Below are 228,109 nucleotides of genomic sequence, written 5' to 3'. Positions count from 1 at the left end.
GGCACGAGATCGACAAGCCGGGCGGGACGCACGGCGGTGACGAGGGCAAGTCCCTCTAGCAGCACCGATGGACGCTCAGCGGGCACGGGCGCGGGCCCGTGCCCGCGTCGAGCCTCCGGGCCGGCGGCAGGCGACGCCCGTGCCTGCGGGACGCTCGGTCCTCAAGTAGCCCGCCGTCAGTCCTGATTGGTCGTGCGACTGGTCCGCCGGAGATCGAGCATGCAGAAGACCTTGTCGTAGCGGAGTTCGCCCACGGCGACGAATCCGGGCAGGCGGCCGTACTCGGTGAAGCCCAGCGACCGGTAGAGGCCCAGGGCACCGGCGTTGTCCCCGCGTGCGTCCAGGGTGAGGACCTCGATCCCCGCCTGACTCGCGTCGGCGATCAGGGCGGCGGTCAGCGCCCTGCCGACGCCACGGCCGTGGGCAGCGGCGTCCACCGCGAGCTTCTCCAGGTCCGCGTGTGGACGATGGGTCGGCCGCGAGTAGCGCAGCCAGTACCCCAACCCGGCCAGCCGGCCGTCGAGAAAGGCGGCGCGCAGAGCGGCGTCCCCGTCTCGTACCGCGGAGACGACATGGGCGAGGAGCTCCGCCACATCGTCCCGCGAGGGCGGCTCCACCCAGCCCAGGGCGGCACCGCCGCCGACGAGATCGGCCAGGATCCGGTGGGCGGACTCCACGAACCGGGGCTCCGGTTCCGCGCCGGACGTCAGCTCGCCGGCGTCGAGGACAGTGAGCCCGGTGGTCACACGGCTGGTCATGGCCGCAGCCTAGGTGTGCAGCTGATGGAGGCCGCCGCGGCTGCCTGGTTCCCTCTCAGCCGCCGGCCTCAGGCGTCGGCCGGGTCGTCGGTCTCAGCCGCCGGTGTGGGCCCTCGGCCGCGACGTCCGTGCGGCCGCACCCGTCCGGCCGCTCGTACGCCCGGCCTCCCGTACCGTCCGGAGGCGGGTCACCACCAGGCGACGGGGTCGGCGCCGAGTGCCCCCGGCGGGCGGGACCAGTCGGACGGACCGCCGTCGTACGCGAGAGGCGGAAGGGCGTACCGCAGCCGTCCCAGCGGACTGCGTGTCTGGTTCAGCCAGGGCGACGGATCGTACGGCGCGGTGCCAGGGGAGCCGTCAGCCGGCGGGACCGGCTCCGGGGCGGGCGTCCGCGAGCCGCCCGGCTGTGCACTCAGCCCGCCGAGCAGCCACTCCGCGGTCTGCGTCAGCGCCGCCCGTACGAGCACCGAACCGCCGCGGCCGAGACGCTGCTCCGTCAGGGACCGCAGCACCGCCGCGGCCAGCAGGTAGCCGGTGCCGTGGTCGAGCGCCTGGGCGGGCAGCGCGCCGGGGGCGTCCTCGCCGCCGGGACCGGGCCTCCGCTCCTCGAACGCGATGCCGCTCGCCGTCTGCACCAGGCTGTCGAAGCCGCGCCGCCTGCGCCACGGCCCGTGAGTGCCCCAGGCGCTCAACTGCCCGACGACGATGCCGGGCCGCCTGTCCGCGAGCGACTCGGGGGCGAGCCCGAACCGGTCGAGTGCGCCCGGGCGGTACCCGGTGATCACCACATGCGCCTTCTGCAGCAGCTCCTCGAAGGCGGCCTGCCCCGCGCGGGACGAGAGGTCCAGCAGCGCCGAGCGCTTGCCCATGCCGGTGTCCGCGTGGGCTTCGGGCTGCTCGGGCAGCTGCGGCGCGTCGACGCGGAGCACGTCCGCGCCGAGCAGGGCCAGCGTGCGGGTGGCGACGGGCCCGGCGATGACGCGCGTGAGGTCGAGCACCCGGACCGAGTGCAGGGGCCTGTGCCCGAAGGCCCCCGGCAGGGGGAGCGGCGGCGCCTGGTCCATCCGGGCCGTGTTCAGCAGCGGACGCCGTGCGGCCTCCGCACCCTGCGGATGCTCCGCCCATTCCGCTGCCGAACGGACCGCGACAGCCAGGCCCCCCGCGGCGTGGACGCGCTCCTCCACCTCCGTGGCGGCGCGCTGCGCCAGTTCGGTGGCGACCGCTTCCGCGAGTGCGTCCTCCTCCCGGCCACCCTCGCCGACGCCGAGGGCGGAGAGCAGGCGGGCACGGTGGTGCGGATAGTTGGCGTGGGTGCGCAGCCATCCGTCAGCCGTGTGCCAGAAACGGGACAGGGGCGCGAAGCCGGCGGGGGAGCGGCCGTCCGTGCGCAGGTGGCGCTCGCTCGTGAAGGCCGTCGCCACAGCACCGTCGTCCACCTGCACGGACGGGACGCGGGAGGGGGCCGCGGCTCCGGACGAGGAGTTCCCCGCGCGCAGGGCCGAGAGCTCCGCGGCGGCGAGGGAGCACGCCGCGACCGTCGCACGGGCGAGCCCGAGTACGGGCAGCCGGGCGGGCAGCAGCCCGGGACGCACACGGCAGGAGACCCGTTCGAGAAGGGCGGCGTCACCGCCGAGCGCGGTCCACGCATGCTCCACGCCCGGCAGTTCGGACGCGGAACGTACCGCCCGGACGGCCTCGGGACCGGGCCCGCCGGCCGTCGCGGTACGGCTGTCCGCGCCGTCCGGGTCCGCCGGACATGCCGCGCCGCCGTCCGTCGCTGCTGGTGAAGATCGCTCCATGACGCGCATTCTGGCACTACGGGTGTCAAGTAGGGCGTTAGCGGAAGGCGGAGATCCGCTCGTTGCGCCGCCGGCGCGACGGCGGTGGAGACGGAGCACGGCAGGCAGCCGCCGGACGCCGCTGCTGTAGCGTGACGCCCCCATGGAGATCCCTTCGCCTCCCGGGGACTGGCCGCGAACCGAGGCCGAGGCCCTCGCCGTACAGGACGAGTTGCGCCGGCGTGTGGACGAGACGGACCACAGTCCGGCACCCGGCGCGTCCGGCACCGTCGTCGCGGGACTCGACGTCGCCTACGACGACGCACGTGACGTCGTCGCCGCTGCGGCCGTCGCTCTCGACGCGGAATCCCTGGACGTCATCGCCGGCGCGACCGCGTTCGGCCGGGTCGCCTTCCCTTACGTGCCCGGGCTGCTGGCCTTCCGCGAAGTGCCGGCCCTGCTGGAGGCGCTCGTCAGGCTGCGCGAGCAGTCGGGGCGCGAGCCGGACCTGCTGGTCTGCGACGGGTACGGGCGGGCGCATCCGCGCCGGTTCGGACTCGCCAGCCATCTGGGCGTGCTCACCGGCGTGCCGACGATGGGCGTCGCCAAGAACCCGTTCGTCTTCACCAGCGAGGAACCCCGTCCGGGCCGCGGTGATTCGGCCCCCCTCATGGACGGCACGGAAGAGGTCGGCAGCGCCCTGCGCACGCGGGACGGGGTGAAGCCCGTCTACGTCTCGGCAGGGCACCGCGTGAGCCTCCGGGCCGCGGAGGCCCACACGTTGAGCCTCGCCCGGCGCTACCGGCTGCCGGAGACGACCCGGCGAGCGGACGCGCTGTGCAGGGCGGCACTGCTCGAGGTGACGACGCGGGATGCGTAGCGGAGGTGCCGCTGCCGGCCTTGCGGGAGGAGCCGTCAGGGCGATCCCCGCACGGCGGAACGCGGCCTTGAGCGGGACGGTGCCGCCCGGGGGACTCGCCCGTGCGCCGCGGAATCCGGCGGCGCACGGGCTCTGCCCGCCCTGGGGCCTTCCTGCCGCGCCCCGTTCCCGGTGTGGCTCGCTGGTTTCCCCGTGTACCCGGCTGCCCCGCTGGGGTGCTGCCGGGGAAGTCGTGCGGATCGGCTCAAGGCCGCGGTACGGCCTGCCAGTTGGCCGGTTCGGGCGCGGCAGCACCTATGACTGAGCCCTCCTATCTGGCCGCCGTCCGCGAGTCGTACGACACGGTGGCCGCCGCTTACGTCGAACGCGTCCCGCCTCCCGACGCGTTGGACCCGCTGTCGCGCGCGATGCTGGCGGGATTCGCCGAACTCGTGCGGACGGCCGGTACCGGACCGGTCGCGGACGTCGGATGCGGCCCCGGCCGCGTGACGGCACATCTGGACGGGCTGGGGGTCTCCGCCTTCGGCGTCGACCTGTCACCGAAGATGACCGGGCTGGCCCGGCAGGCCTATCCGCACCTGCGGTTCACCACGGGTTCGATGACCGCGCTGGAGACGAGGGACGGCGAACTCGGCGGCATCCTGGCCTGGTACTCCACCCATCACACGCCCCCGCAGTGGCTGCCGGCGGTGTTCGCCGAGTTCCATCGCACGCTCGCGCCCGGCGGTTACCTGCTCTGGGGAGACTACGTCGGCGACGAACGGCTGCAGCCGACCCGGGGGTACGGACGTCCGGTGACCTACGATTCGTATCTCCTTCCCCTGGGCCGCATGGCCTATCTGCTGGATGAGGCCGGACTCGCCGTCACCGCGAGGCTGGAGCAGGAGCCCGGCGGGCGGGTGAGCAGACCGCACGCATGCCTGCTGGCCCGGAAGCCCGAACAGTCCTGACGGGGCTCAGGTGTTCGGCCGCCGCCGGTGTCAGACAGCCGAGGGCGGGCCCACGGCGGGGCGGCCAGGGCGTCGAGGTGGCGGCACTGCGGTTGCGCGCGGGGCACCGGCCGACCTGCAACGGACGGGTGGCAGAGGCGACTTGGCGACTTGGGGCGTCGCGTGGCGGCGAGGGCGGGGCCGGGCGGCGGAGGTGCTCGTCGCGCGTCAGCCGTCGTCGGACGGGGGAGCCGTCTGCACCTTCCAGCCGCCTCCCGTGAAGTCCTCCCGCGCGCTTTCGTCCATCCCGTCGTCGGTGATCAGCATGCCGAAGACGTCCGGACCGCCGACGTGCGCGAAGCAGCGTCTGCCCACCTTCGAGGAGTCGGTGACCGCGACGGCTTCCGCCGAACGCTGCGCCATCAGCCGGTTCGTCGTCGCCTCCGCCTCGTCGTGGACGGTGGCCCCCCACTGCGGGTCGATGCCGTTGACTCCGATGAAGGCGACGTCCAGCGTCAGCTGCTTCAGAACGAGTTCGCCGAGCGTCCCGGACAGCTCGAAGGACCGGGAATGTGCGACCCCGCCCGTGACCACGATCTTGATCTGCGGGCGGACGGCCAACTCGTAGGCGATGTTGAGGGAGTTGGTGACGATCGTCAGGTGGGGGTGGGGACCCGGGTCCGCGAACTCCGGGCGGGTCGCCAGCACTCGGGCGATCTCCGTGGTCGTCGTGCCGCCGCTGAGGCCCACGACGTCCCCGCTCGACACCTTGCCGGCCGCGGCCTCCGCCACCGCCCGCTTCTGCGCCGCGTGGTGACCGCCCTTGTAGCGGATCGGAAGGTCGTACGTCACCGAGCTGAGGACCGCTCCGCCGCGGGTGCGCTTGAGCAACTGCTGTTCCGCGAGAGCGTCCATGTCGCGACGCATCGTCGCGGCAGACACCTCAAGGGCAGTCGCCGCCTCGTCGACGTCGAGCCGGCCGCGCTCGCCCAGCAGCTCCAGCAGGGCGTTCATCCGCTCGGGACGCTTCACCGGGCGCCCGCCCCGAGGACGCCCAGCAGCCGCTCCGCCTCCCTCGCGACGGCCTCCCGCGCGGGGGCCGCGTACTTCCGGGAGTCGACCAGCTCCGGCTGCTCCCCGAGCACGCGGCGCACCTCCCCGGTGAAGACGGACACGAGATGCGTCGAGATGTTGATCTTCGTCATGCCCGCGGCGACCGCCGCGCGGAGCTCCTCGTCGGGCACCCCCGAGGAGCCGTGCAGCACGAGGGGGACGTGCAGCCGCCCCCGCAGCGCGCGGATCAGCTCCTTGTCCAGCACGGCCGTCCGCTCGCGCATCGCGTGCGAGGAGCCGACCGCGACGGCGAGCGCGTCGACCTCCGTCGCACCGACGAAGGCGAGCGCCTCCTCCGGGTCCGTACGGGCCCCGGGCGCGTGCACTCCGTCCTTGCCGCCCACCTCGCCCAGCTCCGCCTCCACGTAGACCTGCCGGTCGTGGCACCAGGCGGTGAGTTCGGCGGTGGCCGCGACGTTCTCCTCGTACGGCAGCGCCGAGGCGTCGACCATCACGGAGCGCACGCCCGCCTCCACCCCCTCCCGCACCAGAGCGGCGTCGGTGACGTGGTCCAGATGGACGGAGATGCCGGTCCGGGACTGCTCGGCGAGCGCCTGCGTGGCACGCAGCACCGGCAGCAGGCTGCCGTGGTACCGCACGCAGTTCTCGCTGATCTGGAGGATGAGCGGCACGCCGGCGCGCTCGGACGCCGCGACGAGGGCCTCCGCGGTCTCCAGGTGGAGGACGTTGAAGGCAGGCGCGCCGGCTCCCGACGCGCGGGCCGCGTCGACGATCGACGCCGTGCTGACGAGGGGCATGTTCCGGCTTCCTTGGACGGGGGACTGGGACAAGGACAGGGACGGGGGCTGCGGACTAGTGCTGCGGACGGGCTGTCGGGATCGGTGAAGGCAGGCCGGGCGACTCGGAGGGCGTCTCCAGGCGCGTGCTCAGGAAGCGTCGTCGAGCATCACCGAACGGGTAAGGCTGCGCGGGGCGTCCGGGTCGAGCCCGCGGGCTCGGGCACGTTCCAGCGCCACCCGCTGCACCAGCACCAGCTCGGCCAGCGGATCGCGCTGCCCGTGGTGCACGAACTGGGCGCCGGTACGCGACACTTCAGCCTCCAGCCCGTCCGGCAAGGCACCGAGAACCCACGTCACACGGCCCGGGGCGGCGACGGCTATGGGCCCGTGCCGGTACTCCATCGCCGGATAGGACTCCGTCCAGGACTGCGACGCCTCGCGCATCTTCAACGCGGCTTCATGGGCCAGCCCGACCGTCCAGCCCGTGCCCAGGAAGGTGAACTGCTCGGCGTCCACCCATTCCTGACGCATCGGGACCGTCAGCGCCTCTTCCACGTCCCGGAAGGCAGCCGACAGATCCTCACCGAGGTGCGCGCGCAGCAGCGCGAGGGCGCTCGTGGCGAACCGGGTCTGCACCACGGAGGATTCGTCGGCGAAGGGCAGCCGCACCGTCTCGTCCGAGACCTCCTCGGCCGGGGTGCCGGGGGCGCCGAGCACCGTGACCGTGGGGATGCGGCCTCTGACGGCCCGGAGCAGCCGCAGCACCTCGCTGGTGGTGCCGGAGCGGGTGACGGCCACCACCGCGTCGTACTCCCGGCCGGCTCCCAGCAGCGCCTCCGACGCCGCGAAGGCGTCCGTCAGGCCGAGCCCCGCCTTCTCGCGCAGAGCGGCGTACGACTGGGCCATGAACCACGAGGTGCCGCACCCCACGACGGCGACCCGCCGGCCCGCTGCGGGCAGCGGGACTCCGGACGCCGCCAGCTCCGCGGCTCTGCGCCAGGTCTCCGGCTGGCTCGTCAACTCCCGCTCCATGTGCGTGGATCCGCTCATGGCCCCACCCCTTTCCCGTACGTCTTCAGCGCAGGCCCGCACCGCCCGCGGCGGCGCCTCTCCACGCTCCCCGGCGGCCCGGGGCGCAAGGGAGAGTCCTGCGTGAAACTGCGTTTTCCATGCCTGTTCCGCTCAGTATCGCGCAGCACTTCCATCCGTGTCATCCCTCGGGAGGGTGAACCGGCGAGGGGGCGGGGTGGCTGCTTACCTCGGCACTGTGGTGTGTGGCGCATGCCACTGCCCCGGTGCCCCGCTGCCTCACTTCCGGGGTTGTGGAAAGGGGGGCGCCTTCTTAGCATCGTTGGTGTTACATCAGTTGTGTCACATAGGAGCTTCGATGACGGCAGCGGCGGGGAGCGGGGGCGGCCCGCTCCGCGGTGTGCGCGTCGTCGAACTGGCCGGAATCGGCCCCGGCCCCTTCGCCGCGATGGTGCTCGGTGACCTCGGTGCCGACGTCGTACGCGTGGAGAGGCCCGGCGGAGCGGCGCTGGGCATCGACCCCCGGAGCGATGTCACCAACCGCAACAAGCGCAGCGTCACCCTCGACCTGAAGACCGAGGAGGGCGTCGCCGCGACGCTCGGCCTCGTCGCGCGCGCCGACGTCCTCATCGAGGGCAACCGCCCGGGCGTCGCCGAACGTCTCGGCGTCGGCCCCGAGGAGTGCCTCGCCCGCAACCCCCGGCTCGTCTACGGGCGGATGACCGGCTGGGGGCAGGACGGACCGCTGGCCCAGCGCGCCGGGCACGACATCGGCTACATCGCCCTCACCGGCGTCCTCGGCCTGACCGGGGCGGCCGCGGGACCGCCTTACCCGGCTGCGAACCTGCTCGGCGACTACGCCGGGGGCTCGCTCTATCTCGTCATCGGCGTGCTAGCCGCGCTCCAGCACGCACGCGCGGAGGGTGGCGAGGGCCAGGTCGTGGACGCCGCGATCGTGGACGGCACGAGCCATCTGTCCGCCATGATCCACGGCATGATGGCTGCCGGCGCCTGGCAGGACCGCCGCGGGGCGAACCTGCTGGACGGCGGGGCCCCGTTCTACGGCACGTACGAGACCTCCGACGGGGGGTTCATGGCCGTCGGTGCTCTGGAACCGCAGTTCTACAGCGAGTTCGTGCGGCTGCTCGGTGCCGGGGAGGACCTGCCGGACCGTGCGGACCCCGGCGCCTGGGAGGAGCTGCGCACCGCCGTGGCGGCCCGCTTCCGGGAGCGTACGAGGGATGAGTGGGCCGCCGTCTTCGAGGACTCCGACGCGTGCGTCGCGCCCGTGCTCTCTCTCCGCGAGGCTCCCGGCCATCCGCACCTCGCCGCCCGCGGCACCTTCGTGGAGCACGGCGGGATCACCCAGCCCGCTCCGGCGCCCCGCTTCTCGGCGACGCCCACGGCCGTCGGCCGCCCGCCCGCCGTGCCCGGCGCCGACACCGCCGACGTGGCGCGCGACTGGGGCGTGCCCGGTCTCGTTCCGGAAGACTCACGACCGGAGGGCTCCCGGTCCGCGGCCTCCACACCGCAGTCCGCGCCCTCCCCGTACGCAGACGACCGCGGCGCTGCCGACCGCGGCGCCACCGACCGCACAGGCACCGCCGACCGCACCCCTGACGACACCGACCCCGCCGAGGACGCCGACGCATGAAGATCGCCACTCCGCTCCAGTACGCCGAGAACCCCCGCACAGCCGCCGAGGAGATCGTGAAGCTGGAGGCCGCGGGTCTCGACGCGGTCTGGGTCGCGGAGGCTTACGGGTTCGACTCGCCCACCGTCATGGGGTATCTGGCGGCCCGCACCGAACGTATGCAGATCGGCGCGGGCATCATCAACGTCTACTCCCGTACCCCGGCGCTGATCGCCCAGACCGGCGCGGGGCTCGACGTCCTGTCCGAGGGGCGCGCCATCCTGGGCCTCGGCGCGTCCGGTCCGCAGGTCGTCGAGGGCTGGCACGGCAAGCGGTACGACAAGCCCCTGGGCCGCACCCGCGAGACGGTCGAGCTGTGCCGGCGCATCTGGCGGCGCGAGATCATCGACCACCACGGCATCACCGACATGCCGCTGCCCGCCGAGAAGGGCGGGAAGCTCGGGAAGCCGCTGAAGTTCCTCAACCGTCCCGAGCGGGCGGAGATCCCTCTCTACGTGGCGGCTCTGGGGCCGGCGAACGTCAAGATGACCGCTGAGATCGCGGACGGCTGGCTGCCGCACCTGTTCGTGCCGGAGAAGGCCGAGCAGGTGTGGGGCACGGCGCTCGCGGAAGGCGCCGCGCTCCGCGACCCGGAGCGCGGACCCCTGGAGATCTCGGCCGGGACGCTGCTGGCGGTGGGCGAGGACGCCGCGAAGGTACGCGAGTCCGTGCGTCCCCTGATCGCTCTCTACATCGGCGGGATGGGGGCCAAGGGCCGCAACTTCTACAACGACGTCGCGCGGGCGTACGGTTACGAGGAGGCCGCCGAGAAGGTCCAGGACCTTTACCTCGCGGGGAAGAAGAAGGAAGCGGAAGCGGCTGTTCCGGCCGAGTTCTGCGAACTGGTCTCCCTCTGCGGCCCCGAGGGCTACGTCCGCGAGCGCATCGAGGCGTTCCGCGAGGCCGGGGTCACGATGCTCAACGTCGTCCCCGTCGGTCCCGACCCGGCCGGGCTGATCGAGAAGGTCAAGAACTGGCTGTGAGCCGCGGGCCGCAGACCACGGCCGCGAAGCGCACACGCGAAGCAGGCGAGACGCCCAGGCCCGAAGGGGAGCACCGATGAAGCGCCAGATCTTCGACGAGGACCACGAAGCCTTCCGGGAGACCGTGCGGACCTTCCTGACGAAGGAGGTCGAGCCGTACTACGAGCAGTGGGAGAAGGACGGGATCGTCTCCCGCGAGGCGTGGCTCGCGGCAGGCCGGCAGGGTCTGCTGGGGCTCGCCGTCCCCGAGGAGTACGGCGGGGGAGGCGCGGAGGACTTCCGCTACTCGGCGGTGCTCGCGGAGGAGTTCACCCGCAAAGGGGTGGCCGGCCTCGCCGTGGGGCTGCACAACGACATCATCGGGCCCTACCTGACCTCCCTCGCCACCGACGAGCAGAAGCGGCGCTGGCTCCCCGGCTTCTGCTCGGGCGAGATCGTCACGGCCATCGCGATGACCGAACCGGGCGCCGGCTCCGACCTTCAGGGCATCGCGACCACGGCGGCCGACAAGGGCGACCACTGGCTGCTGAACGGCTCCAAGACGTTCATCTCCAACGGCATCCTCGCCGACCTGGTCATCGTGGTGGCCCGGACGCAGCCCGAAGGCGGCGCGAAGGGCCTGAGCCTGCTCGTCGTCGAGAGGGGCATGGAGGGCTTCGAACGCGGCCGCAACCTGGACAAGATCGGCCAGAAGTCCCAGGACACCGCCGAGCTGTTCTTCAACGACGTCCGGGTGCCGAAGGAGAACCTGCTCGGCCGGCTCGACGGCGCGTTCATCCATCTGATGGAGAACCTCGCCCAGGAACGGCTGACGATCGCCGTGGGCGCCATCGCCGGCGCGGAGGAGGTCCTGGCGCAGACCACCGCGTACGTGAAGGAACGCAAGGCGTTCAACAGGCCGCTCGCGAAGCTGCAGCACATCCGCTTCGAGATCGCCGAGATGGCCACGGAGTGCGCGGTGACGCGCGCCTTCCTCGACCGCTGCATCGAGGACCACGGAAAGGGCGAACTGGACGCCGCGCACGCCTCGATGGCCAAGTGGTGGGCGACGGAGCTCCAGAAGCGCGTCACCGACCGCTGCCTCCAACTGCACGGCGGCTACGGCTACATGAACGAGTTCCCCGTCGCCCGGGCCTTCACCGACGGGCGCATTCAGACCATCTACGGCGGTACGACCGAGATCATGAAAGAGATCGTCGGCCGTTCCCTGCTCGACTGACCGACCCGCCCCGAAAGGCTGCTGATCTTGAGCACCGAAGCGTACATCTACGACGCCATCCGCACCCCGCGCGGCCGCGGGAAGGCCAACGGCGCGCTGCACGGCACCAAGCCGATCGACCTGGTCGTCGGGCTCATCCACGAGCTGCGCCGCCGCCACCCCGACCTCGACCCCAACGCCATCGACGACGTCGTGCTCGGCGTCGTCAGCCCCCTGGGAGACCAGGGCTCCGACATCGCCAAGACGGCGGCGATCGCCGCCGGACTGCCCGACACGGTCGCCGGCGTGCAGGAGAACCGCTTCTGTGCCTCGGGCCTGGAGGCGGTCAACCTCGCTGCGGCGAAGGTCCGTTCGGGCTGGGAGGACCTCGTCCTGGCGGGCGGCGTCGAGTCGATGTCCCGCGTGCCGATGGGCTCCGACGGCGGCGCCTGGGCCATGGACCCCATGACCAGCTTCGAGACGGGCTTCGTACCGCAGGGCATCGGCGCCGACCTCATCGCGACCATCGAGGGCTACTCCCGGCGCGACGTCGACGAGTACGCGGCACGTTCGCAGGAGCTGGCCGCCCAGGCATGGAAGGACGGCCGCTTCGACAACTCCGTCGTCCCGGTCACCGACCGCAACGGCATGACCGTCCTCGACCGCGACGAGCACATGCGGCCGGGCACCACCGCCGACTCCCTCGCGGGGCTGAAGCCCTCTTTCGCCGACATCGGCGAGCTGGGCGGCTTCGACGCGGTGGCGCTGCAGAAGTACCACTGGGTCGAGGAGATCGACCACGTTCACCACGCGGGCAACTCCTCGGGCATCGTCGACGGCAGCGCCCTGACCGTCATCGGCAGCGCCGAGGTGGGCGAGCGCTACGGCCTGCGGCCCCGCGCCCGCATCCTCTCCGCCGCCGTCTCCGGGGCCGACCCGACGATCATGCTCACGGGACCGGCGCCGGCTTCCCGCAAGGCGCTCGCGAAGGCGGGCCTCACGGCCGCCGACATGGACCTGGTGGAGATGAACGAGGCGTTCGCCGCCGTCGTGCTGCGCTTCGCCAAGGACATGGAACTGCCGCTGGAGAAGGTCAACGTCAACGGCGGGGCGATCGCCATGGGCCACCCGCTGGGCGCCACCGGCGCGATGCTGCTGGGGACCCTCCTCGACGAACTGGAGCGCCGCGACCAGCGCTACGGCCTGGCGACGCTGTGCGTCGGCGGGGGCATGGGCAGCGCCACCGTCATCGAACGGATCTGAACCGCAGCCCGCCACCGTCCCGACACGGCCCGCCCTCACGTACGGAGAAGCACTCACCATGTCTGAGCCCACGACGTCCACGACCATCCGCTGGCAGCAGGACGAGACCGGCGTCGTCACCCTGGTACTGGACGATCCCGACCAGTCCGCCAACACCATGAACGCGGCGTTCACGGCGTCGCTGACCGCCGTCGCCGACCGTCTGGAGAGCGAGAACGCCGCGGGCAACGTCCGCGGTGTCGTCTTCACCTCCGCCAAGAAGACCTTCTTCGCCGGCGGCGACCTCAACGACCTCATCCAGGCCCGCCCCGAGGACGCCGAGCGGGTCTTCGAGGCGGGCATGCAGATCAAGCGGGACCTGCGCCGCATCGAGACCCTGGGCAAGCCCGTCGTCGCGGCGATCAACGGAGCGGCGCTCGGCGGGGGCTTCGAGATCGCCCTGGCCTGCCACCACCGTGTCGCCCTCGACGCCAAGGGATCCAAGATCGGCTGCCCCGAGTCCACGCTCGGGCTGCTGCCGGCCGGTGGCGGTGTGACCCGCACGGTCCGGCTGCTGGGCGTCACCGACGCCCTGCTGAACGTACTGCTCCAGGGGCAGCAGTACTTCCCGGCCAAGGCCAAGGAGAAGGGCCTGGTCCACGAGGTCGTGGACAGCGAGGAGGCCATGCTGGCCGCCGCGCGCGCCTTCATCGACGCGAACCCGGAGTCGCACCAGCCGTGGGACGTGCCGGGTTACAGGATCCCCGGCGGCACCCCGTCCCACCCGAAGTTCGCCGCCAACCTGCCCGCCTTCCCGGCGAACCTGAAGAAGCAGACCAGCGGCGCCCCCTACCCCGCGCAGCGCAACATCCTGGCCGCGGCGGTCGAGGGCTCGCAGGTCGGCTTCGAGGAGGCGCAGGTCATCGAGGCCCGGTACTTCGTCGAACTGGTCACCGGCCAGATCTCGAAGAACATGATCCAGGCCTTCTTCTTCGACATGCAGGCCGTGAACGCCGGCCGCAGCCGTCCCAAGGGCGTGGAGCAGCGCAAGGTGCGCAAGGTGGCCGTGCTCGGCGCCGGCATGATGGGTGCGGGCATCGCCTACTCCTGCGCGAAGGCCGGCATCGAGGTCGTCCTGAAGGACGTGTCCCTGGAGGCGGCGGAGAAGGGCAAGTCCTACTCCGCGGGCCTGCTGGAGAAGGCGCTCAAGCGCGGTCGTACGACGGAGGCCAAGCGCGACGAGCTGCTGGCCCGCATCACCCCGGCCGCGGACCCGCAGGACGTGGCGGGCTGCGACGCCGTCATCGAGGCGGTCTTCGAGGACCCGGCGCTCAAGCACAAGGTCTTCCAGGAGATCCAGGACGTCGTCGAGCCGGACGCCCTGCTGTGCTCCAACACCTCGACGCTGCCGATCACGACCCTGGCGGAAGGCGTCGAGCGACAGGCCGACTTCATCGGCCTGCACTTCTTCTCACCCGTGGACAAGATGCCGCTGGTGGAGATCATCAAGGGCCGGAGGACGGGGGAGGAGGCGCTGGCACGCGCCTTCGACCTGGTGCAGCAGATCAAGAAGACCCCGATCGTCGTCAACGACTCCCGCGGCTTCTTCACCTCCCGCGTCATCGGGCACTTCATCAACGAGGGCGTCGCCCTCGTCGGCGAGGGCGTGGAGCCCGCCACCGTCGAGCAGGCCGCCGCCCAGGCGGGCTACCCGGCGAAGGTACTCTCGCTCATGGACGAGCTGACACTCACCCTGCCGCGCAAGATCCGCGAGGAGACCAGGCGCGGGCTGGAGGCGGAGGGCGTGGAGTGGCAGCCCCACCCCGCGGACGAGGTCATCGACAGGATGGTCGACGAGTTCGGGCGCACCGGCCGCAGCGGCGGAGCGGGCTTCTACGACTACGACGAGAACGGGAAGCGCGGCAAGCTCTGGCCCGGGCTGCGTGAGCACTTCGGCAAGGACGCCGACCCCGGCATCCCGATGGAGGACATGCAGGAGCGGATGCTCTTCGCCGAAGCCCTGGACACCGTCCGGCTGTTCGAGGAGGGCGTGCTCACCTCGGTCGCGGACGCCAACATCGGCTCCATCATGGGCATCGGGTTCCCGCCGTGGACGGGCGGCGTGATCCAGTACATCAACGGCTACGAGGGCGGCCCGGCCGGTTTCGTCGCGCGCGCCCGCGAGCTGCGGGAGCGCTACGGCGACCGCTTCGCCGTGCCGGCGCTGCTGGCGGAGAAGGCCGAGAAGGGCGAGGTCTTCAAGGACTGACGCCGTCGCCGCCGGACTGCGGGGGGCCTCCCTTCGGGAAGGCTCCCCGCAGTTCCTCTTTCAGCGACCGCTGGAACGCCGTCATCAGCGCCTGCACCACCATCGGCTGCATGTGCGCCGACAGCGACTTCATCCTCTCCACCCGCTCCGGGTCGGTCTCCCGGTCCCGGTAGGGCTCCCACACCTCGTCCTTGAAGAGGCGGCTCAACTCCCGCGCCGCCGCCCGGGCGTGCTCCAGCATCGCCTCCCTGGCCGCGACGATCGTGCTCTGCGAGAGCGGCATGTCCAGCAGCCGCACCCCAAGGTGGAGAAGCGCCGGGTCGACGCGGAAGACGGCGGCGTCGTCCGTGCTCTCCAGGACGCTCATCGCCTCGAGCCGCTCCAGGTCGTCGTCCGTCAGTTCGCGCCCGACCCGCTGCTCCAGGTCGCCGCGGGTGGCCTCGTCGACGGTGTCGGGCATCCAGGAGGCCACCATGGCGCGGTGGATGGCCAGGTCGTGCGGGTCCATGTCGTCGGGCAGCCGCTGCAGGTAACGCTCGATCGCCGACAGGGTCATGCCCTGGTTCTGCAGCTCCTCGATCAGCGCGAGCCGCGAGAGGTGGTCCGGTCCGTAGCGGCCGACGCGGCGCGGTCCGATCGCGGGCGGCGGCAGCAGCCCGCGGGTGCTGTAGAAGCGGATGGTGCGGACGGTGACTCCGGCCCGTGCCGCGAGCTGGTCGACGGTCAGGCTGTCCGCGTCGCCCTGGCCGGCTCGCTGCTGCTGCTCCATCCGCCGCTCTCCCTGCCGCCGTGCACTGCAACTGTCTTGAACAGTATTGCTGTCGCACTGGTTGTGTACCGCATCGGCCCCTGCCGGACCCGTCCCGCACGGCCGGGTCCGGGGGAGGCGGGCCGGGTCAGGCGGTGGGCCCCATGTGCTCCCGCGCCCACGCCTCGAAACCGGTCAGAGGGATGCCCCGGTCCCTCGCGTACTCCGGCCGGGCCGGCTGCTCCGCCACGTTCATCCACTCGTGCGAGGCGCCCATCCCCGGCATCCCGGCGGCGAGGGCCTCCGCCTCGGTCATGTCCGGAGCGGGCAGGTGCCTGCCGAGGGCGCGGGAGAGGACTTCGGCGATCTCCGTCATCGTCAGAAGGTCGCTCGCCAGCTCCAGCTCGACTCCGTGGAACCGTTCTGGGGCGGCGACGGCCGCGGCGGCCGCGGCGCCGATGTCCCGCACGGCGACCAGGGGCAGCCGGGTCCCGGGGCGGATGACGCTCACCAGGCCGCCCTCGACGCCGCGGGGGAACAGGAAGGCCTTGGACGGCAGGAAGTTCTCCATGAAGAAGCCCGGCTTGAGCAGCGTCCAGTGCCGGAAGCCGGCCTCGCGGACCCGGTCCTGCACGGCGCTCTTGGCGCCCATGGTGGGCTCCATCGACGCCCAGCGGCCTTCGGCCCAGCCGGGAGCCCCGGTGTGCCGGCCGGCTCCGGTGACCGACGTGTGCACGAACTGCGGCACCCCGGCGGCCTTGGCGCCCTCGACGAGGTTGGCGCCCTGGGCCACCTCCCCGTCGTAGTCGAATCCGTCCGCGGTCATGGCGGGCATCTGCACGGAGAAGACGGCGCGGGTCCCTTCGGCGGCCCGGGCCACCGACGAGCGGTCGTTGAGGTCGCCGGCGACCAGCCGGGCGCCGAACGCCTCGACGGCCCGGGCGCGTGCGCTGTCCGGGTCGCGCACCAGGGCGCGGACGGGAACGCCCGCCGCGAGGAGGGCGCGGGCGGTGGCGCCGCCCTGGTTGCCGGTGGCGCCTGTGACCAGTACGGGTGCGGAGTCTGCGGACATGTCTCTCCCTCGAGGTGCTCCCGAAAGCGAAACGGCGGGGCCCGCCGTTTCTGTTCGGATACGATACGGCGGGCCCCGCCGTTTAGTGAATCGGGAGGTGACGTCCATGCCGGACCACCGTCGCGCGGACGCCCGGCGCAACTACGCGCGCATCCTGGCCGTGGCCGAGGAGGAGGTCGCCGCGCACGGCGCCGCCGCGTCCCTGGAGCAGATCGCCCGTGTCGCCGGAGTCGGCTCCGCGACCGTGCGCAGACACCTGCCGACCCGCCGGGCGCTGCTCGAAGCCGTCTCCCAGAAGCGGGTCGAGGCCCTGTGCGTCCGCGCCGCCGAACTGGAGAGCGGGAGCGACAGCCGGCGGGCACTGCTCGACTGGCTGAGCGACGTCGTCTCCTACGCCGCCTCCGCCCGGGGGCTGGCCGCCGCGCTCGCCTACGACGGCGACGGAGCCGGATCGGCGCACGAGAACGCCTGTTCCACGGCGTTGGAGGAGGCGGCGGAGCCGCTGCTGCGACGGGCGGCGCGGGACGGCGCGGTGGCGGCGGACGTCACCGCCACCGACCTGATCACGCTGATCGTGGGCATCGTCCTGGCCACGGAGCACTGCCCGGACCCCGCCGTCCGGGCGGCCAGGCTGTTCGGGCTGGCCGCCTCCGGGCTGAGCCCTCAGCGCTGAACTGGGCCCGCGGCGCTGAACGGACGCGGCCAGGGGCCGGCTCTCGGGCAGCGAGCCCGGTTCAGGCGTGCGGGCCCAGCCGCACCGGCAGTTCGTACAGCTCGTTCTGCGTGACAGCGGGCTTGTTGCGCAATTCGTGCGCGGGCACGGCGAGGGACATCTCCGGGAAACGCTCGAAGAGAGCGGGCAGCGCGATCCCGGCCTCAAGCCGGGACAGCGGCGCGCCGGGGCAGACGTGCGGCCCGTGGCCGAAGGAGAGATGGCGGTTGGGGGAGCGCGTCACGTCGAACTCGTCCGCCGCCGGGCCGTGCTGGACGGTGTCGCGGCCGATGGCACCGTAGGCGACGACGAGCGCCTCACCCTCGCCGATGACGCGGTCGCCCACCGGGACGTCCTCGGTCGCGAAGCGGATGAGGACGTGCGTGGTCGGCGCGTTCCACCGCAGCGTCTCCTCGATCGCGGATTCCCAACTCGCCTCACCGGCCCGGACCTTCGCGAACTGCCCGGGGTGGGTGAGCAGGGCGACGACGGCGTTGACGATAAGGCTGATGGTCGTCTCGTGGCCTGCCGCGATCATCAGCTGGAGCGTGGCGTTGACCTCCTCGTCGCTGAGGCGGTCGCCGCCGTCGCCGGCCTGCAGGAGCGCGCTGGTGAGGTCGTCGCCGGGGGAGCGCTTCTTCTCCTCGACGACACCGGCGAAGAGCTCGTTGAGTTCACCGATGATGGCGAGCACCTTCTCCGGCGGCGTCACGCTGGAGAAGAAGCCGTCGTAGAGGTCGCGCAGCCGCGGATGCCGCGCCGGATCGATGCCCATCAGCTCGCTGACGACGTTCATGGGCAGCCGGTACGCGAAGTGGGCCTTGAGGTCCACCTCCCCGCTGGAGTCCGCCGCCCCTTCCAGCTCGTCCAGCAGCTCCGCCGTGATGGCCTCGATGCGCGGACGCATCGCCTCCACACGCCGCGGGGTGAGGGCCTGCGCGGCGAGGGTGCGCAGCCTGCGGTGCTCGGCGCCGTCGAAGGTGAGCATGCTGGGGCCGGGATCGGCGAGTCCGATCATCGACCAGCTGTCCGGGATCTCCCCGCGCTGCCGGGCGCCCCAGCGGGAGATGTCCTTGACCAGACGCGAGTCGGTGAGGAGCTTCCGCGCCTCGGCGTGGTGGGTCACCGCCCACACCCGGACACCGCCGGGCAACTCCACCTCCGCGAGCGGGCCGGCGGCGCGCAGCCGCGCGCCCTCTCCGAACAGGTCTCGCACCAGCGGGTCGAGCACGATCGGCTCGTCCGCGCTCTCCGGCGCCGCTCCGCCGGCCGTACCGCCGGCGCCCGTCACGGGGCACGACGTCATCGGCCGCCTCCCAGTGCCGAGGTGGGTGTGAACGTGACCGGCAGGGACTCCAGTCCTCGCAGGAACGGCGACGGCCGCCACCGCAGCTCCTCCGGCGGCACGGCGAGGTCGACGTCGGGGAGTCTGTCCAGCAGCACCTCGATGCCCGTGCGCGCGATGCCCTCGGCGATCTCCTGCGCCGGGTAGGGGCACCGGTGCGCGCCGTGGCCGAAGGAGAGGAACGCGCTGTTGCCGCCGGTGAAGGCCGTCCGGTCCGGGCGGATCTGCGGGTCGGCGTTGGCGCCGGCGAAGCTGAGGATGAGCAGGTCGCCGCACCTGATGCGCTTGCCCGCCAGGTGCGTGTCCCGCGTCGTCCACCGGCCGGCGATGTTCTGCGACGGAGTCTCCTCCCACAGCACCTCGTTCATCGCCTCGGCGACGCTGTTGCGTCCCCCGCTCAGCGACGCGGAGAACCGCTCGTCGGTCAGCATCAGCCGCATCGAGTTGCCGATCCAGTCGGCCGAGGGGTCATGGCCCGCGACGATGTTGACCATCATGTCCTCGAGGATCTCCTCGGAGGAGAACTCGCCCGAGTTGAAGTGCGTCTGCATGCGCGTGGAGACGTCGGCCGCGGGCGAGATCGCGCGGGAGCGCAGCAGCGCGCCCATGGAGCTCTGCAGGTGCTGCCGTCCCTGCAGGGCGTCGGCCGACCCGTTCACCACCGCGTTGATGCTGGGGACGAGAGCCGCGCCCTCCTCGTCGGTGAACCCGTAGAGCTTGGCGAGGACGAGGGCGGGGAGCTTCTTGGCGTACTGGGAGATCAGATCCGCCTCGGCCAGCCTGCAGAACGAGTCGATCAGCGCGTCCGCGTTCTGCTCGGCGTAGCCGCGCAGTTCGAACGGGTCGACCTCGCCGAGCGCGTCGCTGACCAACGCCGAGCGGCGGGCGTGCCGTTCGCCGTCCTCGTAGAGGATCGAGGGCTGGCGGCCCACCATCGGCATCAGCGGCCAGTCCGGCGGGATGCGGTCCCACATGTTCCACACCGACGAGTCGCGGGTGAACAGGGCCGGGTTCTCCGTGATGTGGTGCAGCTCCTTGTAGCCCAGGACGAGCCAGGCGGGTACGTCACCCGGCAGCGTGACCGGTGCGATGGCGCCGTGCTGGCGGCGCATGTCGCGGTAGAGCTCGTCGCGGTCGTCGTTGATGAAGCGGGGGCCGAACATGGCGACGGCGCCGTGATCGACCGGGCAGCCGGCGGCGGGGTCCGGGCTTCCGGCGGGGGCGCCGGCGGCGGACTGCGACGGGGGAGTTGTCATGGTGCGTTCTCCCGGGCGGAGGAGGAAAGCCGGTAGAGGTGGTTCACGAGAGTGATCAGCACCTCCTTGCTGGATTCGCGCGAACGGGCGTCACATTCGATGAGCGGCACGTCCTCGGACAGGTCGAGGGCCTCGCGTACCTCCTCGGCCGAGTAGTGCGGTCCGCCGAAGTCGTTGCGGGCCACGATGAAGGGCATGCCGTGCTGTTCGAGACGGTCGATGGCGTACCAGGAGTCGACGAGTCTGCGGGTGTCCACGAGCACGACGGCGCCGAGGGTGCCCGTGAAGAGGCGGTCCCACAGGAACCAGAACCTTTCCTGCCCAGGCGCCCCGAACAGGTAGAGCACCGTGGTGTCGTTGAGGCTGATCCGTCCGAAGTCGAAGGCGATGGTGGTGGTCGTCTTGCTCTCGACGTTTGTGGTGTCGTCGACGCCCTCGCCCGCACGCGTCATCGTCTCCTCGGTGTTGAGGGGGCGGATGTCGCTGACGGAACGCACCATCGTGGTCTTGCCGACACCGAACCCGCCGACGATCACGATCTTCAGCCCGTTGGCCGCTGTGCTGTGCAGCGGCGGGCGGGTTCCGGTGAGATCAGAGGTTGCGGAGTCCAACGAGCACCTGCTTCAGGATTTCGGGATCGGGAAGTCGATCCGCGGCGGTGGCTGTCGTGCGCGGATGTCGTGCGGTGATCCGGCCTGCGGCATGCAGATCGCCCAGCAAAATCCGCACGATGCTCACCGGCAGGTTGAGATCGGAGGCGATCTCCACGACCGCCGTGGGGGAGCTGCAGATCCGCAGGATGGAGGCGTGCTCCGACTGCATCCCGGGGGTGGGCTGACTTTCGCTGACGACGAGCGTCACGAGGTCGAACGCGTCCGAGTTGGACCGGCTGCGCCCACCCGTCACGGTGTACAGCCGGTCCGGGTCCTCGTCCCGGCCCGGCCGTTTCATGCCGGGTCTCTGCTCTCGTCCTGCTGCCGCGGAGGCGTGGTGAGGTACTCGCTGAGCTGTTCCACGAGTTCGTTCATGTTGTGGCCGATGAGGCCCACGTCGGAGTCCTCGGTCGCTACCACGGCGAGATGGGCTCCGGAGCCGGCCTCCACGACGAAGAGGATGCCGCCGTAGAACTCGGCCATCGCCTGGCGTACGCCGCCACTGCCGTTGCCGAACTCCACGGACGCGCCGTGGGAGAGGCTCTGGATGCCTGCGGAGATGGCGGCCAGCTGGTCTGCCTGGTCGGCATCGAGGTCGGAGGAACTGCACAGCTTGAGTCCGTCGCGGGACAGGACGAGGGCGTGCCGCGTGCCCGGCGTCCGTCGCAGCAGACTCTCCAGCAGCCAGTCGAGCTTGCCGTCGGTGATCATTCGGTGTGGTCCTCCGGGCGGGACGAGGAGGGTGAGGGTGAGGGGGAGGCCGCGTCGTCCGGTTTGGTTTCGGGGGACGACGAACCGCCCTGTACGGCACGGCGGAAGGCGCCGAACCGGGAGCCGGACTGCTCTGCCGATCTCGCGGGCTCCGCCGCGCGGTCGGCGTCGGATGAAGAGGTGCGCTGCTGAGCGGCGGCCAGGGTCTGCCCGCGGCGCCGCTTCGGCAGTCCGCCACCGGTCTCCTCCACGGGAGCGTGCTCCGCGGGAGTCTCACCGGCGGACGCGTGCTCGGGGGAGGGCTCCGGCTCGCGGGCCGGGCGCGAGGCCGCGGCGGAGACCGCCGGCTCACCGGCGGGCCGGTGCCTTCTCGGCAGCCCGCTCAGCGGCCCCTCCCTCCCGGTGCGCGGCGTCGGGATGTCGGCGCCGCGTTCGGCGGCGGGAGAGCGCGCCGGCTCGGCACGCGGCGGTGCCGTACGCGAGGGGAGTTCCGTGCGCTCCGGACGGCGACTCTGGACGCCAGGCTGGGTGCCGGACTCTCGCGTCATGGCCTGGCTTTCTCTCTTCGGCTGTGTGATCAGCGTCTGCGGGACCATCAGCAGCACCCCGGTGCCGCCGTGCGCCGAGGGCCGGAAGGAAACGGACAGGTTGTGCTTGTGGGCCAGCCGTCCGACGACGGCGAGACCGAGCCTGGTCCCGGAGAGGTTGGTGAGGTCCAGGGACTCCGCCGAGACGGCCTGCTGCGCGCGCTGCAGGGCGACGTCGCCCATGACGAGGCCGCCGTCCTCGACGGTGATGATGACTCCGGCCGACGCCTCCTCCACGTAGACGTGGACCTCGGAGGTGGGCGGGGAGAAGTTGGCGGCGTTGTCCATGAGTTCGGCGAGCGCGTGCATCACGCCCTCCGCCGCGTGCCCGGCGACGGCGAGCTCGCACGACGAGTGCAGCCGCACGCGCTGGTAACCGCTGATACGGCCCATCGCGCCGCGCAGGATGCTCTCCATGACGATGGGCTTGGCCCAGCGACGGCCGGTACGGGCACCGGTGAGCACCGCGATCGAGTCGGCGAGGCGGCCGGTCTGCGCGGTGCGGTGGTCCAGGTGGAGCAGGTCGCCGAGGACCTCCTCGTCCGAGTACTTGTGCTCCAGCTCCCGGAGGTCGGCGGCCATGCTCGTCGCGAGGGCCTGGACGCGGCCGGCGGCGTTGGCGCACGCGGCCATCGCCGCGGCCCGCATGCCCTCGCCCCGGTGCACCTCGTTCGCCAGGAGGTGCAGCACGCGCTGGAAGGCGTTGTTGGCGACGGTCGGGACCGTCGCGAGCGCGGTCTGTGCGGAGGCCCCCGAACGCAGCCGCTCGACCAGGATCGGCACGACGACGTCGGCGAAGTGCGCGGCCACGGCCCGCTCGGCGTCGGCCTCGTCGTCCTTCTTCTTGACGACCGCCCGCAGGTGGCGGGTGAGGAGGATGCCGCGCGTGGCCAGGGCGACGGAGATGCTGAGGAGTACGGCGGCGGCTCCGCCGGCCCAGGCGACGGCCGGGCGTATGGAGAGCGGTGACGCGTAGACGGCGTACAGGCACGCGGGACCCGTGACGAGCACGGCTATCAGAAAGGCGAGAGCTGTACCCGTCCCCGTTTTCGGCGAACGCCCGGCGCCGCGGTCCGTGGCACCGGGGCGGGACTGTTTTGACGGTGGGGAGGTCTCGGGGGTCATCAATCAGGGTCCTTGTGGACAGGTCCGGGCAGGGAGGGGGGTGAGCCGCACAGGCCGGTCAGCGCCGCACCAATATAGGGGAGCGAGCGATCATTTAAAGCCGCAGGCCGAAAACAATTGATCAATCGATCACCTGCATCCACCTGTTGGGACCGGCTGCGTTCCCCGTGACGGCGCCGGAGGTGAAACTCCCGCCGATGATGTCCCGTTGGATCGCACTCGTACGCGGTGAACCGCGCGAACCACCGCCGTACGCAAATGCCGTTCCATGTCCTGTTCGGTCGTCGCATGGCCGTATCCGCCCATCGTGCGGCTGCCTTGCCGCGGGCGTGCCCGGCCAGTTCGTTCGAAACTCAGTCTGGCCATGGAAGCGCCACTAGGGAAGAGCTAGAGAGGGTTCCGTATGGCCGCTGTGCAGTGCCGTATGCCAGAAGCCGGGCATCCCGCGCGTACCGCCGCGGCCCCGGAACGCGGCGTTCGGCGGCCGGGAGGCACCGGCCCGGGGCCCGGCCGCCGCCCCGCCGGCCGCGCGTCCGAAAGAGGCCGGAGGCATCATGAAGAGAGTGAGCAGCGACAGCAGCAGCCGGGCCGACAGCGACAGCGTCCGGGGGCGGGACGGGCCCGTCCCGCCCCCGCCGGGCGGCATGCTGTGGGACCTCGCGGGAGAGGTCAGGATGCTGCTGACCCTGCCCGCCGCGCTCGCGATGCAGGTCGCGCACCCGGCCGTGAGCGCGGGCGTCGACGAGTACTCGGTCTTCCGGACCGACCCGTGGGGACGCGGCGAGCGCTCCCTGAGAAGCGTTCAACTCTGGGTGTACGGCGGGGAGAAGGCCGAGGAAGAGGGGCGCCGGCTGCGCAGGCTGCACCAGGGGATCAAGGGGGTCGACGCCCACGGCCGCGAGTACCACGCCCTCACCCCGGCCTACTACTCGTGGGTGCACGCCACGGGTTTCCCCGTCTACCGGCACACCCGGCCCTATCTCGGCGGCCGCCCGTACACCCCGGACGAGGAGCGGCGGCTGTACGCGGAGTGGCTCCAGGTCGGACGCGTCCTCGGCATCCAGGACCGCGACATGCCGCAGACGGTCGAGGAGTTCTGGCCGTACTACAGACGGGTCCTGTCCGAGGAGCTGGAGAGGACGGCCGTCGTCGAGGAACTCATCGCCGTCGACGTGCCCCTGCCCGCGCCCGACCGGGGACCCCGCGCCGTCCGCACGGCGCTGCGCCTGGCCTGGCCGGTCCTGGGGCCGTGGTTCGCCCGCTTCCGCCGCTTCCTCACCATCGGCATGATGCCGCCGGACGCCCGCGCCGCCATCGGCCTGCCCTGGACGGAGCGGCAGGAGCGGCGGCTGCGGGGGCTGGGGCGCGCGGTGCGTGTCGTGATGCCGCTGCTGCCGGAGCGCCTGCGGTACCTGCCTCTGGCCTACGCGGCGCGGAAGGAGTACCGCCGCCAGTCGGGCCGCCCGGGGCCGGAGCCGGGCGGATGACTCACGGCCGGGGCGCGGCTGCCGGTCGTCCGGGGTGCGGCCGCCGGCCGGTGGGCGGACCGGGCCGGGAGGGCGGGCAGGGCGTGGAACGGGCCGCGCGCGGCGCCCCGGAGGGAGGCGGGTGAATTCGCCCGCGGCGCCGTCGCGGGGCGGCGTGGCGGGGGAGGCGGCGGACACCGCGCTCGGCACAGTGACCGGGAACCGCTGCCCATAAGGAGCTGCCATGCCCGAGGTAACTGCCCGTTACGAGCCCGGTGTCCCTTGCTGGGTCGACCTGATGGTCCCCGACCAGCAGGCGGCCCTCGACTTCTACCGCGACCTCTTCGGCTGGCAGGGCGAGATCGGCCCCGCGGAGAACGGCGGCTACTCGGTCTGCACCCTGCACGGCAGGCCCGTCGCGGGGATCATGGCCGCGATGTCCCCGGACGGCGGGCCCACGCCCCCGCCCGCGTGGACCACGTACCTGGCCTCCGACGACGTGGAGTCCGGTGTGCAGGCCGTCATGGACAACGGCGGCACCGTCATGGTCCCCGGCATGGACGTGATGGACCTGGGGCGGATGGCGGTCGTCGCCGACCCGGCCGGCGCGGTCTTCGGGCTGTGGCAGGCCAGGGAGTTCATCGGCTCGCAGATCGTCAACGAGCACGGCGCGGTCATCTGGAGCGAGCTCAACACCTCCGACATCGAAGGCGCCGGCTCCTTCTACCGGCACCTGGGCATCCACACCTCGACGATGGAGGGGGCGCCGGGCTACTACGCGCTCAACGCCGCCGGCCGCGCTGTCGGCGGCATGCAGGGGCTGGAGAACTCGCCGTCCGGCACGCCGCCGCACTGGATCCCGTACTTCGCGATCGACGACACAGACAGCACGGTCGACGCCCTCATCCGGGCGGACGGCTCCGTGCTCGTGCCCCCGTTCGACATGATGGCGGGCCGCATGGCGGTGGTGCAGGACCCGCAGGGCGGAACGTTCGCCCTCATCAAGCCCGTCCCGCCGGGCACCGCCTGACACACCGCCCGACCCGTCGTCCGGCTCACCGTCACGCGCCGGCCCCCGGAGCCCGAGAAGGCTCCGGGGGCCGGCGTCCCGTCAGTGGCGGTGCGATCCGTTGACGGCCTGGATCTCCTCCCACGAATCGGGCCGTACGGGCTCGCCACGCTCGCTCTTCACGCCCCCCAGCGCTGGCTTCGACGGCCTCGACGCCGTGTGCAGCCAGGCGTCGAAGAGCTTGCCGAGGGATTCACCGGAGACCTTCTCCGCGTACTTCTCGAAGTCCGCCAGGCGTGCGTTGCCGTACGAGCGCTCCGACGGCCAGCCCTTGAGGATCGCGAAGAAGTCCTTGTCGCCGATCTTGTTGCGCAGCGCCTGGAGAGCCATCGCGCCGCGGTCGTAGACCGCTCCGTGGAACTGGTTCTCGGGGCCCGGGTCGCCCGGCTTCACCTTCCAGAACTCGTCGCCGGCGGGGTAGGAGTCGTAGGCGTACTCGGCCAGTTCCTGCGCGGTGCCCTCGCCCTGCTCCTCCGACCACAGCCAGGAGGCGTAGCTCGCGAAGCCCTCGTTCAGCCAGATGTCCTTCCAGTTCCGCACGGACACGCTGTCGCCGTACCACTGGTGCGCCACCTCGTGGACGACGACCGAGACGTCGGTGCCGCTCTTGAAGCGCTTGTTGCCGTAGAAGGCCATCGTCTGGGTCTCGAGGGCGAAGCTCTTGCCCGTGTCGGGTACGTAGCCGCCGACGGACTCGAAGGGGTACTTGCCGAACACGCCCTCCAGCCAGTCGGTGATCTCGGCGGTGCGCTCGACGCTCGCGCGGGCGGAGCCGTCCTCGTCGCCGAGGCCCTTGCTGTAGGCGTTGAGGACCGGAATGCCGCTCTCGGTGGTGCTCTTCGTCAGGTCGAACTTGCCGACGGCGAGCGTCGCCAGGTATGTGGCCTGCGGCTTGCTGGAACGCCAGGACGTGCGCACCCAGCCGGCGGACTCCCGCTCGGACACCAGCCTGCCGTTGCTGAGGCTCTGGTAGCCCTCGGGGACGGCGATGCTCACGTCGAAGGTGGCCTTGTCGCTGGGGTGGTCGTTGCTCGGGTACCACCACCAGGCCGACTCGGGCTCGTTGGCGGCCACCGCTCCGTCAGGCGTGCGGTGCCAGGAGGTGAGCCCGTTGACCTCGACCTCCGAGGGGACGCCCGAGTAGCGCACGACGACGGTGAAGTCCTCGCCCTTCGCGATCGGCTGGGCCGGGGTCACCTCCAGCTCGTGGTCGCCGGAGGTCTCGAAGGACGCCTTGCGGCCGTTGACGTGCACCGTGCTCACATCGAGGGCGAAGTCCAGGTTGAAACGGCTCAGTTCCTGGGTGGTCTCCGCCAGCAGCGTTGCGGTGCCCGAGAGTTCGTCGCTCTTCGGCTGGTACTTCAGCCGCAGGTCGTAGTGCGAGACGTCGTAGCCGCCGTTGCCGTACGCGGGGTAGTACGCGTCTCCCGCTCCGGGCGCACCCGGCGATGGTTCGGCCGCCGAGGCCGGAACCGCCGTCAGGAGTGCGGCGAGCACCGCACCCGGAACCATGAGTCTGTGACGCACGAGTCCTCCAACTCCCTTGCCGCAGCGAACCGCCACGCTGATCCGGCTGCCAGGCCGGCAGCCGGGCCGATGCCCGTCGCACCTGACCGAGTCCGTCTTGGCCGGACTGGGCCGGGATGAAGGGTATGTACTCCGCCCGGGCCCGGCAGCCCTTTCCCGCCGACTGCCACAGGAACGTCATGCGGCGGACATCAGCCATCCCGAGGGCGCGGAAGGCGGCGCGTGTGCCGCCCCGCGCCCGGCGCGCCCCGGCCCCGTCCGCAGCGTTCCGGCGCCGCCCCGCCGGGCCTTCCGGGTCTCAGGCGCCGTCGAGAAGCCGGAGCACGTCGAGGGCGCACCCCCAGGAGACCGTCACCCCGGCGCCGCCGTGCCCGTAGTTGTGGACGCACGTGGCCCCGCCGGGCAGCTCCTGCCTCTCCAGCCGCACTCGGGGCCGGTACGGGCGCAGCCCCACCCGCTCCTCGATGATCCGTGCGTCCGCCACCTCCGGACGGAACCGTGAGCAGCGGCGCACGATGGCTTCGGTGACGGCCGGGTCGGGCGTCAGGTCCTCGGCGTCCTCGTCGGCGGTGCCTCCCAGCAGCAGGCCGTACGGCTGGGGGAGCAGGTAAGTGGTCTGCGGATCCCCGGAGTCGGTGCGCGAGGCGAGGAACCACTCGTCGATGCCGGGGTTCTCCACGACGACGATCTGCCCCCGCACGGGCTGCATCCCCGTGTCTCCGGCCAGCTCGCGGGCGCCGAGGCCGGTGCAGTTGACCACGACGGGCGCTTCGGCGGCGGCTTCGTCCAGCGACGTGATCCCGCGCTGCTCGACGCGGCCTCCGGCTGCCGCCAGCCTGCCCCGCAGATACCGGAGATAGGTCTGCATGTCGACAAGGGGAGTCCGGGGCGGATTCCCGATCAGGGAGTGCCATGCGTCCGGTACGGAGTCGCCGGCGTCGTCCTCCAGGGTGCCCCGCACGAGCCGTACCCCGGTGCGGGCCGGCTGTTCGGCGAGCCAGGCGAAGTTGCGGAACGAGCGCTCCGCCCACTCGACCGCCCGCTCCTGCGGCTCGATGCGGTACGGCCAGCACAGGCCGCCGGAGACCTCCGACGCCGTCGGCGCGGCCTCTTCCCGGCTCCAGACCCGTACGTCCGCGTCCCGCTCGGCCAGCATCACCGCGGTCGTCAGTCCGATGACGCCTGCCCCCACCACGATCACGTCGTCCATGCCGCGACGCTAGGGAACCGGCGGCGGATCGATCAATAGCGCGATCGGGTCCCGAGGGGGACGCGGCGGGAGCGGACGGGCGCTCCGGGCCGTGAGCGACGCGGGCCGTGGCCCGGGTGCCCGGTGCGCGCGGACCGGACCGCGCACCCTCCCGCACGCGGACCCAACTCCCCGCGGGCAGCGTCCAGTAGCGCCGGCCGCCGGCACGCGTGGCCGTGCCGGACCGCGCCGTGGCCATCCGTCCCCCGCCTCGATCCGGGGGAGAGATCGCCGGGCGGCCGAAAATACGCGCACGTACTGCTAAGCCCTGGGGAGAACCCTCCCGCGCGGGGCTGCCGGCAGGCAGAATCCCCGCCATGTCCCGTGCCGCCGCCACCGAACTCCTCGACGCTCTCGAGCCGCTCGCTCACCGGGAGCGCATACGCCTGCTCTGCGCCCGAGCCCGCGAAGCCGCCGGAGACGACGGACTCGCCGGGCTGCTGGACGGGTTGGAGCAGCACGGGCTGTACGGCAGGCGGCTGGCGGTCATCGCCGCGAGCGCGGGCCGGGACCACGCCCACCTGTCGGCCCGGCTGGCCCACCCCGACGCGTTCGTCCGCGGCCACGCTCAGCGAGCGGCCGCCGCGCCGTCCGGAGGGATCACCGACGACGCCCTCCTGCAGGCGCTGCACGCTGCTCCCGCCGCCATCCGCGCGGAGCTGCTGCGCACCATCGTCGCCGGCGGGCGCAGCGAACTCGCCGACGGCCTCATCGACGTGCTCCGCACCCGCTGGGGCGACGCGGAGGCCGCCAGGCTCCTGCCCGGCTGCGGCGCTGCGACGGTCGCACGGCTGCTGCCGGAGCTGTTCCACACGGTCGCCTGCTGGGGGGCGCTCGCCGGACGCCACCCCGGCGAGGTGCTCGCCGAATCCGCCCGGCAGCTCGACGAACTGCCGCCGGTGCTCCGAGAGTTGTGGTGGGACCGGTACGCCGCGGGAGTGGCGCGTACGGCCGCCGCCCGTCCCGAAGAGGTTCTCGGACTGCTGGAGCGCTACCGGGAGCGGCTGCCGCTGCCCCTGCCGTTCTGGCCGCAACTGCCGCGCCTCGTCGCCGCGGACCCCGGCCGTACGGTCCGCCTGCTCCTCGCGGACGAGCACTCCGGCCGCCTGCTGGACAAGGGCCTGCCCCCGTCGGTGCTGCGCCGCCTGGTCAAGGCCGACGCCCCGGAGCTGTACGAGCTGGGACGTGCCTGGAACCGCAGCCCGAAGCGCTTCGCGGAGCTGCTGCGGGCGCTTCCGCCCGGCCGCCGCGCCGCCTTCTACGACGCCGTGACCGAGGACGAGGACCGCTCCCACGAGCGCCTCGACGAGGAGGTCCTCGACGCGCTGCCGCACGAGCGCCGCGAGGCGGAGGCGCAGCGGATGGCCCAGCAGGCCCGGGACAGGGAGGCCCACTGGGCGACCGTCCTCGCGGCCGTCGCCCACCTGCCCGGCCAGGAGGCCCGCGAAGAGCTGGAGGAGGCGACCCGGCGTCCCGCGGCGGAGGACCGCGCCCGGGCGTGGCCGCTCCTCGTACGCCAGACCGTGCGCGCCGCCCGCCGCGACGGCGGCGACCACGCCCGCGTCAACAAGCTGCTCGGCGCCATGGCACGGCTGCGGAACGAGCAGGACGCCGTCAGGTGGTCCGCCCTGAACGCGCTGACGGCGCTTCCTCCGCGGCTGCTCACGGACGAGGCCGCGGACCACCTCGACCGCCTCACCGGCGACGCCGTCCAGGCCCCCGACTCCTCGCACGAGACCCGGGAGGTTCTGGGGCGCCTCGCAGGGGCGGTCCTGCGGGAACACGTCGCCAGCGGCCGCCGCGCCCTCGTCGGGTGGGCGCTGCGCACCATCGTGCGGCTCACCGGCGACACCGGCGGGGCCGATCTGGGCAGGCTCGACCGCACGCTGCCCCGCGGCCAGGAGCACACCGTCCACGAGTCGCTGCGGTACTGGCTGGAGGCCGGCGCGGAGAAGGACGACCACGGGCTGACGTTCGCGCTCGCCCGCGCGGTCGGCGCGCGCGCCGACGACATGCCGGAACTGCAGGAACTCCTGTGGCAGGCGGTGCAGTTCGGCAGCGAGGCCAACGCGCGGGCGGCGGTCGGGCTGTGGCTGCGCGATCCGCGTGCGCGGGACGCCAGGGCCGCGGACGTGCTGTCCCTGGACGCGTCGGCCGCGGTGCTGCCCGCCGTCTCCCGCACGATCTGCAGGCGCCGCACCGACCTGCTCGACACCGTGCTGGGCGAGGCCCCGCCCTACGGACGGTTCCTCACCAAGGACGACACGCCCCCCATGCCGCCCGTCGACCGGTGGACGGACCGCTGGCTCCCCCGCCAGCAGCGGGCCGCCGCGCAGCTCCTCGCGCACGAGGCGGACGACGACACCAACGGCATGGCCCGGCGGAAGGCCGCGCTCTCGAAGCTCGCGCACGTCCCCGGAGAGGGCGCGCGGGAGTTGCGCCTCTGGGTGAACGACTGGGTCGAGGACGAGGAGGAACTCGCCGAGTCGGCGATGGGGGCCCTCGTACGCACCGACCGCCCCGAGGAGGCGCTGCCCGCCCTGCTGGCCCACACCGCCGAGGGCCGGGCCCGCAACGCCGTCCGCGCGCTGGCGCGCGCCTGCCGCTACCTCGCTCCGTCACAGCTGACCGACGTGGTGCGCGGACTGCTGCTTCCCCCGGGGGAGAGCGGCGGCGGCCACGACGCCGCCCCGGGGACCGAGCCCTCCGGGGCCACCGGGGAGGCTCGTGGCGAACCGTCCGCCGGGAGTCCCCGCGAGGAGCCGGGCGTGACGGTCACCGCGCGGCGGCAGGCCGTACGCCTCGCCGCGTCCCTGCTGCCGGTGTCGGAGGCCGCGGAGGTGCTGCTCGCGGCGTACGAACTCCCGGGCCAGCACGTGGACGTGCGGGCGGCCTGCGTCACCTCGGCGGCGCAGCTCCTGGATGACCGCCGCGCCTGGCAGGTGATCGCGTCCGCCGCCGAGGGCGAACCCGTCCTGTGCCAGGCCGTGCTGCGCACCCGCCCCCTCCACCTCCCCGAACGCCACCGGGAGCGCTACGCCCGCATCGTCACCGGGCTCGGCGGGGCGGAGGACCCCCAGGTCGCCGAGACGGTCCACTCCTCGCTCGCGCACTGGGCGCCGTGGGCCCCGGAGGCCGCGGACGTCCTCGCGGACGCGGTCACCGACCTCGCCAACCGCGGCACCTGGCAGTACGCCGCGGACGGCCTGGTGGAGCTGGCCGCCGCACTCCCCGAGAGCGCCACCACGTTCACCGACGCGGTCTCCCGGCTCATCGCCTCCGACGCCGACCCGCACACCCCCGACGCCGACCCGGACCGCGACCGCCCCGCGCGGCGCCGCGTCGAGCACATCGTGCTCACCCTGGGCCGGCGGGCGGGCAGTCACCGCAACGCCCGCCAGGCCGCCGGGCAGACGGGCGTACTGCTCGCCGGGCACGAGGAGTTCGTGCCGCTGGCCGCCCGCCTGCTCTGCTCGGCCGTCGACCTCGGCGCAGACGAGGAGACACTGGCCAGGCAGCTGCGCGGCATCGCCGGCCTGCACGCCCAGCTGCCCGGGCAGGCGTGGCGCACCGCCGACGAACTGCGCCGCACCCTGCAGTCCGGCCACCGGCCTTCCGGCAGCAGCGAGCGCCTTCTGCGGGTCGCGCGCGGTCTCGTGGCGGACGGAGGCCACGCCTCGGGTCTGCTGGCCGTGGCGCTCGCCGCGGCTGTGAACCCCCGCAGCGGCTGGAGCGAACCGTGGCGGGCCTTCCTGCGGGACGTCCGCAGGCACGACGTGCCGGACGTGCGGGTGGCCGCCCTGGAGGTGGCGACCGCCACGGGGGAGTGACCGCCGGGTCCCCGTGCGGGGCCGTCCTGGTACGGCGGACGGCCCCGGGGGCCGCCGGTCACAGGTCCGCCGGATCGCACTCCTGCAGTTCGCCGTCCAGCCGCAGCCAGCGGGTGACGCCGATGTCCCGCAGGAACGGCATGTCGTGGCACGCCACGATCAGCGCACCCGCGTACGACTCCAGCGCCGATCGCAGCTGCCGCACGCTCGCCATGTCGAGGTTGTTGGTCGGCTCGTCCAGCATCAGCAGCTGCGGTGCGGGCTCGGCCAGCATCAGCGCCGCGAGCGTCGCCCGGAACCGCTCGCCTCCCGAGAGCGTGCCGACGGTCTGGTCGGCGCGCGCACCGCGGAAGAGGAACCGCGCGAGCTGTGCCCGCACCTGGTTCACGCTCGCCGACGGCGCGAGCGCGCACACGTTCTCCACCAGCGTGAGCGAGTCGTCCAGCAGATCCAGCCGCTGCGGCAGGTACCGCAGCGGCACGTGCGCCTCCGCCTCGCCCGAGACGGGCGCGAGCCGGCCGGCGATCGTGCGCAGCAGCGTCGTCTTCCCGGTGCCGTTGTCCCCGGTGAGGGCGATCCTCTCGGCTCCGTGCACGCGCAGCTCGGCCCGCGCGCCGTAGCGCACCTCCAGCTCCCGCAGGGTGAGCACCTGACGTCCCGACGGGACCGCGGTGAACGGGAGATCCACGCGGATCTCGTCGTCGTCGCGCACCTTCCCGGCGGCCTCGTCGAGACGCCCGCGGGCGTCGTCCAGGCGCTGCTCGTGCAGGATGCGGTGCTTTCCGGCCGAGACCTGGGCCTCGCGCTTCCGCTCGTTCATGACGATCTTCGGCTGGCTCTTGTTGGCCCGCATCTTGTTGCCGTAGCGCACGCGCTTCGCCAACTTCACCCGCGCCTCGATCAGTTCACGCCGCTGGCGCTTCACATCGGCTTCGGCGACGCGCAACTTCCGCTCCGCGGCGTCCTGTTCCGTGGCGATCGCCTCCTCGTACGCGGACAGCGTGCCGCCGAAGGTGCGGATGCCGCCCGCGCGCAACTCCGCGACGCGGTCGACCAGTTCCAGCAGTTCGCGGTCGTGGCTGACCACCACGAGGACGCCGTGCCACGCGGAGACCGTCTCGTAGAGGCGGCGCCGGGCCCGGCGGTCGAGGTTGTTGGTCGGCTCGTCCAGCAGCAGCACGTCCGGCCGGCGCAGCAGCAGCGCCGCCAGCCGCAGCATCACCGACTCCCCGCCGGACAGCTCGCCGATGGTGCGGTCCAGGCCGATGCGCTCCAGCCCCAGCTGGTCCAGCATCGCGCGGGCGCGCTCCTCGACGTCCCAGCCGTCGCCGACGGCGGTGAAGTTCTCCTCCCGCACGTCGCCCGCCTCGATGGCGTGGAGCGCGGCACGCGCCTCGGCGATGCCCAGCGCGTCATCGACCCGCCGGCCGGTCTCCAGCGTCAGCCCCTGCGGCAGGTAGCCGATCTCGCCCGAGACCTGCACGCTGCCGCCGGCGGGGGCGAGTTCGCCGGAGAGCAGGCGCAGCAGGGTCGACTTGCCCGAGCCGTTCGAGCCGATCAGACCGGTGCGCCCGGGGCCTGCCTGCCAGTCGAAGCCCGAGAAGACCTCGGTGCCGTCAGGCCAGTTGAACGAGAGACGGACGCAGGTGAGAGAGGGGGAAGAGTGGGTGGTGGACATGAGGGCTCCTCGGCCGGACACGGGGCGGGCGGTGGACGACGTGGAACACCGCAGCCCGCGACCGGGCGGAACGAGGAGCGAAGGGGGAGGAGCAGCGCGGGAGAAGCCGTTCCGGAGAACGAAAGCCGCCGACGGCAGGCTCGCAGCTCGCTTCCGAGGTCGCACTCGTGGCACGCACAGAGGGGGTGCACGGTGTTCTTCGACCTCAGACGAGCAAGGGCATCTCCTGTCAGCGGCAATGGGGCAGTACAGAAAGTACGCCGGTGCCCGGAGAGCGGCAACCGGATTTCCCGGAGGCGCGGCTGCACGGGTGACGCGCGCGGGCGACGGGACGGCCGAGGCGGCCGCGACCCCTCAGAGGGTCCCGGCCGCCTCGCAGGTCACCGCTTCTTGCCGTCGCCCAGCAGCCCGGCCCGGCGCAAAGCCTCCGCCATCTCGTTGTTCGCCGGCGCGGCGTCCCGCCGCTGCCCCCTGCCGCCGCCGTTGCCGCCCTGGCGGCCCGCGTTCTGCCGGCCGGAGTTCTGCCTGCCGCCGCCCTGGCGCTGGCGAGGCGCGCGGTCCCCACCGCCCTGCCTGCGGCGGCCCTCACCGCCGGAGGCGCCGTCACCGCCCGCACCGTTCGCCGTGACGTCGTCGTCGAGCCGCAGCGTCAGCGAGATCCGCTTCCGCGCGACGTCGACGTCCCGGACCTTGACCTTCACGATGTCGCCCGGCTTCACCACGTCCCGCGGGTCCTTCACGAACGTCTTCGACATCGCCGAGACGTGGACCAGTCCGTCCTGGTGCACACCGACGTCGACGAAGGCACCGAAGGCCGCGACGTTCGTCACGACGCCCTCCAGGAGCATGCCCGGCTCTAGATCGCCGAGCTTCTCCACGCCCTCCTTGAAGGTCGCCGTCCTGAACGCGGGCCGGGGGTCGCGTCCGGGCTTCTCCAGCTCCCGGATGATGTCGGTGACCGTCGGGAGGCCGAAGGTGTCGTCGACGAAGTTCTCCGGGCTCAGGGAGCGCAGCAGCGCGGTGTTGCCCACGAGGGTCGGCACGTCCGTGCCAGCGGCCTTCACCATCGTGCGCACGACGGGGTACGCCTCCGGGTGCACGCTGGAGGCGTCCAGCGGGTCCTCGCCGTCCCGGATGCGCAGGAACCCGGCGCACTGCTCGAACGCCTTCGGGCCGAGCCGCGCCACGTCCTTGAGTTCGCGGCGGCTCTTGAACGGGCCGTGCCCGTCGCGGTGCGACACGATGTTCTCGGCGAGTACCGACCCGATGCCCGACACCCGGGAGAGCAGGGGCGCCGACGCCGTGTTGACGTCGACCCCGACGCCGTTCACGCAGTCCTCCACGACGGCGTCGAGGGAGCGGGAGAGCTTCACCTCCGACAGGTCGTGCTGGTACTGGCCGACGCCGATCGACTTGGGGTCGATCTTGACCAGCTCCGCGAGCGGGTCCTGGAGCCGCCGGGCGATGGACACCGCGCCCCTCAACGACACGTCCAGCTCGGGGAGTTCCTGCGAGGCGAACGCGGACGCCGAGTACACGGAGGCGCCAGCCTCGGAGACCATCACCTTCGTCAGCTTCAACTCCGGGTGCTTGGCGATCAGTTCCCCCGCCAGTTTGTCCGTCTCGCGCGACGCGGTGCCGTTGCCGATCGCGACGAGTTCGACGGAGTGCCGCTGCGCCAGGACCGCCAGCTTCGCCAGCGACTCGTCCCAGCGCTTCTGCGGGGCGTGCGGGTAGACCGTGTCCGTCGCGGCGACCTTGCCCGTCGCATCGACGACGGCCACCTTCACACCCGTACGCAGCCCCGGGTCGAGACCCAGCGTGGCGCGGGTGCCGGCGGGCGCGGCGAGCAGCAGGTCGCGCAGGTTCGCGGCGAAGACACCCACCGCCTCGTCCTCGGCCGCAGTGCGCAGCCGCTGCCGCAGGTCGAGCCCGAGGCGCACCAGGATGCGCGTACGCCACGCCCAGCGCACCGTCTCGGCGAGCCAGGCGTCCGCGGGGCGGCCCTCGTCGCGCACGCCGAACCGGTGGGCGATGGCGCGCTCGTACGGACCGGGGGCGCGGTCCTTCGCCGGCGCCTCGTCCTCGGAGGGCTCCTCGGGCAGCAGCGCCAGTTCGAGGACCTCCTCCTTCTCCCCGCGCAGCATCGCCAGCACCCGGTGCGAGGGCAGCTCGGCGAAACCCTCCGAGTAGTCGAAGTAGTCCGCGTACTTGGCGCCCTGCTCCTCCTTGCCCTCCCGCACCTTCGCGGCGAGCCGCCCGCGCGTCCACATCTGCTCGCGCAGCTCGCCGATCAGGTCCGCGTCCTCGCTGAAGCGCTCCGCGAGGATTGCGCGCGCCCCCTCCAGGGCGGCCGCGGCGTCGGCGACTCCCTTCTCGGCGTCGACGAACGCGGCGGCAGCGGCCTGCGGTTCGGTGCCGGGATCGCCCAGAAGGCCGTCGGCGAGCGGTTCGAGGCCCGCCTCGCGGGCGATCTGGGCCTTGGTGCGGCGCTTCGGCTTGAAGGGCAGGTAGATGTCCTCCAGGCGCGCCTTGGAGTCCGCGGCCCGGATCTGCTGCTCAAGCTTCTCGTCGAGCTTGCCCTGCGACCGGACGGACTCGAGGACGGCCTCGCGCCGCTCCTCCAACTCCCGCAGATAGCGCAGCCGCTCCTCCAGGGAGCGCAGCTGCGCGTCGTCGAGCATCTCTGTCGCTTCTTTGCGGTAGCGCGCGATGAACGGCACGGTCGAACCGCCGTCGAGCAGCTCGACCGCGGCCTTGACCTGCCGCTCCCGTACGCCGAGTTCCTCGGCGATCCTGCCTTCGATGGTCGTCGTCACGTTGCTTGGTCCGCCTTCTCGGTGCTGGGTGTCCCCGGTGAGCCTGCATTGTGGCAGGTGGCACCCTCAGGCGGACGTGCAGACAGGGCCCGCGTCGGAAACAGCCCCGACGCGGGCCCGGTTCGCCGCCGGGTTCTCGGCGTTCCACGTGCGCTCGACGCGCCCCTCACCGCGTCGCCGCGGGGGAGAGGGCGTCACCCGGATCGGGGTCAGACCCTGCGTCCTGTGCGCGAGGCTCCGCCGAAGAGCTTGGCGAGGAGTCGGAACGGAAGGGTCACTACTGTGGCGATGGCGCCCCCGACCATGCGGAGGGCGTCTGCGATTGCTCGGAACATGCCGTCCGGGTAACCGGACTCGGCGTCCGCAAACAACCGGTCCGCGGGACGTCCGTGCGACCCGTCTCTCCCGGCGGCGCCCCAACTCCCTTGCGGCAGACGCCGTTCGGCCCGCGGCCCGCTCTCCCCGGCTCCCCTCGCTCCGGCCCTCCCGGACCGCCGCCGCGCGCTTTCCGGAACGCCGCGTGCTCTCCGGGCGGCACGCTGCCTCGCTCACCGCTTGCAGGCGCCCCCACCGTTCAGTCGCGTCCGAAGAGGTCGTCGGGGAACGCGCCGGCGGTGGCGGCCGCGGCGGAGAACTCCGACGCCAGCTCCGTCAGCCGGGCCACACCCTCGGCACCGAGGTGCTCGTAGGGAGCGCTGTCCATCAGGTCCGTCCTGTACTCCAGTTCCTTGCGCAGAGCCGTGCCCTCCTCGGTGAGGTCGCCCCCCGCGTCCATCAACCCCCGCTCGCGGAGCCGGTCCTGGGCCGACGCCCAGTCCTTCGCGTTGTAGCCGCGCGTCGCGAGCACCCACTTGGGCGCCATGCCCCGGCCGCTCGCGGTGTGGCTGGCGAGCGCCTCCAGGGGGTCGAGGCCCGCCTGGAGCAGCGCGGCGATGTGGGCGTCCCCGCGGTGCTCGCGCAGCATGGTGGCGGCGTGCCAGAAGGCGAGGTGCGGGGCGGAGGGTACGGGCAGGTCCGCGTTGGCGGCGTACAGCGGCCGTCCGGAGCGCGTGCAGCCCTCGGCGGCCCTGAGCGCGAGCCCCGCGGCTTCCTCCATCTGCGGCGACGAGACGGCCTCCGCGCCCAGCAGGTCACGCAGCATCGTGTCGACGGCGCGCAGCCGGGCGGCCAGCACCGTCGCGGGGGAGGCGGACTCCCAGACGGACGGGACGTGGCGGGCCACGAGCTCGTGCCGGAAGTTGTAGAAGGTCGCCGTCACGGCGCCGGGGCCCACCGCACCGAGCGGTGCGGCACGTCCGGCCAGGTAGACGGCGCTGGGGTCCTCGATGCCGTACGGGGCGAGCTCCCTGGCCAGCTCTGGGGAGAAGTACAGAGCGGAGTGGAGCGGGTTGACCATGTGATGGCAGCGCCGGGCGGCGCGCTCGGGGAGAGACGTCATGACAACAGGTTACCGAGAAGTAATACCGGATCGGGGGTCGCTTCCGGCGGGTTTCACGCCCCCCTCACACCGTCCCGGCGAACCCGCCACCGCGCGCCGGAGTCCACGTGAAGCGCGGCTCGCGGCGCTCCAGGAACGCCGCGACGCCTTCCGCCGCCTCCTCCCTCGCTCCCGCGACGCCCTGCCAGTGGTCGACACGGGCGGCATCGCACCGTCCGTCGGCGAACTCCTTGGCGGACGCCTGGGTCAGCTGCGAACGCGCGGCGAGGGTGCGCGCGAAGCCGGCGACCCTCTCGTCCAGGGCCTCCTCCGGGTGCACCTCGTCGACCAAACCCGTGCGCAGGGCCCGTTCGGCGTCGATCAACTCCCCGGAGAAGAGCAGGAACTTGGCCGTGGCGGGACCCGTGAGCCGCGCCAGCCGCCTGGTCGAGGACTCCGGGTAGACGATGCCGAGCTTCGCGGGCGTGACGCCGAACAGGGCGCCGGCTGAAGCGAAGCGGAGATCGCACGCGGCCGCCAGCTGCGCTCCGCCGCCCACGCAGTGGCCGCGCACGGCCGCGACCGTCGGCTTGGGAAACGCGGCGAGCGCCTCCTCGGCGGCGACGGCCAGCCCCTGCGACGTCCCGGGCGACTCACGCAGCGTGGAGATGTCGGCGCCAGCGCAGAACGTCCCGCGCGCCCCGGTGAGGACGAGCGTCCGTACGGCCGGGTCGTCGGCGAAGCCCGCGAGCAGCGGCGGCAGCTCGCGCCACATCGCCGGTGTCATGGCGTTCCGCTTGGCGGGGTTGTGGATGGTGACGGTCGCGACGCCGTCGGAGGACTCGGCGAGCAGCGCGGGCTGCGCGGGCGGTTCCGGGAGGGGCGGCTCGGCTTGCTCCATGCACGGATCGTAACCGGGCCATGGCCTCGGACCTCCGGTGAGGAGAGCCAAGGTCAGTCAGAGAACCGATCGGTGCGTAAGTCTTCTGTCAATTGCCATCGATAAGTGCCGACTTGCGGTCAGTGCATGGGATCAGGCCTCTGGCATACCAACACTCGATGCACGCGCCGAATGCACGTACATCTGCAAGAACACTTCGGGAGAGAGCGGGTGCGGGAGATGGATAGCCCTGGGAGTCATCCGCCTAGAACGGGCGGACAGTCCCCGGTCGCGCTGCCTGTACGGGAAACGAGCGAGAGCTCCTCCCCCGAGGGGACCTGGCGTTTCACGGCCCCCGCGCAGGACTCGGCGGTGCCCCAACTGCGGCACGCCGTCCGGGATCTCGTACGGCGCCGGGGAGTGGTGCCCGAGGACACGCTGGGGAACCTGCTGCTGATCCTCTCCGAGCTGGCAACGAACGCCGTGCAGCACGCCGCCCTGCTCTCACCCGAGATCGGCGTCGAGGTGAGCCTGCAGCGGGGGTGGCTCCGCGTGGCCGTGGAGGACGGCCATCCCTACAGGCCCAAGGCCCTGGACGCCGAACCCGAGCACGAACTCCTGCACGGCAGGGGGCTGCTGCTGGTGAAGACGGTCACGCAGGAGGCCGGGGGGCTCTGCGACGTCGAACAGACGGGGACGGGCGGGAAGATCATCTGGGCCGCGCTTCCGCTGCCGCGTCTTCCCGCCGCCGGGCTCACCAGCCCGCTGAACCGCCTGTGAGCTCGTTGATCGCGGGGCGCGCCGCGTCGAGCACCGTCATGAACCAGGTGGAGAAAGGATCTTCGCCGTGCCGGCGCTTGAGCTCCTGCGCCGTCACGAACGCCGTCTCGGCGACCTCCTCCGGGTCGGGCTCAGGCACCTCGCGCACGAGCCCGACGAACAGGTGGTTGTACTCCTGCTCCACCAGGCCCGACGCCGGGTCCGGATGGTTGTACCGGACGGTCCCCGCCTCGCTCATCAGCTGCGGCGCCACGCCCAGCTCCTCGCTCACCCGCCGCGCCGACGCCACGAAGGGCTTCTCGTCCGGGTACGGGTGACCGCAGCACGTGTTGGACCACACACCCGGGGAGTGGTACTTGCCCAGGGCGCGGCGCTGCAGCAGCAGCCGCCCCGAGTCGTCGAAGAGGAAGACGGAGAACGCGCGATGCAGCCGCCCCGGCGGGACGTGGGCGGAGAGCTTTTCCGCGGTTCCGATCGTCTTACCGTCCTCGTCGACCAGTTCGAGCATGATCGGGGCCGCGGTGCTGTTCGCCATGTCCATCCTTCAATAGGAACTCTCCGGCAATGCGCCCAGTTTGCCGTACGTCAGTGGCACAACTTCGCTTCGTGGACCGCATGTCCGCGCGGCTCCAGCTGGAACGTGCAGTGCTCCACGTCGAAGTGGTCGCCGAGGCAGCACTGGAGGTCGTGCAGCACGCGTTCCTGGCCGACGGAGTCCAGCATCTCCTGCGCGACGACGACGTGCGCGGAGAGCACCGGCATGCCGGAGGTGATCGTCCACACGTGCAGGTCGTGCAGGTCGGTCACGCCGTCCACGGAGAGGATGTGCTCGCGTACCTCGGCGAGGTCCACGTCCCGCGGGGCCGACTCCAGCAGCACGTCCAGCGCCTCGCGCGCGAGTCTGAGCGTGCGCGGGACGATCATCGCGCCGATGACCAGGGAGGCGATCGGGTCGGCGGGCAGCCAGCCCGTCCACAGCACGACCGCCGCCGAGACCAGCACGGCCAGCGAGCCCAGTGCGTCCGCCAGCACCTCCAGGAACGCGCCCCGCACGTTGATGCTCTCCCGCTGGCCGCGGAGCAGCAACCCCAGCGAGACGCTGTTCGCCGCGAGGCCTATGGCGCCGAAGACGAGGGTGAGGCCGCCGTCGGTGGGCGCGGGGTCGATGAAGCGTTCTACGGACTCGTAGAGGATGAACCCGCCGACGCCCAGCAGCAGCACGCAGTTGGCCAGCGCGGCGAGGATCTCCGCCCGGGCGAAGCCGAAGGTGCGGCGCTCGGTCGCGGGCCGGTTGGCGAAGTGGATGGCCAGCAGCGCCATGCCGAGGCCGAGCGCGTCGGTCGCCATGTGCCCCGCGTCGGCCAGCAGGGCCAGCGAGTCGGCGAGCAGACCGCCCACGATCTGTGTGAGCAGCACACCGAGGGTGATGCCGAGCGCGATACGCAGCCGCGAGCGGTACGCGGCGGCAGCGGTGCCGCCCGGTTCCGGGGGCCGCCCTCCGTGATCGTGCCCAGCGCCCATCGCAGCAAGCCTCCTGCGTCCCTCGGTCCCGCGCACAGCGCCTGACGGTGGCAAGTCAACTACGCCGGACGGGTCGGTGCAACGCGACGCTGAACACCGTTGTCATCTGCTGTGACCTGCGCTTTTGCGTCAGGGGAGGGTTCGGGTGGGCCCACGCAGGTCAGAGCGGGGGCCGCGGCCCGGCCGGCGCGGCGGGACCGGCGGGGCCGCGCCGGCTCAGCGGGCCTCGGGGTGGTGCAGGCACCAGCCTTCCCACGCCGAGGTGAGCATGTCGCGCATGGAGTGCCGAGCCGTCCAGCCGAGCTCCTTCGCCGCCAGTTCCGCGGAGGCCACGACGCGCGCCGGGTCCCCGGCGCGGCGGGGCGCGACCCGGGCGGCGGGCTCGCGTTTCCCGGTGATGTCGGCGACGAGGTCGGCCATCTCACGAACGGACACGCCCTTGCCGGTGCCGATGTTCACCGTGAGATCGCGCCCCGGCGCCTCCCCCGCCGGCTCCGTCGCGCGGGTCCCGCCGGCGTCCGTCTCCAGGCGTCGAGCCGCCGCGAGATGGGCCTCGGCCAGGTCCTGGACGTGGATGTAGTCCCGCACGCAGGTGCCGTCCGGGGTCGGATAGTCGTCCCCGAAGATCAGCGGGGCCTCGCCGCGCGTGAGGGCGTCGAAGAACATCGGGACGATGTTGAACACGCCTGTGTCCGCCAGCTCGGGCCGGGCCGCGCCCGCCACGTTGAAGTAGCGCAGGCACGCCGTCGCCATGCCGGCCGCCCGGCCGGTGGCACGCACCAGCCATTCGCCGGTGAGCTTCGTCTCCCCGTAGGGGTTCATCGGCAGGCACGGCGTCTCCTCGGTGACGAGATCGACGTCCGGCGTGCCGTAGACGGCGGCCGACGAGGAGAAGACGAACCTCCGCACCCCGGCTTCGACCACCGCTTCGAGGAGCACGGTCAGCCCGTGCACGTTCTCCCTGTAGTAGTGGAGCGGGCGCTCCACGGACTCGCCCACCTGCTTGCGCGCGGCGAGGTGGAGGACCCCCGTGACCTGGTGTTCCTCCAGCACCCGGTCCAGCAGCCGCCGGTCCGAGACCGTGCCCTGCACGAGCGCCGGCTGCGGTTGCGACCCCTTCAGCCGCGCCGGAACCCCCGCCGTGAGGTCGTCCAGCACGACCACGCGCTCACCGGCCTCCAGCATCGTCCGCACCACGTGCGCCCCGATGTATCCCGCCCCGCCTGTGATCAACCACGTCATATCGGCAGCCTATCCGCAGCCGTGCCGGGCCCGTCCGCGGCTGCGGCGCCCCGGCGGAGCCCGCAGGCCGGGCCCCCGCAAGGCCCGGCGCGGGGCTGGAGCAGCGGTCGTGCGCTGCGGAAAGAAGGGGGAAGTCACCCTTACGAAGACGACGATCGAGCACTGCGGGAGCGGGCCGGAGCCCGCGCCGGCATCTCACCGGTGAGCCGGCTGAGGGCCCGCCTGCCGCCGCCCGCCGCCCCGCGACCGCATTTGTCGGGCCGCTCATGATCGACCATGCTGTGCCCCCGGCAGGGCAACAGCCGCACGGTGAACGCGCGATGAAAGCTCGCTCACTGGATCGGATAGCCTCTGCCGGACGTGCCGCCCGCCCCTCGAAGAGGGCGATGGCGCACCTGACCGCTGCCCGGCCGCGCCCAAGGCCGGAAGCCGCGCTGCGCCAGCTTCCAAGGAGTGAGTTCGACTGTCGACCGCCATCCTCACCGGTACGCCGGTCGCCGGTTCGCCGCTCGAGGACGACCTGCGATCGCTGGGCTTCGACGTGCGCGTCGCCTCGGGCGAGGACGACGTGTCCGCACAGGTGGCGGCCGTGCCCGCCGGGGAGCGCGTCGCCCTCGTCGACCCCCGCTTCGTGGGGCACCGGCACAGCCTGCGTCTCGCCCTCACCGACCCGCGCTTCCCGGCGGGCGCCGTACCCGGTGTGCTCGCCGTGGCGCCGCAGTCCCGCGGGGCGCTGACCCGCGTGCTCAGCGGCTCCGCCGCCGGACCCGGGCCGTCCGGCACGGCGTCGGCCGCGGGGGAAGCGGCCGCCGGGCGAGCCGGCACGGCCTCCGGCGGGATCGCGGCGGTCTCCGGTGAGACGACCGTGACGGAACCCTCCCACGTCCTGCGCACCGTCCCCGACGAGATCGCCGACGCCCTCGACGCCCAGGGCGTGCCGGTGCACCGCCCCGACCTCGGTGCCCTCGTCGCGACGGTCCCCGCAGGCGAGGACGCCGGCGCCGCCGCCCGCGGCGACGTGGACAGTGTCGACGACGAGGCCGTACGGCTGCGCAGCGCGGTCAAGTCCCGCGACGGCTTCTTCACCACCTTCTGCGTCAGCCCCTACTCCCGCTACATCGCGCGCTGGTGCGCACGCCGCGGCCTCACCCCCAACCAGGTCACGACCGCCTCGCTGGTCACCGCCCTCATCGCGGCGGCGTGCGCGGCGACGGGGGAGCGGGCCGGCTTCGTCGCGGCCGGCGTGCTGCTGATCGCCTCGTTCGTCCTGGACGCGACCGACGGGCAGCTCGCCCGGTACGACCTGCAGTACTCCACCCTCGGCGCCTGGCTCGACGCCACGTTCGACCGCGCCAAGGAGTACGCGTACTACGCCGGTCTCGCGCTCGGCGCCGCACGCGGCGGTGAGGACGTGTGGGGGCTCGCGCTGGGCGCGATGGTCCTGCAGACGGCGAGGCACGTCGTCGACTTCAGCTTCAACGAGGCCAACCACGACGCCCAGGCCAACACCAGCCCCACTGCCGCGCTCTCCAGCAAGCTCGACAAGGTCGGCTGGACGGTGTGGCTGCGGCGGATGATCATCCTGCCGATCGGTGAGCGCTGGGCCCTGATCGCTGTGCTGACAGCGTGCACGACGCCCCGCATCACCTTCGTGGTGCTCCTCGCCGGCTGTGCCCTCGCCGCCTGCTACACCACGGCCGGCCGGGTGCTGCGCTCCCTGACACGCAAGGCGCACCGCACCGACCGGGCCGCCCGCGCGCTGGCGGACCTCGCGGACAGCGGGCCGCTCGCGGAGGGCTGCGCCGCGCTCGCGGAACGCGCCCGTCTGCGGCTGCCCGGCCTCGCCCGCCCCGCCGTCGCGCTGCTCGGCGTGCTCGTGCTGCTCGCCACGGCGCTGTGGACACCCGCGGGCAGCGTCTGGACGGCCGCGGCCGCGCTGTTCTACGTGCTGACCTCGGGGCTCGCCGTCGCCGGCCCGATGCGGGGGTCCCTGGACTGGCTCGTGCCGCCCCTCTTCCGTACAGCCGAATACGTGCTCGTCCTCATCCTGGCCGTCCTCGCCGCCCGGGACGGGGCGAGCGGCGCGCTCCCCGCCGCGTTCGGGCTGGTCGCGGCGGTCGCCTACCATCACTACGACACGGTGTACCGCATCCGCGGCGGCACCGGCGCGCCTCCGAACTGGCTTGTGCGTGCGACCGGAGGCCACGAAGGAAGGTCCCTGGCCGTCACCCTCGCCGCAGTCCTCTGGCTGGGCGGCGACAGCCGTGGCCATGCCCCGTCACAAGGTTTCACCATCGCGCTGACCGTGCTCGCCGCGGTCATCGCGGCAGTGGTGCTCGCCGAGAGCATCCGATTCTGGGTGTCCTCCAAAGCACCCGCCGTACACGACGAAACAGGAGAACCCGCATGATCGGCCTCGTGCTGGCCGCCGGCGCCGGACGGCGTCTGCGCCCCTACACCGACACCCTCCCCAAGGCGCTCGTCCCCGTGGGCCCCGAGGGCGACGAGGAGTCGCAGACCGTCCTCGACATCGCCCTCGCCAACTTCGCCGCCGTCGGCCTGACCGACGTCGCCGTCGTCGTCGGCTACCGCAAGGAGGCCGTGTACGAGCGCAAGGAGGAGCTGGAGCAGAAGCACGGCGTCAAGCTCACCCTCGTCGACAACGACAAGGCCGAGGAGTGGAACAACGCCTACTCCCTGTGGTGCGCCCGCGACGTCATCAAGCAGGGCGCCCTGCTCGCCAACGGCGACACCGTCCACCCCGTCTCCGTGGAGAAGACCCTCCTGGACGCGCGCGGCAACGGCCAGAAGATCATCCTCGCCCTCGACACGGTCAAGAACCTGGACGAGGAGGAGATGAAGGTCGTCACCGACCCCGAGAAGGGCGTGCAGCAGATCACCAAGCTGATGGACCCCTCCACCGCGTCGGGCGAGTACATCGGCCTGACCCTCATCGAGCCCGAGGCCGCCGAAGAGCTCGCCGACGCGCTGAAGACGACCTTCGAGCGCGACCCGCAGCTCTACTACGAGGACGGCTACCAGGAGCTCGTCAACCGCGGCTTCAAGATCGACGTCGCGCCGATCGGCGACGTCCAGTGGGTCGAGATCGACAACCACGAGGACCTCGCCAAGGGCAGGGAGATCGCATGCCGGTACTGACCCGCCTCATTCCGTCCCCCGTCGTCGTCGACATCAGCCGCGGCGCTCTGGACGACCTGGCGGGCCTGCTGGCCGACCAGCGGATCTCCTCGAACGGCAGGCTCGCCTTCGCCATCAGCGGCGGTTCGGGCGCGGCCCTGCGTGAGCGCTTCGCCCCCGCCCTCCCCAGCGCCGACTGGTACGAGGTCGGCGGCGGCACCATCGACGACGCCATCAAGCTCGCGGACGCCATGAAGTCCGGGCGCTACGACGCCGTCGTCGGCCTCGGCGGCGGCAAGATCATCGACTGTGCGAAGTTCGCCGCCGCGCGCATCGGGCTGCCGCTGGTCGCGGTGGCGACGAACCTCTCGCACGACGGCCTGTGCTCGCCGGTCGCCACCCTCGACAACGACGCGGGCCGCGGCTCGTACGGCGTGCCGAACCCCATCGCGGTCGTCATCGACCTCGACGTCATCCGTGAGGCTCCGGCCCGCTTCGTGCGCTCCGGGATCGGCGACGCCATCTCCAACATCTCGGCAGTCCGGGACTGGGAGCTGGGGCACACGGTGCGCGGCGAGGACATCGACGGCCTGGCGGCCGCGATGGCGCGCCAGGCCGGCGAGGCCGTCCTGCGCCACCCGGGCGGCGTCGGCGACGACGCCTTCCTCCAAGTCCTCGCCGAGGGGCTGGTGATGACGGGCATCTCGATGTCGGTCGCCGGTGACAGCCGGCCGGCCTCGGGCGCCTGCCACGAGATCAACCACGCCTTCGACCTGCTCTTCCCGAAGCGGGCCGCGAGCCACGGCGAGCAGTGCGGCCTCGGTGCGGCGTTCGCCACGTTCCTGCGCGGCGACAGGGAGATGTCGGCGCTGATGGTCCAGGTGCTCCGGCGCCACGGCCTGCCCGTCCTGCCCGGCGAAATCGGCTTCGACGAGGACGAGTTCGTCAAGGTGGTCGAGTACGCCCCGGAGACCCGGCCCGGCCGGTACACCATTCTTGAGCACCTCGACCTGTCCGCCGACCAGATCAGGGACGCATACCGCGACTATGCACAAACCATCGGTAGCTGAACTCCGCCCGGTCGTTCACCCCGAGGGGGTGAAGGACCGGCGGAGCGGTGAGCACTGGGCCGGGCGGCTCTACATGCGCGAGATCTCGCTGCGTGTGGACCGCCACCTGGTGAACACGCGGGTCACGCCCAACCAGCTGACCTATCTGATGACCGTCGCGGGAGTCCTCGCCGCCCCGGCCCTGCTGGTGCCGGGGATCGGCGGGGCGGTGCTCGGCGTCGTCGCGGTCCAGCTGTACCTGCTGCTCGACTGCGTGGACGGTGAGCTGGCCCGCTGGAAGAAGCAGTACTCGCTGGGCGGCGTCTACCTGGACCGGGTCGGCGCCTACCTGTGCGACGCCGCCGTACTCGTCGGCTTCGGCCTGCGCGCCGCGGACCTGTGGGGCGGCGGCCGTGTGGACTGGCTCTGGGCGTTCCTGGGCACCCTCGCCGCGCTCGGCGCCGTACTGATCAAGGCCGAGACGGACCTGGTCGGTGTGGCCCGCCACCAGAGCGGGATGGCGCCCGTGAAGGAGGCCGCGAGCGAACCGCGTTCGTCCGGCATGGCGCTGGCACGCAAGGCGGCCGCGGCGCTCAAGTTCCACCGGCTGATACTCGGGATCGAGGCGTCGCTGCTCATCCTGGTCCTGGCGGTGCTGGACCAGGTCAGAGGGGACCTCTTCTTCAGCAGGCTCGGCGTCGCCGTGCTCGCCGGCATCGCCCTCGTGCAGACGCTGCTGCATCTGGTGTCCATCCTCGCCTCCAGCAGGCTCAAGTGACGGAGAGGTCTCCCATGACGCAGCAGACGCCGGAGCGTTCCGCGAGGACGCCCAGGCTGGGCGCCGTCATCCTCACCATGGGCAACCGGCCCGAGGAGCTGAGGGCGCTGCTGGAGTCGGTGGCCAAGCAGGACGGCGACACCATCGAAATCGTGGTGGTGGGCAACGGCGCGCCGCTGCCGGAACTGCCGGCAGGCGTACGGACGGTCGAGCTTCCGGAGAACCTCGGCATCCCGGGAGGCCGCAACGTCGGCATCGAGGCGTTCGGCCCCTCGGGGTCCGAGGTCGACGCCCTGCTCTTCCTCGACGACGACGGCCTCCTGCCCGGCACGGACACCGCGGAGCTGGTACGCGAGGCCTTCGCCTCGGACCCGAAGCTCGGCATCATCAGCTTCCGCATCGCCGACCCGGACACGGGGGAGACGCAGCGCCGCCACGTTCCCAGGCTGCGCGCCGCCGATCCGATGCGCTCTTCGCGTGTCACCACGTTCCTGGGCGGCGCGAACGCGGTACGCACCAAGGTCATCGCGGAAGTCGGCGGTCTGCCGGACGAGTTCTTCTACGCCCACGAGGAGACCGACCTCGCCTGGCGTGCCCTCGACGCGGGCTGGGCCATCGACTACCGCGCCGACATGGTGCTCCACCACCCCACCACCGCCCCCAGCAGGCACGCGGTCTACCACCGTATGGTTGCCCGTAACCGGGTCTGGCTGGCCCGGCGGAACCTGCCCGCTCCCCTCGTCCCCGTCTACCTGGGCGTCTGGCTGCTGCTGACGCTGGCCCGCCGGCCTTCGGGGCCGGCGCTGCGCGCCTGGCTCGGCGGTTTCAAGGAGGGCTGGACGACGCCGTGCGGGACTCGCAGGCCCATGCGGTGGCGTACGGTATGGCGGCTGACCCGACTAGGTCGCCCGCCCGTGATCTGACAAGCTCGTCTCCAGCATCATCTTCTTCCAGTTCACCCGCACGTGTGAGGACGAAAGTTTCCAACGTGACCGAGACAACGCAGGGCGGCGCGGTGGGCGTGAAGCCCCCGCCCTCACCGGACGACAGTCTGTCCCCGGCCGACCTCGCGGCCAAGTACGGCCTGACGGTGAGCGGGGCCCGTCCCTCACTGCCGCAGTACGTGAAGCAGCTGTGGGGCAGACGGCACTTCATCCTCGCCTTCTCACGGGCGAAACTCACCGCGCAGTACAGCCAGGCGAAGCTGGGTCAGCTGTGGCAGGTCGTGACCCCGCTGCTGAACGCCGCCGTCTACTACTTCATCTTCGGCGTCATCATGGAGGGCCGCAAAGGCATCCCCGGGGGGCAGGGGAACTACATCCCGTTCCTGGTGACCGGCGTCTTCGTCTTCACCTTCACCCAGACCTCGGTGCTGAACGGCGTCCGGGCGATCTCCGGCAACCTGGGCCTGGTCCGCGCACTGCACTTCCCGCGCGCCTCACTGCCGATCTCGATCTCGCTGCAGCAGCTCCAGCAGCTGCTGTTCTCGATGATCGTGCTCGTGGCCATCCTCATCGGGTTCGGGAACTACCCGTCCCTTTCGTGGCTGCTGATCCTGCCGGCGCTCGCCTGCCAGTTCCTCTTCAACACCGGACTGGCCCTGATCATGGCGAGGCTGGGCAGCAAGACCCCTGACCTGGCGCAGCTCATGCCGTTCATCACACGGACCTGGCTGTACGCGTCCGGCGTGATGTTCTTCCTGCCGTACCAGCTGTCGAAGATCCGCGCGGAGCCGTGGCTCGGCGACCTCCTGCAGGCGAACCCGGCTGCCGTGTACATGGACCTGATCCGGTTCGCGGTCATCGACAGCTACCCGGCCTCGTCCCTTCCGCCGCACGTGTGGGCGCTCGCGCTGGGCTGGGGACTCCTGATGGGCATCGGAGGATTTGTTTTCTTCTGGAAGTCGGAGGAGCGTTATGGCCGTGGCTGAGGAAACCCAGGAGAAGGCAGAGATCGTCCAGCAGGCAGACGGCCCTCCGGCGCAGAAGCCGTGGATCCCGACTGTCATCGCGCAGGACCTGCACATCGTCTACCGCGTGTACGGCGGCGCCAAGGGCAAGGGCAGCGCCACGGCGGCCCTCAACCGCATCGTGCGCCGCAAGCCGGGCGGCGGCGTACGCGAGGTGCACGCGGTCAAGGGCGTCAGCTTCACCGCCTACCGCGGCCAGGCCATAGGGCTGATCGGTTCCAACGGCTCGGGCAAGTCGACGCTGCTGCGCGCCATCGCCGGGCTGCTGCCGGCGGAGAGCGGGCACGTCTACACCAACGGCCAGCCGTCGCTGCTCGGCGTGAACGCCGCGATGATGAACGACCTGACCGGTGAACGCAACGTCGTGCTGGGCGGGTTGGCGATGGGCCTGTCGCGTGAGGAGGTCGCCGAGCGCTATCAGAGCATCGTCGACTTCTCCGGCATCAACGAGAAGGGCGACTTCATCACGCTGCCGATGCGCACCTACTCCTCGGGCATGGCGGCACGGCTGCGTTTCTCCATCGCGGCGGCCAAGAACCACGACGTGCTGATGATCGACGAAGCGCTGGCGACGGGCGACAAGAAGTTCCAGCGGCGTTCCGAGAAGCGCGTACGGCAGCTCCGTGAGGAGGCGGGCACCGTCTTCCTCGTCAGCCACAACAACAAGTCGATCCGCGACACCTGCGAGCGGACGCTGTGGCTGGAGAAGGGCGAGCTCGTCCACGACGGCCCCACCGAGGAAGTCCTCAAGGAGTACGAGAAGTTCACGGGCAAGTAGCCCCGCAGCCCGGCACGAAGTTCAGGAGCGGCTGACCCGGAAGGTTCCGGATCAGCCGCTCCTCTGTGTGCCCCCCCCGGGGCGTGACGTGGCCGTCAGACGCCTGCGTGCGTGCGCTCGGCCGCGGCCTGCTCCGGCTCCCGCTCCGGCTTCGCCGCTGGCGCCGACTCCTCCAGCCCGACCTTGGCGTGCAGCCGCCGCAGCAGCCGCGGCGCGTACCAGGCTCCCCGCCCCAGCAGCCGCATCGCGGCGGGCACCAGCACGCCCCGTACGGCGACCGCGTCGATGAGGATCGCCAGGCCGCTTCCCAGGCCGAACATCTGGAGGAAGCTGATCTCGCTCGTGCCGAAGGCGAAGAAGCTGACGGCGAGCAGCCCCGCGGCCATCGTGACGATGCGGCCGGTGCGGGAGAGCCCGCGGGTGACGGCGTCGGTGTTGCCGGCCCCCGCGTCGTGCAGCTCCTTGATCCGGCTGGTGACGAAGACCTCGTAGTCCATGGAGAGGCCGAAGACGATGCAGAACATCAGCACCGTCATGGAGGTGTCCATCGGCATCTCGGTGAAGCCGAGGAACGAGGAGAGATGGCCGTCCTGGAAGATCCAGACCATCGCCCCGATCGAGGCGGTCAGGCTCACGGTGTTCAGCAGGAGCGCGCGCAGCGGCTGCACGACGCTCCCGGTGAAGAGGAACAGCAGCACGAAGGTGGTGCCGACGACCATGCCGACGGCCGCGGGCAGCCGGTCGCCGATCGACGCCTTGGTGTCGACGAGCTGGGCGTCCTGGCCGCCCACCAGCGCCTCGCCGCTGCCGGGCGCCGGGATCTCCCTGATGTCGCGCACCACGTCCTGAGCGCCGTCCGAACCGGCCTTCCCGTCGGGTGTGACGGTGAGCAGCTGCGCGTCCGGACGTCCCAGGGCCGCCTCGGACCGGCCGGGCGGTGAGGACTGCCCCTGCGCGTAGATGCCGGTGCTGGCCTGCACGCGCTCGACTCCGTCGAGCCGCGAGACGCGGGCGGCGTAGCCGTCGAGCTCGTCCTCGGCCACCGCCGAGGTGGTGACGATCTGGAGGGCGTCCGCGGAGCTGCCGGGGAAGTCCTTCGCGAGCGCCGAACTGACCTGCCGGCTCTGGGCGTCCTCGGGCAGGACACGCTCGTCCGGCATTCCGAACCGTGCGCCCAGCAGCGGGCTCGCGGCCAGCAGCAGCACCGCGAGAACGGGAAGCGCGGTCAGGAGGGGCCTGCGCATGACGGTGCGGGCGAGGTTGCCCCACACCGGTGCGTCAGGCCGGCGCACGGCGTCCGCCCAGGGCAGGCGCCCCTTGTTGACGCGGTGGCCGAGCACGGCCAGCAGCGCCGGCACGACGACCAGCGCGGCCAGCGCCGCGATGGCGACGACGCCGATCCCGGCGTAGGCGAACGAGCGCAGGAAGAACGGCGGGAACAGCAGCAGCGCGGCGAGCGCGGCCACGACCGTCGCGGCGGAGAAGGCGATGGTGCGTCCGGCCGTGGTGACGGTGGTCCGCAGGGCGTCGGCCACGGTGTCGCCGTCGGCGAGGCGCTCGCGGAACCGGCTGACGATCAGCAGCCCGTAGTCGATGCCGAGCCCGAGCCCCAGCGCGGTGGTGAGGTTGACGGAGAAGACCGAGACGTCGGTCATGCTGCCGAGCACGTACAGCTCGGCGAAGGTGCCCAGCACCGCTATCAGCCCGATGGCCAGCGGCAGCAGCGCAGCGACGAAGCTGCCGAAGGCGATGACGAGAAGAATCAGGGTCAGCGGGACGGCGATGGCCTCGGCGACGGCCAGGTCGGCCGAGACCTGGCTGGAGATGTCGTTGTTGAGGGCGGCGGCACCGCCGGCCCGTACCTCCAGCGGGCCCCTGTCACCGCTCCACTCGTCGGTGATCTCCTTGGCGCTGTCGGCGACCTCGGTGCTGTCCCCCTTCACGTGGGCCAGTACGAGTGCCCGCGTGCCGTCCTCCGAGGTGAGAGCGGCGCCGCCGCGCCCCCAGTAGGAGGAGACGTGGGAGATCCCCGGCTCCTTCTCGAGGCCCTCGGTCAGTTCGCGGCCCGCTTCCCGCACCGCTGCGGATTCCAGGCTGCCGCTGTCGGGCCTCACGAGCAGTACGAGGTTGTCCTCGCCGCCGAACTTCTCCTCGATCACGCTCTGCGCACGGCTCGACGGCGCGTCCGGATCCTCGAAGCCGCCGGCCTGCAGCTTGCCGAAAGCGCCGAATCCGACGGCCCCCATGGCCAGCACCGCTATGAGGCTGAGCGCGAGCAGCGCCCGGGGTCGGCGCAGCGTCAGCTCCGCGATTCTTCGTAGCACGGTTGCCCCCATGAAGAGTGGTCTGCGCACCGATGTTTACGGTGTCAACTTAGACTCTTCCAGTTGATGTTAATGCTGTCAACATTGGGCAGGATGGAAGTATGGCGGACATGGGAGCGAAGACCGGTGCGGGGACGGGTGCGGCCGCGGAAGGACCCGGCGGGGGCAGGCGTGCCCGCGGTCCGAAGACCGCCTACCACCACGGCGACCTGCGCAACGCGCTCATCGACGCCGCGACCGGGCTCGCCCGCGACGGCGGCCCGGAGGCGATCGTGCTGCGCGCCGCCGCCCGCCGCGTCGGCGTCTCCCCGACGGCCGCATACCGGCACTTCGCCGGCCAGGGGGACCTGCTGCACGCGGTCAAGGAGCTGGGGCAGCGGCGCCTGACGGAGTCGATGGAGGCGGCCGCCGCGCTCGCGCCCCCGGACTCCGGCCCCCGCGCCGCCGAGGAGCGCGTCCGCGCCATCGGGCGCGGCTACCTCGCCTTCGCCCGCAAGGAGCCCGGCCTCTACCGGGTCGCCTTCTGCCGCGACCCCCTCACGGTCAACTCGCTCGACGGCGCGATCGAGCCCGGCGACGAGGACACCTGGGGCTTCCGCTCCTTCGGCATCCTCGTCCAGGCCCTCGACTCCCTCGTCGAGAGCGGCGGCATGGCTCCGTACCGCCGCACCGGCGCGGAGCTCACCGCCTGGGCCACCGTCCACGGGCTGGCCATGCTCTTCCTCGACGGGCCGCTCTCGCAGCTGACGGAGGATGAGACCGACGCAGTCGCCGAGCGCGCCTTCGACCTCCTGATTGCCGGATTCACCGCGCCCTGAGTGCCATTCATTCCGCTGCCGAAATGCGCCCGCGCACGGGTTGAGTGACGGCCGCACAGGCCCCTCCGCGCAGCGGTAAATGCGCTTTGCGCTGCCGTTTTACGGGGCGCCCTGCTGCTTCATTACGGGCCGCCGTCCCGGCCGTCCGCCCTCGCCATGCCCATGCGGCGTGTCCGAAATAGGATGTTTTTCTCCAGCGGTGTAGAAACGGAGATGTGACGGCAATGGCTTCTGGCAGCACGTGGTGAGCGCGGAGGCGGACGCGCATGCGCGTGCCGTTCTCGCCAAGGCCACTCGGGAGAACTTCCCCGTGGCTCCCAGATTTCTGCCGCGGCAATGGCGCGAGGACCTGATGTCCGTCTACGGCTACGCCCGGCTTGTCGACGACATCGGCGACGGGGACCTCGCTCCGGGCGGACGCGACGCGCACTACCTGGGACTCGACCCCGACTGGGGGAGCGACAAGCCCGCCGGCCGGCTCGCCATGCTCGACGCGTTCGAAGCCGATCTGCGCCGCCTCTTCGACTCGGGCACCGACGGCCCCCGCCACCCGCTGCTGCGTGCGCTCGCGCCCACCGTGCGGCGCCGCGACCTCACCCCCGAGCCCTTCCTGGCGCTCATCGAGGCCAACCGCCAGGACCAGAAGGTCCGCCGCTACGCGGACCACGCCGAACTGCTCGCCTACTGCGAACTGTCGGCCAACCCCGTGGGCCACCTCGTGCTGGCCATCACCGGCACCGCCACTCCGGAGCGCATCCGCTACTCCGACGACGTCTGCTCCGGCCTGCAGATCGTCGAGCACCTCCAGGACGTCGCCGAGGACTTCCGCCGCGACCGCATCTACCTCCCCGCCGAGGACATGGCCCGCTTCCAGGTCACGGAGGAGGACCTCGGGGCGCCGACGGCCGGCGCGTCCGTGCGCGCGCTGGTCGCCGTCGAGGCCGAACGCGCCCGTGCTCTGCTCTCGTCGGGCGACGCTCTCGTGGCCAGCGTCCACGGGCGGCTGAAGCTGCTGCTGGCCGGGTTCACCGGCGGCGGGCGTGCCGCGCTGCGGGCCATCGGCCGCGCCGGTTACGACGTACTACCAGGACCTCCCCGAGCCACCACGCGCGGTCTGCTGCGCGAGGTGGCCGCAACCTTGCGAAGAGAGGGGTGAGCGGACCGTGGAGAGAGTCCGGCCCGTGCTGCACGTACCGCCGGCGGTGGCCGCCGCGTACAGCTACTGCGAGTCCGTGACGGGCCAGCAGGCCCGCAACTTCGCCTACGGCATCCGGCTGCTGCCGACCGGGAAGCGGCGGGCGATGTCCGCGCTCTACGCGTTCTCGCGACGCGTCGACGACATCGGCGACGGCTCCCTCGAACGCTCCGTCAAGGAGTCCCGGCTGGAGGCGACCCGGGAGCTGCTGGAACGTATCCGGTCGGACGCGATCGGGGAGGACGACACGGACCCCGTCGCCGTGGCCCTCAGTGACGCGGCACGCCGCTACCCGCTGCCGCTCGGCGGCCTCGACGAACTCATCGACGGCGTGCTGCTGGACGTCCGCGGTTCCACCTACGGCACCTGGGAGGAGCTGGAGGTCTACTGCCGCTGCGTGGCGGGGGCGATCGGACGCCTCTCACTGGGCGTCTTCGGCACCCTCCCGGGGGCGCGGGAGGGATCCCGGGCGCCGGAGTACGCGGACACGCTCGGCCTCGCACTCCAACTCACCAACATCCTCCGGGATCTGCGGGAGGACGCCGACAACGGGCGCACCTACCTGCCCGCGGAGGACCTGGAGAAGTTCGGCTGCTCTCCCGATTTCCCCAGCAGGGACGTTCCTTCTGAAGGTGACTTCCGCGGACTGATGCAGCATGAGGTGCAGCGCGCCCGCGCCCTCTTCCGGCACGGCTACCGGCTGCTTCCCCTGCTCGACCGCAGGTCGGGCGCGTGCGTGGCAGCCATGGCCGGGATCTACCAGCGGCTTCTGGAGCGCATCGCGGCCGATCCGTACGCGGTCCTCCGCCGTCGCGTCTCGCTTCCGAGCAGGCAGAAGGCGTACGTGGCCGTGCGCGGCCTCTCCGGCGTCGACGCGCGGCAGGCCGCCCGGCGGAGCACGCGCACATGAGGGGAGTGGACATGGGGACGGCACCCGGGCACGGCGGCGGGCGGGAGCCCCGCCGCGCCGTCGTGATCGGCGGAGGCCTCGCGGGCGCCACCGCGGCGCTGCGGCTCGCCGGTGCCGGTGTGGCGACCACGCTGTTCGAAGCCCGGCCGCGCCTGGGCGGGCTCGCGTTCTCCTTCCGGCGGGACTCCTCCGACGGCGTGCTGAGCGTCGACAACGGCCAGCACGTGCATCTGCGCTGCTGCACCGCGTACAACTGGTTCCTGGAGCGGATCGGCGCTCGTGACCTCGCGCCGCTGCAGCGGCGGCTGGACGTGCCCGTGCTGGACGCCGCCCGCCACCGTCCCCGGCTGGGGCGGCTGAGCCGCGCCGCCCTGCCCGTGCCCCTGCACCTGGCCGGGAGCCTCGCCGCCTACCGCCACCTCTCCCCGGCGGAGCGGCTCGCGGCCTGCCGCGCCGCGCTGGCGCTGGGGAAGCTGGACCCGGCCGATCCCGCCCTGGACGGCGTCGACTTCGCGACCTGGCTGCACCGCCAGGGGCAGAGCGACCGCGCGATCCGGGCGCTGTGGGACCTCGTCGGGACCGCGACCCTCAACGCCCGCGCAAGCGACGCCTCCATGGGACTGGCCGCCATGGTCTTCAAGACCGGCCTGCTCTCCGCGCCCGGCGCCGCCGACATCGGCCTGGCCCGCGTCCCGCTCGGCCACCTGCACGACACCCTGACCCGCGCCGCCCTGGTCGCGGCGGGCGTCCGCACGGTCACCCAGTCCAGGGCGCGCTCCGTCACCGCGGCCGAGAAGGGCGGCTGGCGTGTGAGCGTCGTGCACGGGCAGGCGCCGCCGCTGGACCACGAAGCCGACGCCGTCGTCCTGGCCGTGCCGCAGCGCGAAGCCCACGACCTGCTTCCCGACGGGGCGCTGGCCGACCGCAGGCGCCTTCTCGACATCGGTACCGCGCCCATCGTCAACCTGCACGTGATCTACGATCGCCGGGTGCTGCGCCGCCCGTTCTTCGCGGCGCTCGGTTCACCGCTCCAGTGGGTCTTCGACCGCACGGGCCCGTCCGGTATCAGCAGCGGCCAGTACCTCGCCGTCTCACAGTCGGCGGCGCACGAGGAGATCGACCTGCCGGTGGGCGTGCTGCGCGAGCGCTGCCTCCCCGAACTCGCGCGGCTGCTGCCCGCCGCACGGGACGCGCGCGTGCGGGACTTCTTCGTGACGCGGGAGCGTACGGCCACGTTCGATCCCCGCCCCGGGGTGGGACGGCTGCGCCCGGGAGCCCGTACAAGGGCTCCCGGTGTCTGCCTCGCCGGAGCTTGGACCGATACTGGCTGGCCAGCGACCATGGAGGGCGCAGTACGGAGCGGCATGACAGCCGCCCGGGAAGCCCTCGCCGCCATGGGCCGTCCGTACGACAGCGAAACGGTGCCCGGCACCGAAGGAAGGGCGGTGGCATGACCAGCCTCGATGCCGCAGGCACCAGGACGAACGGCGAAGACCCCGGAGGAAAGCCCGTGACCACGGCGAATCAGAAGACCGTCGTCGACGACACGAGCGTCAGCGCTCTGCTGGAGCGGGGGCGCAGGCTCGCGACCCCGGTGCTGCGCTCGGCCGTGGCCCGGCTGGCCCCGCCGATGGACACCGTCGCGGCGTACCACTTCGGGTGGATCGACGCGCAGGGCCGGCCGTCCGACGCTGACGGCGGCAAGGCCGTACGCCCCGCACTGGCCCTTCTCTCTGCCGAGGTTGCGGGCGCCACGCCGGAGACGGGGCTGCCCGGCGCGGTCGCCGTCGAGCTGGTGCACAACTTCTCGCTGCTGCACGACGACTTGATGGACGGCGACGAGCAGCGCCGCCACCGCGACACGGTGTGGAAGGTGCACGGCCCGGCGCAGGCCGTACTCGTCGGCGACGCCCTCTTCGCCCTCGCCAACGAGATCCTCCTGGAGGCCGGCACCGCCGAGGCGGGCCGCGCGACGCGGCGCCTCACGCGGGCGAGCCGCCACCTCATCGACGGGCAGGCGCAGGACATCTCGTACGAGCAGCGCGAGCGCGTCACCGTCGAGGAGTGCCTGGAGATGGAGGGCAACAAGACGGGTGCCCTGCTCGCCTGCGCCGTCTCCATCGGGGCCGTGCTGGGCGGTGCGGACGACCGCACCGCCGACGCGCTGGAGTCCTACGGCTACCACCTCGGGCTGGCCTTCCAGGCGGTCGACGACCTGCTGGGCATCTGGGGCGACCCGGAGGCCACCGGCAAGCAGACGTGGAGCGACCTGCGCCAGCGCAAGAAGTCCCTGCCCGTGGTGGCGGCTCTCGCCTCCGACGAACCCGCGTCGGAGAAGCTGGCGCAGCTGATGGCGGCGGACGCCAAGAAGAGCCAGGCCGAGTTCGAGGACTTCGACGAGGCGGAGTTCGCCGCGCGCGCCGCCCTCATCGAGGAGGCCGGGGCCCGCGAGTGGACCTCGCAGGAAGCCAAGCGTCAGCACGCCACGGCTCTCGCCGCACTCGAACCCGTCGACATGCCGGCGCATGTGCGCGAGCAACTGACGGCGCTGGCGGACTTCGTCGTCGTACGCCGGCGGTGACCGTGCGGCCGTGGTCCTCGCGGGCCGCGGCCGCACGCGGCAGGAACAACAACATTCTCCCCGGACGGACCCTTCGGAAGGGAAAGAGATGACAGCGACAACCGACGGCAGCACAGGGGCCGCGGCGGCCCGCCCACTCTCCCCTCCGAAACGGCTCCAGGGACACGGCGGCACCGGTGCGGCCCTGCTCCCAGCGGAGCCCGCGCCGGGACCGGGACAGCAGGGCGACGGGCTCGCTGCGCAGGCGGAGCGTGCGGCCCGGCTCGCTGCCGACAACCTCCTCGCGAGGCAGGACCCCCGGGGCTGGTGGAAGGGGGATCTGGAGACCAACGTCACCATGGACGCCGAGGATCTGCTGCTGCGCGAGTTCCTCGGCATCCGCGACGCGCGGACCACCGAGGAGGCGGCGCGGTTCGTCCGGTCCCAGCAGCGCGCCGACGGCACCTGGGCGACGTTCCACGGAGGGCCCGGCGAGCTTTCCACCACGGTCGAGGCGTACGTCGCGCTGCGGCTGGCGGGGGACGCGCCCGGCGAGCAGCACATGGCCCGGGCGTCCGCCTGGATCCGGGACCACGGCGGCGTCGCCTCGACCCGGATCTTCACGCGGATCTGGCTGGCGCTCTTCGGATGGTGGCGCTGGGAAGACCTCCCCGAACTGCCCCCGGAGATCATCTACTTCCCGAAGTGGTTCCCCCTCAACATCTACGACTTCGCCTGCTGGGCGCGGCAGACGATCGTGCCGCTCACGGTCGTGTCCGCGAAGCGGCCCGTACGTCCGCAGCCCTTCCCGCTGGACGAGCTGCACCGCGACCCCTCGCTGCCCAACCCGCCGCAGCGGATGGCCGGTTGGGCGAGCTGGGACGGCCTCTTCCAGCGCCTCGACCGGGTCATGCACGCCTACCGCAGAGTCGCGTCCGTGCCGCTGCGCAGGGCGGCTCTGCGCAGCGCGGCGCGGTGGATCGTCGAGCGTCAGGAGAACGACGGCTGCTGGGGCGGCATCCAGCCCCCGGCCGTCTACTCGCTGATCGCGCTCCACCTGCTCGGATACGACCTGGACCACCCCGTCATGCGAGCGGGACTGGAGTCCCTGGACCGCTTCACCGTCCGCTACGACGACGCACCGTCGGGCGGGGACGGTGTGGACGGCAGCGGCGGCACGCGCCGCATGGTGGAGGCCTGCCAGTCGCCCGTGTGGGACACGTGCCTCGCCACCGTCGCGCTCGCCGACGCCGGACTCCCCGCGGACCACCCGGCGTTGGTCAAAGCCGCCGACTGGATGCTCGGGGAGCAGGTGGTGCGCCCGGGGGACTGGTCCGTACGCAGGCCCCGACTGCGGCCCGGCGGCTGGGCGTTCGAGTTCCACAACGACAACTACCCGGACACCGACGACACGGCTGAGGTCGTCCTCGCGCTCCGCCGCGTCCGCCACCGCGATCAGGCCCGCGTGGACACCGCCGTGCGGCGCGCCGTGGACTGGACGCTGGGCATGCAGTCCCGCAACGGCGCCTGGGGAGCGTTCGACGCCGACAACGACAGCCCCTTCCCCGACCGGCTGCCCTTCTGCGACTTCGGCAAGGTCATCGACCCTCCGTCCGCGGACGTCACCGCCCACGTGGTGGAGATGCTCGCCGACGAGGGCCACCGCGACGACCCCCGCGTGCGGAGGGGAGTCGAGTGGCTGCTCGCCGAACAGGAGGCGGACGGCTCCTGGTTCGGGCGCTGGGGCGTCAACTATGTGTACGGCACGGGGGCGGTGGTGCCGGCCCTCGTCGCGGCGGGGCTGCCCGTCTCGCATCCGGCGGTCCGCCGTGCCGTGGGCTGGCTGGAGAGCGTCCAGAACGAGGATGGCGGCTGGGGCGAGGACCTGCGCTCCTACCTGCCCGAAGGCGGATGGGCGGGCCGCGGCACCACGACGGCGTCGCAGACCGGGTGGGCGCTGATGGCGCTGCTCGCGGCGGGCGAGCGGGAGTCACTGGCCGTCGAGCGGGGGATCAGCTGGCTCGCCCACAACCAGCGGGAGGACGGCTCCTGGGACGAGCCGCACTTCACCGGCACCGGCTTCCCCTGGGACTTCTCGATCAACTACCACCTGTACCGCATGGTCTTCCCGCTCACCGCACTCGGACGTTATCTGCACAGTCCCGGCGGCGCGGGCGTCGGGCGCCAGGACGCCGGATGACGCTCCCGGGCGACCAGCTCCCGCTGCTGATCGCGTGCGCGCTGGGCATCGAGCGGTTCGCCCTGCGACACCCCGCTGCGGCCGCGGACGCCGCGGCGGGACCGGTCACGGTGCTGCGTACGGGAATGGGGCCGGAGGCGGCCGGACGGGCCGTCGCCTCCGCCCTGCGCGGTGAGGCCGAGGAGGGCGGCACCGCGGTGGTCGCGACGGGCTTCTGCGCGGGCCTCGTCCCCGGCATGCATCCGGGCGACCTCGTCGTGGCCGAGGAGACGAGAGACGCGTCGGGGCGCACGGAGTGCACCGGGACGAGCCGGCTGGCCCAGGCCCTGAGCGCCTACGGGACCGTCCACACGGGGCCCGTGGCGGGGTCGGCGCACGTGGTGCGGGGCCCCGCCCGTGCGGCGCTGCACTCGGAGAGCGGGGCGGTGGCCGTCGACATGGAGTCGGCGGCCACGCTGCGCTCGGCGACGCTCACGGCCGGGCCTCTGACCACGCCCGTCACGGGAGCGGTGGCGGCAGCGAGTGCGGGGGAGGAGAACCGTCCGTCCGTGGCGGCGCTGCGGCGTCCCGTTGCGGCCGTACGGGTGGTGGTCGACGCGCCCGGACATGAACTGATCCGTCTCGGGACACTGCGAGGTGGAATATCTGCATTCCGCGTACTCCGCAGCATTCTGCCCGCATTCCTCGAATGGCACCGATCCTTGCTGCTCCCCTGGAGGTGAGCGAGTCATGGCCATGCCTCTGCGTCAGACCGTCCGAATCGGCAGCTATCTCTTCCAGCAGAAGCTGCGCGGCCGAGAGAAGTTCCCGTTGATCGTGGAGCTGGAGCCGCTGTACGCCTGCAATCTCGCATGCGAGGGCTGCGGGAAGATCCAGCACCCGGCCGGAGTGCTCAAGCAGCGGATGCCCGTGGCGCAGGCGGTGGGGGCGGTGATGGAATCCGGTGCCCCGATGGTCTCCATCGCCGGCGGAGAGCCGCTCATGCATCCTCAGATCGGCGAGATCGTCCGGCAATTGGTCGCGAAGAAGAAATACGTCTTCCTGTGCACCAACGCCATGCTCATGCGCAAGAAGATGGACGAGTTCACGCCCTCACGCTATTTCGCCTTCGCCGTGCACATCGACGGGCTGAAGGAGCGGCACGACGAATCCGTCGCCAAGGAAGGCGTGTTCGACGAGGCCGTCGAGGCGATGAAGGAGGCGAAGCGGCGCGGATTCCGGGTCACTACGAACTCCACGTTCTTCAACACGGACACCCCGCAGACCGTTATCGAGGTGCTCGACTACCTCAACGACGACCTGAAGGTCGACGAGATGATGATCTCGCCCGCCTACGCCTACGAGAAGGCCCCGGACCAGGAGCACTTCCTCGGCGTCGAGCAGACCCGGGAGCTGTTCCGCAAGGCGTTCTCCGACGGCAACCGTCGGCGCTGGCGGCTCAATCACAGCCCTCTCTTCCTCGACTTCCTCGAGGGCAAGGCCGACTTCCCCTGCACCGCGTGGGCGATCCCGAACTACTCGCTCTTCGGCTGGCAGCGTCCCTGCTACCTGATGAGCGACGGCTACGTGCCGACGTACAAGGAGCTCATCGAGGAGACGGACTGGGAGGCCTACGGCCGGGGCCGCGACGCCCGCTGCGCCAACTGCATGGCGCACTGCGGCTACGAGCCCACGGCCGTGCTGGCGACGATGGGTTCGCTGAAGGAGTCGCTGCGTGCCGCGCGGGAGACCGCACGGGCATGACCCGGTCGGCCCGTGCGCCACGGGCAGGGACGTGAACACTCGCTGACGGACACGAGAAGAGAGCCGGGCCATGAGCGACTTCGACCTCACCGCGCTTCTTCAGGAGCGCGGAGCCGAACGCTACGAACTGCACGCACGACACCTGAACCACCAACTGCCGCGCATGCTGCGGACGATCGGCTTCGACAAGGTCTACGAACGAGCCGAGGGGCCCTTCCTCTACGACAGGGAGGGCAACGAGTACCTCGACATGCTCGCGGGGTTCGGCGTGATGGGGCTGGGACGGAACCACCCCGTCGTGCGGCGCGCGCTCCACGAGGTGCTGGACGCCCAGCTCGCCGACCTCACCCGGTTCGACTGCCCGCCGCTTCCCGGGCTGCTCGCCGAGAAGCTGCTCAGCCTGGCGCCCGGCATGGAGAGGGTCTTCTTCGGCAACAGCGGAACCGAATCCGTCGAGACGGCGCTGAAGTTCGCCCGCTACGCCACGGGCCGGACGCGGATCCTCTACTGCGACCACGCGTTCCACGGGCTGACGACCGGCTCGCTCTCCGTCAACGGTGAGACGTCCTTCCGCCGCGGCTTCGACCCGCTGCTGCCCGACACCCCTGTGCCGCTCGGCGATCTCGACGCTCTGGAGAGGGAGTTGAGGCGCGGAGACGTGGCGGCGCTCATCGTGGAGCCCATCCAGGGCAAGGGCGTGCAGGCGGTACCGCCCGGATTCCTGTCGTCGGCCGGTGAACTGCTGCGCCGCCACGGCGCGTTGCTGATCGCGGACGAGGTGCAGACGGGACTCGGACGCACGGGCGACATGTTCGCCTACCAGCACGAGGCCGGCGCCGAACCGGACCTGGTGTGCGTGGCGAAGGCGCTCTCCGGCGGCTACGTCCCCGTCGGGGCGACGCTCGGCAAGGAGTGGATCTTCAATAAGGTCTACTCGTCGATGGACCGCGTCCAGGTGCACTCGGCCAGCTTCGGCTCCAACGCGCAGGCCATGGCCGCCGGGCTCGCCACCCTCCATGTGCTGGAGAGCGACAACCTCATCGCGAGGTCACGGCGTACGGGAGACCTGCTGCGCAGCAGGCTCTCCGCGATGGTCGGCGACTACGAGATGCTGCACGAGGTGCGGGGCCGCGGACTGATGACCGGCATCGAGTTCGGCAGGCCCAAGTCCCTTTCCCTGCGCGGGCGATGGTCGATGCTCCAGGCGGCGCGCAAGGGGCTGTTCGCGCAGATGGTGGTGGTGCCGCTGATGCAGCGGCACCACATCCTGACCCAGGTCTCCGGCGACGAACTGGAGGTCATCAAGCTGACTCCGCCGCTGGTGATCGGGGAGCCGGAGGTCGAGCGCTTCGTGACCGCCTTCAGGGAGATCATGGACGAGGCGCACAACGGCGGGGGGCTGCTGTGGGACTTCGGGCGGAACCTCGTCAAGCAGGCCGTCGCGAACCGCTGAGCCCCGGCCCCTGTCCCAGCCGACCGGGTCTCATCGTCCGTGACCCGGCCGCCCCTCGTCTCAGCCGCCTCGCTCAGCCGTCCTCCAGCAGCCTGTCCCGCAGGCGTTCGTGGGTCGCCGCCTCGAGTCCGAGCCCCTCGGAGAGGTACCGCTCGACTCCGCCCCAGGTGTCGTCGATGGTCGTGAGGGCAGCGGCGAGGTACGTGGGGTGGGCGTCGAAGAGCGGCGAGAGAAGCTCCTGCACCTCGGGCGACATGCCGGCCCGCGACTTCTCGCTCCGGTACATCTTGTAGCGGCGGTGCCGGGCGTTGGACTCCAGGTAGTCGGCCTCGATGTCCGTCTTGTCCACGCCCAGCGCCAGCAGCGTCACGGCGACCGACAGCCCGGCGCGGTCCTTCCCGGCGGCGCAGTGCATGAGCGCGGGGACGCTGCCGTCGGCGAGTTCGTGGAGGATCCGGCTGTGCTCCCTCGTGCGCCCCGTGATGATGGAGCGGTACGAGTCGATCATCCGGGCCGCTCCCTTGCCGTCGGAGAGGACCATGCGCAACTGGTCGAGCTCGCCGTCCCGCACCATCTTCCAGAACTCCGCGCCGTCCGCGGGGTCGCTGAGAGGGAGATTCACGTAGCGCACGCCCGGCAGCTCGACGTCAGGTCCTTCGAGCGCCTGGTCGGCGGAGTTGCGGAAGTCGTAGACCGTGTGGAGACCGAGGCCCTTGAGGAAATCGGCGTCGTCCTCCGTCGCATGAGCGAGGTGGCCGCTGCGGAAGAGGACGCCGTGGCGGAGGCGCCGTCCGTCGGCCGTCGGCACTCCGCCGAGGTCGCGGAAGTTGCGCACTCCGGTCAGCGCCGGTTCGGCGGACTGCTGGCTCACGGATGCTCCTTCGGTAAGCGGGTGCTCGCTGACGCGCGGACGCGGCCGACGATACGACATGCGCTCGTTGCGGGAGAGTGCGCGACGCCCCACTGCCACGGAGGGAATCCGTGTCTGTGCGGAGGGTGAGTGCGGGACATTCGGCGGGGGTTGGATGTGAGACAAAACGGGGGCGAATTCCGGACGCGTTCGAGGGCGACTCGGGGGAGGCGCCCCCGGCGCACAAGGGGGCGCATATGCCTGTGTCAGCCCGGCGGTGAGAGCCGGTCATGTCGTCCTTGCCCCGTAGGCCGGTATTGGCGTGCCGGGCGCCGTGGCGGATGAGCGTCACCGTCCGTGAAGGGCTTTCCCGCGTGCGTCGCACGGGTTCCGGGTGGTGCGCCGGGGGTCGGCCGGTACGAGGCGGGGGAGGAGAACCGCAGGCGGGGCAGAGGGTGGAGGGGGAGCGGCCGCCGCGTCCGGCCGGCCCGACGGGCGGCGGCGTTCCGGCGTGCTCGGCCGCGGGCGGCCCCGAAGGGTAACTGCCGGGCTCCGTACGGCAGTTAAGATCTTGGACCGTGTCCCGACGAGTGGTGCCGATCTTCACTCGTTCGGAGGTGGCGAGGGGTGGCGAATATGTCAAGCGCACCCGCACCACGTTGCCGAGAGGACTAGCGTGACCGTAGCGCTGTGAGAGCGAACTGACGCGCGCTGTGATCGTGCTTCGAGGAAGCCCACCCGCAGACCTCAACTCAACCGAGGAATTCGATGCCTGAACCCCCGAGCCATGCGGTCCAGACAGGAAGGGGTATGTCCGCTCCCGCACCTTCCCAGGGGCCTCACCCCGGCAAGGCGCCGCTCCCGGTCGCCTCGCCGGAATCGCGGGGCACGGCAGTCCACGGCTCGTACGGAACGCCGGCGCCGGGCGTCAACGGCTCGCGGCGCCGGCACGGACGCGCCCCGGCACCCCGCACTCCCAGCGACGCCGCGTTCCGCCGGCACCTGGTGCGGCTGGCCGTGCTGCCCGCGGGGATCGTCGCGGTCGCAGGCGCCGCCGTCGTCGCGTACGTGATGAGCGTCGAGGGCGGTCCCGGAGCCTCCGCCGCTCCCGCTCCGGGCGACGACGGCGCCGTCGTCTGGAGCGTGCTGGCCGGCGCGCTCTTACTCGTCTGCGGCGCCGTCGCCGGCGCCGCCTACGCGGCGACCTCCCAGGCCCGCCGCGTACTCGAACGCCACACCGCGCTGCGCCGCTCCGTCGCGCGGGGCCGCTCCGAGATCCAGGCCCTGCTGCAGTGCCTGGAGCAGGGCGACCGCCCGCACCTGCGCCCGCACCCCGCGCTCCCCGAGCCCGGCGAGCGCGCGGACGCCGTCGAGCTGCTCGCCCACGAACTCGAACTCGCCCAGCACTCGGCCGAGTCGGCCGTCACCCGGGCCGCCGCCCTCGTACGCAGCAACTCCAGCAGCAACGAGGAGAAGGTCGAGGTCTTCGTCAACCTCGCCCGGCGCCTGCAGTCCCTGGTCCACCGCGAGATCGAGCTGCTGGACGACCTGGAGAACCAGGTCGAGGACCCCGACCTCCTCAAGGGCCTCTTCCACGTCGACCACCTGGCCACCCGGATCCGCCGCCACGCTGAGAACCTCGCGGTCCTCGGCGGCGCGGTCTCCCGCCGGCAGTGGAGCCGCCCGGTCACTATGACCGAGGTGCTGCGCTCCGCCATCGCCGAGGTCGAGCACTACCCCCGCGTGAAGCTGGTGCCCCCGATCGAGGGGACCCTCCGCGGTCATGCCGTGGCCGACGTCATCCACCTCCTGGCCGAACTCGTCGAGAACGCGACGGTGTTCTCCGCCCCGCACACCCAGGTCCTGCTGCGCGCACAGCATGTGACGGCAGGGCTGGCCATCGAGGTCGAGGACCGCGGGCTGGGCATGACGCCCGCCGAGCAGAGCCGCATGAACGCCGTGCTCTCCGACCCCGAACGCATCGACGTGGGCGAGCTGTTGCAGGACGGGCGCATCGGGCTGTTCGTGGTCTCGGCGCTCGCGCAGCGGCACGGCATCGTCGTCCAGCTGCAGAGCAACATCTACGGCGGTATTCAGGCCGTGCTCGTACTGCCGCGCGAGGTGCTCGGCGAGGAGCCGGGCAACGGGGCGCAGCAGAAGGGCAACGTCGCGGGGTCCGCGGTGCGGACCGCCAACGCGGCTGCCTCCGGCGGCGGTTCGGCCGGTATCGCTGTCGCGGCGTCCGCCACCCGGCACGGTGCGGCCGAGGCGAGAACCGGCGACACGACGGAACTCCCGCGGGTGCGGACCGGCAGCCCCGAGCACGCGCGCACGCCCGCCCCCGAACGGAGCCGGCCGGTCCCCGCCCAGTCCGCGGCCCGTTCGCAGCCCCTGCCCCAGCCGTCGGGCACGCAGTACGCGCCCGCCGCCCACTCCGGTCCGGCCCCCTCCGCGCGTCCCGGTCCGCAGCCTCCCCTGCAGGTCCACACGCCGGGCCCGTCCAGAGCGGCGGGGAACGGGGAGCGCCCCGAACTCCCCAAACGCCGCCGCCAGGAGCACCTGGTCCCCGAACTCCGGGACACTCCGCCGGCAAGGCAGGAAGGCGCCACCGCCGACTGGGACGAGACGGCGCAGGGCCACGACCCCGGTCTGATGGCCGCGTTCCAGCGCGGCACGAGCCTCGCCGAGGACACCGGCGGCGAAGCACCCCGTCCCGCCGATTAGGCGGCTGTAGTTCGGGCCCCGCCGCCGTTGCGCGGGGCTGTCGCGCCCGCGGGAGCGGGCCCCCGAAGAGGTCAACGCGCCCGCGCCCCAACGTACTCGGGGCGCCGGGCCGCCCTCCACACGAATGCCCGCGGACATGGCCCCGCTCGGCCCCGTTCCGCCCGCTCTGCGGTACAGCTCTGAAGGAGAAGAACGCGATCATGGTGAGCGAAGCCCCCATCGGACACACGACAGACCTCTCCTGGCTCCTGACCGGACTCGTGGAGCGCGTCCCCCACACGCGCAGCGCGCTGCTGCTGTCCTCCGACGGTCTCGTGAAGGCCGCTCACGGTCTGGACACGGACACCGCCGACCACATGGCGGCGCTCTCCTCCGGGCTGTACTCGCTGGCGCGCAGCGCCGGCGTGCGTTTCGGGGACGGTGGAGAGGTGCGCCAAGTGGTGGTGGAGCTGGACACTTCGCTGCTGTTCGTCTCGACCGCCGGGCAGGGAGCCTGCCTCGCCGTGCTCGCGGGGCGTGACGCCGACGCCGCGGTCCTCGGATACGAGATGGCGATGCTCGTCAAGAGCGTCCGGCCGTATCTGGGGACACCCGCGCGGCAGCCGGCCGGTCACTGAGGCGGCCGGATGAGACAGGAACCGTTAGAGGGGCCGTGGCTCGACGACGACGCCGGGCGGCTGGTCCGCCCGTACACCGTGAGCAACGGTCGTACGAAGCCGACGGCCCAATTCGACCTGCTCACAATGGTGATGGCGACCGGAGAGCGTCCCCGGAGCTACCTCGGCCCCGACCACACCCACGTGCTCCAACTCTGCGGCGGGCCCGTCTCCGTCGCAGAGATCGCCGCCCAGATCGCCCAGCCCGCAGTGGTCGCCAAAGTGCTCCTCTCCGACCTGGTCGACTGCGGTGCGATCACCTCGCGCGCGCCGGTGCGCGCGCCCCTCTCTTCCGACCCTACTGATCGAGAACTGCTGGAGGCGGTGCTGGATGGGCTCCGTAGACGACTCTGAAACGAGCCGTGCCGATCCGTTCCCTACCGCGCTGAAAATCCTCATCGCCGGGGGCTTCGGTGTCGGCAAGACCACTTTCGTCGGCGCCGTGAGCGAGATCGAACCGCTGAGCACGGAGGAGTTGCTCACGCAGGTGAGCGCCGCCACCGACAGCCTCGACGGGATCGAGAACAAGTCCACCACGACCGTGGCGATGGACTTCGGACGCATCACGCTCAGCGCCTCCCACATGCTCTACCTCTTCGGCACGCCCGGCCAGGAGCGGTTCTGGTTCATGTGGAACGAGCTGTCCGAGGGCGCTCTGGGCGCGGTGGTGCTCGCGGACACCCGCCGCCTCGAACACTGCTTCGCCGCCGTGGACTTCTTCGAGCGGCGCGGCATCACTTTCATCGTCGCGGTGAACGAGTTCGACAACTCCTACCGCTACGAGCCCGACGAGGTGCGCGCCGCGATCGACCTCAAGCCCGACGTGCCGGTGGTGCTCTGCGACGCCCGGCAGGCCAGCTCCGGCACGCAGGTCCTCGTCTCACTCGTCCAGCATCTTCTCGACACAGGGAGCTCCCATGGCACCGACGCCGTATGACCCGACCAGCCACCTCCTGCTCACGCCCGAGGACGCCGAGGCCCCCAAGAGGTCCGTGCGGCTGCGGGAGCTGGGCCTGGGAGACGCTCCCGTGCCGGAGTTCGACGACTTCGCGCGCCATCTCGCGCGGGTGACCGGCGCTCCCTTCGCGATGGTCAACTTCATCGAGGAGGACCACCAGTACTTCGCCGGTCTCTACGCCCCCGGCGCCGACCAGGCCGTGGAGCTGGATCCCTCGGGGAGCGCGGGCACGCCGGTCGGCCGTGTCATGGCGCGGGACCACGGCTACTGCCCGCACGTCATCGTGCGGCGCAAGGCGCTGGTCCTGGAGGACGTCTGCGACTATCCGCGCTTCGCCGGGAACCCGGTGGTGGACGAGATAGGCATCCGTTCCTATCTCGGCGCGCCGCTGATCGACCGTACGGGCATGGCGCTGGGCACCGTGTGCGTGGTCGACCAGGAGCCGCGTCCCTGGGGACGTCAGGGGCTGGAGACGATCAAGTCGATGGCCGCCGACCTCGTGGAGCAGATCCACCGGCGGGAGCGCGGCGGGTCCTGAACGGCCCTCTCACGCGCCGGGTTCCATCGCCGGGCCCCGCGCCGGTCTCGCGCCGGGCCCGACGGCCCCCGTCAGCAGATGGGTTCGACCTCGCACCGCACGAGTTCGCTGAGCTTCTGCGACCAGGAGCCCTTCGCCGTCCCGAGCGCGACCTCGCCGAGGCGCAGCCGCTGGATGTCGGAGGTGCCCGCGGGGGCGAAGATGTGGTGCGCGTCCCGCAGGTAGCGCTCCACGGGCCGGTCGGTGAACAGCCCCGCCGCGGCGTGGATCTCCATCGCGTCGCGGGCCGAGTCCAGGGCGTACTCGACGTTGACGAGCTTGGCGTTCATCAGCTCGGCGTCGCACTGCTCACCCCTGTCGAGCAGGTGGACGGCGTGGTAGGCGGCGAGCCGCGCGGTCATCAGCCGCGACTGCATCTGGCCGAGCTTGAGCTTGATGGAGCCGAGGTCGGCCAACGGGGCGTCGTAGCGCCTGCGTTCGGAGCAGAAGGCCGTGGTCTCGTCGAGGATCGCCTGGTGTATGCCGAGGGAGACGGCGGTGAGGTTGGCGCGGCCGTACAGCACGCTGGAGGAGTAGGCGACCGCGAGGCCGTCGCCCTCTTCTCCGAGGCGGTTGGCAACTGGGACGCGGCAGTCCTCGAAGACGAGTTCGCCGAAGCTGAAGCCGTGCAGGCCCATGGCGGGACGCTGCCGGCCGAGGGAGAAGCCCGGCGTGTCGGCCTCCACGAGGAAGGCGGTGAGCCCCTTCGATCCGGGGCCGGTGCGTACGACGACGCCGTGCAGGTCTCCGACGTGGCTGTTGCCGACGTAGACCTTGCGGCCGTTGAGGACGTAGTCGTCCCCGTCGCGTACGGCGGACGACGTCATGCCCAGGACGTGACCCCCGGACTCGTGCTCCGTGACGGCGATGGTGGGGAGGCAATCGCCGGAGGCAATTGCGGGCAGCCACGTCTTCTTTTGCTCCTCGTTGCCGAAGTGAATGATCTTCGCGACGCCGAGCTGAGAGGCCTGCACCATGGCGCCCATCGCGCCGCTCACCCTGGAGAGTTCCTCGATCACCACCGTCTTGCCGAGGTGGCCCACCCCCATGCCGCCGTAGCCCTGGGGGACCGTGGCGCCGATCCAGCCCTGGCGTGCGATCAGGCGGGAGAGGCCGACGGAGGCCGTCTTCGTGGCCTCCATCTCCTCTATCCGGGGTTTGACCTCGCTATTCGCGAACTCCCGGACCGCCGTGCGTAACCGTTCATGGTGTTGGTCCGTGAAGTAGCGTTCCATGACGAGCCCTTCTAGGCGGTTGGCTCCGCGTCCGGTTGGGCGGAGGACGTACACAGGTCGGCATCCCGCCTCTGGCATAGGCCGACTGCAATGTCGTCTATTGTCGAGCAGCCCGTTCAAGATCAACTCGAAGTTTGGCTGAAAGCCCCCTCTTGCAATCGCTACGGCTCTCCGGGGCGTTCCGGGCGGCGCCTTCGTCCCGCGGTGATGCGGGCAGATGCCCCTGCAGCCTTACCACTGGCATAGCACTGCCACAGCCCGGAGTCAGCAGTTCCTGACGATTGGCGACAAGTTGACAGGCGGCGCACCAAAAGGCGGTTGTGGGGGTGAGTCGGCGAAGGTTGAACTCCGTACCGGTTTGAGCTGGGCTCATGCCGTTCCGCCCCACTCGTCGCCCGGTGCGGGACCGTCCGGCGGCGGCGCAAAAAGGAAGGACGGCGACAACTGCCCCGCGCGCGCTCCGTCCGCCCGCGCGCGGGGAGCGAACCCCCGCGCGCGCCTTCCGTGGACGGAAAAGACGCGGCTGACTTCGGGCTTCGGCCGCGCGGCAGTACAGAAGTCGGCTTGAACTGACCGGCGTATCCGGAGCAGGGCAAGGAGAAGCGGGCGGACGCGGCCGCTCCGTGTGTGCCGCCTCCCGCCCGGCGGCCTCCTTCACGGTGTCAGCGCAGCCCAGTACGGTTGCCGTCTGCGGGCGAGGAACGAGCCGAGGAGGCGGACACCGTGGGCGGCGTACGGCAGGATCACACGACGGCGGCGGACGGCACGCGGATCGCCACCTACACCTGGCTCCCGGACGACGCGGAGGGCGCGGGAGCCGTGCCCCGGGCCCTCGTCCAGATCGCGCACGGCGCGGCCGAACACGCCCAGCGCTACGACCGGTTCGCCCGGTTCCTGTGCCGTTACGGGTACACCGTCGTCGCCAGCGACCACCGCGGGCACGGCGCGACGGCCGACCACACCGGCGGTTACGGCGTCGTCGGGGAGAGCGGCTGGCGTGCGACCGTCGAGGACCTCAAGACCGTCGGGGACCGGGTGCGGGCCGAACTCCCCGCCGGTACGCCGTTCGTGCTCCTGGGCCACAGCATGGGCTCGCAGCTCGCCCGGGACTACGCGCAGGAGTACGGGCGGGAGCTGACCGGGCTGATGCTCTCGGGCACGTTCCGCTCGCTGCCGGGATGCGAGACCGAGACCGCCGTCCGCCGGCTGGAGAAGGAGATCGAGAAGGGCGGCCGGAGCGCCCAGTCCGGCTTCGTGCCCGACCTGTTCGGGTCCTTCAACGGCCCCTACCCGCACCGCACCGGCTTCGAGTGGCTCTCCCGCGACGAGGACGAGGTCGACCTGTACGTGGCGGACGAGCGCTGCGGCTTCCCCTTCAGCGCCGGGATGTCACTGGACTGGGTGCTCGGCAGCCGGAAGATCAACGATCCGGAGCAACTGGGGCGCATCCCGCGCGACTTGCCGGTACACGTCGCCGTCGGGGACAAGGATCCCTGCAACCAGGGCATGACGCTCGTCTACGAACTCCTGGAGGACTTCCGCTACGCGGGCCTGCGCCACGTGACCTGGAACGGCTACGCGGACGCCCGGCACGAGATCCTCAACGAGACCAACAGGACCGAGGTGCAGACCGACCTGCTCCAGTGGCTCGACGCGCACGTGTGAGCCGCCGGGCCGCCCGGCCCGCTCCTCGCGGACGGACGGTGCGCACCCGGAGCAAGGGCCCGCTCTCCGCGCCTGACCATGGGGGCGGCCTCGCACCCTTACTCGTTTCAGCCGGTCGGAGGGGTCGTCGTGCCGGTGAAGCCGAGGTCCGGCGCCGGCTGAGCTCCTCGGCCCCCGCGTGCTTCCCTGTCCCGAAGACCACGCGCTGCCCCCAGCAGCGAGAAGCGGCGGCGCGTTGTCCCAGGAGAGCCATCCCGCATCGAGGTGCTCGTCCCACTCGTCGAGGTGGCCGTCGCCGACAGCGACGATCACGACCTTCGGCTCGCTGTCGGTGTAGCAGCCCGGGTAGTACCTCGCGACGGCGGTCACGGTGTTCCGGTAGGTGCTGAGGTCCACCGTGCATTCGCGGTCTCCCGCTTCGGAGCAGAGCACCCTCGGCTTGGAGCAGGGCCCGCCCTCGGCACTCTGGTGCCGTTCGACCAGCCCAACCCGACCCACGCCGCCGCCGCGAGAGCCAGTACCCCGGACATCAGAGCACGCACCATGCGCGCGGCGAAGCCCGGCCTCCTCGATGATCACCATTAGGGACGACGCACGTCCACGACTGTCCGGTTCCGGTTCCGGTTCCGGGGGCAGTTCCGGCGCCGGAAATGACACCCGTCCCGGCCCGTACGACACCGGCGAGGGGCTCAGGTGACCGCGAACCCCTGTACGAACGTGGAGGCCGGGCCCGGACGTGCGTAGTACCAGCCCTGGGCGGTGTCGCAGCCCATGTCCCGCAGCTGTGCCGCCTGGTGCTCCGTCTCCACGCCCTCGACGGTGACGGCCAGCCCCAGCGCGTGGGCGAGCGTCACGATGCCCTCGACGAACGTCACGTCGACCGGGTCCGCGGGGTGCTGCTGGAGCCCCTGCGTGAAGGAGCGGTCCAGCTTGAGCGTCGTGGCGGGCAGCCGCCGGAGGTTGGCGAGGTTGGAGTACCCGGTGCCGAAGTCGTCCAGGGCGATCTCCACGCCCAGCTCGGCCAGTTGACGCAGCGGCTTCAGCTCGTCCTCGTCGGCGCCGATCAGCGCGCTCTCCGTGACCTCCAGGCACAGGGACGACGGAGGCATCCCGGCCGCCTCCAGCACGGCGATCGTGTCCGGGACCAGATCCGGGTGGTGCAGCTGGCGGGGCGAGAGGTTGACGTTGACGCGCAGCGGACGTTCCGCGAGAGCGTCGCCGTTCTTGCCGTTCTTCTTCTTGCCGTTGCCGCCGCCCTTGCCGCGCTCCTCGTGCCACGCGCAGGCCTGCCGGACGGCCTGCTCCATCACCCACCGGCCCAACGGAACGATGAGACCGGTGTGTTCGGCGAGCGGGATGAACCGGTCCGGCCCCAGACGGCCGTGCACCGGGTGCTTCCAGCGCACCAGCGCCTCCGCTCCCTCGACGTGCCCGTCGCTCATCCGGATCAGCGGCTGGTACTCGAGGAAGAACTCGTCCCACTCCAGAGCCGCCGGGAGCCGGGTGGTGAGGCTGTGGCGGTCTATGGCCCGCGCGTCGGAGTCGGGGTCGGCGAGTTCGTAGCGGCTGCCGCCGGCGTCCTTGGCCCGGTACATGGTGATGTCAGCGCTGCGCATGACCTCCTCGGGCCGCAGCTCGCCGCTCGGCCCCTCGACGATGCCGATGCTGGCCCGTACGGACAGCTCGCGGCCGTCTATGCGGATGGGCGTCGCCAGCGCGGCCAGCACCTGCCGGGCGAGTTCGGTGACGTCCTCCGGACCTGACGGGTCGGTGCACAGGGCCGCGAACTCGTCCCCGCCGATACGGGCCACGAGGTGGCCGGAGCCGGCGGTGCACGACTGCAGCCGCTCGGCCACAGCGATCAGCAGCTGGTCCCCGACGGCGTGGCCGAGGCTGTCGTTGACCGCCTTGAAGCCGTCGATGTCCAGGTAGCACAGCCCGAAGCGCTTCACGTCGCTGCTCGCCGAGAGCAGCCGGTCCAGGCGTTCCGCGAAGAGAGTGCGGTTGGGCAGGCCGGTCAGCTCGTCGTGCGTGGCCTCGTAGCGCAACCGCAGGTGCAGGAGCCTGCGTTCGGTGATGTCCTCCAGCAGGGCGAGCTGGTAGCGGGGCTCGCCGTCGGCGTCACGCAGCAGGGAGACCGTCAGGTTGGTCCACAGCACCGTGCCGTCGGGCCGGTGGAAGGGCTTCTCGACCCGGAAGTGGTCCCGTTCGCCGCGGACAAGCTGACGGTGCATCCGCCACACGTCCGGGGCGTCGTCGGGGTGCACCCACTCGTTGACGTTCCGCCTGCGCATCTCCTCTTCGGAGCGTTTGAACATCTTGGCGATGGCGCCGTTGGCGTCGCGGATGCGGCCGTCCATGTCGGCGATGCTGATGCCGATGGTGGCGTCCTTGAAGACCGCGCGGAACCGGGTCTCGCTCGCGTGCAGCGCCTCCTCGACGGCGCTCTGCGCGGCCAGCGCCGCCCGGGAGAGGGCCTCCTGCTCGGCGAGCGTGCGGTCGCGCAGGGCCTCGGTGAAGCCGGCGGCGATGGCGTGCTGCAGCCGGGAGCAGCGGGCGCGTGCCTCGTCGACGGGGAGTTCGCTCGTCTCCGGGTCGCGGCCGTACAGGACGAGGTAGGAGTCCACGACGCCGAGGATGTGGGGCAGCGCGTCGGGGCTCGTGCAGTGCCCGGCGACGAGGGCGGCGCCCACCTCGCGCCCCGGCGCGGCGGAGAAGGGGTACGCGTGCAGCGCGTCGCACAGCTTCACGGCCAACGGGTGGAGATAATCCCCGAGTTCGGCCCGCGTCATAGAGGTCTGCGTGGCGGGGTAGACCGCGCGGCTCCAGATCGTCGCGAAGCGCCGTAGTCCGTCGTTCTCGAGCCCTTCGGACTCGTGGGGGTCGGCAGTCACCCGGCGCTTCCCGCCTTGCGGCCCACCCCGGCGTAACCGCTCAGGAGCACCGGATCGGAAGCCGGCTCGGTGTCCGGGTCGGGACGCCAGCGGGGGAGGGTGACGAGCCCCGGCTCGACGAGCTCGAAGCCGTCGAAGAACTGCCTGATCTCCTCTTTGGGCCGCATGATCAGCGGTGAGCTCGTCCGTCTGTACACGTCGCGTACTCCCGCGCCTCCGTCGGTCTTCGGGCCCTCGTCGGCCGAACTGTGGCTCACCACGAGGAGGCTGCCCGGTGCGAGCGAGTCGGCGATCTCGGCGATGGCCTTGCCGGGTTCGTCCTTGTCCTCGATGAAGTGCAGCAGCGCGACGAGCATGAGGGCCACCGGCTTGCCGAAGTCCAGCAGCCGTTCCGTCTCCGCGCTGTAGAGGATGTCCTGGGGGGAGCGGAAGTCCGCGGAGACGATGGCCGCTTGGTCGTTGCCCTCCAGGACGGCCCGGCTGTGGGCCACCGCCACCGGGTCGTTGTCGACGTAGACGACGTGTGAGCCGGAGTGGGCCTTCTGCGCGACCTCATGGGTGTTGCCGAACGTGGGTATGCCGGAGCCGATGTCGAGGAACTGCGTGACGCCCTCACCGACCGCGAAGTCGATGGCACGCCGCGTGAAGGCACGATTCGCCTGCATGATCTTCGGCAGGCCCGGCCAGGCCTGGATCGCCCGGCGCGCCGCTTCCCGGTCGACCTCGAAGTTGTGCGAGCCACCCAGGTAGTAGTCGTACATGCGCGACACGCTCGGCACCGTCAGGTCTATGCCCTGCGGGGCCCAGGCAGGACGTTCCATCTGGGTCTCCAGCTCGTTCAGCTCCACGGCGTTCGCCGTCGGGTCATGAGGCTACTGACAGGGGCCGGGCCGTTGGAAGGAATCGGTAACTCTGCGACCGGATCTTGTCCGACTGCGCGGTAGTTTCCGGGGCATAGCACCCCGGCAAATCCGCCGTGCCTCCACTGGACCGGTAGGCAGTGGGCGAACTGGGGCACTGCGACCGCACGTTGGGCTCCGCTTACTCCGCGGCGGCCGCCCCGCACCCCAACTGGTGTGCCGGCTCCTCCCGTTGACCCAGCGCGGCTGCCGGAGCACCACGCGAAGGACGGGTGCCTGGCACCGTAACCCCTCCGGGGGCCCGCCGCTGCGGATTCCGCAGCACGCGTGCGTACGGCCCCGTACGTCCGCTGCCTGCGGATGCCGTTACACGGGGCGCCGGGGTGGCACCCGGGCTCCGTGGAGGCCGCCGTCCGGCTGCGGAAAGCGAACCGGCGTGTCCTCTGAGTGAGGGCGCGGGACGAGCGGCGGCCGGGAGGCGACCATGAACTGCTACGACTGCCTGAGCCGGCAGCGGACCACCGTCGCGGTGGCCGTGTGCACGCGGTGCGGTGCGGGGCTGTGCCTCGACCACGCGCACGTGGCGCCGGAGATCGTGCACGAGTCCGCGGGGACGGGCGTCACCGCCCACTCCAGGAACGCCCGCCGGTTCACCTGCGGTATCTGCCACGAGGCCGAGATCTGAGTCCGGAGTCCGGGAGCCTCGGTCCGGGGTCGTTCTGAGCCGGATTCCGGGAGCCGGGCCATGTCCGAAACGGCAGGACGCCGGGTCCGCGCGGCGCGGGAGGACACTGGAGAGGGGAGCCCAGCAGGGACCGGGCGCGAGAGCGAGAAGAGGCGACGCCATGACACTTCGCCGACCCGGACAGCGGCCGGAAGCACCGCACGGCGCGGATGAGCGCGGCACGCCGCGCACCGGCGCACCGCGCTCCGGCGGGCACCCCGCGGCATCGCGCGCCGGCGCGCACCGTCCACCCGGAGGGCACGCCCCGGAGGCGCGCGGAGCGCGACGGGCCGCCGCGGGGGGACGTCTGCCGCGTACGGGCACCGAGCCCGTCACCGCGCGCAGCGCGCTGCGCGCCCGTCTCGTCCTCGCGAGCATCTTCACGCCCGTGTTCATCGCCGCCACAGCCCTGTTCGCGTACTGGACGGCGGAGACCGGCACCGGCGAGGCGCCCAGCACGGGCTCCCTGCTGGTACTGACCGTCGCGAGCGGGCTCCTCGCCCTGTTCTCCGTCGTGGACCTGCTGGTGGTGCTGCGGCGCAGACGTGAGGAGAGGGAGGCTCCGCCGGGCCGGAACGGCCCCGGCGCCGGTGTCCCCGGCCGGGGGACCGGGCCGCGCAGTACGTGAGGAGGTGCGGCGGTGCCGTGGGGCCGAGCCGACGTTTTCGCGGGTCCCACGCGGGTACCGCCGGGTGGCATGACTGAGGATGAAGGCCACGATCCGGGGGCGCAACCGGAAGACGAGGGGATCCCCGACCTCGCCGACGGGTCCCCCGAGGCGGAGCTGGCGAACGATCCGCAGCGCGAGCCGGTGCCGGGGGACGAGCCCGTGGCGGTGGAGAGCTACGGCACGACGTTCTCCGAGCAGGTCGCCGGCGAGCCGCTCGAGGACCGTCTCGCCGAGGAGGAGCCCGACATCGGCGACGAGGCGGCCGAGGGCCCCGGGGAGGAGCCGGCGGGGCAGCTGAGCGACGACCCACTGTCGTGGCGGCCGGCCAACCAGGACAGCTTCTCCACCGAATCGCCCGCGCAGGGACTCTCCGGCGAGGAGACGGCCATGCACATAGCGGAGGACGACGAGCCGGAGCTCGGCTTGGACGTGGAGGGCGTCGAGGAGGCGGCGGAGGGCCCCGACCCGAGGGCTCCCCGCCCTTCCGCCCCCGAACAGGTCGACCTGGACACCGAAGAGGACCGCTGAGGCTGGGCGGCCTCGGAGACGGACCGCCTGCTCGGACGGAGGGTGCTGAAACGGAGCGCCTGCTGAACCGGTCGGCCGCGGCCCCGCCGGCGTACCGGCCGGGGCCGCGGCCGACGGGCGGGCGGTCAGTGCCCCGGCGGAGCCGGCGGCGGCTTCACAGCCGGACGCCGCGCCCGCGGAGATAGCCGAGGGGGTCTATGTCGGTGCCGTAGCCGGGGCCGGTGCGGATCTCGAAGTGCAGGTGCGGGCCGGTCGCGTTGCCCGTGGAACCCGAACGGCCCAGCCGCTGACCGGGGTTGACCGTCTGGCCCGCTCGTACGGAGATCGCCGAGAGGTGCCCGTACTGGCTGTACTTGCCGTCGCTGTGGCGCAGCACGACCTCGTAGCCGTAGGCGTCCGCCCACCCCGCCGAGACGACCTTGGCGTTGGCGACGGCCTTGACGGTGGTGCCCGTGGGCACGGCGAAGTCCACTCCCGTGTGGTGCCCGGACGACCAGCTGCTGCCCGACGCGCGATAAGCGGTGCTGGGGCGCGCCCCGCTGACCGGGGCCGATGCCGCGGGGGAGGACTTCTTCGCCGCGGGGGCCTGCGCCTTCCGCTGGGCTGCCTTCTCCCGGGCGGCCTTCTCCGCTCTCTCCGCCTTGGCCTGTGCTGCCTTCCGGGCGGACTCCTGCGCGGCCTTCTCCGCCTTCTGACGGGCTTCCCCGTCCGCCTTCTGCCCGGCCGTCTCCGACGCCTTCTCCTCCGGTCCGGGCTTCGGCTTCGCGCCCTTCCCCTCGGCCTCCGCACGCCCCGGACCGTCGAGGCGGAGCCGCTGGCCGGGGAGGATCAGGTCGGGATCGCCGCCGACGGTGGCGCGGTTGTGTTCGTAGAGACCGGGCCAGCCGCCCTTCACGTCGTGGTCCTCGGCGATGGAGGAGAGGCTGTCCCCGCCGACGACCTCGTACGTCGTGGCCTTCTTCGAGCGGTCCGCCCGGGCCCGCTCGGCCCGTTCGGCACGCTCCCTGGCCTCGGACTCCGCCTTCTCGTCCGCCGCGTGCTCCTTCCCCGCCGCGCCGGACTTCCCGTCCGCCTCGGTCGCCGGCTTCACCGCCGGCTTCGCGGCGGAGGCGGGGCGCGGCTGTGCACCGTCCCGGGTGAGCCCCGCGCCCGGTCCGCAGTTCGGCCAGGCGCGGGGCCCCTGCCCGGCTAAGACCTTCTCGGCCACGGCCAGCTGCTGGTCCTTCGTCGCCAGGTCGGCGCGCGGTGCGTACGCCGTGCCGCCGTACGCCTGCCATGTGCTCTGCGAGAACTGCAGGCCGCCGAAGTAGCCGTTGCCGGTGTTGATGTCCCACTTGCCGCCGCTCTCGCAGGCGGCGACCTTCTGCCACGTGTCGGCCGGCGCCGCCTGCACCAGTTGCGCCCCGATCAGGGGGATCACCACTCCGGCGCCGCCCGCGGTGACCCGCAGCGAGGTGCGGGCGAGCGTGCTGGGCCGGTTCCTGCGGTGACGTCCGCGAGCGGTCATGGCGGATCCTCCGGTCAAGTGGGCACCCCGTGAAGGAAGTTACGGAGCGTCAGAGCGGTTACGGAGCGCGCCCACGATACGTAAGGCGCCCGTAAGGTCACAAGGGGTCACGGCAGGGGCACAGGTGCACCGGCCGCGGGCGGTTCGTGGCTCCGCGGGCGAGGGGCCGGCTTCAGCTCTCGCCCCGCGTGAGGCGGAGGGCGGCCTCGCCGGCGAAGCTCTCCTCGAGGTAGACCTCGCAGACGAGCCCGCCGTCCTCGGTGCGGTCGTGCTCCAGCTCGTACAGGCTGAACTCGGTGCCGTCCGCCAGCAGGAACGCGTGCTCGTAGAGGGAGCACCACAGCTCCCACTCCTGGGCGAGCTCCTGCGGCCTGGGCACGGGCAGGATCTGGTGCCCGCAGGCGGTGGAGAGCAGCCGGCGGACGTCCTCGCCGGGGCTGTCGGCGTTCGCGGCGCGTCGCAGCAGGCGGCGGGCGTGGTCCGGGGAGTCGTTCCCGGTGTACGTGCGGCGGCCGAACCGGAACTCCGCGGGCAGGTCGAAGTCGAGCGGCCGTGTGAGGCCTTCCCCGTCCGGCGGGCCTGAGTACGCGCCGGACGCGTCGTCGCCCTCGCCGGTCTCGAACCCGCCGGGACCGCGCGCCTGCCGTCCTCCCGCCGGCGTCTCACGGGACGCCCCGTGTACGCGGCGCTCGGAGCGGGCCAGGGACGCGGGGTCCTCGTACACCTCGTACAGGACGCCGCCGTCCTCGCTGTCGTAGCGGAGCTCCCACAGCGGGAGCAGGGTGCCGTCGCGGAGCAGGAAGACGTGGCGGTAGCTGCTGCAGTGCAGGCTCGGGGCGGGTGATTTCCGCTGCCGCCAGCCGTGCAGCGCGACGTGGCAGGCCACGGCCTCCTCGAGGCGGCCGAGTACCGCGTCCGATATGTCGAAGGGGTTCAGGGCGCGCGCCATGATCTCCTGTACGACGCCTTGCACGTGCACAGCAGGCGTCGGCCCTTCCATGCCCATCGCGGAGCCCCTCCCGGCATGTAACCCCTATGACGATCCCCGCAGCCACACACCGTAGTGGTGAGGGCACGCCTTCGGGAGCGGATTCGGGGGAATTCCCGTGGCGGAAGCGGAACTTCCGGTCCAGGGCCGCTGTGTAAGCGCGCGGCTGCCGGGTACCGCGGAGCGGAGACCCCCGGCCGTGGCCGGCCCGCGCCGGTCATGGCGGGCCGCTCTCGACAAGCCGCCCGCTGTGCGCCGCTCACGGGGCGCCGACCGCGGCACGAGGCGGCCGTCAGCGCAGAGGAGGGCGCAGCCATGCAGTTCCCCGACCGCCGGGAGGCCGGAAGGGCGCTCGCCGGCAAGCTGACAGATCTACAGGAGCGAGGGCTGCTGGACGACCCCGTGGTGCTGGCCCTGCCGCGCGGCGGCGTGCCCGTCGCGGACGAGGTCGCCCGGGTCCTCAACGCCCCGCTGGACGTCGTCGTGGCGCGCAAGATCGGCGCCCCTTTCCAGCCGGAGCTTGGGGTGGGAGCCGTCGCGGGCGACGCGCCGCCGCTCTACGACCCGGTGCTGCTCGGCCAGTTGGGGCTGACCGAGGACGAGCTCCGGCCGATCGCCGAGCGGGAGCAGACCGAGCTGAGGCGCCGGGAGAACGTCTACCGGCACGGCAGGCCGCCGCTGGAGCTGGAGGGCCGCTCGGCGGTGCTCGTCGACGACGGGGTCGCCACGGGCTCCACCGCGCGTGCCGCCCTGCGGGCCGTGCGCCGCGCGCATCCCGCCCGTACGTACCTCGCCGCCCCCGTGTGCTCCCCGCAGGCGGTGGAGCTGCTGTCGGACGCCGCCGACCAGGTCGTGTGCGTGGAGGTGCCGCCGGCCTTCGGCTCGGTCGGCTTCTGGTACGAGCGGTTCCCGCAGCTGACCGACGGGGAAGTGCTGGACATCCTGCACGTCAAGGGGTGACGCGGGCCGGTCGCGGAGGCGGTACCCGGAGCGGGGCCCGCCGGCCTGCCCGTCCGGCAGCGGACCCGGCCCACGCCCGGCCCGCACGCCCCTGGAATTCTGGAGGCGTCCGGCCTGCCCGGTCCGGACAATGACGCGCATGGTCGTCTTCCGCTGCCGCCGCTGCCACACCGAACTCACCGCGCCCGTACGGGAGGTGCCGCTGCCCGACGCGGACGACGCCCCGGCGCCGTACGAGCTGCACGGCGACGAGTGCCCGCCGCGGATGCTTCCCGGCACCTTCGCCTTCGATCCGGCGGACGCCGACGAGCAGGCCGTCCGGCGGCGTACTCCGGGAGAGGCGCTGGGCCTGCGGAAGGCGGGGCTGAGCGGCGTCGTCCTGGCCCGCGCCGACGTGCGGGGCACCCGGCTCTCCCCGCTGCGCGGGCGGCGGAACGGCTGCTGCGGCCTGGACGGCTGCGACGGCCCGAACCTCGTGTGCCGCCGGTGCGGGGCCGAAGTCGCCACCGAGCGTTCGGACTGCTGGACCCGGCAGGAAGTCGTGCTCGTGCCCGCAGCCGTGGAGGTTCTCGACGCGAACGCGGAGACGCCGTCCGGCGCTTCCGCTCCGGACGCGGCGCCGAACTGTCAACTCTGAGGCATGCGGCGGTAGTCGACGCCACCTCTCACGTCCGGCGAAACGAGCTCCCTCTCCCCCCGTCCCGGCGGACGGGGGAGGGGGAACGGGCCGGAGCCCGGTCCCCCTCCTCGCCGCCTTCGGCGGGCCCGGCTGTGTCGCGCGGCTGCGCCGTCCGCGGCACGGGTTACGGCCGGAAGACCACCTTCACGGCGCCGTCCGCCTTCTTCTGGAACATCTCGTACGCCTCGGGGGCCTGCGACAGCGGCAGGTGGTGCGTCGCGAACTCGTCGACGCCCAGCACGTCCTCGTCCGTCAGCAGCGGAAGGATCTCCGGAACCCAGCGCTTGACGTTGGCCTGGCCCATCCGGAGCTGCACCTGCTTGTCGAACATGGTCAGCATCGGAAGCGGGTCCGCGGCGCCGCCGTACACGCCGGAGAGCGAGATTGTCCCGCCGCGCCGCACGATGTCGATGCAGTGCTGGAAGGCGGAGAGCCGGTCGACGCCCGCCTTGGCGATCGCCTTCTCGGCCAGCTTTCCCGGCAGCATGCCGCCGACGGTCTGCGCCACCTTCCCGGCGACGTTGCCGTGCGCCTCCATGCCCACGGCGTCGATGACGGCGTCGGTGCCCCGTCCGGAGGTCAGCTCCCGTACGGCCTCGCCGATGTCGTCGTGCTCGGTCACGTCGAGTACCTGCGCGCCGCGCGCCCTGACGCGGGCCAGCCGCTCGGGCACGAGATCGATGCCGATCACCTGGCGGGCGCCCTTCTCCAGCGCGATGCGGCACGCCATGTCGCCGATGGGCCCGAGCCCGACCACCGCCAGCGTGCCGTCCTTCGGGACGTCCGCGTACTCCACGGCCTGCCAGGCGGTGGGCAGGACGTCGGACAGGAACAGGAAGCGGTCGTCGGCGGGCCCCTCGGGCACCTTGACCGGCCCGTACTGCGCCTGCGGCACCCGCAGGTACTCGGCCTGGGCTCCCGGTACGGCGCCGTAGAGCTTGGTGTAGCCGAAGAGCGGGGCGCCCATGTTCTGGTCGCGGACCTGCGTCGTCTCGCACTGGGTCTGCAGGCCCAGTCCGCACATGAAGCAGGAGCCGCAGGCGATCTGGAAGGGCACCACGACCCTGTCGCCGGGCTTGAGGTTCGTGACCTCGCTGCCGACCTCCTCCACGATGCCCATCGGCTCGTGCCCCACGATGTCGCCGGGCGTCATCAGCGGCGTCAGGACCTCGTAGAGGTGCAGGTCCGAGCCGCAGAGGCCACTCGACGTGATCCGCAGGACCGCGTCGGTCGGTTCTTTGAGGGTGGGGTCGGGCACCTCCATGACCTGCACGTCCCGCTTCCCCTGCCAGACGACTGCCTTCATTCTCAGCACCTCCGTGGATGCGCGGTCGGAGGCGTTGGCGGGTACCCCCGCCCTCTTCCCGGACACGTGTGCACGCGCGGAAACCCACGGTGATCGGGAGTGAGCGCGGCGACGCTGGGAATCACAGCAAGGTCGAACTGTTCGACGGACCTTCGGGGGACGGCCTGCGCGCGCTCGCAGGCCGGTACGAGGCTGCCCGGCCGCGCGCCGGATGACCACATGAGGAGCAGCGGTGACCACACTGCCCGTCGGTTACGAGTCCTACTGGATGCTGTCCGCCGGGGCGGCTCCCTATGCGCCCCTCCCGGCCGACAGTGAGATCGAGGTGGACGTCGCCGTCGTCGGCGGGGGGGTCGCCGGGCTCTCGGCGGCCTGGGAGCTGGCGCGCAGCGGCCGCAGCGTCGCCGTGCTGGAGTCGGACCGTATCGCCGCGGGCGTCACCGGCCACACGACGGGCAAGGTCTCGTCCCTGCACGGCCTCCTCTACGCGTACCTGCGCGACACCCGCGGCGCCGAGGGCGCCCGGCTCTACGCCGAGTCCCAGCAGCAGGCCATCGAGCATCTCAGCGCGGTCGCCGAGGAGTTGGGCATCGACTGCGAGCTGGAGCGCGGTCCAGCGCACACCTTCGTGGAGTCCGAGCACCACGCGGACGAGGTGCGGGCCGAGGCGGAGGCGGCGCGCGAGGCCGGCCTTCCCGCCACCTTCGTCACGCGGACGGGACTGCCGTTCCCGGTGTGCGCGGCCGTACGCGTGGAGGACCAGGCGCAGTTCCATCCGCGCAAGTACCTCCTCGCCCTGGCCGCGGACCTGCAGCGGCACGGCGGACGCGTCTACGAGCGCACCCGCGTCATGGGCCTGGACGAGGGCGAGCCGTGCCGGCTGTTCACCGAGAACGGCGCGGAGGTGCGCGCCCGGGACGTCGTCGTGGCCACCCATTACCCCGTCTTCGACAGGGCGCTGATGTTCTCCCGGCTGGAGCCGCGCCGCGAGCTGGTCGTCTCGGCCATGCTCCCCGCCGGGCAGGACCCCGGCGGCAGCTACCTCACCCCGGAGCGCGGCACCCGCTCCGTGCGCACCGCCCCCTACCCCTTCGGCAGCGGGAAGCGCCTGCTGATCGTCACGGGCGAGAAGTTCACGCCGGGCACCAGCGGCCAGGGCTCGGTGGGCGCGGGGTACGAGCGTCTCGCCGCGTGGACGTACGAGCGCTTCCCGGACGCGCGGCTCGTGCACCGCTGGGCGACGCAGGACAACGACACCACCGACCGGGTGCCGTACATCGGGCCGTTCCACCCAGCCGCCCAGCACACGTGGGTGGCGACCGGGTTCGGCGGCTGGGGCATGTCCGGCGGCGTCCTGTCGGGGCAGTTGCTCGCCGCGTACATCAACGGGGAACCGCTGCCGCCCTGGGCGAAGCTCTACGATCCGCGCAGGCTCAGCCCCCGCGAGGCGCCGGCGATGCTGCGCTTCCAGTCGACGGTCGCGGGCCGTTTCGTCGGCGACCGGCTGCGCTCCTCCTACGTCGACTCCGTCGACGAGATCGCCCCCGGCGCGGGGGCCATCGTGCGGATCCGCGGGCGGCGCTGCGCGGTGCACCGCACGCCGGAGGGTGAGATCCGGGCCCTCTCGCCGCGCTGCACCCATCTGGGATGCCTGGTGCGCTTCAACGACGCCGAGGGCGCCTGGGAGTGCCCGTGCCACGGGTCGCGATTCGACACCGAGGGCCGCGTCATCCAGGGCCCGGCGACCCGGCCGCTGGAGCCGCGCGACGACGTGGAGTGACGCTGCTCCCGTGCGCTCAGGCGGTGGCCGGCCGGGCGGGCCGACCGGGCCGGACGATGCGGGCGGCACGTACGGCTTGGGGTGGCGGGACCGTGGTGGGGGACCGCGGCGTTCATCTGACTGAGTGAGCCGGGCGTCCGGCGGGACGGATTGGCCGGGCAGTCGCGAGCCCCGTGCCTAGCATGCGGAATCCCTCGTTCCGCCGGAGGTGTACAGCTTCGATGTCTTCCCTTCCCCGCAACCCGCGTCACCGCCCGTTCCGCCCGTACCGAAGGGCTCGTGAGGAGTCCGGCGCCCGCCCGGCACATGCCGGTGCCGGGCGCCTTCCGGCGCACTCGCGCCGCGCCGTCGCCCTCGCCGGGGTCCTCTGCGCCGCCCTCACCTGCGGCGCGGCCCTGGCCCCGGACCCGTCCGGCGGCCGCGGCGGCGCGGACGGCGGCGAGGAGAAGGTGCGCGACGCCGTCTCCGGCCTGCCGAAGGCGGGGCGGCCCAAGGACCGGCCCGGGACCAACATCCTGCTCGTCGGCCTCGACCGGCGGGACGGCATCGACAAGGCGACCCGGGACCGCCTGCACGTCAACGGCCAGCAGTGCGACTGCACCGACACGATGATGCTGGTGCACATCTCCGCGGACAGGGAGCGCGTCAGCGTGGTGAGCATCCCCCGCGACTCCTACGTGCGCTTCGCCCCGCACCGCGACACCGGCAAGGGCTTCGGCAAGGTCAAGGGAGGCACGACCCGCCACCTCGGCAAGATCAACAGCGCCTTCGCGCACGGCGGACCGGGCCTGGCCGTCCGCACGGTCGAGGCGGCGACGGGAGTCCGCGTCGACCACTACGCGGAGACCGACTTCGTGGGCTTCGAGAAGGCGGTCGACCGGCTCGGCGGTGCGAAGGTCTGCACGGACAAGCCGCTGCAGGACAAGAACGCCGGCCTGAAGCTCGCCAAGGGCACGCACGTCCTGGACGGCAACCGGACGCTGCGGTACGTGCGGGCCCGCCACCTCGACCCGCCCGGCGACGTGGCCCGCGTGCGCCGCCAGCAGCACGTGCTGGGCGAGCTGCTGCGTACGCTCGCCGGCGAGCGCTTCGCCGGCAACCCCGTGGAGCTGGCCCGTGCCGCCCACTCGCTGCGGAAGGCGGTCCGTACCGACAGCACCCTCACCATGCGCCGGATCGTCGGCATCGCCCGTAGTATCCGCGGACTGGAGGCCGATCAGACGGAGTTCGCGACCGTCCCCATCGGCGACTTCGACCACAGGTCGCCCGTCTGGGGTTCCACGCTCCGCTGGGACGGCCCGCGTGCGCGGGCCCTCTTCGCCGACCTGGCCGCGGACCGGCCGATCACGGGGAACCCGGCGACCGGCCCGAAACCGGGCAGCACACCCGTCCCGTACGCGCCGGAGACGGTGAAGGTACGGGTCGAGGGGAGCGGTAAGGCCGCCGAGCGCATGGCGCAGGACCTGCGGGACAACGGCTTCGCCGTGCAGGTGGCCGACGGCGCGAAGGGCGGCCCCCGCAAGGGCCGCACCGAGATCACCTACGACCCGTACTGGCAGCGCAAGGCGAGCACGATCGCGGCAGCCCTGCCCGGGGCCGAGCTGCGGCCGGTACCGGTGCGCGGGGACAAGCACGACGAGGTCTTCACCGTGCGTCCGGGAACCGAGGGCGCGGCCGTCGCCGACGTCGACTTCGACCGCAGCCACGTCGAGGGCGGGCCGGTGAACGGCGAGGAGCTGGACTGCGACGAGGACGACTGAACCGCGTCCGCGAAGATCCGCCGGCACCGTCCGCAAGAGAACGGCGGCCCCGGCACCCCCGAAGCGGGGGTGCCGGGGCCGCCGTTGCGTGCGATGGGGCCGGGAAAGCCGCAGCCGTGCAGGGCAGCGGTCAGAACCAGTCCGGGTCGGTCTCCAGCGTGGTGGTGTCGAGCGCTTCGAGCAGGTCGAACTGGGGCCCGGTGCGCGGCAGTTCGTGCCGGAAGAAGAAGCGGGCCGCCTGGCGCTTGCCCTGCCGGAACGCGTCGTCGCCACCCTGGGCGGCGAGGTACTGCCCGAGCCATATCCACGCGACGACGGTGTGGCCGACGGCCTCCAGGTAGACGGTGGCGTTGGCCAGGGCGACGGACGGGTCGCCCGTGCCCCACAGCCGTGCCGTCACCTTCTCCGCCCGCTCCCACGACTCCCGCAGCGCGGTGGCGAGTTCGGCCGCCTCGCCGCCTGCGGCCAGCGCGCGCTCGACGGTGGCGCCGATGGTCTCACCGAGCGCGACGAGCCCCGCCCCGCCGTCCATGACGGCCTTCCGGCCCAGCAGGTCGAGCGCCTGGATGCCGTGCGTGCCCTCGTGGATCGGGTTGAGGCGGTTGTCGCGGTAGTGCTGCTCGACGTCGTACTCGCGGGTGTACCCGTAGCCGCCGTGCACCTGGATGGCGAGGTTGTTGGCCTCCAGACACCACTGCGAGGGCCAGCTCTTGGCGACGGGGGTCAGGACGTCCAGCAGCAGCCGTGCGTGCGCCCGCTCCTCCTCCCGCTCCGCCGTCTGCTGCTCGTCGACGAGCCGCGAGCAGTACAGCAGCAGGCCGAGCGCCCCTTCGACGTACGACTTCTGCGCGAGCAACATCCGCCGCACGTCGGCGTGTTCGATGATGGGGACCTGCGGCGCGCCGGCGTCCTTGGCCGCGACGGGGCGTCCCTGGGGCCTCTCGCGCGCGTACTGCAGGGACTTGAGGTACCCGGTGTAGCCGAGGGCCATGGCTCCCGCGCCGACGCCGATGCGCGCCCCGTTCATCATGTGGAACATGTACGCCAGGCCGCGGTGCGGTTCGCCCACGAGGTGACCCACCGCGCCCGCGCTCCCGCCCGGACTGTGCGCCCCCTCTCCGAAGTTGAGCAGGGCGTTGGTCGTACCGCGGTAGCCCATCTTGTGGTTGAGCCCCGCGGTGACGACGTCGTTGCGTTCGCCGGCGGAACCGTCCGCGCCCACCAGGTGCTTGGGCACGATGAACAGCGACAGACCCTTGACGCCGGGCGGGCCGCCGGGGATCCGGGCGAGTACCAAGTGGACGATGTTCTCCGCGAGTTCGTGGTCGCCCGCCGAGATCCACATCTTGCTGCCGAACAGCCGGTAGGTGCCGTCGGGCTGCTCCTCGGCGCGCGTGGCGACGTCCGCGAGGGACGAGCCCGCCTGCGGCTCCGAGAGGCACATGGTGCCGAAGAAGCGTCCCGCGAGCATCGGGCGCACGTAGGTGTCGATCTGCTCCCGCGTGCCGTGCTCGCACAGCAGCCGGGCGTTCCCGAGGGTGAGGAAGACGTAGGCGGACGTGCCGACGTTGGCGGCCTGGAACCAGCTGAAGCACGCGGTGGCGAGCAGCTGCGGCAGCTGCATGCCGCCCAGCGCCTCGTCCATGGGCGCGGCCAGCAGATCGGCCCCGGTGAATGCGTCCAGCGCCTCCTTGACCTCGGGGACGGTGTGGACGCGCTCGCCGTCGAAGCGGGGCTCCTCCTGGTCGTTCTCCTTGTTGTGCGGGGCGAAGTGGCGCGTGGCGATCTGCGCGCTGAGGTCGAGCACGGCGTCGAAGGTCTCGCGGGAGTGCTCGGCGAAGCGCGGCCTGCGGGTCAGCTCCTCCGCGTCGAGCCACTCGTAGAGGAGGAAATCCAGATCGCGGCGGGAGAGGAGGAGCGAGGGTGTGGCCATGGCGAGGTCCGATCCCGGTCGGCGGCGTGACAGCGGTCTATCTAAGCGCTTGCTTATCGTGCGTCCGCGCGTCCGCGCCTGTCAACGGCACACTCGCTCCCGGGCCCACGCACGGGGCTCCTCCGAGAGGGCTGCCGGCGCGGCGCCCGTGTGCTCAGGGCTTCCTGGCGACGCCGACGTAGCCGGGGATCTCCGTGTCGCCGAACCGCGGGGTCTCCGGGCCGGGCCGCCAGCGGTGCGGCACGACGAGGCCGGGCTCCAGCAGCTCCAGGCCCTCGAAGAAGCGGGTCACCTCGCTGCGTGTACGGGGGCGCAGCGGCGTACCGCTGTCCGCGTACGCCTGCAGCGCGTTCGTGGCGCCCTCGACCCGTGCGGCGTCGACGAAGTCCGCGGTCGTGTGGGTGAGGACGAGGTAGCTGCCCGCGGGCAGGGCGCCCAGCAGGGTGCGGACGATCTCGTGCGGACGGTGCTCGTCGCCGATGAAGTGGAAGACGGCGTTGACCGACAGCGCGACGGGCCGGCCCAGATCGATGGTGTCGCTCAGCTCGGGCGCGTCCAGGATGCTCACCGGGTCCGTGACGTCGGCGTGGATGTACGCCGTGCCGCTCTCGGGCGCCCCGCGCAGCAGCTCGCGGCCGTGCCGGAGCACGAGCGGGTCGCTGTCGCTGTAGAGGACCTTCGCGTCGGGCGCCACCGCCTGGGCGACCTGGTGCAGGTTGGGCTCGGTGGGGATGCCGGAGCCGATGTCGAGGAACTGCCGCACGCCGCAGGGGCCCGCCAGCCAGCGCGTGGCGCGCGTCATGAAGTCGCGGTTCGCGCGCGCGGCGGGCCATACGACGGGCATCGCGGCGGCGACCTTCTCGGCGGCCCTGGCGTCGGCCTCCGAGTGGTGGTGGCCGCCCAGGTAGTAGTCGTACATCCGGGCGGGATGCGCTCTGTCGGTCTCGATCTGGGGTGCCTGACCCTGTCCAGCCAACGGTGTCTCCGTTCCGGTTCCCATCGCTTCCCGGCCCTCCCGGGATCACATGAGCAGAAAGTCGGCCTCGCCGCGCTTCGCTCCCCGTATGAACGTGTCGATCTCGTCCGGGGCGTAGATGAGCGCCGGCCCGTCCGGGTCCGTGGACTGCCGCAGGGCGACGCGGCCGTCGGCCAGCTTCATCACCTCCAGGCAGTTGCCCCCGTTCGGGCCGCTCCAGGGCTTGTGCCAGCCCTCGCTGCCGAGCTCGCTGGCGGGCATGCCGTTGTAGATGCGGCTCATCGGTTGCGGCCCATGTGTCAGAACTCCTTGCGGATCTCACCGAGAAGCGTCTCGGTGCGCGTCGCGGGGGCGGCCTGCGCGCCCATACGGTCCAGTGCCTCCAGGTAGGCGGCGGTGTCCGGGCGCTCGTCGTGGTAGACGGCGCCGCTGAGGCTCTCGATGTAGACGATGTCGGGCAGCTCGGGGATGTCGAAGCGGAAGAGCTGGAACGGCCCGAACATGGCCGGGTGCGGCCCGGAGGCGAAGGGGAGGACCTGCACCGTCACGTTCGGCATGGCCGTCGCCTCGATGAGCCGGTCGATCTGGCCGCGCATGACGGCGGGTTCGCCGACGTGGCGGCGCACCACCTGCTCTTCCAGTACGACCCACAGGCGGGGCGCGTCCGGCCGCCGCAGCAGCTCCTGCCGCTGCATGCGCAACGCGACGCGGCGGCTCAGCTCCTCCTCGCTCGCGTTGGGGAAGCCGGTGCTCAGCAGGGCCCGCGCGTACTCCGGCGTCTGGAGCAGCCCGGGCACGCAGTGGGGCTCGTAGGAGCGGATGAGGCTCGCCTCGCCCTCCAGGCTGACGTAGAGGCTGAACCAGGAGGGGAGGACGTCGCGGAAGCTCTGCCACCATCCGGGCCTGTTCGCCTCGTCCACCAGCGAGAGGAACGAGGTGATCTCCGCCTCGGGGACGCCGTAGGTCTTGAGCAGCTTCTCCACGTAGGGCGGCTTGAGGCCGACCTCGGCCTTCTCCATGCGACGGACCGTGGTCGAGTTGACACTCAGGGCGGCGGCTGCTTCCGCGAAGGAGCAGTCGGCTCTCTCCCGGAGGTCCCTCAGGCGCAGGCCGAGAACCATCTGACCCACTGTCGGTGCGGTGCGGCCGTCGGCCACGAAGCCTCCCCTCCACCGGACTTGTCGCGCTAGAAGTGTGCCACGCACTCGGTGTAGCGGCCACACTGCGCGGCCTATTCTGCAATTCGCAGATCGCCCCTTGCCAAGTGTTACTGGCGGGGAGCATAGTGATGACGTGACTCAGCTCATGAAGTCCGGCGTGCTGCCTCTGCGCCCCCCCACCTCCAGAGGCTGACGGAAGGCTCGCACCGTGGCTCTCTCCCGTCCCGCCATACCCCTGCCTCCACACGCACGGGGCGGAGGCGCCGTCAGCGTGCGCAGGGAAGAAGACTTCGAGCTGCCGGCGCATGCGACCGCCGTGGCCGAGGCGCGCGAGAGGGTGTGGGGGCAGCTGTGCAGCTGGGGTGTCCCGGAGGGCCTGGGGCGCACGGCGCAGCTGGTGGTCTCCGAGTTCTTCACCAACGCCGTGGTGCACACCGACAGTTGCCTCATCCGCTGCCGGCTCCGGGTGTGCTCCGAGCTGCTGCGCATAGAGGTCTGCGACGAGGGCGGCGACTGCGCGGAGGTCGTGCCCCGGCAGGCCGCCGCCGATGACGTCAACGGCCGGGGTCTGCAGCTCGTCAGCGCCGTCGCCGAGCGGTGGGGTGTGCGTCCCGGCGTGCACGAGCAAGGGCGCGTGGTCTGGGCGGAGCTGAGCCTCACCGTACGGTGACGCGGCGGTGCCCCGTCGCGGCGCCGTGCGGAGACGCCCCCCTGTGCGGAGACGCCCCCTGTGCGGAGACGCCCCCTGTGCGGAGACGCCCCCTGTGCGGAGGCGGCGCTGTGCAGAGGCGGCGCTGTTCTTGCGAAATTCCTTTCCCTACTGGGAAGTTGGGGCAATCCGCGTGTCGTCACCGTGCGATGCTTCGCCGTAACGAGACGTGCACGCTACGGGACGCGTGCGCAGCGGGAACGGTGAGGCACGCATGCGCGAAGAGGAAGCCGCAGCGGGGCGGGGAGTAGACGTCAACACCCCCAGTGTGGCGCGGATGTACGACTACTACCTCGGCGGCAAGGACAACTACGAGGTGGACCGGCAGGCCGTGGCCCAGCTCGACAAGGTCGTGCCGAGCACGAGGCCGCTGGCCGTCAACAACCGCAGATTCCTGCAGCGGGCCGTCCGCGTGCTGGCCCAGGAGTACGGCGTGCGCCAGTTCCTCGACCACGGCTCAGGCCTGCCCACGCAGGACAACGTCCACCAGGTCGCGCAGCGCGTCGACCCCACTGCCCACGCGGTGTACGTCGACAACGACCCCATCGTGCTCGCCCACGGCCGTGCGCTGCTCCAGGAGGACGAGAGGACCACGGTCATCCAGGCGGACCTGCGGGACACGGACGCCGTCTTCGACAACCCCGACGTGAAACGCCTCATCGACCTCTCGCAGCCGGTGGGGGCCCTCTTCGTCTCGGTCATGCACTGCATCCCCGACTCCTCCGACCCGGCCGGCGTGCTGCGCCGCGTCATCGACAAGTTGCCCTCCGGCAGCTTCCTGGTGATCAACCAGCTCGTGAGCGAGGACAAGGCCACCCGGGACTTCGTCACCGACTTCATGGCGGAGACCACCGGCGACCGGTGGGGCCGGGTGCGTCAGGCGCACGAGGTCGAGCGCTACTTCGACGGGCTGGAGGTGCTGGAGCCGGGCCTGGGCGAGATCAACGACTGGCGGCCGGACTCCGACCTCGGGCCGAAGCAGGCGACCGACGAGTGGTACGAGTTCGGGGGCGTCGCCCGCGTGCCCTGACCGCGGCGCGCATGCCCGGATCCTTCGGGCCCGGGTACGGGCCCGGGCCGCCGGCCGGCTCTCCTCGGGGGCCGGCCGGTGCTCTGCGCCGCGGGTGCCCGGGGCCGCTGTACGCGTGCGGCGGTCCGGGCGGCGGCGCTGCGTCAGCGGCTGTCCCTCTCGTGCCTGCTCAGCAGGCGCTCGAGGAACTCGACCGTCATGGCGGGAGGTTCGGCCGTCGCGCAGAGGCGGTCCATGACCACCATGTAGTTCTCGACCTCTTCGCGCTTCTCCAAGTAAAGGGAAGACGTGAGCTGTTCCAGGTAGACGATGTCGGGCAGATCCGGCTCCTGGAAGCGGAGTATCGTCACCGGTCCGCCGGCGGCGGCGAGACCCCCGATGGCGAACGGCGCGATCTGCAGTGTGATGTTGGGCTGCTCGGCCGCCCAGAGCAGCCGCTTGATCTGCTCCCGCATCACCGCGGGACCACCCAGCGGACGCTGCAGCGCCGCCTCGTCCACGACCGCCCACAATTTGGGGCTGTGCGGCCTGGTGAGGATCGCCTGCCGGGCGGACCGCAGCCGCACGCGGCGTTCGATCTCCTCCGTCGAGGCGCGCGGATGGCCCAGGCGCATCACAGCGCGGGCGTAGTCCTCCGTCTGGAGCAGGCCCGGGATGAACTGCACCTCGTACATGCGGATCACGGACGCCGCTTCCTCCAGGCCGATCAGCCTGTCGAACCACGGCGACATCACGTCGCTGTACTTCTGCCACCAGCCCGGGGTGCCGGCCTGACGCGCCAGCGCCAGGTACTCCTCGCGCTCCTGCTCGCCGGTGACCCCGTACAGCGACAGCAGGTCGGCGACGTCCCGCTCCTTGCATCCGACCCGGCCCAGCTCAAGCCGGCTGATCTTCGCGTGCGAGCCGCGGATGGCGTCGCCGGCGGCCTCACGGGTGATGCCGCGCTGCTCACGGAGCCGGCGGAGCTGCGTTCCGAGCACGATGCGCAGAATCGTCGGTCCACCGCGGGGGTGGTCGAGGATCCGCCTCACTGACGAATCGTCTTCCTGCTGAGCTGGCATCAGGTCTGTCCTTGCTCCCGTGAGTGACGAGTCGGGCGCCCAGTGTCCCACTCCGTGAACTGGCCGTACAGTCATGCTCGTTGCACATACCCCTGCCATGTGCCACAGGCGGGCCGGCCCCCGTACCGGCCCGGTTCCGGTGCCGGGCGCCTTCCGCTGCCGCAGGCCGCGGGTGTTGCGGCTGCCGGCACCCGCGGCGTCGTTACGCCCCGGGCAGCAGGTCGTCGAAGTCGCCGTCCTTGGCTCCCTGTACGAACGCGGCCATCTCGGCCTGTGTGTAGATCAGCGCGGGGCCGGACGGATGCCGCGAGTTGCGTACGGCCACGCCGCCGTCCGGGAGGTTCGCGACCTCGACGCAGTTGCCGTTCGGGTTGCTCCGGCCGCTCTTCCGCCAGGTGACGTCCAGCCGACTGGCCTGGATGCCGTTGTCCGTGTGCATGAGTACCTCTCTGTCGCGCGGCGTCACGCGCCTGTTCCGGGGTGCCGGGCAGCACTGTCTCACAGCAGGGCGTTCTTGCATCTGTAATTGCAGATGTACTTGCAGGGGTAAGTACAGATGGACAAGAATGGCCGTCACAGCGGTCCTGAGCCCCGAACGTGCCGTGGTGACAAGCGAGTTCGGCTCATCTGTCCCTCACCCTGGAGTGCCGGTGACCTCATACGGATGCCAACGACCCGCTACTGCCACGCCGGTTGACGAAGACGCAGCGATCGCCGAACTCGAACAGTGCGACTGGGACGACCCGTTGACGCGTCTGCTGTTGCTGCTGGAGATCGCCGACCGGCCCGCATGGCTGCGGGAGGTCGCGCGCAACTCGCACCGGGGAGCCGCCGCCCAGCGCCGCGCCGGCTGAAACCCCGCCGGGCGCCCGTACCCGTACCCGCGACGGAACGGACCGGCCCGTGAACGGGGCTGTGCCAGCCCGTGAGGGGGGCCGGGGAGCGGATGCCGGCGGATCACGTCGAGCCGTGCGACCGCCCTTGTCAGCGCTGTGTAGAGCTGGTGCGTTCCCCGTGTCTCCGCCTCCACGGTCCGCCGGCTTCCTCGCCGTCCGCGTAGCCGAGTCGGCCGACGAAGAGCGGTCCCTCGGCTTCCTCGCTCAACTCCTTGGCCCGACTGCGTAGTTCGCGGTCCAGCGCCTCGGCGCTCGTGCCGCCCCCGGAGAGCCTCTTCTCGTCCAGCACGCCTGCTCCGTCCCGCACCCGGTCCCGGTCGGTGGCGACCGTGCTTCTCATCGCGGCGCGGCATTCCGCGGCGTAGGCGCGCTCGGCCGCCGACTCCCCGGAGGGGAGGGGGTGATGCCCGCCGTCTTCCGGCGTCCTGTCAGGGGAGCGGCTTGAGCCGCCGGGGTCACGCCCACCGGCGCAGCCCCGTGCTCAGCATGCCGAAGGCGTGCTCCGCCGCCGCCGTCGCGTGCCCGCTCACCTTGTCCGCGGACGCTCCGCCGTCGATGCGCTGCCAGTTGTCCAGGGCGAGGACGCGCTGCACCGTCACGATCTGACCGGCGGCCAGCCGCGCGGAGACGTCGGCCAGTTCGCCGTCCGACGCGCTGTCCGCCGGGTGTGCTTCGAGGAGCGCCCGGGCCAGCGCGTCCTCGGCGCGGCCCGTGTAGGCGTGCATCCGCGCCACGAGGCTCGGAGTCCCGTGCAGCAGACGGAGGAAGGCGAGGACCTGCTCGTGGTCGCAGAGGCCCGTCACGGGGTCACGGGCCTCCAGGCCGCGCAGAAAGTTCCGGCGCAGCGCGCCGAGCGGCGGCTCCCCGGCGCCGCGGGCCCGTACGACACGGGCGGCCTCGTCCTCGTGGTCGCCGATTCGGTGGAGCGCCATGTCCTCCTTGGAGGGGAAGTAGCGGAAGAGCGTGGGCTTGGAGACCTCCGCCCGCTCCGCGATCTCCGAGACGGAGACCTTCTCGAAGCCGCGCTCGAGGAAGAGCGTGACGGCGGTGTCGGAGATCGTCTGGAGCGTGCGCTGCTTCTTGCGGGCGCGCAGACCCTGTGGTTCGGCCATGAGGGGAACATGGCGAGAAAATACAACCGGGTCAAACTATTAACCGGGTTGCGATCGATGGGCGGCCGGGGCGGGGCCGATGCGCGAGCAGCTCGCGTCCGAGCCGGCAGGGTCATCGAGGGGGCGCCCCGGAGTCCCGCGCGGCGGGCGCGAGGAGGGTCGATTTCAACCGCGTTCCCGCGTTTGCCCGTTGAGGACCTGAGTCACCGGCATATCGCGCACACTGGGACGTACGGACGAGCGAGCCGAGGGAGAACCCCCAGATGAGTGACCGCTCCACAGCCCCAGCCGACGAGGCCCGCGTGGTCGTCGGCGTCGACGGATCAGAACCTTCCCTTCGCGCACTCGACATGGCGGCAGAGGAGGCGGACAGGCGCGGCGCCGCCCTGGAGATGCTCTATTCGGCGTCGTGGCCCAGGCGCTCCCGCGTCCCGGTGACGGAGAGCGACCTCGACCGCATCCGCGTGGCCGCCGCCGTCGTGCTGGACGACGCGGGCCAGCGGGCCCAGCAGCGCGTGCCGGGACTGCGCACCATCCCGAGGATCCACACGGAGTCGCTTCCCGCCGACGCCCTGGTGGCGTCGAGCCGCACCGCGGCGCTGACCGTCGTCGGAACCCGCGGGCACGGCGGGTTCTCCGGGCTGCTCGTCGGCTCCGTCAGCCTGCGGGTCGCCGTGCACGCCCAGGGGCCGCTGCTGGTCGTCGGCGACAGCCGCGAGAAGGAGACCGCCGAACGGGGCAGCGTGCTCGTCGGGCTGAATTCGGAGGCGGACGAGCCCGCGGTGCGCTTCGGATTCGAGGAGGCGGCACGCCGCGGGGCGTCGCTGCGCGTCCTGCACGCCTGGAGCCTGCCCCGTATGCCCGGCAGGCTCCAACTGCCTCCGCGGGAGGCCGAGCAGGCGCGCGAGGCCGCCTCGGAGCTGGTGCGGGGAGCGGTGCACCGGCTCAGTGGCGAGCACCCCGGTGTCTCGGTGAGTGCGGACGAGAAGGGCGGGAGCCCGCCGGCCACTCTGATCGAGGCGAGCCGCACGGCGGACGTGATGATCGTCGCGGTGCACCGCAGCACGCGCCGCCGCCTCGGACTGCAGCTCGGGCCGGTCGCCCACGCCGTCCTCCACCACGCGCACTGCCCGGTCGTGACCGTGCCGACTCCGACGGGCTGACGGGCCGGGAGCGGCCCCGTGGCGGGGCCGCTCCCGGACGGCCGCCATCGGTGCCTTCCGCCGTTTACCTCCCTTTCCCCAGCGCACCCGGCACAGCACAGGACCCAGCCAGTGGAGGCCGTCATGAGCCGTTCCGAAGTGCCCTCCGGGGGCCCCGAAGCCGACGAGTACGACGTCATCGTGATCGGGGCGGGACCGGTGGGGGAGAACGTCGCCGACCGTGCGCACGCGAGCGGGCTCAGCGCTCTCGTCGTGGAGAACGAGCTGGTCGGCGGCGAATGCTCGTACTGGGCGTGCATGCCCAGCAAGGCGCTGCTCCGGCCTGTGGCGGCGCTGTCCGACGCCCGCCGGGTCGCGGGCGCCGCCCAGGCGGTCGACGGGGGGCTCGACGCCGTCGCCGTCCTGGAGCGGCGCGACGGTTTCACCAGCAACTGGCAGGACAAGGGACAGGTCGCCTGGCTGGAGTCGACGGGGCTCGAACTGCTCCGCGGACGGGCCCGGCTGGACGGCCCCCGGCGCATCGCCGTCGAGACCCACGACGGCACGGTGCGGACGCTCACCGCGCGGCACGCCGTCGCCGTCTGCACGGGCAGCCGCGCCGCCCTCCCCGGCATCCCGGGCATCGAGGAGGCGAGGCCCTGGACGAGCCGGGAGGCGACCTCCGCCAAGGAGGTGCCGGGGCGGCTGGCCGTCGTCGGCGGGGGAGTGGTCGGCGTGGAGATGGCCACCGCCTGGCAGGCCCTCGGCTCCGAGGTGACGCTGCTGGTGCGGGGGGACCGGCTGCTGCCCAGGATGGAGCCGTTCGCGGGCGAGCTGATCGCCGAGGGGCTCACGGCGGCGGGCGTCACCGTGCGTACGGGCGTCTCGGTGGAGGAGCTGAGCCGGCCGGGCCCCGACGGGCCCGTGACGCTCTCGCTCTCCGGCGGGGGACGGCTGGAGTGCGACGAGGTGCTCTTCGCGACGGGACGGGCGCCCCGCACGGACGACTTCGGCCTGGAGACCGTCGGCTGCGAACCGGGGAGCTGGCTGAGCGTCGACGACACCCTCCGGGTCACCGGCGTGCACGGCGGCTGGCTCTACGCGGTGGGCGACGTCAACGGCCGCGCCCTGCTGACGCACCAGGGCAAGTACCAGGCGCGGGTGGCAGGTGCCGCCATCGTGGCGCGCGCGGCGGGCGTGCCGCTGCTGGAGACGGACCGGTGGGGGGCGCACTCCGCGACGGCGGACCACGACGCGGTTCCGCAGGTCGTCTTCTGCGATCCGGAGGCCACCTCCGTCGGGCTGACGGTGGATGAGGCCGAGCGGCGCGGACTGCGGGTGCGGGCCGTCGACGTGGAGCTGGGAGAGGTCGCCGGGGCGTCGCTCTACGCGGACGGCTACCGGGGGCGGGCCCGGATGGTCGTCGACCTGGACCGGGAGGTCGTCGCCGGCGTCACGTTCGTGGGCCCCGGAGTCGGGGAGCTGCTGCACTCGGCGACGGTCGCCGTGGCGGGCGAGGTGCCGCTGGAGCGGCTGTGGCACGCGGTTCCCTCCTACCCGACCATGAGCGAGGTGTGGCTGCGGCTGCTGGAGGAGTACCGGGGATGAGCCGCGGCTGCGGCCGGCGGGCGTGCGGCCCCCAGCGGGCTACCGGCCCCGCTCGTCCCGCAGTTCGGGGGCCCGGACGGAGAGCCTGCGGTCCGCCGCCCGCACGGACCGGCCGCGTACGGTGCCCTCCGACCACGGATCCTCGCCGCGCAGCCGCTTCTCGAGCGCCTCCATGTCGGCGAGCTTCCACCGGTCCGGCGCGAGGTCCGAATCGTTCAGCTCCGACCAGCTGACGGGCATGGCGACCGGGCCGCCCGGGCGGGCGCGCACCGCGTACGGGGCGACCGCCGTCTGGGCGTAGGCGTTGCGCTGGATGTCGAGGTAGATGCGGTCGCCGCGGGCGGCCTTGCGGGCCTCGTCCGTGAGGCGGTCCGGATGGCGGGCGACGAGGACCCGGGAGACGCGGCGGGCGAAGTCGCGCACCGTGTCGAAGTCCGCGCGGCGGTCGAGAGCCGCGACCACGTGCAGGCCGCGCGAGCCCGTCGTCATCAGCCGCGTGGGCAGGTCGACCTCCTCCAGCAGGCCGCCCACGCAGGACGCGGCCCACCGCACGTCTTCGAAGTCCGCGCCGCCGCTGGGGTCCAGGTCGAAGACGAGCAGGTCCGGATTGCGGGGCCGGTCCGCCTTGGACAGCCAGCGGTGCTGCGTGACGGACGCCTGCCCGGCGAGGTAGACGAGGGTGTCGGCGTTGTCGCAGACGACGTGCCGGACCGTCCCGCCCTCCTTGGACATTTCGGCGGTGTGCACCCAGTCGGGGAAGTAGTCGGGGGCGTTCTTCTGCATGAGCGGCTTGCCGCCGATGCCGTCCGGGTGACGCTCCATCATCAGCGGGCGTCCCCGTAGGCGCGGGACGGCCCGGGTGGCTACGCGGCGGTAGTAGCGCGCCAGGTCGCTCTTGGTGATTCCGTCGTCCGGGAAGAGCACCTTCCCGGGTCTGCTGATCTCGATGTCCCTCACCCCGCGACGAGTTGACCGGTACGGGCGGTGCAAACGGAAACCGGAGGGCATGCCCGGCGGACATACGGGCACAGGAGTGGGCGGGCGGTGCTGGACGCCGCCTCCGGGGCCGGCACGGGCAGCACCTTCACCCTGGCCGACGCCGCCGTCTTGCGGACCGCCGCTGAGGGCAGCAGTCTCGGAATTCTCAGGGCCGGGCGGTCCCGGAGGCCCTCCGGACGTGGACGGGAGGCGGCGCAAGCCATGGATGCCGTGCTGAACGAGGACGAGGCGGCCGCGTACGTGGGCGGCATCTGCTTCAAGACGGGTCCGCCCCGCCGGGTCGGGGTGGAACTGGAATGGCTCGTCCGGGACCGCTCCGCCCCGGGGCGCGGCGTGCCGCCCGAACGGATGGAGGAGGCGCTCGCGCCGCTGTGGACCCGCGGTCTCCCCGGTGGAAGCAGGCTCACCCGGGAGCCCGGCGGACAGCTCGAGATCAGCTCGCCTCCCGGCGAGACCCTCTCCGAATGCATCGCGACCACGGCCGCCGACCTGACCATGCTGCGCAAGCGCGTCGGGGAGACCGGCGCCGTCCTGTACGGCCGCGGCCTCGACCCGTACCTGAGCCCGCCGCGCGTCGTGGAGGACCCCCGCTACCGCGCCATGGAGGCGCACTTCGACCGCACCGGCCCGTGGGGCCGCATGATGATGCGAGCCACCGCCGCCGTGCAGGTCAGCCTCGACGCCGGCGACGACGGCGACGGGCCTACCGGCTACCGCTACCGCTGGCGCCTCGCCCACCGGCTCGGCCCCGTACTGGTCGCCGCCTTCGCCAACTCCCCGCTGTGGCGCTCCCGGCCCACGGGCTGGCTCTCCACGCGCCAGAGCGTCTGGGCGCGGGCCGACCCCGGGCGCACCAGCCCGCCGCAGGCGCACGCCGACCCCCGCGAGGGGTGGGCCCGCTACGCCCTCGACGCCGACCTGCTCTGCCTGCGCAGGGAGCCGCCCGCCGACTGGACGGCGCCGCCCCGGCTCTCCTTCCGCTCCTGGCTGCGCGGCGTACACCGCGAACGGCGCCCCACCCGCGCCGATCTCGACTACCACCTCGGCACCCTCTTCCCGCCCGTACGCCCGCGCGGCTGGCTGGAGCTGCGGATGATCGACGCCCAGTGCGGCGACGGCTGGATCGCGGCCACGGCCGCGGCGGCGACCCTCCTGGACGACCTGCGGGCGGCCGAGGCCGCCTGGGAGGCCACCGAGGCGCTGGAGGGCGACGACGCGGTGTGGGAGCGGGCGGCACGCGACGGGCCCGCGGACCCTCTGCTGGGTCCGGCCGTGCGCGCGTGCATGGCCGCGGCCGAGTCCGCTCTCGCGCGAACCGAGCCCGGCAGCCTCGTGCACCACTCGGTCCTCGAGTTCGCCGAGCGCTACTCCGAGCGCGGCCGCTGCCCGGCGCACGACCAGCTGGAGAAGCTGCGCGGCTGACGGCCTCGCGCGGCGGACCGCTGTCCGTGCCGTCCGACGAAAGGAGAAGGAAGATGTCCGAGCACGCAGCCGCGCCCGCCACCGCGCAGCCGTCCGCCGGCACCGCCCCGGCGGGCTCCGCGGGCACGCCGCGGGGGGACCCGCGGCAACGCGCCGCCGAGGCCCTCGAACGGGCTAGGCGCCGGACCCTGGCGCTCACCGACTGCCTCGACGAGAGCGAACTGACCGCACAGCATTCGAAGTTGATGTCCCCGCTCGCCTGGGACCTGGCCCACGTCGGCAACCAGGAGGACATCTGGCTCGTACGGGCGGCGGGCGGCGGCCAGGGCGTCCGTCCCGACCTGGACTCCGTCTACGACGCCTTCCAGACCCCGCGGGCGGACAGGCCCGGGCTGCCCATGCTCAGCCCCGACGAGGCCCGCGCCTACATCGCGGAGGTGCGCCGCCGCGCCTTCGAGTCCCTGGACGCAGCGCCGTGGGACGCCGGTGTGGACCCCCTCTCCGAGGAGGGCTTCGTCTTCGGCATGGTCGCTCAGCACGAGCAGCAGCACGACGAGACCATGCTCGCCACGCACCAGCTCCGGCGCGGCCCCGCCGTGCTCGACGCCCCCGACCCGCTCGCCCCGATGTCCCGCGCCTGGGACGAGGACCACGGCGAAGTGCACGTGCCGGGCGGACCGTTCACCATGGGCACCAGCACGGAGCCGTGGGCGCTGGACAACGAGCGTCCCGCGCACACCGTGGACGTGCCGCCGTTCGACCTGGACGCCGTGCCCGTCACCAACGGCGCGTACCAGCGCTTCATCGAGGACGGCGGCTACCGCGACGCACGCTGGTGGCACCCGGAGGGATGGGCGTACGTGCGCAAGGCGGACCTCTCCGCGCCGCTGTTCTGGCGCCGGGACGGTGCGATGTGGATGCGCCGCCGCTTCGGCTACACCGAACGGGTGCCGCCCGCCGAGCCCGTGATGCACGTCAGCTGGTACGAGGCCGACGCCTATGCCCGCTGGGCCGGGCGGCGGCTGCCGACGGAGGCCGAGTGGGAGAAGGCCGCCCGCTGGGACCCGGAGACCGGCGTCTCCCGCCGCTACCCCTGGGGCGACGAACCGCCCGGCGAAGGCCACGCCAACCTGGGGCAGCGGCACCTGCGTCCGGCACCCGCGGGCGCCTACCCGGCGGGGGCCGCACCGTGCGGTGCGCGGCAGCTCATCGGGGACGTCTGGGAGTGGACCTCCTCGGACTTCACCGGCTATCCCGGCTTCCGGGCCTTCCCCTACCGTGAGTACTCCGAGGTCTTCTTCGGCAGCGCCCACAAGGTGCTGCGCGGCGGGTCCTTCGGCACCGACGAGGTGGCCTGCCGGGGGACGTTCCGCAACTGGGACCTGCCCGTCCGCCGGCAGATCTTCGCCGGCTTCCGCACGGCGCGGTCCAGCGGAGGCAGTCTCTGATGTGCCGTCATCTCGCTTACCTGGGGCCGCCGTTGGCGCTCGCCGACGTCGTGGTCCGGCCCCCGAAGGGGCTCTACGAGCAGTCGTGGGCACCGCGCCTCCAGCGCTACGGGACGGTCAACGCCGACGGTTTCGGGATCGGCTGGTACCCGCACACGTCCGGTGCGGCCGGCCCGCACCCGGATCCGGGCCCCTGCGAGCCGGCGGCCGCGCCCGACGAGGACGGCGGAATGCCCGCCCGGTACCGCCGCGCCGTCCCCGTCTGGGCCGACACGAACCTGCCGGACCTCACCAGGGCGGTGCGCAGCGGGGCCGTACTCGCCGCCGTGCGGGACGCCACGGAGGGCACGGCGCAGGACGAGACGGCGGCGGCCCCCTACGCGCACGGCCGCTGGCTGTTCAGCCACAACGGCGCGGTGGGGGACTGGGAGGACCTGATCGACGACCTGGGGGAGCAGGTCGCACCGAGCCGGCTGCTCGGGCTGGAGTCGCGCTGCGACTCGGCGCTGCTGTGGACGCTGCTCACCCGGCACCTGGACGCGGGCGAACCCGTCGAGGAGGCCCTCGCCTCGCTGACGGTCCGCGTGGCGCGAATACGCCCGGCCGCGCGGCTCAACTTCCTGCTCACGGACGGCAGCACGGTCCTCGCCACCCGTCGCGGCGACACCCTCTGGTACCGCACGGGGCCGCGCAGCGTGTGGGTCGCCTCCGAACCGGACGCCGGCCAGGGAGCCGGCGACGGCCGGGACAGCGCCGAGGACGCGCGGCAGGGCGGTGCCGAGTCCGCACCGGGCCTCGGCTCCGGACTCGGCCCGGGTCCCGGCTCCGGCTCCCGTACCGGCTCCGGTCCCGGTTCAGGCGCCGGCTCCGAGGCCGGTTGGCAGGAGGTCCCGGAGGAGTCGCTGCTCGTCGCCACGGCCACAACCGTCCGTACCGTCCCGCTGGTTCACGCCTCCGAGAGGATCCCCATCGCATGACGGGCCGCTTCGCACTCACTCGCAGACTCCCCGACGGATACTTCGACGACGCACTCCACACCGACGTCCTCAAGGGCCTCACGGGCCGCCCCAAGACCCTGCCGCCGAAATGGTTCTACGATGCCCGCGGGAGTGAACTCTTCGAGGAGATCACCCGGTTGCCCGAGTACTACCCGACGAGGGCGGAGCACGGCATCCTCCGCGAGCGCGCAGGCGAGATCGCCGCGGCCACCGGCGCGCGCACGCTCGTCGAGCTCGGCTCGGGCTCCTCGCGCAAGACGCGTCTGCTGCTGGACAGCCTGCTGCGGCACGGGACCCTGGAGCACTACGCGGCGCTCGACGTCAGCGCGGACGCCCTCGTCGCGGCGGGGGAGTCCCTCTGCCGGGACTACCCGGACCTGGAGGTCACCGGGTGCGTCACCGACCTGGAGACGGACCTGGGGCTGCCAGCGGACGCACGCGGCCCGCGCCTGGTGGCCTTCCTCGGCGGGACGCTGGGGAACCTCGACGGTGAGGCGCGCCCCGCCTTCTACGCGCGGCTGCGTGCCGAACTCGCCCCGCGGGACCGCCTGTTGATGGGCGTGGATCTGGTGAAGGACCCGGCCGTGCTGGTGCCCGCGTACGACGACGCGCAGGGTGTGACGGCCGAATTCGACAAGAACGTGCTGCGGGTCCTCAACCGTGAACTCGGCGCGGGCTTCGATCTGGACGCCTTCCGGCACCGCGCGCTGTGGAACCCGGAGGAGGAGCGCATCGAGATGAGGCTGGTCTCCCTCCGCGCCCAGACGGTGCCCCTGCCCGTGCTGGAGATGAGCGCGGAGTTCGAGGAGGGGGAGGAGACGCTCACGGAGATCGCGGTCAAGTTCCGGCGGGAATCGCTGGGTGCCGAACTCTCCCGCGCGGGCTTCGGGTTGAGTCACTGGTGGACGGACAGCGAGGGGCGTTTCGCGCTGCTCCTCGCCGAGCCCTCCGGTACCGGCGGGCCGTGAGCCTCTGAGGGGGCGGACGGAACGGGCCGGGCGGACGGGCCGCGACGGCGGGAGGGGCGGCGGGGCCTTCGGTTCAGGCCCGCCGCCCCTGTCCGTCCGCTCGCGTGACGCCGCCCGGTGCCGGGCTCAACCGCCCAGGCTCCAGGAGAAGGACTGGTCGGCCGCTGTCACCGCGGCGAGCACGGCCAGGTCGGCGACGCCCAGGGAGATGCCCAGCAGAGCGCGGCCCCGCCGGGCCGTGCCGCGCAGCAGCGCGAGGGACCCGAGTACGAGGGCGCAGGGGCCCAGCACGACGTTGAAGACGAGCAGCCCGGCCAGGCCCATCACGAAGGAGGCCACGGCCATGCCGTCGGCGTCGCGCAGACGCGCCGCGGCGCGCCCCGTGGCGTCCGCCGGAGGGGTCTCCTCTTCCGAAGTCGCGGCGCCAGCACCCTCGTTGAGGGCTTCCTCGCGGCTGTCGCGGATCCCGTCCCGGACGTCGCGGCCGGGACGGCGGCCGTCCCGGGCCGGACGGTCGTTCTCGAAGTCCGGGGGAGTGGGACGGACCAGCGTGTCGTTGGCGTTCATGTCTCAGTCAGCTCCCTTGCCGGTGGTGCCTGCGCTCGCGGACCGCGAAGACCAGCAGCCAGGCGCCGATGGCCGCGGCTGCGGCGAACGTGGCCGGAAGCGGGATGTGTGCCGCGGTGCCCGCCAGGAATCCCAGCAGGAGGAACGCGGCAACCAGGAAGATCATGCTTGGCCTTTCTCGTGTGGGGCCAATGATCGGAGTCTCAGTGAACACTTGGAATGACAACTGTTCACTGAGTAGAGCGTACCTTGGCACCGCCCCGCGAACACCTGTTTACTGAATGACATGAGCCACACCAGCGCCTCAGCCTCGACGTCACGGGAGACCCAGAAGGCCCGAACGCGCTGCGCCCTCCTGGACGCGGGCCTGCGGCTGCTGGAGGACAAGAGCCTCAGCAGCCTCGGCCTCCGCGAGGTGACGCGGGTCGTGGGCATGGCGCCCGCGGCCTTCTACCGGCACTTCCGCGACATGAGCGACCTGGGCGTGGCCCTCGTCGACGAGTCGCTCGGCAGCCTCCACGCCGTCGTCCGCGAGATCCTCGAAGGCCCGCGGGACGACGTCGAGCGCATCGACCGGACCGTCGGCGCCATCGCCCGCTACGTGCGCGAACACCCCACGCACGTACGGTTCGTGGCCCGCGAGCGACACGGCGGGGTACCGGCCGTTCGGGCCGCGATAGGCCGCGAGCTGGACCGCTTCGCCGACGAGGTGTCCCAGGTACTCGCGACCGACGAGGTGTCGGCCGGCTGGAGCGCGGAGGACGTCCGGATGCTGGGGGAGCTGTACGTGGACCACGTCGTGATGACCGCGTCCGCGTTCCTGGACGCGGCCCTGGGCGAGGGGCCCGACGAGGAGACCGTCGCCCGCACGGCCCGCCGCCAGCTCCTCCTCATCAGCACCGGCCGCCGCCACTGGGCGGACGCCGCATCCGGCGCGGCCGGTACCTAGGGGCGCTTCCGGTACCGCGGGTGCGGGGGGCGACGGCGCTTGACGGCGCACCGTCCTGATGGCGGACCGTGCGGTGCTCGGGCATCCTGACCCGCATGGTCTCGGTACTGCAGAACATCGCGATCGACTGCGCGGACGCCTACGAACTGGCCCTCTTCTGGAGCGCGGTGACCGGCTCCCCGCTCCACCCGTCCGACGAGCGGGGCGACCCGGAGATCGACGTGATGCTTCCGGAGGGGCCGCTGCTGCACTTCAACCAGGTGCCGGAGGCCAAGTCGTCCAAGAACAGGCTCCACTTGTGCCTGCGCCCGACGACGTCACGCGAAGAGGAGGTCGAACGGCTGCTGAGCCTCGGAGCCACACTGGCCGCCGATCTCCGGAAGCCGGACGGGACGGGCTGGGCCGTCCTCGCCGACCCCGAGGGCAACGAATTCTGCGTCCTGCGCGGCGACGCCGACCACGCCGCGGCACCGTCCTGAACCCCTGACGAGCGCGCCGCCCGGCCTCAGTCCGCTCCTCGCGGGCGCGCCCTCACCCGAACACGCCCTGGGCTGCGGGGTGTTGGACGAGCGGCGCGGGCGGTTCAGTCCCGGGCGCGTATGCGGAAGGTCTTGACCGCCATGTCGAAGTACGGTTTGGCCGCGTCCCATTCGGCGTCGGGAGCGGAGAGGTACAGGGCGTAGTGGGCCTGGCCCTCGCTGCCGAAGCCGAGGTCGATCGCACGGTAGGGACGGGCTCTGCCCTGCCACCTGTACTCCCAGATCGCGGCGTCCCGTCCCTGGTAGACGGTGGCGTTCATGCGCAGCCGCTCGTATCCCGGCGACTTCTCCCGTACCTCCGGCTCCAGTTGGCGCCAGTGCCGGATCGGGCTGTCGCCCGCGAAGTCCACGACGCTGAACTTCAGCCCCGTCCTGCCGGAGGGCGAGAGGTAGTCCACCTGCTGCCCGCCGGGCCGGCCGGCGCGCTTCCAGCCCTCGGGTACGTCCACGGAGAACCCCAGCTCGTCCCGCACCCGTTGGTATCCGTCCGCAACGGGCGGCAGCTCGGGCGGCGAGGAGTGGGAAGGGCCGGAGTGCGAAGCGGACGGGCCGGGCGGACCGGGATCCCCGCCGCCGTTCCCCGACTGCCACCAGACGCCGCCCGCGACGGCCGCCGCGGCGAGCGCGGAGCACAGCGCCCAGACCAGAGCGCGGGCACCGCGGCTCCTGCCGCGTGCCGTACGGGCCGGCGGCGGAGCGGAACCGGAAGGCGCCGGTACCGGGGCCGGCGCGGTCGCCTCGCCGGGCTCGTCGTTCCGCTGCTGCCGCGGCGGCTCCGCACGCGTCTCCGGCCCGGCGGCCGGGGGCGGCTCCTCGCGTGGCGCGGGCAGCCGGGCCGTACCGGCCTCGCCCCGCAGCCAGGCCTCCGCCTGCTCGAGGGTGAGCCTCCCGTCGGCGTCCTTGTGCAGCAGCCCCTCGATCAACTCGCCCAGCTCGCCCGCCCGTTCCATCGCGCGCGGCGGTTCGCTGGAGGCCGCGTAGGCCGTCTCCACCCAGCTGCTCCTGCGGAAGGGCGGTACGCCCTCGACCGCCTCGTAGAGGGTCGCGCCCAGGGCCCACGCGTCCGCGGCCGGCCCGGCCTCGCGCCCCAGCATGTGCTCCGGCGCGGCGTAGTCGATGGAGCCGACGAACTCCCCGGTGCGCGTCAGTGTCTCCGTACCGGAAGCGGCGGCGATACCGAAGTCGGTGAGGACGACGCGCTCCGATCCCTCCTGCAGCAGCACGTTGGCCGGTTTCACGTCCCGGTGGAGCACACCCGCGGCATGCGCGGCCTGCAGCGCGGACGCCATCGCGAGTCCGGTGCGCGCGGCCTCCGCAGACGTCAACGGCCCGTCCTCGCGGACGAGTTCACTCAGAGAGCGGGAGGGCACGTACTCCATCACGATGCACGGGAGCCCGTCCTCCTCCACCACGTCGTGCACGACGATCACGCCGGGATGGCTGATGCGCGCCGCGCTTCTGGCCTCGCGGCGTGTCCGCTCGTACATGCGCTCCCGCTCGACGTCCTCCAACTGCGGCGGAACGTGCAGCTTCTTGACGGCGACGCGCCGGTCGAGGAGCGCGTCCTGCGCGAGCCAGACGGTCCCCATGCCGCCGCGGCCGAGCTCCCGGTCCAGCCTGTATCTGCCGGCCAGCAGCCGGTCCTGGTCGGTCACCTCGGTCTCTCCGCTCCCCCTGGTACACCCCGTTCGAAGTCGAACCCTAGTCCCCCTCAGCCCGGTTGTGAGGGGCGCTCCCGTACACCGATATCCACGCGCGCAGGCCGAGACTCGTCCCGCGAACGGTCTTCGAGGTCGTCGCGGGCGGCCACCGTCGTTGATTCGGTGACAGCGGAACGCAGTTGACGCACGAGTGGCCGGAGCAGCGAGGGACCGTCCCGGTGAACGGAGCTGCTCAGGGCGGCTCCGGCGCCGTGAGCGCACCAGCCGCCTGCGAGACCACCCCGCTTCTGACCAGCGGCGAGGGGCCGTCCATAGAATGCGCGGATGACCGTTGACATCGCGGAGTACGACCCGTCCTGGCCCGCACAGGGCGGACAGGCCTGCGCGGAGCTGACCGAGGCGGTACCCGGACTGTTCCTGGACATCGAGCACGTGGGCAGCACCTCTGTGCCGGGTCTGGCCGCCAAGCCGGTGATCGACCTGATGGCGTCGGTGGCCACGCTGGACGATGTCACCGCCGACCGTGAGGCCTCGCTGGAGCGGCTGGGATTCCGGCTGCAGGAGACGGGAATGCCCGGGCGGCTGTTCTACTTCCGCAGCAGCGACGACGGGCGGCGCACCCACCACCTGCACGTCGTCACCGCCGGCACCTGGGGCACGCGCAACGAGCGGCTCTTCCGGGACCACCTGCTGGCGCATCCCCGAGCAGCGGCGGAATACGCCGAGTTGAAGAGGCGTGCCGCTGCCGAGGAAGACGACGGATTCGCGTACACCAAGCGCAAGACCGAGCTGATCCAACGCGTCGTCGACGACGAACGTGCCGCCCGCGGCCTGCCTTCCGTGCCGGTCTGGGAGGAATGAACCCGAACTGCTGCCCGGCACCGCCACGCTGATCTTCCGGGTGCGTCGGCGACGACGCCGCCACAGACGATGAACGGGGCAGCCCTTCAGTCCGCCGTCTTCCTGGCTCTGCTCGGCTGTACGCGCTTGGGCTCGCCCTTCACCTTCGGGTGTTCGGGCGGATAGGGAAGGTCGCCGAGGCCGTGTTCGCTCTCGTCGCGTGCCGCGAGCTCCAGGGCCGCGTCGAGGCGGCAGGGGTGCTCGTCCATCTCCGCGTGCACGTCGCCGACTTCGGCGTAGCGGGCGGGCATCGTCCCGACGGTGAAGTCGTCCGGGTGGGCGTCGGCGAGCTCCTCCCAGCGCAGCGGAGCGGAGACCGTCGCGCGGGCGTTGGGGCGGACCGAGTAGGCGCTGGCGATGGTGCGGTCGCGCGCCGTCTGGTTGTAGTCGACGAAGATGCGCTCGCCGCGCTCCTCCTTCCACCACTTCGTCGTGACCCGCGAGGGGTCGCGGCGCTCCAGCTCCCGGCCCACGGCGATGGCCGCGCGCCGCACCTGCGCGAAGTTCCACTCGGGCACGATCGGCACGAAGACGTGCAGACCCCGGCCGCCGGAGGTCTTCGGCCAGCCGCGCAGGCCCAACTCCTCCAGAAGCGGCCGCAGTTGCTCTGCGGCCCTGACGGCGTCCGCGAAGTCGGTGCCAGGCTGCGGGTCGAGGTCGATGCGCAGCTCGTCCGGGCGGTCCGTGTCGTCACGGCGCACCGGCCACGGATGGAACGTGATGCAGCCGAGGTTCGCCGCCCACACGACGGCCGCGGGAGTGGTGGGGCAGATCTCGTCCGCGTGGCGGCCGCTGGGGAAGCTGATGCGGGCCGTGGGGATCCAGCCGGGCAGGTTCTTCGGCGCGCGCTTCTGGAAGAAGGACTCGCCGTTCACGCCGTCGGGATAGCGCTCCAGCGTGGTCGGCCGCTCGAACAGAGCTCGGGTGATCCCTTCGCCCACCGACATGTAGTACTCGGCGACGTCGAGCTTGGTGAAGCCGCCCTCCGGGAAGTAGATCTTGTCCGGGTTGGAGAGCCTCACCCGCTGGTCGCCGACGGTCAGCTCCACTGCCTCTCCCATGCGGCCACGCTATGCGGGCGCGGGCCGCGGCGCCTCCCGGCGGACACGGGAGATCTCAGAGAACGACGGCATGGGCGGCCGTTCCGTCGCGCTCCTGAGTCGCGCTCCCGTCGGGAACGCAACGCCCCAGACGGGCCGGCGGGCACCGCGCTGCCGCGGGCACGGGGCTGCCGCTCCGGCAGGCGGGAGCGGGCGCACGGCAATAGAGTTCCAGCCATGGAGCTGCCGGTGATGCCGCCCGTGAAACCCATGCTCGCCAAGCTCGCGGCGAGGATCCCGGCAGGCATGCAGTACGAGGCCAAGTGGGACGGCTTCCGCGCCATCGTCTTCCGCGACGGCGACGAGACCGAGATCGGCAGCCGCACCGGCAAGTCGCTCAAGCGCTACTTCCCCGAACTGGACGCCGCGCTGCGGGAGAACCTGCCCGAGCGGTGCGTCCTGGACGGGGAGATCGTCATCGCCCAGGACGGCCGGCTGCAGTTCGAGGCGCTCCAGCAGCGCATCCACCCGGCCGAGTCCCGCGTACGCCTGCTGGCCGAGCGGACACCGGCGAGCTTCATCGCCTTCGACGCCCTGGCCCTCGGCGACGAATCGCTGATGGACACGCCCCTGACCGAACGCCGGCGGTCGCTGGTAGAAGCGCTCCGTGACGCCCGGGACCCGGTCTTCGTCGCCCCAGCCACCGAGGACGAGGAGCTGGCGAGGCAGTGGTTCGACCAGTTCGAGGGCGCGGGTCTCGACGGCGTCGTCGCCAAGCGGCTCGACTCGCCCTACCGGCCCGACGAGCGGATCATGGTGAAGGTCAAGCACGAGCGGACGGCGGACTGCGTACTGGCGGGGCTGCGCCCGCACAAGAGCGGCGAGGGCGTCGGCTCGCTGCTCCTGGGCCTCTACGACGACGCCGGCACGCTCCAGCACGTGGGCGTGTGCGCCTCGTTCACGATGAGCCGCCGCCGCGAGCTGATGTCGGAGCTGGAGCCGCTGCGCATGGAGACGCCCGAAGGGCATCCCTGGGCGCACTGGCAGCGCGAGGAGGCGCACGCGGAGAGCCGCATGCCGGGCGCTCCGAGCCGGTGGACCGGGACCAAGGACCTTTCCTGGCTGCCCCTGCGGCCCGAGCGTGTGTGCGAGGTGGCGTACGACCACATGGAGGGAGACCGCTTCCGCCACACCACGCAGTTCCGCAGATGGCGCCCCGACCGCGACCCCCGCAGCTGCACGTACGCGCAGCTGGAAGAGCCGGTGAGCTACGACCTGCGCCGGATGCTCACCGGTGCGGACGACACAGCATGACGACTTGACCCCGCCCCGACTCGACGACCCCCAGCGCCACTTGAGAAGGGACCTCCCCCATGGGCCGCACGACGTGCCGCACGAAACGCCACAGGCACAGCCACGTCCACAGCCACAGTCACCGGCACGGCTCCGGCCACAGCCACGGCCACCGCACCGACCTCGGCCTGCTCGCCCTGCGCCTGGGCACCGGGGGCGTGCTCGTCAGCCACGGGACGCAGAAGCTCTTCGGCTGGTTCGGCGGCGGGGGCCTGGAGGCCACCGGCCAGTCGATGGCGCAGATCGGCTTCAAGCCCGGCGGCCGGCACGCGCTGGCGTCCGGCCTGGGAGAGGCCGGGGGAGGGGCGCTGCTGGCGCTGGGCCTCGCCTCGCCCGGGGCGGGTGCGGCGGTGGCGGCGGCCATGGCGGGAGCCGCCTCCGTACACGCGCCGGCCGGGTTCTTCAACGAGCAGGGCGGTCTCGAGTTCCCCGCCTACCTGGCCCTGGCCGGGGCGGCTCTCGCGGTAGCGGGACCGGGACGGTACTCCCTCGACCATCTCCTCGGGCACCGCCTCAACCGCCCGTGGATGCTGGCGGCGACCTTCTCCGTCGCGGCGGCCGCCGCGTCCGCGGTGATCTCGCGGCGGCTGCGGGCTCAGGCGGGAGAGGCCGGTCCGGAGGAGGCCGGGGGGTCGGAGGGCGTGGTGGGCTCAGCCGCCTGAGCCGCGTCGTCAGGCGTGGTGGCGGACGCGCGCACCTCCTCCATGTCGAGCTGGCGCGCCTGCCCGATGAGGTCCTCCAGCGCCGCCTCGGGCAGCGCGCCCGGCTGCGCGAACACCACGATGCGCTCGCGCACGATCATCAGCGTCGGGATGGACTGGATTTCGAACGCGGCCGCCAGCTCCTGCTGGGCCTCCGTGTCCACCTTGGCGAAGGTCAGATCGGAGTGCCTCTCCGCGGCGGCCTCGTAGACGGGGGCGAACTGCCGGCAGGGACCGCACCAGTCCGCCCAGAAATCGATGAGCACGAAGCCGTCGTCGGCGACGATCTCGTCGAAGTTGTCCTTGGTGAGCTCCATCGTGCTCATTTCTTCTCCTGCTGTCGGCGGCGGTCCGGACCAGCGGTCCGCGTCGTTCCCGGCGGCGGTGGGCACCGGGGGTCTGGGACCGCGTTCCCACCGTGCCGCACGGCGTAAACCGCCTGTGCCGCTCCGATGTTCCGGCGGGGGCGGTTCCGCGTCCCCACGCCCCTCGTCCGGTGCCGTACGGGCTCCGGGACGGGCCGCTCTCTGCGCCTTCGGCGGGGTCTCACCCGGTGTCGCCGGGTCTCACCGGTTCCCGCCGGGTCGTTCCGGATTCGCCGGGCCCGGAGCGGAACGGTCCGTTTCTGCCGGCTCTCTTGACCGAGGACAGACAATCTATAAGGTCTAGACTAATGGCGAGCGTGATACCGGGTCCCCCAGCTCGCAGCCGTCGGCCTGTCCGCGGGCGGCTGGTCTCGCCGCTGGTGGAGTGGGTCTTCGCGCTGCCTCCGCGTTCGAAGAGGCCGTCCTTGAGGGCGTGCGGCGCGTGCGTACGTGCCCGCCCTGCCCCCACCGCGCGACGGCCCCGACCGTCAAGGAGTGGCATGGACTTCAAGAGGAAGCTCGCCGCCGGTATCGGCGCCGGAATCGCGCCCCTGCTCGTGCTCACGCTGCCGGCGTCCCCGGCCAGCGCGCACGGCTACGTGAACTCGCCGCCCAGCAGGCAGGCGCAGTGCGCCGCCGGCACGGTCGAGTGCGGGGCCATCAAGTGGGAGCCGCAGAGCGTCGAGGGGCCGAAGGGCCTCACGAGCTGCAGCGGCGGCAACGAGCAGTTCGCCGAGCTCGACGACGACAGCAAGGGATGGGCGGTCACGCCCGTCGGAAGCTCCCAGAGCTTCGAGTGGAAGCTGACCGCACGGCATTCGACGAGCACCTGGCAGTACTTCGTGGACGGCTCGAAGATCGCGGAGTTCGACGACGGGGGCGCCCAGCCGGGCGAGACCGTGACGCACCAGGTCGACTTCGGCGGGCTGAGCGGCCACAAGAAGGTCCTCGCTGTATGGAACATCGCCGACACCGCGAACGCCTTCTACGCCTGTGTGGACGTCAATATCGGCGGCTAGAACCGTCTTCCGGATCTCCGCGTGCCCGCGGACGCGCGGGCCCGCTGGGATTTCGGACGGGCGCAGGGCTCGCCCGTGCGGCCCCTGCCCCTTCGCGCCCGCGGCCCTTCCGCAGGAGTGCTGCACCCCGGGCACCCGCAGCGCCGCCGGAGACGCCTCCGGCGGCGCTGCCGCGTCCGCGTGTCCACCCGCCCCCGCGGGCACTCCGCCTCGCCTCTCTTCCGCGGTACGCCCGGCCCGCGCGCACCATGGAAGAGAAGCGCGTGGGAGACTGTTGCCCTAGGTAGTTCAAGAGGCAACTAAACCTCGAAGGGGTGAGAGTGGTGCAGTTCGGGATCTTCACCGTCGGGGACGTCACGACCGATCCCACGACCGGCCGCACGCCCACCGAGCACGAGCGGATCAAGGCGATGGTCGCCATCGCGCAGAAGGCCGAGGAGGTCGGCCTCGACGTCTTCGCCACCGGCGAGCACCACAACCCGCCGTTCGTGCCGTCCTCGCCCACGACGATGCTCGGCTACATCGCGGCCCGCACGGAGCGGCTGGTGCTGTCGACCTCGACGACGCTGATCACCACCAACGACCCGGTGAAGATCGCCGAGGACTACGCGATGCTCCAGCATCTCGCGGACGGACGCGTCGACTTGATGCTGGGCCGCGGCAACACGGCGCCCGTCTACCCCTGGTTCGGGCAGGACATCCGCCAGGGCATCCCGCTGGCCCTCGAGAACTACGCCCTCCTGCACGAACTGTGGCGCAAGGACGTCGTGGACTGGGAGGGCCGCTTCCGCACGCCCCTGCAGGGCTTCACCTCGACGCCGCGCCCGCTCGACGGCGTGCCGCCCTTCGTGTGGCACGGCTCGATCCGCAGCCCGGAGATCGCCGAGCAGGCCGCGTACTACGGGGACGGCTTCTTCGCCAACAACATCTTCTGGCCCAAGGAGCACTACATGCGGCTCATCGACCTGTACCGCGAGCGCTTCGCCCACCACGGGCACGGCACTCCGGAGCAGGCGATCGTCGGCCTCGGCGGCCAGGCGTTCATGCGCAGGAACTCCCAGGAGGCGGTGCGGGAGTTCCGCCCCTACTTCGACGTCGCCCCCGTGTACGGCCACGGGCCGTCGCTGGAGGAGTTCACCGAGCAGACGCCGCTGACGGTGGGCAGCCCGCAGGAGGTCGTCGAGAAGACGCTCACCTTCCGCGAGGCCTTCGGCGACTACCAGCGCCAGCTGTTCCTCATGGACCACGCGGGGCTGCCCCTGAAGACGGTGCTGGAGCAGCTGGACATGCTCGGCGAGGAGGTCGTCCCGGTGCTGCGGCGGGAGTTCGCGAAGGGGCGTCCGGAAACGGTTCCCGGCGCGCCGACGCACGCCTCCCTGGCCGGACGGCGCGACGCCGCAGCGGGCGGCGCCGGGGACGCGGTCCCCTCAGGGGCGGCAGGACCCGACGCGGGCTGACTCCGGGACCCTGAGGCGCCGGGGGAGCGGGGCGGGGAGTGCTTGCGCCAAGTGCCGGGCGCCATGGGGAGGTTGGAGCCGCCCGGGGTCTGTCCGTCCGCCTCGCGCGGTCGTTGGCGCAATCCGAGCAATACTCTCCGGCGCATTGTGGCCGGTGGTACGGGGTGACATGCTCACGGGACCGTTACCGGGAAGTAGCCTTACTGAGGAGCACCCCGTGAGCAGCACCCCCCACCACCACTCCCACGAACCTCCCTCCGGCGGGCCCGACGGCGCGGCGGCCGGCGAATCCGGCGGAAGCCCGCCCGCCTCGCGGAGCACTCGCCGCACCGTGCTGCGGGTCGGCGCCGCCGCGGCGGGACTCGGCCTGGCAGGCGTCGGGTCCACAGCCGGAGCCGCCCAGCGGGGCACGGGCGCCCTCACGCCCCGGGCCGCCGCCAAGGCCGCCGCGACCTACGTCGTGGGCCGGGGCGTCTCCGACGCCACCGGCGAGATCGCCGAAGTCGGCATGATGGGCTACGGGCGCATCGACCAGCAGGCCCAGGGCCTCCACACCCGGCTTCGCGCCCGGGCGTTCGTCTTCGCCGACGAGGCGACGAAGGAGCGCGTGCTCTTCGTCGTCGCCGACACGGCGATGATCTTCGAGAGCGTCCACCAGGCCGTTCTGAAGAGGCTCGGCGAGAAATACGGCGACCTCTACACGCACCGCAACGTCATGCTCACCGCCACGCACACCCACTGCGGGCCCGGCGGGTCCTCGCACCACCTGCTCTACAACGTCACCACGCTGGGCTTCCACAAGAAGACCTTCGAGGCGCTCACGGACGGCATCGTGGAGGCGGCCGAACGTGCGCACGAGGACGCGGCGCCCGCTGAACTCACCCTGACCCACGGCGAGTTGAAGGGGGCGAACGCCAACAGGTCGCGGGACGCCTTCGAGCGCAATCCGGGCGACATCCGCAGCCACTTCCCCGACGCGGTGGACACGCAGACGTCAGTGCTGCGCATCGAGCGGGACGGACGTGTCGCCGGCGCGGTCAACTGGTTCGCGACGCACGGCACGAGCATGTCCGGCGAGAACAGGCTCATCAGCGCGGACAACAAGGGCTACGCCGCCTACCACTGGGAGCGGGAGGTGGAGGGCGCCGACTACCTCGCGGACGACGCCCCGGACTTCGTCGCCGCATTCGCGCAGACCAACGCGGGCGACATGTCCCCCAACCTCGACCTCAAACCGCCCACGACGCCCGCAGACTTCGAGAACACCCGGGCCAACGGCCTGCGCCAGTACGAGGCCGCCGCACGCCAACTCGACGCGCGCGGCAAGCAGATGACCGGCGGCGTGGACTCGCGGCTCGTCTACATAGACCTCTCCGACACGACCGTCGACGCCGAGTACACCGGCGACGGCAAGTCGCACAAGACGTCCAAGGCGTCCATCGGCGCGTCGATGGCGGCCGGAAGCGTCGAGGACGGCCCGGCGTTCCCGGGGTTCGAGGAGGGCGAGAACCCGTTCTGGGACGCCATCTCGGACTCGATCATCTACGAGGCCTCACCCGAGCTGCGTGAAGCCCAGTCCCCCAAGGACATCTTCGCCCCGGTCGGCGTGATGAACGGGATCTACCCCTGGGTCCAGGAGCAGGTGCCCGTCCAGCTGCTGCGCATCGGGCAGCTCTACCTGATCGGCGTGCCCGGCGAGGTGACGATCGGCGCCGGGCTGCGGTTGCGGCGGACGGTCGCCGAGGTGGTGGGAGCGGACGTGCAGGACGTCCTCGTGGCGGGGTACGCCAACTCCTACTTCCACTACCTGACCACGCCCGAGGAGTACGACTCCCAGCAGTACGAGGGCGGAAGCACCCTCTTCGGGCGCTGGCAGCTCCCCGCGCTGCAGCAGACGGCGGCGCGGCTCGCGCGCGCCATGCTGAACGGCGAGGACCTTCCCCTGGGACCGGTCGCGCCGGACATCTCCGGCAAGACCATCTCGCTGCAGCCGCCCATCGTCGTGGACGCGCCGCCGCTGCAGAAGGAGTTCGGCGACGTGCTGACGGCGCCGCGCGCCAACTACCGCGCCGGGGAACGGGTGAGCGTGGTCTTCGCTGGCGCCCACCCGGGCAACGTGCTGCACCGGGGCGGGACGTACCTGCGGGTGGAGCACCGCCGGAACGGCGAATGGCGGACCGTCGCCGACGACGGCGACTGGTCCACCACTTTCCGCTGGGAGCGCTACGGCGTCGCCGCCTCCAAGGTGACGCTCACCTGGGACATCCCCGAGGGGACGGAAGCAGGCGAGTACCGGCTGAGGTACGAGGGCGACGCCAAACCGCTGGCGGGCGACCCGCGAGCCATCTCCGGTACCAGTCCTGGTTTCACCGTGAGCGGCTGACGGGTCGCCCGCGGGCGGCCGGGTCGTGCGGCTTACTGCTGTTCGGCCTGGCCGCCGCCGGCGGCCGGGATCTCGGCGCCGGTGGCCTCCAGCGCGTCGGTGACGGGCTGGAAGAAGGTCTCGCCGCCCTGCGTGCAGTCGCCGCTGCCGCCGGAGGTGAGGCCCACGGCCTTGTCCTCGGAGAACATGGCACCGCCGCTGTCGCCGGGCTCGGCGCAGACGTTCGTCTGGATCAGACCGTTGACGATGTCGCCGCCGCCGTAGTTGACGGTGGCGTCCAGGCCGGTGACCTCACCGTCGGTCACGCCGGTGGTGCTTCCGCTGCGCTGCACCTGCATGCCCACGGCGGCCTCGGCGGCGCCGGTGATCTCCTGCGTGCCGCCCTGGCCCTGGCCCAGCGGGTCGAGGTTGACGGCGCTGACGGGCTGGGCCTGCGCGTCGTCGTAGTTGAGGATCGCGAAGTCGGACTCGGGGAACTGCGAGTCGGCGACCGTGCCCAGCGCCTCGGCGCCGGCCTCGTCGGACGTCCACTGCTCCGCCGCGTTGCCGCAGTGACCGGCGGTCAGGAAGGCGGGGGCGCCGTCCACCTCGACGTTGAAGCCGAGGGAGCAGCGGCTGCCGGCCGCGAAGATGGCGTCGCCGCCGAGGACGCCCTCGGCTGCCTGGCCGTCGCCGGCACCCGACCCGTCGTCGCCGGCACCGTCACCGGCACCGCCTGCCGCGGCGTCGCCGGCACCGTCGCCCGCGCCGTCGCCCGCGCCGTCGCCGGCACCCGATCCGTCGTCGTCGCCCATGCCGGCGCCGTCGTCGTCCATGCCGCCGCCACCGGACTGGTCACCGTGGAAGGGCTTGAACTCGCCGCTGGAGCGCTTCACGGACATCATGCCGTCCATGCCGGCGGCGGTCTTGTTGAGGCTGCTCCAGCCCTCGGCGTCGACCGTGCGGTCGGCGAGCACCGAGACCTTGTTGGTGCGGGGGTCGACCGACCAGGCCGTACCGGCCACGGAGGCGCCGCCCGCGAGCGTGTCGGAGACCTTCTTCAGCTCCGCCTTGGAGTTCTGGACGATTCTCGCCGTCGCCCCGCTCTGCTCGACGCGCTCGGCGGTCTCCTGGTCGAGCACGTTCATGACAAGTCGGTTCTTCGACTTGCCGTCGAGGAACCAGCCCGCCGTGCGGTCGCCGTTCTCGTCCGCCAGCTTCGAGCCCATCAGGGCCGCGGCCTTGGCAGTGCGGAGCTGCGGCCCCGGCTGCGAGTCCTCACCCGCACTCGCGTACGGGAGCAGGACGGCCGCGGTGGCCAGTGCCGCAACGCCTGCGCCGGCTATCACATAAGCTCGCTTCTTGTCCTTGCGTCGATGGCTCAACTCACTGACCTCCCCTGGGTGGTGGACCGGCCCCTGATGCCGGCCCGGCGCAGTGGCACGCCACGAAATTGGTACTCGCTTGTTGCGATTCGGTGTTAGGACCGCTCAATCTCCGTGAGTTTCCACCGCGGTTACGAGTGGGGCGGTAGAGTCAGCGGGTTCCAGCGGTGAACGGGCGGGCAGCCACCGGACCGCACGGGGGGATTCAGACCACGCGTACACGCCTGAACTGCCCTTTTCACAGCGCAAGTTGGTGAATCCTGGGTCGGGCGCGACGAATGGTGTACCGGGGAGTACCGTGCTGTCCTCGCACGACACATCCGCTCTGCAAAGCTTCTGCGTCATCAGAGGGAGATCATGACCGCTATACGCCAGAGATGGCACCGCTCCGCCGCAGTCGTCGCGACCGGCGTCGCCGCTTTCATGGGCGCCGGAATACTCGCCGCCGGCCCCGCCCAGGCCCACAAGCCGGGCTGGGAGGTCGACTGCTACTCGGTGTCGGTCAATCTGACCAACTACAACCCGGGTGTCGAGAACACCATCAAGATCGAGGCCGGCGGCAAGGAACTGCTCAAGCAGGAGAAGTTCGGCGCCGAGTTCAACAAGAAGCTCGATCTGCCCAAGCACAGCGAGCCGCTCGAGGTCCACCTGGTCGTCAAGGCCGGCGACGGTGACCAGCACTCGCGCGACGAGCGCAAGATGTCCCCCGTGTGCGAGGAGACGCCTTCGCCCGAGCCCACCCCGTCGCCCAGTGAGTCCACCAGCGAGGCCCCGGCGCCCTCGGAGGAGCCCAGCTCCGCGCCCAAGCCCGAAGGCGGCGGCGACGACCTGGCCGAGACCGGTGCCTCCAGCGCCACCCCGATGATCGCCGGCGCCGCCGGTGTCGTCCTGGTCGCGGGTGCGGGCCTGGTGATGGTCTCGCGCAAGCGCCGCAACGCGCAGAACTGAGCTGATCCCGCCGCTGTCCGGCTCCGGCCGGGCACCGCACGGGACCCCTTGGTACGTACGCGGGCCCGGCAGCCGATCGATCCGGCTGCCGGGCCCGTGTGTGCGCCGGCGGACTACCCGGCCCTGACGGGCTCTGCCTCCCCGTCCGCGGCCTCCGCGGCCTCGCCCGCCTCGCCCGGGGCGCGCCGGTCGTGGTTGGGCCTCTTGAGCAGTAGCAGCATGCAGCCCAGGGTGAGTGCCACCTGGAAGACGGCGTAGCAGATGACGGCCGTGATCGATCCCGTGCGGTTCAGCAGGAACTGCCCGATGACCGGCGTCGTACCGCCCAGCAGGGTGCCGCACAGCTGGTAGCACAGCGAGATGCCCGTGTAGCGGACGTGCGCCGGGAAGCGGCTCGCCAGGATGCCCGCGAGCGCGGCGTAGTAGAGGCAGTGCGGGATGGTGGCGACGGAGACGCCGAGCATCGCGAGGCCGTAGTTCTCGGTGCTGATCAGCACGAACATCAGCGGCATCAGCAGCAGTTCGGGCAGCAGCATCACGCTCACGGCTTTGGACCAGTTCCGCATCCTCGTGGCGAGGACGGCCCCGAAGGGCTGGACGATGATCTGCGTGATGTTCGCGACGAGGATGATCGTCAGGAACGAACTCTGGTCGAAGTCGAGGCTGGACGTCGCCCAGGAGAGCGCGAACGTCGACTTGAAGTACGTGGCCGACAGCCCGATGGTGCAGGCGCCGATACCCAGGGCGATGAGCCCGGGGTACGAGCGCAGCACCTCCGTCAGCGGCAGCTTCGCGACCTTCTTCCTCTCGATCAGCCGCGCCATCGCGGGCGATTCGGTGACCTTCAGGCGGAGGAAGAGCCCGACGACGACGAGAGCGGCGGAGGCCAGGAAGGGGATCCGCCAGGCCCAGCCGGTGAAGTCGTCGTCGGGGAGCTGGCTGATGGCCAGGAACGAGACGGTGGCGAGGGTGTTGCCGACGGGGGAGCCCTGCTGCGCGAACGCGCCGTAGAGGATCGACTTGCCCTTCGGCGCGTGCTCGGAGGCGATGAGGACCGAGCCGCCCCATTCGCCGCCGAGGCCGATTCCCTGGATCATGCGGATCGCGACGAGGATGACGGGCGCCGCGACGCCGAGGGTGTCGTAGCCGGGGAGCACGCCGATCAGCGTGGTGGAGATACCCATCATCAGCAGGGTGATGATCAGGGTCTTCTTGCGGCCCAGGCGGTCGCCGAAGTGCCCGAAGACGATGCCGCCCAGCGGGCGGGCGAGGAAGCCGACCCAGAACGTGGCGAAGGCGACGAGGGTGCCGACGGCGCCTTCGAGTTCGGGGAAGAAGACCTCGTCGAAGACCAGGGCCGAAGCGGTCCCGTAGATGTAGAAGTCGAACCACTCGATCGTCGAGCCGATGAAGGCTCCGATTCCCGCGCGGTTCGCGGTCTTCCTGTGCTCCTGCGCGAGGGGCGCACTCATGCGGCGGCTCCGGTGTGCTGGACGTACGGGGAACGGGGCGCGGGTGTCCCGGGCGCGCTCACGTTCCGGGGCCGGGGGATGGCCGGACGGCGGTAACGCTGCCAGTCGGTACCGAGACCGGTCCAATACCGAATCACTGGCACAGCGAGACGATCCGGCTCTCAATGCGTCGCGCTGCTGCGGCGCGGGGCGGGGCGTGGCGGGGTAGCCGCCTTGCGCGGGGCACGCAGAGGGGGCCGCCCGCAGCGGTGAGCTGGACGGGCGGCCCCTCGGTGTCCTCCGTACGCGGGACGGCGCCGGCGGCCGCACAGTTCGCCGGCTCGACGGACTGCCCGGCCCGACGGCCTTCCGGCCCTCCCGTCTCCTGGTGCCGGTCTGCCGGCGGTGTCAGGCGGCGACGCGTTCGAAGATCGCGGCCAGTCCCTGCCCTCCGCCGATGCACATGGTCTCCAGGCCGTACCGGGCGCCTGCGCGGTGCATGTGGTGCGTCAGCGTGGTGAGGATGCGCGCCCCGGTCGCACCGACGGGATGCCCGAGCGAGATGCCCGAACCGCACACGTTGATCCGCTGCTCGTGGTCGGTCTCCGTCAGGCCCAACTCCCGCGTGCAGGCCAGGACCTGGGCGGCGAACGCCTCGTTCAGCTCGATGAGGTCCAGGTCCGCGAGCGAGAGCCCGGCCCTCTCCAGGGCGGCGTTCGTCGCGGCCACCGGCCCGATGCCCATCGTCTGCGCCGGGACGCCCGTACGCGCGAAGGAGACAAGGCGCACCAGCGGCGTCAGCCCGAGCCGCTCCGCCGTCCCGGCGGTGGTGACCAGGCAGGCGGCAGCGGCGTCGTTCTGTCCGCTGGCGTTGCCGGCGGTCACCGTCGCCGCGGGGTCGTTCTTGCCCATCACCGGGCGCAGGCCCGCGAGTTGCTCGGCGGTGGTGTCGGGACGCGGGTGCTCGTCTACCTCGACGACGGTGTCGCCCTTACGTCCCCGGACGGTGACCGGCACGATCTCCTCCGCGAACCAGCCCGCCTCCATCGCGCGTGCCGCCCGCTGCTGCGAACGCAGCGCGAGCGCGTCCTGCTCCTCGCGGCCGATGCCGTACTCGCGGCGCAGGTTCTCCGCCGTCTCGATCATGCCGCCCGGCACCGGGTGGTTCTCGCCGCCGGCGGTCACGCGGCCGCGCGCCAGGGAGTCGTGCAGCTGCAGGCCGGGGCCCTTGATGCCCCACCTGCCCTCGTGCGTGTAGTACGGAGCGGCGCTCATCACGTCCACGCCGCCCGCGACGACGACGTCGCTGAAGCCCGCCCGTATCTGCATCGCGGCGTCGAGGACCGCCTGGAGGCCGGAGCCGCAGCGCCGGTCGATCTGGATGCCCGTGACCGACTGGGGGAGCCCGGCGTCGAGCGCGGCGACCCTGCCGATCGCCGGTGCCTCGGAGCTGGGGTAGGCGTGGCCGAGGATCACCTCGTCGATCTGCTCGCCCCCGATGCCGCTGCGCGCGACGACCTCGGAGATGACGCGTGCGGCCAGCGCGGCAGGACGCTGGCCGGCGAGACCGCCGCCGAAGCGTCCGATCGGGGTGCGCAGCGGCTGGCAGACGACGACATCGGACTGGGCTGACATGGGCGAGGCCCTCCCTGGCTGACTGGCTGGCTGACTCTGACTGGCTGACGGGCGGCTTGCTGGGTGCGGTTCAGGTGGTTCGGGTGGTCAGTTGGTTCGGCTGTGCCGAGGGCCGGCGGGTCCGGGCCTCCCGGCCGGGCGGACGGCGCTCCCGCCGACGACCCTTCCATCCGGTACTGAGCCGGTCCAATATTCGATCCGCCGGTGACTGAGACGTCCCGCCACCTAATCGTCCCCGTGCGGTTCGTCCCCCGGCGTGGGCAGAGCCTCTGCCGCGACGTCCAGGACGCTGTGCAGCGCCGCCGACGGGTTGTCCGCGCGCCACGCGAGCGCCGCCTGGAGCACGACCGGCGTCCCGCTCAGCGGCCGGTAGACGAGGCCCGTCTGCTGGATGTGCATGCACGAGGTGAGGGTCAGCGTCACGCCGACACCCATCGCCACCAGCGCCAGGATCGTGTACGAGTCCGGGGCCTCCTGCACGATCCGCGGGTGGTGGCCGGCCGCCTCGCACGCCTGGAGCGTCACGTCCCGCAGGCTGGAGCCCGTGCGCGCGGGAAAGCTGACGAACGGCTCGTCGGCGAGGTCCGCGACGGTGATGCTGCTCCGCCGCGCCAGCGGGTGGTCGGAGGGCAGCGCGCAGACGAGCTCCTCCTCGCCGATCACGCGGTGCTCCACGCCGTGCTGCGTGATCGGGAGGCGTACGAAGCCCAGGTCGAGGGTGCCGTCGGCGACGCCGGCGAGGGCGCGGTTGGCGTAGGTCTGGCCGCGCATGACCAGCTCGATGCCGGGGTGCGCGGCTCGCACTGCCCGGGTGAGCCGGGGCAGCGTCGCGTGGCTGGAGGCGCCGGCGAAGCCGACGGTCACGCGCCCGTACTCGCCGCGGCCCGCGGCCTTTGCGACGCGCTGCGCGATGTCGAGGTCCTCCAGCACGGTGCGGACGGGCTTGAGGAAGGCCTCTCCGGCGCTGGTGAGGCGTACGGAACGGGTGCTGCGCTCGAAGAGCTGCACCCCGAGCTCCTTCTCCAGCTGCCGGATCTGCTGGCTGAGCGGGGGCTGCGCCATCTGCAGGCGCCTGGCGGCTCGGCCGAAGTGCAGCTCTTCCGCGACGGCGATGAAGGAGGAGAGATGGCGCAGTTCCACGGGTGTCCCGGAGTCAGTGGCGGCGAGCCGTCCGCCCGCCACCGGTTATCAGTTTTCCGTCTCAAACTGACCTTAATTCGGTATTGGACGCCAATCAATATGGGGTGGGAACGTGGTGCGAGCCGATGCCCGGGTCCGGGGCACGGACGCCCAGGGCCCGAAGGATGCACCGAGACGCCGTGGAGACGCCGCTATGAGCGCAGTGGACAAGACGATGACGATGCGGGAGGCCATAGCCGCCCACGTGCACGACGGCGACACCGTCTCCCTCGAAGGATTCACGCACCTGATACCCACCGCCGCCGGGCACGAGATCATCCGGCAGGGACGCCGCGACCTGACGGTGATCCGCATGACGGCCGACATCGTCGTGGACCAGATGCTCGCCGCCGGATGCGTCTCGAAACTCGTCTCGTCCTTCGTCGGCAACTCCTCGGCGGGGTCGCTCGGAGAGCTGCGACGGCGCGTGGAGAGCGCGCGGCCCGCGCCTCTGGAGTTCGAGGAGTACAGCCACTACGGCATGATCTGCCGCTACATCGCGGGCGCGCAGCGGCTGCCGTTCTACCCGCTGCGCAGCTATGGCGGCAGCGACCTCCCCGAGGTGAACTCCTCGCTGCGCAAGGTGACTTCGCCCTACCCCGGCCCGGACGGCGGGACCGAGCAGATCTACGTCGTGCCGCCCGTCAACCCGGACGTGACGATCGTGCACGCCCAGCGCGCCGACCGCAGCGGGAACACCCAGATCTGGGGACTCACCGGAGTGCAGGCAGAGGCCGTCTACGCCGCCCGCAAGGCCGTCGTCGTCGTGGAGGAGGTCGTCGACGGCGAAGTCGTACGCTCCGACCCCAACCGCACGGTCGTCCCCGCGCACGCCGTGAACGCCGTGGTCGAGTGCCCGCGCGGCGCCCACCCCTCCTTCGCCCAGGGCTACTACGACCGCGACAACGCCTTCTACCGCTCGTGGTCCGCCATCAGCAAGGACAAGGAGCGGCTGACGGCCTGGCTCGCGGAGTGGGTGCACGGAACCCGCGACCACGCCGAGTACGTGGCCAAGCTCGGCGAGGAGTTCTGGGACGGGCTCGTCGTCGGCGAGGCGATGAGCCTGCCCGTCAACTACGGGCGCCGGCTGTGAGGCCGGGTGCCCGCCGCCCAGCCGCCCGCCGCCCCGCGACCCGAAAGTGAGCCGCGCATGACTGCCGCCGCCGCTACCTCCTCCGAACTGCTCTCCGTCGTCGCCGCCCGCGAACTGGCAGCCAGGCGCACGGTCTTCGCCGGTATCGGCCTGCCCACGCTGGCCGCGTCGCTGGCCCATCTGACCGTCGCGCCGGAGCTGGAGATCGTCTACGAGTCGGGGGTGTGCGGCGCGCACCCCTCCCACCTGCCCGAGACCATCGCCGACGCCGTGCTCATCACCGGCGCCGAGGCGGTGCTGCCGATGCCCACCCTGTTCGGCTCCGTGCTGCAGGGCGGCCACATCGACGTGGGCTTCCTCGGAGCGGCGCAGATCGACAAGTGGGGCAACCTCAACTCCTCCGTCATCGGCGACTGGCACCACCCGAAGGCGCGGCTGCCCGGATCGGGCGGCGCCAACGAGGTGATGGCCAACGCCCGCGAGGTGTTCGTCGTGATGCGCCGGCACGACCCGCGGTCCTTCACGGAGCGGCTCGACTTCTGCACCTCGCCCGGCCCGGACCGCGCGCTGGCCGACGGCATCCGCCCCCTGGGTGCCGGAGTGACGCGTGTCATCACCGAGTTGGGCATCCTGGCCCGTGAAGGCGTCGGCGAGGAGCTGCGGCTGGCCGCCGTGCACCCGGGTGTCAGCGCCGACGACGTGCGGGCCGCCACCGGCTGGGAGCTGAAGACCGCCGATGACCTGACCGTCGTCGAGCCACCCACGGAGGCCGAACTCGCCCTGCTGCGCGAGGATGTCGACCCTGAGCGCGTCTACCTGCGCTGACGGTGAGGGGCCGGGACGTCGCCCCCGGCCGTCGGCGGTGGACGTCGCCGGAACGCGGAGTGACCTGTGCGGGCCCGGTCGGGCACGCCGAGCCGAGGGTGGAGAAGAGATGCGTACGAGAATCGTCGGTACCGGAGTCATGGGACGCGGCATCGCCCAGCTGGCGGCCACGGCCGGGCACACTGTCGAACTCGCCGACGCGCGGCCGGAGTCGGTGACGGAAGCCGTCGGGTTCGTACGCGGCATGCTGGACCGGGCCGTGGAGAAGGGCCGGATGAGCCGGACCGACGCCGACGCCGCGGCGGAGCGGCTCGTACCGCTGCCCTCTCCTTACGCGGCCCCCGAGGGCGAGGGCAGCGCGCCGGAACTCGTCATCGAGGCGGTACGGGAGGACCTGGAGACCAAGGCCGCCCTCTTCACGGAGCTGGCTGCGGTGCTGCCCGAGCGGACGGTCTTCGCCACCAACACCTCCTCCCTGTCGGTGACCGAGATCGCGTCGCGGCTGCCCGACCCGAGCCGCCTGGCCGGTCTGCACTTCTTCAACCCCGTGCCGCTGATGAAGATCGCCGAGGTCGTGCCCGGCGCGTCGACCCGCGAGGACATCCCCGCCGCGCTCACCGCCTTCGTCGAGGGGTGCGGGCACAAGGCGGTCACCGTCGCCGACACACCCGGCTTCCTCGTGAACCACGCCGGGCGCGGCCTTGCCACCGAGGCGCTGGCGCTGCTGGAGGAGGCCGTCGCCGCCCCCGCCGACCTCGACGCCGTCGCCCGCGACGTACTGGGGCTGCGCATGGGCCCCTTCGAGCTGATGGACCTCACGGGACTCGACGTCACCGCCTCCGTCATCGACACCGTCTGGCGCGGCTTCCGCCACTCCGACCGCCTCCGCCCGTCGTATCTGACCGCCAACCGCGTCACCGCGGGGCTGCACGGACGCAAGACGGGACGCGGCTTCTACCCGTACGGGCCCGACGCGCCCGCCGACGCCGCCGCACCGGCCGCGCCGCCGGCCGGGGGCGACGCCGCCCGGCCGGTACGCGTCGTGGGAGAGAGCCCCGAGGCGCAGGAGCTGCGCCGCACGCTCGGCGCGGGCGGCGACCGCCCCGCAGGGGACGGAGCAGCAGGGGACGGCGCGCTCAACCTCGTGGTCACCTGGGGCGGGACGGTGGCCGCGGCGGTCGCCGACCAGGGCCTTCCCGCAGCGGAGACCGTCGGCGTCGACCCGCTCTCGCTCGCCGCCGCCCGCCGCGTCCTCGCCGTGACCCCGGCGACCGCGCCGGACGCCGTACGGGACGCCGCCGCCGTCCTCGCCTCGCCCGGCACGGCCGTGACCGTCGTACGCGACACGCACGGTTCGGTCGCGCAGCGGCTGATCGCCTCCATCGTCTCGGTGGCCGCGTCCATCGCGGAGCGCCACATCGCCGCCCCCTCCGACATCGACCTCGCGGTCACGGCCGGCCTGGGCTACCCGCACGGCCCGCTGGCCTGGGGCGAGCGGATCGGCGCGAGCCGGATGCTCGGCCTGCAGCGCGCCCTGCACGCCTCGACCGGAGACCCGCGCTACCGGCCCACCCGCTGGGTCACCGAACGCGCCCAGCTCGGCCTGCCCCTCACCGCGCCGGACGCCCCCCTCCCGTAAGCCCGCACCCGGCAGCCGGCCCCCGCACAAGGGGCCGGCTGCGCAACCGACCAGGAGAGCCCATGAGTTCACGGGATTTCGGACTCACCGAGACGCAGCGCGACATCCGTGCGATGGCAGCCGCTTTCGCCGACGCGGAGATCGCGCCGCACGCCCGCGAGTGGGACCGGGCGGAAGAGGTCGACCCCGCCGTCGCGAAGCGCCTCGGCGAGCTGGGTTTCCTGGGGCTGACCGTTCCCGAGCAGTACGGGGGAGTGGAGTGCGACCTCCTCTCGTACGTGCTGGCCACCGAGGAGCTGGGACGCGGCGACTCGGCGGTCAGGGGTATCGTCTCCGTCTCCCTCGGCCTGGTGACCAAGACCATCGTCGCGCACGGCACCGACGCCCAACGCGAGGAGTGGATACCGCGGTTGACCAGCGGGGAGGCGCTGGGCTGCTTCGCGCTGACCGAGCCCGGCACCGGCTCCGACGCCGGGTCCCTGACGACGCGGGCCCGGCGCGACGGCGGCGACTGGATCATCGACGGCGGCAAGATGTTCATCACCAACGGCACCGTCGCGAAGGTCGCCCTCACCTTCGCCCGCACGAGCGAGACCGGCATCACGGCCTTCCTGGTGCCCACCGACAGCCCCGGGCTGACCGCCACCGAGATCAAGGGCAAGTTGGGCCTGCGGGGTCAGGCCACCGCCGAACTCGCCTTCGACGGCGTACGGGTGCCGGACTCGGCGCGTCTGGGCGAGCCGGACCGGGGGCTGGGCATCGCGCTCGGTGCGCTCTCGCGGGGCCGCATCTCCGTGGCGGCGGGCGCGGTGGGGGTGGCGCAGGCGGCGCTGGACGCTGCCTTGGGGTACGCGGCGGAGCGTGAGCAGTTCGGCAAGCCGATCGCGTCCTTCCAGCTCGTCCAGGAGCTGCTGGCCGACTCCGAGGTGGACATCCGCGCGTCCCGGCTGCTCACCCACCAGGTGGCCAGGATGGCCGACGCGGGCGCCACGCCGAAGGAGTACGCCACGGACGCGTCCGTCGCCAAGTACCACGCGAGCGAGACCGCCGTACGCGTCAGCAACAACTGCCTTCAAACCTTCGGCGGTTACGGCTTCATCGACGAATACCCCGTGGGCAAGTACCTGCGGGACGCGCGGGTGCTCACCCTCTACGAGGGCACGAGCCAGGTGCAGAAGCTGATCATCGGGCGGGCCCTGACGGGCGTCGACGCGATGACATGACGGCTGGCCGGTTCTGGGCTGTCGGTGCCCGGCCCGGTGAGACAGTGTGTCGCCACAGACCGTGAGCGTGGGAGAGAACAGTGACCGCGAGAGACGACATCGACAGCAGCAGGCCGCATCCGGCTCGCGTCTACGACTACTGGCTGGACGGCTCCAACCACTACGAGGTCGACGCCGCGGCTGCCGAGCAGGTCGTCCGGGTATGGCCCGGTGTGGTCCTCGGTGCCCAGCTCAACCGGGCGTTCATGCACAGGGCGACGCGCTGGCTCGTCCGTGAGGCGGGAGTGCGGCAGTTCCTGGACATCGGTGCGGGCATCCCCACCGAACCGAACCTGCACCAGGTCGCGCAGGCCGTCGCGCCCGAGACCCGTGTCCTCTACGCCGACAACGACCCGATAGTCCTGCACCACGCGCAGGGGCTGCTCAGCGGCACACCCGAAGGCCGCACGGCATATGTGCACGCCGACTTCACCGACCCGGACGGCATCCTCAACTCGCCCGAGCTGCGCGAGACCCTCGACCTCCAGCAGCCCGTCGCGCTCTCGCTCATCGCACTCCTGCACTTCATCACGGACGAGCGGGGCGCGTACGAGATCGTCGGCAAGCTCATGAACGCGCTGCCGTCGGGGAGTTACCTCGTCGTCTCGCACGCCACTGCCGACTTCGACCCGGACCTGCTGACGCGGGTCGCCGAGGCGTACCAGTCGTCCGTGGCGGAGGGGCAGATCCGGTCCAGTTCGGAGGTGAGCCGCTTCTTCGACGGACTCGAACTCGTCGATCCCGGAGTCGTCGTCGCCCACCGCTGGCGGCCCGAGGAAGGCGAGCCCCAACCGGACATCACCGACGCGGAGTTCCCCGTCTACGGCGGCGTCGCGCGCAAGCCCTGAGGGCGGGGCGCCCGGCGCCGTCGCGGGAGCCGGCGCATGCTTGGCAACACCGGGGGTAACTGCTGGCCAGACAGTGCCCAGGCCTCGGGAGGTGCTTGCGCGTGCGCATGTTCGGCAGTGAGGCGAACACGAAGACGACCGCCACGACGAAGGGGAAGAGCGGACAAGGAACCGCGAAGCAGTCGAAGTCGGCGAAATCGGCCACGACGGGGAAGGTGGCGCAGCCGGCGAAACAGGGCTCGGCCGGGAAGACGTCGACGGCCAAGGCGGGTGCGGCCAAGGCGGCCAACGGCGGGAAGGCAGCGGCCAGCAGCGGGAAGGGGGCCGCGAAGGGCGGTGCGGGCGGCTCCGCCAAGCGCCCGGCCCGTACCGGCAAGAGCCGCAAGGGGGGCTCGGCAGGCGCCCGTCGGGGCGACGCGCTGACCAGCAAGCAGCTGCCCCTGGCGGCCCGCATCGTGATCCTCGTCGTGGCGTTCGCCGCGATGGTGGGCTTCGCGGTCGTCCTCTCCAAGCTGACCCTGGGGCCCTCCGCCGCATCCGAGTCGCTCACGCACAGCAACCTGCAGCCCGGCGACTCCATCCGCGACTACCTCTCGCAGCCCCAGATGCGCGACACGCTCAAGCAGCTCGGCGGCAACATCGTGCTCGGCATGCCCTTCGGCGCGCTGCTGCCCGCTCTGGTGCCCCGCACCCGTGGCCTGCTGCGGGTGATGACGGCGACGGCCCTGGTCATGCTGCTCGTCGAGCTGGTGCAGGGAGCGCTGGTCACGGGCCGCGCCTTCGACATCGACGACGTCATCCTCAACACCACGGGCGCCATGCTGGGTTACCTGATCATCGGGCGGCGGCTGGGCCTCGCCGTGCACCCGCGCCGCCGCCACTGGTGGCACCGCTTCCGCCCTAGCTCTTCCCGCGGCCGTCGGTGAAGCGGACCGTCACCTTCTCGTATCCGAGTGAACGCAGCAGCTCACGCAGCATGTTCCTGGTGTTCTTCTCCGCCCGGGCCTCCAGGCCGCTCTGCCGGGCAGCGTCCCCGATGTGCCGGACGGCGAGCTTGTGCACCTCGCGCTCGTCGCCGGGGTTGTCGGAGAAGACGTCCCCGAGCCGGTCGAGGATGCCGCGCTCCTTCGTCACCGCGTAGGAGCGGTCGGCGTCCAGGGCGGGCTTCTCCAGCCGGGCGGGGGGCAGCGTCAGCGAGGCCGACTTGCGGTCCTTGCCGACCTTCACGGCGTCCTCGTCCACATCGCCGAGGTCCACGTACGCGCCGACGCTTCCCTTCCCGACGAAGAGCGTGCGGTTGCCCCGCACCGCGTCCGGCAGGAACTCGGCGTCCTTGTCCAGGTCGACGACGACCTGGAAGCTGCCCGAGGCCGCCTCGTAACGGCTCATGTCCTGGACGGACTTCAGCAGTACTGGCCCGGTGCGGTCCTTGGTCTTCGTGCCGAAGGGGTTGCTCAGCTGCGGCATGACGTTGAGCGTCCGCGCGAGCAGCAGCAGGAGCAGCAGCACGGCCAGCGTGGCGGGAACGGCGACCCACCAGGGCGGACGCTTACGGGCGTTGACGACGACGGCGGACTGCTTCGAAGACATTCTTCCCGTCCCCTCGGATGTATCGGCGGACTGCACGACACAGCTCCGGGTTCCCCGGCAGGCGCCGTCCAAGGGCTGCGGGAAGGCGGGCGGGCTCCGGTCGGGCTCCGCCTGCGCCGCCTCTCAGCCGCTGTAGGCGGGCGCGAAGACCTCATCGACGAAGGGGTTGCGGAACTTGCCGTGCGGGTCGCGTTCGGACAGCAACTGCCGGAACGCTCCTGCCTGTTCGTAGAGGCCGGCGATCTCCGCGTGCGGCAGAGCGGTGAGCTTCCCCCAGTGCGGGCGGGCGCCGAGGGGCAGCAGCCGCTCCTCGACGGCCTCGATGACGGGCAGCACCGCGGCGGCGTCCTTGACCCAGGTGAAGTGGAAGGCGACGCAGTCCTGCCGGTAGGCGGGGCTCAGCCACAGGTCGTCCGCCGCGACGGTGCGGACCTCGGAGATCTGGAGCACGGGGGCGACGCGGCCGCCGAGTTCCTGCAGCGCGGCGAGCGCCGCGGGCGCGGCCGAGCGGGGCAGCAGCAGCTCCGACTGGAGTTCCTCGCCGTTGCTCGGCGTGAAGTCGGGCCTGAAGTGCGGCAGCCGCTCGTGCCACGGCCCGGGGACGCCCAACTGCTCGGTGCAGTGCGTGGGTTCGATGCCCGGGATCGGATGGTGGGCGCAGTCGGCCGGGGTTGTGCCCTCCCAGCCGGAGCGGCGCGTACCGGCGTCCCGTTCCGTGACCCGGCGCTTGACCCACACCCGCGCCAGGCCGTCCGCGTAGCCGGTGAACGCGCTGACGCTGTAGGCGCATCCGAAGATCTCGTCGAAGTCCGAGGCGAGCCGCGCGAGCGGAACGCCCGTGAAGACGTGCTGGGCGACCTCGAAGGAGGGCTCCACCGACAGGGTCAGCCTGGTGACGATGCCGAGGGCGCCGAGGGAGACGACCATGCCGGGGAAGGTCTCCGGGTCGCTGCCGCGGTGAACCTCGACCAGCTCGCCTCCCGGGCCGACGTACTCCAGCGCCGTCACCGCCGCGGCGAGGCACTTCTCGGCGTCACCCGACCCGTGCGTGGCGGTCGCGCAGCAGCCGGCGACCGAAATGTGCGGCAGCGACGCGAGGTTGGCGAGAGCGAGTCCTGCCTCGTGCAGCACGCCGGCCACCTCGCCGTACCGCATTCCCGCGCCCACGGTGACCGTGCGCCCCTCTGCGGCCGAGGTCCCGGGCTCCACGAGAGGGGGGAGGCCGTCGAGCCGCACCAGGTCGCCGTCGGTGTCGGCGATCCGGTTGAAGGAGTGGCCGCTGCCCAGCGCCCGTATCCGGTCCGCCGAGGCGACGACGTCCCTCAACTCCTCGACGGAGGAGGGGCGGTGGGTGCGGCGGGCGTTGAAGACGGTGTTGCCCGCCCAGTTCTTCGCCGGTGCGCCGGAGGTGGTCATGGGCGCTCCTGAGGGGGTGGAGGCTCCCGGTGCCTGCGGGAACGTGGGGTTTGAACGTGGGACGAACGTAGGGATCGAGACCTCGGGGTACGCGTACGAGCCTAATATGCGCCTGGAAACCCGCAGGTTGCGCCGCCCTCCGTTGTGAGGGAGTATTTTCGGCCCCTGGCATTGGCCGATTGGCGCCACAGGCCGTACATTCCGTCCCTTGTGCAACTTGCGCAACAGTCCCGGCCCGATGGTCATGGTGGCGGAGACTGGACAGGGGCATGTGCGGGAATGAGGACGAGCAGTGTCGTGGTATTTCGCGCCTCGCTGCGGGCGAGGCGGGGTGGACCTGAGCGGAGACGTATTCACTGTGGCGAGACCGACCCGGTCACTGCACGGGGAGCTTCATCATGCGCATCACTGAGGTGTCGGGCGGGCCGCCCGACCGCAGAATCCCGGACCGTCCCAGCGGACCCGCAGTGCCCAGGCTCGTGCTGGGCGAGCGGCTGCGGAAGCTGCGCGAGGCACAGTACATCTCCAGGCGCGAGGCGGGGGAAGCCATACGCGTCTCCGGCGAGAACATCGCCCAACTCGAGGGCGGGCACAGGGGGTTCACGGAGCGGGACGTCGCCGACCTGCTCACCATCTACGGCGTCGCCGACGAAGCGGAACGCGCCACCCTGCAGGTTCTGGCCGAGCAGAGCAACCAGCCCGGCTGGTGGAACACCTACAGCGACGTGGTGCCCGACTGGTTCCGCACATACCTCGGGCTGGAACAGGCCGCCGACGTCATCCGCACCTACGAGGTGCAGTTCATCCCCGGGCTGTTGCAGACCCCGCAGTACGCCCGCGCGGTCATCGCCCTCGGGCACCCCGGCGCCCCAGCCGCGCAGATCAGCCGCCGCGTCGAACTGCGGATGCAGCGACAGCGCGTGCTGCACAGCAGGCAGCCGCCGCACCTGTGGGCCGTGATCGACGAGGCGGCGCTGCGGCGGCCCGTCGGGGGCCGCGAGACGATGCGGGGCCAGATCCAGCACCTCGTCGCGATGTGCGATCTCCCGCACGTCACCGTGCACTTGATGCCGTTCGAAGCCGGCGGCCACGCCGCCGCCGGAGGCCCGGTCACGCTCATCCGGATGCCCGAGCGCGAGCTGCCCGACCTGATCTACCTGGAGCAGCTCATCGGTGCCTCCTACCCCGCCGAGCGGGAGGAGGTCGACCACTACCGGCACGTCGTCGACCGTCTCGTGACGGACGCCGCCCCCGCACGGCAGACTCGCTCCCTCCTGCTCGGCATGCTCGAGGAGATGCAGTACTCCTGACCCGCTCCCGCGGGACGCCGGAACCGCCGCCGAGGCGACGTTCCCGGCGTCCGGCCGTCAGGCCCTGTCCAGCTTCAGGGGCCCCGGCGCGGCCTCGGGCGGCGTGCCCGCCTCAGGCGGCCGCGCACCCGGCTCGCGCCACCAGGGGTGGCCGGGAAGGTCCTCCGCGGACGGTTCGAAGGAGCCGCCCGGAACCGGAACCGCTGCCCGTACGCCTGCCTCCTTCGCGGCCGTGAGGGTGCGCTCGCCCGGTTCCGCCCACGGATGCGGCGCGAGGTTGAAGGTCCCCCAGTGGATCGGCAGGAGCGCCCCCGAGGTGCCCGTGAGATCCAGATGCGCGCGCAGGCCCTCCTCCGGAGTCATGTGGATGTCCGGCCAGAACTCGCTGTAGGCGCCGATCTGGATCATCGTCGCGTCGAACGGGCCGTGCTGCGCGCCGATCTCGGCGAAGCCGGGGAAGTACCCCGTGTCGCCGCTGTGGAAGATCCGGTGCCCGGGGCCCGCCACCACCCACGAGGCCCACAGGGTGCGCTGCTTGTTGCGCAGGCCGCGGCCGCAGAAGTGGCGTGCGGGCGTCGCCGTGAGACGCAGACCGGCGATCTCGGCCGTCTCGTGCCAGTCCAGCTCGCTGAAGCGCGACGGCGCGACGCCCCACCGCTCCAGATGCGCGCCGACCCCCAGGGGCACCGCGAAGTGCACGTCGCCGGCGGCAAGTTCGCGGATGGTGGGCATGTCGAGGTGGTCGTAGTGGTCGTGCGAGACGACCACCGCGTCCAGCCTGCCCAGCGCCTCCAGCGGGACGGGAGCCGGATGCAGACGTCGCGGCCCTGCGAAGGAGAACGGCGAGCAGCGCATGCCCCACACCGGGTCGAACAGCACGCGCCTGCCGTCCACTTCGGCAAGGACCGTGGAGTGCCCCAGCCAGGTCAGGCGCAGCCCGGACGCGGGCGGCGAAGCGAGGTCGGGGCGTGCCAGCGGGACGGCGCCGCCGGGCTTGCGGCCCTCGCTGCGCAGCAGGGCGCGCATCAGGGCGCCCCGGCCGTGGGTGGGCCGGGGGCGGATCGAGGCGGCCACCGGGTTGCGGAAGTGGCCGGCCTCCTTGTCGTAGTGCGGCGAGCGCTCGATGCGTGCGAGCCTCTCGCCCGCCGGCTCGGCGCCGAAGGCCAGGGGTCTCAGTCCTCTGAGAAGGCCGCTCATGCGATATCTCCCGTTCTTCGTCAGCCGATGTCACGACAACGCACCCTGACCGGCCGTTGTTCCGCCCGGGCCCGCGATGACTTCCCCGCGCCCCGGCAGTCCGTACTGGCGGGGGACGGCCGCGGAGGACCGGAACCGGCCGCTGCCGCCCGTGGAAGGACCGAGGACCCAGAAGGACGAGGTGTATGCAGTGACGACCATGATCGATCTCGAGCCGCAGGCCCGCCACGTGAGGGCGCTGCTGGACGGAGTCTCGGACGGGCAGCTCGGCCTCCCGACGCCGTGCGAGTCCTACACGGTGGCCGACCTGCTGGCCCACATGGTGGGCCTGACCGCTGCCTTCCGGGACGCCGCGCGCAAGGAGACGGGCCCCGCGACCGGTACGCCCCCGCACGAAGGCACCCCGCGGCTGCCCGCCGATTGGCGCAACCGGCTCGCACGGCAGCTGGACGAACTGGCCGCCGCGTGGCGCAGCGAGGACGCGTGGGAGGGGGAGACGCAGGCAGGGGGCGTGACGCTGCCCGGCGCCGTCGCGGGGACGGTCGCCCTCAACGAACTGGTGCTGCACGGCTGGGACTTGGCGCGGGCGACGGGGCAGCCCTACTCCGGCGACCCCGGCAGCCTGCGGGTCTCGGTCGAGATGCTCTCGGACCCGGCCGCCCTGGAGCAGCGCGACGCGATCTTCGGCCCCGTGGTCGAGGTGCCCCCGGACGCGCCGCTGCTCGACCGTGCGGTGGGCCTGGGCGGGCGGCGGCCCGACTGGGCCCCCGCGTGATCTGACCGGCGCCCCGGCCGTACCGGTCCCGGCGCCCGGCCGGACCGGGAGCCCGAACCCGGCCGGCCGCCCCAGGCCTCCGCGCCGGGCCTGTTGACGCTGTTTCGCGGCGGGTGGCATCGTTCCCACATGGGATCGATGCCATGACGACGCAGGCCCGGAAGGGGACCCCGGTGCGCATCTGTGACGACGTCTTCCTGCACGCCGACACCTGCCACGTCTACGTCCTCAGGGACCCCGGGCGCAGAGCCGCCGTCCTCGTCGACTTCGGCAGCGGCGACGTGCTCGACCACCTCGACGAGTACGGCGTCGACGAGGTCACCGACGTGCTCGTGACCCACCACCACCGGGACCAGGTCCAGGGTCTCGCCCGTGCCGCGGCCGCGGGGGCCCGGATCTGGGTGCCGCCCGTCGAGCACGACCTGATCGCCCGCGTCGACGAGCACTGGCGCACCCGCCCCCTCGACAACGACTACGACGTGCGCCAGGACCGCTACTCGCTGCTGGAGCAGGTGCCCGTGGCCGGCACCGTCGAGGAGTACCGCACCCGCCGCTACGGCGCGTACGACGTCTACACGCACCCGCTCCCCGGCCACACCGTGGGCTCCGTCGGCTACTTCGTGGACGTCCCGGGACGCCGCCTCGCCTTCACCGGCGACCTCGTGCACGGCGAAGGCCGCGTGTGGTCGCTGGCCGCCACCCAGTGGGCCTACACCGGGTTCCACGAGACGGCCGGTATGGAGGGAGTCGCGGCGACCGTCCTGTCCTGCATGCAGGTCCTCGACCGCGGCCCCGATCTGCTGCTCCCCTCGCACGGGGAGACAGTCACCGACCCGCCGGCCGCGGTCGCGCGCGTGCGCGGCGCCCTCCAGGAGCTGCTGGACATGCGCCGCCGCACGCCGTGGGACCCCGAGGAGAAGCTCTACCGGCCGTGGCGCGAGATCACCCCGCACCTGCTGCGCAACACCACCAGCATGGCCAACACCTACGCCCTGCTCTCCGAACACGGCACGGCGCTGCTCCTCGACTTCGGCTACGACCTGTCCACCGGCCTGCCCGGCGGACACGACCGCTCCTCCCGCAGGCCGCTGCTCGCCTCCGTCGAGGCGCTGCGCCGCGAACACGGCGTGGACCGCGTCGAGGTGGCCCTGCCCACCCACTACCACGACGACCACGTCGCGGGGTTCAACCTGCTGCGCGAGGTGTACGGCACCGAGGTCTGGTCGCCCTCCCACATCGCCCCGGTGCTGCACTCGCCCGAGCGCTGGGACCTGCCGTGCCTGTGGTACGACCCGATCCCCGTCGACCGGGAGCTGCCCACCGGAGAACCGGTGCGGTGGCGCGAGTACGAGATCGGGGTGCACGAACTGCCGGGCCACACGCTCTACGCCGCGGCCTACTCCTTCACCGTGGACGGCCGGTCCGTCATGGCCACCGGGGACCAGCAGGACACCGCGTGGGAACCGGGCATCACGCCGGAGCTGCTCAACTACCAGTATCGCAACCGCTTCCGCGTCGACGACTTCACCGCGAGCGCCGAGCTGTACCGGGCGTTGCGGCCGGAGCTGCTGATCAGCGGTCACTGGCAGCCCTTCGACGTCACCGACGCCTACCTGGACATGCTCCTGGAGGAGGGCCGGAGACTGGCCCGGCTCCACCGCGAACTGCTGCCGCGCGAGGTGGACTTCGGCGCCGAGGGCTTCGCCGCACGCATCGACCCGTACCGCAGCGCGGTCCGCCCGGGCGGGCGGCTGCGGATCGAGGCGGCCGTCCTCAACCCGTTCCCGTCGCGGGAGACCGCGGAGGTGGCCCTGTGCGCGCCGCGGGGCTGGATCGCCGAACCTGCCCTTCGCCGCGTCGACATCGCCGGGCACGGCGAGGGGACCGCGGCATTCGAGCTGCATGTGCCGCCCGGCACTGCCCCGGCCGAACGGCTGCGCCTGGCAGTCGATGTGACGGTGGGCCGGATGCGGTTCGGGCAGCAGGCAGAGGCGCTGGTGTGTGTCCGATGAGTGATTCGACGGGGGATCAGACGAGCGATCCGATCAGCGAGCCGACGAGCGACGCCGGGCGGCCAGTGGCGGGGGCACCGGCCGCCCGCCGGACGCCGGACGGTGCGATCGAAGTCACCGCGGCCCGTTACCGGATGACGGTCGGCGCCGACGGGCTGACCGCGCGGCTGCGCCACCACGCGTGCGGCTCCGAGGACGCCGGTCCCGGTGCCCCGGACGGCGCCGGCCACCACCCCGTGCTGCTCCAGCTCCCCGGCGCCCTCGACCGCTCGGGCGTACCCGACGAGACGCTCTCGGTCTCGGCACCGCGGCTGGGAACCGGCCCCGACGGCCGCCCCCTCGTGACCGTCGAGCGCCGCAGTACCGCCTGGGAGCAGGCGGTTACGCGCATCGAGTGCACTCCCGAGGGCCCGCAGTTTCGCTGGGAGGCCGCGGGCAGCGGCGCGTTGACGACCGTCCTGCCGTTCGCGGCGCGCGCCGCCCTCGGAGGACGGGGCGGCGGGCTGCGCCCCAGCGGCCACGCCTGGCGGACCCTCTTCACGCCCAACCCCGGGCCCCCGCGCAGGCTTTGCCGCGGCGCGGGGGAGAGCGCCGTCATCGGCGCTTCGGGGGACGCCCGTCCGGGCCGCGGGCACTGGTTCTTCACGCCCGCGCCCCTGTGTCTCGCGCTCACCGAGGACGGGCTGCCGGACGACGCCGACCCGGCCGGCGGGCCCGCGCCGCACGGCTGGTGGACGCTCGGAGCGGGCGCGCCCGTACGCGAGATGAGCTTCGCCGAGATGGCGTACGTGCCGTCCGAAGGCGGCTTCCACCTGCGGCTGGACTACGAGGGCCACACCCGCGTGGAGGGCTCCTTCACCACCCCGGCGCTGCTCGTCTCGCCCGGCCACCCGGACCCGTACGAGGGGCTGCGGTCACACCGCCGCTGGCTCACGGCACGCGGCTGGAGCGCGGACGGGGCTGCGGCCGGCGCGTCAGCCGCTCACCCCTCCCGGCCCGGCTGGTGGTCGGAGCCGATGTTCTGCGGCTGGGGCGCGCAGAGCGCCGACGCGGCCGGCACCGCGGCCTCGACGCCGGATCTGAGCACCGCCGCGCACTACGACGCCTACCTCGCCCGTCTCGCGGCGCACGGCCTCACACCGGGCACGGTGGTCATCGACGACAAATGGCAGCGCTCTTACGGCAGTTGGGAACCCGACACCGCCAAATGGCCCGATCTGCGGGGCTGGATCGACGAGCGTCACTCCGACGGCCGGAAGGTGCTGCTGTGGTGGCGGGCCTGGGCCACCGATGGGGTGCCGGACGAGATGTGCGTGCGGACCCCGGACGGAAGGCCCGTTGCCCTCGACCCCGACCACCCCGGAGCGCGGGCGCTGCTGGCGGACAACATCACCCGCATGCTCGGCCCGCGAGGTCTCGGCGCGGACGGCCTGAAGATCGACTTCACCGCCGACACCCCGTCGGGCGCCTGCCTCACCTCGCACGGCCCCCACTGGGGAATCGCCCTCCTGCACCGGCAGTTGGCGATCATCTACGCCGCGGCCAAGGAGGCGAAGCCGGACGCCCTGGTCATCACCCACACGCCGCATCCGGCGTTCGCGGACGTGACCGATATGATCCGGCTGAACGACATGCTGCGCCTCGACGACCCGGATCCGTACGCCCCCGTCGTGCCCCAGATGCGTCAACGAGCCGCCGTCGCAAGGGCGTCCTGCCCCGGGCTGCTGCTCGACACCGACGACTGGTGCGCACCGGACCGCGAGCAGTGGCGGGAATACTGCGCCGTGAAGCACGAGCTGGGCGTTCCGGCCCTCTACGTGGCGACGCACCTGGACCGTACGGGCGAGCCCCTGGAGGAGGCCGACTACGCGGCGGTGGGCGCTTCCTGGGCCCGCTGGCGGGCGGCGTGCGGGGACGGCGCCTTTCCGGGAGGCCGGGAAGGCCCGCGCGGCTGACCGGCCGGACGTCCGTCACGGGGCGGCGCACGACGCCTGACGAGAGAAGAGCACATGGCCAAGCAGGGGGCTGCCGGGAGCGGCGGCGGTGCGTCCAGGCGCAGGCGTGCCCGCGTCACGCTGCACGAGGTCGCCCAGGAGGCGGGCACGTCGCGTTCGACGGCTTCGCGCGCGCTCGGCGGCCACGGCTACGTGGCCGGCCACATCAAGGAGCGCGTGCGCCAGGCCGCCGACCGGCTCGGATACGTGCCGGACGTCTCCGCCCGCACGCTCAAGGGCCGCTCCAGCAAGGTGATCGGGCTGCTCGTCTCCGACCTGCGCAACCAGTTCTACGCACAGCTCGCCGCCGGAGTGGAGCAGACCCTCTCCGACGCCGGCTACCAGGTGGTCCTCGTGGACGACCACGGCAGCGAGGAGCGGGCGGCCGACGGGGCGCGGGCGTTCGTGGCGATGCGCGCGGACGGGGTGCTCCTGGCGCCGGTGGGGCGTACGGCGACCGAACTCCTCGCCGAGCACGGGACTCCCGTCGTCGAGGTGGACCGGCGCTCCGGTGTGCGCGGCTGCGACGCCGTGGCGATCGACAGCGAGAACGGCGCACGCGACGCCGTCGAGCACCTGCTCGGTCTCGGCCACCGGGAGATCGCCGCGGTCGTCGACGAGACGGAGTGGGCGACGGGCAAGGACCGGGTGAAGGGCTACCGCGCGGCGCTGCGGCACGCGGGCGTCCCGTACGCGCGCCGCCGGGTGCTGGACCTGGGGCTGCGCGGCCGGGACAGCGCCGCGGGGGACGAGCTGCCCGCGCTGCTGGACGCCAACCCCGGGACGACAGCGGTCTTCGCCGCCAACAACGTCGTCGCCGAACTCGTCTGGCAGGAACTGAACCGGCGGGGCCTGACGGTGCCGGGCGACTGCTCGGTGGTCTCCTTCGACGACGAGACGTGGATGCGGATGGTCGAGCCGCAGCTGACCGCGGTACGCCAGCCCGTCTTCGAGATGGGCAGCAGGGCGGCGGCGCTGCTGCTGGAGCGCCTGCGGCGCGGCGGGGGCCGGGCCGAGACGCTGATCCTCCAGCCGGAACTGGTCGTACGGGGGTCGACGTCGCGTCCACCCCAGCGCGGCTGACGTCCTGCGCGGGCCCGTCCGGGCAGAAATCGCGTGGCGCTCCGGCATGGCGCGCGCCAACATCTGTGCATGGAGCAGCCACCTGAGAGCGGGACCTTCGGACGGGTAGAACTGCGTCGCCTCCGCGTGGACGACGCCGCGGCCCTGCACGCGGTCGTCGAAGGGGCGCGCGAGCATCTCGTGCCGTGGATGCCGTGGGCCGCCGAGCAGGACCTGGCGGGAACCACCGCCTACCTGGCCGCGAGCGAGGAGGGCTGGCGGAGCGGCGAGGCATACGGGTACGGGATCCTCTGCGACGGCGAACTGGCGGGCAGCTGCGGGCTGATGCGCCGCATCGGCCCCGGTGGACTGGACATCGGCTACTGGCTCCACCCCGCCTGGACGGGAAGGGGCCTGGCCACCACATCCGTGGAGGCCCTCGTCCGCTGGGCGTTCGAACTGGCCGGCATCGACCGTGTGGAGATCCACCACGACGCCGCGAACACCGCCAGCGCGGCCGTGCCGCGCCGTCTGGGCTTCACGGAGGCGGGACGGGAGCCGGTGCGGGGAGGGCCGACGGCCCCCGGCGAGACGGGAATCGACGTGACCTGGCGGCTTCTCGCCGACCGGGAGGGGAGAGGCGACCGCGGCTGAGCGCAGCGGTCACAGGGGGCGGCCGTCCGGCCGCCCCCGACGTGTGTCCGGGCGGTCCCGCTCCGTACCGCCGAGCGGCCCCGAGGGCCGGGCCTGGGGAGCCGGACAAGGGAGCGCGTCCGATGCATTGACGCCTCCACCCCGTGTGGTTACGTTCTCACATGGCATCGATGCCACATGCCTGCACGGGGTCCCTCCGGGGCGTGCGGGACGCGTCCGTGCCTTTCCGTCTCCCCAACCACCGCGCCGTGTCGGCCAGTTGCTCGAAGGAGAGAGATATGGCGGCACCACCAGGGCGAACGCGCCGCGCCGCGTGCACACTCGCCGCCGTTCTCGGGCTGCTGCCGGTCAGCGCGTGCGGCGGTGTGAGCGCTGCCGGTTCCTCCGGCACCTTCATCACCATGGGCTTCGGACTCGGCGACGCCATCGCCACATCCCGCGTCGACGACGCGCGCAAAGCGCTCGACGGAGTCGAACTCCAGGTCAATGAGGGCGCTTTCGACGAGCAGCAGTTCCTCTCGGCCGTGGCCGCGGGGGACCCTCCCGACGTGGTCAACATGGACCGCACGCTCGTCGGCGGGTACGCGGCACGCGGGGCTCTGCTGCCGCTGACCGACTGCCTGCGCCGGGAGGACATCGACCTGGAGAAGTACCAGCCCTCCGCGATCGAGGAGGCGACGCTGGACGGCGCCGTCTACGCCATGCCCGACAGCTTCGACAACCGCATCCTGCTCATGGACGCCTCGGTGCTGAGGAAGGCCGGCCACAGCCCGTCGGACGTGGACACCTCCGACTGGAAGGGGCTGCGCCGCCTCACCGCGGAACTCCAGGAGCGCCAGGGGCGGAAACTCACCCGCATCGGCTTCGACCCCAAGATCCCCGAGTTCTTCCCGCTGTGGGTGAAGGCCAACGGCGGCTCCCTCATCAGCGACGACGGGCGGACGGCACGGCTCGACAGCCCCCGGGTCGTCGAAGCCCTCAGCTACGCGTCCCGGCTGATCGAAGTGCAGGGCGGCTGGGGGAAGTTCAAGGCGCTGCGCGACTCCTTCGACCAGTTCGGCCGGGCCAACCAGATCGCCGAGCACCAGGTGGGCGCCTACCCCATGGAGGACTGGTACCTCTCCGTCCTCGGTGACACCTCACCCGAAGTCGACCTGGGCAGCGGCTACTTCAAGGACCGCGACGGCGAACCCGTCAACTACGTCTCCGGCACGGGCTGGGCCATCCCCAAGGGCAGCAGGCACGTGAAAGAGGCCTGCGCCTTCATCGAGTCGATGACGTCGACGCGTTCCTGGGTGAAGGCGGCGAAGACCAAGGCGAAGGAGGTCCGCGGCAACGACGCCTACTACACGGGCGATTTCAGCGGGAACCGCGAGGCGGACAGGATCATCGAGTCCGAGGTGTGGAAGCCGACCGGTGAGAAGTCCTTCGACGAGGCGACCCGCCGTCTGTACGACATCCAGGAATCCGGCTTCGCCGTCCCCGCCAACGCCGCCGGCACCGAGTTCAAGCAGGCATGGCAGAACGCCTGCAACCGGGTCCTCTCGGGCGAGCAGACACCCCGGCAGGCGCTCGAACAGGCCCAGCGGGAGGCGCAGAGCGCCCTCGACATCGCCAACCAGGGGCGGAAGTGATGGCTGTGCCCGACAAGACCGCGAGCCCGCCCTCCGGCGCGGAGCCGGCAGCCGCCAGCGACGTCACGGCGAAGGCCCCCGGAACGGAGCACACGCCGTACGCCCGGCCGCCCGCGGACCGGGCCGCGGACCGGCGCGAGCGGGCCCGCCGCTGGCGCGCGTCCTGGCGCCGCCGCGAGACGCGCGCCGCCTACGGCTTCCTCTCGCCGTGGATCTTCGGCTTCGTCGTGCTCACCGCGGGGCCGATGCTCGCCACCCTCTACCTCTCCTTCACCGACTACGACGGCATCACCGCCCCGCAGGGCGTGGGCACCGCGAACTACCAGCAGCTCTTCGAGGACCCGGACGTCGCCAAGTCCCTGATGAACACGCTGCTGTTCACGGTGCTGAGGGTGCCGCTCTCCATGGCGATCGCGCTGGCCCTCGCCGTGCTGCTGGTGAGGGTGGGGCGGGCGACGGGCCTCTTCCGCACCCTCTTCTACCTGCCGGTGATGACACCGTCGGTCGCCGTCGGCATCCTCTTCCTGCTGCTGTTCAACGGCAACGTCGGTCTGATCAACACCGTGCTGGGTTTCGCCGGCGTCGACGGCCCGAGCTGGACGACCGACGGGGACTGGATCAAGCCGGGACTCGTCCTCACCCAGCTCTGGTCGGTGGGCTCCACCGTCATCATCTACCTGGCCGCGCTGAAGAACGTTCCGCAGGACCTGTACGAGGCGGCGGAGATCGACGGGGTGGGCCGCTGGCAGGCGTTCGTCCACGTGACGCTGCCGCAGATCTCCGGCGCGCTCTTCTTCACCCTCATCGTCAACACCATCGCCTCGCTGCAGACCTTCACCGAGGCCTACACGGCCTTCTTCGGGTCGGCCAACTCCCAGACCTACGGCAACGACGCCGCGCTGTTCTACGTCGTCCACCTCTTCCAGCAGGCGTTCCAGTACATGCATCTGGGATACGCCTCCGCACTCGCCTGGCTGCTCTTCCTCGTGATCCTCGTGATCACCCTGCTCCAGGCGAAGTTCAGCAAGCGGTTCGTCTACTACGAGGGTGACCAGCCATGACTCAGCTGACGACGCCGCCCGCGGGCCCGCCGGCACCGGAGAGCGCGCCCGCCCGCGAACCCGCAGAGACGCCCGTGCGGACCAAGCGGCTGCGGCACCCGCGGGAGAAGGCCGGGCCGCTGGGCAGGGCGCTGCGGATCACCGCGCTCACCGCGACCTCCGTCATCTTCATCTATCCGTTCCTGTGGCTGGTCAGCGCCTCCCTGAAGCCGTCGGAGGACGTCTTCGACAACGCGCTGATCCCGAAGGTCGTCCAGTGGGAGAACTACGCCGACATCTGGGGCGAGGTCCCGCTGCTGACGTGGGTGTGGAACAGCGCCGTGGTCACCCTGGCGGCCGCGGTGGCCGTCACGGTCAGCAGCGCGATCGTGGCCTTCGGCTTCGCCTACTTCCGGTTCCCCGGCAGGAACGCCCTGTTCGCGCTCGTCATCTCCACGATGATGCTGCCCGCGGTTGTCCTGATGATTCCGCAGTACCTGGTGTGGAACGAACTCCACCTGGCCAGCAGCCAGATACCGCTGTGGGCGCCGAACCTGTTCGGCAGCGCCTTCTACATCTTCCTGCTGCGCCAGTTCTTCCTCGGGCTGCCGCGTGAACTCTTCGAGGCGGCGCGCATCGACGGGGCCAGCTACTGGGGGATGTTCTGGAGGATCGCCGTGCCGCTGTGCCGTCCGGCGCTCGTGGTGACCTTCATCTTCGAGGTGCACGCCTCGTGGACGGACCTGGTGCGTCCGCTGGTGTACCTGCGCGATCCGGAGCTGTACACCGTCCCCCGCGGACTGAAGGCGGTGCTGGACCAGTTCGGCGAGGGCGGCGAGATGCGCTGGGAGATCGTCGCCGCCGCGAGCGTCATCGTCACCGTTCCCATGATCATCGCGTTCTTCCTCTGCCAGAAGCACTTCACGGAAGGCATCGCGACCCAAGGACGGAAAGGCTGATGAGACCGGACGACCACGCCGGAACCGACGGGCGAGACACGGATGAGGCCGTGCTCGCCCTGGACATCGGCGGCACCAAACTCGCCGCCGGCGTCGTACGCGCCGACGGGACCGTACTCTCCTACGGCACATGCCCCACCGGCGCGGCGGACGGCGCCCGGGCCGGGCTGGAGCGACTGCTGGAGCTGGGCCGGGGCGTCCTGGCCGCGGCGGGGAGCGAGCCCGTGCGGCTGCTGGGCACCGGCATCGGCTGCGGCGGCCCGCTCGACTCGTCCGAGGGCACGCTGATCGCACCGCCCCACCTGCCCGGCTGGCGCGACGTGCCCGTCACACGGCTCGCCGGGGAGGCGTACGGGCTGCCCGCCGTTCTGGACAACGACGGCACAGCCGGCGCGGCCGGTCAGTGGCGCTTCGGCGCGGGACGCGGCACCCGCCACCTGCTGTACCTGACTGTCTCCACCGGCATCGGGGGCGGCGTGGTCATCGACGGCCGCACGTACCGGGGCGCCGCCGGCAACGGCGGGGAGCCCGGCCACGTCACCGTCCGCCCGGACGGGCGCCGCTGCGCGGGATGCGGGCGTGCGGGCTGCCTGGAGGCGTACGCCTCGGGCACGTCCATCGCCGAGCGGGCCCGCGAAGCGGTGGCGCGCGCGCACCGGGAGGGCGAGCCGACGCTGCTCGGGGTGGCCGATCCGCTGACCGCCGAGGACGTCGCCGCCGCGGCGCGCGAGGGCGATCCGCTCGCCCGCAGGGTCTGGGACGAGACGACCGACGCCCTGAGCAGCGGCCTCACCACCATCGTCAACCTCTACGAACCCGAGTTGGTCGTGCTGGGAGGCGGCGTGACGCGCTCGGCCGACCTGCTGCTGCCTCCCGTCCGTGAGAACGTCGCCCGCCTCGCGATGGGTCCCGCGGCCGGCGCCGCGCGCGTCGTCACCGCTGCGGGAGGGGAGCGGGCGGGCGTCCTGGGCGCCGCCGCCATCGGTTTCGAGCGGTTGCCGGCACCCGGCGCCCGACCCGAGGACGGCACCCTCGCCTCGTCCTCGAAGACCCCCGCATGACCCGCGACGCATACGAGCAGACCCGTGCACGGCCCTGACCTGGAGCGAGACCGCAAGATGCCTGAGACGCCAGCCCAGCAACTCGACGACCACCTCGCCGTGGCCGGACGCACCCGCGAACTGATGCCCCGACTGCACGCCGTCGCCGACGAGTTGACCGAGGTGTTCCGCACCGGGGGCCGCCTCTGGACGTTCGGCAACGGCGGAAGCGCCGCGGACGCCCAGCACTTGGCGGCCGAACTCATCGGCCGCTACCTCCGCGAACGCCGGCCGCTGCCCGCGGTCGCCCTGACGACCGACCCCTCGGTGGTCTCCTGCATCGCCAACGACTACTCCTTCGAGGAGCTGTTCGCCCGGCAGGTGCGGGCCCTGGCACGTCCGGGTGACATGGTGATCGGCTTCACCACCTCCGGACGCTCGCCCAACGTGGTGCGCGGCCTGGCCGAGGCGCGGACGGCGGGCGCCGTGACCGTGCTGTTCTGCGGGGGAGAGCAGCACGGCATGCCCGCCGCCGAGCACGCCGATCACAGCCTCGTCGTACCGGCGACGGCCACCGCCCGCATCCAGGAGATGCATCTGATGCTGCTCCACCTGCTCAGCGAGCAGGTGGACGCCTGGGCGGCCGGCACCGGCGCAGCCGCCGCCCCCCGTGCGGACCGGGCCGCGGACGCCGCGGCCGACGACACCGACCGGCTGGAGACCTCAGCATGACCGCGTCCCACCCCGCCTCCCGCTCCCGGACCCTGCACATGGTGGGCAACGCCCACATCGACCCCGTGTGGCTGTGGCGCTGGCCGGAGGGGCTGCAGGAGATCCGCGCCACCTTCCGGTCCGCCGCCGACCGCATGGACGAGTACCCCGACTTCGTCTTCACCTGCGACTCCGTGATGTACCTGGAGTGGATCGAGCGCCACGATCCGCAGCTGTTCGCCACCATCAGGAAGCGTGTCGCGGAGGGGCGCTGGCAGGTCGTCGGCGGCTGGTGGATCGAACCGGACTGCAACATCCCGTCGGGCGAGTCGTTCGTGCGGCAGGCGCTGTACGGGCAGCGGTACCTGCTGGAGAAGTTCGGCACCGCCTCGACCGTGGGCTGCAACCTCGACCCCTTCGGGCACAACGCGATGCTGCCCCAGCTGCTGCGGAAAGCCGGCATGGACGGCTACATGTTCCTGCGTCCCGGACCTCACGAGCAGGTGCTGCCAGGGCAGTTCTTCCACTGGGAGTCCCCGGACGGCTCCCGCGTGCTGGCCTACCGCCTGCCGAACGAGTACTGCAGCCCCGGGCAGGACATCGGCGGCCACCTCGACAAGTCGCTGGCCCTGATGCCGCCCGACGAGCCGGAGCTGATGGTCTTCTACGGCGTCGGCAACCACGGCGGAGGGCCGACGAAGGCCAACATCGAGAGCATCCGGCGGCTCGACGCGCTCGGCGGGCTCCCAGCCCTGCGGCTCAGCCACCCCGAGGCGTACTTCGAGCGCATCCGCGGCCGGGAGGACACCCCCGTGCACGCGGGAGAGCTCCAGCACCACGGTCCCGGCTGCTACTCCTCGCACTCGGGCGTCAAGCAGTGGAACCGCCGCGCCGAGAACGAGCTGCAGCGCGCCGAGAAGTGGGCGGCGGTGGCGGGAGCCGTGACGGGTGAGGAGTACCCGCTGGAGAAGTTCGCGGAGGCCTGGAAGCTGGTGCTCTTCAACCAGTTCCACGACATCCTGGCCGGCACCTCGATCCGCTCCGCCTACGAGGACGCCCGCGACGACTACGGCCGCGCCCGCTCCCTCGCGGCCGAGGTCTTCAACCGCTCCGTCCAGGCCGTCGCCCGCCGCATCGACATCCCGCTCCGCGAGCGGACGCAGCCGCTGGTGGTCTTCAACCCCCACCCGTGGGAGCTGCGCACCGACGTCGAGGCGGAGTACCTGCACGCCGCGGGCGCCGCCCTCACCGACGACGAGGGCACGCCCGTACCCCTGCAGCACACGCGCTCCGAGGTCGTCATGGCCGGCAGCCGCGCCCGCATCACCTTCCCGGCGACCGTCCCCCCGCTGGGCCACCGCGTGTACCACCTGCTGCCCGGCAGCCGGCAGGACCCCGCAGCCGGACGCACCCCGGTGCACGCCACGGACACGGGCCTGGAGAACGAGCATCTGCGCCTGGAGATCGACCCGTCGACGGGGTGGCTCAGCTCGCTGTACGACAAGGACGCCGGGACGGAGCTGCTGCCCGCGCGTCCGGGACCGCACGCCGTCGTCGTCGACGACCCCTCCGACACCTGGGGGCACCGGGTGCGCGCGTACGACAAGGCCGAAGGCGCCTTCGGCTGCACGCGCGTGCGGCTCGTCGAGAGCGGGCCGGTGCGGGCCGTGCTGCGGGTGGAGAGCGGCTACCAGCGCTCGCTGCTGGCGGAGGAGTTCGTCCTCTCCGCCGGTTCCCGGCACGTGGAGGTGCGGACCACGGTGGACTGGCAGGAGAAACTGAAGCTCCTCAAGCTCCGCTTCCCGACGGCGCTTTCGGACGTCACCGCCACGCACGAGATCCCCTACGGGCATCTGGAGCGCACTCCTGACGGCACGGAGGAGCCGGCGCAGGCCTGGGTGGACGTGACCGGCACCCTGCCCGACGGGCGCCGGGCGGGACTCGCCGTCGCCAACGACTGCAAGTACGGGCACGACGTGCTCGGCGGCGAGATCGGCATGACCGCGCTGCGCAGCCCCGTCTACGCCTGGCACGAGCCGCAGCAGCTCGACCCCGACGGCGTGTACGAGTATCTCGACCAGGGGCGGCAGGAGTTCCGCATGCTGCTGATCCCGCACGGTGAGGACTGGCGGACGGCCGACCCCGTACGCCGGGCGGCGGAGCTCAACCAGTCCGCGTTCGCACTGCTGGAGACCTTCCACGAAGGGCCGCTGCCGCAGCGCGCGGCGTACGCGGACGACGGCGGCGGCAGCGTGCTCGTCACCGTGGTCAAGGGTGACGAGGACGGCAGCGGCGACGTCGTCGTGCGCGCCTGCGAGTCGGCGGGACGTGCCGCGACGGCGCGCATCTCGCTGCCCATGCTCGGGGAGCGGTCCTTCGAAGCCGCCTTCGGGCCCTGCGAGATCAAGACGTTCCGCGTGCCCCGCGATCCGCGACTGCCCGTCACCGAGACGGACTTGCTGGAGCTGCCCCTCGAAGCGGACGCGCAGGACGACCCGGAGCCCCCGGCCGGCCCGCCCGCGGGCCCCTCGGACAAGGACAGCGCCTCCGGCATAGAACGGGACGGCGCCTCCGGCGTGGACCAGGGCGGCGGAGCGGCGGGCGGATGAGGCACACCGTGCCGCTCGGGGACGGCTGGCAGCTGCGCGGCTGCCTCGGCGACGTGTGGCGCTGGCAGTGCGGTCCCGGCCGCCCGCCGGACGAACCCGGCTGGTTCGGGGCCCGCGTGCCCGGCTCGGTGCTGGACGACCTGCACCGCGCGGGGCAGGTGCCCGACCCGTACCGGGGCACGCAGAGCCTCGCCTGCGAATGGGTTCCGCAGCGCACCTGGCTCTACCGCCGCGAGCTGCGGCTGCCGGCGCCGCTCGAAGACGGCGAGCGCGCCCTGCTGCGTTTCGGCGGCGTCGACCACGAGTGCACCGTCCTGCTCGACGGACGTGAAGTCGCCGCGCACAAGGGCATGTTCCTCGCCTTCGACGTGGACGTGACGGCGCAACTCGCGGACGTCGGCACCCACTTGCTGGCCGTCGCCGTCCACCCGGCCCCGCCGTCCGAGCCGCAGGTGGGACGCACGGACCGTGTCCGCGAGCACAAGTCCCGCATGGGCTACGGCTGGGACTTCTGCCCCCGGATGGTCCATCAGGGCATCTGGCGGCCCGTCACCCTCGAGGTGGCAGGTCCGCTGCGGCTCGTCTCCGCCGCCGTCGGCGCGAGCGTCGACGAGACGGGCAGGGCCGGTCTCGTACGGGCCGACGCCGTCACCGAAGGGGGCCCCGGCACGCTGACGGCGACCGTGCGGGACCCGTCCGGAACGGTCGTCGCGCAGGGACGGCAGACAGCCGACGGGCGGAGCGCCCGCACCGGCGTGGAGCTGAGCGTCCCGGAACCGGCCCTGTGGTGGCCGAACGGGCACGGCGAACAGCCGCTGTACAGGGTTGAGTTGACGCTCCTCGACGAGAAGGGCGGTGTCGCCGGGACGCACAGTGCTGCGACGGGCTTCCGGCGGCTGCGGCTCGTGACCAACCCGGGTGGCCCCGTCGGCGCGCTGCCCTACACCCTGGAGGTCAACGGCCGCCGCATCCACACCAAGGGGTGGAACTGGGTGCCGGTGGACGCCCAGTACGGGGTGCCGCGCCCGCAGCGCCTCGAGCATCTGCTGCGCCTGGCCGCCGACGCCCACGTGACGCTGCTGCGCGTCTGGGGCGGCGGACTCGTCGAGAGCGAGGACTTCTACCGGCTCTGCGACCGCCTCGGCATCCTGGTGTGGCAGGAGTTCAGCCTCTCCAGCTCCGGCATCGACAGCGTCCCCGCCGACGACGCGGCCTACGTGCGGCTGCTGGAGCGTGAGGCGCGGGCCCTGCTGCCGCCGCTGCGGCACCATCCGGCACTCGCGGTGTGGGGGCCGGGCAACGAGCTCCACGATACGGCCGCGGCCCGTCCCCTGACGGAACGCGACAGCCCCGCCGTCGCGGCACTCGCGGCAGCGGTGGCCGAAGCCGACCCGTCCCGCGCCTGGTTGCCGGGATCGCCCTCCGGACGCGACTTCCTGTACCGGCCCGCGCGGGGCGAGCGCGGCCCCGGCGGCCCCGACGCGCAGCATGACGTGCACGGCCCCTGGGAGCACCAGGGGCCCGGCGCCCAGCAGGAGCTCTACGACGCCCAGACCTGCCTGCTGCACAGCGAGTTCGGCGTGGAGGGCATGGCGAACGCCCGCACCTGGGAGCACGTCGTACCGCCGGACGCGCGATGGCCCACGGGCCGCGACAACTTCGTCATGGAGCACCTCGGCGCGTGGTGGAACAACACCCCGCTCGTGAGAAGCGCCTTCGGCGAACGGCCCGCGGACGTCGCCACGATGAGACGGGCGAGCCGGCAACTCCAGTACGACGGGCTGCGGTACGCCGTCGAGGCCACGCTGCGCCGGGCGCCGCGCGCCGCCGGGAGCATCCCCTGGCAGTTCAACGAGCCCTTCCCCAACGCATGGTGCACGGCGGCCGTCGACCACCGCGGCGACCCCAAGTCCGGGTACCACGCGGTGCGCCGCGCCTACCGGCCCGCCCATGTCTGCGCCCGTTTCGCTACGCAGGTCTGGCAGGGGCGGGAGCGGTTCGAGGCCGAAGTGTGGTCATGGCAGCAGGAGTCGCCGCGCCAGGAGGGCAGCACCGTCGCCGTCCGCCTGATGGACACCGACGGCACCGTCCACGCCGAGGAGGTGCTGCCAGCGGGCGAGCCCGCCGGGGACAGCCCGCCCACCTCCGTACCGGCCGCGCGGGCGGGCGACTTCACCGCCTCGCTCGCCGTGCTGCCGGGCCCGCTCTTCCTGCTCGACCTTGAGCTGCGGGGACGCGGAGGCCGCGTGCTCGCCCGCTCACGCTGGCTGCACAGCCGCACCGCCGACCTCGCCCCGCTGACCGGCCTGCCCGAAGCACGCGTGGAGGCCCGGCTGGAGACCGCCGCAGGCGAGCGCGCCGGCCTGGTGCGGCTCCGGCACCTGGGCGGTCCGGCGGCGCTCGGGCTGTATCTGACCGACGCCCGCCCGTACGAGTCCGAGGGCTGGGCCGTCTTCTCGGACAACATGCTCGATCTGGCGCCCCGGGAGTACGCCGAGGTGGAGGTGGCCTGGCGGGCGGCGCCCCCGGAGGGCCGGACCGTACGACTGGAAGGCTGGAACGTCCGTGACCGACAACTCCTCTGACGCCTCCGGCGAGTTCGCGCTTCCCCCCGACGCCGTGCCGCCCCGGGAGGACCCGCTGCTCGTGCGGGGCGGGCAAGGGGGCCTGCTGCTGCGCGGTCCTGCCGACGGTACCGCCGAACTGACCGCCGTCGTCACCCTGTTGACGGAGGACGGCGAGCACCTGCCCGTCCCCGCCCGCACCGTCGAACGGCACGCCGACGGCAGCGTGTGCGCCTACGGCACGGCCGACGGTTTCGAAGCGGCGCTGCGGCTCACCGCGTTGGAGCCGCCGGAAGGGGAACCCTCCGCGTCCGACGCCACGGCACGCGCCGCGTGGAACGGATCGGTGACGGTCCGCCGCGTCGCACCCGGACCCGTCAGCGCCGGGATACGCGTCGAACTGCGACTCGGCACCCTGGACGAGGGCCAGGCACCGGGCTGGCTGATACCCGGCCTGTTCTACGGGGAGAACCGCCTCCCCGACTGCACCCGCCCCTACCCCCGATACGAGCCCGGCACCCGCGACGTGGCGGGCATGACGTCCGACGCCTGGTCGTTCCGCGCGGACCGCTGCGCCACCCCCGCCGTCTTCGCCCGCGACGGCCGGGGCGGCGCCGCCCTCGCCCTCACCGGCGAACGCACCGCGCTCGGCGAGAGCGGCGTGGGCTTCGCGCTCCTGCCGGGCGGGCGGCCCGCGCTGCGGCTCCACGCCCCGTACCGCGAGGAGCCGCTCAGCTACTACGGGAGCGACGTCCCCCGTCCCGCCGAGGCGCCCACCCACGTGTGGGAGCGCGACGAGACGCACACCCTTCCCTTCACCCTGCACCTTCTCGACGACGACCCGCACGCGTACGCCCCGGTCCTGCGCACCCTGCACGAGACGGCGCCCGGCGACCGCCGGCCCGCGGCCTGGGTCGGCCTGGACGAGGCCGCCGAGCTCTCCGCCCACGGGCTGCACGAGTGGCACTACCGGCCGGACCCGCCCGTCCTGCTGGAGACCGCGGCGTTCGACCGCGAAGCGGTCGGAGAGGCAGGCGACCGGCAGGCGATGCACGTCTCGTGGATCAGCGGAGTCCCCTACGCGCACGCGCTGCTGCTGCACGCACGCCGCACCGGGAACGCGGACCAGGCCTCCGCGGCCACCGGCGTCCTCGACCACATCGCCCGCAACCTCACGCCCGGCGGCACGTTCTGGGGCCAGTGGACCCGCCGCGACGGCTGGAACGTGGGCTGGCACCCCGACAGGCGCAGGCTGCACGCCCGCACGCTCGGCGACGCCACTCTCTTCCTGCTGCGCGCGCTCACCGCCGAACGGGCCCGCGGAGCCGAACACCCCGGCTGGGAGCACGCTGTGCGCTCGAACCTCGCCGCCGCGACCGCGGGACAGGACCCGCGGACCGGACGCCTGCCCGCCGCGCACGACAGCGGGACCGCCGCGCCCCTCGACCACGAGGGCGGAGCGGGACTGGCCTGGATACCCGCCCTCGTCGAAGCCGCCGGGGCCTTCCGGGAGCCCGCCCTGCTGGACGCCGCCCGCCGGGCCGCCGCCCACTACGCCGCCGACGTACGGGCCGAGTTCCTGTGCGGCGCCCCGGAGGACGTCTCCCTCGCCCCCACCTCCGAGGACGGCTACAACGCGCTCATCGCCTACACGCTGCTCCACGAGGCCGACCCCGGCGACCCCCGCTGGCTGGACCTCGCCCGCCGCGCCGCCGACTGGACCCTCACCTTCCGCTACACCTACGACGTCCACTTCGGCCCGCACACGCTCCTCGGGCAGTACGGCTTCCGCACCCGCGGAGCCGACCAGGCGTCCCCCTCCAACCAGCACCTGCACGCCTTCGGGCTGATCTGCCTGCCCGAGACCGTACGGCTGGCACGCCACCTCGGCGATCCGTACTACCTGCGCTCCGCTCGCGAGAACCTCGACTGCTTCCGGCAGTTCGTCGCCCGCGCGGACGGCGACTTCAACGCCTACCGCGGCATGGTCAGCGAACGCTTCTACCAGACCGAGTGCTTCCAGGCGAAGGGCATGCTGCTCACCCTCTCCCACGCCTGGTCGGCCGGGGTGCTGCTGTACGCGTGCGAGACGGCCCGCGAATTCCCAGAGTTCCAGGAGGAGATGTGACCGGACGCGACGCCCGTACGGCGGCGGGCAGGGCCTCCGGCGCTGTGCGTTTCCCCGCCGATTTCCGCTGGGGCACGGCCACTTCGGCCTTCCAGGTCGAGGGCTCGACGGCCGCCGACGGCCGCGGCGAGTCGATCTGGGACCGCTTCTGCCGCGTTCCAGGCGCCGTCGAGAACGGCGACACGGGCGACGAGGCATGCGACTTCTACGCACGCTTCCAGCACAGCGCCGACGATCTGGACCTGATGGCCCGGCTGGGCACCGGCGCCCACCGCTTCTCCCTCGCGTGGCCCCGCATCGTCCCCGAGGGCACGGGCCGCGTGGAACCGCGCGGCATCGCACACTACGACCGCTTCGTCGACGGACTTCTGGACCGGGGCATCAAGCCGCTGGTCACGCTCTACCACTGGGATCTGCCGCAGCCGCTCCAGGACAGGGGCGGCTGGCGCGCGCGGGAGACCGCGGAGGCCTTCGCCGAGTACGCCGCCGTCTGCTTCGAGGCGTTCGGCGACCGCGTCGAGGACTGGGTCACCGTCAACGAGCCCTGGATCGCCGGCCTGCTCGGACACCAACTCGGCCTCCACGCGCCGGGGGAGAGGGATCTGCGGGGCTCGGTGGAGGCGATGCACCACCTGCTGCTCGCGCACGGCCTGGCCGTCACCGCGCTGCGCGCCTCCCGCCACGGCAGCGCCGCGCGTGCGGGCATCGCCTACAGCCTCTTCCCCCATCAGCCCGCCGACCCTTCCAGCGCCGCCGACCGCGCGGCGGCCCACGCCTCCGACGGGTACGTCAACCGCTGGTTCCTCGAACCCGTTCACGGCCGCGGCTATCCGGCCGACATGCGGCGCCACTGGGAGGACGCGGCGGGGGAGCTGGACTTCGTACGGGACGGTGACGAGGAGAGGATCGCCGCGGGAAGCGACTTCATCGGCGTCAACTACTACACGCGCCGCGTCGTCAGCGCCGCGGCCGGGCCGGAGGACGGCCCGTGGCCCTGGAAGGTGGAGCCGGGCAGGGCGGGAGTGCCCCGCACCGACCTCGGCTGGGAGATCGTCCCCGGCGAACTCACCGCGCTGCTGCTGCGATTGCACGAGGAGTACCCGGGAGTCCCGCTGACGGTCACGGAGAACGGCGGCGTCTTCGACGACGTCCCCGGACCGGACGGCGCCGTGCACGACGAGCGCCGGGTCCGCTTCCTCCACGACCATCTGCTCGCCGTGCACCGGGCGTTGGAGGCCGGAGCACCCGTGGAGGGCTACTACCACTGGTCGCTCATCGACAACTTCGAGTGGGCGATGGGCTACCGGCCGCGCTTCGGGCTCGTACACCTCGACCGCGGCAGCGGGCGCCGGACGGTGAAGGACAGCGGCCTCTGGTACGCCCGCGCGGCCCGCAGCGGCGAGGTGCCCGCAATGCCGTAGGACGTCCCGGTGGGTGCCGGTGTGGGCCCCCGGGGCCCGGGCCGCAGTGGCGGAAGTCGCGGTAACAGCGGCCCGCCGCACGGGTAAGGACGGGGAGGAGGTGCCATGACCAGCGAGACGAACGCGGCCACCGGTGGAACGACGGCGGGCGGAGAGAAGACCACGGGGAAGGGACGGGGCGGAGGACAGAACGGAGCCAGGGAGACCCGGGCGGGAACCGCCCGCCCCGCAGGAAGACCCCGGGAGCCGCTGCTCGCGGGCATAGACATCGGCAGCACCCACTGCAAGGCCCTGCTGTGCACGCCCACGGGCTCGGTCGTCGCCCGGGCCCAGCGTCCGACTCCCCGGAACGCCGACGGACTCTCCTACGACGCCGCCGAGTTGACCAGCGCCGCGCTCGGTGCGCTCACGGACTGCGTTCGCGCGGCAGGACGGGCGCCCGACACCATAGGGCTGACCGGCATGGCCGAGACGGGCGTGCCGCTCGACAGGCACGGGGCACCGATAGGCCCCGTGCTCGCATGGTCCGATCCGGCGCCCGCGCCGCATGCCGAACGCCTCGCGCGTACCCATGGCGCGGCGGCGCTGCACGCCCGGACGGGAGTGCTCCCCAGCGCCAAGGTCCCGCTGGCGCGCTGGTGCTGGCTGAGGGAGCACCACCCGGAGCGCCTGAGCCGCATGCGGCAGTGGGCGGGGGCCGCGGAGCTCGTCGCCCGGTCGCTGACGGGCCGCGTCGGTACCGAAGTCACGTTCGCGCAGCGGACGATGGCATGGGAGCACGGTACGGGCACGGGCTCCGGCCGCTGGAACGCCGAGCTGCTCGCGGAAGCCGGGCTGACGCCCGCGCAGATGCCGCACGTACACGGCCCCGGACGACCGGTGGGCGCCGTCACCAGGTCGGTCGCCCGCAGCCTCGGCCTGCGGGCGGGCGCGCACGTGGTGGTCGCCGGGCACGACCATCTCGTCGGCGCCTGGATCAGCGGGGCGCGCGGGGCGGGCCGTGCGGCCGACTCCATGGGTACGGCCGAGGCCGTCCTCACCGTCTCGGACGCGCCGCCGGACCCGGCCCGTGCCGCGGCGGAGGGCATGTCGTGGGGCCGCCACGTCGACGGGACCCACTGGGTGACGCTCGCCGGCATGTCGGCGTCGGGGGCGCTGGTCGAGTGGTTCTGCGACCGCTTCCTCCACCCGGCGGGCGCGGCCCAGGCGGCCGTCGACGGCCGGGCGCACTCCAGGGGCGGCGTCACCGAGCCTGCCGCCGGCGGAGTTCCCTCGGCGGACGAACGCACCGCCCGTTACCGGGACTTCGCCCGCCTCGTCGAGCAGAGCGCCGCGGCGGAGGGGCAGTCGCCCGCCCCTCCGACCGGCATCACCGTCGAGCCCTACCTGCAGGGACGCAGCGCTCCCCGCCCCGACCCCGCCGCCCGTCTCGCCGTGCACGGCATGGCCTCGCGGCACGGCCCCGCGGACCTGGCGCTGGCGCTGCTGGAAGGCGCCTCCTACCACGCACGCTGGATGGCCGAGGTCCAGGCCGAGCTGGCGGGTGCCGTCCCGCGGGCGGTGACCCTCCTCGGAGGGTCGACGCGGCAGCGCACGTGGACGGCGCTGAAAGCCGCCGTGAGCCCCTGGGCCACCGAGGTGTGCACCGAGGCGGAAGCGCCCTGCCTCGGCGCGGCCGCATGGGGCGGCGCCGCCATCGGTCTCGACCCCGCGGGCATCACGCCCCCCAGCCGGACACTCCACGTCGACGACTCCAGCGCCGCCGCGCACAAGACCGCCTACCGGGAGCGCTTCCTGCCGCAGGTCCTCCTGCCGCCCCCCGACAGCTGACCGTCCCCCGGACAAGCCGCACCGACGAAGGAGAAGGCCATGCCGCCCGCCCGCCCCACACCCCCCGCTCCGGCACCCGCCGGGCCCCCGCCCGCCTCAGGACTCCTGGCGGGCGGTTCGAAGGCCCCCGCCGCGCTCGCCCGGCCGTCCGGCACCTTCGCCATGGTCGCCATGGACCAGCGCGACTCCCTTCGGACCATGATGGCCGCGCGCCTGCCCGGGGCGGACGGGCGCGGGGGGACGGGGGCGGCGGTGCCCGACTCCGCGCTCACCGAGTTCAAGCTCGCGGTCGCCCGCCGCCTCGGCCCCGCCGCCTCCGCGCTGCTCATCGACGGTGATTACGGCTACCGCGCGCTGATGGACGAGGCCGTACTCCCGGAGACGTGCGCACCGATCCTCGCCGTCGACACCCTCGACCAGCGGCCCGGCGGGCCCGTCGAGGACACGGGCCTCGACGAGAGCGCCGATCCGGCCGCCGCGGCTGCCGAAGGCACCCGGGGCCTGAAGCTGCTGGTCGTCTGGCGCCGGGACGCACACCGTCAGAGGCGCGTCGAACTCGCCGCCCGGTTCATCGAGTTGTGCCGCGCCGCCGGACTCGCCTCCGTCCTCGAACCCGTGGCACGTCCCACCCGTGAGGAGGAGAGCGCGAATACTTTCCGGCTGAACGACGCCATTGTCGAGGCGGCGCGCGAACTGGCGCCACTGCGGCCGTCGTTGTACAAGTGCCAGGTCCCCGACGGCGGGACGGGCACCGTGGCGGAGACGGCCGCCCAGGCGGAGCGGATCGACCGGGCCGTGGAAGTGCCCTGGGTCGTGCTCTCGCAGGGCGTCGAGCCGTCCGCCTTCCCGCGCGCCGTCGAGGCCGCGTGCCGCGCGGGGGCCTCCGGCTTCCTCGCCGGACGTGCCCTGTGGACCGACGCGCTCGACGCCCACGACCGGGACGCCCGGCTCGGCGGACCGTGCCTGGAGCGGCTGCGGCGCCTGGGGGAGACCGTCGACGCCTATGGAAGGCCCTGGTGGGACGCGCCCGCCGCGAGCGCGGGAACCGCCCCGGCAGGACGGGACGCGGCGGAAGCCGCCGGTGGGGACGGAGCGGCATGACGGACGCGGAGACGGAGCCCCGGAAGCCGGCCGGGCGGCCCGCCACGGAGTCGGCCGGCGGTCCCGGCCCGAGAGTGTGCGTCCTGCACACGGTCGCCGCGCTCCCCGCGGTGTTCGAGCCCCTGCTGCGGGCGTCGGCCCCGCACGTGCGCGCCTACAACGTGGTGGACGAGAGCCTGCTGGCGGACACCGTCGAACACGGTCCCCTGCCCCGCACCACGGCCAGGCTCGCCGCCTACGTGCGCCACGCCGAGGCGGCGGGCGCGGAGGCCGTGCTCGTCACCTGCTCGTCCATCGGGCCCGCCGCGGAGGAGGTACGAGCGCTCGCCGGGATCCCCGTGCTGCGGGTGGACGACCCGATGGCCTCCGAAGCCGTGCGCCGCGGGCCCCGCGTCGGCGTCCTGGCCACCCTGGAGTCGACCCTCGTCCCCACGGAGGAGCTCATCCGCCGCCGGGCTGCCGAGCAGGGCGTGCGGATCACCGTCACCACCTCGGCGTGCCCCGGCGCGTACGAGGCACGGCAGGCGGGGGAGGGGGAGGAGCACGACCGGCTGATCGCCGGGGAGGCGAAGCGGCTGGCCGCGGAGAACGACGTGCTGGTGCTGGCCCAGGCATCGATGGCGGGCGCTGTCGGGAAGCTCCCCGAGGGGGAGCCGGGTGTCCCGGTACTCACCTCGCCCCGCAGCGGTGCGGCCCAACTGGCGCAAATCCGGGGCAAGTAGGCCGGGTCCTCCTCCGCGGAGCCCTCCCGGAGGCCGGGGCCCGCGGGTCCCGCCCGTCGCTCAGCTCGCGGGGCCGGGACGTGGGCGGAGGGTGATGCCGGTGGCGGCGTCAGCCGCCGCTGCAGCTGACGTCGGCCTGGCGCATGTAGCCGAGGAACTCGCCGTTGTCGGCGCGGGAGACCTGCCACAGGTCGAACGGCCCGGTGGCGGCGACCTCCTCGCCGGCGTCCATCGTGCCGAGCACTTTGGCCTCCACGCTGTCCTCGGCGTACAGCGGGGTGCCGTCGCTCACCACGGCGCAGATCGCCCCCGCCTGGGCCGTCCCGCTCAGCGACGGTATCGCTATCGCGGCGACGGCTATGGCGGTGGGCGCGGCGAGACGCACCGCCAGTCTCTTCTTCTTCATCATTCTCCCCGTATCGTCACGGCACGGCGCACAATTCCATACTGCCAACCTCCGGGCAGGTCATGCATGTTCGGGGTCAAAACGGCACCGGGTGACGCTCTTTCGGCTTAGAGTGATCCATTTGAGACGGCCAACGAGGTGGCCATGATGGTCAGTTGAGGGTTGACCTCCGGACAGCTCGGCAGTGCGGAACCGTCTGCCACGAGCACCCCCCGTACGCCCCGCAGCCTGCCGTGCTCGTCTGCGGGCGCCGTCTGCGGATCGGCGCCGAGCGCGACGGTCCCCGTCGGGTGGAAGGCCGACAGATGGAGCTGACGGGCGCTCAGACGGCTCAGCTTCTCCTCCAGTTCGGCTTGCGTACGCGCACTGGGCGCGGCGGCGATGCCGGTGAGGACCTCCTCCGCCCCCGCCGCGAAGAGCAGTTCACCCATCGCCGTCACCGCGCGCATGAGCCTGCGGCCGTCGCGCGGAGCGAGATCGTAGCGCAGCAGCGGGTGGCGGGCGCCCAGCACCCTGCCCGAGGGCAGGTCGGCGATCATCGCGCCGACCGTCGCCAGGGAGTTCGCGCCGTCGAGTTCGGCCCGCAGGCCGCGGCCCACGCCGGGCAGCACGAACGAGCCCATGCCCGGCGGACCCGCCGTCGCCTCGATGAGGATCCCGTCGCCATGCAGCTCCTCCACGCCGACGCTCTGCAGCACGCCCTGCCACGCCGTCACCGGCTCCGCGAACCGGCCCGCGACGCTCGCCGCGGGGTGGACGGCCAGGTTGCGGCCCAGCCGCGGGTGGCCTCCGAGCCCCGAACGCCGCAGCAGCGGCGGCGAGTTGAGAGCCCCGGCCGCCACGACGACCAGCGGGCTGAGGATCTCGAGTTCGCTGCCGTCCGGCCGCCGTACGGCCACACCGCACGCCCGCGGCCCGCCCGGCCGGTCCCGCTCGACGAGGATGCGCCGCACGTACGCCCCGGTGACGATGCGCGCGCCCGCGCTGCACGCGTCGGGCAGCACGGACAGCTGCACGCTCTGCTTGGCCCCGGTGGGGCAGCCCACCACGCACTGGCAGGAGCCCTTGCACCCGGGTGCGTTGCGGCGCAGCGGCGCGGCCTCCCAGCCGAGCCGCTCCGCGCCGAGCAGAGCCGTCCGGCCGTTGCGCCCGAGGACGTCCATGGGCTGCGTCGCGACCTGGAGGGTGCGCTCGGCCTCGTCGAGGTACGCGCCGAAGGCGTCCGCGTCCGCGAGCGGCAGTCCGAACGTGTCGCGCCACCGCTCCAGCACGTGGTCCGGAGTGCGGTAGCACGTACCGGAGTTGACGACCGTGGTGCCGCCGACGGCCCGGCCCACCGGCAGCACCACCGGCGGGTTGCCGAGGGCGATCGTGCCGCCGCCGTCGCGGTAGAGCTCCGTGAACCTGTCGAGCGGGGCGCGCCGTCCGAAGTCCCCGGTGGTGTGGTGGCGTCCCTCCTCCAGGACGAGGACGCGCATGCCCGCCCGGGCCAGCGTGCGCGCCGCGACGGCGCCGCCCGCTCCGGACCCGACGACGACCGCGTCGGCGGTGGCGCGTGCCGGCCACTCGGTGGACGGGACGCAGTCCAGCGGGGGATCGGCGGGCGGGGGGAGCACGGGACGGGCGGGGGGTTCCTTGTGGAGCATCCGCTCGGTGCCCGCCGCGAGCATCACCGGCACCTTCAGGGCGTCCAGAACCGGCAGCAGCGCGGGGCGTGCGGCGAGCGAGGACAGGACGGTCTCCCGCTCCTGGGGGGTGAGCCTGCCCATGCCGCGTCCGGCGCGCAGCAGCGCGTAGGCATCGACGGCCGCGGCCGCGGCCCGCACTCCGGCGCGGGCGGCGCGGGGCATCGAGCCGAGCACGTTCTCCACGCGCGCCGGAACGGCGCCGGGCCATGCCTCGCTGCCGTCGTCCGCGAGCAACGCGGCCACCAGGCCGTCGAGTCGGTAGCTCATCGGTCGCCCACCTCCGCGTGCGCCGTACCGTCCAGAGACCACTCGGCCTCCTTGCGCCACCGGCCCCACCAGCGCTCCAGCAGGATGTGCGCGTCGGCCGTCTCGCTGTTGCGGCACACGGCGCCGCTGCCGTCGGGGTCGGTGTAGTCCAGGGCGAGGGTGCGCTCCTCGGGCTGCGTGACGACGACCTTCACGCGGCGCATCCCGGAGCGGCCGGTGACGGTCCACACGGGCAGGCCGATGTCGGCGCGGAAGCGTCCCGCGCCCGCCCATCCGACGGCGGCGCGCTCCACGCGCCGCGGCCACGTGCGGCCGTCCTTCCGCAGCCGCAGGAAGACCAGCGGCGGCAGCCTGCGCAGTACGGGACGCATCGAGACGGCCGCCACGATCTCCAGCACGTCGCCGCCGCCCAGGTGCGCGTGGAGCCAGGCCCAGCGGCGCGCGTTGCCGTGCCCGTAGATCCTGGCCGTCGCGCCCTGAGCGTCGTCGAGCCGCAGCTCCCTGCCGTCGTGCGTGAAGCTGCCGCTGTACGTGGCCTGGGGGGCGGGGACGATCTGTGCGGCAGGCAGCAGGGGGCGCCGCCACGACCAGCGCGGGAAGGTGAACAGCGGTTCGCCGTCCGGCTGTTCGGTCAGGTCCCAACTGAACGGGCCCGCGGAGCCGCGCAGTCGGCCGGGCACGGCCTCGATGCCTCCGGAGGTGAAGCCGCTGCCTCGCGCCCCGTCCGAGACCTCGTCCGCACGGTCCTGCCCGCCCGCCGGTTTCCACGGCTCGGGGCCGAACCGCGCGTGCCGCACGGGCTCCTGGCCGTTGCCGGGGAACTGCGCGACCCAGCCGTGCGCGTACGCCCCGGACCCGTCCGCGGGAGCGACCAGTTCGTGGTGGAGCCACAGCCCGGTACCGCTCTCCGGGTCGGTGACCGTCGTGTACCAGACCTCCGTCCGTCCGGCGGCGCCGTCCCAGCGGGGCGGCAACAGACCGTCGGGGTCGGCCGCGCCGGGACCGACCGCGCCGGACGGGGACGCGGTGCGGCGGGGGAAGCGGAAACTGCCCAGGAACGGGAGCAGTTGGGTCGCCAGGGGGAAGCGCAGCGTGCCCTCGCCCGTCTGCTCGCCGTCCTCCAGCAGCACGAACGGCAGCACCGTCATCGACTTGACCGGACGGGCGGGCGATATCGACTTCCAGCCGTCGAGCATGCAGCTGCGGCCGCCGGCGGTGAAGTGGACGCGGTAGCGGATGCGGCGCCGGGCGAGCGGTGAGATCTCCAACTCGCCCCGTATGCCTGTGTCGTCGGCCCAGCCGGCGACCCGCACCCTGCCCGTCAGCCGGCCTTCGGTCGTCCCCATCGGCCGCAGCACCTCGTCGGCCCGTACGTCCAGATCCAGCCGGACGGGGCGCGGTTCGCGCTCTCCGGCGAGCCGCACGGAGCCGGCCATGACCTCCGAGAACGCCGTTCCCCGGGCGCCCATCAGGCGATCCCGAGGGCGTCGAGCATGATGCGCTCGGTCGCGGCCAGATACGCGTCGGCCGCTTCCTTCGCGGCCTCCGCGTCGCCCGCGTCCACCGCGGAGACGACCGGCTCCAGACGGGCGTGCGCCACCCCGGGGTCCTCGAATGGGGCCACGAGGTGGGCGCGCATCGGCACGTAGGCGTTGAAGAGGGTGTTGGTCAGCAGCGTGTAGACGCGGTTGCCGGTCGCGCGGGCGAGGGCGCGGTGCACCTCGATGTCCGCCAGCTGGGCGGCGCCGCCGTCCGCCGCCTCGCCGACGGCGGCCAGCAGCGACCGCAGCTCCCCGCGCTGCGCCGGAGTGGCCTTCATCGCCGCACGCTCGGCGATCAACGCCCCGATGCCGCGCCGGACTTCGAAGATCTCGCCGAGCCAGTCGGGGCTGTGCCGCACCAGCATGGGCAGCAGGTCGGCGCCGCCGAAGCGCACGAAGTCCCGTACGCGGGTGCCCACGCCGTGACGCGTCTCCAGCAGGCCGGACTGGACGAGCCTGCCGAAGGCGTGCTTCAGCGTGGTGCGGGTGACGCCGTAACCGTCGGCCAGCTCGCGCTCCGGCGGGAGATAGCTGCCGGCGGGATGGTTCCCGGCCAGGATCTCCTCGCGCAGCTTGTTCTCCAGTACGTCGACGATCGTCTCGCGGGGCAGAGTCTCCACGCCGGCCTCACCCTCTCAGTGACTCAGTGGATGAGCCACTGAATCACGTACAGTCCACGGGGACAAGGGGAGCCTCCCGCCCAACAGGCGGCGGGCGCCGACGCGGTCGCGACCGCGGTACGGGAATGTCCGCGGTCCCGGCGGCGCTGAGGTGAACGGTCGTTATCCCTCAAGTGCGACTCGCCGACCGCCCGTTCGCGACACCGATGGAGCCCGCTGTGCCCGAGCTGACCCCCGACGAGCTGCTGACCACCACCCGCAGCGTCCGCAAGCGCCTCGACCTGACGCGCCCGGTGGATCCCGCTCTCGTCCGCGAGTGCCTGGAGATCGCGCTGCAGGCCCCCAGCGGCTCCAACGCGCAGCGCTGGCACTGGCTCGTCCTCACCGACCCCGGGAAGCGCCGCCGGATGGGGGCGATCTACCAGAAGGCCTGCCGCGCCTACCTCGACTCACCCAACGCGGCCGGCCGCCTCTACGCGAACGACCCGGCCCGCTCGCAGGTCCAGGGCCGCGTCAACGACAGCGTCGCCCACCTCGCCGACCGCATGGGCGAGGTGCCCGTACTGGTCGTCCCCTGCCTCCGGATCCCTTCCGGCGAACTGCCCGAGGGGAACCAGGCGGGGCTGTGGGGGTCGGTGCTTCCCGCGGCGTGGAGCTACATGCTCGCCGCCCGCTCCCGGGGCCTCGGCACGGCGTGGACGACGCTGCACCTGGCGCACGAGGAGGAGGCCGCGCAGGTTCTGGGCCTCCCCGCCGACGTCCGCCAGGCCGCGCTGATCCCGACAGCGCACTACACGGGCGAGACCTTCAAGCGCGCCCCGCGGACGCCGCTGGACGAGGTGCTGCACGAGAACGGCTGGTGACCACCCGGCCGAAGGCGGCACCGCGTCTTCGTCGCCCCGGCCCCCCTGAGGGGACCGGGGCGGGGCCGGGGCGACGTCACGGCTTGCGGGCGAGACCGCTGAGCGAGGCCAAGTCGGCGGCCGAACGAGCCACCGGCCCCTCGGGACGCCACCGCGTTCCGGGAACCACACCCGGCTCGACGAGGTCCATTCCCGCGAAGAACTCCTCGACCTGCTGCCTGTCGAGCAGCCGGTACGGGGTGCCGCCGGCCTCCCCGACGCGCCGCTCGGCCTCGACGAGCGCCGGGTCCCCGTCCGTGCCGGTGTACAGGGCGAGGTAGCTGCCGGGGGCCAGGCCGTCCAGCAGGGCCCGCGCGATGGAGAGCGCCTCGGAGTGCTCGGCGACGTGCCCGACGATGCCGAACATGATCAGGCCCACCGGCTGGGTGAGGTCCAGCGTCTTTCCGGCACCCTCCAGGATCTGCCCCGGCTGGTGGATGTCCGCGTGGAGGTAGTCCGTCGACCCCTCTGGTCTGCCCGCCAGCAGCGCACGGGCGTGCGCCAGGACGAGAGGGTCGTTGTCGACGTAGACGATGCGGCTCTCGGGCGCCGCGCGCTGAGCGATCTCGTGTGTGTTCTCGGCCGTGGGAAGACCGGTGCCGATGTCGAGGAACTGGCGTACGCCGGCCTCGGAGACCAGGTGTGTGACGATGCGGTTCAGCAGGGCGCGGCTGGTGCGGGCGATGTCGACGATGCCCGGATACGCCTCGCGCGCCTTCTCGCCCGCCTGCCGGTCCACTTCATAGTGGTCCTTGCCGCCGAGCCAGTAGTCCCACATCCGTGCCGAGTGCGGCACGTCGCTCGCAAGCCGGGGCACGTCTCCCCGGACGGTGAGCGGGGTGTCGCGCTGGGACTCGCTCCCGGTGCCGGCCGCCTCTGCCATCTCCCCATGCTCCTCGCTGTGTTGACGGTCACGCGATGCTAACGCACGGCCGCGGCACGCCCGTTCGACGTGCGAAGCGGCGGGAGGGAGGAACCCCCGGGCCCGCGCCGTCGCACGTGCCGGCGCCGGGCAGGCACGCTCAACTGATCCTCGCCACCGGCCACTTCGGAGGCACTTCCCGGCACTTCCCCGCACCGGTTCCCTCGGCGGCCCTTTCCCCGCGCCGGTTCCCTCAGCCGCGCCGCCCGGCGCCTCCGCTCCTCGGCCCGCCGGCGACGGGCGACGCGGGCCCGGGCCCGTCAGTCCCGAGCAGGTGGCGGCCCCGGCCGGTCAGCCGGTGCACCACGTGGGCCCCGGCTCGTTCGCTGTGGACCAGGCCGGCGTCGCGGAGGACCTTCAGGTGGCCGCTGACGGTGGAGGCGGACAGACCCAGACGCGCGGCGACGGACCCCGTGGTGAAGGCCACCGTCAGCGCATCGAGAACGCGGGCGCGGCCGGTGCCCAGCAGTGCGCCGAGGGCGTCCGGGCTCCCGGCGGCCGCCTGGGACGCCGGCGGCTGCGAGGAGACCGGGTAGACCACGACGGGCGGCAGGTTGGGATCGGCGATCGCGATCGGCATGGTGTGGCAGAAGAAGGACGGGATGAGGCGGATGCCGCGCCCCCGCAGGCGCAGGTCGGAGTCCACCGGGTACGGCGCGGTGAGCACCGGGTCCCGCCATGTGAAGCAACCCAGCTTCTCCAGCACGGCCGTCATGCCGCCCTCCAGCGCGTCCGTTCTCCGGTCGCGGTGGGCGGCGACGGTAGCCTCGACCTCGCTCCAGTCCGGGGCGATCAGCTCGGCGTGGAAGCGGAGCACGGCGTCGGCGACCTGGTCGAGCAACTGCCGGTCGCCCGAGGCGAGTCGCCGGGTCCAGCCGGGCATGGGCCGGTACCGGGCCGCCTCCTGCAGCTCCCGGGCGAGACGGGCGCGGGATGTGGAGCGCAGCGTGCGCAGACCGACCGACATGCCCTCCTCCGACTCGACCGGGGTGAGGAAGTCGGGGAAGTACGCCGCGTCGGCCGGGGCGAGATCCCCCAGGAGGCGGCAGGCGGCGCGGAGTTCGTCGTTCTGGGCCCTCGCCGCCGCTCCCCGCCGCCACGGGCGCAGCTCCGGGGGCAGCCGGGTCGTGGAGGTGCTCAGCACATGGAGGCCGAGGATCGCCTCCCAGATGGGGTCCGCGGACTTCGCAAGTTGCACATAGCGGAAGTCCCGGTCGGTGAAGTGGATGCGCAGGACGCCTGCCATGAAGCGAGACTAGGACAGGCCCCACGTCTGCCGCCCCTCCTCACGAGGACTTTTCGGCAGTACCCGAAAAGCCCTCCTCCCCTCCCGGAACCGCGTACCTAACATCCGTGGCGTACGAGCGCAGGTGACGAGGTCCGCTCACCTCGGAGGGCCAACTTCCCCTGAAAACAGGCACGTCGTCAGGCACCGGGGGAGGAGGTCCCGGACGGGGCGACCGCGGGAAGCGGGCGGTCGCTGATGGCCCGGGTGCCCGGGGGCGGACCGCCTCGCCGCCGCTCTGCTCCGGCACGGTGCGCCGCGGACGGACGCGGCGGGCCGGGCGCTCCCGGACCAGTTGCGCACGCACGTCCCGAACTGCCCGCGGGCGCCGTCGTCGCGGGTTCCGCTCCGCCAGCTCGCGCACCGTCACGAACACGAACATCCATTCCCCCACTGGAGGTTGTGGTGAGTCAGTCCTTCATGAGCCGCCGTCGAGCGCTGAAGGCCGCGGGCGGCCTCTCCGCTGCGGCCCTGATCGGCGGAGCCGGCATGCTGACCATGGGAGGCGGGACGGCGGAGGCAGCCGAGGACGGTTCCGGGCTGCGGATCGTGGAGAGCGACGAGAAAGACCCGCGCATGAAGTACTACCGATTCGCCACGGACGCGATCGGCTGGAACCCCGCGGTCAACGTCCTCCTCCCGGGCGACTACTCCAGCGGCCGTCGCTACCCCGTCCTCTACCTCTTCCACGGCGGGGGCCTGGACCAGGACTTCATGACCTTCGACAAGGCGGGCATCCGCGGGCTGACCGAGGGCAGGCCCGTCATCGTGGTCATGCCCGACGGCGGACACGCGGGCTGGTACTCCAACCCGGTCGCCTCCAACGTCGGCCCCCGCAACTGGGAGACCTTCCACATCGAGCAGCTCGTGCCCTGGATCGACGCCAACTTCCGCACCTTCGCCGAGTACGACGGACGCGCGGTCGCCGGTTTCTCCATGGGCGGGTTCGGGGCGCTGAAGTACGCGGCCAAGTACCACGGCGACTTCGCCTCCGTCAGCGCCCACTCCGGGCCGGCAAGCCTCCGGCGCGACGCCGGCCTGGTCGCGCACTGGGCCAACGTCTCCTCCGCGGCGGCAGACCTGGCCGGCGGCAGCGTCTACGGCGTGCCGCTGTGGGACGAGAAGCGGGTCTCGGCCGACAACCCCGTGGAGAACATCGGCAGTTACAGGAACAAGCGGGTGTTCCTCGTCGCCGGCACCAGCCCCGACCCGCTGAACTGGGCGGACTACGTCAACGAGACCCAGGTGCTCGCCGGGCAGCGGGAGTTCCGCGCCAAGCTCGACGAGGCGGGCATCCGCCACGAGTCCCACGAGGAGCCCGGCGGCCACGTCTTCCGCACGAAGCTCTTCAGCCGCGACCTCGACGGCATCCTCGACCGGCTGCGCAAGGCGTAGCCCGAACGGGCGGCCCGGCACCGACACGCGGCTCGCAGCACCGCGCACCGGCACGTCGCCGGTGCGGTCGTGGTCCGCGGTCCGGGCCCGCCCCCTCTGTCCGACCCCTCCGAGGTGACCGGCCTCGCGTGTCCCGGGCCGATCCCCCCACCACGCACCATCGACGATCACTCAAGGAGCCCTGATGAGTAAGAGACATGTCCGCGCCGCCGTCATGACCGCTCTCGCCGCGACCACCGCGGCCGCGGTGCTGGTCGCCCCGGCGACCGCGCAGGCACAGCCCCTGCCCAAGTCCGTGTCGGTGACGGAGCACGGCACCTCCGACGGCACCGCCGTCGTCAGCGGGCACAACGAGCCCGGCACCCGCTTCCACGTCGACGGCGTCTCCACCAGGGCCGCCAAGACGCTCGAGATCGACTACCAGGTCCAGGAGACCGGCTACTGGTGCGGCCCGGCGGCGACGCGCATCGCCCTCTCCGCCCGCATGGGCGCGCCGAGCCAGGCCGACCTGGCCGCCCAGCTCGGCACCCACGAAGGCGGCACCGACCACATCAGCCAGGTCACGAACGTGCTCAACGCCAACCTCGGCACCGGCTGGTACGAGACCAAGGAGATGCCGAACGACCCGCCCACGCAGGAGCAGAAGGACCTGCTGTGGCGCGACATCGTCCTCGACATCGACAACAACTACCCGCTGGTGACCAACATCGTCGCCCCGCCCGGCAACCAGCCGCCCGGCTACCCGTCGGACCAGACGATCTACCACTACTTCACCGTCATCGGCTACGACGACGCCAACAGGACGGTGCTCATCGCCGACCCGGCCTCCTTCGGCGGCAACCAGATCTACTGGCTCTCCTTCGACCAGCTCGCCTCCCTCATCCCCCCGAAGGGCTACGCCGCCTGACCGGTTCGCCGGCCTGAACTCCGCAGCGCCTTCCACGGGCGGCCCGCCGCACGGCGGGCCGCCTCCGGGTTCGCGCCGCCTCCGGGCTCGCGTTCCCCGCGCTCGCGGTTCCGCTCACGGCCTCCGCGACCGCGGACTCAGCGGTGGCTGAGGACGTTCACCACCCGGCCGCTGGGGTCGCGGACGAAGAACCGCCGCACGCCCCACTCCTCGTCCTGCAGCGGGTGGACGATCTCCGCGCCCGCCTCCCGCACGGCCGCGTACACCGCGTCCACGTCCTCGACCTCGACGCTCATGTCGGGGGAGACCGGGGCCGTCTTGTCGCTGGTCATGAAGCTGATCTGCGCCGCCGGGGTGGAGGGGGACGCCACCGTCATGATCCAGCCCATGTCCATGACCTCCTCGAAGCCCAGCAGGCCGTAGAAGTCGCGGCTCTCCGGGGCGGTTTCGGTGGTGATGACGGGCATGACGCGGCGGACGGACATGAAGGCTCCAGATGTCGACGGCTCGGCAGGAACCCCTCAGACGTACTACATCGCACGCGTCGCCGCGGACATTTCACGCTTCGCACCCGTCCGTCCCGCCGCACGGCGGGCCCTCGCCGCTTCATGTCGGGCTCGGCGAACCCCCGGAAGGACCGCCGGACCGCGCGGACAGCGCCGGTTCAGGCTCCCGGAAGCTTCGGGCGGCCCGGCGTCGTGATGTGCCCGTCGGCCCTCCTGCGGGCGTGCCACGTACGGATGACGTCGACGCAGACGAGGACCGTGGAGACGTAGAGCAGGTGCGGCAGGTACTCGGCGGCCAGTCCGACGCCTTTCGCGAGGAGGCCCGCCTCGGAGCCCGCGGACCGCGGGTCCGGCAGTGCCAGCTCCGCCGTCGCGACGAGAGCGGCGCTGACGGCGATGCCGGCGAGGATCGCGGCGAAGTGCTTCGGCGGCGTCGTGCGTGCGTCCTCCCCGGTCAGCCGCAGCTCGGCGACGAGGGCCGCCACGAAGACGGCGAAGGCGGCGATGATCAGGGCGTCGTACATGGGGGCTCCGGGGCTGCGTGTGCTTCGGACTGCCGTGGAGGGCCGGACGCGGTCCACGAGCGCGCAGCGTACAGCCGCGTCCGAACGGCTGTCGGGGGATTGGCTTGGGGGTGAGCCCTGACGCGCGGGCGGGGTGGAGACGACCTGCTGGAGGCGCCGCCCCGGGGCGCGCGAAGGGCCCGGCCGGTATGGCCGGGCCCCAAGGGCTACGGGCCCGCGGGCCCGAGGCGCAGCGCCCCTCCAGCGCTACGGCCCTACAACTCCTTGATCCGCACGTCCCGGTAAGAGATCACGTCGGTGACGCCGTGCACCTGGAGGCCGATGTACCCCGAGGCGTAGCGCCGCCCGTCCGTTCCGGGATCGTCGTCGCGGGGCGGTGTGAAGACCTGGCCGCCCTTGTTGTCGAACTCGTTGATCAGCTCCCCGTTCCGGTAGACGGAGTAGCGCTGCCCGACGACCTTGACCTCGTAGTCGTTCCATGTGCCCTTCGGCGTGACTCCCGCACCGGCCAGGCTCACCCGGTCGAAGCCGTACACGGAGCCCGTCTTGTACATGTCGCCGTCGGGCCTGTCGAGGATCTGCAGCTCGTGCCCGTACTTGATGGCCACCCACTCGGGACGTGACTCCTCGGGGTGGTCGTGGACGTACGGGAAGCGGGCGAAGACACCGGCGTTGGCGTTGCCGTCCCCCGGCGCGTCGTCACGGAACTGGAGCTTCAGCGAGTAGTCGCCGTACTTGCGCTTCGGATACCACAGCATCCCCATGCCCTCGGTCTCGGTGCTGCTGGTCATGGAGCCGTCGTCGTGGAGCCCGAACGCTCCGCCGCCCACGTGCTGCCACCGCTCGAAGGACTCCTTCGTCCCGTCGAACAGCTTCTTGTAGCCCTCCTGCTGGCCGGGTTCGCCGATCCCGGAGGCTTTCGCGGCCCGCACGATGAGCTTGCGTTCCCGCTCGTCGAGCACCTTCTCGTCGAGCAGTTCGCCGGCGACCTCCGTGACGTGCTTGACGAACAGGGCGTGCGAGGACCAGTCCTTCTCGTCCTCGATCAGCTCGCCGACGGTGCACCGCCGCCCCGTCATGCGGTTGGGCACCCCGGTGTCGGTCTCCCCGATGAAGACGGTCGGCCGCTCGTCGTACTCGGGGCAGTCCGGCGCGGGGACGCCGCCGCCGGGGACGACGTCGAAGGATTCCGAGACCGCCTGCGAGGTGTTGCCCGCCTTGTCGGTCGCCCGGTGCGCGACGCTGTGGTGGCCGGCCCGGTCGACGACGACCGGGTCCTCGTAGGCGAGAAACGGGCCGCCGTCCAGGGAGTATTCGACCTTCTCCACGCCCGAGCCCTCGTCGCTCGCGGCGACGGTGACGGTCGCCTTGCCGAGGTAGTGCCCGTCGGAGTTCTGCCTGCCCTCCGTCGTCGCGGTGGTCGCCGGCGGTGTGGTGTCCTCCTCGGGCTGCTCCACCACCGTGAACTCGGCCGTCTTCACCTCGGCGGCGTTGCCGGCCTTGTCCGTGGCCCGGTAGCGGACGGCGTGGTCACCCGGCTCGTGCACCATCACCGGAGCCGTGTAGGGCTGGAACTCGCCGTCGCCCAGGGCGAATTCGACCTTGTTGACGCCGGAGCCGGCGTCCGAGGCGGAGACGGTGACGGTCGCCATGCCGATGTAGGCGCCGTCGGCGTCCTGTTCACCGTCGACCGTCGCGGACGTCTCCGGCGGCGTGGTGTCGTCGGTCGGAGGAGCGACGACGGTGAACTTCACCGACTTCTCCTCCGCCACGTTGCCGTCCTTGTCGGTGGCTCTGTAGCGGAAGGTGTGCTCGCCCGTCTCGTGCACCATCACGGGCTCGGTGTAGGCCTGGTAGCCGCCGTCGCCCAGGGCGTACTCGACGGTGTCGACCCCGCTGCCGCCCTCGTCGGTCGCGGTCACGCTCACGGTGGCCATGCCGATGTAGGCGCCGTCGGCGTTCTGGTCGCCCTCCACCTTCGCCGACGTCTCCGGCGGCGTGGTGTCCCCGCCTCCGCCGCCGTCGGTGACGACCAGCGTGCCCTGCATCTGGCCGTGTCCGGGGATCGTGCAGTGGTACTTGTACGTCCCGGGGGTCAGGGTGACTTCGACCGAATGCTTGCCTCCCTGCGCGTCCGAGGGGTTGGCGAGGATGTTGACGTCGACGTCGGAGTTGTAGTCGGGGTCGTTGGTGACGAACGTCAGCGTGTGAGGCATGGACGTCGTGTTGCCCGTCGCCTCGCTGTTCTCGAAGACGAGGGTCGCCGCGCCGGCGACGGCCGTCTCCGGCGCCGAGGTGTAGCGCGTGATGTCGTCGCTCGCCGTCCAGTTCAGCACCTGCTCGGCACGCGTGCCGTCTCCTCCCGGAGGCTGGAGGGCCTGCGCGGGAGCGGAGACCAGCCCCAGGAGCATCAGCACCGACGCGCACACGGCGGCGACCGCACGGCGCGTGCGGCGCCTCCGTCGCAGGTCGGCGGTCACGAAAGGACCGCCCTTGCCGTAGGTCCTCATCGGCCTGCCGCCTCTCCGACCACGTCGCCCGGCTTCGGCGTCGCCGCCCCGCCCTTGTAACTCACGCGCCACAGCGCGGACTTGTCGTCCGAGGTGAAGAAGCCGCGGCCGTAGTCGAGCACGTAGAGCGAACCGTCCGGAGCGAACTTCCAGTCCATCAGGTTGCGGATGCCGCCCTCCCCGATGGGGATGATCTTGCGCAGGCTCTCGGCGTGCACGGGCAGCGCCCCCGCCTCGTCGCCGTCCGGCATCACGACGGCGTGCCTGGGCTGCTCCTGGTCGTAGAAGTCGCCCACGAACCACTTGCCGTCCCAGTACGCGGGCCACTTCTCCTCCGAGGCCGTGGAGGCGTCGTAGCGGTACACCGGGCCGTTCATGGTGGCCTGGCCGCCGCCCTTGAGCCAGGGCAGCAGCAGCTCCTGCTCGTCCTCCTTGTAACTGGGCACGCCGTTCTCGTCGCGCGGGTAGTCGGGGGCGCCGCCCTGGGGCGAGTACCAGATGTTGTTGGGCTCGGCGGGCGGGATGTCCACGAGGCCGTCGTTGTTGGGCGACTCGTTCTGCAACCGGTCGCAGTCGTACCAGTCGAGGGGTTTCTCCGGGTCGGGCAGGTTGCGGTCGCGGTAGGGCTGCTTGTTGCCCATGCAGTACGGCCAGCCGTGGTTGCCGGCCTTCGTGATCCGGGCGAACGTGTCGTACTTGGCCGGCCCCCATGTGGTGCTGGGCGCGCCGGCGTCGGGGCCCACCCACCCCGCGTAGAGGGTGTCGGTCTCGGTGTCGACGGAGATCCTGGCCGGGTTGCGCACGCCCATCACATAGATCTCACCGCGCGTCTTGCCGCCGCCCTCGTCGTCCTCCTCGCCGGTGAAGAGGTTCCCCTCGGGCAGCGTGTAGGTGCCGTCGTCCTCGGGGTGGATGCGCAGGATCTTGCCGTTGAGGTTGTTGGTGTTGCCGGCGGTGCGGCGGGCGTCGGCGAAGGAGACGCCCTTGAAGTCGGGCTCGGGGTTGTTGCCGGAGTAACCGTCGCTGAACTGCGAGGAGTTGTTGTCACCCGTGGCGATGTACAGGTTGTGCCTCGAGTCGAAGGCCATGCCGCCGCCCGCGTGGCAGCAACTGTGCACCTGCACGGGCCACTTCAGCAGCACCTTCTCCGAGGACTCGTCGAGCTTCCCCGTCTTCGCGTCCACGGTGAAGCGGGAGACGCGGCGCTCGGCCATGTGCGTGTCACGGTCGAGTTCGGAGTGCGGCGTCCAGTGCAGGTACATCCAGCCGTTGGAGGCGAATCCGGGGTCGAGGGCGATGCCGAGCAATCCCTCCTCGACCTTGACGAGTTCGTCGCCGCCGCCCTTGTTCCCGAAGACCGTCAGCGAGCCGACCTTCTCGGCCTTCTCCGTCGCCGGGTCCCAGACGTGGACGGTGCCCTCGCCCTTGCCGATCTCCGGGTCCTCCCAGTCGGTGACCACGGGGGCTTCCGCGTCGCCGCCGCCGCGCCCGATGTAGTAGACCCGGCCGTCGTCGGCGGTGGCCAGGCCGTGCGGTTCCCCGATCTGATCGGACTCGCCCGGCTTGTTCGGCGAAGTCAGGCGCTTCGCCTCGTAGTTGGAGGTGATCGTCGCCTTGCAGTCGGCACGCGCCAGGCGCGTGGTCCACATCAGGGCGCCGCGCAGATGCGTCCGGAAGTCGGCCTCCTGGAAGCTGTCCGCGGTGCCGCCCATGCCGGTGTAGAAGGACCGGCCGCCGTCGTAGTCGCGGCACCAGGAGACCGGGTGGTCCCAGCCCATGGCGCCCTCGCCGGGGCTGTACGTGCTCTCCCGCACGCGCGCCACGGTGTGCACCGAACCGCTGGGGTTCTCCGCCCAGTTGAGCCAGCGGTCCGGACGTTTCCATTCGGCGGGCAGGTCCCTGGTCGAGGGGTTGCGCCGGTCGCCCGTCTCCACGGTGGCGCGCTGCACCTTCCCGGGGGCGCCGTCGGCGGGACGGGCGCCCACGAGGCCGCCGAACCACTCGGAGTACGGCTCGGCCCGCGCCGCGTCGTGGACTCCGAGGAAGCCGCCGCCGGCCTCCATGTAGCTCTCCAGGCCGGCTTCCTGGGCCGGGTCGAGCACGTCCCCGCCGCCGCTGAGGAAGACGACGGCGTTGTACCGGCCGAGCTTCTCGGTGGCGAAGACCGAGGGGTCGCCGGTGGCGGTGATGGTGAAGCGCTCCGCCGCGGGACCGCTGCGGCCGATCGCCTCGATCGCCTCGATCCCGGCGTCCACGGTCGGCGGTTCCTCTCCCGCGGAGCCGTGGAAGACGAGTACGCGTACGTCGTCCCCGCCCGGTGGGCTGGGGAGTCGGAGTTTCGGAACGGACGGTTCTGGAGCGGTGCCCGCGAGGGCCGGCGAGCCGCCGAGCAGGGAGGCCGCGACCGCCCCCGCCAGGAGCGCCGCGAGCCTGACTCGCCGTGACCGCCGTCGTGACGTGCGCAACCCTCGTGGGTCTGAGGGCATTTGATGCGGTTCGAGCCGCATGACTGCTCCACCCCTCTTAAGTCACAGAAACGACGATGAAGGTAGACGTCTTTCGGTGGAACGCCAAGAGCTATGACCAGGATTCAACGAACTTTGTCCTGGATCTGGATAAACGCCGGAGGCGGCGCTACCGTCCTTCTCGGCTCACCTCAACGCCTGGGCGCCCAGCGGCAGTTCAGGCCGACGCCGAAGGGGGACCGATGACACGCCCGTCCGGACACCTCGCCCGCCGTAGCTTCAGCAGACGCCTCCTCGCCGGTTCCGCGGCCGCCGCGCTCGCCCCGGCCGCCCTCCCCGCCGCACCCGCCGTCGCCTCTCCGGCCTCCGCCTCAGCCGCCTCCGCCGCGTCGCCGCGCCGCGCCCGTGCGGGAGGCGAGGTGCGCCACATGAAGCTCTTCGCGGAGAGGCTGGGGGACGACCAGATCGGCTACGGCCTGGAGAAGGGCGAAGCGACGATCCCCGGCCCGCTGGTCGAACTCGTCGAGGGCGACACCCTGCACGTCGAGCTCGAGAACGCCACCGACGTCGCGGTCAGCCTCCACCCGCACGGCGTCGACTACGACCGGGCGAACGACGGCACAAGGATGAACCACAGCATCGTCGAGCCCGGCGCCAAGCGCACCTACACCTGGCGCACCCACGCCCCCGGCAAGCGGAAGGACGGGACGTACCGCGCCGGCAGTGCCGGGTACTGGCACTATCACGACCACGTCGTGGGGACCGACCACGGCACCGGCGGGATACGGGCCGGGCTCTACGGGCCGCTCGTCGTGCGCCGGGAGGGCGACCCCCTCCCCGACGAGCAACTCACCATCGTCTTCAACGACATGACGATCAACAACCTGCCAAAGGGGCCCGACTTCAAGGTCACGGTGAACGACCGGGTCGAGATCGTCATGATCACGCACGGCGAGTACTACCACACCTTCCACGTGCACGGTCATCGCTGGGCCGACAACCGCACGGGGCTGCTGGAGGGGCCCGGCGACCCCAGCCGCGTCATCGACAACAAGATCACGGGCCCTGCCGACTCCTTCGGCTTCCAGATCATCGCCGGCGAGGAAGCGGGCGCGGGTGCGTGGATGTACCACTGCCACGTACAGAGCCATTCCGACATGGGCATGGCAGGGCTGCTTCTGGTGGCAAAACCGGACGGCACCGTTCCCGGACATGACCCGCATCACTGACGTGGATTCGCGTCACACGGGCCCGGAGTGTGCTAGGTTGAAGGAGTTGCAGTTTTGGTACCCATGACTTTGTGTGCGCCTGAAGGTTGTGACCTCAGGCGCATTTCTGTTTTCCGGTCTTCCTGGATGGGTCAGAGCGGCGACGGGTTCCGCGCAGTGTGGGACTCAGCTTTTGCCTTAGAAGGAGATCGCATGGCATCTGGCACCGTTAAGTGGTTCAACTCGGAAAAGGGCTTCGGCTTCATCGAGCAGGAGGGCGGCGGCGCTGACGTCTTCGCTCACTACTCGAACATCGCGGCCCAGGGTTACCGTGAGCTCCACGAGGGCCAGAAGGTGAACTTCGACGTCACCCAGGGCCAGAAGGGCCCGCAGGCGGAGAACATCACTCCTGCCTGAGTACCGAGCATTCCGAACCGGGGCCCGCACCTGCGTGGTGCGGGCCCCGGTTCGCGCTCGCGTGAAAGACATTCACGAATTGTCGGCTCGTTCCTGTGATTCTCCGTTCGGCGCTGCCGCTCCGGAGCCTTCCTCGATGCGTGCCGCCCCGAGGAAGGTTCTCCCTGAGTGAATCGCCCCACCCGTAACACCTCACGTTCCGCGGGCCGCCCCTCCGAGCGCGCCGGCGGCCCCCGCCGCAACAGCCGGCAGCGTCCCGGGCGCTCCCGCGGCGCGGCGCCCAAGCGTCAGCCGGCGGGCCCGCCCCAGGAGTTCGCGCTGCCGGTCAGCACGACCCCCGCTCTGCCCCCGGTGAGCTCGTTCGCCGAACTCGACATGCCCGCGCCCCTGCTGGCGGCCCTGACGCAGGAGGGCGTCACCGAGCCGTTCCCGATCCAGGGGGCGACGCTGCCCAACTCCCTCGCCGGACGGGACGTCCTCGGCCGCGGCCGCACCGGATCGGGCAAGACGCTCGCCTTCGGTCTCGCGCTGCTGGCCCGTACCGCCACCCGGCGCGCGGAGCCCCGGAAGCCGCTGGCGCTCGTCCTGGTGCCCACCAGGGAGCTGGCCCAGCAGGTCACCGACGCGCTCACGCCGTACGCCCGTCCGCTGCGGCTGCGGCTCACGACCGTCGTCGGCGGCATGGCGATCTCGCGGCAGACCAACGCGCTGCGCAGCGGTGCGGAGGTGCTCGTCGCCACCCCCGGACGGCTGAAGGACCTCATCGACCGGGGCGACTGCAGCCTGGAGGACGTGCGCATCTCGGTCCTGGACGAGGCGGACCAGATGGCCGACATGGGCTTCCTTCCGCAGGTCACGGCCCTGCTCAAGCAGGTGCCCGGTGACGGGCAGCGGATGCTGTTCTCCGCCACGCTCGACCGCGAGGTCGACCGGCTCGTCCGGATGTTCCTGACCGACCCGGTCGTCCACTCCGTCGACGCCTCCGCGGGCGCCGTCACCGAGATGGACCACCACGTCGTCCACGTCGCGAGCACCGACAAGGCGGACACCGCCACGAGGATCGCCGCGCGCGACGGGCGGGTGCTGATGTTCCGAGACACCAAGCGCTCCGTGGACCGGATGACGAAAGACCTGCTGCGCAAGGGCGTCCGCGCGGTGGCGCTGCACGGCGGGAAGTCGCAGTCGCAGCGCAACCGCGCGCTGGAGCACTTCAAGACCGGCCACGTCACCGTTCTCGTGGCCACCAACGTGGCGGCTCGGGGCATCCACATCGACGACCTCGACCTCGTCGTCAACGTGGATCCGCCCACGGACCACAAGGACTACCTGCATCGCGGCGGGCGCACCGCCCGGGCCGGCGCCTCGGGCAGCGTGCTCACCCTCGTGCTCCCCGAGGAGCGGCGGGACATCAGCCGCCTCATGGCTGCCGTGGGCATCAGCGCCCAGACCATGACCGCCGGCTCGCGGGACGCCGAGCTCGCGCAGCTCACCGGGGCGCGGGAGCCGTCCGGCGTGCCGGTGACCGTCGCCGCGCCCGAGCCGGACAAGCAGTCCCGCGGACGCGCCGGGAACCGCAGGCGCGGCAGCGGCTCCGCCAACCGGAGCGCCGCGGCGAACCGGAGCGGCGAGGCGGGCCGCGGCGGAGCGGGCTCCGACCGCGGAGCGGCCGGCGGGCGGCCGCGGCGCCAGAGCGGGCGGCGCAGGACGACGGCCGCGCCGGCGGCGGGTCGCGGCTACGGTGCCGCAGGCGCACAGCGGGGCCGGAAGGCCGCGTAGCAGGCGCGGGAAGACCACACGGGAGCGGTGCGGCAGCCGGAAGGCGGCCGCACCGCTCCCGTGCGTGCGCCCGCGGAGCCATCGGTGCGGCGCCGCCGCGACGGACGGCGGCCGGGTGGCCGCCGGGCCGGCTCGGCGGGAGCGCGATGCCCGTCCCGGTGGCGCCCGGCCCGTGCCGTCAGCCGCCTTTTGCGCCCACGGCGCCCGTCCGCGCGACCGCGGGCCGCACCTCCCCGACCCGCGGGCCGGGCCCGGCCACGAAGCCCGCGCCCCGCGGGCAGTGCACCAGCCGGGACCCGAACCCTCGCCTGCCCGCTTCGGCGACGAAGTCGCTCAGCGGGGAGCGCATCACCGTGTAGTCGTCGTAGTGGACCGGCAGGACGTGGGCGGGGTCGACGATGTCCAGCAGCTCCCCGCCCTGCCGCCCGTCCATCGTCACCACGAAGCCGCCCGGCAGCTTCGTACCGCCCAGGTGGAAGACGCCCAGATGGATGTCGGGGAAGCGCTCCGTGATCTCTCGCAGCCCGTCGAACGGAAGGGTGTCGCCCGACAGGTACAGCCGCAGCGTGACCTCGCCGCCCTGGTCGAATTCGACGACGCTCCCCATCACGGGCGGCAGCAGCCGGCGCAGCGCCGCCGTGCCCGCGTGCCTGCCGGGCACGGACGTGACGCGGACGCGGCACCCCTCTTTGACCAGGTCGTGGCTCTGCCATGTGGCCAGCCCCGTCGCGCGGTGGAAGCCCTGGAGCCCCTGCAGGCGCCGGGCGGCGTGCGGTGTCGTCAGGACGGGCAGGCCGCGGTGCAGGTGGCGGCGGGCGGCGCGGTCCCAGTGGTCGCCGTGCAGGTGGGAGAGCACCACCGCGTCGAGTCCGGACGGGAGCCCGCCGGGAGGCAGCGCCGGCTCGGTGAGGCGGCGTGTGACGAGCCCGTACCCGAGGTGCGCGAACCGGCCCCGGTGCAGGAGGTTCGGATCGGTCAGCAGCGTGAACGGCCCGTAGCGCAGCAGCAGGGTGGCATTGCCGACGAAGTGGATCTCGGCGGCGCCGGGCGGCACTCGATCCTTCATGGTCGCCTCCTTCGGGCGGACGACCGGACGACGGCTCGTCCGGCCCGACCGGACGACCGCCCGCCCGCACATGTCCGGAAGTCATCGAATCGGGTCCGTTCCATCCGGGTTCGTAGTGGAACGTCCAGGTGCCCGCCGTGCCGATCCGGACACCTCGCGGCTCAGGGGAGACCCGGATCACGCGTGCCTGAGGTTCGAAGGCCGGTGCACGGGTACCGCAGAGGACCCGAACGGACCAGTCAAGTGCTTAAGGAGAGATCGGTGAGCAGCAAGAACATCTTCGTCATCGGGATGGACGATGTGAACCTGACAGTCCTCCGCGAGGTTCCCAACGCGGAGAACTACGCCTTCCACTCCCTGCTGGATGTCGAAGAGCTGCAGGTCGGCGAGGTGTCGATCCCCGATCTGCTGGAGAAGGCACGCGCGCAGCTGAACGCGTTCGACGGCAGCGTCGACGCCATCGTCGGCTACTGGGACTTCCCGGTGAGCACCATCGTGCCGATCCTCTGCGGTGAGTACGGGCTGCGCAGCGCGAGCCTGGAGTCGGTCGTCAAGTGCGAGCACAAGTACTGGAGCCGGCTGGAGCAGTCGAAGGTCATCAGCGAGCACCCCCGCTTCGGGCTCGTCTCCCTGGAGGACGACGACCCGAAGCCGCCCGAGGGCATGAGCTTCCCCATGTGGCTGAAGCCCGTGAAGTCCTTCTCCTCGGAGCTGGCGTTCGGGGTGGACGACGAGAAGGAGTTCCAGGAGGCCGTGGCGAAGATCCGCGACGGGGTCCACCGCGTCGGACGGCCCTTCGAGTACATCCTCGAACAGCTGGACCTGCCCGAGGAGATCGCCGGCGTCGGCGGTCAGGCGTGCCTCGCCGAGGAGTCCCTCACGGGCGTGCAGGCAGCGGTCGAGGGCTACGTGTTCGAGGGCGAGATCACGGTCTACGGGGCGCTCGACTCGATCAACTTCCCGGACAGCTCCAGCTTCATGAGGCACCAGTACCCCTCGGCGCTTCCCGAGCCCGTGCAGCGGCGGCTCAAGGACGTCTCGAAGCGCGTCATCGAGCAGGTCGGCATGGACAACGCCACGTTCAGCATCGAGTACTTCTACGACGCCGCTCACGACGAGATCAACCTGCTGGAGATCAATCCGCGGCACTCGCAGTCCCACGCGGAGATGTTCGACTACGTCGACGGCGTCCCCAACCACCACGCCATGATCAGCCTGGCGCTCGGCACGGACCCCGCCATGAGGCCCAAGCACGGTGAATACGCGGTCGCCGCCAAGTGGTACCACCGCTGGTTCACCGACGGGATCGTCAAGCGCGTCCCGACGCGCGAGGAGATCGAGAAGGTCCAGCGCGACAACCCGGGCGTGAAGATCGACGTGGTGCCGGACGAGGGCCAGCGCCTCTCCGAGATGCCCGGCCAGGACAGCTACAGCTACGAACTCGCGCACATCTTCATCGGGGCCGACAGTGAGGAGGAGATGCGGGAGAAGCACGACCGCGCTCTTGCCGCGCTGCCCTTCGAGGTCGAGGACCCGGCCGCCGCCGAGTGACCCTTCCGCCGCCGAGCGATCACGCACGAGAACCCGTGAGCAAAGGAGCATGCAGGTCATGCGCTTCGTGACCAACTTGCCCCACAAGACCGAGGAAGAGGAGCACGTCCGCATCCCGGTCTCCGACGGCACGCACCTGGCCGCGCGCATCTGGCGCCCGGTGACCGCGCCAGAGGAGCCGGTGCCGGCGGTGCTGGAGTACATCCCGTACCGCAAGCGCGACCTGACGGCGGTGCGCGACTCCATGCACCACCCGTACATCGCCGGCCACGGCTACGCCTGCGTGCGCGTCGACCTGCGCGGCACCGGGGAGTCGGAGGGCGTGCTGGCGGACGAGTACCTGGACCTGGAGCAGTCCGACGCCGAGGACGTCATCGCGTGGCTCGCCGAGCAGCCCTGGTGCAACGGGCGCGTCGGCATGATGGGCATCTCGTGGGGCGCCTTCAGCGCGCTCCAGGTCGCCGCGCGCCGGCCGCCGAACCTGGACGCCATCGTCATCGCGTCCTTCACGGACGACCGGTACGCCGACGACATGCACTACATGGGCGGCTGCCTGCTCTCCGACAACCTGGCCGAGGCGGGCACCATGTTCGCCTACTCCACGTGCCCGCCCGACCCGGCGCTGGTCGGGGAGCGGTGGCGCGACATGTGGCTGGAGCGGCTGGAGCACACCAGGCCGTGGGCCCTCGAGTGGCTCCGCCACCAGCGCCGCGACGACTACTGGCGGCACGCCTCGGTCTGCGAGGACTACCAGAGCGTGCGGTGCCCCGTCCTCGCCTCCAGCGGCTGGGCCGACGGCTACTCGAACGCCGTCACGCGGCTGCTGGCCAACCTGGACGTGCCCCGCAAGGGCCTGATCGGGCCGTGGTCGCACAAGTTCCCCCACCTCGGGCAGCCCGGCCCCGCCATCGGCTACCTCCAGGAGGTCGTGCGCTGGTGGGACCACTGGCTCAAGGACGAGGACAACGGAGCGATGGACGGCCCCATGCTGCGGACGTGGATGCAGGAGAGCGTTCCGCCGTCGACGTCCTACGAGGAGCGCCCCGGGCGGTGGGTGGGCGAGCAGACCTGGCCCTCCCCGGACATCCGGCCCGTCTCCCATCCCCTGAGCAGGCACACGGTGAACCCGCCCGGCACGACGGTCGGCGAGGAGGAGCTGACGGTGCAGTCGCCGCTGTCCGTCGGCCAGTTCGCCGGCAAGTGGGCGTCCTACAGCGCTCCGCCCGACCTCCCGTACGACCAGCGTGAAGAGGACGGCGGCTCGCTCGTCTTCGACACCGAGGCCCTGACGGAGCGCGTGGAGATCCTCGGCACGCCCACGGTGGAGCTGGATTTCTCCGTGAACGAGCCGGTCGCGATGGTCGCGGCACGCCTGTCCGACGTGGCGCCGGACGGCTCCGCGACGCGGGTGACGTACGGCCTGCTCAACCTCACCCGCCGGGACGGCACCGGCGAACCGGAGCCCCTGGAGCCGGGACGCCGCTATCGCGCCACGGTGCAGCTGAACGGCGTCGGGCAGGCCTTCCCGCCCGGGCACCGCATCCGGCTGTCCCTCTCCACGTCGTACTGGCCGCTGGCGTGGCCTCCGCCGAAGCCCGTGCTGCTGAGCGTCTACGCCTGCAACAGTGCGCTGACGCTGCCGGTGCGCCCGGCGTCGGAGGAGGGTGAGATGCGCAGCAAGCCCTTCGAGGAGCCCGAGGGCACGCCGCCCATCGAGGTCTCCTACAAAACCCCGGTCGACTCGCGCTGGGAGGTCAGGCGCGACCTCGTCGACTACGGGTCCGCGCTGGAGATCCTCAAGGACGCCGGCACGGTCCACTTCGAGGACATCGACCTCGATGTGCACCGCAAGGCGTTCGAGCGGTACGACTCCGTCGCCGACGACTTCGAGTCGGTCCGCGGCGAGTCGGCATGGACGATGGCCTTCTCGCGCGACGAGTGGAACGTCCGTACGGAGACCCGCACGGTGCTGACGTCCACCGGATCGGATTTCGTGCTGCACGCCACGCTCGACGGATACGAGGGGGACCAGAGGGTCTTCTCGCGTACGTGGAACGAGCGCGTACCGCGCGACTTCGTCTGACGAGGGCCGCGGCCGGGGCGGTGGCGGCCGGGTTCCGGCCCGGCTGCCGCGCCCCGGCCGTGTGCCCCGCCCTGGCCGTGGCAGCCGGGCATGCGGTGCCGTTTACGGCACGGGGCCGGGGGCACTCCGTCATCGGCCCGGCCTACGGCCCGTCCGTGCGGCCGGCCCGCCCTGCCCGCCGTGTCCGTCCGCCCGCCGCCGAACACCAGGAGGGTCCGATGGCTGACACAGCTCCCGTGACCGCCGCGGTCGCCGCGGAGGACCCGCGAGCGGCCGGCGCCTTCCCGCCGGCGCCCGGCGGGAGGTCGCTCACCGTGGGCGTCGAGGAGGAGTTCCTGATCCTCGACGGGGAGACCGGCAGGCCCGTGCCCCGGGCGGAAGCGGTCCTGCACGCGGCGCGGCCGGGACCCGCCCTCCCCGGGGACACGCAGCTCAAGAGGGAGCTGCTGGCCTGCCAGGTGGAGGTCGCTTCCGGCGTCTGTACCGGCCTGGACGCCCTGGCGCACCAGCTGAGCGCGGGACGGCGGCGGCTGGCGGACGCGGCCCGGCAGACGGGCCTGCGCACGGTGGCGAGCGGCACCCCGGTGCTCGCCGGCCCCTACGGCGCACTGAGCGAGGGCCCGCGCTACGAGGACATCTCCGGCATCTACGCGGGGGTGGTGGCCGACTACGAGGCGTGCGGCTGCCACGTCCACGTCGGCGTGCCCGACCGGGCGACGGCGGTCGAGGTCGTCAACCACCTGCGGCCCTGGCTGCCCACGCTGCTCGCCCTGTCGGCCAACTCGCCCTTCGACGACGGCCGCGACACCGGCTACGCGAGCTGGCGCATGGTGCTGCAGTCGCGGTTCCCCGGCTCCGGAGTCCCGCCGCACCTGCCCTCCCCGGCGGCCTACGACGCGCAGCTGCAGCGCCTCGTCGACTGCGGCACCCTCGCCGACGTGCGGCAGAGCTTCTGGCTGGCACGGCCCTCGCCGTGCTTCCCCACGGTGGAGTTCCGGGCGGCGGACACCGCCGCCACCGTCGACGAGGCCGTACTGCAGGCGGCGCTCTCGCGTGCCCTGGTCGGTACGGCCCTGGCAGCGATCGGCGAGGGCCGGGAGGCGGCCCCCGTGGACGGCCAGGTCGCCGCCGCGGCCGTGTGGGCGGCCTCCCGTCACGGTCTGCGCGGGCCGGGGGTGCATCCGCGGCTGGAGCGCGAGGTGCCCGCGCTCACGCTCGTACAGGAGCTGGTCGCGCACGTCTCCCCGGCGCTGGAGGAGAGCGGCGACCTGGAGCTGGTCCGCGGCCTCCTGGCGGCTGTGGCGGAGCTGGGCACCGGAACCGAACGTCAGCGCGCCGCCGCGGCTTCCGCACCGCACGAGGGGCCGCGGGCGGTCGTCGGGCATCTCGTGCGGGAGACCCTGCGGACGCCTTCGTCCCAGCGTGCCGCGGCCGACGCGGCGCCCGCGTCCGCGCCGTCCGGCGCCGCCGGAACCAGGCCCGGTTCCGCCCGGAGGGCGTCGTGACCGGGCCGGCCGCAGCGCTCCGCGCGGTGCACGACGAGGGCGCCGCGCCGCTGCCGCAGCCGCGCGGCCCGCTCTCGGCGGCGGTCCTCGACGCTCTCCGGAGCCCGCCGGGCGGCGCCCTCCGCTGGCCCGAGGTCCCGCGTGACGACCCCTTCGGCGAGGACGTCCAGCTCGCGCTCCACCTGTGCTACGAGCCGCACTACCGGGGCCTGCGCGGCGTCGCCCCCTCCTGGGAGTGGGACCCCGAACTGCTGCGCCTGCGGGGCCGGCTGGAGCAGACCTTCCTCGACGGCCTGCGTGCCCACGTCCCCGGCGGCGCGGACGTGGCGGCGGAGCTGGACGAGCTGCTTGTCGAGCCGCCCGGCGGCGCCGGCCTCTCCCGCCGCTTGGCCGAGGAGGGGGAGTGGTGGCAGATGCGGGAGTACCTCGTCCACCGCTCCGTCTACCACCACAAGGAGGCCGACCCGCACGTCTGGGTGGTGCCGCGGCTGCACGGCCGGGCGAAGGCGTCGCTGGTCGCCGTCGAGTACGACGAGTTCGGAGGGGGACGGGCCGAGCGCGTCCACGCGCGCCTCTACGTCGACCTGCTCGCCGGAGCGGGCCTCGAGACCGGGTACCTGCACTACCTGGACGCCACGCCCGCCCCGGCCCTCGCCGTGGTCAACATGATGTCCCTCTTCGGGCTCCACCGGGGTCTGCGGGGCGCGCTCGTCGGGCACTTCGCCGCCGCGGAGACCACGACGGCCCCCAGCGCCCGCCGGATGGTGCGTGCGCTGGAGCGGATGGGCGCCCACCCGGACTGCGTGTTCTTCTACAGCGAGCACATCGAGGCCGACGCGGTGCACGAGCAGGTCATGCGGCGGGACGTGGTGGGGGGTCTGCTGGAGAGCGACCCCCACCTCGCGCCGGACATCGTCCTCGGGGTCCAGGCGACCGGCCTGCTGGAGGACCGCCTCTCCCGGCACATCGGCAGCGCGTGGGACGAGGGCCGCAGCTCGCTGCGTACGCCGCTGCCCCGCTGAACGCCCGGCTACCGCGTCCCCGGTCCCTCCCCGGGCCCGGAGTCCGCCGGCACGTCCGTTCCTCTCCCGTCGGCCTGGTCACGGCCGGGACGCGACCTGCGCCGGTGGCTGGTGTCGCACCAGGGGAAGCTGCGGCTGCGCCGGCAGGCGCAGATCGCGACCATGAAGCGGTCCGAGACGGCCGTGCGGCCGTCACCCAGATCGACCTCGACGGGGCCCTCGACGAGGACGGGACCGGCGGGATCGATCACCACGCGCCGCGCCGCGCGCCCCACGTCCAAGGCCGCGCCCCGCGCCGTTCCCGCTTCGGGCTCCGCAGCGGCTCCGGGACCCGACCGGGCAGACCGGGCCGCTGCCGCGTCCGGCTGCCGCCCCGCGGACCCGTCCCCGTCAGGTCCGGGCCGCTCGTCATCCCCGCGGTGCGAGATCGGCACGTACGACCACCAACTCCTCTTCCCGCTGTCCCGGTTCGATCAGTCCGCGCTCCTCCAGCCAGGCGGCCCTGCGACGCAGCACGGGCCCGAACGGCTTGCGGCTCCGCCGGACGACCTCGGCTTCCAGGCCGCCCTCGCGCAGCTGCCCGAGCGTGCGGTGCGGTCCGCTCAGCGCGGAGTGCACGATCAGCATCACGCCGCCGGGCGCCAGCAGCCGGGGAGCGGCCTCACACAGCCGGTCCAGGCATTCCCGTCCGTCCTCTCCCGCGTTCCAGGCACGTCCGGACCGACGGGCTCCGCGCGCCGCCCTCGCCAGGCCGCGCTCCCGGTCCGGGCAGGGCACGTAGGGAGGGTTCGCGGTGATCACGTCGAAGCGGCCGGTGGAGCGGTCGAGGAAGTCCCCGCGGTGCACGGTGACGGGCACCCCCCGCAGCCGGGCGTTCCAGCGTGCCGCCATGACGGCCCGCGCGGACAGGTCCACGGCGTGCACGTCGGAGGCGCCCAGGCACGCTCCCGTCAGAGCGACGAGGCCGGTCCCGGTGCAGATGTCGAGCATGCGCGAGCCGCTGGGGACGCCGACGTGCCGGAGAGCCCCGAGCAAGAGATGCGTGTCGCCCTGCGGGGCGTACACCCCGGGCGGTCTCAGCAGCCACACAGACGCTGAGTGCCTCGGCTGCCGCAGCTCAAACAATCCGGCGGCCGACGGACGACGGCCCCGCTGAACTGGTCATACGGGCCGCTGCCCCACTTCTCCGGGCTGCTGCCCCACGTCCGGAGCCCCGGATGCCGGGGGTCACTCCGCCCCGGCGGCCACCGACCGGTCGCCGTGCGGCGACACGTACACCCGGTACCCGGGCAGTTCGCTCAGCGGCGCGGACGGCCACGCCCGCGCCCAGCGCGGCGGTTCGGCGCCGTGCCCCACGATCACGGCCATCGCCTCGTGCCGGCCCGCGAGGGCACGCAGCCCGCCTGCGGTGATGCTGACGTCGTGACCGCGCGACTGCCGGGACGAGCAGCCCGCGTAATGGCTCATCGGGACGGCGAGCGGCCCGGTCAGCGTGCAGGGCGCCCGCAGCCCGAGCCCGTGCATCGTGGCTGCCGCCTTCGTCATCTGCCTCGTGACCTTGTGGTTGCGCTCCAGAACGGCGTTGAGCACCTGGTACTGCACGGCGAGGTGGCAGCCCAGGAGCAGCGCCGGGAGGGCGATCAGCACGAGAGGGCGGCGGCCGTCGCGGCGCTCGGCGAACGAGCGCCGCATGCACTCGCCCACGGGGAGCGCGAGGAGCGCGTAGGAGGGCAGCAGGAAGCGGGGTGCGGCGTACCCCATCAGGAAGAGGTACGGCAGGGCGAGCACCACCGCCGTCACGGAGGCCAGCACCGCGGTGTCCCGGCGGCCCGCCCGTACGGCTGCCGTGATGCCCGCCGCCGCCAGCAGCGGCAGCGCGAACCACCACAGCGCCGTCTGCGGCTGCTCCCACGCCATGTCGCAGGGGCGGCAGAGCATCCGTCCCTGCAGTGCGCGTACGTGGTCCCCGATGGCGATGTTCCAGCCCATGCCGCCCTGGATCTCGCTCGCCCGGTGCAGGCGTGCGAAGAGGCCGCCGTAGGAGGTGAACGCCTCGACGATCCAGGGAGCCGCCCCCGCGAGGGCTCCGGCCGGCAGCCCCCCGAGGACCGCCGGGCGGCGCCAGCCGGGCACCACCAGCGCCGCGCCGCCCAGGGCCAGCACCAGCCACGCTGCGTCCGGCGGGCGCATCAGTGCCACGGCGCCGACGGACACCACGAGCCCGGCGAGGGCGGCCCGGTCGCGGGCGTAGCGCACGCACCGCAGGAAGCAGCCCGCCGCGGCCAGGGAACCGAAGCCGCACCACAGGTTGGGCATGGCCTGGGGCCCGTAGAAGAGGCTGATCCACAGGCCGGCGAACAGGGCGCCGCCCCAGGCCAGTACGGACACGGGCAGCAGGCGGCGCCAGACCCACAGGGCGGCGAGGAGGCCAAGGCCGGACAGGACGGCGAGGAAGACGCGCAGCACCGTCGTGGAGGAGGTGAACGCGGCGACCGGCGCCACGAGGTAGGAGATGCCGCGGGCGCGCGGGGCGCTGAAGAAGGACGCGGGGGAGGGGCCGTCGACCTGGCTGACGTAGACCGTCTCGTCCCACCCGAGCCCGGTACCGGGGACGACGAGGAGGAGCTGGGCCAGCGTGTAGGCGGCGGCGACCAGCCCGAGCTGGAGCAGGGGACGTCCGGACGGCCCCTGGCCGTAGTAGGGGAGGCGTCTGAGGCGGTCTGTGACCGGTGCGCTCGGAGCTGCTGGCAGCACGTACATGGCCGAACCTCGTCCCGCTTGTGTAACCGGCAGAGAGATCTATGCGTAACACCCGCTATGTCTGTTTTGCGGTAATGGAGGCCCCGGGCCGGTCGCCCCGCGGCAGCCGCATACGATCGCCTGTATGCGTTCGATGGATTCACCCGCGCACATAGCGGTGATCGGTGCCGGTGCGGTCGGAGGGCTGACGGCCGCGTTCGCGCGCGAGGCCGGTCTCGACGTCACGCTCTGCCTGCGGTCGCCACTCGATGAGCTGACGATGCGGACGGGCGGGGAGGAGCTACGGCCCGACCTGCGGTTCGCCACGAGCCCCGGGGAAGTCCCGCCCGCCGACTGGGTGTTCCTGACGACGAAGGTCCAGGACACGGAGGGTGCCGCCGGGTGGCTCCGGGAGCTGTGCGGTCCCGGAACGGCCGTCGCCGTCGTCCAGAACGGCGTCGACCACGAGGAGCGCGTGCGGCCGCTGCTGCCCGAGGGGACGGAGCTGCTGCCGGCGCTCGCCTACATGGCCGTGGAGCGGGTCGCCCCCGGCCGGATCGTGCACCACTTCTCCAGCGAGCTGCACGTGCCGGAAGGGCCGGCAGGGGACCGGTTCGCCCTGCTTCTGGAAGGCAGCCGCCTGAAGGTCCGTACGGTCGCCGACTTCCGCACGGCCGCGTGGCGCAAGCTCTTCACGAACGTGGCCGCCAACCCGCTCACCACGATCCTGAAGCAGCGCATGCACATCCTCGGCGACCCCGAGATGCACGCGCTCGCCGAGGACATCCTCCGTGAAGGAGTCGCCGTGGCGCGGGCCGAAGGGGCCGACGTCAGCGATGCGGACGCGCAGAGCGCCCTGCGGAAGAACACCTCGGTGCCGCCCGACGGCGGGACGTCGATGCTCTACGACCGGCTGGCGGGACGCCCGCTGGAGCACGAGCACATCACCGGCGCGGTCGTGCGGGCCGCCGAGCGGCACGGCATCGACGTCCCCCTCAACCGGATGCTGCTGACGATGCTGCGGGCGGTGGACCGGGAACTGCGGGCCGGCTGAGGCCGGTTCGGGACGGGCCGGTCCGGGGCAGGGGAGCCGGCGGTCCCGGTTCAGCCCTGGAGGCCGCGCAGCCGCTCCATCTCCCGCCGGTCCCGCTTCGTGGGACGTCCCGCGCCCCGGTCGCGCACCCCGGCGGGGGCCACGGCCTCGCGGGGCGGAGGCGGCGGGCTGTGGTCGGTGTAGCACTTCTCGGCCACCGGGGCTCCGACGCGCTTGCGCAGCACACGCGCGACGACCACCACGCGCTCACGGCCCGCGTGGAACAGCCGCACCTGGTCCCCTGCGCGAACCGGATGCGCGGGCTTGACCCGCTCCCCGTTGATCCGCACGTGGCCGGCGCGGCACGCCGAGGCGGCCAGCGAACGGGTCTTCGTGAGCCGCACGGACCAGATCCAGCTGTCGATCCGTACGGACTCTCCCTCAGCAGCCATGCCCCGACTCTAGAGGCAACCGCCGTGCACGGACCCGGCCCGAACGGTTCGGGACCCGGCGGGGAGGGCGACGGGCGGCGGGGTGAGGCAGCCGGCGGGCTGTCCGAGGCGGCTGGGGGCGTCAGCGGCGGGCCAGCCGCCGCTCCCCGCCGGAGCCGGTCTCGTAGTCGAGCCCGTAGTGCGCGAAGACGGCCGCCTCGTCGCCGGCGGGCAGCTCCCCGTCGGTCTCGATCGAGGGGGCCGCGCGCACCTCGCCCTTGGCGTGCGCGACCCGCAGGTAGGACGGGCCGACGGTCGCTCCCGTCAGCGGGACGAAGACCAGCCGGCGGCGGGTGGGCACGCCGATGGTGAGGGTGGCGAAGAACGGCTCGTCGGTGCGGGTGTCCACGTAGATCGCCTCCAGCGTGCCGATCTTGCTCCCGCCCGGGTCCACCACGTCCCTGTCGCGCCACTCGCGGATGTCGCCCGCCTCGAACATCTCCTGCCGTCCCTCCGCCGCCGGACGCCGACCGCCGCCCGGGTGCTGGTGCTTCCGTCCGCGGCACCGGGCCGCCGAGCTCAGCTTGCCGCGCCCGGGGGCACGCCGCACGCCGCAGGCGTCCGAGCGCGGCAGGTGCGCGGCGGCAGGTTTGACCCCCTCAGCGCCCGTGGTACTGGGGCGGGGTGGATTCCCAACTCACCCTCCATGTCGACGGCGAGCCCCGGTCGCTGACCGTGGACAACCGCACCACGCTCCTCGACGCCCTGCGCGACCGGCTGGGCGTCACCTCCCCCAAGAAGGGCTGCGACCACGGGCAGTGCGGCTCCTGCACGGTGCTGCTCGGCGGCCGGAGAGTGGTGAGCTGCCTGACGTTCGCCGTCGCCCACGACGGTGCCGAGGTCACCACCGCGGAAGGGCTCGCGGAGGCGGACGGGCGGCTGCACCCCCTCCAGCAGGCGTTCCTCGACCACGACGGCTTCCAGTGCGGCTACTGCACGCCCGGTCAGATCTGCTCGGCCGCGGGCATGCTGGCCGAGGCCGAGGCGGGCCACCCCAGCTCGGCGACCGCGGACGGCGACGGGCCCGGCGGGGTGCCGCGTCCCGTCCCGCTGGACGAGGAGGAGATCCGGGAGCGGATGAGCGGGAACCTGTGCCGCTGCGGCGCCTACGGCAACATCGTCGACGCGATCCGGGCGGTGGCGGGACGGTGAAACCCTTCGACTACTCGCGTGCCGACGACGCCGGATCCGCCGTCGCAGCCGTCATGGCGCGCCCGGACGCCGCGTTCCTGGCCGGCGGCACCAACCTCGTCGACCACATGAAGCTGGGAGTGGCCGCGCCGGAGCTGCTCGTCGACGTGACGGGCCTCCCCCTGGACCGCGTCGAGGAACTGCCCGACGGCGGGCTGCGGATCGGCGCCACCGTGCGCAACAGCGACCTCGCCGCCCACCCCCTCGTCCGCCGGCGCCTCCCCGTCCTCTCGCAGGCGCTGCTGGCCGGGGCGTCGGGGCAGCTGCGCAACGCCGCGACCACCGCCGGGAATCTGCTGCAGCGCACACGGTGCGGCTACTTCCAGGACGTCACGACGCCCTGCAACAAGCGGGAGCCGGGCTCCGGATGCGCGGCGATCGGCGGCTGGAACAGGTACCACGCGGTGCTGGGCGCCTCCGAGCACTGCGTCGCGGTGCACCCCTCGGACATGGCGGTCGCCCTGCGCGTCCTCGACGCCGTGGTCACGGTGCTCGGCGAGGACGGCGAACGGCGCGTCCCCGTAGGGGAGTTCCACCGGCTGCCGGGCGAGGCCCCCGAGGCGGACACCGTTCTGCGGCACGGTGAACTGGTCACCGCGGTCGAGGTTCCGCCGCTGCCGGCAGGCACGCGCTCCGGCTACCGCAAGGTGCGCGACCGCGCCTCGTACGCGTTCGCGCTGGTCTCCGTCGCGGCGGCGGTGGAGACGGACGGAGACCGGGTGCGTGAGGCCCGCATCGCCTTCGGCGGCCTCGCGCACAAGCCGTGGCGGGCCGAGCGGGCCGAGGAGGCCCTGCGGGGTGCCTCCGCGACCGACGAGGCGTTCCGGGAGGCGGCCGAAGCGGAGCTGCGGGCGGCGCGTCCGCTCCCCGGCAACGGCTTCAAGATCCCGATGGCGCGCAACACGCTCGCCGCGCTCCTGCGCGAACTCACCACCGAGGAACGGCGATGACCCGCACCGAAGAAGAGCCGGCCCGGCCCACCGAACCGCTCGAACCGCTGAACCCCCGCGCGGTGGGGACCTCGCCGGTGCGGCTGGACGGCCCGGCCAAGGTCACGGGCACCGCCCCCTACGCGTGGGAGCACGCGCTGCGCGACCCGGTGTACGTCCACCCTCTGCAGTCGGCGATCGCCCGCGGCAGGGTCCTGCGGATGGAGACGGGGCGGGCCGAGGCCGCCGAGGGTGTCGCCGCGGTGCTCACACCGCGCAACGCCCCGCGCCTGGCGGACAGTTCGGACCGCGCGCTGGCCGTGCTCCAGTCCGACGACGTCGCCTTCCGGGGCCAGTTCATCGGCGCGGTCCTGGCCGCGAGCCCCGAGGCTGCACGGCACGCCGCCTCGCTCGTCGACGTCGAGTACGAAGTGGAGCCGCACGACACCCGGTTGAGCTCCGACCGCCCCGACCTCTACCGCCCGGAGGCGATCAACCCCGCCGACGAGGCGGACACCGAGGAGGGCGACGTCGAGGCCGCGCTCGCGGCCGCGCACGCTGTGGTGGACGAGACGTACAGCACGCCGATGGAGCACAACAACCCCATGGAGCCGCACACGTGTGTCGCCGTGTGGCACGGCGCGAGCGACGACGGGGAGCCGGCGCTGACGGTCTACGACTCCACGCAGTGGCCGTACGGGGTGCGCATGACTCTCGCGCCGCTGTTCGCGCTCGCTCCCGAGCGGGTGCGGGTGATCTCGCCGCACGTCGGGGGCGGTTTCGGCTCCAAGGGGCTGCCGCACGCGCACCACGTCCTGGCGGTGCTCGCCGCGCGGACGGTCCCCGGCCGCCCGGCCAAACTGGCGCTCACGCGGCAGCAGATGTTCTGCCTCACGGGCCACCGCACCCCCACCATCCAGCGCGTGCGGCTCGGAGCCGACAGCGGTGGACGGCTGACCGCGCTCTCCCACGAAGCCGTCGAACAGACCGCCACCATCAAGGAGTTCGCCGAGCAGACCGCCGCGCAGAGCCGCATGATGTACGCCTCGCCCAACCGGCGCACCAGCCACCGGCTCGCGGCTCTCGACGTGCCCGTCCCCTCCTGGATGCGGGCGCCGGGCGAGGCACCGGGCGCGTTCGCCGCCGAGGTCGCCATGGACGAACTCGCGCACGCCCTCGGCCTCGACCCCGTCGAACTGCGCGTACGCAACGATCCGGAGACCGACCCGAGGGACGGACGGCCCTGGTCGGACCGGCGTCTCGTCGAGTGCCTGCGCACCGGCGCCCGGCGCTTCGGCTGGGACGCCCGCACGGAGGCGGGCGCGCGCAGGGAGGGCGACTGGCTCGTCGGCCTGGGCGTCGCGGCCAGCACCTATCCCGGTTTCGGGGGACCCGGCTCCGTCGCCGAGATCGAGCGGACCTCCGACGGAGGCCACGCCGTACGCATCGCGGCAGCGGACCTCGGCACCGGCACCTGGACGGTGCTCACCCAGATCGCGGCCGACGCGCTGGAGTGCCCTTTCGACGCCGTGCACCTGGAGATCGGGGACACCGCGCTGCCCACCGCCACCGTCGCCGGCGGCTCCGCGGGCGTCACCGCGTGGGGTTCCACGATCGTCGCGGCCGCGCGGGAGTTCCGCGCCCAGCACGGCGAGGACCCGGCACCGGGCGCCCGCACGAGGTCCGGGATGCCCGAGAACCCGGACCTGCGGCGCTACTCGGTGGCCTCCTTCGGCGCGCAGTTCGCCGAGGCGCGCGTGCACGCCGACACCGGCGAGGTGCGCGTGCCGCGGATGCTCGGCGTCTTCTCCGCCGGGCGGATCATCAACCCCCGTACGGCGCGCTCCCAGTTCATCGGCGGCATGATCATGGGGATGTCCATGGCGCTGTTCGAGGAGAGCGTCCTCGACCACGGCACCGGTCACGTCGTCAACCACGACTTCGCGCAGTACCACATCCCCACCAGCGCCGACGTGCTGGACATCGAGGCCACCTGGCTCGACGGACCGGACCCACACGCCGGGCCGCTGGGCTCCAAGGGCATCGGCGAGATCGGCATCGTCGGAAGCCCGGCGGCCGTCGTCAACGCCGTGTACAACGCGACGGGCATCCGCGTGCGGGACCTGCCGGTCACGCCGGACAAGCTGCTCAGGTACTGAGCGGGTCGGGGAGTCGGCGCCGTGCCCCCGGCCGAGTCCACGCCCCGCGGTGGTTCCGCCCACGGGGGCGACCGCCCAGTGCGGGCCGTCGTCCTCGACGTCAACGAGACGCTCAGCGATTTCGCGCCGCTGCGCCGCCGCTTCGAAGACGCCGGCGCGCCCGGCGAGTTGATGCCGCTGTGGTTCGCCGGGGTGCTTCGTGACGGCTTCGCGCTCACCGCCGCCGGAGGCTACGCGCACTTCGCGGACCTCGCGCGCGACGGCCTGCGGGATCTGCTGGCGCGGACCGGGGACCCGCCCGGCGACGTGGACGGAGCCGCGGAGCACATCCTCGGCGGCCTGGCGCGCCTGGAGGTCCACCCGGACGTTCCCGAGGGCGTACACGTCCTGAAGGAGGCCGGGCACCGGCTGGTGACGATGACGAACGGCGATGCCCGCCTGACGGAGGGACTTCTCGAACGCGCCGGTATCCGTGGCCAGTTCGACGCCGTCCTCGGTGTGAGCGGCCCCCGCCGCTGGAAGCCCGCGGCCGAGGCCTACCACTACGCGGTGCGGAGCGTGGACGTACGCCCCGGCGAGGCCCTGATGGCCGCCGTGCACCCCTGGGACGTCGACGGAGCCCAGCGGGCCGGACTCCGCGGCGCATGGCTGCGCCGGGGCTCAATCCGCTATCCGGAGTCGATGTCGCAGCCCGCGCGGGTGGCGGAGGACCTGGCGGATCTGGCCCGCTCGCTCTCCGGACCCGCCGCGTGAGGCCCGGACGCGGCTGAGCAGCTCCGGTACGGCGCCCGGCCTGCCGTGAACCCTTGACACCGCAGGTCCGTTGCTGGATTACTGGACCGCGCCGCAAGGTGAACCGAATGGTCGGTCGGTGGGCTCGTCCGGGATACCCGGCCCGAACCGCCGCCGCCGGGACGTACGAGAGCGTGGAACGTATGACGCAAGCCATGAGCAGCGGGTCGGCGGCGCACACGATGTTCGCGGCGGACCAGGCGTCGCAGGCCCTGGGCATCACGCTGCTGGAGGCCGCGGACGGTGCCGCGAAGCTGCGGATGACGGTGACGGGCGCGATGGTCAACGGCCACGGCATCGCACACGGCGGATACATCTTCCTCTTCGCCGACACCGCGTTCGCCTGCGCCTGCAACAGCCACGGACCGGTGACCGTCGCCTCGGGCGCCGACATCTCCTTCGTCCGGCCCGCCGCGGAGGGGGACGTGCTCACCGCCGTCGCCGAGGAGCGAACCCGCTACGGGCGCAGCGGCGTCTACGACGTGACCGTCCTGCGCGAGGGCGAGGTCATAGCCGAATTCCGCGGCCGCAGCCGCACCGTCCCAGGCATGGAGGGGCCTTCATGACGACGAGCGAACTTCCCGCGACCCCGGCCGGGCCCGCCGCGACCGCCGATTCCGGCCCCGGCGCGGCGACTTCCGGCACCGGCGCTCCGCGCCGCACGGGCGAGCCGCTCCCGGACGAGCTGCGGGACCCCGGCGAGCGGCTCGGCCGCGAGGAGCTGCGGGAACAGCAACTCCGGCGCCTGCAGCACACCTTGCGTACGGCCTACAGCGAAGTCGAGCTGTACAGGCGGAAGTTCGACGAGGCGGAAGTGCGTCCCGAGGACTGCCGGAGCCTGGAGGATCTGGCGCGCTTCCCGTTCACCACGAAGGCGGACCTGCGGGAGACCTACCCCTTCGGGATGTTCGCGGTACCCATGTCCGACGTCCGCCGCGTCCACGCCTCCAGCGGCACCACAGGCCGTCCCACGGTGGTGGGTTACACGGAGAACGACATCTCCATGTGGGCCGACATGGTCGCCCGCGCCATCCGGGCGGCGGGCGGCAGGCCCGGCCACAAGGTCCATGTCGCCTACGGGTACGGGCTGTTCACGGGCGGGCTCGGCGCGCATTACGGCGCGGAACGCGCGGGGTGCACGGTCATCCCCGTCTCGGGGGGCATGACCGCACGCCAGGTGCAGCTCATCCAGGACTTCGAACCCGAGATCATCATGGTCACGCCGTCCTACATGCTCACGCTGCTCGACGAGTTCGAACGCCAGGGCGTCGACCCGCGCTCCACCTCCCTGCGGACGGGCATCTTCGGGGCCGAGCCGTGGACGGAGGAGATGCGGGCCGAGATCGAGGAGCGTGTCGGCATCCACGCGGTCGACATCTACGGCCTCTCCGAGGTGATCGGGCCGGGCGTGGCGCAGGAGTGCGTGGAGACGAAGGACGGCCTGCACATCTGGGAGGACCACTTCTACCCGGAGGTCGTGGACCCCGTCACCGACGTGCTCCAAGGGGAGGGTGAGGAAGGGGAGTTGTGCTTCACCTCCCTCACCAAGGAGGCCATGCCGGTGATCCGGTACCGCACCCGCGACCTGACACGGCTGCTGCCGGGGACGGCACGGCCGGCGTTCCGCCGGATGGAGAAGGTCACGCGGCGCTGCGACGACATGATCATCCTCCGCGGCGTGAACATCTTCCCCAGCCAGGTCGAGGAGATCCTCCTGCGCACGGCCGGGGTCGCCCCCCACTTCCAGCTCCGCCTGGAGACCCGCGCCCGGCTGGACCACATGACGGTGCGTGCCGAGGCCCGGCCCGGGACCTCCGGACCGGAGCGTGAGGCGGCCGCTTCGGCGATCACCCGTGCCGTCAAGGACGGCATCGGGCTGAGCGTCGCCGTCGAGATCGTCGACCCCGGCACGCTGGAGCGCTCCGTCGGCAAGATCCGCCGCATCGTCGACGAGCGGGGTCGGGCGGGCTGAACGGCCGGCGGACCGGCCCTCCAGCCCGGCCCGTCAGTCGTCCGCGCCGAAGTCGACCGTCGTGAACTGGGGGTTGGCGATGGTGAAGCCGCCGTCGACGACGTACGACTGGCCCGTGGTGTAGGCCGCCCCCTCCGAGACGAGCCACCCGACGAGCGAGGCGATCTCGCGCGGATCCCCCGGACGGGAGACGGGCAGCGCCGGGCGGTGCACGGTGTGGACGTCGACGCCCGCCATGCCCGACATGCCGGTGGCGATGAGGCCGGGCGCGACCGCGTTGACGGTGATGCCGTGCCCGGCCAGCTCCAGGGCCATCGACTTCGTCAGCCCGCCCAGCCCGTGCTTCGCGGTGTTGTACGCCGCGGCGGACGGGAGCGGCGTGTGCTCGTGCACCGAGGTGATGTTGACGATGCGCCCGCCCTCTCCCTGCTCGATCATGCGCAGTGCGGCCCGCTGGCTGAGCAGGAACGGGCCTTCGAGGTCCACCGACAGCACCTGCCGGAAGTCGTCGTACGTCAGCTCCGTGAAGGGCCCTGGCCGGTTCATGCCCGCCGCGTTGACCAGGACGTCGAGCCGCCCGAAGTCTCCGGCGAACTCGTCGACCACCCGCTCCGGGCCCGGCAGTCCCGACAGGTCCAGGGGGCGCACCTCCGCGCGCCGTCCGAGCCGGCGCACCTGGTCCGCGGTGGCCCTGCCCTCTGCCTCGTGGGCGAACCAGGTGACTCCGATGTCGTAGCCCTGGCGGGCCAGTTCCAGCGCCGTCGCCCTGCCGATGCCGGACTCCGATCCGGTGACGACGGCTGCCTTGGCGGCGCCCTGACGGGGGGAGGTCTCTGCCATGACGGGCTGCTCCTTCAGCGTGCGTGAACCGGCGGTGCGGACCGGCGGGCCCGGTGCCCGGCCGGTGCGGCAGCGGACGAGTCCGCTGCCGCAGACCGCTGCCGCACAGAGTGCCCACTGGACGCGGTCTCAGCGGTGGCGACGCGACCTCCCGCAGGGCATGCGGGCCGGGCGCCGTCCGTCTGCGAGGCCCGTCCGTCCGCAGCGAGCGTCCGCCCGCCTCGCTCGCCGTGCGCCCCGCCGACGTCCCGGACCCGCCGCGCGTGCGCGGAAGGCCCTCGCGGTGGCGGGGCGTCCGGCTCGGACCGCGGGATGCTCCCGGCTCAGGCCGCGGCCTCCAGGCCGAGCAGCACCTTCTTGGCGTCGGCCCCGCCGACGTACTGGCCCGCCGAACCGTCCGAGCGGACGACGCGGTGGCACGGAACCACGACCGGCAGCGGATTCGTCGCGCAGGCCGTGCCCACTGCCCGTACCGCCCGCGGGCTGCCCGCCGCTGCCGCGACCTCCGCGTAGCTGCGGGTGGCGCCGTAGCCGATGTGGGGGAGCTGCGCGATCACCTCGCGACGGAAGCCCTTGGCGAGCCGCAGATCCAGGTCGAGGTCGAAGCGGGTCCGCCGCCCCTCGAAGTACTCCTCGATCTGCCGCACCGCCCCGCCCAGCCGCTGAGGGGCCTCCAGTACGCGGGGGCTGACGCGTTCCGCGAGCTCGGTCAGCACGGCCGCGTGGCCCCCGTGCCGGGCGCTGTCATAGGCGACGCGCAGGAGTCCCCTGTCCGTCGCGGCCAGCAGGAGCGTCCCCACGGGAGTGGGAAGCGTGCGGTAGGCGATGTCCAGCAGCCCCTCGCGCTCCGCGTCCGCTGCGAGACGGGCGTGCAGACGGCTCTGTGCACCGGGATCGGTGACCGGGAGGCCCGCGAAGAGCTCCTCGCCGTCCCAGGCCTCGCCGTCCCGGTCCGAAGTGTGCTTCATCATCGTCTCTCTCCTCTCTCGTCCTCTCGGGTACGGCGGGTGTAGCTCTTGCGCAGGGACCTGATGCCGTCGGCCGCGGCTCTGCGCGCCGCCTCCGGGGTCCCGCCGGTCACGGCGGCGATCTCCTTGTACGGGAGCCCCGCCAGGTAGTGGTAGGCGACCGCTTCGCGCTGGCGCCGCGGCAGGGCCTTGAGAGCGGCCCACAGGTCGGCGTCCCACTGGCCGGAGTCCCGCAGGGTCCCGCCCGCCCGGCCGGCGTCCGGCGGCGCGGCTCCCTCGTCCCCGGCACGTCCGCCGGTCAGTGCCCTGCCCGATTCCGGGATCCGGCCTACCGCGACGGGGCGGCGGGCGCCCGCCCGTGCGGCGTCGATCGCCTTGCGGTGCGCGATCGTCACCAGCCAGGCCTCGACCCGGGCGTCCCCGGGCAGCCCGGGGTAGGCCCTGAGCGCCGCGAGGAACGTCTCCGACCAGGCGTCCTCGGCGTCCGCCGGCCCGACCACGGCCCGGCACACGCGGAGGACCATCGGCCCGTACTCGGCCACGATCTGCTCGAAAGGTCTCAAGGTCACACCCCGTAGACGAAGCGCACGCCGGGAACGTGAGGCCCCGGCGGGAACGGCCGGCCGGCTAATTCAGAAGAGGCGGCCGGGTCCCGTGCCGGCGTGCGACTCCTCAAGGTCGAGAAGGAACCGCTTGCGCGGCAGACCGCCCGCGTAGCCCGTCAGCCGCCCGTCCGCCCCGATCACGCGGTGGCAGGGGACGACGATGCTCAGCGGGTTGCGGCCGTTGGCGGACCCGACAGCCTGGGCCAGGGCCGGGTCGCCGAGCTCGCGTGCCAGATCGCCGTACGTGCGCGTCTCCCCGTACGGGATCTGGTCCAGCAGCTTCCACACGCGCTGCTGGAAGGAGTCGCCGCGCGGGGCGAGCGGGAGGTCGAAGTGCGTGCGGCGGCCCGAGAAGTACTCCGCGAGCTGGCGCCGCGCCCTCTCGAAGCCGGAGTCCGGACTGCCGGAGCCCCTCTCGACGTTCGGTCCCAGCGCGTCCGGCGCGGGGCCTCGCAGGTGGTTCTCGAAGTAGACGCCGCTCAGCGCCCCGTCCTCGGCCACGAGCGTCAGCGCCCCCAGTGGCGATTCCACGACCGTGTGGCTGACTTCCATCGCACGCTCCTTGCCTTCTCCCGACGGGCCATTCTCGCCGTGCCCGCGTGAGGCTGTGCCGCATCAGGCCGGGCCCGCATGAGGAAGACGGCCCGGAGCGGCGGAACGTGAGATCCGGGCTGAGGTCACTCGCTGTGCCAGGTGTCCTCCTCGGTCGCCTGGGCGCCGACCTGCTTCAGCGTGCGGCTCGTGCGGGCGGAGCGGGCCCGTACGGGGTCGGGTGTGCGGCCGTCGCGTACGGCCCGCTCGTCGTTCTCCTTCACCAGGAGCCACGCGGCGCGGCCGTCCTCGCCGCTGCCGCCGCGGAAGCGTGTGAGGGCGTAGCCGCCGCGCAGTTTGGACCCCTCCAGCCGGAACTTCACGTGCCCGCGCTCCAGGCCGGCGGCGAAGTCTTCCGTCAAGGGCTGGTAGGTCCCCTGGTCCCAGACGATGACGGTGCCGCCTCCGTACTCGCCGGCGGGGATGATCCCCTCGAAGTCCCGGTACTCCATGGGGTGGTCCTCCGTCGGCATGGCGAGCCTCTTCTCCCGCGGATCGGGAGAGGGCCCCTTGGGCACGGACCACGACTTGAGGACGCCGTCGACCTCGAGCCTGAAGTCGAAGTGCATGGTGCTCGCGTCGTGGATCTGTACGACGAAGGACGGTGCCCCTCCGGGTTCGGTGCCCTCCCCGCGGGGTTCGGACGTCCTGCCGAAGTGCCGCTTCTCGCGGTAACGCGTCAGTGCCGCCTGCTGCCCGCCCTGGTGGGGCCGTGCGGGCTCGGCGCGCCCGGCGGGCTCGCTCGCCCCGGCGCGCTTGCCGCCCTTGTCACCCGCGCTGACCTTGTCACCATCGCCGTTCTTGCCGCCGCTGGTGCCTCCGGCGCCGGCGACCTTCGCACCGGTCGCACCGCTGCCTTTCCGGGTCCTGCTGCTCACCGCCGGCTCCTCTCCGCTGGCACCGCTGACGGACACCCGTCCCGGGTGCCCACCTCAGCCGCGCACCCACATCCGCCGGAGCGGCACATCCCGCAGGTGCGGCGCACCGGTGGCCCGCGTCGGACCCCGCCGCGCGTGCCCGCGCCGGGACGGGCACGCGAGCCCGCGCGGGAACAGGCGCGGGTCCGGAGGCGCTGTCATGAAGCGCGCGGCAGCGGGTACCTCCGCCTCCGGGAACCTCTCCCGGGAGCTTCCGCGTGCCCGAGGACGCAGCAGCACTCAGCAGCACTCAGCCGAGAAGGAGCCACTGTGAAGTTCGGTGTATCGACCTTCATCACCGACCAGGGAATCCGCCCCGCGCCCCTGGGGCGGGCCGTCGAGGAACGCGGATTCGACTCGCTGCTCATCGCCGAGCACACCCACATCCCGGTGGAGCGCCGCTCGCCTTACCCGGGCGGGGGCGACCTGCCCGAGATGTACTACCGCACCCTCGATCCCTTCGTCGCGCTGAGCGCCGCGGCGTCCGTCACCGAGCGGATCCTGCTGGGGACGGGCATCGCGCTGGTGGCGCAGCGGGACCCCATCGTCACGGCGAAGGAGGTCGCCTCGCTCGACCTGGTCTCCGGCGGACGCGCGGTCTTCGGCGTCGGCGTGGGCTGGAACCGGGAGGAGATGGAGAACCACGGGGCCGACCCCACCACCCGGGGCCGCATGGTCAACGAGCGGTTGCGGGCGATGCGTGAGCTGTGGACCAAGGAGAAGGCCGAATTCCACGGCGAGTTCGTCGACTTCGACCCCGTCTACTCGTGGCCGAAGCCCGTGCAGGAGCCCCACCCGCCGATCTACGTGGGCGGCGCGGAGGGCGCGTTCCCGCGCATCGCGGAGCTGGGCGACGCCTGGCTCGCCAACAGGACGACGCCCGAGAAACTGGCCCCGAAGATCGAGCAGCTGCGCAGCACGGCGGGCCGCGAGGTACCTGTGACCGTCTACGCCGTCGGAGACGACGTCCCCACCATCGAGGGCTTCAGGGATCTCGGCGTGGAGCGGCTGCTGCTCTACCTGCCCACCCTTCCGGAGAGCGAGTCGCTGAAGACGCTGGACCGACTGGCCGACGTCGCCTCCCGGTTCGCCGAGTAGCCGCCGGGAGCCGCCGAGAGGTCGCGACGATGCCGAGGATGACGGGCGGCGAGGCACGGGAGTGCTTCGCCGCGGCGCGCGTCGCCACGCTGGCGACGGCCGACGCCTCGGGACGCCCGCACCTCGTCCCCGTCGTCTTCGCCCTGACCGGCGGCACCCTCGCCTTCGCCGTCGACCACAAGCCCAAGGAGTCGGCGCGGCTGAAGAGGCTGGAGAACATCCGCGCCAACGACTCGCTCTGTCTCCTCGTCGACGCGTACGACGAGGACTGGGACCGCCTGTGGTGGGCGCGGGCGGACGGCAAGGGGCGCGTGCTGCCGCCGGCGGCCCGCTGCGGCACGGCGGCGCGGTACGTGGCGCTGCTCGGTGAGAAGTACCGGGAGCAGTACGCCGGACAACCGCCGCAGGGGCCGGTCGTGGAGATCGAGGTCGAACGGTGGTCGGGCTGGCGCGCGACGGAGCGGGAGCCGGAGACGGAGCGGTAGGCACAAGCCGCGTCCGTCGATGCCGCTGCCGCTCCGGTGCCGCGTCCGTCGAAGCCGGGTCGGTCGGTGCCGCGGCGCTCCGGTGCCGCGTCCGGCCCGGTGTCGCCCGGGATCAGACCGCGTCCGCGGGCGCGGTGCCGGCCGTGAGGAGATGGGCGCTCACGCCCAGCAGCGAGGGCACCGACTCCGTGGCGCGCAGCGCGTCCAGCACGGTGGGGAGCCGGTCCTCGTCGGTGAGCCGCCCGGCGGCCTCCCGCATGAGCCAGACGGCGCCTTCCACGCCGTACTGCCCGGCCACCTCCAGCCCCGCGTCCTCGAACTCCGCCGCGGCGTCCGCCGGTTGGTGCAGGTAGGCCCAGAACCCGCCGTCGGGGCGCGGGTGCAGACCGGTCTCGCCCGCCGAGTCGACGAACTCCCGCTCGGCGGGCTCGAAGTAGGCGCCCTGGTTCATCTGGTCCAGGAGCGCGGAGTACCGGTTGACGGTGGCGGCGACGACGGGCCCCCCGGGCCGGACGACCCGGCGTGCCTCCGCGAGCGCACGTACCCTCTCCCGCCGCTCGGTGAGGTGGTAGAGCGGGCCCAGCAGCAGGACGGCGTCCGCCGAACCGTCGGCGACGGGCAGCGCGCGTGCGTCGCCGACACGGGCCTCGACGCCGGCCAGCTGGGCGGCCTGCTCGACGTGGAGCGGCACCGGATCGAACAACTCGACGCGGTGGCCGTCCTCTTGGGCGAGCCACCGGGCGTGCACGCCGCTGCCGCCACCGACGTCCAGGACGAGCGACGGCGAGGACGGCAGGAGCCGGCGCAGGACGTCCTGCGTGCGCAAAAACTCCAGACGGCCCACGCCCGCGCGTAGCCGCCCGTCCTCTCCGCCCCTCGAGTAGTACCGCAGGACCTCCTCGGCGGGTGCCGGCGAGGAGACGGCAGGTGCCGGCGAGGAGACGGCGGGTGCCGCGGCCCCGGGCTCGGAGCGGGGTTCGTCGGGGGCCGGTTCGGTCATGACCCGAGCCTCCTCGCCGAACTCGCCGTCCCGCAAGCCGGTTTCCGCCCCCGCCGTCCCCAGCCGTGCCCCTCCACTCGCTGTGCCACGCCCGCGTCCGGCGCCGTCTCAGACCGCGGTGGGCAGGCCCCTCGGCAGCCCCGGCACCCGGGCCGTCGCCGAGTCCGGGGCGGCCAGGGCGGTGATGAGCCGGCCCGCGGCCTCCGCGACCCCGGCGGCCGAGTCGGGCGCCACGGCGCCCTCGCCGTCCGCGCCGGCGGTCACGTCCCGGTCCAGCACGAACCAGCCGCGCAGCACGTTGTCGGTGCCGAGGGAGGTGAGGACGGGGCGCAGCGCGTAGTCGATCGCGAGGACATGGGCCGGAGTGCCGCCCGTCGCCAGCGGAAGGACCGTCTTGCCGGCCAGCGCGAACTGGGGCAGCAGGTCGAGGAGCGTCTTGAGGAGCCCGCTGTAGGCGGCCTTGTAGACGGGTGTTCCGACGATGAGGGCGTCCGCCCACGTGATCGAGTCGATCACCTCCCTCACGGCCGGATGCGAGGCGTCGCCCGCGAGCAGGGCGTCGGGCGGCAGGTCCCGCGCGGCGACGTGCCGCACGGTGTGGCCCTCCGCCGCTACCAGCCCGCCGACGTGCCGTACCAGGGAGGCTGTGCGGGAGCGGGGCGACGGACTGCCGGAGAGAGCGAGGACGTTGGGCATGTGCGGATCTCCTTGAAGTGAGGTGCTTCGGCGTGCCGCTGCGACGGAGGCCGGCAGCGGGAGCGCCGTCGTGACGTCGGGCGGTGCTCAGCGGCTACGGGCGCTCGCCTCCCCGGAGAGGGAACCGGCGCCGGGGGCCGCGGCGGCAACCTTGGAGGGCCCGTCCGTCTCCGCGGCTTCCCCCTTCGTCTGCCCGGTCTGCGCGGCAGGCCCCGTGGCGATGTGCAGGTCCGCCTCCCGCAGCCGGGCCGTCGCCCAGATGCTGACGAGGCCGGTGGAGGCCAGGTAGGCGCAGGCCGCCCAGGGGCTGCCGGAGGCGGCGGCCAGCAGCGCGGTCATGATCAGCGGCGTGATGCCGGACGAGACGATGCCGGACATCTGGTAGACGAACGACATGCCCGTGTAGCGGATCCGGGTGGGGAAGAGGGCCGCGAACAGGGTGCCTTGGGCTCCGTAGAAGTACGCGTGCACGACGCCGAGGGTCAGGACGAGAACCGCGGCGAACCCCCATGGCCCGCCCACGCCGAAGAGCCAGAAGGCCGGAAAGACCGACAGTGCGAACAGCGCCATCCCCACGAGGTAGACGTGGCGCGCCCCCTGACGGTCTGTCAGCCGTCCGGAGAGGGGTATCACCACGGCCATCACCAGGGCGGCGGCCGTCACCGACAGCAGGACGGCGGTGCGGTCCAGCCGGAGCGTCGACGTCGCGTACGTGATCGCGAAGACGGCCCAGGTGTTGAACGCCGCGCCCTCGCCCCACCGGGCCAGCATGCCCAGAAGCACGTGCCGCCGCGGTTCCGGTTCACGCAGCAGCTCGACCAGAGGGGCCGGGCGGGGCGGCTGCTTCAGCTTCCGCAGCGCCCGGAACGCGGGCGTCTCGTCGATCTTCAGCCGCACGGTCAGGCCGAGTCCGACGAGTACGAGGGAGACCAGGAAGGCCACCCGCCATCCCCACCCGAGGAACGCGCTGTCGCTGAGCACGTTGTTCAGCAGCGCGAACGCCCCCGTGCCCAGGGCGAGTCCGAGCGCCAGACCGATCTGCGGATAGCTGCCGAACCTGCCCTTGCGGCCCGGCGGACCGTACTCGACCGCCAGCAGCACGGCACCGGCCCACTCGCCGCCCAGGGCCACCCCCTGCGCGATGCGCAGCACCAGCAGCAGACCCGGAGCGAGGAGTCCCGCCTGCTCGTAGGTGGGGAGCACGCCGATGAGGGCTGTGGAGACCCCCATCAGGCCCATGGTGAAGGCGAGGGTGCGTTTGCGTCCGATCCGGTCCCCGATGTGCCCGAACAGCAGCCCGCCGACCGGACGTGCGACGAAGCCGACGGCGAACGTCGCGAAGGAGAGCATGGTCCCGACGGTGCCGTTCGCCGTGGGGAAGAACAGCTCGCCGAAGACGAGCCCCGCGGCCGTGCTGTAGAGGAAGAAGTCGTACCACTCGACGGTCGTCCCCAGCAGGCTGGAGAGCACCACCGTCCTGAGCTTGCGCGGCTCCGCGTCCCGCGCCGTGGGAACCGGCTGGACCGGCGCTGCGGCGCTCACCGGCCCGCGAACGGGACGAGGCCCGCCTCCGCCGGGTGCGGGCCCGCCGGATGGCGCCACAGCCCGTGCTTCTCCAGGAGCGGCAGTACGCCCTCGCCGAACCAGTACGCCTCCTCCAGGTGCGGCACTCCCGACAGGACGAACTCCTCGATGCCCAGGCGGTGGTACTCCTCGATGAGGGCCGCGACCTCCGCGTGGCTGCCGACGAGAGAGGTGCCCGCGCCGCCCCGCACCAGCCCCACGCCCGCCCACAGTCCGGGGTAGATCTCGAGCTGGTCGCTGGTGCCGCTGCCGTGCAGCTCGCGCATGCGGCGCTGCCCCTCCGACTCGCTTGCCGCGAGACCCTGCTGGACCGCCTTGATGCGTTCGGGGTCCATGCCGTCGAGCAGCCGCTCCGCCTCGGCCCACGCCTGGGCCGAGGTGTCCCTGCTGATCGTGTGCAGCCGGATGCCGAAGCGCACCGTCCGCCCCCTGGCCTCCGCCAGCGACCGGATCCAGTCGATCTTCTGCTTCACCTGCTGCGGCGGCTCGCCCCACGTGAGGTACACGTCGCTGTGACGGGAGGCGACCTCACCGGCGGCGGGGGAGGAGCCGCCGAAGTAGATCTGCGGCACCGGGTCGGGCAGCCGGTTCAACTCCGCGCCCTCGACGCGCAGATGGTCCCCGTCGTGGTCGACGCGCTCTCCGTTCCAGAGGCGCCGAACGATGCCGAGGAACTCGCCTGTGCGGGCGTACCGTTCGTCCTTGCCGAGGAAGTCGCCGTACGCGCGCTGCTCGGCCGACTCGCCCCCGGTGACGACGTTCAGCAGCAGCCGCCCGTGGGACTGCCGCTGGTACGTGGCCGCCATCTGCGCGGAGAGCGTCGGGGAGATCTGGCCGGGCCTGAACGCCACCAGGAACTTCAGGCGTTCGGTGACCTGCGTGAGCATGGCGGTGGTGATCCAGGCGTCCTCGCACCACGCACCGGTGGGGGTCAGCGCACCGGTGAAGCCCAACTGCTCGGCGCTGCGGGCGATCTGGCCGAGGTACTCGATTGACGCGGGACGGTCGCCCCCGGCGGAACCCGGCGTCGAGCCGTGGCCCCCGCCGACGACGTGGCGGCTGTCGCCGGTCGTGGGCAGGAACCAGTGGAAAGTCAGAGGCGCCTCGGGAGTGGAGGCGCTGCCGGACGGCGACGGCTGGACGTCCGGGCGCGATGCCGCAGTGGACACGGAAGCTCCAGGGAAGGTGGGAGTCAGGCAGGGGTGGCGGCCGGGCGCACGGGGGCCCGGCCATGACGCGTCACGGCCCGGCGGTCACGCCCGGGCGCGCTGAAAGGGCCCCGGCACACGGCACGGGAAGAAGCGGCGCGATGCCGCGGACAGCGATTCCGTCGGAAAGCGATTCCGCCAGAAGAGGAGAGAGAAGCGCGGCGGCCGGAGGCCGCGGCGAGGTGTCAGCTGCGACAGGCCGCGCTGTGAAGGCGGCACAGATCGACGTGGAGACGTCCCACGAGGATGTCGGCGGCAGCTGTCATGTCACGCATTGTGTGCGAGGCTCGCGCGCGGTTCAACCCCTGTCGCCCTGCGTTCCGGCAGGTGAGACGGGTGAGGAGGACGGGCCGGCATCCACGCAGCCCGCGCACGGCCTGCGTGGGCGCCGGTCAGGACCGTGCGAGGACGGCCGCCGTCCGCTGGTGCAGCTCTTCGAGCGTCTCCGACTGCCGCCGCGCCCGGTGCAGAAGCTCCGTCAGCCGGTCCGGGCCCAGGGGGCCCGTCCGGTCCGCCCCGGCCGCGCGCAGCGCCTGCCACATCAGCCGTTTCGCCTCGACGCCCGCGCGCAGCGACTCGAGTTCGATGAGGCTGCTCAGCGGCGCCCGGCGCAGGAGGGAGCCGTTCGACTTCGCGCGGCCCGCCTTCTCCAGGACCCATCCGATGCCGATCTTGTAGCGGCGGACGGGCACCCCCAGGTCGTCCATGATCCGCAGCAGTTCGGCGCGGTCCTGCGCGATCTCGTCGGCGAGGCGCACCAGGGCGGCGCCGTCGGCCGACTGCGCCTGCTGCTTCGCCACCCGCCGTGCCAGCTCGCTGCCGCTGGTCGCACCGAGCAGGTGGTCGTTGAGGTAGATGGCCAGCGGTTCCCGCATCACGACGCTGGACGCGGAGGCCGTGGCCTTCGCCCGCAGGGGGGCGCTCGCTGCGTGGGTCATGAGTGGCTCCCGTCAGGGTGTGCCGTGCCGGAGCGCGGCCCGTCGGCCCGGCGCCGCGGCTCCGTGACCCGGTGACGTCCGCTCCTCGCGGTGGCGCCGGACAGGTGCCGCACGCCCCGGATCGTCCTCCTTTCCAGCCTGGCACCCCCGTCCGATCTGTCAATTCGGGCACCGGCGGCCTTGCCCTCCCCGGGGTGGAGGGCGGGGCCCCTCGTCCGCGGGGCCACGTCGGCGGGGCACCTTGATGACGGTGGGGCTCGCCGGTAGTGGTCGTAGTGGAGGCTCCTCCTCCGTTTCGCGTCGCACGAGGGCGGGCCTCCCCACTCCGGACCGCCGCGCGAGACGGGATCAGACCATGACCGAAACCGCCCCCATCAGCACGCCCTTCACCGCCGACTCCACCGCCGCCGAGGTCGTCGACGGCATCGACCTGACGGGTGTCCGGGCCGTCGTCACCGGAGGCTCCTCCGGAATCGGCGCCGAGACCGCCCGCGCGCTGGCCGGAGCCGGTGCCGAGGTGACGCTGGCCGTACGGGACACGGCCGCGGGACGGCGTGCGGCGGAGGACATCGGCGCGGGCACGGGCAACACCAGGGGACGCGTCGCACCGCTGGACCTCGCCCACCGCAAGTCGGTCGCCGCGTTCATCGCCGGCTGGGAAGGGCCCCTGCACATCCTGGTGAACAACGCCGGAGTGATGGCCGCTCCGGAGTCACGCACGCCGGAGGGCTGGGAGCTGCAGTTCGCCACCAACCACCTCGGCCACTTCGCGCTCACGGTGGGGCTGCACCGCGCGCTGGCAGCGGCGGGCGGCGCCCGCGTGGTGTCCGTCAGTTCGAGCGCCCACCTGCGTTCGCCCGTCGTCTTCGAGGACGTCCACTTCCGCGAGCGTCCCTACGATCCGTGGCAGGCCTACGGGCAGTCCAAGACCGCCAACGTGCTCTTCGCCGTCGGGGCGTGGCGGCGCTGGCAGAGCGACGGGATCGCGGTGAACGCGCTGACGCCGGGGGCGGTTCCGACGCGGCTCCAGCGGCACGCCGACGAGGGGGAGCTGCGGCGTATGAGAGCCGAGGCGGGACCGGACGCCCCCGCCTGGAGGACGCCCGCGCAGGGAGCGGCGGCCTCCGTGCTGCTGGCGACGTCGCCGCTGCTGGAAGGCGTGGGCGGCCGGTACTTCGAGGACTGCGACGAGGCGCCGCGCGGCGAGCCCGGCGGGAGCCGGGGCGTGGCGCCGTACGCCCTCGACCCCGCGGCAGCGGAACGCCTGTGGGAGGTCTCCGTCGAGACGCTGTCCGTCTGAGCCCGGCGGGCGCCTGCGCCCACGTCGCCGCCCCTGGTGCAGTGCGAGTGTGACGGGACGGGTGCGGCCTGGCGGGCACGGCCCAGGGACGTCGGGGCTCAACTCCCGCTGCTGAGACGGGCGTCGGCGTGCGGTACCCGGCTCGGCGGCGCGTGCGGGCGTGTTCGGGAAGCCGTCAGCGGTGCGCCAGGAAGGCGCCGATCTCCGCCGCCACGTCCTCGGGGACGAGCGACGGTGCGAAGTGCATCTGGCCGGGGAACGACTTCTGCGTCACGTCGGGCAGCGCGGCAGCGAGGCGGTCGAGGGTCTCCGGCATCGGCTGCCACGTGTCGGCGCCCCGCATGAGCAGTACCGGCACGGTGACGGCGGTCCAGCGCCGCACGTCCGCCGTCTCGGCGGCCATCGATTCGAGGTCGCCGCACCAGCCGGGCGCGTCGGAGGGCTCGTCGCCGTCCGGCTCCCCGGCGTCCATGAGCTCCAGCAGCGCGGCGGGGATGCGGGCGACCTCCCGCGCCAGCAGCAGCTCGGCCCCCCGCCGGTCGTCCTGCGCCGTCAGCTGCTCGAACCGCGCCTGGACGGACGTCAGTTCGCTGCCCGCGGCGAAGAGCGGGGGCTCCCACAGGGCGAGGGAGCGCACCGGGAGCCCGGCTGCCGCGGCGTGCAGGGCGACGGTGGCGCCGTAGGACATGCCGGCCAGGTGCACGGGTTGTCCGATCCTGTCGATCAGTGCCCTCAGGTCGCCCACTTCGTCGGTGAAGCGCTTCGGTGACCGGGCGGGCCCGCTCGGTGCGTAACCGCGCCGGGCGGCGATCCACAACTCGTGCCGGTCGGCGAGCAGTTCGGCCACCGGCTGCCAGGAGTGCAGTCCTCCGCCGGAACCGTGCACCATGACGAGCGGCGGCCCGGATCCGGTCCGCCTGTATCCGACGGCTGTCCCGTCGAAGGACTCGAACGTCCCGGAGAGGTCCGGCAGCGGCTGCTCGGTGGTGTCAGGCATGGCGGGACCGTTTCACGGGCGGCGGGGCCGTTCCAACGAATTTCGGGCGCTCCGGGTTTCGACAGGCCGGGCCCTGTGCCCGGCGAGGGTGCGTGGGGTCTTCACCTTCAATGGGCCGACCTGCGGAACCGGTTGCGCGGGCCTGTCGGAAGAAGAAACCACTTCTGCCCCGATGACCGCATTCCGTTTGTGCCCATGAGGTGAAGGTCCGGTTCCGGGGGCGGCGTTCACAAGGAGGGCGGCACCAGGATGTGCGTGCTTCCCGGACTCTCACGCAAGGCCGTGGACCCGTCCGGGAGGCAGGCCCGACCCCCCCACATGAGAGAAGCGACATGTCAATCACGTCCATCAGCCGGCGCGCGCGCATATCGCTGGCTGCTGTGGCCGCCGGCAGTGCCGCCGTCCTGGGCTTCGCTGTCCTGCCGTCCACCGCGACCGCCACCCCCACCGACAAGCCCGCGGCCGCGGCCCAGAGCGAGAAGAGCACCAAGGCCGATGCCGTCACACGGGCCCAGATGCTGGAGCGTGCGGCGACCTGGCTGACCGCCAACAACGGGGCGCAGGTGCCCTACAGCCAGACCGAGACCTGGACCGACGGGTACCGCCAGGACTGCTCCGGCTACGTCTCGATGACGCTGGGCCTGTGGAAGTCCGGTCCCAACACCGTCGAGCTGGCGGGCAACCGGGACCTGACCACCCCGATCAACCTGGGTGACCTCAAGCCCGGCGACCTGCTCATCGACGCCGACGGCTCGAACACCACGCGCCACGTGGTGATCTTCGAGAAGTGGACCGACGACTCGCACACCGCCTACTCCGCGTTCGAGCAGCGCGGCGGGCACGGCACGGACCACCGGGTGCTCGACTACGGCCTGGAGTCCGGCAGCGAGTACAAGCCCTACCGTCCGACGAACCTGACGGACTGACGCGGCGCGGGTCACGCACAGGCCCGCTGCCGCGTCGACGCGCTCCCGCCCCGTCAAGGGGCGGGAGCGCGCTCGTGTTCCTGCTACTCCTTCACCGCGCCGGCGTTGGCCCCGCGGATGAAGTACCGCTGGAAGCAGAAGAACAGCACCGCGACCGGGATCGTCGAGAGCAGGGCGGCGCCCAGTTTCAGCGGGTACTGCGTGCCCGCGCCCAGCCCGCCCGAGACGAAGCGCGCGAGACCGGTGGTCAGGGTCTCGTAGTCGCTCGACTGCGTGGCCACCAGGAAGTGCGTGAACTCGTTCCACGAGCCCTGGAAGGACAGCAGTGTCACCGTGATCAGCGCGGGCCGCGACATCGGCAGGACGACGTACCAGAAGATGCGCCCGATGCCCGCACCGTCGATGCGGGCCGCCTCCTCCACCTCGCGCGGTATCGATTCGAAGAACTGCTTCATGATGAAGATCCCCGCCGCGTCGAACAGCAGCGGCACGATCATCCCGGTGTAGGTGTCGAAGATGCCGAGCGTGTTGAGCACCAGGAACTTCGGGATCAGCAGCACGACCGGCGGAACGGCCATGACCGCGATGACGAACGTGACCAGCAGGGCACGGCCGCGGAAGCGCAACCGGGCCAGCGCGTAGCCGGCCGCCGAGTCGAAGAGGACCCGGCCGAGCGTCACCACCACCGTCACCAGCGTGCTGTTGCCCAGCCAGCGCGTGAACGGCACGCCGTCCCCCGCCTCGCCGGAGCCGCTCAGCTTCTCGAAGACGGCGGTGGTGGGCGCCTCCGGCAGGAGCGAGAGCGGACGCGACGCGGCCTCCGGGTCGGTCTTGAAGCTCGTCGCCACCTGGATCAGGAACGGCAGCGCGTAGAGCAGGGCGAAAGCCAGGAGCAGCGTGTAACCGGCGAGCCGTGCCGGGCGCGGGAAGCGGGCCAGTACCGGGCGCTCCTCCGCCGCTGCGGCCTGCTTCCTCCTGCCGGCACGCGCCGCCTTGCCGGCCGCCGCACTGCCCGTAACCGCACCGCTCGTGCCCGCACCGCCGGTACCCGCTGTCCCGTTGCCGTTCGTGCCGGGGACGGTCGTCTCCGTGCCCGTCCCCTCTGCGTCAGTCGTGCGCACGGACCGCTCCCTTCTCCGGCGTGTCCTGGGCCTGTCGTCCGCGCGCTCTCCTCGGCCGGCGGGACCCCCGCTCGCGCAGGAGCACACGCTGGACTCCCGTCATCAGCAGGACGATCGCAAGCAGGACGAAGGAGATCGCGGCTCCCTGTCCGAACTCCGCGTTGTCGAAGCCGTAGGAGTAGGAGAGGAAGGCCGGGGTGAGCGTCGTGTTCGCGGGATCGCCCTGCCCCAGCACGTACACCTGGTCGAAGACCTGCCAGGTGGCGATCAGGCCGAGCGTCGTCACCAGGAACATCACCGGACGTAGCGCAGGCAGCAGTACGTGGCGCAGCACGTGCCGGCGTGCGGCCCCGTCCAGCGCCGCCGCCTCCTCCAGCTCCCGGGGGATGTTCTGCAGCGCCGCGAGGAAGATGAGCATGAAGGTGCCCGACGTCGTCCATACGGCGAGCAGGATGAGGGTGCACATGGCCACCGACGGCCCCGCCAGCCACTCCGACCAGGGCAGGCCCATGAGCCGGTGCTCCGCGAGGAACCCGCCGGGCTTCTCCCCGTCGATGACGCCGGCCGCCTCCAGCAGCACCCACAGGACGCCGCGCGGATCGGCGAACCAGTTCGGACCCTTGACGCCGACGTACCCCAGCAGCTGGTTGACGGCGCCGCTGCCCTGGAACAGGAAGAGGAAGACGGTGCAGACGGCGATCGAGCTGGTGACGGAGGGGAAGTAGAACGTCGTGCGCAGCATGCTACGGCCGCGCAGCATCCGCTGGTTGACGACGATCGCCAGGGTCAGCGAGAGGGCGGTCTGCAGCGGGACCGTCAGCAGCACGTAGTACGTGTTGTTCCGGAGCGACGTCGCCAGCAGCGTCCGCGCGAGGCCGTCCTCCGCCAGCAGGCTGCGGTAGTTGGCCAGGCCCACGAAGTCGGCGTCCGGCGTGAACGGGTTGGACTGCCCGTCCCAGTTCAGCAGGCTCACCCATGCCGCCATCACGATCGGCAGCGCCATGAACAGCCCGAGCCCCAGGACCATGGGGCTGACGAACAGCCAGCCCCACAGGCCTTCACGGCCGCGTGTGCCGCGGGAGGCGAAGCGGGAGCGTGGGGACGGGCCGGGCCGCCCTGCGGTGGACGGCGGCGCCGGAGTCCCGGTCGAGGTGGACATTCCTGCTCAGTCGCCCTTCTTGAGGGCCTGCTCGCCGTTGCGCTGCAGTGTGGAGAGGATCGTGGCGGGCTTGCCCGTGCTCAGCGACTGCAGATCCGAGTTGAACTGGTCGAGGACCTTGGTGAATCCGGGCACGGTCACGGGGCTCTGGGCGTACGCGTCGCCCTCGGCCCAGCCGGCCGACTCCGGGTGCTCCTTCGCGAACTCGTCCATCACGCTCTCCCGGCTCGGCATGACGCCGATCGCGTCGGAGGACGCCAACTGCTCCTTGGCGGACGTCAGATGGCGCACCAGGTCGACGGCCGCCTTCTGGTGGGTGCTCTCCTTGGCCACGCCCCAGCAGTTGCTGAACGCCAGCGTGCCCTTGCCCGCGGGGCCCTCAGGCAGCGGCAGGACCTTGTAGTCGACGTCGGGGAAGTCCTGCTTCATGGCGCCCGCGAGCCAGTTGCCCTCGATGATCATGGCGGCCCGCCCCTTGCCGAGGGCCTCGCCCGCCCAGCCGGTGTCGACCTGCTTGGCGTACTTCATGGAACCGGAGCGCAGCAGCTTCTTCGCGAAGCCGAGGCCCTCGGCGTTCTCCTTGCTGTCCGCGGTCATCTTCGACTCGGAGGAGTCGGTTATCCAGCCGCCGGCCTGCTTCATGAAGACCCCGAGCCGCTGGTACTCGTTGGTGGTGACGAGGCCGGCCGTCTTCCCCTTGGTCAGCTTGGCGGCCGTCTTCTCCAGCTCGTCCCAGGTGTCCGGGTAGTCCTTCTCGCTCAGCCCCGCCTCCTTCCACTTCTCGGTGTTGACGACGAGGCCGAGGGTCGAGAAGTCCTTGGGGAGGCAGACCAGTTCGCCCTTGTGGGTGAACGCCTTGCGCAGCTGCGGGGCGAAGTCCTCCTTGTCGGGGACCTTCTCGCCGTACGCGTAGAGGGAGCCGCCCTTGGCGTAGTTCGCGAACTGGTCGGAGTTGACGTAGAAGGCGTCCGGGGGGCGGTTGCCCGCGAACGCCTGGGCGAGCTGCTGGTCGATGTCCTTGGCGAGCTGGACGGTCACCTTGTGCCCGGACTTCTTCTCCCAGGCGGCGGTCGCCTTCTTCACCGCCTTGGTCTCGGCGTCGCCGGAGACGGCGACGAGGACGCGGAGCGACTGGCCTTTGCCGGTGTCCTGCTCGGGTCCGTTCTCATTCTTGTCGAACCCTGACGAGCAGGCTGTCGTCGTGGCGGCGAGCACCGCGCACGCGGTGACGGCCACTGCGGATCGGCGGAACATGCGGGCCTCCTGGGGGAGTCGATAGGGAGATTCGAGGTGGTGCGGTGACGGGTGCGCCGCGCGCGGCGGGGATCAGCCGGAGGCGGCGCCGAGGCTTGCTCGTACGACCAGCGCGGGCGGCAGCAGCACCCGCTCGGGAGGTTTGGCGGGTTCGGCCATGCGGGCCAGCAGCAGGCGCATCGCCTCCCGGCCCACGTCGCCGAGGGGCTGCGCGACGCTGGCGAGGGCGGGGGAGAGGAGCGAGGCCACCGGGGAGTCGTCGAACCCGACGACGGACACCTCGCGCCCGGGCGTGCCGCCCGCGTTGCCGACCGCGCGGTAGCAGCCCAGCGCGAGCGTGTCGCTGGCGGCGACCACCGCCGTCACGCCCGCGTCGAGCAGCGGCGCCACCGCCCGGGCGGCGGCGCCGACGTCCTCGACGCTCTCCGCCCGGTGCTCGGGCTCCAGGCCGCGCGCGAGGAGGCCGCGCCGCCAGCCCTCGGCGCGGTCGTCACCGGAGCCGGACCCGGCAGGCCAGCCGAGGAAGCCGATGTGCCGGTGCCCCTCGGCGGCCAGCCGGTCCACGGCGGCCTTCGTGCCGGCCGCGCCGTCGACGTCGACCCAGTCGCCCACTTCGTGCTCGGACCACATCCGGCCGAACGCGACGAAGGGGATGCCCCGTTCGTCGAGCCATGCCTGACGGGGGTCGCCATGCGCGGTGTTGCTCAGGACGAAGGCGTCGACGCCGTGCTCGCCCAGCAGCTCCTCGTACGCGGCCAGTTCGCGCTGCCCGGAGCCGGCGGCGAACAGCAGCAGCCGGTAGCCGGCCGCGTCTGCCGTCTCCGACAGCGCGTGCAGGAACCGGTCGAGCACCATGTTGCCCGGGCCGGCCGGCTCGATGCCGAAGCCGATGAGCCTGCTGGCGCGGGTACGCAGCGAGCGGGCGGCGCGGTGCGGGCGATAGCCCATCTCGTCGACCGCGCGGCGGACGCGTTCCAGCGTCTCCGGCCGCAGCAGCTCCGGGGTGTTGAGGGCGTTGGAGACGGTCTGCGTGGAGACGCCCGCCCGGCGGGCGACCATCGCCATCGTCACCGAGCCCTTGGCCGCGCCCGGTGCCGGGGGCGTGCCCTCCTCGCCGCCAGGGCCCTGGCGCGGGGCGGGCGGCGTCGGGACGGAAGGTGACGGCATGGACGGGCTCCCGGGAGCGATGGCTGGTAAAGGCGGTCGATCTACCGCGCAAAGCGGGCAAATTGGGGCCTTGACCTCTTTGCTATGGTCGTTTTGATCGATCCAATGGCTGAGAGGTTGCGCCCACGTGGAGACAACTGTCAAGACTCACGACGGCACAGGTACCGCGAGCACGTCCGCCGCTCCGGTGGAACTCCAGCCGTTCCTGCACGACGCCTGCCTCACGATCTGCGCGCCCAGCATGGCCGTCTCCCGGCCGGACGGGCAGCTCGCCGGAGGCCCGGACGGCTTCTACCACGGCGACCGCCGGGGCCTCGCCCGGCTGACCGTCGTCGCGGAGGGCGTGCCCAACGCCCCCATCAGCGGCGGTCCCGACACCGCCGACAGCGCCTCCTTCCGCTCGGTCCTGCGCGGTCTCGCCGAGCACAGCCCCGACCCGGCGGTCACGCTGGAACGCCAACGCCGGGTCGAAGCCGGCGAGTTGGTGGAGACGCTCATCGTAGTGAACGCCGGACGCACCTCCACGAGCGTGCAGTTGACGGTGCGCGCGGCGAGCGACCTGGCCTCCCTGGAGACGGTCAAGGGCGGGCGTCCCACGCGTGACGTCTCCCCGGAACGGCAGCGCGACGGCCTCATATGGGCCGACGAGGAGCTGACCGTACGGCTGGCCGCCGAGCCCGCGCCGGACGACGTACGCAGCGTCCCCGCCACGGCTCCCGGAGCGGACCGGGCCGGCGGCTCCGGCCCCGGCGGCGGTTCCGGTTCCGGCGGCGTCACCGGCGAGTTGAGCTACCGCGTCGAACTGGCCGCCGGCGGACGCTGGACGGCGACCCTGCGCTGCACCGTCGAGGACGAGAGGGGCGCGGCCTTCCGTCCGGCGCCGCCCGCGGCCCGTGCTGCCCTCGCCGCCGACGCGGGCCTCGACTCGGCTGACCGCGGCCTCGACCACTGGTTCGCCCGCTCCTGCTCCGACCTGGGGTCGCTGCTGCTCGCGGACCCCCTCGACGCCGACGACACCTTCCTCGCGGCAGGCGCCCCCTGGTTCCTGACGCTCTTCGGCCGCGACTCCCTCATCGCCGCCCGCATGCTGCTGCCGCTCGGTACGGATCTCGCCGCCGGCACTCTGCGCACCCTCGCCCGCCGCCAGGGCACCAGGACCGACCCGCCGACGGAGGAGCAGCCCGGCAAGATCCTCCACGAGGTACGCCGCGACGGGCTCCGGGTGAGCGACGAGATCGCCCTGCCGCCCTGCTACTACGGCACGGTGGACGCCACCCCGCTGTGGGTGACGCTGCTGCACGACGCCTGGCGCTGGGGCATGCCAGCCGAGGAGGTCGAACGCCTCCTGCCCCACGCGGAGTCGGCGCTGCGGTGGATGGAGAGCCACGGCGACGCGGACGGCGACGGCTTCCTCGAGTACGTCGACAGCACCGGCCGCGGACTGTCCAACCAGGGCTGGAAGGACTCGGGCGACGCCGTACGCCACAGCGACGGCCGGCTCGCCGAGCCCCCCGTGGCGCTGTGCGAGGTGCAGGCGTACGCGCACGAGGCCGCCCTCGGCGGGGCCGCGCTGCTGCGGGCCTTCGGCCGCCCGGACGCCGACCGCTGGGAGGAATGGGCGGCGAGCCTCAAGTCCCGCTTCCGCGACCGCTTCTGGGTGGAGGACGCCCAAGGCCCGTACCCGGCCATCGCGTTGGGGAGCGACAAGCAGCCCCTGGACGCGGTCACGTCCAACATGGGCCACCTCCTCGGCACCGGACTCCTCGACGAGCACGAGAGCCGTCTCGTGGCGGAGCGGCTCGCCGGGCCGGAGCTCGACTCCGGCTTCGGCCTGCGCACCCTCGCGGAGGGCTCCGGCGGCTACAGCCCGCTGGGCTACCACATCGGGACGGTCTGGCCGCACGACACGGCGACGGCCGTGCAGGGCCTCTCACGAGCGGGTCACCACGCCGCCGCCGAGTCGCTCGCCGCGGGACTGGTCCGCGCGTCCGTCTCCTTCGACGGAAGGCTGCCCGAGCTGTTCGCCGGCCACGGGACCGCGCTCGACGCGCGTCCGGCGCCCTACCCTGCGGCCTGCCGTCCGCAGGCGTGGGCAGCGGCTTCCGTCGTGGCGGTGCTTCAGGCGGTCCTCGGGCTGGAGGCGGACGCCCCGGCGGGACGGCTCACCGTGCGCCCCGAGATGTCCGCCGCCTACCGGCCGCTGCGGGCTCGCGGCCTGCGGCTGGGCGAGCGGCGGTTCGGGGTGGAGGTGGACGCCGCGGGGACCCCGGCCGTGTCGGGTCTGACGGGCGTGACGGTCACGCCGGACGGCCCGGCGTCACGCTGAAGGCCGGAAACCGTCTGGCCCGGAAAGGGCGGGATGCCTGAAAATGGCCCCCTGGTCGATGGTTCCGGGGGGACCCATGGTGACTGTCATCGCGGTGGCGGCCGTGACGGTGTGCGTGATCGCCTGGCTGACGGCCGTCCTCGTGCGCCGCGAGCGGCGGCGGGGCGAAACGAGCGCGGAGGGCCTGCGCATCGAGTCGGCGGCGAGTGCCGGAGTGCGTGAGGCGCGCAGGCGGGCCTGTGCGGGGCGCGACATGGCGACCGCGTCGACGGACGTCTATCTGCGGGACCGCTGAGACCCGGGAGGAGCGGGGCGGAGGAGCTACGCCCCGCCCTCTCCCGAGCTGAGGGCGCGGACCGCGGCCTCCAACTCGGCGATACGGTCCGCGAGTCCGGTCTTGTCGGGATGCTGCGAGTCGCGCACCAGCACCTCGATCTCCGTGAGCTTCTCGGTGATCTCCGCGAGGCGTTCCGCACCGCCCGTGCCGGCTCCCATGCGGCCGTTCCCGCCGGCGGTGCCCTCCAGCGGGCCTTCCGCCGCCGGCCCGCCGCTCCTTCCCGGAGCCTGCTCGGCGACCAGAAGACGGCGCAACTGCTCGGCCTGGACGGCGAGTTGCCGGTTCTTGCGGTCGAGGTCCAGGAACACGTTGACCTTGGTGCGCAGCACCCAGGGGTCGATGGGCTTGGAGAGGAAGTCCGCGGCGCCCAGGGCGTATCCGCGGTAGGCGTAGTCGGCGTCGACGTCGGTGCCGGTCAGCAGGATGATCGGAACGTCCTTGGTCTGGTCGAGGCGCTTGATGTTGCTGGCCGTCTCGAAGCCGTCCATGCCGGGCATCAGGACGTCCAGCAGGACGACCGCGAAGTCCTGCCGCAGCATCGCCTTGAGCGCGTCCTCGCCGGACCGGGCGGTGACCAGCTGCTGGTCCAGAGGTCCCAGCACGGCCTCCAGGGCGACGAGGTTCTCCTGCATGTCGTCGACGATGAGGATGCTCGACCTGTCCGGCGTGGGGGTGCTCATGAGGTCCGCCCGGGCGGGTCGGCGTTCTCGTCGGCGGGATGGCCGGAACCGTCCTGGGCCGGTCCGCTCCCGTCCGGCGACGCCCTGCCGTCCGGCGAGGCCCTGCCGTCCGGCGAGGCCCTGCCGTCCGGCGAGGCCCTGCCGTCCGGCGAGGCCGTGCCGTCCGGCGAGGCCGTGCCGCCGGGCGGGGCCTCGGTGCCCTGGGGCCGGTCCTGCGCGTTGAGCAGCTCGTACATCGAGGCGAGCAGCTTGTCCACCTCCACCGGCTTGGCGACGTAGAGGTCGGCCCCGCTGTCCAGGGCCTTCTGGCTGTCGCCCGACATGGCCTTCGCCGTCAGGGCGATGACGGGCAGTCCCGCGAGCCGGGGAGTGTTGCGGATGGTGCGGATCGCCTCGTAGCCGTTCATCTCCGGCATCATGATGTCCATCAGGACCAGCGACACCTCGGGGGAGCGGTCCAGGACGTCCAGGCCCTCCCGGCCGTTCTCCGCGTACTTCACGGAGATCCCCACCCGTCCCAGCACGTGGGTGAGGGCGAAGACGTTGCGGATGTCGTCGTCGACGATCAGCACGTTCGCGCCCGACAGGACCCGGCCCTGCGGCCCGCTGAGCCACCGCTTGAGCTGCGTCGTCTCCGGCCACGTGTCGTCGTGTGCGCCGCCGCCGGGCTCGCGGGGCTCGGCGGGCGCGCCGCGCTCCGGGGTGACGGGCTCGACCGGCCTTTCGGGGGCCGACTGGCGCGGCGGGCTGTCCGGCGGGGCGGGGGGCCCGGTGTGCGTGGCCTCCGGCCAGGCTGCGGCCGTGGTGCCCGCGCCGCGCTCGGGGCGTTCGGCGGACGGGGCCGCGGGGGCCCCGCCGTCGGCCGGGGGCTCCGCGTGCGGGGTGGGCGCGGGCTCCGGGAGAGCGGCCGGCACGGGCGGAGCACCGAGCGCTTCCGTGGTCGCATCGCCGGAGGCCGTACGCGCCATCGACGCGGGACCCGGCTCGGTGGAGGGGGTGCTGCCGGGGTAGACGGCGGGGACGTAGAGGGTGAAGCGGGAGCCCACGCCCTCCTCGCTCTCGACGTCGATGCGTCCGCCGAGCAGTCCCGCGATCTCACGGCTGATGGAGAGGCCCAGCCCGGTGCCGCCGTACTTGCGGTTCGTGGTGCCGTCGGACTGCTGGAACGCCTCGAAGATCACCGACAGCTTCTCCGGGGGGATGCCGCTGCCGGTGTCCTTGACGGAGAACGCCAGCACGGAATCCGCCTTGCGGAGCGTCTCCTCCTCGAACTCCCGTGTCGTGACGCGCTCCACGCGCAGTTCGATGCCTCCCGACGGGGTGAACTTCACCGCGTTGGACAGCAGGTTGCGCAGGATCTGCTGCAGCCGCTGCTCGTCGGAGAACAGCTCGCGCGGAACGTTCTCGCCGACCGCGATCTCGAAGGCAAGGCCCCGGTCGATCGTCATCGGTCGGAACGTGGCGTGCACGTAGTCCAGGAGCTTGGTCAGCGGCAGCTTCTTCGGGCGCACGTCCATGCGGCCCGCCTCGACCTTCGACAGGTCGAGGATGTCGTTGATGAGCTGCAGCAGGTCCGAGCCGGAGCGGTAGATGGTGTTGGCGAAGTCCACCTCCTGGTCGGACAGCCGCCCGTCGGGGTTGTCGGCGAGCAGCCGGGCCAGTATGAGCAGCGAGTTCAGCGGAGTACGCAGCTCGTGCGACATGTTGGCCAGGAACTCCGACTTGTACTGCGAGGACGTGGCCAGCAGCGCCGCCTTCTCCTCCAGCTCGGCGTTCGTGCGCTGCAGCTCCTCGGAGCGCTGCCGCAGCTCCTTGGTGAGCCGCTGCGACTCCGAGAGCAGCACCTCGGTACGGGCGTTGGCGATGATGGTGTTCACCGAGACGCCGATGGTGTGCACGAACTGGTCGATGAACGTCAGGTAGATGTCGTTGAACTTGCTGAACGAGGCGACCTCGATGACGCCGAGCGCGCGGTCCTCGAAGAGGATCGGCAGGATGAGGATGTTGGCCGCCGGCGCGGCGCCGAGGCCCGACTCGACCCGGACGTAATCCGGCGGAGCGTCCTCGATGAGGATGCGTTTCTTCTCCTCGACGGCCTGCGCGATCAGGCCGCGCATCGGGCCGCTGGTCTGCGCCTCGGCCTCGCCGGGCCCCCTGGTGCCGTACCCGGCGATGAACTCCAGCTCCTCGCCGGGCGCGGCGCCGGGGCCGACCAGGAAGAAGGCGCCGGCCTGCGCGTTCACCAGCGGCGTCAGCTCCCGCAGGATGAGGTCGGCGACCTCCACCAGGTCGCGGTGCCCCTGCATGAGGCCGGCGATGCGGGTCAGGTTCGACTCCAGCCAGTCCTTGGTGCGTGTGGTCTCGCGCAGGTTGCCGACCATCACGTTGACGTTGTCCTTGAGTTCGGCGACCTCGCCGCGGGCGTCGACGGAGATGGTGCGGGACATGTCGCCCTGCGCGACGGCGCTGGCGACCTCGGCGATCGCGCGCACCTGGTTCGTCAGGTTGGAGGCGAGCTCGTTGACGCTGGTCGTCAGGCCCTTCCAGGTGCCGTAGACGCCCTCGACGCGTGCCTGCCCTCCCAACTGGCCCTCGCTGCCCACCTCGCGGGCCACACGGGTCACCTCCGAGGAGAAGGAGGAGAGGGTGTCGACCATCGTGTTGAGCGTCGTCTTCAGCTCCAGGAACTCCCCGCGGGCGTCGACGTCGATCTTCTTGGACAGGTCGCCGTTGGCGACCGCGGTGGCGACCTGCGCGATGTTGCGTACCTGCGAAGTCAGGTTCGTCGCCATGAAGTTGACGTTGTCTGTGAGGTCCTTCCAGACGCCGGAGACACCGTGCACCTGGGCCCGGCCGCCGAGGTTGCCCTCGGTGCCGACCTCACGGGAGACACGGGTGACCTCGTCCGAGAACGCCCGCAGCTGGTGGACCATCGTGTTGACGGTGTCCTTGAGTTCGGCGATCTCGCCGCGGGCGTCGACGTCGATCTTCTTGGACAGGTCGCCGTTGGCGACGGCCGTGGTCACCTGCGCGATGTTGCGTACCTGCGAAGTCAGGTTCAGGGCCATGGAGTTGACGCTGTCGGTGAGGTCCTTCCAGACGCCGGAGACGTCCCTCACCTGAGCCTGCCTGCCGAGGTTGCCCTCGGTGCCGACCTCGCGGGCGACGCGGGTGACCTCGTCGGCGAAGGCGGAGAGCTGGTCGACCATCGTGTTGAGCGTCGTCTTCAGCTGAAGGATCTCGCCCTTGGCGTCGACGGTGATCTTCTGGCTGAGGTCGCCCTCGGCGACGGCTGTGGCGACCTGCGCGATGCTGCGCACCTGCGAAGTCAGGTTCGACGCCATGAGGTTGACGTTGTCGGTCAGGTCGCGCCACACGCCCGAGACGCCCTTGACCTCGGCCTGGCCGCCGAGGTTGCCCTCGGTGCCGACCTCGCGGGCGACGCGGGTGACCTCGTCGGCGAAGGCGGAGAGCTGGTCGACCGTGCTGTTGACGTTGCTCATCAGCTGGAGGATCTCGCCCTTGGCGTCGACGGTGATCTTCTGGCTGAGGTCGCCCTGCGCCACGGCCGCCGAGACCTGGGCGATGTTGCGTACCTGCGAAGTCAGGTTGGACGCCATCGTGTTGACGTTGTCCGTCAGGTTCTTCCACGCCCCCGACAGGCCCCTCACCTCGGCCTGGCCGCCGAGGTTGCCCTCGGTGCCGACCTCGCGGGCGACGCGGGTGACCTCGTCGGCGAAGGCGGAGAGCTGGTCGACCATCGTGTTCACGGTGAGCTTCAGGTCCTGCAGCTCGCCGGCGGTCTCGGCCGTCACCTTCTGCGTGAGATCACCGCGGGCGACCGCCGTGGTCACCCCGGCGATGTCCCGTACCTGACCGGTCAGCCGCTCCGTCATCGTGTTGACGGCCTCGGTCACGTGCCGCCAGTCTCCCGAGAGCGCCCCCACGTCGGCCCTGCCGCCCAGGCGGCCCTCGGTGCCGACCTCGCGGGCGACTCTCGTCACCTCGCCGGTGAACATGGACAGCTGGTCGACGAGCCGGTTCAGCCCGTTCCCCAGGCGACCGAGGTCCCCTTCGAGGCGGTGACCGTCGCGCAGATCGATGTGCTGGGTGAGGTCGCCGTCGGCGACGGCCTCCAGGACGCGCGTGGCCTTGGTGACCGGGGCCGCGAGCGCCTCGATCACGTGGTTCGCGTCGTCGACGTTGGTCGCCCAGCCTCCCGCGCCGGGACTCGCCGTGATCCGCTCGTCGAGAGCCCCCTGCTTGGACACTCCGTCGCGGACCCGCCGCAGCTCGGAGGAGAGATGTTCGTTGCGGGCAGCTATCTGGTTGAACACTCCGGCGATCTCGCCCAGTATCCCGTCCGCCTCGGTCGCTGCCCTGACGGAGAAATCCCCGTCCGACAGCGACCGGAGCGCTCCCAGCAGTGGACGCAGATCGGCCGTGCGCACCGACTGCCCCAGCGGGTCGTCCATGGCACCTCATTCCCAGCGACCAGGAAGTATGGCCTTTATCCTATTGTAGTGGCTTTGGTGCTTTCTGATCCGAGTCAGGAGATACCCGTGCGACTGCCGTTCTCCGGTCTCAGCGATCCCGTCACGCGGACGGCGCTGTCGGCGAGCCAGCTCGCACCGGCCCGGGCCCGCACCCTCGTACGCGCGGCCATCAGCGAGGGCCCGCCCCCGGCGGGCTCAGAAGCCTGGAAGCTGGAGCGCCTCGCGGACGACGCCGCGCTCCTGGTCAGCGAACTCGTCACCAACTCCCTCATGCACGCCGGCACCGACGTAGAGATCGCCTGCGGGCTGGAGACGTCCGGTCAGGGCCCGGGAGAGCCGGCCGACGGCGGGCAGCTCACCGGCGTGCTGGTGGAGGTGGCCGACCGGCAGCCCTCCGGCCGGGTCACCGGCGACACCTCGGGCCAGCGCGGGCGCGGGCTCGGCCTGCAGATCGTCGGGGCGCTCGCGGAGTCCTGGGGCGTGACCTACCGGCGCACCGAGAAGGTGGTCTGGTTCCGCCTCGCGGTCTCCGAGATCGTGCCCGCGCCGGCGGGAGCGCTCAGCGAAGCCATGCACCGCGAGCTGGACGCCGCCGAGATCTTCTCCCCGTCCGTACGGGCCGACCGCAGGCGCGTCGCCGAGTGGACCGACCGCGGCGGTGCCTTCCTCGCCGAGGCCAGCGAGCTGCTGGCCGGGCAGCTCGACGAGGACATGGTCGCCGCACTGGCGGGCCAGCTCCTCGTGCCGCGGCTCGCCGACTGGTGTGCCGTATGGCTGACGACCGAGTCCGGGGCGATGCGGCTCTCCCGCGTCTGGCACGCCGACGAGCGCCGCGTCGACGCCCTGCGCTTCGCCCTCGAACCGGACCCGCCGCCGCCCACCCTGCGGACGGTCGGCATCCCCTGGCCCTGGCCGGAGGGCGCCGACGAGGACGGGACGGGGGGATCGGCTCTGGCGTTCTCGCTGGTCTCGGGCGGAACCTGTGTCGGCTCACTGGTGATCGGACGTGCCGGTCCTCCGGAGACGACCGACACCGTGGCCCGCACGGTCGAGGACGTCGCACGCCGCGTCGCGCAGGCCGTCGTCACCGCCCGCCAGTACACCCGGCAGACGAGCATCAGCCGCGCGCTGCAGCGCAGGCAGCTCCCGCCGTCCCTGGCCAGCCTCCCCGGGGTGGAGTCGGCGATCGTCTACGAGCCGCACGGCAGGGGCCAGACCGTCGGCGGAGACTTCTACGACCTGTTCCCCATGGGCAACGGCCGGTGGGCCTTCCTCCTCGGCGACGTGCAGGGCAAGGACCCCGAAGCGATGTCCGTGACGGGACTGACGCGGCACCTCGTGCGGCTGCTGGCCCGGGAGGGCCACGGGGTCGAGTCCGTGCTCGGACGGCTCAACGCCGCCATGGCGGAGGAGGGCGCCGAAGCGGTGGCCGTGGGAGGGGAGAGTGCCCAGCCGAGGTTCCTCAGCCTCGTCTACGGCGAGCTGCAGCCCGACCCGGAGGGCGGCGGGGCGCGCTGCACCCTGGCGAGCGCCGGACACCCCCCGCCGCTGAAACTGTCGCCCGGGACGGGAGTGGTGCGGGTGGCGGAGCAGCAGATGCTCCTGGGCATCGACGACGGCACCGAGTTCACTGCTTACTCCTTCGACCTCGCGCCGGGCGAGACGCTGCTGTGCGTGACCGACGGCGTCACCGAACGTCGCAGCGGCCAGCGGCAGTTGGACGACGACGACGGTCTGGCCGACATCTTCGCTGGATGCGGGGGCATGGGAGCGATGGCGGTGGCCGAGCGCGTACGGCAGGCGGCGCACGACTTCGGTCCGGAACCCGTCGAGGACGATCTGGCCATCCTCGTCCTGCACGCGGTGGCCGGCTGAGTCGTCCGCACGCGCCGAGGCCCGTACGCGGGAACGCGCCCCTCCGGAACGCGCCCGCTCACGCGCGCCCGTCAGGCAGCCGCACGACGGCCTGCCCACCCGTCTCACAGGAAGAGCCCCCGCCTTCAGGAGGAGGGAGGCGCCCCCGGGTCGCCCGCGCGGCGGAGACGGTTCCTTCCGCAGCGGGACGGCGTCGCCAGGTGCCGCGGCCAGGCTGGACAGGTGACTCGGACAGCGAAACGCAGCGACCACCGTCCCGTTCCCGGCCCCTCCGTCCACGCTCCGCGCGAACCCGCCTTCCCCTGGGACGGGCGGCCGCCGCAGCGCTGGGCCGTCCTCGCCGCCCATCTCGTGCCGCTCACCACGCTGCCGTCGGGGCTGTGGCGCGTCGGACTGGCGCTGGGCTTCCCCATGGGCCTGACGGTCGACGGCGCGCCCGTGCGCACCGACGGCGGGGACGCCGTCTACTTCGTCTTCCTCAGCGTCCTGTGCGAAGGGCTCGCCCTGCTCACGCTCGGCCTGGTCCAGCCCTGGGGCGAGCGCGTGCCGCGGTGGATCCCGCTGCTGGGCGGGCGGCGCGTGCGGCCGGCGGCAGCGCTCGTGCCCGCCGCCGCGGGCGCCGTCGCGCTCCAGGCCATCTGGGCGTACGCGTTCCGCGACTTCCCCACGCTGGCCGGGTTCGGCTTCTCCGACGGGCTGTGGCAGGCGGTGCTCATCGTGTGCTACCTGCCGCTGCTCGCCTGGGCGCCGCTCCTCGCCGCCGTCACCTGGGCGTACTACCGGCGCCGCTGCCGCGGCTGACCCGCCGGCGGCCCCGGCGCCCGGGGCCGCCCGACACCATGGGCTCGGGGGCCGCCCGCTGAAGCTCCGGTAGGCGGGCGGCTGTCCGCGAGCCCGGTACTTCGGAGCCGACGGGGGGTGGTGCCGGGCAGGCCCGTGGCGCAGGATGCCAGGGCACGTCCCTCGCCGGACGCCCCGGGGGTCCCCGGCCGGGCGTGTGTGCCAGCGCGACGCCTTCACGACGAGGAGGTCCCGGTGACCGGACATCCGACGGAGCTCTCCTACGCGAGCGGGACCGCCACGACGCCCCTGCTCGGCGACACCATCGGCAGCAACCTCGACCGCACCACGGCGGCGCATCCCGAGCGTGAGGCGCTGGTCGACGCCCCCAGCGGCAGGCGGTGGACGTACGCCCAGTTCACCGCGGACGTCGACCAGTTGGCGCGCGGACTGCTCGCGCGCGGCATCAGCAGGGGCGACCGGGTGGGGATCTGGGCGGTCAACTGCCCCGAGTGGCTGCTCGTCCAGTACGCGACGGCCCGGATCGGTGCCGTCATGGTCAACATCAATCCCGCCTACCGCACGCACGAACTCGCCTACGTGCTGCGGCAGTCGGGCGTGCGCATGCTGATCGCGTCCACCGAGTACAAGACGAGTGACTACCGGGCGATGGCCCGGGAAGTGGCCGGCGAGTGTCCGCGGTTGGCGGAGACCGTGCACATCGGCACACCCGGCTGGGACGAGCTGGCGGCCGCCGGCGACGCCGTGGGGGAGGACGAACTCCGAGCGGCCGAAGCTCTCCTGAGCTGCGACGACCCGGTCAACATCCAGTACACCTCAGGGACCACGGGGTTCCCCAAGGGAGCGACGCTCTCCCACCACAACATCCTCAACAACGGTTATTTCGTAGGGGAGTTGCTGGGCTACACCGAGCAGGACCGGGTGTGCCTGCCGGTGCCCTTCTACCACTGCTTCGGCATGGTGATGGGCAACCTCGCGGCCACCAGCCACGGCGCCTGCGTCGTCATCCCCGCGCCGTCCTTCGAGCCCGCCGCCTCCCTCAAGGCGGTGCAGGACGAGCGGTGCACGTCGCTTTACGGGGTGCCGACGATGTTCATCGCTGAGCTGGGGCTCCCCGACTTCGCGTCGTACGACCTGAGTTCGCTGCGGACCGGGATCATGGCCGGCTCGCCCTGCCCCGTCGAGGTGATGAAGCGCGTCGTCGCAGAGATGCACATGGCCGAGGTGGCGATCTGCTACGGCATGACGGAGACCTCGCCGGTCTCCACGCAGACCCGTACCGACGACGACCTGGAACGCCGTACCGCCACCGTCGGCAGGGTGCTGCCGCATCTGGAGGTGAAGGTCGTCGACCCGGGTACCGGGGTGACGCTGCCCCGGGGCGCGGCGGGAGAGCTGTGCACCCGCGGATACTCGGTGATGCTGGGCTACTGGGAGGAGCCGGAGCGCACCGCGGAGGTCATCGACGCCGGCCGCTGGATGCACACGGGCGACCTCGCCGTGATGAGGGAGGACGGGTACCTCGCCATCACCGGCCGCATCAAGGACATGATCATCCGGGGCGGGGAGAACGTCTATCCGCGCGAGATCGAGGAGTTCCTCTACACGCATCCCAAGATCTCCGACGTGCAGGTGGTCGGCGTCCCCGACGAGCGCTACGGGGAGGAGATCCTCGCCTGCGTCATCCCGCACGACCAGGGCGATCCGCCCACCCGTGACGAGATCGCCGCCTTCTGCGCCGGGCGGCTGGCGCACTACAAGATCCCGCGGCACCTGCGCGTCATGGCGGAGTTCCCCATGACGGTCAGCGGCAAGGTCCGCAAGGTCGAACTGCGGCAGGAGGCGTCCGGCGGCGGACCCGCCTGACGGGCCGCCCTCCCGCCGGGCGTCCCCGGCGTCAGTCTTCGCGCCGGACGCCGCCGGC

General features: G+C 72.4%; 195 protein-coding genes (1 of these 195 running past the window's edge). 110 read left to right on the top strand and 85 right to left on the bottom strand.

The window, feature by feature from the left end:
- On the top strand, positions 1–59 hold the 3' portion of the coding sequence (locus IEY56_RS03625) for a DUF1707 SHOCT-like domain-containing protein (protein WP_189035574.1). Its footprint begins 718 nt before the window's first position; the window shows 59 of its 777 coding nt (coding positions 719–777); its start codon lies beyond the left edge, outside the window; the stop codon is at positions 57–59.
- A 117-nt stretch (positions 60–176) separates the two neighbouring features.
- Here IEY56_RS03625 and IEY56_RS03620 read toward each other — a convergent pair whose 3' ends face one another.
- On the bottom strand, positions 177–758 hold the full coding sequence (locus IEY56_RS03620) for a GNAT family N-acetyltransferase (protein ID WP_189035573.1): 582 nt from the start codon (positions 756–758) through the stop codon (positions 177–179).
- A gap of 188 nt (positions 759–946) precedes the next feature.
- A complete protein-coding gene (locus IEY56_RS03615) occupies positions 947–2,557 on the bottom strand; it encodes a CoA transferase (protein WP_189035572.1) in 1,611 nt (536 codons plus the stop codon).
- A gap of 142 nt (positions 2,558–2,699) precedes the next feature.
- Between IEY56_RS03615 and IEY56_RS03610 the strand changes: the two genes are divergently transcribed.
- Together IEY56_RS03610 and IEY56_RS03605 are read left to right on the top strand one after the other, a co-directional pair.
- Positions 2,700–3,416: an endonuclease V gene (locus IEY56_RS03610; RefSeq protein ID WP_189035571.1), complete on the top strand. Its 717-nt coding sequence runs from the start codon at positions 2,700–2,702 to the stop codon at positions 3,414–3,416.
- Between the two features lie 296 nt (positions 3,417–3,712).
- Positions 3,713–4,366 (top strand): class I SAM-dependent methyltransferase, encoded by a 654-nt coding sequence (locus tag IEY56_RS03605; RefSeq protein ID WP_189035570.1) that lies wholly within the window; start codon positions 3,713–3,715, stop codon positions 4,364–4,366.
- Positions 4,367–4,573: 207 nt separating this feature from the next.
- Here the strand turns inward: IEY56_RS03605 and IEY56_RS03600 are convergent, their stop codons facing one another.
- From IEY56_RS03600 to IEY56_RS03590, 3 genes are all read right to left on the bottom strand, one after another.
- Positions 4,574–5,377 carry a DeoR/GlpR family DNA-binding transcription regulator gene (locus IEY56_RS03600; RefSeq protein ID WP_189035569.1) on the bottom strand — a complete coding sequence of 268 codons (804 nt, stop codon included), beginning with the start codon at positions 5,375–5,377 and terminating at the stop codon, positions 4,574–4,576.
- Positions 5,374–6,216: a class II fructose-bisphosphate aldolase gene (locus IEY56_RS03595; RefSeq protein WP_189035568.1), complete on the bottom strand. Its 843-nt coding sequence runs from the start codon at positions 6,214–6,216 to the stop codon at positions 5,374–5,376. The genes IEY56_RS03600 and IEY56_RS03595 overlap by 4 nt, the downstream gene beginning before the upstream one ends.
- 129 nt (positions 6,217–6,345) lie before the next feature.
- The gene (locus IEY56_RS03590) at positions 6,346–7,248 is read right to left on the bottom strand and encodes an SIS domain-containing protein (RefSeq protein ID WP_189035567.1); all 903 of its coding nucleotides are present in this window, start codon (positions 7,246–7,248) and stop codon (positions 6,346–6,348) included.
- A gap of 337 nt (positions 7,249–7,585) precedes the next feature.
- Here IEY56_RS03590 and IEY56_RS03585 point away from each other — a divergent pair, with 337 nt between their 5' ends.
- The 5 genes from IEY56_RS03585 (at position 7,586) to IEY56_RS03565 (ending at position 14,612) form a co-directional block, all read left to right on the top strand.
- Positions 7,586–8,881, top strand: a complete 1,296-nt coding sequence (locus tag IEY56_RS03585; protein ID WP_189035566.1) for a CaiB/BaiF CoA transferase family protein — start codon at positions 7,586–7,588, stop codon at positions 8,879–8,881.
- Entirely contained in the window at positions 8,878–9,903 is a 1,026-nt protein-coding gene (locus IEY56_RS03580; RefSeq protein WP_189035565.1) for an LLM class F420-dependent oxidoreductase, read from the top strand. The genes IEY56_RS03585 and IEY56_RS03580 overlap by 4 nt, the downstream gene beginning before the upstream one ends.
- Positions 9,904–9,979: 76 nt before the next feature.
- Entirely contained in the window at positions 9,980–11,122 is a 1,143-nt protein-coding gene (locus IEY56_RS03575) for an acyl-CoA dehydrogenase family protein (RefSeq protein WP_189035564.1), read from the top strand.
- A 27-nt stretch (positions 11,123–11,149) separates the two neighbouring features.
- The gene (locus IEY56_RS03570) at positions 11,150–12,364 is read left to right on the top strand and encodes an acetyl-CoA C-acetyltransferase (RefSeq protein WP_189035563.1); all 1,215 of its coding nucleotides are present in this window, start codon (positions 11,150–11,152) and stop codon (positions 12,362–12,364) included.
- Between the two features lie 58 nt (positions 12,365–12,422).
- On the top strand, positions 12,423–14,612 hold the full coding sequence (locus tag IEY56_RS03565; RefSeq protein WP_189035562.1) for a 3-hydroxyacyl-CoA dehydrogenase NAD-binding domain-containing protein: 2,190 nt from the start codon (positions 12,423–12,425) through the stop codon (positions 14,610–14,612).
- On the opposite strand, the gene IEY56_RS03560 is transcribed toward IEY56_RS03565, so the two are convergent.
- Both IEY56_RS03560 and IEY56_RS03555 read right to left on the bottom strand, forming a co-directional pair.
- Positions 14,602–15,381, bottom strand: coding sequence for a MerR family transcriptional regulator (locus tag IEY56_RS03560; protein WP_189035561.1), 780 nt, complete (start codon positions 15,379–15,381; stop codon positions 14,602–14,604). The two genes, IEY56_RS03565 and IEY56_RS03560, sit on opposite strands and share 11 nt — an antisense overlap.
- Positions 15,382–15,508: 127 nt before the next feature.
- Complete coding sequence (locus IEY56_RS03555; RefSeq protein WP_189035560.1) at positions 15,509–16,432, bottom strand: NmrA/HSCARG family protein; 924 nt, start codon at positions 16,430–16,432, stop codon at positions 15,509–15,511.
- A gap of 106 nt (positions 16,433–16,538) precedes the next feature.
- Between IEY56_RS03555 and IEY56_RS03550 the strand changes: the two genes are divergently transcribed.
- Positions 16,539–17,105 carry a TetR/AcrR family transcriptional regulator gene (locus IEY56_RS03550; RefSeq protein WP_189035559.1) on the top strand — a complete coding sequence of 189 codons (567 nt, stop codon included), beginning with the start codon at positions 16,539–16,541 and terminating at the stop codon, positions 17,103–17,105.
- Positions 17,106–17,166: 61 nt separating this feature from the next.
- Here the strand turns inward: IEY56_RS03550 and IEY56_RS03545 are convergent, their stop codons facing one another.
- From IEY56_RS03545 to IEY56_RS03520, 6 genes are read right to left on the bottom strand one after another with little or no spacing between them, the layout of a single operon-like run.
- Positions 17,167–18,450, bottom strand: coding sequence for a cytochrome P450 family protein (locus tag IEY56_RS03545; protein WP_189035558.1), 1,284 nt, complete (start codon positions 18,448–18,450; stop codon positions 17,167–17,169).
- Complete coding sequence (locus tag IEY56_RS03540) at positions 18,447–19,745, bottom strand: cytochrome P450 (protein WP_189035557.1); 1,299 nt, start codon at positions 19,743–19,745, stop codon at positions 18,447–18,449. Before IEY56_RS03540 ends, IEY56_RS03545 begins: the two co-directional genes overlap by 4 nt.
- Positions 19,742–20,356, bottom strand: coding sequence for a GTP-binding protein (locus IEY56_RS03535; protein WP_189035556.1), 615 nt, complete (start codon positions 20,354–20,356; stop codon positions 19,742–19,744). The genes IEY56_RS03540 and IEY56_RS03535 overlap by 4 nt, the downstream gene beginning before the upstream one ends.
- Entirely contained in the window at positions 20,337–20,696 is a 360-nt protein-coding gene (locus IEY56_RS03530) for a DUF742 domain-containing protein (RefSeq protein WP_189035555.1), read from the bottom strand. The genes IEY56_RS03535 and IEY56_RS03530 overlap by 20 nt, the downstream gene beginning before the upstream one ends.
- Positions 20,693–21,109: a roadblock/LC7 domain-containing protein gene (locus IEY56_RS03525; RefSeq protein WP_045864609.1), complete on the bottom strand. Its 417-nt coding sequence runs from the start codon at positions 21,107–21,109 to the stop codon at positions 20,693–20,695. The genes IEY56_RS03530 and IEY56_RS03525 overlap by 4 nt, the downstream gene beginning before the upstream one ends.
- Positions 21,106–22,821, bottom strand: coding sequence for an ATP-binding protein (locus IEY56_RS03520; protein WP_189035554.1), 1,716 nt, complete (start codon positions 22,819–22,821; stop codon positions 21,106–21,108). The genes IEY56_RS03525 and IEY56_RS03520 overlap by 4 nt, the downstream gene beginning before the upstream one ends.
- A gap of 644 nt (positions 22,822–23,465) precedes the next feature.
- On the opposite strand from IEY56_RS03520, the gene IEY56_RS03515 reads away from it, so the two are divergent.
- Both IEY56_RS03515 and IEY56_RS03510 read left to right on the top strand, forming a co-directional pair.
- Positions 23,466–24,308 carry an oxygenase MpaB family protein gene (locus IEY56_RS03515; protein ID WP_189035832.1) on the top strand — a complete coding sequence of 281 codons (843 nt, stop codon included), beginning with the start codon at positions 23,466–23,468 and terminating at the stop codon, positions 24,306–24,308.
- 223 nt (positions 24,309–24,531) lie between these two features.
- Positions 24,532–25,317: a VOC family protein gene (locus IEY56_RS03510; protein ID WP_189035553.1), complete on the top strand. Its 786-nt coding sequence runs from the start codon at positions 24,532–24,534 to the stop codon at positions 25,315–25,317.
- Positions 25,318–25,398: 81 nt separating this feature from the next.
- Here the strand turns inward: IEY56_RS03510 and IEY56_RS03505 are convergent, their stop codons facing one another.
- Together IEY56_RS03505 and IEY56_RS03500 are read right to left on the bottom strand one after the other, a co-directional pair.
- Positions 25,399–26,883 carry a M1 family metallopeptidase gene (locus IEY56_RS03505; RefSeq protein ID WP_189035552.1) on the bottom strand — a complete coding sequence of 495 codons (1,485 nt, stop codon included), beginning with the start codon at positions 26,881–26,883 and terminating at the stop codon, positions 25,399–25,401.
- Positions 26,884–27,181: 298 nt separating this feature from the next.
- Positions 27,182–28,093 carry an FAD-dependent oxidoreductase gene (locus tag IEY56_RS03500; protein WP_189035551.1) on the bottom strand — a complete coding sequence of 304 codons (912 nt, stop codon included), beginning with the start codon at positions 28,091–28,093 and terminating at the stop codon, positions 27,182–27,184.
- Between the two features lie 356 nt (positions 28,094–28,449).
- Between IEY56_RS03500 and IEY56_RS03495 the strand changes: the two genes are divergently transcribed.
- Positions 28,450–31,962 (top strand): hypothetical protein, encoded by a 3,513-nt coding sequence (locus tag IEY56_RS03495; protein ID WP_189035550.1) that lies wholly within the window; start codon positions 28,450–28,452, stop codon positions 31,960–31,962.
- A 58-nt stretch (positions 31,963–32,020) separates the two neighbouring features.
- Here the strand turns inward: IEY56_RS03495 and IEY56_RS03490 are convergent, their stop codons facing one another.
- The 5 genes from IEY56_RS03490 to IEY56_RS03475 all read right to left on the bottom strand — a co-directional run bounded on the left by IEY56_RS03490 (position 32,021) and on the right by IEY56_RS03475 (position 38,777).
- A complete protein-coding gene (locus tag IEY56_RS03490; protein ID WP_189035549.1) occupies positions 32,021–33,640 on the bottom strand; it encodes an ABC-F family ATP-binding cassette domain-containing protein in 1,620 nt (539 codons plus the stop codon).
- A 380-nt stretch (positions 33,641–34,020) separates the two neighbouring features.
- Entirely contained in the window at positions 34,021–36,459 is a 2,439-nt protein-coding gene (locus IEY56_RS03485; protein ID WP_189035548.1) for a Tex family protein, read from the bottom strand.
- A gap of 209 nt (positions 36,460–36,668) precedes the next feature.
- Positions 36,669–36,794: an LPFR motif small protein gene (locus IEY56_RS28795; RefSeq protein ID WP_254666829.1), complete on the bottom strand. Its 126-nt coding sequence runs from the start codon at positions 36,792–36,794 to the stop codon at positions 36,669–36,671.
- A gap of 239 nt (positions 36,795–37,033) precedes the next feature.
- Positions 37,034–37,897 carry an SCO6745 family protein gene (locus IEY56_RS03480; RefSeq protein WP_189035547.1) on the bottom strand — a complete coding sequence of 288 codons (864 nt, stop codon included), beginning with the start codon at positions 37,895–37,897 and terminating at the stop codon, positions 37,034–37,036.
- Between the two features lie 64 nt (positions 37,898–37,961).
- Positions 37,962–38,777: an enoyl-CoA hydratase/isomerase family protein gene (locus tag IEY56_RS03475; RefSeq protein ID WP_189035546.1), complete on the bottom strand. Its 816-nt coding sequence runs from the start codon at positions 38,775–38,777 to the stop codon at positions 37,962–37,964.
- 219 nt (positions 38,778–38,996) lie between these two features.
- On the opposite strand from IEY56_RS03475, the gene IEY56_RS03470 reads away from it, so the two are divergent.
- Positions 38,997–39,536, top strand: coding sequence for an ATP-binding protein (locus IEY56_RS03470; RefSeq protein WP_189035545.1), 540 nt, complete (start codon positions 38,997–38,999; stop codon positions 39,534–39,536).
- Here the strand turns inward: IEY56_RS03470 and idi are convergent.
- The 3 genes from idi to galE all read right to left on the bottom strand — a co-directional run bounded on the left by idi (position 39,511) and on the right by galE (position 42,299).
- Entirely contained in the window at positions 39,511–40,071 is a 561-nt protein-coding gene (idi, locus tag IEY56_RS03465) for an isopentenyl-diphosphate Delta-isomerase (RefSeq protein ID WP_189035544.1), read from the bottom strand. The genes IEY56_RS03470 and idi overlap by 26 nt on opposite strands.
- A 50-nt stretch (positions 40,072–40,121) precedes the next feature.
- The gene (locus tag IEY56_RS03460) at positions 40,122–41,057 is read right to left on the bottom strand and encodes a cation diffusion facilitator family transporter (RefSeq protein ID WP_189035543.1); all 936 of its coding nucleotides are present in this window, start codon (positions 41,055–41,057) and stop codon (positions 40,122–40,124) included.
- Positions 41,058–41,273: 216 nt separating this feature from the next.
- Positions 41,274–42,299 (bottom strand): UDP-glucose 4-epimerase GalE, encoded by a 1,026-nt coding sequence (gene galE, locus IEY56_RS03455; RefSeq protein ID WP_189035542.1) that lies wholly within the window; start codon positions 42,297–42,299, stop codon positions 41,274–41,276.
- Positions 42,300–42,762: 463 nt separating this feature from the next.
- Between galE and IEY56_RS03450 the strand changes: the two genes are divergently transcribed.
- From IEY56_RS03450 to IEY56_RS03420, 7 genes are all read left to right on the top strand, one after another.
- Positions 42,763–44,709, top strand: a complete 1,947-nt coding sequence (locus IEY56_RS03450) for a DUF5941 domain-containing protein (RefSeq protein ID WP_189035831.1) — start codon at positions 42,763–42,765, stop codon at positions 44,707–44,709.
- Entirely contained in the window at positions 44,706–45,458 is a 753-nt protein-coding gene (locus IEY56_RS03445) for a phosphocholine cytidylyltransferase family protein (RefSeq protein ID WP_189035541.1), read from the top strand. The genes IEY56_RS03450 and IEY56_RS03445 overlap by 4 nt, the downstream gene beginning before the upstream one ends.
- Positions 45,446–46,507, top strand: coding sequence for an iron-containing alcohol dehydrogenase family protein (locus IEY56_RS03440; RefSeq protein WP_189035540.1), 1,062 nt, complete (start codon positions 45,446–45,448; stop codon positions 46,505–46,507). Before IEY56_RS03445 ends, IEY56_RS03440 begins: the two co-directional genes overlap by 13 nt.
- Positions 46,485–47,264, top strand: a complete 780-nt coding sequence (locus tag IEY56_RS03435) for a CDP-alcohol phosphatidyltransferase family protein (RefSeq protein ID WP_189035539.1) — start codon at positions 46,485–46,487, stop codon at positions 47,262–47,264. The genes IEY56_RS03440 and IEY56_RS03435 overlap by 23 nt, the downstream gene beginning before the upstream one ends.
- 14 nt (positions 47,265–47,278) lie before the next feature.
- Positions 47,279–48,187: a glycosyltransferase family 2 protein gene (locus IEY56_RS03430; RefSeq protein WP_189035538.1), complete on the top strand. Its 909-nt coding sequence runs from the start codon at positions 47,279–47,281 to the stop codon at positions 48,185–48,187.
- A gap of 65 nt (positions 48,188–48,252) precedes the next feature.
- The gene (locus IEY56_RS03425; protein WP_229711580.1) at positions 48,253–49,194 is read left to right on the top strand and encodes an ABC transporter permease; all 942 of its coding nucleotides are present in this window, start codon (positions 48,253–48,255) and stop codon (positions 49,192–49,194) included.
- Positions 49,181–50,011 carry an ABC transporter ATP-binding protein gene (locus IEY56_RS03420; RefSeq protein ID WP_045864588.1) on the top strand — a complete coding sequence of 277 codons (831 nt, stop codon included), beginning with the start codon at positions 49,181–49,183 and terminating at the stop codon, positions 50,009–50,011. Before IEY56_RS03425 ends, IEY56_RS03420 begins: the two co-directional genes overlap by 14 nt.
- 95 nt (positions 50,012–50,106) lie before the next feature.
- Here the strand turns inward: IEY56_RS03420 and IEY56_RS03415 are convergent, their stop codons facing one another.
- Positions 50,107–52,335, bottom strand: coding sequence for an MMPL family transporter (locus tag IEY56_RS03415; protein ID WP_189035536.1), 2,229 nt, complete (start codon positions 52,333–52,335; stop codon positions 50,107–50,109).
- A 101-nt stretch (positions 52,336–52,436) separates the two neighbouring features.
- Between IEY56_RS03415 and IEY56_RS03410 the strand changes: the two genes are divergently transcribed.
- From IEY56_RS03410 to IEY56_RS03370, 9 genes are all read left to right on the top strand, one after another.
- Positions 52,437–53,153, top strand: a complete 717-nt coding sequence (locus IEY56_RS03410) for a TetR/AcrR family transcriptional regulator (RefSeq protein WP_229711579.1) — start codon at positions 52,437–52,439, stop codon at positions 53,151–53,153.
- 241 nt (positions 53,154–53,394) lie between these two features.
- On the top strand, positions 53,395–54,309 hold the full coding sequence (hpnC, locus tag IEY56_RS03405) for a squalene synthase HpnC (RefSeq protein WP_189035535.1): 915 nt from the start codon (positions 53,395–53,397) through the stop codon (positions 54,307–54,309).
- Positions 54,310–54,334: 25 nt separating this feature from the next.
- On the top strand, positions 54,335–55,258 hold the full coding sequence (gene hpnD, locus IEY56_RS03400; protein ID WP_229711578.1) for a presqualene diphosphate synthase HpnD: 924 nt from the start codon (positions 54,335–54,337) through the stop codon (positions 55,256–55,258).
- 11 nt (positions 55,259–55,269) lie between these two features.
- Positions 55,270–56,712, top strand: coding sequence for a hydroxysqualene dehydroxylase HpnE (gene hpnE, locus IEY56_RS03395; RefSeq protein ID WP_189035533.1), 1,443 nt, complete (start codon positions 55,270–55,272; stop codon positions 56,710–56,712).
- Entirely contained in the window at positions 56,709–57,839 is a 1,131-nt protein-coding gene (locus IEY56_RS03390; RefSeq protein WP_189035532.1) for a polyprenyl synthetase family protein, read from the top strand. Before hpnE ends, IEY56_RS03390 begins: the two co-directional genes overlap by 4 nt.
- Before the next feature lie 88 nt (positions 57,840–57,927).
- Positions 57,928–60,018 carry a squalene--hopene cyclase gene (gene shc, locus IEY56_RS03385; RefSeq protein ID WP_189035531.1) on the top strand — a complete coding sequence of 697 codons (2,091 nt, stop codon included), beginning with the start codon at positions 57,928–57,930 and terminating at the stop codon, positions 60,016–60,018.
- Positions 60,015–60,740 carry a phosphorylase family protein gene (locus tag IEY56_RS03380; protein ID WP_189035530.1) on the top strand — a complete coding sequence of 242 codons (726 nt, stop codon included), beginning with the start codon at positions 60,015–60,017 and terminating at the stop codon, positions 60,738–60,740. Before shc ends, IEY56_RS03380 begins: the two co-directional genes overlap by 4 nt.
- A 7-nt stretch (positions 60,741–60,747) precedes the next feature.
- A complete protein-coding gene (gene hpnH, locus IEY56_RS03375) occupies positions 60,748–61,761 on the top strand; it encodes an adenosyl-hopene transferase HpnH (protein WP_189035529.1) in 1,014 nt (337 codons plus the stop codon).
- 70 nt (positions 61,762–61,831) lie between these two features.
- A complete protein-coding gene (locus IEY56_RS03370; RefSeq protein WP_189035528.1) occupies positions 61,832–63,214 on the top strand; it encodes an aspartate aminotransferase family protein in 1,383 nt (460 codons plus the stop codon).
- Between the two features lie 73 nt (positions 63,215–63,287).
- Here IEY56_RS03370 and IEY56_RS03365 read toward each other — a convergent pair whose 3' ends face one another.
- The gene (locus tag IEY56_RS03365; protein ID WP_189035527.1) at positions 63,288–64,085 is read right to left on the bottom strand and encodes a tyrosine-protein phosphatase; all 798 of its coding nucleotides are present in this window, start codon (positions 64,083–64,085) and stop codon (positions 63,288–63,290) included.
- 789 nt (positions 64,086–64,874) lie between these two features.
- On the opposite strand from IEY56_RS03365, the gene IEY56_RS03360 reads away from it, so the two are divergent.
- The 5 genes from IEY56_RS03360 to IEY56_RS03340 all read left to right on the top strand — a co-directional run bounded on the left by IEY56_RS03360 (position 64,875) and on the right by IEY56_RS03340 (position 68,940).
- On the top strand, positions 64,875–66,788 hold the full coding sequence (locus IEY56_RS03360) for an ATP-binding protein (protein WP_229711577.1): 1,914 nt from the start codon (positions 64,875–64,877) through the stop codon (positions 66,786–66,788).
- Between the two features lie 200 nt (positions 66,789–66,988).
- Positions 66,989–67,405 carry a roadblock/LC7 domain-containing protein gene (locus IEY56_RS03355; protein ID WP_045864578.1) on the top strand — a complete coding sequence of 139 codons (417 nt, stop codon included), beginning with the start codon at positions 66,989–66,991 and terminating at the stop codon, positions 67,403–67,405.
- 9 nt (positions 67,406–67,414) lie between these two features.
- A complete protein-coding gene (locus IEY56_RS03350) occupies positions 67,415–67,798 on the top strand; it encodes a DUF742 domain-containing protein (protein WP_189035526.1) in 384 nt (127 codons plus the stop codon).
- Positions 67,776–68,381 carry a GTP-binding protein gene (locus tag IEY56_RS03345; RefSeq protein ID WP_189035525.1) on the top strand — a complete coding sequence of 202 codons (606 nt, stop codon included), beginning with the start codon at positions 67,776–67,778 and terminating at the stop codon, positions 68,379–68,381. Before IEY56_RS03350 ends, IEY56_RS03345 begins: the two co-directional genes overlap by 23 nt.
- Positions 68,362–68,940 (top strand): GAF domain-containing protein, encoded by a 579-nt coding sequence (locus tag IEY56_RS03340; protein WP_189035524.1) that lies wholly within the window; start codon positions 68,362–68,364, stop codon positions 68,938–68,940. The genes IEY56_RS03345 and IEY56_RS03340 overlap by 20 nt, the downstream gene beginning before the upstream one ends.
- Positions 68,941–69,011: 71 nt before the next feature.
- Here the strand turns inward: IEY56_RS03340 and IEY56_RS03335 are convergent, their stop codons facing one another.
- On the bottom strand, positions 69,012–70,214 hold the full coding sequence (locus IEY56_RS03335) for an acyl-CoA dehydrogenase family protein (RefSeq protein WP_189035523.1): 1,203 nt from the start codon (positions 70,212–70,214) through the stop codon (positions 69,012–69,014).
- Between the two features lie 723 nt (positions 70,215–70,937).
- Between IEY56_RS03335 and IEY56_RS03330 the strand changes: the two genes are divergently transcribed.
- Complete coding sequence (locus IEY56_RS03330) at positions 70,938–71,879, top strand: alpha/beta fold hydrolase (protein WP_189035522.1); 942 nt, start codon at positions 70,938–70,940, stop codon at positions 71,877–71,879.
- Positions 71,880–72,568: 689 nt separating this feature from the next.
- Here the strand turns inward: IEY56_RS03330 and IEY56_RS03325 are convergent.
- Together IEY56_RS03325 and IEY56_RS03320 are read right to left on the bottom strand one after the other, a co-directional pair.
- Positions 72,569–74,773, bottom strand: coding sequence for a putative bifunctional diguanylate cyclase/phosphodiesterase (locus IEY56_RS03325; RefSeq protein ID WP_189035521.1), 2,205 nt, complete (start codon positions 74,771–74,773; stop codon positions 72,569–72,571).
- Positions 74,770–75,594, bottom strand: coding sequence for an SAM-dependent methyltransferase (locus tag IEY56_RS03320; protein WP_189035828.1), 825 nt, complete (start codon positions 75,592–75,594; stop codon positions 74,770–74,772). Before IEY56_RS03320 ends, IEY56_RS03325 begins: the two co-directional genes overlap by 4 nt.
- 523 nt (positions 75,595–76,117) lie before the next feature.
- Between IEY56_RS03320 and IEY56_RS03315 the strand changes: the two genes are divergently transcribed.
- The 3 genes from IEY56_RS03315 (at position 76,118) to IEY56_RS03305 (ending at position 77,555) form a co-directional block, all read left to right on the top strand.
- Positions 76,118–76,318 carry a DUF2180 family protein gene (locus IEY56_RS03315; protein ID WP_189035520.1) on the top strand — a complete coding sequence of 67 codons (201 nt, stop codon included), beginning with the start codon at positions 76,118–76,120 and terminating at the stop codon, positions 76,316–76,318.
- 160 nt (positions 76,319–76,478) lie between these two features.
- A complete protein-coding gene (locus tag IEY56_RS28920) occupies positions 76,479–76,985 on the top strand; it encodes a DUF6343 family protein (RefSeq protein WP_308424109.1) in 507 nt (168 codons plus the stop codon).
- A gap of 69 nt (positions 76,986–77,054) precedes the next feature.
- Positions 77,055–77,555 (top strand): hypothetical protein, encoded by a 501-nt coding sequence (locus IEY56_RS03305; protein ID WP_189035519.1) that lies wholly within the window; start codon positions 77,055–77,057, stop codon positions 77,553–77,555.
- A gap of 154 nt (positions 77,556–77,709) precedes the next feature.
- Here IEY56_RS03305 and IEY56_RS03300 read toward each other — a convergent pair whose 3' ends face one another.
- Together IEY56_RS03300 and IEY56_RS03295 are read right to left on the bottom strand one after the other, a co-directional pair.
- The gene (locus IEY56_RS03300; protein ID WP_189035518.1) at positions 77,710–79,062 is read right to left on the bottom strand and encodes a transglycosylase family protein; all 1,353 of its coding nucleotides are present in this window, start codon (positions 79,060–79,062) and stop codon (positions 77,710–77,712) included.
- A gap of 172 nt (positions 79,063–79,234) precedes the next feature.
- Complete coding sequence (locus tag IEY56_RS03295) at positions 79,235–80,068, bottom strand: DUF6227 family protein (protein WP_189035517.1); 834 nt, start codon at positions 80,066–80,068, stop codon at positions 79,235–79,237.
- Between the two features lie 297 nt (positions 80,069–80,365).
- Between IEY56_RS03295 and IEY56_RS03290 the strand changes: the two genes are divergently transcribed.
- Together IEY56_RS03290 and IEY56_RS03285 are read left to right on the top strand one after the other, a co-directional pair.
- Positions 80,366–81,010 carry a phosphoribosyltransferase gene (locus tag IEY56_RS03290; RefSeq protein WP_189035516.1) on the top strand — a complete coding sequence of 215 codons (645 nt, stop codon included), beginning with the start codon at positions 80,366–80,368 and terminating at the stop codon, positions 81,008–81,010.
- Between the two features lie 139 nt (positions 81,011–81,149).
- A complete protein-coding gene (locus IEY56_RS03285) occupies positions 81,150–81,647 on the top strand; it encodes a hypothetical protein (protein WP_189035515.1) in 498 nt (165 codons plus the stop codon).
- A gap of 166 nt (positions 81,648–81,813) precedes the next feature.
- On the opposite strand, the gene IEY56_RS03280 is transcribed toward IEY56_RS03285, so the two are convergent.
- Complete coding sequence (locus IEY56_RS03280; RefSeq protein ID WP_189035514.1) at positions 81,814–82,995, bottom strand: zinc-dependent alcohol dehydrogenase; 1,182 nt, start codon at positions 82,993–82,995, stop codon at positions 81,814–81,816.
- A 232-nt stretch (positions 82,996–83,227) separates the two neighbouring features.
- Between IEY56_RS03280 and IEY56_RS03275 the strand changes: the two genes are divergently transcribed.
- Both IEY56_RS03275 and IEY56_RS03270 read left to right on the top strand, forming a co-directional pair.
- Positions 83,228–84,775, top strand: a complete 1,548-nt coding sequence (locus IEY56_RS03275; RefSeq protein WP_189035513.1) for an FAD-dependent oxidoreductase — start codon at positions 83,228–83,230, stop codon at positions 84,773–84,775.
- A 221-nt stretch (positions 84,776–84,996) separates the two neighbouring features.
- Positions 84,997–86,535 (top strand): LCP family protein, encoded by a 1,539-nt coding sequence (locus tag IEY56_RS03270; protein ID WP_189035512.1) that lies wholly within the window; start codon positions 84,997–84,999, stop codon positions 86,533–86,535.
- A gap of 130 nt (positions 86,536–86,665) precedes the next feature.
- Here IEY56_RS03270 and IEY56_RS03265 read toward each other — a convergent pair whose 3' ends face one another.
- The 4 genes from IEY56_RS03265 to IEY56_RS03250 form a co-directional block, all read right to left on the bottom strand.
- Positions 86,666–88,468, bottom strand: a complete 1,803-nt coding sequence (locus tag IEY56_RS03265; RefSeq protein ID WP_189035511.1) for an acyl-CoA dehydrogenase — start codon at positions 88,466–88,468, stop codon at positions 86,666–86,668.
- A 154-nt stretch (positions 88,469–88,622) separates the two neighbouring features.
- Positions 88,623–89,444, bottom strand: coding sequence for an SAM-dependent methyltransferase (locus IEY56_RS03260; RefSeq protein WP_189035510.1), 822 nt, complete (start codon positions 89,442–89,444; stop codon positions 88,623–88,625).
- 45 nt (positions 89,445–89,489) lie between these two features.
- Positions 89,490–89,726: a DUF397 domain-containing protein gene (locus tag IEY56_RS03255; RefSeq protein WP_045864561.1), complete on the bottom strand. Its 237-nt coding sequence runs from the start codon at positions 89,724–89,726 to the stop codon at positions 89,490–89,492.
- A 17-nt stretch (positions 89,727–89,743) separates the two neighbouring features.
- Positions 89,744–90,601: a helix-turn-helix domain-containing protein gene (locus IEY56_RS03250; protein WP_506003817.1), complete on the bottom strand. Its 858-nt coding sequence runs from the start codon at positions 90,599–90,601 to the stop codon at positions 89,744–89,746.
- Positions 90,602–90,875: 274 nt separating this feature from the next.
- Here IEY56_RS03250 and IEY56_RS03245 point away from each other — a divergent pair, with 274 nt between their 5' ends.
- Positions 90,876–91,274, top strand: a complete 399-nt coding sequence (locus tag IEY56_RS03245) for an ATP-binding protein (RefSeq protein ID WP_229711576.1) — start codon at positions 90,876–90,878, stop codon at positions 91,272–91,274.
- Positions 91,275–91,527: 253 nt separating this feature from the next.
- Positions 91,528–92,343, top strand: a complete 816-nt coding sequence (locus IEY56_RS03240; RefSeq protein ID WP_189035508.1) for an SAM-dependent methyltransferase — start codon at positions 91,528–91,530, stop codon at positions 92,341–92,343.
- A gap of 143 nt (positions 92,344–92,486) precedes the next feature.
- On the opposite strand, the gene IEY56_RS03235 is transcribed toward IEY56_RS03240, so the two are convergent.
- On the bottom strand, positions 92,487–93,404 hold the full coding sequence (locus IEY56_RS03235; protein ID WP_189035507.1) for a Sco1979 family transcriptional regulator: 918 nt from the start codon (positions 93,402–93,404) through the stop codon (positions 92,487–92,489).
- A gap of 202 nt (positions 93,405–93,606) precedes the next feature.
- Positions 93,607–93,843, bottom strand: coding sequence for a DUF397 domain-containing protein (locus tag IEY56_RS03230; protein ID WP_045864779.1), 237 nt, complete (start codon positions 93,841–93,843; stop codon positions 93,607–93,609).
- Between the two features lie 211 nt (positions 93,844–94,054).
- Here IEY56_RS03230 and IEY56_RS03225 point away from each other — a divergent pair, with 211 nt between their 5' ends.
- Complete coding sequence (locus IEY56_RS03225) at positions 94,055–94,258, top strand: hypothetical protein (RefSeq protein ID WP_189035506.1); 204 nt, start codon at positions 94,055–94,057, stop codon at positions 94,256–94,258.
- 130 nt (positions 94,259–94,388) lie between these two features.
- On the opposite strand, the gene IEY56_RS03220 is transcribed toward IEY56_RS03225, so the two are convergent.
- Together IEY56_RS03220 and IEY56_RS03215 are read right to left on the bottom strand one after the other, a co-directional pair.
- On the bottom strand, positions 94,389–94,640 hold the full coding sequence (locus tag IEY56_RS03220) for a hypothetical protein (protein WP_189035505.1): 252 nt from the start codon (positions 94,638–94,640) through the stop codon (positions 94,389–94,391).
- Between the two features lie 115 nt (positions 94,641–94,755).
- The gene (locus tag IEY56_RS03215; protein ID WP_189035504.1) at positions 94,756–95,412 is read right to left on the bottom strand and encodes a TetR/AcrR family transcriptional regulator; all 657 of its coding nucleotides are present in this window, start codon (positions 95,410–95,412) and stop codon (positions 94,756–94,758) included.
- 263 nt (positions 95,413–95,675) lie between these two features.
- Here IEY56_RS03215 and IEY56_RS03210 point away from each other — a divergent pair, with 263 nt between their 5' ends.
- Both IEY56_RS03210 and IEY56_RS03205 read left to right on the top strand, forming a co-directional pair.
- On the top strand, positions 95,676–96,575 hold the full coding sequence (locus tag IEY56_RS03210) for a universal stress protein (protein WP_189035503.1): 900 nt from the start codon (positions 95,676–95,678) through the stop codon (positions 96,573–96,575).
- 123 nt (positions 96,576–96,698) lie between these two features.
- The gene (locus IEY56_RS03205; RefSeq protein ID WP_189035502.1) at positions 96,699–98,162 is read left to right on the top strand and encodes a dihydrolipoyl dehydrogenase family protein; all 1,464 of its coding nucleotides are present in this window, start codon (positions 96,699–96,701) and stop codon (positions 98,160–98,162) included.
- A gap of 39 nt (positions 98,163–98,201) precedes the next feature.
- Here the strand turns inward: IEY56_RS03205 and ligD (IEY56_RS03200) are convergent, their stop codons facing one another.
- A complete protein-coding gene (gene ligD, locus IEY56_RS03200) occupies positions 98,202–99,170 on the bottom strand; it encodes a non-homologous end-joining DNA ligase (protein ID WP_189035501.1) in 969 nt (322 codons plus the stop codon).
- A 192-nt stretch (positions 99,171–99,362) separates the two neighbouring features.
- On the opposite strand from ligD (IEY56_RS03200), the gene egtA reads away from it, so the two are divergent.
- Genes egtA through egtD form a run of 4 tightly spaced genes read left to right on the top strand, consistent with a single transcriptional unit; the run spans position 99,363 to position 103,997 of the window.
- Complete coding sequence (egtA, locus tag IEY56_RS03195; protein WP_189035500.1) at positions 99,363–100,583, top strand: ergothioneine biosynthesis glutamate--cysteine ligase EgtA; 1,221 nt, start codon at positions 99,363–99,365, stop codon at positions 100,581–100,583.
- Between the two features lie 53 nt (positions 100,584–100,636).
- Positions 100,637–102,031, top strand: a complete 1,395-nt coding sequence (gene egtB / locus IEY56_RS03190; protein WP_189035499.1) for an ergothioneine biosynthesis protein EgtB — start codon at positions 100,637–100,639, stop codon at positions 102,029–102,031.
- A complete protein-coding gene (locus IEY56_RS03185; RefSeq protein ID WP_229711575.1) occupies positions 102,031–103,008 on the top strand; it encodes a class II glutamine amidotransferase in 978 nt (325 codons plus the stop codon). Before egtB ends, IEY56_RS03185 begins: the two co-directional genes overlap by 1 nt.
- Positions 103,005–103,997 carry an L-histidine N(alpha)-methyltransferase gene (egtD, locus tag IEY56_RS03180; protein WP_189035498.1) on the top strand — a complete coding sequence of 331 codons (993 nt, stop codon included), beginning with the start codon at positions 103,005–103,007 and terminating at the stop codon, positions 103,995–103,997. Before IEY56_RS03185 ends, egtD begins: the two co-directional genes overlap by 4 nt.
- A gap of 126 nt (positions 103,998–104,123) precedes the next feature.
- Here the strand turns inward: egtD and IEY56_RS03175 are convergent, their stop codons facing one another.
- Together IEY56_RS03175 and IEY56_RS03170 are read right to left on the bottom strand one after the other, a co-directional pair.
- Positions 104,124–104,360 (bottom strand): DUF4190 domain-containing protein, encoded by a 237-nt coding sequence (locus tag IEY56_RS03175; protein ID WP_229711609.1) that lies wholly within the window; start codon positions 104,358–104,360, stop codon positions 104,124–104,126.
- A 211-nt stretch (positions 104,361–104,571) separates the two neighbouring features.
- Positions 104,572–104,730 (bottom strand): hypothetical protein, encoded by a 159-nt coding sequence (locus tag IEY56_RS03170; protein WP_189035497.1) that lies wholly within the window; start codon positions 104,728–104,730, stop codon positions 104,572–104,574.
- Between the two features lie 120 nt (positions 104,731–104,850).
- Between IEY56_RS03170 and IEY56_RS03165 the strand changes: the two genes are divergently transcribed.
- Positions 104,851–105,513, top strand: a complete 663-nt coding sequence (locus tag IEY56_RS03165) for a TetR family transcriptional regulator (protein ID WP_189035496.1) — start codon at positions 104,851–104,853, stop codon at positions 105,511–105,513.
- Positions 105,514–105,608: 95 nt separating this feature from the next.
- Positions 105,609–105,992, top strand: a complete 384-nt coding sequence (locus tag IEY56_RS03160) for a VOC family protein (protein WP_189035495.1) — start codon at positions 105,609–105,611, stop codon at positions 105,990–105,992.
- A 104-nt stretch (positions 105,993–106,096) separates the two neighbouring features.
- On the opposite strand, the gene IEY56_RS03155 is transcribed toward IEY56_RS03160, so the two are convergent.
- Positions 106,097–107,707, bottom strand: coding sequence for a serine/threonine-protein kinase (locus IEY56_RS03155; RefSeq protein ID WP_189035494.1), 1,611 nt, complete (start codon positions 107,705–107,707; stop codon positions 106,097–106,099).
- 330 nt (positions 107,708–108,037) lie between these two features.
- Between IEY56_RS03155 and IEY56_RS03150 the strand changes: the two genes are divergently transcribed.
- Entirely contained in the window at positions 108,038–108,574 is a 537-nt protein-coding gene (locus IEY56_RS03150; protein WP_189035493.1) for a GrpB family protein, read from the top strand.
- An 86-nt stretch (positions 108,575–108,660) separates the two neighbouring features.
- Here IEY56_RS03150 and ligD (IEY56_RS03145) read toward each other — a convergent pair whose 3' ends face one another.
- Positions 108,661–109,674: a non-homologous end-joining DNA ligase gene (ligD, locus tag IEY56_RS03145; RefSeq protein WP_189035492.1), complete on the bottom strand. Its 1,014-nt coding sequence runs from the start codon at positions 109,672–109,674 to the stop codon at positions 108,661–108,663.
- A 216-nt stretch (positions 109,675–109,890) separates the two neighbouring features.
- Between ligD (IEY56_RS03145) and IEY56_RS03140 the strand changes: the two genes are divergently transcribed.
- Positions 109,891–110,967, top strand: a complete 1,077-nt coding sequence (locus tag IEY56_RS03140) for an ATP-dependent DNA ligase (RefSeq protein ID WP_189035491.1) — start codon at positions 109,891–109,893, stop codon at positions 110,965–110,967.
- 59 nt (positions 110,968–111,026) lie between these two features.
- Positions 111,027–111,668, top strand: a complete 642-nt coding sequence (locus IEY56_RS03135; protein ID WP_189035490.1) for a DoxX family membrane protein — start codon at positions 111,027–111,029, stop codon at positions 111,666–111,668.
- Here IEY56_RS03135 and trxA read toward each other — a convergent pair.
- On the bottom strand, positions 111,602–112,033 hold the full coding sequence (gene trxA, locus IEY56_RS03130) for a thioredoxin (protein ID WP_189035489.1): 432 nt from the start codon (positions 112,031–112,033) through the stop codon (positions 111,602–111,604). The genes IEY56_RS03135 and trxA overlap by 67 nt on opposite strands.
- A 539-nt stretch (positions 112,034–112,572) precedes the next feature.
- Between trxA and IEY56_RS03125 the strand changes: the two genes are divergently transcribed.
- The 3 genes from IEY56_RS03125 to IEY56_RS03115 all read left to right on the top strand — a co-directional run bounded on the left by IEY56_RS03125 (position 112,573) and on the right by IEY56_RS03115 (position 116,931).
- Positions 112,573–113,091, top strand: coding sequence for a lytic polysaccharide monooxygenase auxiliary activity family 9 protein (locus IEY56_RS03125; RefSeq protein ID WP_189035488.1), 519 nt, complete (start codon positions 112,573–112,575; stop codon positions 113,089–113,091).
- 323 nt (positions 113,092–113,414) lie between these two features.
- Positions 113,415–114,548, top strand: coding sequence for an LLM class flavin-dependent oxidoreductase (locus IEY56_RS03120; protein WP_189035824.1), 1,134 nt, complete (start codon positions 113,415–113,417; stop codon positions 114,546–114,548).
- A 217-nt stretch (positions 114,549–114,765) separates the two neighbouring features.
- On the top strand, positions 114,766–116,931 hold the full coding sequence (locus IEY56_RS03115) for a neutral/alkaline ceramidase (protein ID WP_373292022.1): 2,166 nt from the start codon (positions 114,766–114,768) through the stop codon (positions 116,929–116,931).
- Between the two features lie 32 nt (positions 116,932–116,963).
- On the opposite strand, the gene IEY56_RS03110 is transcribed toward IEY56_RS03115, so the two are convergent.
- Positions 116,964–118,259, bottom strand: a complete 1,296-nt coding sequence (locus IEY56_RS03110) for a S1 family peptidase (protein WP_229711573.1) — start codon at positions 118,257–118,259, stop codon at positions 116,964–116,966.
- Between the two features lie 393 nt (positions 118,260–118,652).
- Here IEY56_RS03110 and IEY56_RS03105 point away from each other — a divergent pair, with 393 nt between their 5' ends.
- The gene (locus IEY56_RS03105) at positions 118,653–119,243 is read left to right on the top strand and encodes an LAETG motif-containing sortase-dependent surface protein (protein ID WP_189035486.1); all 591 of its coding nucleotides are present in this window, start codon (positions 118,653–118,655) and stop codon (positions 119,241–119,243) included.
- Between the two features lie 113 nt (positions 119,244–119,356).
- Here the strand turns inward: IEY56_RS03105 and IEY56_RS03100 are convergent, their stop codons facing one another.
- The 3 genes from IEY56_RS03100 to IEY56_RS03090 all read right to left on the bottom strand — a co-directional run bounded on the left by IEY56_RS03100 (position 119,357) and on the right by IEY56_RS03090 (position 123,469).
- Positions 119,357–120,715 (bottom strand): MFS transporter, encoded by a 1,359-nt coding sequence (locus IEY56_RS03100; protein ID WP_189035485.1) that lies wholly within the window; start codon positions 120,713–120,715, stop codon positions 119,357–119,359.
- A gap of 387 nt (positions 120,716–121,102) precedes the next feature.
- On the bottom strand, positions 121,103–122,329 hold the full coding sequence (locus tag IEY56_RS03095) for an acetyl-CoA C-acetyltransferase (RefSeq protein ID WP_189035484.1): 1,227 nt from the start codon (positions 122,327–122,329) through the stop codon (positions 121,103–121,105).
- Positions 122,330–122,554: 225 nt separating this feature from the next.
- The gene (locus tag IEY56_RS03090) at positions 122,555–123,469 is read right to left on the bottom strand and encodes a LysR family transcriptional regulator (RefSeq protein ID WP_189035483.1); all 915 of its coding nucleotides are present in this window, start codon (positions 123,467–123,469) and stop codon (positions 122,555–122,557) included.
- Positions 123,470–123,662: 193 nt separating this feature from the next.
- Here IEY56_RS03090 and IEY56_RS03085 point away from each other — a divergent pair, with 193 nt between their 5' ends.
- The 6 genes from IEY56_RS03085 to IEY56_RS29030 all read left to right on the top strand — a co-directional run bounded on the left by IEY56_RS03085 (position 123,663) and on the right by IEY56_RS29030 (position 130,101).
- Complete coding sequence (locus IEY56_RS03085; RefSeq protein ID WP_189035482.1) at positions 123,663–124,601, top strand: CoA transferase subunit A; 939 nt, start codon at positions 123,663–123,665, stop codon at positions 124,599–124,601.
- Positions 124,602–124,658: 57 nt separating this feature from the next.
- The gene (locus IEY56_RS03080) at positions 124,659–125,426 is read left to right on the top strand and encodes a CoA-transferase subunit beta (protein ID WP_189035481.1); all 768 of its coding nucleotides are present in this window, start codon (positions 124,659–124,661) and stop codon (positions 125,424–125,426) included.
- Positions 125,427–125,535: 109 nt separating this feature from the next.
- Positions 125,536–127,065: a 3-hydroxyacyl-CoA dehydrogenase gene (locus IEY56_RS03075; protein WP_189035480.1), complete on the top strand. Its 1,530-nt coding sequence runs from the start codon at positions 125,536–125,538 to the stop codon at positions 127,063–127,065.
- Between the two features lie 62 nt (positions 127,066–127,127).
- Entirely contained in the window at positions 127,128–128,288 is a 1,161-nt protein-coding gene (locus tag IEY56_RS03070) for an acyl-CoA dehydrogenase family protein (protein WP_189035479.1), read from the top strand.
- 80 nt (positions 128,289–128,368) lie between these two features.
- Entirely contained in the window at positions 128,369–129,175 is an 807-nt protein-coding gene (locus IEY56_RS03065) for an SAM-dependent methyltransferase (RefSeq protein ID WP_189035478.1), read from the top strand.
- 107 nt (positions 129,176–129,282) lie between these two features.
- A complete protein-coding gene (locus IEY56_RS29030; RefSeq protein ID WP_189035822.1) occupies positions 129,283–130,101 on the top strand; it encodes a VanZ family protein in 819 nt (272 codons plus the stop codon).
- Here the strand turns inward: IEY56_RS29030 and IEY56_RS03055 are convergent.
- The gene (locus IEY56_RS03055) at positions 130,076–130,765 is read right to left on the bottom strand and encodes a DUF4230 domain-containing protein (protein ID WP_189035477.1); all 690 of its coding nucleotides are present in this window, start codon (positions 130,763–130,765) and stop codon (positions 130,076–130,078) included. The genes IEY56_RS29030 and IEY56_RS03055 overlap by 26 nt on opposite strands.
- 123 nt (positions 130,766–130,888) lie before the next feature.
- Positions 130,889–132,181, bottom strand: coding sequence for a D-arabinono-1,4-lactone oxidase (locus tag IEY56_RS03050; RefSeq protein ID WP_189035476.1), 1,293 nt, complete (start codon positions 132,179–132,181; stop codon positions 130,889–130,891).
- A 398-nt stretch (positions 132,182–132,579) separates the two neighbouring features.
- On the opposite strand from IEY56_RS03050, the gene IEY56_RS03045 reads away from it, so the two are divergent.
- Complete coding sequence (locus IEY56_RS03045; RefSeq protein WP_189035475.1) at positions 132,580–133,491, top strand: Sco1979 family transcriptional regulator; 912 nt, start codon at positions 132,580–132,582, stop codon at positions 133,489–133,491.
- 57 nt (positions 133,492–133,548) lie between these two features.
- On the opposite strand, the gene IEY56_RS03040 is transcribed toward IEY56_RS03045, so the two are convergent.
- Positions 133,549–134,688, bottom strand: coding sequence for an MBL fold metallo-hydrolase (locus tag IEY56_RS03040; RefSeq protein WP_189035474.1), 1,140 nt, complete (start codon positions 134,686–134,688; stop codon positions 133,549–133,551).
- Positions 134,689–134,887: 199 nt separating this feature from the next.
- On the opposite strand from IEY56_RS03040, the gene IEY56_RS03035 reads away from it, so the two are divergent.
- The 17 genes from IEY56_RS03035 to IEY56_RS02955 all read left to right on the top strand — a co-directional run bounded on the left by IEY56_RS03035 (position 134,888) and on the right by IEY56_RS02955 (position 158,944).
- Positions 134,888–135,463, top strand: a complete 576-nt coding sequence (locus IEY56_RS03035; protein ID WP_189035821.1) for a TIGR03086 family metal-binding protein — start codon at positions 134,888–134,890, stop codon at positions 135,461–135,463.
- 143 nt (positions 135,464–135,606) lie between these two features.
- Complete coding sequence (locus IEY56_RS03030) at positions 135,607–137,475, top strand: MBL fold metallo-hydrolase (RefSeq protein ID WP_189035473.1); 1,869 nt, start codon at positions 135,607–135,609, stop codon at positions 137,473–137,475.
- The gene (locus IEY56_RS03025; protein WP_189035472.1) at positions 137,472–139,430 is read left to right on the top strand and encodes an alpha-amylase family protein; all 1,959 of its coding nucleotides are present in this window, start codon (positions 137,472–137,474) and stop codon (positions 139,428–139,430) included. Before IEY56_RS03030 ends, IEY56_RS03025 begins: the two co-directional genes overlap by 4 nt.
- Positions 139,431–139,484: 54 nt before the next feature.
- A complete protein-coding gene (locus tag IEY56_RS03020) occupies positions 139,485–140,552 on the top strand; it encodes a LacI family DNA-binding transcriptional regulator (RefSeq protein WP_189035471.1) in 1,068 nt (355 codons plus the stop codon).
- 69 nt (positions 140,553–140,621) lie between these two features.
- The gene (locus tag IEY56_RS03015) at positions 140,622–141,185 is read left to right on the top strand and encodes a GNAT family N-acetyltransferase (RefSeq protein WP_189035470.1); all 564 of its coding nucleotides are present in this window, start codon (positions 140,622–140,624) and stop codon (positions 141,183–141,185) included.
- 278 nt (positions 141,186–141,463) lie between these two features.
- A complete protein-coding gene (locus IEY56_RS03010; RefSeq protein WP_189035469.1) occupies positions 141,464–142,819 on the top strand; it encodes an extracellular solute-binding protein in 1,356 nt (451 codons plus the stop codon).
- Positions 142,819–143,880, top strand: a complete 1,062-nt coding sequence (locus tag IEY56_RS03005) for a carbohydrate ABC transporter permease (protein ID WP_189035468.1) — start codon at positions 142,819–142,821, stop codon at positions 143,878–143,880. The genes IEY56_RS03010 and IEY56_RS03005 overlap by 1 nt, the downstream gene beginning before the upstream one ends.
- Entirely contained in the window at positions 143,877–144,818 is a 942-nt protein-coding gene (locus tag IEY56_RS03000; protein ID WP_189035467.1) for a carbohydrate ABC transporter permease, read from the top strand. Before IEY56_RS03005 ends, IEY56_RS03000 begins: the two co-directional genes overlap by 4 nt.
- Complete coding sequence (locus IEY56_RS02995) at positions 144,818–145,879, top strand: ROK family protein (protein ID WP_189035466.1); 1,062 nt, start codon at positions 144,818–144,820, stop codon at positions 145,877–145,879. The genes IEY56_RS03000 and IEY56_RS02995 overlap by 1 nt, the downstream gene beginning before the upstream one ends.
- 57 nt (positions 145,880–145,936) lie before the next feature.
- Positions 145,937–146,590, top strand: a complete 654-nt coding sequence (locus IEY56_RS02990; RefSeq protein WP_189035465.1) for a D-sedoheptulose-7-phosphate isomerase — start codon at positions 145,937–145,939, stop codon at positions 146,588–146,590.
- A complete protein-coding gene (locus IEY56_RS02985; protein WP_189035464.1) occupies positions 146,587–149,178 on the top strand; it encodes an alpha-mannosidase in 2,592 nt (863 codons plus the stop codon). The genes IEY56_RS02990 and IEY56_RS02985 overlap by 4 nt, the downstream gene beginning before the upstream one ends.
- Entirely contained in the window at positions 149,175–151,763 is a 2,589-nt protein-coding gene (locus tag IEY56_RS02980; protein ID WP_189035463.1) for a glycoside hydrolase family 2 protein, read from the top strand. Before IEY56_RS02985 ends, IEY56_RS02980 begins: the two co-directional genes overlap by 4 nt.
- Positions 151,744–153,870, top strand: a complete 2,127-nt coding sequence (locus IEY56_RS02975) for a hypothetical protein (RefSeq protein WP_189035462.1) — start codon at positions 151,744–151,746, stop codon at positions 153,868–153,870. Before IEY56_RS02980 ends, IEY56_RS02975 begins: the two co-directional genes overlap by 20 nt.
- Complete coding sequence (locus IEY56_RS02970; protein ID WP_189035461.1) at positions 153,867–155,291, top strand: GH1 family beta-glucosidase; 1,425 nt, start codon at positions 153,867–153,869, stop codon at positions 155,289–155,291. The genes IEY56_RS02975 and IEY56_RS02970 overlap by 4 nt, the downstream gene beginning before the upstream one ends.
- A gap of 105 nt (positions 155,292–155,396) precedes the next feature.
- Complete coding sequence (locus tag IEY56_RS02965) at positions 155,397–157,121, top strand: FGGY-family carbohydrate kinase (protein ID WP_189035460.1); 1,725 nt, start codon at positions 155,397–155,399, stop codon at positions 157,119–157,121.
- 39 nt (positions 157,122–157,160) lie between these two features.
- Positions 157,161–158,222, top strand: a complete 1,062-nt coding sequence (locus IEY56_RS02960) for a hypothetical protein (RefSeq protein ID WP_189035459.1) — start codon at positions 157,161–157,163, stop codon at positions 158,220–158,222.
- Positions 158,219–158,944: an aspartate/glutamate racemase family protein gene (locus IEY56_RS02955; protein WP_189035458.1), complete on the top strand. Its 726-nt coding sequence runs from the start codon at positions 158,219–158,221 to the stop codon at positions 158,942–158,944. The genes IEY56_RS02960 and IEY56_RS02955 overlap by 4 nt, the downstream gene beginning before the upstream one ends.
- A 109-nt stretch (positions 158,945–159,053) precedes the next feature.
- On the opposite strand, the gene IEY56_RS02950 is transcribed toward IEY56_RS02955, so the two are convergent.
- From IEY56_RS02950 to IEY56_RS02935, 4 genes are all read right to left on the bottom strand, one after another.
- On the bottom strand, positions 159,054–159,350 hold the full coding sequence (locus tag IEY56_RS02950; RefSeq protein WP_189035457.1) for a hypothetical protein: 297 nt from the start codon (positions 159,348–159,350) through the stop codon (positions 159,054–159,056).
- Positions 159,351–159,457: 107 nt separating this feature from the next.
- Positions 159,458–161,305: a GMC family oxidoreductase gene (locus IEY56_RS02945; protein ID WP_189035456.1), complete on the bottom strand. Its 1,848-nt coding sequence runs from the start codon at positions 161,303–161,305 to the stop codon at positions 159,458–159,460.
- Complete coding sequence (locus IEY56_RS02940; protein ID WP_229711570.1) at positions 161,302–162,774, bottom strand: tocopherol cyclase family protein; 1,473 nt, start codon at positions 162,772–162,774, stop codon at positions 161,302–161,304. The genes IEY56_RS02945 and IEY56_RS02940 overlap by 4 nt, the downstream gene beginning before the upstream one ends.
- Positions 162,774–163,466, bottom strand: coding sequence for a FadR/GntR family transcriptional regulator (locus IEY56_RS02935; protein WP_189035455.1), 693 nt, complete (start codon positions 163,464–163,466; stop codon positions 162,774–162,776). The genes IEY56_RS02940 and IEY56_RS02935 overlap by 1 nt, the downstream gene beginning before the upstream one ends.
- A 218-nt stretch (positions 163,467–163,684) precedes the next feature.
- Between IEY56_RS02935 and IEY56_RS02930 the strand changes: the two genes are divergently transcribed.
- Positions 163,685–164,329, top strand: a complete 645-nt coding sequence (locus tag IEY56_RS02930) for a nitroreductase family protein (RefSeq protein WP_229711568.1) — start codon at positions 163,685–163,687, stop codon at positions 164,327–164,329.
- Between the two features lie 76 nt (positions 164,330–164,405).
- Here IEY56_RS02930 and IEY56_RS02925 read toward each other — a convergent pair whose 3' ends face one another.
- Together IEY56_RS02925 and IEY56_RS02920 are read right to left on the bottom strand one after the other, a co-directional pair.
- Positions 164,406–165,251: an SAM-dependent methyltransferase gene (locus IEY56_RS02925; protein ID WP_189035454.1), complete on the bottom strand. Its 846-nt coding sequence runs from the start codon at positions 165,249–165,251 to the stop codon at positions 164,406–164,408.
- 232 nt (positions 165,252–165,483) lie between these two features.
- A complete protein-coding gene (locus IEY56_RS02920) occupies positions 165,484–166,536 on the bottom strand; it encodes an ArsR/SmtB family transcription factor (protein WP_189035453.1) in 1,053 nt (350 codons plus the stop codon).
- Between the two features lie 459 nt (positions 166,537–166,995).
- Between IEY56_RS02920 and IEY56_RS02915 the strand changes: the two genes are divergently transcribed.
- Positions 166,996–167,970, top strand: coding sequence for an alpha/beta hydrolase (locus tag IEY56_RS02915; protein WP_308424107.1), 975 nt, complete (start codon positions 166,996–166,998; stop codon positions 167,968–167,970).
- 214 nt (positions 167,971–168,184) lie between these two features.
- Positions 168,185–168,877 carry a C39 family peptidase gene (locus tag IEY56_RS02910; RefSeq protein ID WP_189035818.1) on the top strand — a complete coding sequence of 231 codons (693 nt, stop codon included), beginning with the start codon at positions 168,185–168,187 and terminating at the stop codon, positions 168,875–168,877.
- Positions 168,878–169,014: 137 nt separating this feature from the next.
- Here the strand turns inward: IEY56_RS02910 and IEY56_RS02905 are convergent, their stop codons facing one another.
- The 4 genes from IEY56_RS02905 to IEY56_RS02890 form a co-directional block, all read right to left on the bottom strand.
- The gene (locus IEY56_RS02905; RefSeq protein ID WP_189035451.1) at positions 169,015–169,362 is read right to left on the bottom strand and encodes a VOC family protein; all 348 of its coding nucleotides are present in this window, start codon (positions 169,360–169,362) and stop codon (positions 169,015–169,017) included.
- 179 nt (positions 169,363–169,541) lie between these two features.
- Positions 169,542–169,907, bottom strand: coding sequence for a hypothetical protein (locus tag IEY56_RS02900; RefSeq protein WP_189035450.1), 366 nt, complete (start codon positions 169,905–169,907; stop codon positions 169,542–169,544).
- Between the two features lie 254 nt (positions 169,908–170,161).
- Positions 170,162–172,318 (bottom strand): OmpL47-type beta-barrel domain-containing protein, encoded by a 2,157-nt coding sequence (locus IEY56_RS02895; RefSeq protein ID WP_229711605.1) that lies wholly within the window; start codon positions 172,316–172,318, stop codon positions 170,162–170,164.
- A gap of 95 nt (positions 172,319–172,413) precedes the next feature.
- Entirely contained in the window at positions 172,414–174,924 is a 2,511-nt protein-coding gene (locus IEY56_RS02890) for a ThuA domain-containing protein (RefSeq protein WP_189035448.1), read from the bottom strand.
- 200 nt (positions 174,925–175,124) lie between these two features.
- On the opposite strand from IEY56_RS02890, the gene IEY56_RS02885 reads away from it, so the two are divergent.
- The 3 genes from IEY56_RS02885 (at position 175,125) to IEY56_RS02875 (ending at position 178,283) form a co-directional block, all read left to right on the top strand.
- Positions 175,125–176,111 carry a multicopper oxidase domain-containing protein gene (locus IEY56_RS02885; RefSeq protein WP_189035447.1) on the top strand — a complete coding sequence of 329 codons (987 nt, stop codon included), beginning with the start codon at positions 175,125–175,127 and terminating at the stop codon, positions 176,109–176,111.
- A 192-nt stretch (positions 176,112–176,303) separates the two neighbouring features.
- Entirely contained in the window at positions 176,304–176,507 is a 204-nt protein-coding gene (locus IEY56_RS02880) for a cold-shock protein (protein ID WP_028434629.1), read from the top strand.
- A 168-nt stretch (positions 176,508–176,675) separates the two neighbouring features.
- On the top strand, positions 176,676–178,283 hold the full coding sequence (locus tag IEY56_RS02875; RefSeq protein ID WP_229711566.1) for a DEAD/DEAH box helicase: 1,608 nt from the start codon (positions 176,676–176,678) through the stop codon (positions 178,281–178,283).
- A gap of 178 nt (positions 178,284–178,461) precedes the next feature.
- Here IEY56_RS02875 and IEY56_RS02870 read toward each other — a convergent pair whose 3' ends face one another.
- Positions 178,462–179,349, bottom strand: coding sequence for an MBL fold metallo-hydrolase (locus IEY56_RS02870; protein WP_189035446.1), 888 nt, complete (start codon positions 179,347–179,349; stop codon positions 178,462–178,464).
- Between the two features lie 291 nt (positions 179,350–179,640).
- On the opposite strand from IEY56_RS02870, the gene IEY56_RS02865 reads away from it, so the two are divergent.
- The 4 genes from IEY56_RS02865 (at position 179,641) to IEY56_RS02850 (ending at position 185,510) form a co-directional block, all read left to right on the top strand.
- Positions 179,641–180,900, top strand: a complete 1,260-nt coding sequence (locus IEY56_RS02865) for an ATP-grasp domain-containing protein (RefSeq protein ID WP_189035816.1) — start codon at positions 179,641–179,643, stop codon at positions 180,898–180,900.
- A gap of 58 nt (positions 180,901–180,958) precedes the next feature.
- A complete protein-coding gene (locus IEY56_RS02860) occupies positions 180,959–182,983 on the top strand; it encodes a CocE/NonD family hydrolase (protein WP_189035445.1) in 2,025 nt (674 codons plus the stop codon).
- Between the two features lie 218 nt (positions 182,984–183,201).
- Positions 183,202–184,488 carry a carboxylate-amine ligase gene (locus IEY56_RS02855; protein ID WP_189035444.1) on the top strand — a complete coding sequence of 429 codons (1,287 nt, stop codon included), beginning with the start codon at positions 183,202–183,204 and terminating at the stop codon, positions 184,486–184,488.
- Positions 184,485–185,510 (top strand): iron-containing redox enzyme family protein, encoded by a 1,026-nt coding sequence (locus IEY56_RS02850; protein ID WP_229711564.1) that lies wholly within the window; start codon positions 184,485–184,487, stop codon positions 185,508–185,510. The genes IEY56_RS02855 and IEY56_RS02850 overlap by 4 nt, the downstream gene beginning before the upstream one ends.
- A gap of 8 nt (positions 185,511–185,518) precedes the next feature.
- Here the strand turns inward: IEY56_RS02850 and IEY56_RS02845 are convergent, their stop codons facing one another.
- The 3 genes from IEY56_RS02845 to IEY56_RS02835 all read right to left on the bottom strand — a co-directional run bounded on the left by IEY56_RS02845 (position 185,519) and on the right by IEY56_RS02835 (position 188,270).
- On the bottom strand, positions 185,519–185,791 hold the full coding sequence (locus tag IEY56_RS02845; RefSeq protein WP_229711562.1) for a CDGSH iron-sulfur domain-containing protein: 273 nt from the start codon (positions 185,789–185,791) through the stop codon (positions 185,519–185,521).
- Between the two features lie 127 nt (positions 185,792–185,918).
- Positions 185,919–186,575, bottom strand: coding sequence for a HemK2/MTQ2 family protein methyltransferase (locus tag IEY56_RS02840; protein ID WP_308424106.1), 657 nt, complete (start codon positions 186,573–186,575; stop codon positions 185,919–185,921).
- A gap of 162 nt (positions 186,576–186,737) precedes the next feature.
- Positions 186,738–188,270: a hypothetical protein gene (locus IEY56_RS02835; RefSeq protein WP_229711558.1), complete on the bottom strand. Its 1,533-nt coding sequence runs from the start codon at positions 188,268–188,270 to the stop codon at positions 186,738–186,740.
- Positions 188,271–188,394: 124 nt separating this feature from the next.
- On the opposite strand from IEY56_RS02835, the gene IEY56_RS02830 reads away from it, so the two are divergent.
- Entirely contained in the window at positions 188,395–189,303 is a 909-nt protein-coding gene (locus tag IEY56_RS02830) for a 2-dehydropantoate 2-reductase (RefSeq protein ID WP_189035441.1), read from the top strand.
- Positions 189,304–189,353: 50 nt separating this feature from the next.
- Here IEY56_RS02830 and IEY56_RS02825 read toward each other — a convergent pair whose 3' ends face one another.
- The gene (locus IEY56_RS02825) at positions 189,354–189,734 is read right to left on the bottom strand and encodes an RNA-binding S4 domain-containing protein (protein WP_189035440.1); all 381 of its coding nucleotides are present in this window, start codon (positions 189,732–189,734) and stop codon (positions 189,354–189,356) included.
- Positions 189,735–189,855: 121 nt separating this feature from the next.
- A complete protein-coding gene (locus IEY56_RS02820) occupies positions 189,856–190,212 on the bottom strand; it encodes a PRC-barrel domain-containing protein (protein WP_189035439.1) in 357 nt (118 codons plus the stop codon).
- Positions 190,213–190,397: 185 nt separating this feature from the next.
- Here IEY56_RS02820 and IEY56_RS02815 point away from each other — a divergent pair, with 185 nt between their 5' ends.
- The 6 genes from IEY56_RS02815 (at position 190,398) to paaK (ending at position 196,816) form a co-directional block, all read left to right on the top strand.
- Positions 190,398–190,925: a (2Fe-2S)-binding protein gene (locus IEY56_RS02815; protein WP_189035438.1), complete on the top strand. Its 528-nt coding sequence runs from the start codon at positions 190,398–190,400 to the stop codon at positions 190,923–190,925.
- Positions 190,922–191,914: an FAD binding domain-containing protein gene (locus IEY56_RS02810; RefSeq protein WP_189035437.1), complete on the top strand. Its 993-nt coding sequence runs from the start codon at positions 190,922–190,924 to the stop codon at positions 191,912–191,914. Before IEY56_RS02815 ends, IEY56_RS02810 begins: the two co-directional genes overlap by 4 nt.
- Positions 191,911–194,052 carry a xanthine dehydrogenase family protein molybdopterin-binding subunit gene (locus IEY56_RS02805; protein ID WP_189035436.1) on the top strand — a complete coding sequence of 714 codons (2,142 nt, stop codon included), beginning with the start codon at positions 191,911–191,913 and terminating at the stop codon, positions 194,050–194,052. The genes IEY56_RS02810 and IEY56_RS02805 overlap by 4 nt, the downstream gene beginning before the upstream one ends.
- Positions 194,053–194,073: 21 nt before the next feature.
- Positions 194,074–194,805: a haloacid dehalogenase type II gene (locus tag IEY56_RS02800; RefSeq protein ID WP_189035435.1), complete on the top strand. Its 732-nt coding sequence runs from the start codon at positions 194,074–194,076 to the stop codon at positions 194,803–194,805.
- Positions 194,806–194,987: 182 nt separating this feature from the next.
- Positions 194,988–195,410: a hydroxyphenylacetyl-CoA thioesterase PaaI gene (paaI, locus tag IEY56_RS02795; RefSeq protein ID WP_189035434.1), complete on the top strand. Its 423-nt coding sequence runs from the start codon at positions 194,988–194,990 to the stop codon at positions 195,408–195,410.
- Positions 195,407–196,816, top strand: coding sequence for a phenylacetate--CoA ligase PaaK (paaK, locus tag IEY56_RS02790; protein WP_189035433.1), 1,410 nt, complete (start codon positions 195,407–195,409; stop codon positions 196,814–196,816). The genes paaI and paaK overlap by 4 nt, the downstream gene beginning before the upstream one ends.
- 33 nt (positions 196,817–196,849) lie before the next feature.
- Here paaK and IEY56_RS02785 read toward each other — a convergent pair whose 3' ends face one another.
- The 5 genes from IEY56_RS02785 to IEY56_RS02765 all read right to left on the bottom strand — a co-directional run bounded on the left by IEY56_RS02785 (position 196,850) and on the right by IEY56_RS02765 (position 200,503).
- Complete coding sequence (locus IEY56_RS02785) at positions 196,850–197,656, bottom strand: SDR family oxidoreductase (RefSeq protein ID WP_189035432.1); 807 nt, start codon at positions 197,654–197,656, stop codon at positions 196,850–196,852.
- A gap of 323 nt (positions 197,657–197,979) precedes the next feature.
- The gene (locus tag IEY56_RS02780; RefSeq protein WP_229711556.1) at positions 197,980–198,627 is read right to left on the bottom strand and encodes a methylated-DNA--[protein]-cysteine S-methyltransferase; all 648 of its coding nucleotides are present in this window, start codon (positions 198,625–198,627) and stop codon (positions 197,980–197,982) included.
- A complete protein-coding gene (locus IEY56_RS02775) occupies positions 198,624–199,193 on the bottom strand; it encodes an RNA polymerase sigma factor (protein WP_189035431.1) in 570 nt (189 codons plus the stop codon). Before IEY56_RS02775 ends, IEY56_RS02780 begins: the two co-directional genes overlap by 4 nt.
- A gap of 63 nt (positions 199,194–199,256) precedes the next feature.
- Entirely contained in the window at positions 199,257–199,781 is a 525-nt protein-coding gene (locus IEY56_RS02770; RefSeq protein WP_189035430.1) for a methylated-DNA--[protein]-cysteine S-methyltransferase, read from the bottom strand.
- A 125-nt stretch (positions 199,782–199,906) separates the two neighbouring features.
- Positions 199,907–200,503 carry a DNA polymerase ligase N-terminal domain-containing protein gene (locus tag IEY56_RS02765; protein WP_189035812.1) on the bottom strand — a complete coding sequence of 199 codons (597 nt, stop codon included), beginning with the start codon at positions 200,501–200,503 and terminating at the stop codon, positions 199,907–199,909.
- A gap of 504 nt (positions 200,504–201,007) precedes the next feature.
- Between IEY56_RS02765 and IEY56_RS02760 the strand changes: the two genes are divergently transcribed.
- The gene (locus IEY56_RS02760) at positions 201,008–201,835 is read left to right on the top strand and encodes an LLM class F420-dependent oxidoreductase (RefSeq protein ID WP_189035429.1); all 828 of its coding nucleotides are present in this window, start codon (positions 201,008–201,010) and stop codon (positions 201,833–201,835) included.
- A gap of 29 nt (positions 201,836–201,864) precedes the next feature.
- Positions 201,865–202,320, top strand: coding sequence for a TIGR03668 family PPOX class F420-dependent oxidoreductase (locus IEY56_RS02755; protein ID WP_189035428.1), 456 nt, complete (start codon positions 201,865–201,867; stop codon positions 202,318–202,320).
- Positions 202,321–202,432: 112 nt separating this feature from the next.
- Here IEY56_RS02755 and IEY56_RS02750 read toward each other — a convergent pair whose 3' ends face one another.
- From IEY56_RS02750 to IEY56_RS02730, 5 genes are all read right to left on the bottom strand, one after another.
- Complete coding sequence (locus tag IEY56_RS02750) at positions 202,433–203,320, bottom strand: class I SAM-dependent methyltransferase (protein ID WP_189035427.1); 888 nt, start codon at positions 203,318–203,320, stop codon at positions 202,433–202,435.
- Positions 203,321–203,428: 108 nt separating this feature from the next.
- Positions 203,429–204,016, bottom strand: coding sequence for an NADPH-dependent FMN reductase (gene ssuE, locus IEY56_RS02745; RefSeq protein WP_189035426.1), 588 nt, complete (start codon positions 204,014–204,016; stop codon positions 203,429–203,431).
- Positions 204,017–204,103: 87 nt separating this feature from the next.
- Entirely contained in the window at positions 204,104–205,558 is a 1,455-nt protein-coding gene (locus IEY56_RS02740; RefSeq protein WP_189035425.1) for an MFS transporter, read from the bottom strand.
- Positions 205,555–206,697, bottom strand: coding sequence for an LLM class flavin-dependent oxidoreductase (locus tag IEY56_RS02735; protein WP_189035811.1), 1,143 nt, complete (start codon positions 206,695–206,697; stop codon positions 205,555–205,557). Before IEY56_RS02735 ends, IEY56_RS02740 begins: the two co-directional genes overlap by 4 nt.
- A gap of 503 nt (positions 206,698–207,200) precedes the next feature.
- Positions 207,201–207,746 (bottom strand): hypothetical protein, encoded by a 546-nt coding sequence (locus IEY56_RS02730; protein ID WP_229711554.1) that lies wholly within the window; start codon positions 207,744–207,746, stop codon positions 207,201–207,203.
- 355 nt (positions 207,747–208,101) lie between these two features.
- Between IEY56_RS02730 and IEY56_RS02725 the strand changes: the two genes are divergently transcribed.
- Positions 208,102–209,046, top strand: a complete 945-nt coding sequence (locus tag IEY56_RS02725) for an SDR family NAD(P)-dependent oxidoreductase (RefSeq protein WP_189035424.1) — start codon at positions 208,102–208,104, stop codon at positions 209,044–209,046.
- 175 nt (positions 209,047–209,221) lie between these two features.
- Here the strand turns inward: IEY56_RS02725 and IEY56_RS02720 are convergent, their stop codons facing one another.
- Positions 209,222–210,043, bottom strand: coding sequence for an alpha/beta fold hydrolase (locus tag IEY56_RS02720; RefSeq protein ID WP_189035423.1), 822 nt, complete (start codon positions 210,041–210,043; stop codon positions 209,222–209,224).
- 332 nt (positions 210,044–210,375) lie between these two features.
- On the opposite strand from IEY56_RS02720, the gene IEY56_RS02715 reads away from it, so the two are divergent.
- Positions 210,376–210,969: an NlpC/P60 family protein gene (locus IEY56_RS02715; RefSeq protein ID WP_229711552.1), complete on the top strand. Its 594-nt coding sequence runs from the start codon at positions 210,376–210,378 to the stop codon at positions 210,967–210,969.
- A gap of 83 nt (positions 210,970–211,052) precedes the next feature.
- Here the strand turns inward: IEY56_RS02715 and IEY56_RS02710 are convergent, their stop codons facing one another.
- The 4 genes from IEY56_RS02710 to IEY56_RS02695 all read right to left on the bottom strand — a co-directional run bounded on the left by IEY56_RS02710 (position 211,053) and on the right by IEY56_RS02695 (position 215,670).
- Positions 211,053–212,090, bottom strand: coding sequence for a carbohydrate ABC transporter permease (locus tag IEY56_RS02710; RefSeq protein ID WP_229711550.1), 1,038 nt, complete (start codon positions 212,088–212,090; stop codon positions 211,053–211,055).
- Positions 212,077–213,249, bottom strand: a complete 1,173-nt coding sequence (locus IEY56_RS02705; protein ID WP_229711548.1) for a carbohydrate ABC transporter permease — start codon at positions 213,247–213,249, stop codon at positions 212,077–212,079. The genes IEY56_RS02710 and IEY56_RS02705 overlap by 14 nt, the downstream gene beginning before the upstream one ends.
- A 6-nt stretch (positions 213,250–213,255) precedes the next feature.
- A complete protein-coding gene (locus IEY56_RS02700) occupies positions 213,256–214,503 on the bottom strand; it encodes a sugar ABC transporter substrate-binding protein (protein ID WP_189035422.1) in 1,248 nt (415 codons plus the stop codon).
- 72 nt (positions 214,504–214,575) lie between these two features.
- The gene (locus tag IEY56_RS02695; protein ID WP_189035421.1) at positions 214,576–215,670 is read right to left on the bottom strand and encodes a LacI family DNA-binding transcriptional regulator; all 1,095 of its coding nucleotides are present in this window, start codon (positions 215,668–215,670) and stop codon (positions 214,576–214,578) included.
- 127 nt (positions 215,671–215,797) lie between these two features.
- Between IEY56_RS02695 and IEY56_RS02690 the strand changes: the two genes are divergently transcribed.
- Both IEY56_RS02690 and IEY56_RS02685 read left to right on the top strand, forming a co-directional pair.
- Positions 215,798–217,996, top strand: a complete 2,199-nt coding sequence (locus IEY56_RS02690; RefSeq protein WP_229711546.1) for an amylo-alpha-1,6-glucosidase — start codon at positions 215,798–215,800, stop codon at positions 217,994–217,996.
- A gap of 76 nt (positions 217,997–218,072) precedes the next feature.
- Entirely contained in the window at positions 218,073–218,291 is a 219-nt protein-coding gene (locus IEY56_RS02685; protein ID WP_189035420.1) for a hypothetical protein, read from the top strand.
- A 26-nt stretch (positions 218,292–218,317) separates the two neighbouring features.
- Here IEY56_RS02685 and IEY56_RS02680 read toward each other — a convergent pair whose 3' ends face one another.
- A complete protein-coding gene (locus IEY56_RS02680; protein WP_189035419.1) occupies positions 218,318–219,013 on the bottom strand; it encodes a response regulator in 696 nt (231 codons plus the stop codon).
- Positions 219,010–223,488, bottom strand: coding sequence for a HAMP domain-containing protein (locus IEY56_RS02675; protein WP_189035418.1), 4,479 nt, complete (start codon positions 223,486–223,488; stop codon positions 219,010–219,012). Before IEY56_RS02675 ends, IEY56_RS02680 begins: the two co-directional genes overlap by 4 nt.
- A gap of 81 nt (positions 223,489–223,569) precedes the next feature.
- Here IEY56_RS02675 and IEY56_RS02670 point away from each other — a divergent pair, with 81 nt between their 5' ends.
- The 3 genes from IEY56_RS02670 to IEY56_RS02660 all read left to right on the top strand — a co-directional run bounded on the left by IEY56_RS02670 (position 223,570) and on the right by IEY56_RS02660 (position 228,051).
- Positions 223,570–225,384 carry a SpoIIE family protein phosphatase gene (locus tag IEY56_RS02670; protein ID WP_373292031.1) on the top strand — a complete coding sequence of 605 codons (1,815 nt, stop codon included), beginning with the start codon at positions 223,570–223,572 and terminating at the stop codon, positions 225,382–225,384.
- Positions 225,385–225,606: 222 nt separating this feature from the next.
- Positions 225,607–226,185, top strand: coding sequence for a hypothetical protein (locus IEY56_RS02665; protein ID WP_229711542.1), 579 nt, complete (start codon positions 225,607–225,609; stop codon positions 226,183–226,185).
- 234 nt (positions 226,186–226,419) lie between these two features.
- The gene (locus tag IEY56_RS02660; protein WP_189035417.1) at positions 226,420–228,051 is read left to right on the top strand and encodes an AMP-binding protein; all 1,632 of its coding nucleotides are present in this window, start codon (positions 226,420–226,422) and stop codon (positions 228,049–228,051) included.
- Positions 228,052–228,109 lie beyond the last annotated feature (58 nt).

Source organism: Streptomyces daqingensis (genome assembly GCF_014645895.1).
GTDB lineage: Bacteria > Actinomycetota > Actinomycetes > Streptomycetales > Streptomycetaceae > Streptomyces > Streptomyces daqingensis.
This window is presented reverse-complemented; position numbering and strand designations above follow the sequence as displayed.

What these genes read in the sequence shown, in the direction of transcription:
- IEY56_RS03620 (WP_189035573.1), bottom strand. Translation starts at nt 758, where the DNA reads ATGACCAGCCGTGTGACCACCGGGCTCACTGTCCTCGACGCCGGCGAG.
- IEY56_RS03615 (WP_189035572.1), bottom strand. Translation starts at nt 2,557, where the DNA reads ATGGAGCGATCTTCACCAGCAGCGACGGACGGCGGCGCGGCATGTCCG.
- IEY56_RS03610 (WP_189035571.1), top strand. Translation starts at nt 2,700, where the DNA reads ATGGAGATCCCTTCGCCTCCCGGGGACTGGCCGCGAACCGAGGCCGAG.
- IEY56_RS03605 (WP_189035570.1), top strand. Translation starts at nt 3,713, where the DNA reads ATGACTGAGCCCTCCTATCTGGCCGCCGTCCGCGAGTCGTACGACACG.
- IEY56_RS03595 (WP_189035568.1), bottom strand. Translation starts at nt 6,216, where the DNA reads ATGCCCCTCGTCAGCACGGCGTCGATCGTCGACGCGGCCCGCGCGTCG.
- IEY56_RS03590 (WP_189035567.1), bottom strand. Translation starts at nt 7,248, where the DNA reads ATGAGCGGATCCACGCACATGGAGCGGGAGTTGACGAGCCAGCCGGAG.
- IEY56_RS03585 (WP_189035566.1), top strand. Translation starts at nt 7,586, where the DNA reads ATGACGGCAGCGGCGGGGAGCGGGGGCGGCCCGCTCCGCGGTGTGCGC.
- IEY56_RS03580 (WP_189035565.1), top strand. Translation starts at nt 8,878, where the DNA reads ATGAAGATCGCCACTCCGCTCCAGTACGCCGAGAACCCCCGCACAGCC.
- IEY56_RS03575 (WP_189035564.1), top strand. Translation starts at nt 9,980, where the DNA reads ATGAAGCGCCAGATCTTCGACGAGGACCACGAAGCCTTCCGGGAGACC.
- IEY56_RS03565 (WP_189035562.1), top strand. Translation starts at nt 12,423, where the DNA reads ATGTCTGAGCCCACGACGTCCACGACCATCCGCTGGCAGCAGGACGAG.
- IEY56_RS03560 (WP_189035561.1), bottom strand. Translation starts at nt 15,381, where the DNA reads ATGGAGCAGCAGCAGCGAGCCGGCCAGGGCGACGCGGACAGCCTGACC.
- IEY56_RS03555 (WP_189035560.1), bottom strand. Translation starts at nt 16,432, where the DNA reads ATGTCCGCAGACTCCGCACCCGTACTGGTCACAGGCGCCACCGGCAAC.
- IEY56_RS03550 (WP_189035559.1), top strand. Translation starts at nt 16,539, where the DNA reads ATGCCGGACCACCGTCGCGCGGACGCCCGGCGCAACTACGCGCGCATC.
- IEY56_RS03545 (WP_189035558.1), bottom strand. Translation starts at nt 18,450, where the DNA reads ATGACGTCGTGCCCCGTGACGGGCGCCGGCGGTACGGCCGGCGGAGCG.
- IEY56_RS03540 (WP_189035557.1), bottom strand. Translation starts at nt 19,745, where the DNA reads ATGACAACTCCCCCGTCGCAGTCCGCCGCCGGCGCCCCCGCCGGAAGC.
- IEY56_RS03530 (WP_189035555.1), bottom strand. Translation starts at nt 20,696, where the DNA reads ATGAAACGGCCGGGCCGGGACGAGGACCCGGACCGGCTGTACACCGTG.
- IEY56_RS03525 (WP_045864609.1), bottom strand. Translation starts at nt 21,109, where the DNA reads ATGATCACCGACGGCAAGCTCGACTGGCTGCTGGAGAGTCTGCTGCGA.
- IEY56_RS03520 (WP_189035554.1), bottom strand. Translation starts at nt 22,821, where the DNA reads ATGACCCCCGAGACCTCCCCACCGTCAAAACAGTCCCGCCCCGGTGCC.
- IEY56_RS03515 (WP_189035832.1), top strand. Translation starts at nt 23,466, where the DNA reads ATGCTGTGGGACCTCGCGGGAGAGGTCAGGATGCTGCTGACCCTGCCC.
- IEY56_RS03510 (WP_189035553.1), top strand. Translation starts at nt 24,532, where the DNA reads ATGCCCGAGGTAACTGCCCGTTACGAGCCCGGTGTCCCTTGCTGGGTC.
- IEY56_RS03500 (WP_189035551.1), bottom strand. Translation starts at nt 28,093, where the DNA reads ATGGACGACGTGATCGTGGTGGGGGCAGGCGTCATCGGACTGACGACC.
- IEY56_RS03495 (WP_189035550.1), top strand. Translation starts at nt 28,450, where the DNA reads ATGTCCCGTGCCGCCGCCACCGAACTCCTCGACGCTCTCGAGCCGCTC.
- IEY56_RS03490 (WP_189035549.1), bottom strand. Translation starts at nt 33,640, where the DNA reads ATGTCCACCACCCACTCTTCCCCCTCTCTCACCTGCGTCCGTCTCTCG.
- IEY56_RS28795 (WP_254666829.1), bottom strand. Translation starts at nt 36,794, where the DNA reads ATGTTCCGAGCAATCGCAGACGCCCTCCGCATGGTCGGGGGCGCCATC.
- IEY56_RS03480 (WP_189035547.1), bottom strand. Translation starts at nt 37,897, where the DNA reads ATGACGTCTCTCCCCGAGCGCGCCGCCCGGCGCTGCCATCACATGGTC.
- IEY56_RS03475 (WP_189035546.1), bottom strand. Translation starts at nt 38,777, where the DNA reads ATGGAGCAAGCCGAGCCGCCCCTCCCGGAACCGCCCGCGCAGCCCGCG.
- IEY56_RS03470 (WP_189035545.1), top strand. Translation starts at nt 38,997, where the DNA reads ATGGATAGCCCTGGGAGTCATCCGCCTAGAACGGGCGGACAGTCCCCG.
- idi (WP_189035544.1), bottom strand. Translation starts at nt 40,071, where the DNA reads ATGGCGAACAGCACCGCGGCCCCGATCATGCTCGAACTGGTCGACGAG.
- IEY56_RS03460 (WP_189035543.1), bottom strand. Translation starts at nt 41,057, where the DNA reads ATGGGCGCTGGGCACGATCACGGAGGGCGGCCCCCGGAACCGGGCGGC.
- galE (WP_189035542.1), bottom strand. Translation starts at nt 42,299, where the DNA reads ATGACGTGGTTGATCACAGGCGGGGCGGGATACATCGGGGCGCACGTG.
- IEY56_RS03445 (WP_189035541.1), top strand. Translation starts at nt 44,706, where the DNA reads ATGATCGGCCTCGTGCTGGCCGCCGGCGCCGGACGGCGTCTGCGCCCC.
- IEY56_RS03440 (WP_189035540.1), top strand. Translation starts at nt 45,446, where the DNA reads ATGCCGGTACTGACCCGCCTCATTCCGTCCCCCGTCGTCGTCGACATC.
- IEY56_RS03435 (WP_189035539.1), top strand. Translation starts at nt 46,485, where the DNA reads ATGCACAAACCATCGGTAGCTGAACTCCGCCCGGTCGTTCACCCCGAG.
- IEY56_RS03430 (WP_189035538.1), top strand. Translation starts at nt 47,279, where the DNA reads ATGACGCAGCAGACGCCGGAGCGTTCCGCGAGGACGCCCAGGCTGGGC.
- IEY56_RS03420 (WP_045864588.1), top strand. Translation starts at nt 49,181, where the DNA reads ATGGCCGTGGCTGAGGAAACCCAGGAGAAGGCAGAGATCGTCCAGCAG.
- IEY56_RS03410 (WP_229711579.1), top strand. Translation starts at nt 52,437, where the DNA reads ATGGCGGACATGGGAGCGAAGACCGGTGCGGGGACGGGTGCGGCCGCG.
- hpnE (WP_189035533.1), top strand. Translation starts at nt 55,270, where the DNA reads ATGGGGACGGCACCCGGGCACGGCGGCGGGCGGGAGCCCCGCCGCGCC.
- IEY56_RS03390 (WP_189035532.1), top strand. Translation starts at nt 56,709, where the DNA reads ATGACCAGCCTCGATGCCGCAGGCACCAGGACGAACGGCGAAGACCCC.
- shc (WP_189035531.1), top strand. Translation starts at nt 57,928, where the DNA reads ATGACAGCGACAACCGACGGCAGCACAGGGGCCGCGGCGGCCCGCCCA.
- IEY56_RS03380 (WP_189035530.1), top strand. Translation starts at nt 60,015, where the DNA reads ATGACGCTCCCGGGCGACCAGCTCCCGCTGCTGATCGCGTGCGCGCTG.
- hpnH (WP_189035529.1), top strand. Translation starts at nt 60,748, where the DNA reads ATGGCCATGCCTCTGCGTCAGACCGTCCGAATCGGCAGCTATCTCTTC.
- IEY56_RS03370 (WP_189035528.1), top strand. Translation starts at nt 61,832, where the DNA reads ATGAGCGACTTCGACCTCACCGCGCTTCTTCAGGAGCGCGGAGCCGAA.
- IEY56_RS03360 (WP_229711577.1), top strand. Translation starts at nt 64,875, where the DNA reads ATGTCCGCTCCCGCACCTTCCCAGGGGCCTCACCCCGGCAAGGCGCCG.
- IEY56_RS03355 (WP_045864578.1), top strand. Translation starts at nt 66,989, where the DNA reads ATGGTGAGCGAAGCCCCCATCGGACACACGACAGACCTCTCCTGGCTC.
- IEY56_RS03350 (WP_189035526.1), top strand. Translation starts at nt 67,415, where the DNA reads ATGAGACAGGAACCGTTAGAGGGGCCGTGGCTCGACGACGACGCCGGG.
- IEY56_RS03345 (WP_189035525.1), top strand. Translation starts at nt 67,776, where the DNA reads ATGGGCTCCGTAGACGACTCTGAAACGAGCCGTGCCGATCCGTTCCCT.
- IEY56_RS03340 (WP_189035524.1), top strand. Translation starts at nt 68,362, where the DNA reads ATGGCACCGACGCCGTATGACCCGACCAGCCACCTCCTGCTCACGCCC.
- IEY56_RS03335 (WP_189035523.1), bottom strand. Translation starts at nt 70,214, where the DNA reads ATGGAACGCTACTTCACGGACCAACACCATGAACGGTTACGCACGGCG.
- IEY56_RS03320 (WP_189035828.1), bottom strand. Translation starts at nt 75,594, where the DNA reads ATGGAACGTCCTGCCTGGGCCCCGCAGGGCATAGACCTGACGGTGCCG.
- IEY56_RS03315 (WP_189035520.1), top strand. Translation starts at nt 76,118, where the DNA reads ATGAACTGCTACGACTGCCTGAGCCGGCAGCGGACCACCGTCGCGGTG.
- IEY56_RS28920 (WP_308424109.1), top strand. Translation starts at nt 76,479, where the DNA reads ATGACACTTCGCCGACCCGGACAGCGGCCGGAAGCACCGCACGGCGCG.
- IEY56_RS03305 (WP_189035519.1), top strand. Translation starts at nt 77,055, where the DNA reads ATGACTGAGGATGAAGGCCACGATCCGGGGGCGCAACCGGAAGACGAG.
- IEY56_RS03300 (WP_189035518.1), bottom strand. Translation starts at nt 79,062, where the DNA reads ATGACCGCTCGCGGACGTCACCGCAGGAACCGGCCCAGCACGCTCGCC.
- IEY56_RS03295 (WP_189035517.1), bottom strand. Translation starts at nt 80,068, where the DNA reads ATGGGCATGGAAGGGCCGACGCCTGCTGTGCACGTGCAAGGCGTCGTA.
- IEY56_RS03290 (WP_189035516.1), top strand. Translation starts at nt 80,366, where the DNA reads ATGCAGTTCCCCGACCGCCGGGAGGCCGGAAGGGCGCTCGCCGGCAAG.
- IEY56_RS03285 (WP_189035515.1), top strand. Translation starts at nt 81,150, where the DNA reads ATGGTCGTCTTCCGCTGCCGCCGCTGCCACACCGAACTCACCGCGCCC.
- IEY56_RS03280 (WP_189035514.1), bottom strand. Translation starts at nt 82,995, where the DNA reads ATGAAGGCAGTCGTCTGGCAGGGGAAGCGGGACGTGCAGGTCATGGAG.
- IEY56_RS03270 (WP_189035512.1), top strand. Translation starts at nt 84,997, where the DNA reads ATGTCTTCCCTTCCCCGCAACCCGCGTCACCGCCCGTTCCGCCCGTAC.
- IEY56_RS03265 (WP_189035511.1), bottom strand. Translation starts at nt 88,468, where the DNA reads ATGGCCACACCCTCGCTCCTCCTCTCCCGCCGCGATCTGGATTTCCTC.
- IEY56_RS03255 (WP_045864561.1), bottom strand. Translation starts at nt 89,726, where the DNA reads ATGAGCCGCATCTACAACGGCATGCCCGCCAGCGAGCTCGGCAGCGAG.
- IEY56_RS03240 (WP_189035508.1), top strand. Translation starts at nt 91,528, where the DNA reads ATGCGCGAAGAGGAAGCCGCAGCGGGGCGGGGAGTAGACGTCAACACC.
- IEY56_RS03235 (WP_189035507.1), bottom strand. Translation starts at nt 93,404, where the DNA reads ATGCCAGCTCAGCAGGAAGACGATTCGTCAGTGAGGCGGATCCTCGAC.
- IEY56_RS03230 (WP_045864779.1), bottom strand. Translation starts at nt 93,843, where the DNA reads ATGCACACGGACAACGGCATCCAGGCCAGTCGGCTGGACGTCACCTGG.
- IEY56_RS03220 (WP_189035505.1), bottom strand. Translation starts at nt 94,640, where the DNA reads ATGAGAAGCACGGTCGCCACCGACCGGGACCGGGTGCGGGACGGAGCA.
- IEY56_RS03215 (WP_189035504.1), bottom strand. Translation starts at nt 95,412, where the DNA reads ATGGCCGAACCACAGGGTCTGCGCGCCCGCAAGAAGCAGCGCACGCTC.
- IEY56_RS03210 (WP_189035503.1), top strand. Translation starts at nt 95,676, where the DNA reads ATGAGTGACCGCTCCACAGCCCCAGCCGACGAGGCCCGCGTGGTCGTC.
- IEY56_RS03205 (WP_189035502.1), top strand. Translation starts at nt 96,699, where the DNA reads ATGAGCCGTTCCGAAGTGCCCTCCGGGGGCCCCGAAGCCGACGAGTAC.
- ligD (WP_189035501.1), bottom strand. Translation starts at nt 99,170, where the DNA reads ATGCCCTCCGGTTTCCGTTTGCACCGCCCGTACCGGTCAACTCGTCGC.
- egtA (WP_189035500.1), top strand. Translation starts at nt 99,363, where the DNA reads ATGGATGCCGTGCTGAACGAGGACGAGGCGGCCGCGTACGTGGGCGGC.
- egtB (WP_189035499.1), top strand. Translation starts at nt 100,637, where the DNA reads ATGTCCGAGCACGCAGCCGCGCCCGCCACCGCGCAGCCGTCCGCCGGC.
- IEY56_RS03185 (WP_229711575.1), top strand. Translation starts at nt 102,031, where the DNA reads ATGTGCCGTCATCTCGCTTACCTGGGGCCGCCGTTGGCGCTCGCCGAC.
- egtD (WP_189035498.1), top strand. Translation starts at nt 103,005, where the DNA reads ATGACGGGCCGCTTCGCACTCACTCGCAGACTCCCCGACGGATACTTC.
- IEY56_RS03170 (WP_189035497.1), bottom strand. Translation starts at nt 104,730, where the DNA reads ATGATCTTCCTGGTTGCCGCGTTCCTCCTGCTGGGATTCCTGGCGGGC.
- IEY56_RS03165 (WP_189035496.1), top strand. Translation starts at nt 104,851, where the DNA reads ATGAGCCACACCAGCGCCTCAGCCTCGACGTCACGGGAGACCCAGAAG.
- IEY56_RS03160 (WP_189035495.1), top strand. Translation starts at nt 105,609, where the DNA reads ATGGTCTCGGTACTGCAGAACATCGCGATCGACTGCGCGGACGCCTAC.
- IEY56_RS03150 (WP_189035493.1), top strand. Translation starts at nt 108,038, where the DNA reads ATGACCGTTGACATCGCGGAGTACGACCCGTCCTGGCCCGCACAGGGC.
- ligD (WP_189035492.1), bottom strand. Translation starts at nt 109,674, where the DNA reads ATGGGAGAGGCAGTGGAGCTGACCGTCGGCGACCAGCGGGTGAGGCTC.
- IEY56_RS03140 (WP_189035491.1), top strand. Translation starts at nt 109,891, where the DNA reads ATGGAGCTGCCGGTGATGCCGCCCGTGAAACCCATGCTCGCCAAGCTC.
- IEY56_RS03135 (WP_189035490.1), top strand. Translation starts at nt 111,027, where the DNA reads ATGGGCCGCACGACGTGCCGCACGAAACGCCACAGGCACAGCCACGTC.
- trxA (WP_189035489.1), bottom strand. Translation starts at nt 112,033, where the DNA reads ATGAGCACGATGGAGCTCACCAAGGACAACTTCGACGAGATCGTCGCC.
- IEY56_RS03125 (WP_189035488.1), top strand. Translation starts at nt 112,573, where the DNA reads ATGGACTTCAAGAGGAAGCTCGCCGCCGGTATCGGCGCCGGAATCGCG.
- IEY56_RS03105 (WP_189035486.1), top strand. Translation starts at nt 118,653, where the DNA reads ATGACCGCTATACGCCAGAGATGGCACCGCTCCGCCGCAGTCGTCGCG.
- IEY56_RS03100 (WP_189035485.1), bottom strand. Translation starts at nt 120,715, where the DNA reads ATGAGTGCGCCCCTCGCGCAGGAGCACAGGAAGACCGCGAACCGCGCG.
- IEY56_RS03095 (WP_189035484.1), bottom strand. Translation starts at nt 122,329, where the DNA reads ATGTCAGCCCAGTCCGATGTCGTCGTCTGCCAGCCGCTGCGCACCCCG.
- IEY56_RS03085 (WP_189035482.1), top strand. Translation starts at nt 123,663, where the DNA reads ATGAGCGCAGTGGACAAGACGATGACGATGCGGGAGGCCATAGCCGCC.
- IEY56_RS03080 (WP_189035481.1), top strand. Translation starts at nt 124,659, where the DNA reads ATGACTGCCGCCGCCGCTACCTCCTCCGAACTGCTCTCCGTCGTCGCC.
- IEY56_RS03075 (WP_189035480.1), top strand. Translation starts at nt 125,536, where the DNA reads ATGCGTACGAGAATCGTCGGTACCGGAGTCATGGGACGCGGCATCGCC.
- IEY56_RS03070 (WP_189035479.1), top strand. Translation starts at nt 127,128, where the DNA reads ATGAGTTCACGGGATTTCGGACTCACCGAGACGCAGCGCGACATCCGT.
- IEY56_RS29030 (WP_189035822.1), top strand. Translation starts at nt 129,283, where the DNA reads ATGTTCGGCAGTGAGGCGAACACGAAGACGACCGCCACGACGAAGGGG.
- IEY56_RS03055 (WP_189035477.1), bottom strand. Translation starts at nt 130,765, where the DNA reads ATGTCTTCGAAGCAGTCCGCCGTCGTCGTCAACGCCCGTAAGCGTCCG.
- IEY56_RS03050 (WP_189035476.1), bottom strand. Translation starts at nt 132,181, where the DNA reads ATGACCACCTCCGGCGCACCGGCGAAGAACTGGGCGGGCAACACCGTC.
- IEY56_RS03045 (WP_189035475.1), top strand. Translation starts at nt 132,580, where the DNA reads ATGCGCATCACTGAGGTGTCGGGCGGGCCGCCCGACCGCAGAATCCCG.
- IEY56_RS03040 (WP_189035474.1), bottom strand. Translation starts at nt 134,688, where the DNA reads ATGAGCGGCCTTCTCAGAGGACTGAGACCCCTGGCCTTCGGCGCCGAG.
- IEY56_RS03035 (WP_189035821.1), top strand. Translation starts at nt 134,888, where the DNA reads ATGATCGATCTCGAGCCGCAGGCCCGCCACGTGAGGGCGCTGCTGGAC.
- IEY56_RS03030 (WP_189035473.1), top strand. Translation starts at nt 135,607, where the DNA reads ATGACGACGCAGGCCCGGAAGGGGACCCCGGTGCGCATCTGTGACGAC.
- IEY56_RS03025 (WP_189035472.1), top strand. Translation starts at nt 137,472, where the DNA reads ATGAGTGATTCGACGGGGGATCAGACGAGCGATCCGATCAGCGAGCCG.
- IEY56_RS03020 (WP_189035471.1), top strand. Translation starts at nt 139,485, where the DNA reads ATGGCCAAGCAGGGGGCTGCCGGGAGCGGCGGCGGTGCGTCCAGGCGC.
- IEY56_RS03015 (WP_189035470.1), top strand. Translation starts at nt 140,622, where the DNA reads ATGGAGCAGCCACCTGAGAGCGGGACCTTCGGACGGGTAGAACTGCGT.
- IEY56_RS03010 (WP_189035469.1), top strand. Translation starts at nt 141,464, where the DNA reads ATGGCGGCACCACCAGGGCGAACGCGCCGCGCCGCGTGCACACTCGCC.
- IEY56_RS03005 (WP_189035468.1), top strand. Translation starts at nt 142,819, where the DNA reads ATGGCTGTGCCCGACAAGACCGCGAGCCCGCCCTCCGGCGCGGAGCCG.
- IEY56_RS03000 (WP_189035467.1), top strand. Translation starts at nt 143,877, where the DNA reads ATGACTCAGCTGACGACGCCGCCCGCGGGCCCGCCGGCACCGGAGAGC.
- IEY56_RS02995 (WP_189035466.1), top strand. Translation starts at nt 144,818, where the DNA reads ATGAGACCGGACGACCACGCCGGAACCGACGGGCGAGACACGGATGAG.
- IEY56_RS02990 (WP_189035465.1), top strand. Translation starts at nt 145,937, where the DNA reads ATGCCTGAGACGCCAGCCCAGCAACTCGACGACCACCTCGCCGTGGCC.
- IEY56_RS02985 (WP_189035464.1), top strand. Translation starts at nt 146,587, where the DNA reads ATGACCGCGTCCCACCCCGCCTCCCGCTCCCGGACCCTGCACATGGTG.
- IEY56_RS02980 (WP_189035463.1), top strand. Translation starts at nt 149,175, where the DNA reads ATGAGGCACACCGTGCCGCTCGGGGACGGCTGGCAGCTGCGCGGCTGC.
- IEY56_RS02965 (WP_189035460.1), top strand. Translation starts at nt 155,397, where the DNA reads ATGACCAGCGAGACGAACGCGGCCACCGGTGGAACGACGGCGGGCGGA.
- IEY56_RS02960 (WP_189035459.1), top strand. Translation starts at nt 157,161, where the DNA reads ATGCCGCCCGCCCGCCCCACACCCCCCGCTCCGGCACCCGCCGGGCCC.
- IEY56_RS02955 (WP_189035458.1), top strand. Translation starts at nt 158,219, where the DNA reads ATGACGGACGCGGAGACGGAGCCCCGGAAGCCGGCCGGGCGGCCCGCC.
- IEY56_RS02950 (WP_189035457.1), bottom strand. Translation starts at nt 159,350, where the DNA reads ATGAAGAAGAAGAGACTGGCGGTGCGTCTCGCCGCGCCCACCGCCATA.
- IEY56_RS02945 (WP_189035456.1), bottom strand. Translation starts at nt 161,305, where the DNA reads ATGAGCTACCGACTCGACGGCCTGGTGGCCGCGTTGCTCGCGGACGAC.
- IEY56_RS02940 (WP_229711570.1), bottom strand. Translation starts at nt 162,774, where the DNA reads ATGGGCGCCCGGGGAACGGCGTTCTCGGAGGTCATGGCCGGCTCCGTG.
- IEY56_RS02925 (WP_189035454.1), bottom strand. Translation starts at nt 165,251, where the DNA reads ATGGCAGAGGCGGCCGGCACCGGGAGCGAGTCCCAGCGCGACACCCCG.
- IEY56_RS02920 (WP_189035453.1), bottom strand. Translation starts at nt 166,536, where the DNA reads ATGGCAGGCGTCCTGCGCATCCACTTCACCGACCGGGACTTCCGCTAT.
- IEY56_RS02915 (WP_308424107.1), top strand. Translation starts at nt 166,996, where the DNA reads ATGAGCCGCCGTCGAGCGCTGAAGGCCGCGGGCGGCCTCTCCGCTGCG.
- IEY56_RS02910 (WP_189035818.1), top strand. Translation starts at nt 168,185, where the DNA reads ATGACCGCTCTCGCCGCGACCACCGCGGCCGCGGTGCTGGTCGCCCCG.
- IEY56_RS02905 (WP_189035451.1), bottom strand. Translation starts at nt 169,362, where the DNA reads ATGTCCGTCCGCCGCGTCATGCCCGTCATCACCACCGAAACCGCCCCG.
- IEY56_RS02900 (WP_189035450.1), bottom strand. Translation starts at nt 169,907, where the DNA reads ATGTACGACGCCCTGATCATCGCCGCCTTCGCCGTCTTCGTGGCGGCC.
- IEY56_RS02895 (WP_229711605.1), bottom strand. Translation starts at nt 172,318, where the DNA reads ATGCTCCTGGGGCTGGTCTCCGCTCCCGCGCAGGCCCTCCAGCCTCCG.
- IEY56_RS02890 (WP_189035448.1), bottom strand. Translation starts at nt 174,924, where the DNA reads ATGCGGCTCGAACCGCATCAAATGCCCTCAGACCCACGAGGGTTGCGC.
- IEY56_RS02885 (WP_189035447.1), top strand. Translation starts at nt 175,125, where the DNA reads ATGACACGCCCGTCCGGACACCTCGCCCGCCGTAGCTTCAGCAGACGC.
- IEY56_RS02880 (WP_028434629.1), top strand. Translation starts at nt 176,304, where the DNA reads ATGGCATCTGGCACCGTTAAGTGGTTCAACTCGGAAAAGGGCTTCGGC.
- IEY56_RS02870 (WP_189035446.1), bottom strand. Translation starts at nt 179,349, where the DNA reads ATGAAGGATCGAGTGCCGCCCGGCGCCGCCGAGATCCACTTCGTCGGC.
- IEY56_RS02865 (WP_189035816.1), top strand. Translation starts at nt 179,641, where the DNA reads ATGGACGATGTGAACCTGACAGTCCTCCGCGAGGTTCCCAACGCGGAG.
- IEY56_RS02860 (WP_189035445.1), top strand. Translation starts at nt 180,959, where the DNA reads ATGCGCTTCGTGACCAACTTGCCCCACAAGACCGAGGAAGAGGAGCAC.
- IEY56_RS02855 (WP_189035444.1), top strand. Translation starts at nt 183,202, where the DNA reads ATGGCTGACACAGCTCCCGTGACCGCCGCGGTCGCCGCGGAGGACCCG.
- IEY56_RS02835 (WP_229711558.1), bottom strand. Translation starts at nt 188,270, where the DNA reads ATGTACGTGCTGCCAGCAGCTCCGAGCGCACCGGTCACAGACCGCCTC.
- IEY56_RS02830 (WP_189035441.1), top strand. Translation starts at nt 188,395, where the DNA reads ATGCGTTCGATGGATTCACCCGCGCACATAGCGGTGATCGGTGCCGGT.
- IEY56_RS02825 (WP_189035440.1), bottom strand. Translation starts at nt 189,734, where the DNA reads ATGGCTGCTGAGGGAGAGTCCGTACGGATCGACAGCTGGATCTGGTCC.
- IEY56_RS02820 (WP_189035439.1), bottom strand. Translation starts at nt 190,212, where the DNA reads ATGTTCGAGGCGGGCGACATCCGCGAGTGGCGCGACAGGGACGTGGTG.
- IEY56_RS02805 (WP_189035436.1), top strand. Translation starts at nt 191,911, where the DNA reads ATGACCCGCACCGAAGAAGAGCCGGCCCGGCCCACCGAACCGCTCGAA.
- paaI (WP_189035434.1), top strand. Translation starts at nt 194,988, where the DNA reads ATGACGCAAGCCATGAGCAGCGGGTCGGCGGCGCACACGATGTTCGCG.
- paaK (WP_189035433.1), top strand. Translation starts at nt 195,407, where the DNA reads ATGACGACGAGCGAACTTCCCGCGACCCCGGCCGGGCCCGCCGCGACC.
- IEY56_RS02785 (WP_189035432.1), bottom strand. Translation starts at nt 197,656, where the DNA reads ATGGCAGAGACCTCCCCCCGTCAGGGCGCCGCCAAGGCAGCCGTCGTC.
- IEY56_RS02780 (WP_229711556.1), bottom strand. Translation starts at nt 198,627, where the DNA reads ATGATGAAGCACACTTCGGACCGGGACGGCGAGGCCTGGGACGGCGAG.
- IEY56_RS02770 (WP_189035430.1), bottom strand. Translation starts at nt 199,781, where the DNA reads ATGGAAGTCAGCCACACGGTCGTGGAATCGCCACTGGGGGCGCTGACG.
- IEY56_RS02755 (WP_189035428.1), top strand. Translation starts at nt 201,865, where the DNA reads ATGCCGAGGATGACGGGCGGCGAGGCACGGGAGTGCTTCGCCGCGGCG.
- IEY56_RS02750 (WP_189035427.1), bottom strand. Translation starts at nt 203,320, where the DNA reads ATGACCGAACCGGCCCCCGACGAACCCCGCTCCGAGCCCGGGGCCGCG.
- ssuE (WP_189035426.1), bottom strand. Translation starts at nt 204,016, where the DNA reads ATGCCCAACGTCCTCGCTCTCTCCGGCAGTCCGTCGCCCCGCTCCCGC.
- IEY56_RS02730 (WP_229711554.1), bottom strand. Translation starts at nt 207,746, where the DNA reads ATGACCCACGCAGCGAGCGCCCCCCTGCGGGCGAAGGCCACGGCCTCC.
- IEY56_RS02725 (WP_189035424.1), top strand. Translation starts at nt 208,102, where the DNA reads ATGACCGAAACCGCCCCCATCAGCACGCCCTTCACCGCCGACTCCACC.
- IEY56_RS02720 (WP_189035423.1), bottom strand. Translation starts at nt 210,043, where the DNA reads ATGCCTGACACCACCGAGCAGCCGCTGCCGGACCTCTCCGGGACGTTC.
- IEY56_RS02715 (WP_229711552.1), top strand. Translation starts at nt 210,376, where the DNA reads ATGTCAATCACGTCCATCAGCCGGCGCGCGCGCATATCGCTGGCTGCT.
- IEY56_RS02705 (WP_229711548.1), bottom strand. Translation starts at nt 213,249, where the DNA reads ATGTCCACCTCGACCGGGACTCCGGCGCCGCCGTCCACCGCAGGGCGG.
- IEY56_RS02700 (WP_189035422.1), bottom strand. Translation starts at nt 214,503, where the DNA reads ATGTTCCGCCGATCCGCAGTGGCCGTCACCGCGTGCGCGGTGCTCGCC.
- IEY56_RS02695 (WP_189035421.1), bottom strand. Translation starts at nt 215,670, where the DNA reads ATGCCGTCACCTTCCGTCCCGACGCCGCCCGCCCCGCGCCAGGGCCCT.
- IEY56_RS02685 (WP_189035420.1), top strand. Translation starts at nt 218,073, where the DNA reads ATGGTGACTGTCATCGCGGTGGCGGCCGTGACGGTGTGCGTGATCGCC.
- IEY56_RS02680 (WP_189035419.1), bottom strand. Translation starts at nt 219,013, where the DNA reads ATGAGCACCCCCACGCCGGACAGGTCGAGCATCCTCATCGTCGACGAC.
- IEY56_RS02675 (WP_189035418.1), bottom strand. Translation starts at nt 223,488, where the DNA reads ATGGACGACCCGCTGGGGCAGTCGGTGCGCACGGCCGATCTGCGTCCA.